223 protein-coding genes, 2 tRNA genes, 1 pseudogene and 1 riboswitch (1 of these 227 cut by a window edge) are annotated in these 229,708 nt (G+C 68.8%); of the genes and pseudogenes, 87 read left to right on the top strand and 139 right to left on the bottom strand.

The annotated features are described in order from the left end of the window. Positions 1–242, top strand: partial view of a PIN domain-containing protein gene (locus N802_RS09085; protein WP_035914959.1) — the final stretch only. Its footprint begins 376 nt before the window's first position; only the last 242 of its 618 coding nucleotides appear in the window; the start codon falls outside the window, past its left edge; it ends in the stop codon at positions 240–242. A 71-nt stretch (positions 243–313) separates the two neighbouring features. Next, positions 314–2,524: an NADP-dependent isocitrate dehydrogenase gene (locus N802_RS09080; RefSeq protein WP_035914956.1), complete on the top strand. Its 2,211-nt coding sequence runs from the start codon at positions 314–316 to the stop codon at positions 2,522–2,524. 94 nt (positions 2,525–2,618) lie between these two features. Here N802_RS09080 and N802_RS09075 read toward each other — a convergent pair whose 3' ends face one another. The 4 genes from N802_RS09075 to galE all read right to left on the bottom strand — a co-directional run bounded on the left by N802_RS09075 (position 2,619) and on the right by galE (position 5,889). Next, positions 2,619–3,839, bottom strand: a complete 1,221-nt coding sequence (locus N802_RS09075) for a type II toxin-antitoxin system HipA family toxin (protein ID WP_156971339.1) — start codon at positions 3,837–3,839, stop codon at positions 2,619–2,621. Continuing rightward, on the bottom strand, positions 3,836–4,042 hold the full coding sequence (locus N802_RS09070) for a type II toxin-antitoxin system Y4mF family antitoxin (protein ID WP_035914953.1): 207 nt from the start codon (positions 4,040–4,042) through the stop codon (positions 3,836–3,838). The genes N802_RS09075 and N802_RS09070 overlap by 4 nt, the downstream gene beginning before the upstream one ends. A 372-nt stretch (positions 4,043–4,414) precedes the next feature. After that, on the bottom strand, positions 4,415–4,867 hold the full coding sequence (locus N802_RS09065; protein WP_052109707.1) for a GNAT family N-acetyltransferase: 453 nt from the start codon (positions 4,865–4,867) through the stop codon (positions 4,415–4,417). Positions 4,868–4,875: 8 nt separating this feature from the next. Then, positions 4,876–5,889 (bottom strand): UDP-glucose 4-epimerase GalE, encoded by a 1,014-nt coding sequence (gene galE, locus N802_RS09060; RefSeq protein WP_035914949.1) that lies wholly within the window; start codon positions 5,887–5,889, stop codon positions 4,876–4,878. Between the two features lie 122 nt (positions 5,890–6,011). On the opposite strand from galE, the gene N802_RS09055 reads away from it, so the two are divergent. After that, complete coding sequence (locus N802_RS09055) at positions 6,012–7,001, top strand: malate dehydrogenase (RefSeq protein ID WP_035914947.1); 990 nt, start codon at positions 6,012–6,014, stop codon at positions 6,999–7,001. A gap of 236 nt (positions 7,002–7,237) precedes the next feature. On the opposite strand, the gene N802_RS09050 is transcribed toward N802_RS09055, so the two are convergent. The 9 genes from N802_RS09050 to N802_RS09010 form a co-directional block, all read right to left on the bottom strand. Then, complete coding sequence (locus N802_RS09050) at positions 7,238–7,930, bottom strand: hypothetical protein (protein ID WP_156971338.1); 693 nt, start codon at positions 7,928–7,930, stop codon at positions 7,238–7,240. Continuing rightward, positions 7,896–8,600 carry a GerMN domain-containing protein gene (locus N802_RS09045; protein ID WP_052109681.1) on the bottom strand — a complete coding sequence of 235 codons (705 nt, stop codon included), beginning with the start codon at positions 8,598–8,600 and terminating at the stop codon, positions 7,896–7,898. The genes N802_RS09050 and N802_RS09045 overlap by 35 nt, the downstream gene beginning before the upstream one ends. Next, positions 8,597–9,958: a HAMP domain-containing sensor histidine kinase gene (locus tag N802_RS09040; protein WP_035914945.1), complete on the bottom strand. Its 1,362-nt coding sequence runs from the start codon at positions 9,956–9,958 to the stop codon at positions 8,597–8,599. Before N802_RS09040 ends, N802_RS09045 begins: the two co-directional genes overlap by 4 nt. Further along, a complete protein-coding gene (locus N802_RS09035) occupies positions 9,955–10,635 on the bottom strand; it encodes a response regulator transcription factor (protein WP_035914942.1) in 681 nt (226 codons plus the stop codon). Before N802_RS09035 ends, N802_RS09040 begins: the two co-directional genes overlap by 4 nt. 44 nt (positions 10,636–10,679) lie before the next feature. Continuing rightward, positions 10,680–11,678: an ABC transporter ATP-binding protein gene (locus N802_RS09030; RefSeq protein WP_035914939.1), complete on the bottom strand. Its 999-nt coding sequence runs from the start codon at positions 11,676–11,678 to the stop codon at positions 10,680–10,682. Continuing rightward, positions 11,671–12,717, bottom strand: a complete 1,047-nt coding sequence (locus N802_RS09025) for an ABC transporter ATP-binding protein (RefSeq protein WP_084072060.1) — start codon at positions 12,715–12,717, stop codon at positions 11,671–11,673. Before N802_RS09025 ends, N802_RS09030 begins: the two co-directional genes overlap by 8 nt. Before the next feature lie 10 nt (positions 12,718–12,727). Further along, positions 12,728–13,705 (bottom strand): ABC transporter permease, encoded by a 978-nt coding sequence (locus tag N802_RS09020; protein ID WP_052109677.1) that lies wholly within the window; start codon positions 13,703–13,705, stop codon positions 12,728–12,730. Next, positions 13,698–14,621 carry an ABC transporter permease gene (locus N802_RS09015; RefSeq protein ID WP_035914936.1) on the bottom strand — a complete coding sequence of 308 codons (924 nt, stop codon included), beginning with the start codon at positions 14,619–14,621 and terminating at the stop codon, positions 13,698–13,700. Before N802_RS09015 ends, N802_RS09020 begins: the two co-directional genes overlap by 8 nt. Positions 14,622–14,726: 105 nt before the next feature. After that, positions 14,727–16,367, bottom strand: coding sequence for a peptide ABC transporter substrate-binding protein (locus N802_RS09010; protein WP_084072058.1), 1,641 nt, complete (start codon positions 16,365–16,367; stop codon positions 14,727–14,729). A gap of 243 nt (positions 16,368–16,610) precedes the next feature. Between N802_RS09010 and N802_RS09005 the strand changes: the two genes are divergently transcribed. Continuing rightward, positions 16,611–17,129 carry a copper chaperone PCu(A)C domain-containing protein gene (locus N802_RS09005; protein ID WP_169743409.1) on the top strand — a complete coding sequence of 173 codons (519 nt, stop codon included), beginning with the start codon at positions 16,611–16,613 and terminating at the stop codon, positions 17,127–17,129. A gap of 71 nt (positions 17,130–17,200) precedes the next feature. Here the strand turns inward: N802_RS09005 and N802_RS09000 are convergent, their stop codons facing one another. Continuing rightward, on the bottom strand, positions 17,201–18,733 hold the full coding sequence (locus N802_RS09000; protein ID WP_052109673.1) for an FAD-dependent oxidoreductase: 1,533 nt from the start codon (positions 18,731–18,733) through the stop codon (positions 17,201–17,203). 182 nt (positions 18,734–18,915) lie between these two features. On the opposite strand from N802_RS09000, the gene N802_RS08995 reads away from it, so the two are divergent. Then, positions 18,916–19,191 carry a hypothetical protein gene (locus N802_RS08995; RefSeq protein WP_035914933.1) on the top strand — a complete coding sequence of 92 codons (276 nt, stop codon included), beginning with the start codon at positions 18,916–18,918 and terminating at the stop codon, positions 19,189–19,191. A 222-nt stretch (positions 19,192–19,413) separates the two neighbouring features. Here N802_RS08995 and N802_RS08990 read toward each other — a convergent pair whose 3' ends face one another. From N802_RS08990 to N802_RS08945, 10 genes are all read right to left on the bottom strand, one after another. Continuing rightward, entirely contained in the window at positions 19,414–20,130 is a 717-nt protein-coding gene (locus N802_RS08990) for an ANTAR domain-containing protein (RefSeq protein WP_425402472.1), read from the bottom strand. A gap of 52 nt (positions 20,131–20,182) precedes the next feature. Then, complete coding sequence (locus tag N802_RS08985; RefSeq protein ID WP_035914928.1) at positions 20,183–20,923, bottom strand: GAF and ANTAR domain-containing protein; 741 nt, start codon at positions 20,921–20,923, stop codon at positions 20,183–20,185. Positions 20,924–20,961: 38 nt separating this feature from the next. Next, positions 20,962–21,699, bottom strand: a complete 738-nt coding sequence (locus tag N802_RS08980; RefSeq protein ID WP_035914924.1) for a hypothetical protein — start codon at positions 21,697–21,699, stop codon at positions 20,962–20,964. A gap of 125 nt (positions 21,700–21,824) precedes the next feature. After that, positions 21,825–22,025, bottom strand: a complete 201-nt coding sequence (locus N802_RS08975; RefSeq protein ID WP_035914920.1) for a hypothetical protein — start codon at positions 22,023–22,025, stop codon at positions 21,825–21,827. Between the two features lie 117 nt (positions 22,026–22,142). After that, positions 22,143–23,006: a DUF2382 domain-containing protein gene (locus N802_RS08970; RefSeq protein ID WP_052109671.1), complete on the bottom strand. Its 864-nt coding sequence runs from the start codon at positions 23,004–23,006 to the stop codon at positions 22,143–22,145. Positions 23,007–23,073: 67 nt separating this feature from the next. Continuing rightward, the gene (locus N802_RS08965) at positions 23,074–23,967 is read right to left on the bottom strand and encodes a mechanosensitive ion channel family protein (RefSeq protein WP_084072081.1); all 894 of its coding nucleotides are present in this window, start codon (positions 23,965–23,967) and stop codon (positions 23,074–23,076) included. A gap of 269 nt (positions 23,968–24,236) precedes the next feature. After that, on the bottom strand, positions 24,237–25,145 hold the full coding sequence (locus tag N802_RS08960) for an SDR family oxidoreductase (protein WP_035914917.1): 909 nt from the start codon (positions 25,143–25,145) through the stop codon (positions 24,237–24,239). Positions 25,146–25,217: 72 nt separating this feature from the next. Beyond that, positions 25,218–26,090, bottom strand: coding sequence for an alpha/beta fold hydrolase (locus N802_RS08955; RefSeq protein ID WP_035914914.1), 873 nt, complete (start codon positions 26,088–26,090; stop codon positions 25,218–25,220). Continuing rightward, complete coding sequence (locus N802_RS19410; protein WP_169743408.1) at positions 26,087–26,791, bottom strand: ANTAR domain-containing protein; 705 nt, start codon at positions 26,789–26,791, stop codon at positions 26,087–26,089. Before N802_RS19410 ends, N802_RS08955 begins: the two co-directional genes overlap by 4 nt. Positions 26,792–27,057: 266 nt before the next feature. After that, a complete protein-coding gene (locus N802_RS08945) occupies positions 27,058–27,303 on the bottom strand; it encodes a hypothetical protein (RefSeq protein ID WP_035914909.1) in 246 nt (81 codons plus the stop codon). 549 nt (positions 27,304–27,852) lie between these two features. Here N802_RS08945 and N802_RS08940 point away from each other — a divergent pair. Next, positions 27,853–28,641 carry a sigma-70 family RNA polymerase sigma factor gene (locus tag N802_RS08940; RefSeq protein WP_035914906.1) on the top strand — a complete coding sequence of 263 codons (789 nt, stop codon included), beginning with the start codon at positions 27,853–27,855 and terminating at the stop codon, positions 28,639–28,641. Here the strand turns inward: N802_RS08940 and N802_RS08935 are convergent. The 3 genes from N802_RS08935 to N802_RS08925 form a co-directional block, all read right to left on the bottom strand. Next, the gene (locus tag N802_RS08935) at positions 28,638–30,740 is read right to left on the bottom strand and encodes an amylo-alpha-1,6-glucosidase (RefSeq protein WP_052109667.1); all 2,103 of its coding nucleotides are present in this window, start codon (positions 30,738–30,740) and stop codon (positions 28,638–28,640) included. The genes N802_RS08940 and N802_RS08935 overlap by 4 nt on opposite strands. Continuing rightward, positions 30,737–31,885, bottom strand: a complete 1,149-nt coding sequence (locus tag N802_RS08930; protein ID WP_084072053.1) for a glycosyltransferase family 4 protein — start codon at positions 31,883–31,885, stop codon at positions 30,737–30,739. The genes N802_RS08935 and N802_RS08930 overlap by 4 nt, the downstream gene beginning before the upstream one ends. A gap of 136 nt (positions 31,886–32,021) precedes the next feature. Next, positions 32,022–33,524: a glucose/sorbosone family PQQ-dependent dehydrogenase gene (locus N802_RS08925; protein WP_084072051.1), complete on the bottom strand. Its 1,503-nt coding sequence runs from the start codon at positions 33,522–33,524 to the stop codon at positions 32,022–32,024. 116 nt (positions 33,525–33,640) lie between these two features. On the opposite strand from N802_RS08925, the gene N802_RS08920 reads away from it, so the two are divergent. Then, complete coding sequence (locus N802_RS08920) at positions 33,641–34,873, top strand: TerC/Alx family metal homeostasis membrane protein (RefSeq protein WP_035914903.1); 1,233 nt, start codon at positions 33,641–33,643, stop codon at positions 34,871–34,873. 25 nt (positions 34,874–34,898) lie between these two features. On the opposite strand, the gene N802_RS08915 is transcribed toward N802_RS08920, so the two are convergent. Genes N802_RS08915 through N802_RS20825 form a run of 3 tightly spaced genes read right to left on the bottom strand, consistent with a single transcriptional unit; the run spans position 34,899 to position 36,549 of the window. Beyond that, on the bottom strand, positions 34,899–35,201 hold the full coding sequence (locus N802_RS08915; RefSeq protein WP_035914899.1) for an AzlD domain-containing protein: 303 nt from the start codon (positions 35,199–35,201) through the stop codon (positions 34,899–34,901). After that, a complete protein-coding gene (locus N802_RS08910) occupies positions 35,198–35,902 on the bottom strand; it encodes an AzlC family ABC transporter permease (protein WP_052109665.1) in 705 nt (234 codons plus the stop codon). The genes N802_RS08915 and N802_RS08910 overlap by 4 nt, the downstream gene beginning before the upstream one ends. Before the next feature lie 2 nt (positions 35,903–35,904). Beyond that, complete coding sequence (locus N802_RS20825) at positions 35,905–36,549, bottom strand: CGNR zinc finger domain-containing protein (protein WP_245613888.1); 645 nt, start codon at positions 36,547–36,549, stop codon at positions 35,905–35,907. A gap of 300 nt (positions 36,550–36,849) precedes the next feature. Here N802_RS20825 and N802_RS08900 point away from each other — a divergent pair, with 300 nt between their 5' ends. From N802_RS08900 to N802_RS08880, 5 genes are all read left to right on the top strand, one after another. Then, the gene (locus N802_RS08900) at positions 36,850–38,844 is read left to right on the top strand and encodes a catalase (RefSeq protein WP_245613887.1); all 1,995 of its coding nucleotides are present in this window, start codon (positions 36,850–36,852) and stop codon (positions 38,842–38,844) included. A gap of 58 nt (positions 38,845–38,902) precedes the next feature. Further along, entirely contained in the window at positions 38,903–39,730 is an 828-nt protein-coding gene (locus N802_RS08895; RefSeq protein ID WP_052109661.1) for an N-formylglutamate amidohydrolase, read from the top strand. Continuing rightward, positions 39,727–40,899: a peptidase MATCAP family protein gene (locus N802_RS08890; protein ID WP_035914891.1), complete on the top strand. Its 1,173-nt coding sequence runs from the start codon at positions 39,727–39,729 to the stop codon at positions 40,897–40,899. The genes N802_RS08895 and N802_RS08890 overlap by 4 nt, the downstream gene beginning before the upstream one ends. Continuing rightward, the gene (locus tag N802_RS08885) at positions 40,896–41,939 is read left to right on the top strand and encodes a glutathione synthetase (RefSeq protein ID WP_035914887.1); all 1,044 of its coding nucleotides are present in this window, start codon (positions 40,896–40,898) and stop codon (positions 41,937–41,939) included. Before N802_RS08890 ends, N802_RS08885 begins: the two co-directional genes overlap by 4 nt. 203 nt (positions 41,940–42,142) lie before the next feature. Next, a complete protein-coding gene (locus tag N802_RS08880; RefSeq protein WP_245613886.1) occupies positions 42,143–43,609 on the top strand; it encodes a S8 family peptidase in 1,467 nt (488 codons plus the stop codon). Positions 43,610–43,750: 141 nt separating this feature from the next. Here the strand turns inward: N802_RS08880 and N802_RS08875 are convergent, their stop codons facing one another. From N802_RS08875 to N802_RS08860, 4 genes are all read right to left on the bottom strand, one after another. Continuing rightward, on the bottom strand, positions 43,751–44,614 hold the full coding sequence (locus tag N802_RS08875) for a bifunctional methylenetetrahydrofolate dehydrogenase/methenyltetrahydrofolate cyclohydrolase (protein ID WP_035914885.1): 864 nt from the start codon (positions 44,612–44,614) through the stop codon (positions 43,751–43,753). A gap of 269 nt (positions 44,615–44,883) precedes the next feature. After that, positions 44,884–46,287, bottom strand: a complete 1,404-nt coding sequence (locus N802_RS08870) for a YlbE family protein (protein WP_035914883.1) — start codon at positions 46,285–46,287, stop codon at positions 44,884–44,886. Further along, positions 46,284–47,780, bottom strand: coding sequence for an AllF/FdrA family protein (locus tag N802_RS08865; RefSeq protein ID WP_035914879.1), 1,497 nt, complete (start codon positions 47,778–47,780; stop codon positions 46,284–46,286). The genes N802_RS08870 and N802_RS08865 overlap by 4 nt, the downstream gene beginning before the upstream one ends. Further along, the gene (locus N802_RS08860) at positions 47,777–48,472 is read right to left on the bottom strand and encodes an oxamate carbamoyltransferase subunit AllH family protein (protein ID WP_035914876.1); all 696 of its coding nucleotides are present in this window, start codon (positions 48,470–48,472) and stop codon (positions 47,777–47,779) included. Before N802_RS08860 ends, N802_RS08865 begins: the two co-directional genes overlap by 4 nt. A 35-nt stretch (positions 48,473–48,507) precedes the next feature. On the opposite strand from N802_RS08860, the gene N802_RS08855 reads away from it, so the two are divergent. The 4 genes from N802_RS08855 to N802_RS08845 all read left to right on the top strand — a co-directional run bounded on the left by N802_RS08855 (position 48,508) and on the right by N802_RS08845 (position 52,130). Continuing rightward, positions 48,508–49,869, top strand: a complete 1,362-nt coding sequence (locus N802_RS08855; RefSeq protein ID WP_084072049.1) for a PucR family transcriptional regulator — start codon at positions 48,508–48,510, stop codon at positions 49,867–49,869. A gap of 355 nt (positions 49,870–50,224) precedes the next feature. Beyond that, on the top strand, positions 50,225–51,388 hold the full coding sequence (locus N802_RS08850; RefSeq protein ID WP_245613885.1) for an ArsB/NhaD family transporter: 1,164 nt from the start codon (positions 50,225–50,227) through the stop codon (positions 51,386–51,388). After that, a complete protein-coding gene (locus N802_RS20820) occupies positions 51,364–51,519 on the top strand; it encodes a hypothetical protein (RefSeq protein ID WP_245613884.1) in 156 nt (51 codons plus the stop codon). The genes N802_RS08850 and N802_RS20820 overlap by 25 nt, the downstream gene beginning before the upstream one ends. Positions 51,520–51,638: 119 nt before the next feature. Then, entirely contained in the window at positions 51,639–52,130 is a 492-nt protein-coding gene (locus N802_RS08845; RefSeq protein WP_035914874.1) for a Gmad2 immunoglobulin-like domain-containing protein, read from the top strand. A gap of 9 nt (positions 52,131–52,139) precedes the next feature. Here N802_RS08845 and N802_RS08840 read toward each other — a convergent pair whose 3' ends face one another. Both N802_RS08840 and N802_RS08835 read right to left on the bottom strand, forming a co-directional pair. Next, positions 52,140–52,799, bottom strand: a complete 660-nt coding sequence (locus N802_RS08840) for a response regulator (protein WP_035914871.1) — start codon at positions 52,797–52,799, stop codon at positions 52,140–52,142. After that, complete coding sequence (locus N802_RS08835; protein ID WP_211254367.1) at positions 52,796–53,764, bottom strand: sensor histidine kinase; 969 nt, start codon at positions 53,762–53,764, stop codon at positions 52,796–52,798. The genes N802_RS08840 and N802_RS08835 overlap by 4 nt, the downstream gene beginning before the upstream one ends. A gap of 258 nt (positions 53,765–54,022) precedes the next feature. On the opposite strand from N802_RS08835, the gene N802_RS08830 reads away from it, so the two are divergent. From N802_RS08830 to bar, 19 genes are all read left to right on the top strand, one after another. Continuing rightward, positions 54,023–54,598, top strand: coding sequence for an SPFH domain-containing protein (locus tag N802_RS08830; protein ID WP_035914866.1), 576 nt, complete (start codon positions 54,023–54,025; stop codon positions 54,596–54,598). Continuing rightward, positions 54,585–56,234, top strand: coding sequence for a potassium/proton antiporter (locus N802_RS08825; protein ID WP_084072046.1), 1,650 nt, complete (start codon positions 54,585–54,587; stop codon positions 56,232–56,234). The genes N802_RS08830 and N802_RS08825 overlap by 14 nt, the downstream gene beginning before the upstream one ends. 714 nt (positions 56,235–56,948) lie before the next feature. Further along, the gene (locus tag N802_RS08820; protein WP_035914862.1) at positions 56,949–58,415 is read left to right on the top strand and encodes a uracil-xanthine permease family protein; all 1,467 of its coding nucleotides are present in this window, start codon (positions 56,949–56,951) and stop codon (positions 58,413–58,415) included. Positions 58,416–58,447: 32 nt separating this feature from the next. Next, the gene (locus tag N802_RS08815; RefSeq protein ID WP_035914858.1) at positions 58,448–59,320 is read left to right on the top strand and encodes an FAD binding domain-containing protein; all 873 of its coding nucleotides are present in this window, start codon (positions 58,448–58,450) and stop codon (positions 59,318–59,320) included. Further along, entirely contained in the window at positions 59,317–59,847 is a 531-nt protein-coding gene (locus tag N802_RS08810) for a (2Fe-2S)-binding protein (RefSeq protein ID WP_035914854.1), read from the top strand. Before N802_RS08815 ends, N802_RS08810 begins: the two co-directional genes overlap by 4 nt. Further along, a complete protein-coding gene (gene cutA / locus N802_RS08805; RefSeq protein ID WP_035914852.1) occupies positions 59,844–62,267 on the top strand; it encodes an aerobic carbon-monoxide dehydrogenase large subunit in 2,424 nt (807 codons plus the stop codon). Before N802_RS08810 ends, cutA begins: the two co-directional genes overlap by 4 nt. Beyond that, entirely contained in the window at positions 62,264–62,983 is a 720-nt protein-coding gene (locus tag N802_RS08800; RefSeq protein WP_035914850.1) for an SRPBCC family protein, read from the top strand. The genes cutA and N802_RS08800 overlap by 4 nt, the downstream gene beginning before the upstream one ends. Continuing rightward, on the top strand, positions 62,983–63,915 hold the full coding sequence (locus tag N802_RS08795) for a carbon-nitrogen hydrolase family protein (RefSeq protein WP_035914849.1): 933 nt from the start codon (positions 62,983–62,985) through the stop codon (positions 63,913–63,915). The genes N802_RS08800 and N802_RS08795 overlap by 1 nt, the downstream gene beginning before the upstream one ends. A gap of 128 nt (positions 63,916–64,043) precedes the next feature. Continuing rightward, positions 64,044–64,253 carry a type II toxin-antitoxin system VapB family antitoxin gene (locus tag N802_RS08790; protein WP_156971337.1) on the top strand — a complete coding sequence of 70 codons (210 nt, stop codon included), beginning with the start codon at positions 64,044–64,046 and terminating at the stop codon, positions 64,251–64,253. Beyond that, positions 64,250–64,666, top strand: coding sequence for a type II toxin-antitoxin system VapC family toxin (gene vapC, locus N802_RS08785; RefSeq protein ID WP_035914847.1), 417 nt, complete (start codon positions 64,250–64,252; stop codon positions 64,664–64,666). The genes N802_RS08790 and vapC overlap by 4 nt, the downstream gene beginning before the upstream one ends. A 201-nt stretch (positions 64,667–64,867) precedes the next feature. Next, a complete protein-coding gene (locus N802_RS08780) occupies positions 64,868–67,000 on the top strand; it encodes a hydantoinase/oxoprolinase family protein (RefSeq protein WP_035914844.1) in 2,133 nt (710 codons plus the stop codon). Next, complete coding sequence (locus N802_RS08775) at positions 66,997–69,024, top strand: hydantoinase B/oxoprolinase family protein (RefSeq protein ID WP_245613883.1); 2,028 nt, start codon at positions 66,997–66,999, stop codon at positions 69,022–69,024. The genes N802_RS08780 and N802_RS08775 overlap by 4 nt, the downstream gene beginning before the upstream one ends. A gap of 6 nt (positions 69,025–69,030) precedes the next feature. Then, a complete protein-coding gene (locus N802_RS08770) occupies positions 69,031–69,891 on the top strand; it encodes an NmrA family NAD(P)-binding protein (protein ID WP_035914841.1) in 861 nt (286 codons plus the stop codon). Then, on the top strand, positions 69,888–70,364 hold the full coding sequence (locus tag N802_RS08765; protein WP_035914839.1) for a nucleoside deaminase: 477 nt from the start codon (positions 69,888–69,890) through the stop codon (positions 70,362–70,364). Before N802_RS08770 ends, N802_RS08765 begins: the two co-directional genes overlap by 4 nt. Before the next feature lie 192 nt (positions 70,365–70,556). Continuing rightward, positions 70,557–71,732, top strand: a complete 1,176-nt coding sequence (locus N802_RS08760; RefSeq protein ID WP_035914838.1) for a CaiB/BaiF CoA transferase family protein — start codon at positions 70,557–70,559, stop codon at positions 71,730–71,732. Further along, positions 71,729–73,258, top strand: a complete 1,530-nt coding sequence (locus N802_RS08755; RefSeq protein WP_035914837.1) for an acetyl-coenzyme A carboxylase carboxyl transferase subunits beta/alpha — start codon at positions 71,729–71,731, stop codon at positions 73,256–73,258. The genes N802_RS08760 and N802_RS08755 overlap by 4 nt, the downstream gene beginning before the upstream one ends. Positions 73,259–73,287: 29 nt before the next feature. Continuing rightward, positions 73,288–74,145 (top strand): class I SAM-dependent methyltransferase, encoded by an 858-nt coding sequence (locus N802_RS08750; protein ID WP_035914835.1) that lies wholly within the window; start codon positions 73,288–73,290, stop codon positions 74,143–74,145. A gap of 147 nt (positions 74,146–74,292) precedes the next feature. Beyond that, positions 74,293–75,234 (top strand): carbamate kinase, encoded by a 942-nt coding sequence (locus N802_RS08745; protein WP_245613881.1) that lies wholly within the window; start codon positions 74,293–74,295, stop codon positions 75,232–75,234. Between the two features lie 48 nt (positions 75,235–75,282). Continuing rightward, positions 75,283–76,428, top strand: coding sequence for a barbiturase (gene bar / locus N802_RS08740; protein WP_035914830.1), 1,146 nt, complete (start codon positions 75,283–75,285; stop codon positions 76,426–76,428). Positions 76,429–76,430: 2 nt separating this feature from the next. On the opposite strand, the gene N802_RS08735 is transcribed toward bar, so the two are convergent. The 8 genes from N802_RS08735 to N802_RS08705 all read right to left on the bottom strand — a co-directional run bounded on the left by N802_RS08735 (position 76,431) and on the right by N802_RS08705 (position 82,421). Next, positions 76,431–76,694, bottom strand: a complete 264-nt coding sequence (locus tag N802_RS08735) for a hypothetical protein (RefSeq protein ID WP_035914827.1) — start codon at positions 76,692–76,694, stop codon at positions 76,431–76,433. 89 nt (positions 76,695–76,783) lie between these two features. Then, the gene (locus N802_RS08730) at positions 76,784–77,005 is read right to left on the bottom strand and encodes a hypothetical protein (RefSeq protein WP_156971336.1); all 222 of its coding nucleotides are present in this window, start codon (positions 77,003–77,005) and stop codon (positions 76,784–76,786) included. An 86-nt stretch (positions 77,006–77,091) separates the two neighbouring features. Then, the gene (locus tag N802_RS20200) at positions 77,092–77,262 is read right to left on the bottom strand and encodes a hypothetical protein (protein ID WP_156971335.1); all 171 of its coding nucleotides are present in this window, start codon (positions 77,260–77,262) and stop codon (positions 77,092–77,094) included. 48 nt (positions 77,263–77,310) lie between these two features. Further along, positions 77,311–77,511 (bottom strand): hypothetical protein, encoded by a 201-nt coding sequence (locus N802_RS08725; RefSeq protein WP_035914821.1) that lies wholly within the window; start codon positions 77,509–77,511, stop codon positions 77,311–77,313. Between the two features lie 308 nt (positions 77,512–77,819). Continuing rightward, complete coding sequence (gene purH, locus N802_RS08720) at positions 77,820–79,472, bottom strand: bifunctional phosphoribosylaminoimidazolecarboxamide formyltransferase/IMP cyclohydrolase (RefSeq protein WP_035915109.1); 1,653 nt, start codon at positions 79,470–79,472, stop codon at positions 77,820–77,822. A 65-nt stretch (positions 79,473–79,537) separates the two neighbouring features. Beyond that, positions 79,538–79,616, bottom strand: a riboswitch (ZMP/ZTP riboswitch). 1 nt (position 79,617) lies between these two features. After that, entirely contained in the window at positions 79,618–80,217 is a 600-nt protein-coding gene (purN, locus tag N802_RS08715) for a phosphoribosylglycinamide formyltransferase (RefSeq protein WP_035914817.1), read from the bottom strand. 1 nt (position 80,218) lies between these two features. Beyond that, positions 80,219–81,130, bottom strand: a complete 912-nt coding sequence (locus N802_RS08710; RefSeq protein WP_211254366.1) for an aldo/keto reductase — start codon at positions 81,128–81,130, stop codon at positions 80,219–80,221. Between the two features lie 46 nt (positions 81,131–81,176). After that, complete coding sequence (locus tag N802_RS08705) at positions 81,177–82,421, bottom strand: cell division protein PerM (protein WP_156971334.1); 1,245 nt, start codon at positions 82,419–82,421, stop codon at positions 81,177–81,179. A 172-nt stretch (positions 82,422–82,593) separates the two neighbouring features. On the opposite strand from N802_RS08705, the gene N802_RS08700 reads away from it, so the two are divergent. Then, positions 82,594–83,151 (top strand): RNA polymerase sigma factor, encoded by a 558-nt coding sequence (locus N802_RS08700; RefSeq protein ID WP_035914812.1) that lies wholly within the window; start codon positions 82,594–82,596, stop codon positions 83,149–83,151. Continuing rightward, positions 83,144–84,169 (top strand): hypothetical protein, encoded by a 1,026-nt coding sequence (locus N802_RS08695; RefSeq protein WP_035914809.1) that lies wholly within the window; start codon positions 83,144–83,146, stop codon positions 84,167–84,169. Before N802_RS08700 ends, N802_RS08695 begins: the two co-directional genes overlap by 8 nt. 122 nt (positions 84,170–84,291) lie before the next feature. Here the strand turns inward: N802_RS08695 and sucD are convergent, their stop codons facing one another. Beyond that, a complete protein-coding gene (gene sucD, locus N802_RS08690) occupies positions 84,292–85,173 on the bottom strand; it encodes a succinate--CoA ligase subunit alpha (protein WP_035914807.1) in 882 nt (293 codons plus the stop codon). 50 nt (positions 85,174–85,223) lie between these two features. Further along, positions 85,224–86,399 (bottom strand): ADP-forming succinate--CoA ligase subunit beta, encoded by a 1,176-nt coding sequence (gene sucC, locus N802_RS08685; RefSeq protein WP_035914805.1) that lies wholly within the window; start codon positions 86,397–86,399, stop codon positions 85,224–85,226. A gap of 196 nt (positions 86,400–86,595) precedes the next feature. On the opposite strand from sucC, the gene N802_RS08680 reads away from it, so the two are divergent. Then, positions 86,596–87,597: an esterase/lipase family protein gene (locus N802_RS08680; protein WP_084072038.1), complete on the top strand. Its 1,002-nt coding sequence runs from the start codon at positions 86,596–86,598 to the stop codon at positions 87,595–87,597. 263 nt (positions 87,598–87,860) lie between these two features. Continuing rightward, on the top strand, positions 87,861–88,598 hold the full coding sequence (locus tag N802_RS08675) for a M23 family metallopeptidase (RefSeq protein ID WP_052109659.1): 738 nt from the start codon (positions 87,861–87,863) through the stop codon (positions 88,596–88,598). A gap of 108 nt (positions 88,599–88,706) precedes the next feature. Here N802_RS08675 and N802_RS08670 read toward each other — a convergent pair whose 3' ends face one another. Continuing rightward, positions 88,707–89,189: a MarR family winged helix-turn-helix transcriptional regulator gene (locus tag N802_RS08670; RefSeq protein WP_052109658.1), complete on the bottom strand. Its 483-nt coding sequence runs from the start codon at positions 89,187–89,189 to the stop codon at positions 88,707–88,709. 94 nt (positions 89,190–89,283) lie between these two features. Between N802_RS08670 and N802_RS08665 the strand changes: the two genes are divergently transcribed. Continuing rightward, positions 89,284–89,739, top strand: a complete 456-nt coding sequence (locus tag N802_RS08665) for a DUF6069 family protein (protein ID WP_035914798.1) — start codon at positions 89,284–89,286, stop codon at positions 89,737–89,739. A gap of 158 nt (positions 89,740–89,897) precedes the next feature. On the opposite strand, the gene pcrA is transcribed toward N802_RS08665, so the two are convergent. The 4 genes from pcrA to N802_RS08645 all read right to left on the bottom strand — a co-directional run bounded on the left by pcrA (position 89,898) and on the right by N802_RS08645 (position 94,252). Further along, positions 89,898–92,396 carry a DNA helicase PcrA gene (gene pcrA / locus N802_RS08660; RefSeq protein WP_035914794.1) on the bottom strand — a complete coding sequence of 833 codons (2,499 nt, stop codon included), beginning with the start codon at positions 92,394–92,396 and terminating at the stop codon, positions 89,898–89,900. Positions 92,397–92,489: 93 nt separating this feature from the next. Further along, the gene (locus N802_RS08655) at positions 92,490–93,200 is read right to left on the bottom strand and encodes a hypothetical protein (RefSeq protein WP_035914791.1); all 711 of its coding nucleotides are present in this window, start codon (positions 93,198–93,200) and stop codon (positions 92,490–92,492) included. After that, positions 93,197–93,901, bottom strand: coding sequence for a hypothetical protein (locus N802_RS08650; RefSeq protein WP_035914789.1), 705 nt, complete (start codon positions 93,899–93,901; stop codon positions 93,197–93,199). Before N802_RS08650 ends, N802_RS08655 begins: the two co-directional genes overlap by 4 nt. 3 nt (positions 93,902–93,904) lie before the next feature. After that, positions 93,905–94,252: a PadR family transcriptional regulator gene (locus N802_RS08645; RefSeq protein ID WP_035914786.1), complete on the bottom strand. Its 348-nt coding sequence runs from the start codon at positions 94,250–94,252 to the stop codon at positions 93,905–93,907. A gap of 199 nt (positions 94,253–94,451) precedes the next feature. Between N802_RS08645 and N802_RS08640 the strand changes: the two genes are divergently transcribed. The 8 genes from N802_RS08640 to N802_RS08605 are packed head-to-tail and all read left to right on the top strand — an operon-like array spanning position 94,452 to position 102,412. After that, positions 94,452–96,335 (top strand): HNH endonuclease signature motif containing protein, encoded by a 1,884-nt coding sequence (locus N802_RS08640; protein WP_035914780.1) that lies wholly within the window; start codon positions 94,452–94,454, stop codon positions 96,333–96,335. A gap of 47 nt (positions 96,336–96,382) precedes the next feature. Beyond that, on the top strand, positions 96,383–97,372 hold the full coding sequence (ligD, locus tag N802_RS08635) for a non-homologous end-joining DNA ligase (RefSeq protein WP_035914777.1): 990 nt from the start codon (positions 96,383–96,385) through the stop codon (positions 97,370–97,372). Beyond that, the gene (locus tag N802_RS08630; protein WP_052109656.1) at positions 97,369–98,226 is read left to right on the top strand and encodes a uracil-DNA glycosylase; all 858 of its coding nucleotides are present in this window, start codon (positions 97,369–97,371) and stop codon (positions 98,224–98,226) included. Before ligD ends, N802_RS08630 begins: the two co-directional genes overlap by 4 nt. A 38-nt stretch (positions 98,227–98,264) precedes the next feature. Then, entirely contained in the window at positions 98,265–98,657 is a 393-nt protein-coding gene (locus N802_RS08625) for a TOBE domain-containing protein (RefSeq protein WP_035914773.1), read from the top strand. Further along, positions 98,654–99,514, top strand: coding sequence for a molybdate ABC transporter substrate-binding protein (gene modA / locus N802_RS08620; protein WP_245613880.1), 861 nt, complete (start codon positions 98,654–98,656; stop codon positions 99,512–99,514). Before N802_RS08625 ends, modA begins: the two co-directional genes overlap by 4 nt. Beyond that, complete coding sequence (locus N802_RS08615) at positions 99,511–100,293, top strand: ABC transporter permease (protein WP_035914766.1); 783 nt, start codon at positions 99,511–99,513, stop codon at positions 100,291–100,293. Before modA ends, N802_RS08615 begins: the two co-directional genes overlap by 4 nt. Next, on the top strand, positions 100,290–101,354 hold the full coding sequence (locus tag N802_RS08610) for a sulfate/molybdate ABC transporter ATP-binding protein (RefSeq protein WP_035914764.1): 1,065 nt from the start codon (positions 100,290–100,292) through the stop codon (positions 101,352–101,354). The genes N802_RS08615 and N802_RS08610 overlap by 4 nt, the downstream gene beginning before the upstream one ends. A 56-nt stretch (positions 101,355–101,410) precedes the next feature. Then, positions 101,411–102,412: a quinone oxidoreductase family protein gene (locus N802_RS08605; RefSeq protein ID WP_052109654.1), complete on the top strand. Its 1,002-nt coding sequence runs from the start codon at positions 101,411–101,413 to the stop codon at positions 102,410–102,412. A gap of 42 nt (positions 102,413–102,454) precedes the next feature. Here the strand turns inward: N802_RS08605 and N802_RS08600 are convergent, their stop codons facing one another. Genes N802_RS08600 through N802_RS08590 form a run of 3 tightly spaced genes read right to left on the bottom strand, consistent with a single transcriptional unit; the run spans position 102,455 to position 104,788 of the window. Continuing rightward, on the bottom strand, positions 102,455–102,796 hold the full coding sequence (locus N802_RS08600) for a hypothetical protein (protein WP_035914763.1): 342 nt from the start codon (positions 102,794–102,796) through the stop codon (positions 102,455–102,457). Between the two features lie 25 nt (positions 102,797–102,821). After that, the gene (locus N802_RS08595) at positions 102,822–103,538 is read right to left on the bottom strand and encodes a LuxR C-terminal-related transcriptional regulator (RefSeq protein ID WP_035914762.1); all 717 of its coding nucleotides are present in this window, start codon (positions 103,536–103,538) and stop codon (positions 102,822–102,824) included. Further along, complete coding sequence (locus N802_RS08590) at positions 103,535–104,788, bottom strand: ATP-binding protein (RefSeq protein ID WP_245613879.1); 1,254 nt, start codon at positions 104,786–104,788, stop codon at positions 103,535–103,537. The genes N802_RS08595 and N802_RS08590 overlap by 4 nt, the downstream gene beginning before the upstream one ends. A gap of 126 nt (positions 104,789–104,914) precedes the next feature. On the opposite strand from N802_RS08590, the gene N802_RS08585 reads away from it, so the two are divergent. After that, on the top strand, positions 104,915–106,498 hold the full coding sequence (locus tag N802_RS08585) for a PspC domain-containing protein (protein ID WP_035914759.1): 1,584 nt from the start codon (positions 104,915–104,917) through the stop codon (positions 106,496–106,498). Between the two features lie 3 nt (positions 106,499–106,501). After that, positions 106,502–107,005: a hypothetical protein gene (locus N802_RS08580; protein ID WP_035914758.1), complete on the top strand. Its 504-nt coding sequence runs from the start codon at positions 106,502–106,504 to the stop codon at positions 107,003–107,005. Positions 107,006–107,060: 55 nt separating this feature from the next. Here the strand turns inward: N802_RS08580 and N802_RS20815 are convergent, their stop codons facing one another. Both N802_RS20815 and N802_RS08570 read right to left on the bottom strand, forming a co-directional pair. Then, a complete protein-coding gene (locus N802_RS20815; protein ID WP_052109652.1) occupies positions 107,061–107,747 on the bottom strand; it encodes an NUDIX hydrolase in 687 nt (228 codons plus the stop codon). Then, complete coding sequence (locus tag N802_RS08570; RefSeq protein ID WP_245613878.1) at positions 107,744–108,949, bottom strand: glycosyltransferase family 4 protein; 1,206 nt, start codon at positions 108,947–108,949, stop codon at positions 107,744–107,746. Before N802_RS08570 ends, N802_RS20815 begins: the two co-directional genes overlap by 4 nt. A 26-nt stretch (positions 108,950–108,975) precedes the next feature. Here N802_RS08570 and N802_RS08565 point away from each other — a divergent pair, with 26 nt between their 5' ends. Then, a complete protein-coding gene (locus N802_RS08565) occupies positions 108,976–109,839 on the top strand; it encodes a PIG-L deacetylase family protein (RefSeq protein ID WP_035914754.1) in 864 nt (287 codons plus the stop codon). Next, on the top strand, positions 109,836–110,879 hold the full coding sequence (locus N802_RS08560; protein ID WP_035914749.1) for a lysylphosphatidylglycerol synthase transmembrane domain-containing protein: 1,044 nt from the start codon (positions 109,836–109,838) through the stop codon (positions 110,877–110,879). Before N802_RS08565 ends, N802_RS08560 begins: the two co-directional genes overlap by 4 nt. A 130-nt stretch (positions 110,880–111,009) precedes the next feature. Here N802_RS08560 and asnB read toward each other — a convergent pair whose 3' ends face one another. The 4 genes from asnB to N802_RS08540 all read right to left on the bottom strand — a co-directional run bounded on the left by asnB (position 111,010) and on the right by N802_RS08540 (position 116,610). Then, positions 111,010–113,691: an asparagine synthase (glutamine-hydrolyzing) gene (gene asnB, locus N802_RS08555; protein ID WP_035914746.1), complete on the bottom strand. Its 2,682-nt coding sequence runs from the start codon at positions 113,689–113,691 to the stop codon at positions 111,010–111,012. 100 nt (positions 113,692–113,791) lie between these two features. Further along, positions 113,792–115,381: a glutamine-hydrolyzing GMP synthase gene (guaA, locus tag N802_RS08550; protein ID WP_211254365.1), complete on the bottom strand. Its 1,590-nt coding sequence runs from the start codon at positions 115,379–115,381 to the stop codon at positions 113,792–113,794. A 43-nt stretch (positions 115,382–115,424) separates the two neighbouring features. Further along, on the bottom strand, positions 115,425–115,799 hold the full coding sequence (locus N802_RS08545; protein WP_425402468.1) for a DUF3817 domain-containing protein: 375 nt from the start codon (positions 115,797–115,799) through the stop codon (positions 115,425–115,427). Beyond that, entirely contained in the window at positions 115,747–116,610 is an 864-nt protein-coding gene (locus tag N802_RS08540; RefSeq protein WP_084072033.1) for an SURF1 family protein, read from the bottom strand. The genes N802_RS08545 and N802_RS08540 overlap by 53 nt, the downstream gene beginning before the upstream one ends. 102 nt (positions 116,611–116,712) lie before the next feature. Here N802_RS08540 and N802_RS08535 point away from each other — a divergent pair, with 102 nt between their 5' ends. The 6 genes from N802_RS08535 to N802_RS08510 are packed head-to-tail and all read left to right on the top strand — an operon-like array spanning position 116,713 to position 124,056. Next, on the top strand, positions 116,713–117,666 hold the full coding sequence (locus N802_RS08535; protein ID WP_052109649.1) for an ABC transporter ATP-binding protein: 954 nt from the start codon (positions 116,713–116,715) through the stop codon (positions 117,664–117,666). Further along, on the top strand, positions 117,663–118,448 hold the full coding sequence (locus tag N802_RS08530; protein WP_035914740.1) for an ABC transporter permease: 786 nt from the start codon (positions 117,663–117,665) through the stop codon (positions 118,446–118,448). The genes N802_RS08535 and N802_RS08530 overlap by 4 nt, the downstream gene beginning before the upstream one ends. 13 nt (positions 118,449–118,461) lie before the next feature. Further along, a complete protein-coding gene (locus tag N802_RS08525) occupies positions 118,462–119,751 on the top strand; it encodes a sensor histidine kinase (protein ID WP_156971333.1) in 1,290 nt (429 codons plus the stop codon). Then, positions 119,748–120,398, top strand: coding sequence for a response regulator (locus N802_RS08520; protein ID WP_035914735.1), 651 nt, complete (start codon positions 119,748–119,750; stop codon positions 120,396–120,398). The genes N802_RS08525 and N802_RS08520 overlap by 4 nt, the downstream gene beginning before the upstream one ends. Before the next feature lie 51 nt (positions 120,399–120,449). Further along, on the top strand, positions 120,450–122,261 hold the full coding sequence (locus tag N802_RS08515; RefSeq protein ID WP_035914732.1) for an ABC transporter transmembrane domain-containing protein: 1,812 nt from the start codon (positions 120,450–120,452) through the stop codon (positions 122,259–122,261). 1 nt (position 122,262) lies between these two features. Beyond that, positions 122,263–124,056: an ABC transporter ATP-binding protein gene (locus N802_RS08510; protein WP_052109646.1), complete on the top strand. Its 1,794-nt coding sequence runs from the start codon at positions 122,263–122,265 to the stop codon at positions 124,054–124,056. A 62-nt stretch (positions 124,057–124,118) separates the two neighbouring features. Here the strand turns inward: N802_RS08510 and N802_RS08505 are convergent, their stop codons facing one another. The 3 genes from N802_RS08505 to N802_RS08495 form a co-directional block, all read right to left on the bottom strand. Beyond that, a complete protein-coding gene (locus N802_RS08505) occupies positions 124,119–125,933 on the bottom strand; it encodes a GMC oxidoreductase (protein WP_035914728.1) in 1,815 nt (604 codons plus the stop codon). Next, positions 125,930–127,519 carry a succinic semialdehyde dehydrogenase gene (locus tag N802_RS08500; protein ID WP_035914723.1) on the bottom strand — a complete coding sequence of 530 codons (1,590 nt, stop codon included), beginning with the start codon at positions 127,517–127,519 and terminating at the stop codon, positions 125,930–125,932. Before N802_RS08500 ends, N802_RS08505 begins: the two co-directional genes overlap by 4 nt. A gap of 63 nt (positions 127,520–127,582) precedes the next feature. Then, positions 127,583–128,704, bottom strand: coding sequence for a GuaB3 family IMP dehydrogenase-related protein (locus N802_RS08495; RefSeq protein WP_035914720.1), 1,122 nt, complete (start codon positions 128,702–128,704; stop codon positions 127,583–127,585). Between the two features lie 143 nt (positions 128,705–128,847). Between N802_RS08495 and N802_RS08490 the strand changes: the two genes are divergently transcribed. The 4 genes from N802_RS08490 to N802_RS08475 all read left to right on the top strand — a co-directional run bounded on the left by N802_RS08490 (position 128,848) and on the right by N802_RS08475 (position 132,295). Then, the gene (locus N802_RS08490) at positions 128,848–130,479 is read left to right on the top strand and encodes a DHA2 family efflux MFS transporter permease subunit (protein WP_035915076.1); all 1,632 of its coding nucleotides are present in this window, start codon (positions 128,848–128,850) and stop codon (positions 130,477–130,479) included. Positions 130,480–130,557: 78 nt separating this feature from the next. Continuing rightward, a complete protein-coding gene (locus N802_RS08485) occupies positions 130,558–131,610 on the top strand; it encodes a P1 family peptidase (protein ID WP_035914718.1) in 1,053 nt (350 codons plus the stop codon). A 23-nt stretch (positions 131,611–131,633) separates the two neighbouring features. Next, complete coding sequence (locus N802_RS19405) at positions 131,634–131,897, top strand: type II toxin-antitoxin system VapB family antitoxin (protein WP_052109645.1); 264 nt, start codon at positions 131,634–131,636, stop codon at positions 131,895–131,897. Next, positions 131,894–132,295, top strand: a complete 402-nt coding sequence (locus tag N802_RS08475; RefSeq protein WP_035914714.1) for a type II toxin-antitoxin system VapC family toxin — start codon at positions 131,894–131,896, stop codon at positions 132,293–132,295. Before N802_RS19405 ends, N802_RS08475 begins: the two co-directional genes overlap by 4 nt. Positions 132,296–132,310: 15 nt before the next feature. On the opposite strand, the gene N802_RS20195 is transcribed toward N802_RS08475, so the two are convergent. Both N802_RS20195 and guaB read right to left on the bottom strand, forming a co-directional pair. Next, positions 132,311–132,487 (bottom strand): hypothetical protein, encoded by a 177-nt coding sequence (locus tag N802_RS20195; RefSeq protein WP_156971332.1) that lies wholly within the window; start codon positions 132,485–132,487, stop codon positions 132,311–132,313. A gap of 63 nt (positions 132,488–132,550) precedes the next feature. After that, positions 132,551–134,182, bottom strand: coding sequence for an IMP dehydrogenase (gene guaB, locus N802_RS08470; RefSeq protein ID WP_084072031.1), 1,632 nt, complete (start codon positions 134,180–134,182; stop codon positions 132,551–132,553). 335 nt (positions 134,183–134,517) lie between these two features. Here guaB and N802_RS08465 point away from each other — a divergent pair, with 335 nt between their 5' ends. Continuing rightward, positions 134,518–134,805: a WhiB family transcriptional regulator gene (locus N802_RS08465; RefSeq protein WP_035914702.1), complete on the top strand. Its 288-nt coding sequence runs from the start codon at positions 134,518–134,520 to the stop codon at positions 134,803–134,805. A gap of 182 nt (positions 134,806–134,987) precedes the next feature. Then, complete coding sequence (locus N802_RS08460) at positions 134,988–135,209, top strand: RNA-binding S4 domain-containing protein (RefSeq protein WP_035914700.1); 222 nt, start codon at positions 134,988–134,990, stop codon at positions 135,207–135,209. A gap of 16 nt (positions 135,210–135,225) precedes the next feature. Here N802_RS08460 and N802_RS08455 read toward each other — a convergent pair whose 3' ends face one another. From N802_RS08455 to groES, 4 genes are all read right to left on the bottom strand, one after another. Next, positions 135,226–136,242: a class I mannose-6-phosphate isomerase gene (locus N802_RS08455; protein ID WP_035914698.1), complete on the bottom strand. Its 1,017-nt coding sequence runs from the start codon at positions 136,240–136,242 to the stop codon at positions 135,226–135,228. Positions 136,243–136,327: 85 nt separating this feature from the next. Further along, positions 136,328–137,881 carry a serine/threonine-protein kinase gene (locus N802_RS19400; protein ID WP_052109643.1) on the bottom strand — a complete coding sequence of 518 codons (1,554 nt, stop codon included), beginning with the start codon at positions 137,879–137,881 and terminating at the stop codon, positions 136,328–136,330. A 193-nt stretch (positions 137,882–138,074) separates the two neighbouring features. Beyond that, entirely contained in the window at positions 138,075–139,691 is a 1,617-nt protein-coding gene (groL, locus tag N802_RS08445) for a chaperonin GroEL (protein WP_035914697.1), read from the bottom strand. 194 nt (positions 139,692–139,885) lie between these two features. Next, positions 139,886–140,179, bottom strand: coding sequence for a co-chaperone GroES (gene groES / locus N802_RS08440; protein WP_035914696.1), 294 nt, complete (start codon positions 140,177–140,179; stop codon positions 139,886–139,888). 254 nt (positions 140,180–140,433) lie between these two features. On the opposite strand from groES, the gene N802_RS08435 reads away from it, so the two are divergent. After that, the gene (locus N802_RS08435) at positions 140,434–141,267 is read left to right on the top strand and encodes a GNAT family N-acetyltransferase (protein ID WP_035914692.1); all 834 of its coding nucleotides are present in this window, start codon (positions 140,434–140,436) and stop codon (positions 141,265–141,267) included. Between the two features lie 103 nt (positions 141,268–141,370). Beyond that, entirely contained in the window at positions 141,371–142,603 is a 1,233-nt protein-coding gene (locus tag N802_RS08430; protein ID WP_245613877.1) for a class I SAM-dependent methyltransferase, read from the top strand. A gap of 76 nt (positions 142,604–142,679) precedes the next feature. Here the strand turns inward: N802_RS08430 and N802_RS08425 are convergent, their stop codons facing one another. Next, positions 142,680–143,510, bottom strand: a complete 831-nt coding sequence (locus N802_RS08425; protein ID WP_035914688.1) for a PfkB family carbohydrate kinase — start codon at positions 143,508–143,510, stop codon at positions 142,680–142,682. Next, the gene (locus N802_RS08420; protein ID WP_035914686.1) at positions 143,510–144,484 is read right to left on the bottom strand and encodes a nucleoside hydrolase; all 975 of its coding nucleotides are present in this window, start codon (positions 144,482–144,484) and stop codon (positions 143,510–143,512) included. Before N802_RS08420 ends, N802_RS08425 begins: the two co-directional genes overlap by 1 nt. A gap of 38 nt (positions 144,485–144,522) precedes the next feature. Between N802_RS08420 and N802_RS08415 the strand changes: the two genes are divergently transcribed. Next, positions 144,523–145,806 (top strand): glycoside hydrolase family 3 N-terminal domain-containing protein, encoded by a 1,284-nt coding sequence (locus tag N802_RS08415; RefSeq protein ID WP_245613876.1) that lies wholly within the window; start codon positions 144,523–144,525, stop codon positions 145,804–145,806. Positions 145,807–145,976: 170 nt separating this feature from the next. On the opposite strand, the gene tsaD is transcribed toward N802_RS08415, so the two are convergent. From tsaD to glmS, 9 genes are all read right to left on the bottom strand, one after another. Next, a complete protein-coding gene (tsaD, locus tag N802_RS08410; protein WP_035914684.1) occupies positions 145,977–147,023 on the bottom strand; it encodes a tRNA (adenosine(37)-N6)-threonylcarbamoyltransferase complex transferase subunit TsaD in 1,047 nt (348 codons plus the stop codon). Then, positions 147,020–147,484 (bottom strand): ribosomal protein S18-alanine N-acetyltransferase, encoded by a 465-nt coding sequence (gene rimI, locus N802_RS08405; protein ID WP_035914681.1) that lies wholly within the window; start codon positions 147,482–147,484, stop codon positions 147,020–147,022. The genes tsaD and rimI overlap by 4 nt, the downstream gene beginning before the upstream one ends. Then, a complete protein-coding gene (tsaB, locus tag N802_RS08400) occupies positions 147,481–148,137 on the bottom strand; it encodes a tRNA (adenosine(37)-N6)-threonylcarbamoyltransferase complex dimerization subunit type 1 TsaB (RefSeq protein ID WP_035914678.1) in 657 nt (218 codons plus the stop codon). Before tsaB ends, rimI begins: the two co-directional genes overlap by 4 nt. After that, positions 148,131–148,589: a tRNA (adenosine(37)-N6)-threonylcarbamoyltransferase complex ATPase subunit type 1 TsaE gene (gene tsaE, locus N802_RS08395; RefSeq protein ID WP_035914677.1), complete on the bottom strand. Its 459-nt coding sequence runs from the start codon at positions 148,587–148,589 to the stop codon at positions 148,131–148,133. The genes tsaB and tsaE overlap by 7 nt, the downstream gene beginning before the upstream one ends. Next, positions 148,586–149,824, bottom strand: coding sequence for an alpha/beta fold hydrolase (locus N802_RS08390; RefSeq protein WP_052109641.1), 1,239 nt, complete (start codon positions 149,822–149,824; stop codon positions 148,586–148,588). Before N802_RS08390 ends, tsaE begins: the two co-directional genes overlap by 4 nt. Continuing rightward, on the bottom strand, positions 149,824–150,999 hold the full coding sequence (alr, locus tag N802_RS08385) for an alanine racemase (protein ID WP_035914676.1): 1,176 nt from the start codon (positions 150,997–150,999) through the stop codon (positions 149,824–149,826). The genes N802_RS08390 and alr overlap by 1 nt, the downstream gene beginning before the upstream one ends. Before the next feature lie 81 nt (positions 151,000–151,080). Further along, positions 151,081–152,571, bottom strand: a complete 1,491-nt coding sequence (locus N802_RS08380) for a bifunctional ADP-dependent NAD(P)H-hydrate dehydratase/NAD(P)H-hydrate epimerase (protein ID WP_035914674.1) — start codon at positions 152,569–152,571, stop codon at positions 151,081–151,083. 10 nt (positions 152,572–152,581) lie between these two features. Then, positions 152,582–152,932, bottom strand: a complete 351-nt coding sequence (locus tag N802_RS08375) for a holo-ACP synthase (RefSeq protein WP_035914672.1) — start codon at positions 152,930–152,932, stop codon at positions 152,582–152,584. 30 nt (positions 152,933–152,962) lie between these two features. After that, positions 152,963–154,822 carry a glutamine--fructose-6-phosphate transaminase (isomerizing) gene (gene glmS / locus N802_RS08370; protein WP_035914670.1) on the bottom strand — a complete coding sequence of 620 codons (1,860 nt, stop codon included), beginning with the start codon at positions 154,820–154,822 and terminating at the stop codon, positions 152,963–152,965. A 98-nt stretch (positions 154,823–154,920) separates the two neighbouring features. Here glmS and coaA point away from each other — a divergent pair, with 98 nt between their 5' ends. Further along, positions 154,921–155,922, top strand: a complete 1,002-nt coding sequence (gene coaA, locus N802_RS08365) for a type I pantothenate kinase (protein ID WP_084072028.1) — start codon at positions 154,921–154,923, stop codon at positions 155,920–155,922. A gap of 24 nt (positions 155,923–155,946) precedes the next feature. Here coaA and N802_RS08360 read toward each other — a convergent pair whose 3' ends face one another. The 3 genes from N802_RS08360 to N802_RS08350 all read right to left on the bottom strand — a co-directional run bounded on the left by N802_RS08360 (position 155,947) and on the right by N802_RS08350 (position 159,551). Next, on the bottom strand, positions 155,947–156,708 hold the full coding sequence (locus tag N802_RS08360; protein WP_245613874.1) for an aggregation-promoting factor C-terminal-like domain-containing protein: 762 nt from the start codon (positions 156,706–156,708) through the stop codon (positions 155,947–155,949). 338 nt (positions 156,709–157,046) lie between these two features. Beyond that, positions 157,047–158,381, bottom strand: a complete 1,335-nt coding sequence (gene phoH2, locus N802_RS08355) for an RNA 5'-3' helicase PhoH2 (RefSeq protein ID WP_052109699.1) — start codon at positions 158,379–158,381, stop codon at positions 157,047–157,049. A 408-nt stretch (positions 158,382–158,789) separates the two neighbouring features. Continuing rightward, positions 158,790–159,551, bottom strand: a complete 762-nt coding sequence (locus N802_RS08350) for an isoprenyl transferase (protein ID WP_035915052.1) — start codon at positions 159,549–159,551, stop codon at positions 158,790–158,792. A 104-nt stretch (positions 159,552–159,655) separates the two neighbouring features. Between N802_RS08350 and trhA the strand changes: the two genes are divergently transcribed. Further along, positions 159,656–160,372 carry a PAQR family membrane homeostasis protein TrhA gene (gene trhA / locus N802_RS08345; RefSeq protein WP_052109640.1) on the top strand — a complete coding sequence of 239 codons (717 nt, stop codon included), beginning with the start codon at positions 159,656–159,658 and terminating at the stop codon, positions 160,370–160,372. A gap of 67 nt (positions 160,373–160,439) precedes the next feature. Here the strand turns inward: trhA and N802_RS08340 are convergent, their stop codons facing one another. Continuing rightward, positions 160,440–160,799 carry a hypothetical protein gene (locus tag N802_RS08340; protein ID WP_035914668.1) on the bottom strand — a complete coding sequence of 120 codons (360 nt, stop codon included), beginning with the start codon at positions 160,797–160,799 and terminating at the stop codon, positions 160,440–160,442. Then, a complete protein-coding gene (gene mca / locus N802_RS08335; protein WP_035914666.1) occupies positions 160,796–161,737 on the bottom strand; it encodes a mycothiol conjugate amidase Mca in 942 nt (313 codons plus the stop codon). The genes N802_RS08340 and mca overlap by 4 nt, the downstream gene beginning before the upstream one ends. 146 nt (positions 161,738–161,883) lie before the next feature. Here mca and N802_RS08330 point away from each other — a divergent pair, with 146 nt between their 5' ends. Together N802_RS08330 and greA are read left to right on the top strand one after the other, a co-directional pair. Next, on the top strand, positions 161,884–162,246 hold the full coding sequence (locus N802_RS08330; protein ID WP_035914664.1) for a DUF4307 domain-containing protein: 363 nt from the start codon (positions 161,884–161,886) through the stop codon (positions 162,244–162,246). A gap of 224 nt (positions 162,247–162,470) precedes the next feature. Then, complete coding sequence (gene greA / locus N802_RS08325; RefSeq protein ID WP_035914662.1) at positions 162,471–162,959, top strand: transcription elongation factor GreA; 489 nt, start codon at positions 162,471–162,473, stop codon at positions 162,957–162,959. 273 nt (positions 162,960–163,232) lie between these two features. Here the strand turns inward: greA and ilvA are convergent, their stop codons facing one another. The 7 genes from ilvA to N802_RS08290 all read right to left on the bottom strand — a co-directional run bounded on the left by ilvA (position 163,233) and on the right by N802_RS08290 (position 170,737). Continuing rightward, positions 163,233–164,462 (bottom strand): threonine ammonia-lyase, encoded by a 1,230-nt coding sequence (gene ilvA, locus N802_RS08320; RefSeq protein WP_035914660.1) that lies wholly within the window; start codon positions 164,460–164,462, stop codon positions 163,233–163,235. Between the two features lie 248 nt (positions 164,463–164,710). Continuing rightward, positions 164,711–165,559 (bottom strand): ABC transporter permease, encoded by an 849-nt coding sequence (locus N802_RS08315; protein WP_035914658.1) that lies wholly within the window; start codon positions 165,557–165,559, stop codon positions 164,711–164,713. 79 nt (positions 165,560–165,638) lie between these two features. Then, the gene (locus tag N802_RS08310; protein WP_052109638.1) at positions 165,639–166,610 is read right to left on the bottom strand and encodes an ATP-binding cassette domain-containing protein; all 972 of its coding nucleotides are present in this window, start codon (positions 166,608–166,610) and stop codon (positions 165,639–165,641) included. Further along, positions 166,610–167,035: a VOC family protein gene (locus N802_RS08305; protein ID WP_035915045.1), complete on the bottom strand. Its 426-nt coding sequence runs from the start codon at positions 167,033–167,035 to the stop codon at positions 166,610–166,612. The genes N802_RS08310 and N802_RS08305 overlap by 1 nt, the downstream gene beginning before the upstream one ends. 54 nt (positions 167,036–167,089) lie before the next feature. Beyond that, positions 167,090–168,421 carry a glutamate mutase L gene (locus N802_RS08300; RefSeq protein WP_035914656.1) on the bottom strand — a complete coding sequence of 444 codons (1,332 nt, stop codon included), beginning with the start codon at positions 168,419–168,421 and terminating at the stop codon, positions 167,090–167,092. A 3-nt stretch (positions 168,422–168,424) separates the two neighbouring features. Continuing rightward, positions 168,425–169,624: a cystathionine gamma-synthase gene (locus N802_RS08295; protein WP_035914655.1), complete on the bottom strand. Its 1,200-nt coding sequence runs from the start codon at positions 169,622–169,624 to the stop codon at positions 168,425–168,427. Between the two features lie 75 nt (positions 169,625–169,699). After that, positions 169,700–170,737, bottom strand: coding sequence for a GNAT family N-acetyltransferase (locus tag N802_RS08290; protein WP_035914654.1), 1,038 nt, complete (start codon positions 170,735–170,737; stop codon positions 169,700–169,702). 162 nt (positions 170,738–170,899) lie between these two features. On the opposite strand from N802_RS08290, the gene msrA reads away from it, so the two are divergent. Beyond that, complete coding sequence (gene msrA, locus N802_RS08285) at positions 170,900–171,592, top strand: peptide-methionine (S)-S-oxide reductase MsrA (protein ID WP_035914653.1); 693 nt, start codon at positions 170,900–170,902, stop codon at positions 171,590–171,592. 167 nt (positions 171,593–171,759) lie between these two features. Here msrA and N802_RS08280 read toward each other — a convergent pair whose 3' ends face one another. From N802_RS08280 to N802_RS08270, 3 genes are read right to left on the bottom strand one after another with little or no spacing between them, the layout of a single operon-like run. Next, positions 171,760–172,155: a hypothetical protein gene (locus N802_RS08280; protein WP_035914652.1), complete on the bottom strand. Its 396-nt coding sequence runs from the start codon at positions 172,153–172,155 to the stop codon at positions 171,760–171,762. Further along, positions 172,152–172,817 (bottom strand): ABC transporter ATP-binding protein, encoded by a 666-nt coding sequence (locus N802_RS08275; RefSeq protein WP_035914651.1) that lies wholly within the window; start codon positions 172,815–172,817, stop codon positions 172,152–172,154. The genes N802_RS08280 and N802_RS08275 overlap by 4 nt, the downstream gene beginning before the upstream one ends. Before the next feature lie 37 nt (positions 172,818–172,854). After that, a complete protein-coding gene (locus N802_RS08270) occupies positions 172,855–174,813 on the bottom strand; it encodes a hypothetical protein (RefSeq protein WP_035914643.1) in 1,959 nt (652 codons plus the stop codon). Between the two features lie 185 nt (positions 174,814–174,998). Between N802_RS08270 and N802_RS08265 the strand changes: the two genes are divergently transcribed. From N802_RS08265 to N802_RS08250, 4 genes are all read left to right on the top strand, one after another. Further along, on the top strand, positions 174,999–175,649 hold the full coding sequence (locus N802_RS08265) for a hypothetical protein (RefSeq protein WP_156971330.1): 651 nt from the start codon (positions 174,999–175,001) through the stop codon (positions 175,647–175,649). A gap of 130 nt (positions 175,650–175,779) precedes the next feature. After that, positions 175,780–176,097 (top strand): lactococcin 972 family bacteriocin, encoded by a 318-nt coding sequence (locus N802_RS08260; protein WP_084072024.1) that lies wholly within the window; start codon positions 175,780–175,782, stop codon positions 176,095–176,097. 92 nt (positions 176,098–176,189) lie between these two features. After that, positions 176,190–177,335: a sensor histidine kinase gene (locus N802_RS19395; RefSeq protein ID WP_052109636.1), complete on the top strand. Its 1,146-nt coding sequence runs from the start codon at positions 176,190–176,192 to the stop codon at positions 177,333–177,335. Next, positions 177,332–178,000 carry a response regulator gene (locus N802_RS08250; protein WP_035914640.1) on the top strand — a complete coding sequence of 223 codons (669 nt, stop codon included), beginning with the start codon at positions 177,332–177,334 and terminating at the stop codon, positions 177,998–178,000. Before N802_RS19395 ends, N802_RS08250 begins: the two co-directional genes overlap by 4 nt. Before the next feature lie 15 nt (positions 178,001–178,015). Here N802_RS08250 and N802_RS08245 read toward each other — a convergent pair whose 3' ends face one another. From N802_RS08245 to N802_RS08230, 4 genes are all read right to left on the bottom strand, one after another. Continuing rightward, positions 178,016–178,297 carry a hypothetical protein gene (locus N802_RS08245; protein ID WP_035914638.1) on the bottom strand — a complete coding sequence of 94 codons (282 nt, stop codon included), beginning with the start codon at positions 178,295–178,297 and terminating at the stop codon, positions 178,016–178,018. 287 nt (positions 178,298–178,584) lie between these two features. Further along, on the bottom strand, positions 178,585–180,690 hold the full coding sequence (locus N802_RS08240) for an NADPH-dependent 2,4-dienoyl-CoA reductase (RefSeq protein WP_035914635.1): 2,106 nt from the start codon (positions 180,688–180,690) through the stop codon (positions 178,585–178,587). 110 nt (positions 180,691–180,800) lie between these two features. Next, entirely contained in the window at positions 180,801–181,217 is a 417-nt protein-coding gene (locus N802_RS08235) for a CBS domain-containing protein (RefSeq protein ID WP_035914632.1), read from the bottom strand. 196 nt (positions 181,218–181,413) lie between these two features. Further along, a complete protein-coding gene (locus tag N802_RS08230; RefSeq protein ID WP_035914631.1) occupies positions 181,414–182,790 on the bottom strand; it encodes a cystathionine beta-synthase in 1,377 nt (458 codons plus the stop codon). A gap of 170 nt (positions 182,791–182,960) precedes the next feature. On the opposite strand from N802_RS08230, the gene N802_RS08225 reads away from it, so the two are divergent. Then, positions 182,961–184,037, top strand: coding sequence for an SGNH/GDSL hydrolase family protein (locus tag N802_RS08225; RefSeq protein WP_035915037.1), 1,077 nt, complete (start codon positions 182,961–182,963; stop codon positions 184,035–184,037). A 73-nt stretch (positions 184,038–184,110) separates the two neighbouring features. Here the strand turns inward: N802_RS08225 and N802_RS08220 are convergent, their stop codons facing one another. The 5 genes from N802_RS08220 to N802_RS08200 form a co-directional block, all read right to left on the bottom strand. Beyond that, on the bottom strand, positions 184,111–184,380 hold the full coding sequence (locus N802_RS08220; RefSeq protein WP_035914630.1) for a hypothetical protein: 270 nt from the start codon (positions 184,378–184,380) through the stop codon (positions 184,111–184,113). A gap of 32 nt (positions 184,381–184,412) precedes the next feature. Continuing rightward, entirely contained in the window at positions 184,413–185,267 is an 855-nt protein-coding gene (locus N802_RS08215) for a Bax inhibitor-1/YccA family protein (RefSeq protein WP_035914629.1), read from the bottom strand. A 206-nt stretch (positions 185,268–185,473) separates the two neighbouring features. Next, positions 185,474–185,548: transfer RNA gene (locus N802_RS08210), tRNA-Leu, on the bottom strand. An 85-nt stretch (positions 185,549–185,633) separates the two neighbouring features. Next, positions 185,634–186,728, bottom strand: a complete 1,095-nt coding sequence (locus tag N802_RS08205) for an HAAS signaling domain-containing protein (RefSeq protein ID WP_035914627.1) — start codon at positions 186,726–186,728, stop codon at positions 185,634–185,636. Further along, a complete protein-coding gene (locus N802_RS08200; protein WP_035915034.1) occupies positions 186,725–187,057 on the bottom strand; it encodes a PadR family transcriptional regulator in 333 nt (110 codons plus the stop codon). The genes N802_RS08205 and N802_RS08200 overlap by 4 nt, the downstream gene beginning before the upstream one ends. Before the next feature lie 200 nt (positions 187,058–187,257). On the opposite strand from N802_RS08200, the gene N802_RS08195 reads away from it, so the two are divergent. Then, entirely contained in the window at positions 187,258–187,977 is a 720-nt protein-coding gene (locus N802_RS08195) for a TetR/AcrR family transcriptional regulator (protein WP_052109634.1), read from the top strand. A gap of 3 nt (positions 187,978–187,980) precedes the next feature. Here the strand turns inward: N802_RS08195 and N802_RS08190 are convergent, their stop codons facing one another. The 9 genes from N802_RS08190 to N802_RS08150 all read right to left on the bottom strand — a co-directional run bounded on the left by N802_RS08190 (position 187,981) and on the right by N802_RS08150 (position 194,681). Beyond that, positions 187,981–188,946, bottom strand: coding sequence for a Ppx/GppA phosphatase family protein (locus tag N802_RS08190; RefSeq protein WP_035914624.1), 966 nt, complete (start codon positions 188,944–188,946; stop codon positions 187,981–187,983). Then, complete coding sequence (locus tag N802_RS08185) at positions 188,943–189,488, bottom strand: DUF501 domain-containing protein (protein ID WP_035914622.1); 546 nt, start codon at positions 189,486–189,488, stop codon at positions 188,943–188,945. Before N802_RS08185 ends, N802_RS08190 begins: the two co-directional genes overlap by 4 nt. Next, on the bottom strand, positions 189,485–190,036 hold the full coding sequence (locus tag N802_RS19390; RefSeq protein WP_052109632.1) for an FtsB family cell division protein: 552 nt from the start codon (positions 190,034–190,036) through the stop codon (positions 189,485–189,487). The genes N802_RS08185 and N802_RS19390 overlap by 4 nt, the downstream gene beginning before the upstream one ends. Before the next feature lie 10 nt (positions 190,037–190,046). Further along, positions 190,047–191,342 (bottom strand): phosphopyruvate hydratase, encoded by a 1,296-nt coding sequence (gene eno / locus N802_RS08175; protein ID WP_035914621.1) that lies wholly within the window; start codon positions 191,340–191,342, stop codon positions 190,047–190,049. 114 nt (positions 191,343–191,456) lie between these two features. Further along, positions 191,457–191,657 carry a hypothetical protein gene (locus tag N802_RS08170; RefSeq protein WP_035914619.1) on the bottom strand — a complete coding sequence of 67 codons (201 nt, stop codon included), beginning with the start codon at positions 191,655–191,657 and terminating at the stop codon, positions 191,457–191,459. A 79-nt stretch (positions 191,658–191,736) separates the two neighbouring features. Continuing rightward, on the bottom strand, positions 191,737–192,681 hold the full coding sequence (locus N802_RS08165; protein ID WP_035914618.1) for a pseudouridine-5'-phosphate glycosidase: 945 nt from the start codon (positions 192,679–192,681) through the stop codon (positions 191,737–191,739). Next, a complete protein-coding gene (locus N802_RS08160; RefSeq protein WP_035914617.1) occupies positions 192,678–193,844 on the bottom strand; it encodes a PfkB family carbohydrate kinase in 1,167 nt (388 codons plus the stop codon). The genes N802_RS08165 and N802_RS08160 overlap by 4 nt, the downstream gene beginning before the upstream one ends. Positions 193,845–193,952: 108 nt before the next feature. Further along, positions 193,953–194,255 carry a hypothetical protein gene (locus tag N802_RS08155; RefSeq protein ID WP_035914615.1) on the bottom strand — a complete coding sequence of 101 codons (303 nt, stop codon included), beginning with the start codon at positions 194,253–194,255 and terminating at the stop codon, positions 193,953–193,955. 42 nt (positions 194,256–194,297) lie between these two features. Further along, positions 194,298–194,681, bottom strand: a complete 384-nt coding sequence (locus N802_RS08150; protein ID WP_156971329.1) for a hypothetical protein — start codon at positions 194,679–194,681, stop codon at positions 194,298–194,300. Between N802_RS08150 and N802_RS08145 the strand changes: the two genes are divergently transcribed. Continuing rightward, positions 194,593–197,841, top strand: coding sequence for a WD40 repeat domain-containing protein (locus tag N802_RS08145; protein ID WP_342666752.1), 3,249 nt, complete (start codon positions 194,593–194,595; stop codon positions 197,839–197,841). The two genes, N802_RS08150 and N802_RS08145, sit on opposite strands and share 89 nt — an antisense overlap. A gap of 39 nt (positions 197,842–197,880) precedes the next feature. On the opposite strand, the gene N802_RS08140 is transcribed toward N802_RS08145, so the two are convergent. The 7 genes from N802_RS08140 to N802_RS08110 form a co-directional block, all read right to left on the bottom strand. Continuing rightward, on the bottom strand, positions 197,881–198,372 hold the full coding sequence (locus N802_RS08140) for a hypothetical protein (RefSeq protein ID WP_035914610.1): 492 nt from the start codon (positions 198,370–198,372) through the stop codon (positions 197,881–197,883). Positions 198,373–198,422: 50 nt separating this feature from the next. Then, a complete protein-coding gene (locus N802_RS08135; protein ID WP_035914609.1) occupies positions 198,423–199,178 on the bottom strand; it encodes a MazG nucleotide pyrophosphohydrolase domain-containing protein in 756 nt (251 codons plus the stop codon). A gap of 4 nt (positions 199,179–199,182) precedes the next feature. Beyond that, positions 199,183–199,728 (bottom strand): hypothetical protein, encoded by a 546-nt coding sequence (locus N802_RS08130; protein ID WP_035914606.1) that lies wholly within the window; start codon positions 199,726–199,728, stop codon positions 199,183–199,185. Next, positions 199,725–203,366, bottom strand: a complete 3,642-nt coding sequence (gene mfd / locus N802_RS08125) for a transcription-repair coupling factor (RefSeq protein ID WP_035914603.1) — start codon at positions 203,364–203,366, stop codon at positions 199,725–199,727. The genes N802_RS08130 and mfd overlap by 4 nt, the downstream gene beginning before the upstream one ends. Positions 203,367–203,430: 64 nt before the next feature. Next, positions 203,431–204,036, bottom strand: coding sequence for an aminoacyl-tRNA hydrolase (gene pth / locus N802_RS08120; protein WP_035914600.1), 606 nt, complete (start codon positions 204,034–204,036; stop codon positions 203,431–203,433). A gap of 193 nt (positions 204,037–204,229) precedes the next feature. Continuing rightward, positions 204,230–204,919: a 50S ribosomal protein L25/general stress protein Ctc gene (locus N802_RS08115; protein WP_035914598.1), complete on the bottom strand. Its 690-nt coding sequence runs from the start codon at positions 204,917–204,919 to the stop codon at positions 204,230–204,232. Positions 204,920–205,210: 291 nt separating this feature from the next. Continuing rightward, positions 205,211–206,242, bottom strand: a complete 1,032-nt coding sequence (locus tag N802_RS08110) for an EamA family transporter (protein WP_052109695.1) — start codon at positions 206,240–206,242, stop codon at positions 205,211–205,213. 81 nt (positions 206,243–206,323) lie between these two features. On the opposite strand from N802_RS08110, the gene N802_RS08105 reads away from it, so the two are divergent. After that, positions 206,324–206,872: a CGNR zinc finger domain-containing protein gene (locus N802_RS08105; RefSeq protein WP_035914597.1), complete on the top strand. Its 549-nt coding sequence runs from the start codon at positions 206,324–206,326 to the stop codon at positions 206,870–206,872. Between the two features lie 83 nt (positions 206,873–206,955). On the opposite strand, the gene N802_RS08100 is transcribed toward N802_RS08105, so the two are convergent. Further along, complete coding sequence (locus tag N802_RS08100; RefSeq protein WP_035914595.1) at positions 206,956–207,957, bottom strand: ribose-phosphate diphosphokinase; 1,002 nt, start codon at positions 207,955–207,957, stop codon at positions 206,956–206,958. A 2-nt stretch (positions 207,958–207,959) separates the two neighbouring features. After that, on the bottom strand, positions 207,960–209,441 hold the full coding sequence (gene glmU / locus N802_RS08095; protein ID WP_035914593.1) for a bifunctional UDP-N-acetylglucosamine diphosphorylase/glucosamine-1-phosphate N-acetyltransferase GlmU: 1,482 nt from the start codon (positions 209,439–209,441) through the stop codon (positions 207,960–207,962). Positions 209,442–209,542: 101 nt separating this feature from the next. On the opposite strand from glmU, the gene N802_RS08090 reads away from it, so the two are divergent. Continuing rightward, a complete protein-coding gene (locus N802_RS08090) occupies positions 209,543–210,097 on the top strand; it encodes a hypothetical protein (RefSeq protein ID WP_156971327.1) in 555 nt (184 codons plus the stop codon). A gap of 129 nt (positions 210,098–210,226) precedes the next feature. Then, positions 210,227–210,625: an NUDIX hydrolase gene (locus N802_RS08085; RefSeq protein ID WP_035914589.1), complete on the top strand. Its 399-nt coding sequence runs from the start codon at positions 210,227–210,229 to the stop codon at positions 210,623–210,625. Positions 210,626–210,669: 44 nt separating this feature from the next. Here the strand turns inward: N802_RS08085 and N802_RS08080 are convergent, their stop codons facing one another. Beyond that, the gene (locus N802_RS08080; RefSeq protein ID WP_035914586.1) at positions 210,670–211,266 is read right to left on the bottom strand and encodes a VOC family protein; all 597 of its coding nucleotides are present in this window, start codon (positions 211,264–211,266) and stop codon (positions 210,670–210,672) included. 148 nt (positions 211,267–211,414) lie between these two features. Next, positions 211,415–212,071, bottom strand: coding sequence for a potassium channel family protein (locus N802_RS08075; protein ID WP_052109630.1), 657 nt, complete (start codon positions 212,069–212,071; stop codon positions 211,415–211,417). Positions 212,072–212,116: 45 nt separating this feature from the next. Between N802_RS08075 and N802_RS08070 the strand changes: the two genes are divergently transcribed. Then, positions 212,117–212,638: an AAA family ATPase gene (locus N802_RS08070; protein WP_035914584.1), complete on the top strand. Its 522-nt coding sequence runs from the start codon at positions 212,117–212,119 to the stop codon at positions 212,636–212,638. Between the two features lie 46 nt (positions 212,639–212,684). On the opposite strand, the gene N802_RS08065 is transcribed toward N802_RS08070, so the two are convergent. Next, a tRNA-Gln gene (locus N802_RS08065) sits at positions 212,685–212,763 on the bottom strand. 160 nt (positions 212,764–212,923) lie between these two features. Here N802_RS08065 and N802_RS08060 point away from each other — a divergent pair. Then, a complete protein-coding gene (locus tag N802_RS08060) occupies positions 212,924–213,520 on the top strand; it encodes a TetR/AcrR family transcriptional regulator (RefSeq protein WP_035914582.1) in 597 nt (198 codons plus the stop codon). A gap of 82 nt (positions 213,521–213,602) precedes the next feature. On the opposite strand, the gene N802_RS08055 is transcribed toward N802_RS08060, so the two are convergent. Together N802_RS08055 and N802_RS08050 are read right to left on the bottom strand one after the other, a co-directional pair. Then, the gene (locus tag N802_RS08055; protein ID WP_035914580.1) at positions 213,603–213,989 is read right to left on the bottom strand and encodes a VOC family protein; all 387 of its coding nucleotides are present in this window, start codon (positions 213,987–213,989) and stop codon (positions 213,603–213,605) included. Beyond that, positions 213,989–214,804 (bottom strand): methyltransferase domain-containing protein, encoded by an 816-nt coding sequence (locus N802_RS08050; RefSeq protein ID WP_035914578.1) that lies wholly within the window; start codon positions 214,802–214,804, stop codon positions 213,989–213,991. Before N802_RS08050 ends, N802_RS08055 begins: the two co-directional genes overlap by 1 nt. A 107-nt stretch (positions 214,805–214,911) precedes the next feature. Here N802_RS08050 and N802_RS08045 point away from each other — a divergent pair, with 107 nt between their 5' ends. Beyond that, entirely contained in the window at positions 214,912–215,406 is a 495-nt protein-coding gene (locus N802_RS08045) for a MarR family winged helix-turn-helix transcriptional regulator (RefSeq protein WP_035914576.1), read from the top strand. A 151-nt stretch (positions 215,407–215,557) separates the two neighbouring features. Here the strand turns inward: N802_RS08045 and N802_RS08040 are convergent, their stop codons facing one another. The 4 genes from N802_RS08040 to N802_RS08025 all read right to left on the bottom strand — a co-directional run bounded on the left by N802_RS08040 (position 215,558) and on the right by N802_RS08025 (position 219,550). Then, on the bottom strand, positions 215,558–215,851 hold the full coding sequence (locus N802_RS08040; RefSeq protein WP_245613873.1) for an AzlD domain-containing protein: 294 nt from the start codon (positions 215,849–215,851) through the stop codon (positions 215,558–215,560). After that, positions 215,824–216,561: an AzlC family ABC transporter permease gene (locus N802_RS08035; RefSeq protein WP_052109628.1), complete on the bottom strand. Its 738-nt coding sequence runs from the start codon at positions 216,559–216,561 to the stop codon at positions 215,824–215,826. The genes N802_RS08040 and N802_RS08035 overlap by 28 nt, the downstream gene beginning before the upstream one ends. 170 nt (positions 216,562–216,731) lie before the next feature. Beyond that, positions 216,732–218,618, bottom strand: a complete 1,887-nt coding sequence (locus N802_RS08030; RefSeq protein ID WP_035914574.1) for an ABC-F family ATP-binding cassette domain-containing protein — start codon at positions 218,616–218,618, stop codon at positions 216,732–216,734. After that, positions 218,618–219,550, bottom strand: a complete 933-nt coding sequence (locus N802_RS08025) for a 4-(cytidine 5'-diphospho)-2-C-methyl-D-erythritol kinase (protein ID WP_035914573.1) — start codon at positions 219,548–219,550, stop codon at positions 218,618–218,620. Before N802_RS08025 ends, N802_RS08030 begins: the two co-directional genes overlap by 1 nt. A gap of 94 nt (positions 219,551–219,644) precedes the next feature. Between N802_RS08025 and N802_RS08020 the strand changes: the two genes are divergently transcribed. After that, entirely contained in the window at positions 219,645–220,667 is a 1,023-nt protein-coding gene (locus N802_RS08020; protein WP_035914571.1) for an NAD-dependent epimerase/dehydratase family protein, read from the top strand. On the opposite strand, the gene N802_RS08015 is transcribed toward N802_RS08020, so the two are convergent. The 5 genes and pseudogenes from N802_RS08015 to N802_RS08000 all read right to left on the bottom strand — a co-directional run bounded on the left by N802_RS08015 (position 220,664) and on the right by N802_RS08000 (position 224,655). Further along, the gene (locus tag N802_RS08015; protein WP_156971326.1) at positions 220,664–221,179 is read right to left on the bottom strand and encodes a hypothetical protein; all 516 of its coding nucleotides are present in this window, start codon (positions 221,177–221,179) and stop codon (positions 220,664–220,666) included. The two genes, N802_RS08020 and N802_RS08015, sit on opposite strands and share 4 nt — an antisense overlap. A gap of 18 nt (positions 221,180–221,197) precedes the next feature. Continuing rightward, the gene (locus N802_RS21045) at positions 221,198–221,773 is read right to left on the bottom strand and encodes a matrixin family metalloprotease (protein WP_156971343.1); all 576 of its coding nucleotides are present in this window, start codon (positions 221,771–221,773) and stop codon (positions 221,198–221,200) included. 212 nt (positions 221,774–221,985) lie between these two features. Then, on the bottom strand, positions 221,986–222,843 hold the full coding sequence (gene rsmA, locus N802_RS08010; RefSeq protein WP_035914566.1) for a 16S rRNA (adenine(1518)-N(6)/adenine(1519)-N(6))-dimethyltransferase RsmA: 858 nt from the start codon (positions 222,841–222,843) through the stop codon (positions 221,986–221,988). Between the two features lie 68 nt (positions 222,844–222,911). Beyond that, a pseudogene (locus tag N802_RS08005) lies at positions 222,912–223,625 on the bottom strand (ABC transporter permease); the annotation flags it as partial. A gap of 55 nt (positions 223,626–223,680) precedes the next feature. After that, entirely contained in the window at positions 223,681–224,655 is a 975-nt protein-coding gene (locus tag N802_RS08000) for an ATP-binding cassette domain-containing protein (RefSeq protein ID WP_052109626.1), read from the bottom strand. Between the two features lie 67 nt (positions 224,656–224,722). Between N802_RS08000 and N802_RS07995 the strand changes: the two genes are divergently transcribed. Then, complete coding sequence (locus tag N802_RS07995; protein WP_052109623.1) at positions 224,723–225,469, top strand: TetR/AcrR family transcriptional regulator; 747 nt, start codon at positions 224,723–224,725, stop codon at positions 225,467–225,469. 82 nt (positions 225,470–225,551) lie between these two features. Here the strand turns inward: N802_RS07995 and N802_RS21010 are convergent, their stop codons facing one another. The 3 genes from N802_RS21010 to metG all read right to left on the bottom strand — a co-directional run bounded on the left by N802_RS21010 (position 225,552) and on the right by metG (position 229,627). Then, positions 225,552–226,718, bottom strand: coding sequence for a resuscitation-promoting factor (locus N802_RS21010; protein WP_035914563.1), 1,167 nt, complete (start codon positions 226,716–226,718; stop codon positions 225,552–225,554). A 237-nt stretch (positions 226,719–226,955) separates the two neighbouring features. After that, positions 226,956–227,780: a TatD family hydrolase gene (locus N802_RS07985; protein ID WP_035915009.1), complete on the bottom strand. Its 825-nt coding sequence runs from the start codon at positions 227,778–227,780 to the stop codon at positions 226,956–226,958. A gap of 29 nt (positions 227,781–227,809) precedes the next feature. Further along, a complete protein-coding gene (gene metG, locus N802_RS07980; protein ID WP_035914561.1) occupies positions 227,810–229,627 on the bottom strand; it encodes a methionine--tRNA ligase in 1,818 nt (605 codons plus the stop codon). Between the last annotated feature and the right edge of the window lie 81 nt (positions 229,628–229,708).

The raw sequence follows: 229,708 nt of genomic DNA, 5'->3' as shown, positions 1-229,708 counted from the left end.
AAGGTGGTGCTGAGCTTGCGGCTCGAGAGATTCGCAGGATCGAGCGCCGCAGGGCTGCGGGCCACCCCACCGGCACTATCCGGCTGGTCAACACCCCTCTCGTGCTCGACACCGCGATCCGGCGAGGACTGATCGCCTCGAAGCAAGACCTGCGCAAGATCTACACCGAACTACGCGCCTGCGACGACGGGCTCATCGACATCGGCCAGACAAGCCTCCTGTCGAGGCCACCCTGGCCTTGAGGCCGAGCCAACAAGTCGAGGTGAGCGGACGGCATACAGGAGGTTTTGGGTCGTTCGGTAGATTTCGGCCCATGGCCAAGATCATCTACACCCTCACCGACGAGGCTCCCCTCCTCGCGACCTACTCCTTCCTCCCGGTGATCGAGGCCTTCGCCTCCACCGCTGGCGTCGACGTCGAGACGCGCGACATCTCCGTCGCCGCGCGCATCCTGGCCGCCTTCGCGGACCAGCTCCCCGACGACCAGAAGACGGCGGACGCCCTCGCCGAGCTCGGTGACCTGGCCAAGACGCCCGAGGCCAACATCATCAAGCTCCCCAACATCAGCGCCTCCGTGCCACAGCTCAAGGCCGCGATCAAGGAGCTGCAGGCTGCCGGCTTCGACCTGCCGAACTACTCGGACGAGCCCACGACGGACGCCGAGAAGGACGCGAACGCCCGCTACGACAAGGTCAAGGGCTCCGCGGTCAACCCCGTCCTGCGCGAGGGCAACTCCGACCGCCGCGCCCCCGCCTCGGTCAAGAACTACGCCAAGGCCCACCCGCACTCCATGGGTGAGTGGAGCGCCGACAGCAAGACCAACGTCGCGACCATGGGCCAGAACGACTTCGCCTCCAACGAGAAGTCGGTCGTCCTCCCCGCCGACGACACCCTGACGATCCAGCTCGTCACGGACGCCGGCACGACGGTCCTCAAGGACGGCCTCAAGGTCCTCGAGGGCGAGGTCGTGGACGCCACCGCCATGCGTGCCGCCGCGCTCGACGCGTTCCTCACCGAGCAGATCGCTCGCGCGAAGTCCGAGGACGTCCTCTTCTCGGTGCACCTCAAGGCCACGATGATGAAGGTCTCGGACCCGATCATCTTCGGCCACGTGGTGCGCGCGTTCCTGCCCGAGGTGTTCGCCAAGCACGGTGCCGCCCTCGACGACGCCGGCCTCTCCCCCAACAACGGTCTCGGCGCCATCCTCGACGGACTGGCCGCCCTCCCCAACGGTGACGAGATCAAGGCCGACATCGAGGCCGGCCTCGCCGCCGGGCCGAAGCTCGCCATGGTCAACTCGGACAAGGGCATCACCAACCTCCACGTCCCGAGCGACGTCATCATCGACGCGTCGATGCCGGCGATGATCCGCACGTCCGGCCACATGTGGGGTCCGGACGGCGAGGAGGCCGACACCCTCGCGGTGATCCCCGACAGCTCGTATGCCGGGATCTACCAGGTCGTCCTCGACGACTGCCGCGCCAACGGTGCCTTCGACCCGACGACCATGGGCTCGGTCCCCAACGTCGGCCTCATGGCGCAGAAGGCCGAGGAGTACGGCTCGCACGACAAGACCTTCGAGATCGCCGAGGCCGGTCGCGTGCAGGTCGTCAACGGTGCCGGCGACGTGCTCATCGAGCACGAGGTCAACGCGGGTGACATCTGGCGCGCCTGCCAGACCAAGGACGCCCCGATCCGCGACTGGGTCAAGCTCGCCGTGACCCGCGCCCGCGCCTCGCAGACGCCCGCGATCTTCTGGCTCGACGAGAACCGCGCCCACGACGCCAACCTCATCGCCAAGGTGAAGACCTACCTGGCGGACGAGGACACCGACGGGCTCGACATCCAGATCCTCTCCCCGGTCGAGGCCACCAAGGTCTCCATCGAGCGCATCCGCAAGGGCGAGGACACGATCTCGGTCACCGGCAACGTCCTGCGTGACTACAACACCGACCTCTTCCCGATCCTCGAGCTCGGCACCTCCGCCAAGATGCTCTCGGTGGTGCCGCTCATGAACGGCGGTGGCCTCTTCGAGACCGGCGCCGGTGGCTCCGCCCCGAAGCACGTGCAGCAGCTCGTCCAGGAGAACTACCTGCGCTGGGACAGCCTCGGTGAGTTCATGGCGCTGGCCGAGTCGTTCCGCCACCTCGCGGACTCCACCGACAACGCCAAGGCCCGCGTCCTCGCCGACACCCTCGACAAGGCCACCGAGACCCTCCTCCAGGAGAACAAGGGCCCGGCGCGCAAGGTCGGCCAGATCGACAACCGCGGCAGCCACTTCTACCTCGCCCTCTACTGGGCGCAGGAGCTGGCCAAGCAGACGTCGGACGCAGACCTGGCGGGTGCCTTCGCGGCCGTCGCCGAGAAGCTCACCGCTGACGAGCAGAAGATCAACGACGAGCTCCTCGCCGTGCAGGGCTCGCCCGCCGACATCGGTGGCTACTACCGCCCCGACCCGGCGAAGACGAGCGACGTGATGCGCCCGTCCGCGACCTTCAACGAGGCACTCGCCTCCCTGCGCTGACCCGGCGGGCTTTCAAGCCAACCACGACGTATGCCGTGCGCTCACCGAGAGGTGAGCACACGGCATACGTGCTTCTGGCGCACGCCCGCCGCCGTCAGCTCGGCAGTGCGGCCTCGCGGCGGTGGCTCAACGCCCGAACCCAACTGCGGATCTGGTGCGGCGGGAAGCCGAGCGGGTCCGCAGTCAGCGACGCGGCGACGTCTGCGGTCGCGGTGAGGACCTCGTCGATGACCCGCTCCGCTGACGCTGACGGGAGCCCGATGCGGTCTGCGAACTCGAGCAGGGACCGACGAGAGAACCCCTCTCGCCTCCCCGCCATGGGGAGGGCCATCGTGTGATCGCGGTACGGCAGCGTGGAGGGGAGGTCGTAGGCCGGGGAGACGCGCCACTCCCCTGTGGGCGTGGCGAGTACCGAAAGGTTCTTGGCGTGGACGTCACCATTGCCGGTGAACCACGCGAAGGTGAGTTGCCTGAAGAGGTCCCGCACTGCCACTGGCCGAGCGGCGCACAACGTGCTGAGTGCAGTCACGGCAGCCTCGGCCCCCACGGCGTACTTGTCGGCGGGATAGAGGTTCATGGCCTGAGCCGCGTCTTCGACCGCGAGCGCGCGCGGTTCACCGTCGACCAGGACGCGGTCGAAGCGACGCACGAGCAGCCCGGGTCGGCCGGTGCTGTCGTGGACGACGCGGGCGTCCACGACCGGGAGGCGAGCGACCTTGGCGACGCGGACGAAGAAGGCCTCGTTGACCACAACGCGCGGAAACTCCGGGGGGTCGACCTTGAGGATGTAGCGCTCCCCCGCCCGCGCGACCGGCACGGAAATCATCCGCGCGGAGGCCTTGTCCTGGACTCCCGCCAGGGCGACGGGGTCGATCACTCCGGCCTGCTCGAGCACCTCGGAGAAGGTGATCTCGTCGAACGACTTCGCGACCTGGATGAGTGGCTCGGCGGGCGCGGGCACGTGACCTTGAGGAACGACCTGAACGTCGCCCACCGGATCCGCGCCCACCGCGAGCAGCAGGGTCAGCTCGTCGTCGGCCGACGCCTTGAGTGCTCGCCTCAGTCCCGTGAGGCGCCGACCCTCCGGGAGAAGGCCCGCGAAATAGGGAGGGACCGCGCCGGGCGGCGACATCAGGGGCTCGTCGGTCAGCGGCAGAGTCGTCGCCACGGGTGGGAGGCCGCGCTCCAGATGGTCCGGCAGGTAGGCGAAGCGGACGCCGTCGGCCCCCCGGGTCAGGGTGGCGGCGAGCCGTCCGGCCTTGTAGACGTCTGCGACATCGCGCCGGTCGAGCGCGCGCACCGACTGCTGCGTCACCGTGACACCTCGACGCGGAGGGCCAGGCCGAGCACGTCGAGCAGGTCCGTCAGTTTGTCCAGACGCACCGAATCCTTGCCGCGCTCGAAGTCGCGGATGAACTTCGCAGAGACCCCGGCGAGCTCTCCCGTCTCCTGCTGGGTGAGGCCGAGGGCGCGACGTCGCTCGCGGACGGCGGTGGCGAGTTCGGTGGGCATTGACATGAGACCTCCCAGAAACACACCGATTGGTGCGTTTTGCTCAAGTATCTCCACAGCTCGGCCGCATCGTCAAGGAAAACAGAACGATCGGTGCGTTTTTGGTTGCAACGTCACCTCAGGGCGCAACCGGGCGAGAGAAACGCACCGATCGGTGCGTTGCTGCTCGTGCCCTGATCTCGTGCTGGGCCTCTGAGAGGTCCCGGCGCGCGCTGTGCACTGCTGCGTACGCCTGCAGCAGTGCACAGTCGGGGCACGGCTGGGCTGTGCACTGCTGCGCAGGCCCGCAGCAGTGCACAGCGCCGTGCGACACCACCTTCACGCCGCCCCCAGCACCTCGACGCTGGCGGTGGTCCAGCGCGGCAGTCGACCCGGGGATCAGAGGGTGCGCTTCATCCCGACGTGGGACGGCACGAAGCCGAGCCGCTCATAGAACCGGTGCGCGTCCCCACGACTCGCGTCGGTCGTGAGCTGCACCAGGACCGCTCCCCGACGCCGCGCCTCGTCGATCGCCCACTGGAACAACTGCTCGCCGAGTCCTTGCCCGCGTCGGCTCGACGCCACGCGCACCGCCTCGATCTGGGCACGCAACGCACCCCCTCGCGACAGCCCCGGCAGGAGCGTGAGCTGGAGCGTGCCGACGACCTCTCCCCCGTCGTCGAGGACGACGAGCGCATGCGCCGGATCCGCGTCGATCGCCTCAAAGGCCGTCACGTATGCCGTGAGCTCACCATCCGCTCCACCCGCCGACTCGCGCGTCGCACCAAGCGGGTCGTCGACGAGCAGGGCGACGATCGCGGGCAGGTCCTCGCGAGTCGCCCGCCGCACCATCGGTCCGGTCACGGGTAGCCGTCGGGGTTCTGGCTCTGCCACCGCCACGTGTCGGCGCACATGTCGTCGACGGTGCGCGTCGCCTTCCACCCCAACTCCGCCTCTGCCCGACGCGGGTCGGCAAACGAAGCAGCAATGTCACCCGGACGCCGGTCGACGATCTCGTACGGCAGCTCGTGCCCGACCGCCCGCTCGAACGCGTGCAGCAGCTCGAGGACCGACGTGCCGTGGCCGGTGCCAAGGTTCCAGGTGCTCACCGGCTCCTCAGCCGTCGCGAGCTTGGTGAGCGCAGCGATGTGCCCGGCCGCAAGGTCCTCGACGTGGATGTAGTCGCGCACACCGGTTCCGTCGGGCGTCGGGTAGTCGTCGCCAAAGACGAGCAGCTTCTCGCGCCGCCCCACCGCAACCTGCGCGATGAACGGCATGAGGTTGTTGGGGATGTCGCTCGGGTCCTCACCGATGGTGCCGCTCGGGTGCGCACCGACCGGGTTGAAGTAGCGCAGCAACGCGATCCGCCACGTCGGGTCGGCCGCCGCCACGTCGCGCAGCACCTGCTCGTTCATGACCTTGGTCCAGCCGTAGGGGTTGGTCGCAGACGTCGGTGCGTGCTCGGTCATGGGCACGACCGGGTCCGCGCCATAGACCGTCGCCGAGCTCGAGAAGACGAGCTTGCGGACGTCGTGGCGTCGCATCGCTCGCACCAGCGAGAACGTCGAGTCGAGGTTGTTCTCGTAGTACTCCAGTGGCTTCTCCACGCTCTCCCCCACCGCCTTGAATCCGGCGAAGTGGATGACCGCGTCGATCTCCGTGTGAGCGAAAAGGTGCTCGGTCTTGTCGCGGTCGGTGAGGTCGAAGGAGTGCACGTCGATCGTGGTGCCGGTCAGCGCGTTGAGCCGCGCGATGACCGACGGCTTGGCGTTGGCGAACGAGTCGACGACGGTCACCTCGTGCCCCGCGGCGACGAGCTGGACGACCGTGTGCGACCCGATGTAGCCGGCGCCGCCGGAGACGAGAACATGCATCCCCACACCCTATGGCGCACTCCACGTGGGCAGTTGTCCGACCGCCACTCCGCCGCTGATAGCGTCGCGATCGACCATCGTTCGCCGTGAACCCGAACCCTGAGCATGAAGAGGTACCCATCGTGAGCCAGACCCCCGTCAAGGTGGCCGTGACCGGCGCTGCCGGCCAGATCGGCTACAGCCTGCTGTTCCGCATCGCGTCCGGTGCCCTGCTCGGCCCCGACACCCCCGTCGAGCTGCGCCTGCTCGAGATCACGCCGGCCCTCAAGGCTCTCGAGGGTGTCGTCATGGAGCTCGACGACTGCGCCTTCCCGACGCTCGCCAAGGTCGAGATCGGCGACGACGCCGAGAAGGTCTTCGACGGCGTCAACCACGCCCTCCTCGTCGGCGCCCGCCCCCGCGGCCCGGGCATGGAGCGCGGTGACCTCCTCGAGGCCAACGGTGGCATCTTCGCCCCGCAGGGCAAGGCCCTCAACAAGGTCGCGGCCGACGACGTGCGCATCACCGTCACCGGCAACCCGGCCAACACCAACGCACTCATCGCGATGAGCAACGCCCCCGACATCCCCACGTCGCAGTTCTCGGCGCTGACCCGCCTCGACCACAACCGCGCGATCAGCCAGCTCGCCGCCAAGCTCCAGGTGCCCGTCACCGAGATCAAGAAGATGACGATCTGGGGCAACCACTCCGCGACGCAGTACCCCGACCTCTTCCACGCCGAGGTCTCCGGCAAGAACGCCGCCGAGACCGTGGGCGACCAGGCCTGGCTCGCCGACACCTTCATCCCCACCGTCGCCAAGCGCGGCGCCGCGATCATCGAGGCGCGCGGTGCGTCCTCGGCCGCGTCAGCTGCCTCCGCCACGATCGACCACGCCCGCACCTGGGTCGACGGCACCGCCGAGGGCGACTGGGTCTCCATGGCCGTCCGCTCCGACGGCTCCTACGGTGTCGAGGAAGGCCTCATCTCCTCCTTCCCCGTCACCGTCAAGGACGGCCAGTGGAGCATCGTCCAGGGCCTCGACATCGACGAGTTCTCCCGCGGCAAGATCGACGCCTCCGTGGCCGAGCTCGCCGAGGAGCGCGACGCCGTCAAGGGCCTCGGTTTGATCTGAACCCAGCCACGCTGGGACGCGCGCTGACAGCGCAACGCGAGCACGCGGCATACGAGAGATTTTTTCTCCGTATGCCGCGTGCTCGCGTTTGCCCCGCATCTGCGGCGCCGAGGACGGGATAGGTGCGTTTCGGCTGCGATAACCAATAGGTGGCCAGATTGGACACCTATTGGTTATCGACGCGATCCACCACCTACTGAACCCGGGCCCTCAAACGCCGTGCTCGAGTTTGCGCGTCAGGCCGCCGGGGCGGCGCTCAGAACCGGTGGGTGCTCCCACTGTTCGTAGGTCTCGCTGAGGACTTCCCAGCCGACCGTGGCCATCCCGACCGTCATGGCCGCGAGGCCGACCGCGAACGCCACCATGGAGCCGCTGGGCAGAGCCACGATGAGCACCAGCGCACCGAAGCCCAACGCCCCGGCCGCCCAGGTTGGCGCGACCTGCGAGCGGAACAGCCCGTAGCTCATGGCCATCAGTCCAATCGGCATCAGGAGCACCGCCACCAGCAGCACGGTCCACCGCGTCCCGCCGAATGCGAAGATCTGCTCGTAGAGCGCACCAGCGCCAGCCTCAGCCGAGCGGCCGAGTTCGGGAATGACGATCGTCTCCGCCGCAGCGACGGCGAACAGCGCCATGGCGCCCATGATGGCGACAGCCCCGCCGAGGATCCCCTCAGCGGGACGCCGCTCGTGGAGTTGGTGGGCCAGGCCGAGAATGGCTCCGACCATCAACAGCATCGACGCGGTGATGAGCCAGTGGGACAGTTCCCACCGGTCCGCGTTGGCGGCAACGATGTCGTACTGGCGCGCCGCGTTGGTGGTCTCCTCCGGGTGCAGGAGGCCGCCCACCAGCAACAGGACGGGCGCCGCAATCAGGCATGAGCCGCAGATCGCTTTACGAAGTCGCTCGGATTTCGATTGAGCATTCATCACGATCTCCTTTCACCTCACAGGTCAATTTTCGTCCCGCCGGTGTCGGCACACAAGGACTCGCAACGCCCGATCCATACATGGCGAGCTCAGGTCGGCGTAGGCGTCCCGGACTCTGCGTGGGTGCTTTGTCGACGAAGTCGGCCCGCGTCAAGGGCCGAACCACGAGATGCCCGTCCCCGGCGGGTGCCGGTGTCGGGGTTCCGGATCGGGCCAGTTGCACGCTGCGCACGCCCTCGGCCGTCGTCAGGGTGAACACGATCTGTGCCACGGCGAGGACGTGGTCAGGACCTTCCCGCTGTGCGACCTGCGCCGGGACTTCGACGACGGCGACCGAGTCGACGAGGGACACGCGGCCTGCCGCAAGCCCCGGAAGGAGGGCGGTCCGCAGGCCGAGCTTGCGTTCGTCCGCCAGTGGACCCGCGAACAACGACCGCAGTAACTCGGTTCCGTCAGTCCTGCGCAACCGGCGTTGCACCGGCACGAGCCGATCGTCGCGGACGAGGTACACGGTGGCCTCGAGTTGGCCGGCTTCAGCGCTCGGCGCGGTCGTGCCGGGAGTGGCGCGGTCTCGGTCGATGCGCTCCGGCTCATCCTGGAGTGAGACACCGCAACCCGCGATGAGGAGAGCTGCAGCCATCAGCGCGAGGACAGCGCGGCTCCTCGTCATGCCCGCTCCTCGGGTAACTCGACGATGAATCGGGCTCCGCCACCGGGGCGGTCGCCGACCCACACCGATCCGCCGTGCTGGTGCACGTGACGGGCGACGATGGACAGTCCGAGGCCCACTCCCCCGGCGGTCTCCGTGGCGAATCGCTCGAAGATCCGTTCGCGGCGGTCGGGAGCAACGCCGGGCCCTGCGTCGTCGACGAAGATCCGTGCGCCATGGGCGTACGGCTCGACGGCCACCTGCACCACTCCGTTCCCATGCACCTCGGCGTTGTGAACAAGGTTGGTGACGACCCGTTCGATGCGCCGCTTGTCGACGCGCATGCGTAGTCGTTCGATGCTGGGTGAGATGTGGGTGACCTGCCGCCCTGCTGTGCGGTCGGCGGCGGCCGCGACAAGGTCGCCGATGATGACCTGCTCAAGAACCAGGCCAACATCGCCCTCGCCGGCGCGGGAGATCTCGAGGAGCTCCTCGACCATGACGGAGAACCGACGTAGCTCGGTGCCCAGCAACACGAACGCCTCCCGAGAGGCCGGAGGCAGGTCCGGTCCGGACTCGACCAGTTCGAACGCGTTGAGCATCGCCATGAGGGTCGTGCGCATCTCGTGACTGACGTCGCCGGCGAAGCGCTCGTCCGCGGCGACCCTCCGCTGGAGGCGCTCCGCGGTCCGGTTGAACGCAGTCGCCACCTCGTCCAGATCGGGGTCACCCGCGCCGTCGAGACGGGTCGCGAGGTTGCCGTCGGCGATCGCCTTGGTCGCCTCGATGACCGGTGAGAGCGGAGCAAGCGCCCGACGCCCCGCAGCCCGACCAAGGAAGACCCCCGCCGCCGCAGCAAGGGTGCTGACGCCCACCAATGCCGTGCTGAGCGTGCGGTGGGTCTCGTCGAGCTCGGTCAGCGGAAACACCTGAAGATAGGACGTCTCCGTCATGGGGAGACCGATGACAAGCACCGGAGTTCCGCCCATGCTGACACGTTGTGAAGCAGCCGTCCCGGTCATGACGAGCTGCGTGAGTGCCTTGGGCAATGCGTCAGGATTCGGAGCGACGGACGTGCCGTACCACCCGCCACGATGCCTCAGCAGGATCGCCGTGTCCGTGGTGCGCGGCAGACCATTCAGCACCTCCGGGATGGGGGTATCTGGCTGGCCGAGGGCCCTCTCGACGACCGCGACATTGCTCTCCGCCTGAGCCAGCGCGAGCCGCTCCCGTTGCGACACGAGGTAGCTCGTCACCACGAACCAGAGCGTCAGGGCGAGCAGTGCCGGCACCAGCACCGCGGTGGCGGCGAGCGCCAGCCCCACACGGGTCCGAAGACCGGTGACCCGGCGAGGCGTCAGGTCCCGAGAACCCGTCATGGCACGAGGCGATAGCCGTGTCCCCGGACGGTGACGACATGGCGCGGTTGGCCCGGGTCACTCTCGAGCTTGGCCCGCAGGCGACTCACGTGGACGTCGACGATGCGGCTGTCGCCGAAGTAGTCATAGCCCCAGACCCGTTGCAGGAGAACCTCACGGCTGCACACCCCGCCGCGTTCGCGGGCAAGTTCGGCCAGGAGTTTGAACTCGGTGTGGGTCAGGGAGAGCGGGGTGTCGTCCCGCAGCACCTCGGCCTCACGCAGCCGGATGGTGAGGTCGCCGACGGTGAACTCCTCCGCCTCGTCCTGGCGTGGCCCCGCCCGGCGCAACAGAGCCCGAATCCGAGCCGACAGTTCCTTGGCCATCAGCGGCTTGCTGACATAGTCGTCGGCGCCCGACTCCAGTCCCGCCACCACGTCGTGGCTGTCGGTGCGGGCGGTGACCATGATGACGGGGACGTGGCTGCGGGCGCGGATCTCACGGCATACGGAGAAGCCGTCCTCATCCGGAAGCATCACGTCGAGCAGAACCACGTCGGGCGAGGAGGCCGTCAGGGCGGCGAGGCCCTCGGCGGCCGTCTCGGCCACGTCGACGGTGTAGCCCTCGCCCCGGAGCGCGAGCCCGAGCACCTGACGGATGCGGGGGTCGTCATCGATGAGGAGTACCCGGCGGTTCATCCCTCCATCATGGCCCCCGAACACGTCGAATCACCGTGCCCAACTCATCGGACCACGTGCCGGATCTCGGAGAAGTGGCACGCGTCCGGATGGCCCGCGGCCCGCACCTCCAACGCCGGCTCCTCCGCCGCGCACCGCTCTGTCGCCTTCCAGCACCGGGTGCGGAAGTGACAGCCCGAGGGTGGGTCGGCGGGGCTGGGCACGTCACCCTCGAGCACGATGCGGTCATTTTCCCCGGCCTTGCGCGGGTCCGGGCTGGGCACGGCGGAGAGCAGAGCCTGGGTGTAGGGATGACCGGGCTCGCGGAAGACGTCGGAACGCTCGCCGACCTCGACGATCTTGCCGAGATACATCACGGCCACTCGGTCACTGATGTGACGCACCACGGAGAGGTCGTGGGCGATGAAGAGATAGGCGAGGCCTAGGTCGCTCTGGAGCTGGCGCAGGAGGTTGATGACCTGGGCCTGGACGGACACGTCGAGTGCGGAGACGGCCTCGTCGCACACGAGGACCTGGGGGTCGAGCGCCAGCGCCCGGGCGATCCCGATGCGCTGCCGTTGGCCACCGGAGAACTGGTGCGGGTAGCGGTTGACATGGTCCGGGTCCAGCCCAACGCGCTCCAGGAGGTCCTGGACGCGGCGACGCCACGACTCCCTCGGAGCCACGGAGCGGTGAACCGCGAAGGGTTCGGCCACGATGTCCCCGACGGTCATGCGCGGGTTGAGCGAGGAGTACGGATCCTGCAGCACGATCTGGATCTGGCGTCGGAGTTCGCGCAGGCGACCATGGGGCATGTCATGGATGTCCTCGCCCTCGAAGAACACCTGCCCCTCCGTGGCCTCCTCCAGTCGCAGCACGAGCTTGGCCACCGTGGACTTGCCGCAGCCCGACTCGCCGACCAGCCCCAGGGTCTCCCCGGAGGCCAGATCGAAGTCCACCCCGTCAACGGCACGCACCGTGCCGACCTGCTTCTTGAACACGATGCCCCTGGTGAGGGGGTAGTGCTTCACGAGGCCTCGCACCTGCACCAGTGGCTCAGTCATGGCTGCTCACAACCTCTTCCCAGAAGTGGCAGGCCGACTCGCGACCGGACCACACGGCATACAAAGGAGGTTCATCCGTGGCGCACTCGTCGCGGGCGATGGGACAACGGGGGTGGAACGAGCAGCCCGAGGGGACCTTCATGAGGTTGGGTGGCGCGCCGGCGATCGGGACGAGTTCCTCGCGGTCGTCGTCCATCCGCGGGATCGAGTCGATGAGCCCCTGGGTGTAGGGGTGCGCTGGCCTCTCGTAGAGCTCGATCACCGGACCGTGCTCGACGATGCGTCCCGCATACATCACCGCGATCCGGTCGGCGACATCGGCGACCACGCCGAGGTCGTGGGTGATGAGCACCAGGGCCATCGTCGACTCGCGCTGCAACTCGGCAAGGAGGTCCATGATCTGCGCCTGCACCGTCACGTCCAGGGCGGTCGTCGGCTCGTCGGCGATGAGCACGTCGGGCCCCAGGGACAGCGCCATCGCGATCATGATGCGCTGGCGCATACCCCCGGAGAACTGGTGCGGGTAGTCGTCGAAGCGGCTCGTGGCCGCGGGGATGTGGACCCGGTCCATCATGTCGATGGCCCGCCGTCGCGCATCCGCACGCGAGGCGCCCTCGTGGACGCGATACATCTCCGCGATCTGGTCGCCGACCGTGAAGACCGGGTTGAGAGAGCTCAACGCGTCCTGGAAGACCATGGCGATGTCCCTGCCGCGGACACGCTGCCGGGCACCCTCGTCGAGGCCGAGCAAGTCCTTCCCGCGATAGCGGATGCTGCCCCGGGTGATGTGTCCAGGCGGGGAGTCGATGAGGCCCATGACGGCCTGCGCTCCGACGCTCTTGCCGGAACCGGACTCGCCGAGAATTGCCAAGGTCTCCCCCGCGTCGACGTGGTAGCTGACGCCGTCGACGGCGTGCACCACGCCGTCCCGAGTCCGGAACTCGACAGCGAGGTCCTCGACCTCGAGCAGGGGGCCTTCGTGGTCGGGCCGGCGCTTGGTCGTGGGTGTGCTGCTGGGCAGCATCTCGGTCGCGGGCATGGCGCGCTCCTCACCGAAGCTTCGGGTCGAGGGCGTCGCGCAGAGCGTCACCCATGAGGATGAAGGACAGCACCGTGAGGCTGAGGAACATGCCCGGGAACAGCAGCAGGTGCGGCGCCTCGGCGATGCGGTACTGGGCGTCGGAGATCATGAGGCCCCACGAGATCGCGGGCAGCTGGAGCCCCACGCCGAGGAACGACAACGTGGCCTCGGCGGCGATGACGATCCCAACATAGATCGTGGCGTAGACGACGACGGGTGCAATGGCATTGGGCAGGATGTGCCGCGTGAGGATCCTGAAGTCGCTGGTGCCAAGAGCGCGGGCCGCCAGGACGTAGTCGCTGTCCCGCACGGAAATCACCGACGAGCGCATGAGACGGGTCATCGTCGTCCACCCGAGAACCGCCAGAACGAGGGTGACCTGGAAAAGGCCGCGGTTCTCGAAGACGGTGAGGATGACGATCGCACCGAGGATGAAGGGCAGGCCGAAGACCACGTCGGTGAAGCGGGCGATGATCGAGTCGGTGATCCCGCCGTAGTAGCCCGACAGACTGCCGAGCACGAGAGCGATCGCCACGGCGATCACGGTGACGAGGATGCCGATGACGATGGAGACGCGGGCACCATGGACGACCTGGGCGTAGTAGTCGCACCCGAGCAGGTCGTAGCCGAACCAGTTCTCGGAGCTGGGACGACCGAGCGACCGGGACAGGTCGCACGAGCGGGGGTTGGTGCGCGTGAAGACGACGGGGAAGGCGGCCATGACGACGAACACCGTGACGACGGCTGCGGCGACCAGGAAGATCTTGTCGTGCCGCAGCTCCCGCCATGCATCGGCCCACAGACTCGCGCTGCGTCCGGAGAGCTCACCGGCCGCCTCGCCACCGGAGGGGTCGGCGGCTGCACCGGTGGCACCGGTCTGGTCGCGGGCCGCTCCGCGGGGCTCGACGTCACGCGTGTCCGGTCGGCTGCGGGTCTTGTCACTCATAGCGGATCCTCGGGTCGAGGACGCCGTAGAGGAGATCCACGGCGAGGTTGGCGAAGATGAAGACGAGAACGAGAGCAGTCACGATCCCGACGACGACCGGGCCCTCCTGGGCACGGACCGAGAGGAAGACCTGCTGCCCGATCCCGGGGAGGTTGAAGATGCCCTCGGTGACGATCGCGCCGCCCATGAGCGCGCCAAGGTCGATGCCGAGGTAGGTGACGACGGGGATGAGCGAGTTGCGCAGGGCGTGGCGTCCGACCACCCGCTTGCGGCTCAGTCCCTTGGACGTCGCCGTCCGGACGTAGTCGGCCCGCAGGTTCTCGACGAGGCTGGTCCGGGTCAGGCGCGCGACGTAGGCGAGGGACAGTGCACCCAGCACGAATCCGGGCAGAAGGTAGCTGTACCACCCCTGCGAGATGCCGGCGATGGGGAACCACCCCAACTTCACCCCGAGCAACAACTGCAGGGTGAACCCGAGCACGAACGTCGGGATCGAGACGATCGCCGTGGTCGTCACCAGCACGAGCGTGTCGAGGTAAGACCGACGCCGCAGGGCTGCGACCACGCCGGCCACGAGACCGATGAGGATCTCGAAGATGAAGGCGACGAGGGCCAGCCGGATGGTCACCGGGAACCTGTGGGCCATGATGTCCACGACTTCTCGACCGTTGTAGTCCTTGCCGAAGTCACCCTGCACGAGTCCGGCCATGTACTTGCCGTACTGGACGACCAGCGGGTCGTCGAGGTTGTACTCCTCACGCAACGTCGCGACGGTCGAGGGTGAGATCGGCCGGTCGCCGGCCAATGCCCGGATCGGGTCCCCGGGGATCGCGAACACCAGGGCGAAGATCAGGAATGTCGTGCCGATGAACACCGGCAGCATCTGCAGGAGCCGCCGTGCGGTGTACCTGCCCATGACGCCCTCCTTCGGAGTGGGTGGTGGACGACTGGCGACGACAGGTGGTGACGCCGTCGCCAGCCGCCTCTTGGGGCCGTTCCCTGGATCGGCCCCCAGACCGGGCTACTGGTTGACCGTCACGTCCTCGAGTCGAACGCGGGTGAACGCGTCGATGACGACGTTGTCGACATGGTCGGAGTGACCGGCCTGGACCTTGCCGAACCACATGGGGATGATCGGCATGTCCTCGAGGATCAGGTCCTCGGCCTTGTTGTAGGCCTCGATACCCGCCTCGACACTGTCCGCCGCATTGCCCTCGGCGATGAGGTCGTCGACCGCCTTGTTGGAGTAGGTCGTGTTGTTCGACGAGCCGCCTGAACTGTGGATCGGCTCCAGGTAGTTCTGCGGGCTCGGGTAGTCCATGACCCAGCCAAGACGGAACGGTCCAGTGATCTTCTCGGAGTCGAGCAGGCCGAGGTACTCAGCGAACTCGAGTGACTTGAACTGGATGTCGGTGATGCCGAGGTTGCTGCGGAGCTGGTTGGAGACGGCCTCCATCCACTTCTCGTGGCCGGCACCGCTGTTGAACCACAGGGTCAGCGGCCCGCTCCAGCCGCCAGCCTCCTGGAGCAACTGCTTGGCCCGTTCCGGGTTGTAGGTGCAGGGCTCACCACACGGGTCCTCACGCGAACCGGTCACGACCGGTGAGACCACGGACTTCGCAGGCTGGTAGGCGCCGCTGAAGATCGCGTCGATGATTGCCTGCCGGTCGATGGCCATCGAGAAGGCCTGGCGCAACTTCGGGTCCTCGAACTTCGGGTCGTACAACGGGAACCCGACGTAGGTGAAGCTCGAGCTGGGTCGCTCGACGAAGCGCTCGCCGAACTGTGACTTGGCCTCACCCAGTCGCTCGGGCGGCAGTGAATCCATGATGTCGAGGTTGCCGCCGAGCAAGTCGTTGTATGCCGTGTTGACGTTCGAGTAGATCTTGAACGTCACCGCATCGGCCTTCGCCTTGTCACCCTTGTAGTTCTCGTACCGCTTGACCTTGATCTGCTGGTCGTGCTGCCAGGTGCCGTCCATCATGAACGGACCGTTGCCGATCGGACTCTCCTCGAAGGCCTTGGGGTCGTCCTCGTAGGCCTTGGGCAGTGGGAAGAACGCCGTGTAGCCGACAGTCAGCGGGAACTGGCTGAACGGAGCGGTGAGCGTGACCTCGAAGGTCCTGTCGTCGATGACCTTGAGCCCGCTCAGCTCCTTGGTGCTCGGCGCCGGGGGCTTCTGTGCACCGTCACCATCGGGGTCCTTGGGGTTGAGTGCGTCATAACCCTCGATGTTGGCGAAGAAGTAGTTGTTGCCGTAGGCATTGGGTCCGTAGGCGCCGGCGTTCCAGGCCCGGACGTAGGACTGCGCGTCAACGGGCTCGCCGTTGTGGAAGGTGAAACCCTCCTTGAGCCTGATCGTCCAGACCTTCTGGTCGTCGGACTCGATCGACTCGGCGATGGCGTCGTCGAACGTCATCTCGCTCTCGTCGGCCGTGAAGCTCACCAGTGGGGTGAACAGCGCACCCAGCACCTCGCCGCCGCACGTCTCGTTGGTGTTCTGCGGGATCAGGTGCTCTGGTTCGCAGACGTACATCGAGAAACTTCCGCCGCTCTCGCCGGTGTCTTCGCCGCCGCTCTCACTCGCGCCACCACAGGCCGTGGCCGTGAGTGCGGCCCCGGCCGTGATGGCCATCCAGATCTTCATGCGTTGCCGTGTCATGGCGTCCGCCTTCTCTCTCCTGTGACTCACTGCCGCGCCGGTGTTGGGCATTCGGCCATGAGTCCAGAAAGCCACTCGACCGGCGCCGACACCACCCCTCGGGGACCCATCTGGGCGCTTCGTCACGCAACCTCAAAGCGGCCGTCATCGAGCCGCAACACTGGCCACCCCACCGTGATGCACCCGCGAAACCGCAACGAGAGCGTGGGGTTCGGAGAGAACCCCTCGGGGCACAGTGAAGTCATGAAGACAACCAGCAGCCACATCGCGAGCATCCGCCGAGCGGCGACTGCCGTCACCGCTGTCCTCGTCCTGACGTCGTGTGCCACCTACCCCACCACGACGGGCGACTCACCCGGCACCAACCTCGAGATCGACGGCGTCAAGATCCGCTACGCCCACCTCGAGGCGCCCGAGGACCCTGACGGGTGGGAGACCGGAGACGACGTGCCCCTGTATGTGTGGCTGCACAACAGTTCGGGCGAGCCCCGGACCCTCACCGGGGCCAGCAGCCCGATCGCCTCGAAGGTCACCTTGAGTGAGGGTGCGTTCCCCGTCGACCTCCCGACCATGGAGTGGGCGCAGCTCGAGCGAGGCGCGCCGCACCTTGTCCTGCACGACATCGAGGAGCAGGTGCGTGGCGCCGAATTCGTCACCGTGACACTGGAATTCGCCAGTGGTCGCACGGCCGTGATGGATGTCGAGGCAGTCGACCCGAACCCCGATCCCCCACAACTACCCACCTCGGACACTGACGGCTGACAGCGCAACCGCAGCACGCGGCATACGAGAGAATTTTTCTCCGTATGCCGCGTGCTCGCGTTCCAGGGGAGTCAGGCCTTCTCGTCCTCCGCATTGCCATGAACGCTCAGTGCCGCGGTCGCGGGTCCGTGCAGGACCGAACCGTCGAGGGCGAACCGTGACCCGTGGCAGGGGCAGTCCCACGAACGCTCGGCGTTGTTGAACGCCAGGGCACAGCCGAGGTGGGTGCACCGCGCGTTGACGCTGTGAACCGTGCCCGCCTCGTCACGGTAGGACGCCACGAGCTGGCCGCCGATCCGCCCGACACGCGCCTCGCCCGGAGCCAGGGATTCCACCGAACCCTCCGTCGTCGCCGCCTTGAGCAGGTCGGTGACGAGGTGCTTGGCCACGACCGCGTTGTCCTTGGCGACGCCGGCGGCCACGTCGAGATCCGCGCGCGCCGGGTCGAAGAGCGTGGCCAGCTCCTCGTCGGCCCGGCCGAGGACCTGATCGGCGACGAGTCGGCCACCGGCCGTGCCACCGGTCATCCCCCACAGGTTGAACCCCGTGGCCACCCACAGGTGGTCGGCGCCGGGGTGGAAGGGCCCGACGTAGGGCACGTGGTCCGGGGTGACGAGGTCGTGGGCGGACCAGCGGTGGGTCACCTCGGTGACCCCGAAGTGCGTCGCCGCGAAGTCCGCGAGCGCGGCATACCCGCTTTCGACGTCGGTCTTGGTGCCGACTCGGTAGTTCTCACCGCCGACGATCAAGCGCACGCCCCCGTCGCTGTCGGGGACCGTGCGGAACGAGCGCGATTCGCTCGTGCAGAGGTAGGCCGCGTCCGGCGCCTTCGCGGGATCGACGAGTCCGCTGACGACGAGGTCGCGGATGGGTTCGAGACGCGCGAAGTAGCCGCCTCGGTCGAGGATCGGGAAGTGCGACGTGATGAGGACGTCCTGCGCCGCGACCCGGTGGTCGGCTGTGACGACGGTGCGCCCGTGGTCCTCGACGCCGGTGACGCGGCAGCCCTCGACGATGACGCCGCCGGCCTGTTCGATCTTCTCGGCGAGATGCAGGAGCCACTGCCTCGGGTGGAACTGCGCCTGGTCGTCCATGCGCAGCACGGCAGTCACGTCGAACGGCAGGGTGGAAGCCCCTGTCTCGACGCTCGACGGCAGGCCGGCCGCAGTGCACGCGGCGGCCTCCGCCTTGTAGGCGTGGACGTCCTTGTCGTCCGTGGAGTAGAGGTTGGTCGGGATCCGCTCCCACGCGCACTCCACGCCGTGCTCGGCCACCTGGGCGTCGATCCACTCCAGCGCCTCGCGTTGGGCTCGCGCGTAGGCGCCTGCGGCTTCCGGGCTCTTGCGACGGCTGAGCTGGTCGTAGCGCAACCCGTGCTGGGCGGAGACCTTGGCGGTCGTGTGACCACTGACCCCGCTCGCGACCGGGGCGGCCTCGAGGAGAAGGACACCCCGGCCGGCCTGGGCCAGGTGCCACGCCGCGGTGAGCCCGGCGATGCCGGCACCGACGACGACGACGTCTGCCGTCGCCGGGAGCGTGGCGCCGGACCGGTCGGGCGCGGGCGCCGAGTCGATCCACCATGAGTGAGGGGCTGGAAGTGCCATGGGTCTCCTCCGTCGATCGACAGTGCCTACCCCAACCCTTGCCCTGAGTACGCGCCCTGTAAACCCCTCCACAAGGGGCTTCCCGATGAACGACCGGACGCGTAATGTCGCAGGGGTCAGGAACGGTCACCCCGGACCCCGGTGACTCCCGAGCCCCCTCGCACGTGGCACAGGAGACAGACATGAACCTTGACCAGAAGCCCGGGATCTCTCAGTTGGACGACTTTGCGTGGCCACCTGAATCGTCGACGCCACCGCCGGGGTCTGTTCGGGCGCTGATCGCTGAACTGGCGCAGATCGAGGACGCCGTCCGGCGTGCACCCACCTTCGCCACCCCGGCAGACGGTCAGGCACAGGTGAATGGTCAGGCACAGGTGAATCCAGAGCTGATGGAACTCATGGCACGGGAGGACCAGGTCGTGCGCGCCCTGCGGAGCCTCCGTGTCGGTTCGACGTAGGGCGGAGAAGGGTCGACATGGAGAGCAACACTTCGAATCTGCAACCGGATGGGACGACGTTCCCACCGGTGCTACCCGATCCTCCACCCCCGCCGGGCTACGTCTCACCGCTGCCTGAGGATCTGGACTCGGGCGTTGTCCAAGCGGAGGCCGACGCCCCAGCAGGGGCACCAGCGGACGACGTGGCGCCTTCCGCCGACTGAAAGGAATGCCGGACGGGGCCTACCGGCGGGCGGTCAGGTCCTCGTGGCTCGAAGGATCGGTCACCACGCCATGGGCGACATCGCTGAGCCTGTGATTCTTGCTGCGCGCATAGTCCCGCATCAGCGCGAACGCCGCATCGACATCGATGCCGTGCATCCGCGCCAACGCACCCTTGGCCTGTTCGATGACGATTCGGCTGTTGAGGGCGGCTTGCAGCTGCTCGGTGAGCACCTCGGAGTTGCGGATGGCGCGCTCCTGAAGCAGACCAATCGTGGCGACGTCGGCCAGTGCCTGGACAATCCGGACATCCGTGCCTTCGAGCCGGCCGGCGTCACGGCTGAACAGGTTCAGCGCACCAATGACCTTGCTGCGGTGTCGCAGCGGGAAGGCGTGGACAGACTGAAACCCTGCTTCGCTGGCGCGCGGTGCGAACAGCGGCCAGCGGTCGTCTGCCTCGTTCAGGTCAGTGTTGATGACGGGTTCGCCCATGCGATAGCAGTCCAGGCACGGACCCTCCTGGTATTGGAGCTGGAAGAGTTCCAACAGCTTCACGGACTCCGTCGAGGAGGCCATGTATTGGAGCTGACCGTGCGGATCTGCCAGCAAAAGCCCGGCGGAAGCGGCGGCGCTCACCGTGGCGGTATGCGTCGCCAGGGTCTCGAGGAACTCGATGACGTCGAACTCGTCGACCAAGGTGTCAGCGAGTTCGACGAAGACCTCGGCCAACTGCTCCACGGCGATCATGGCGGTTCCGCCTCCCCATCCGTCCTCCGGGCGAATGCCTGCGTCAGAGTTCATGAGTGTCCTTGTCCAGTCTGATTTTACCGCTGATGATGTCGCGAGCAACGTCGCCGATCGATTGGTTCTCGGCGTAGGCGTAGCCGCGGATTCTGGCCATCGCCTCGTCGATGCTCACGCCCAGATCAACCATGACCATGCCCTGCGCCTGGTAGACCTCGACGCGGTAGGCCAGGACGTCATCGAGGTCCGCCCTCGCCTTGCTGCCCTCATCGCCGTTCTGGCTGTCGACCAGCACATCCATGGCGACGTCGGCGAAGGTGAAGGCATCGTTGAGTGACTCTGCGCTCAGGGGACCGGGCTCGTCACGATAGACATCGAGCGCGCCCGCCCGCGCGGCCCCGACCTGCAATGGGAACGCGAAGACAGCTCTCACGCCGTGGTCGTGGGCTGCGGGGGCGTAGCCCGGCCACCGCGCTGAGCCGTGGGCCTGGAGGTCGGCGACAAGGACGGGTCGGCGGGAGGTGTAGGCGTCGATGCAGGGCCCTTCGCCCAGTGCGAACTGGAGCTCCTCCAGCGCACGTGACGTGGCATTCGATGCCGCGATGGTGCCGCCGTGGTTGTCCTCAACCAGCAGGCTCAGCCCGACTCCGCTGGCAGGGAGCACTCGGGTCAACGCCGTGCACAAGCGCTCCAGGCGTCCGATTGATCCGGGAGACCCGCCCACGACGCGGGGCTCGGCGTCGATGAGCTGATTGACCCGAGCACGTCTGGCTCCATGGTCAACCATGACGACCGCCGCGCCTGGTGCTTCGCATGGGCTCGACCCTAGTCGCCGTGGGTCCCACGAGCGTCTTCCGGCGCGAACCCAACTCGGTCGACCTTGCGGTGGAAGCGCATCCCCGCGAGCCCGCCGAGCAGTGCCCCGATCAGGCTCGCCACGGCGGCGATGATCAGGGCAATAATGCCGCCCGTGGTCAGGGTTCCACCGTCGACCGGAAATCGCGGGAAGCTGTTCAGTTCGCTGAGGACGTCGTATTGGCTGCCGGCCATCGCTGCGACGCCGGCCACGACGAGCGCTGCCAGCACGGCCCACAGCCACACAGCCAAGCCCTGCTTGAGGCCGTTGAAGCGGGCCATCCGCCCCGCGACGTAGCCACCGCAGTAATAGGCCACGAAGAGGACGACGAGCAGGATGATCGCGCCCACGACTCCGACGGTTGCGGGGTCGGCCGCAGCGTCAGCCACTGCCGTGTCGGGATCAGTGCCGGTGCTCACGCCGACGGCCGTCCCGGCCGCAGCCACCAGCGCCGTGAGGATCACCGCTACGCCGACGGCGGTCAGCCACCCGAAGAAGGCCGAACCGAACTTCATGCCGCCGTAGGCGTCCTGCTCCCGTGCGTGGAGGTCCCTGCGGCCCGTTTCGGCGGATCCCGGCGCGTAGTCGGTCCGCTCCCGGTGCTGGTCGCCATCGGGGCGCCCGCCGTCGTCATATCCGTCACGGCCGAGGCCGTCATCGCGGTGGTGTCGCGTCGGTTCACTGTGCCGGTTCGCTGACGTGCTCATCTCGTCTCCTCAACAATCCTTCGTATGCCGTGTCGGCTGAGTGCCTGTCGGCGCACTCCCGTGCCGAGCGCCACGGGCCCACCCCGATCCGGGCAACGGATCTGGGTGGGCCCGAGCCCGGTCGCTCAACTGCCGAGAGGGTTGCCCATACCGCCGCCACCACCACTGCCCATGAGGTCCTGGGGGTTCAGGCCCAACTGGCTGAGCTTGTCCTTGTCCTTGTCGGTGTCGAGCTGCTCGGGGAGTGCGGACTCGGCCTGCGTTGCCTTGTCCTCGTCGCCGCGCTGCCTGAGCAGGTCAACGATCTGCTGGCGATCAATCTGCATGTCGTGCTCCTTCTCTTGTTGGTGCGTTCCCGAGGGTTCCCCGGGCGACCAGGTGAGGCGGTATCCACCGGTGTGAGGGTCCCGTGCGCCCCACCTGGACGTTCTGGTGGGTAGCGATCAGCCCTGGTCCGACTTCCGGTGCTGCCCGGTGCGCGGCTTGGTCTGCCCCTCGGCACCTGACTGGGATTGGGGAGTCTCGGCCTCGATCTTTTCCTTGCGGACCTCTTCGGAGACCGGCTCCTGGTCAGTGACCTTCTCGGTGTTCATCCGGACTCGTTCCACGGGTACTGCCTCCTTCTCAACTGTGGGGCGCTCCTCATGAAGCGTCACCTCGTGTTCCGCATCGGTGATGTCGTTCCCCGCCATCGCCTTGTCACGGTTGGCGTCGGTGATCGGCTCGCGCTCGACCCGGACCTCCTCCCGCGACACCGGGACCGTCTTCGTGACGTTCTCGGTGACGACGTACTTGCGCAGCCGTGCCTTGCCGCTCTCGCGGCGTTCGGTGCCCACGTTCAACCGCTCCTCGGAGCGGGTCATGGCGTCGTCGGTGGTGGTCCCCGACGTGTCGCGGCGGGCCGTGCCGTCGGTAGGGCTTGTGCCGGCACCCTCGCGCCCGGGAGCGCCGCCCGCGGGCAGCCCTGTGTCGGAACGGGACTCGCTGTAGTCCATGCCGTAGTGGCGGTAGAGCTCAGCCTCGTCCTCCTGCGTGAGGTGGCCGTCGTGGGTCTCGACCTGAGGTGCGTCCTTGATCGTGTCCTTGTCGAACGGCACCTTGAGGTCCTCGCCGGCCAGATCGGCCTCGGCCAACGGAACGAAGGCCTCAGTCGCCCCGAACCAACCGGTCTTGACCGTCGCCCACTCGGGCCTGTCTGTCTGGTCGTCGAGATAGATCTGGGTGACGCTTCCGATCTTGCTGCCGTCGTTCCCGACGACACTGCCTTCGCGGCTGAGCAGATCGTGGACTTGCTCCATGGTGATCATGCGGTGATTCCTTTCGAGTCCGTCGGCCGTCGTGAGCCGACGGGTTGGATCGTGACGTGCGAAGCGTTCAGACCTGTCGGGATCCGGTGTCGCCGTACTGGTTCGGGTCATACGCCGAGGTGACGCGATACGGTGCGCGCTCGTCGTACGGCTGATCCTGTTGGCCCGGCTGGTCGGACTGGTCCGGCTGACCGGCCTGTCCGTACTGGCCGGACCGGCCCTCGGACTGCTCGTACTTGGCCTGGGCCCGGGTGCGGACCTGCTCGGCCTGCTCCATGATCGACGGGGCGTTCCTGGCCTCCTCCTTGATCTTGGGGGCCTCTTCCTCCGCCTTGGTCAGGTAGCCCTCCCAGCGGGTCTGCATCGGCTTGATGAGCCCACCGCCGGCGCCGACGATGATGACTCCGGCAAGCGTGGCGAGGATCGCGATGAGGACGGGCATGGTCACCGTGGTGGCGACTCCGATCTGGTTCAGCGCGGCAATGACTCCGAGGAACAGGATGAATCCGCTCGCGATGCCGGCGAGGACCTTGCCGTAGGACAGGCCACCGAGAGTGCCCTCGATCAGGGTCTTGACCGCCGCGGCGATGGCCGAGGCAACCACGATGATGATGATGGCCACGATGAGCTTGGGCAGGAACGCGATGACGGCCGTGATCAGCTCACTGATCGGGTTCGGGCCGAAGACGCCGAAGGCCAACTGCAGCACGAACAGCATGAGGGTGTAGAAGACCAACTTGCCGACGATGTCGCTGGCATCCATGTCGGACTTGTCCAAGGCCTTCTTGACCCCGCCGCGCTCGACTGCGCGATCGAAGCCGACCTTCTCGAGTACCTTGCCGATCGCCTTGGCGATGAGCTTGGCGACGATGTAGCCGATCACGAGAATCAGCAGGAAACCGATGAGTTTGGGGACGAACTCCGCGATGGTGTTCAGGCCGTTCTCAAGTGCGTCTTGCATGACAGACCTCCGTGGGTTGACGGTGGCATTCATCTGCACCGAACCCGGAGAGGACTCGAACTCCTTGAAAGTCGGCTGACTTCCCAGACCCGGGCATCAGGTGCGATGCGCTGCCGGGGTCTGGGGCAACTGTGCCGATATGGACTTCGCGCGGCTGGCACGAACCAGTGACTTCTGGCTACTCCAACCACTTCTCAACATACTCGGTCAGGGCCATCGTGCAACCCCTGGAGACGGCCCATTCGTCATGGCTCACCCCTGACAGGCCGTCAGAAGACGGCTCCTCCGCCGGTGACACCCAGGACGGTTCCGGAGACATAGCTCGCGTCAGCCGTTGAAGCCAGGAAGACATAGGCCGGAGCCACCTCGCCGGGCTGACCGGCACGCCCGAGCGGCGTGTCCTTGCCGAATGTCTCGACCTTCTCGACCTCGCGGGTAGCCGGTTGAAGAGGCGTCCAGATGGGTCCGGGCGCAACGGCGTTGACGCGAATTCCCTTGGGGCCCAGCGCCGCTGCGAGGTTGACTGTGAGGTTGTTGATGGCCGCCTTGGTGGCGGCGTAGTCCATGAGGCCCGGCGACGGGTCATAGGCCTGGATCGACGTCGTGTTGATGATCGTTGCCCCCTCACCGAACTGGGCCGCAGCCGCCTTGCACATCCAGATCACCGCCACGAGATTCGTCTCGATGACGCGGTCTACGTCGTCCGGCTCGAGGCCTTCCAGACCGTCCTTGCCTCTGCCCCTGTCCCACTGGAACCCGGCATTGTTCACCAGGATGTCCAGCCCACCGAGTTCCTTCGACGCGTCGGCGACAACTTGGTCGCAGGTTGCACGGTCACGGAGGTCACCAGGGACTTGGACCGCCTGACGACCTGCTTTCGTCACCCAGTCGCAGGTCTCGTCGGCGTCCACTTGCTCCGCCTGCAGGTAGTTGATGGCGACGTCCGCTCCCTCACGGGCGAAGGCGATGGCGATGGCGCGGCCGATGCCCGAATCTCCACCGGTGATCAGCGCCTTGCGCCCCTCCAGACGTCCATGGCCCACATAGGTCTGCTCGCCATGATCAGGAACTGGCGTCATGTCCCCGGTCACCCCGGGCGGATCCTGTTGTTGCGCGGGGAAGCCGCCCTTCTTGTCGGTGCGGACCATGCGTGCAGCTCGAGCGCCGATGTCGGTCATCACATCTCCCCTTGTCGGTTGGGTCGTCCCTCTCCCCCTACCCCGCCGCGTGGGACGCGAATCATGGCCGTGTCACTGGAAGAAACGCGCCAACGCTGCGGCAACCTCTTCCGGGTTCTCCTCGGCCATGTGGTGTCCAGAGTCGATCGGCTGCCCCGTGACAGTTGGAGCCCAAGCCCGCCAGATGGCAAGTGGGTCACCGTAGAGGTCGACCATGTCGTCGCGCGTCGACCAGCAGAAGAGCGTTGGGCACCGAACAGTGCGCCCGGCCGCGTGGTCCTGTGCCTCGTGCTCGCGGTCGATCCCCAGTCCGGCACGGTAGTCCTCGATCATGGCCTCACGTGTCGCGGGGTCGTGGATCGCGGCACGGTACTCGGCGAACGCCTCAACCCCCATGTGTTCCGGCGTCCCGCCGTACCAACGGTCAGGATCGGCGCCCACCGCCAGCTCAGGCTTCTCGGCTGCGCCGAAGAAGAACCAGTGCCACCACTTCCGCGCGAACCGTGCGTCTGCGCGCACCAAGGCTTCACTGATCGGTATGCCGTCCAGCACGGCCAGTCGGGTCACTCTCGTCGGGTGGTCGAGGGCAAGGCGCAGCGCCACGTAGCAGCCCCGGTCGTGCCCGGCGACGCCGAAGCGATCGTGGCCGAGGTGCTGCATCAACGCCACGAGGTCGGCTGCCACCGCGCGCTTGGACTGCTGACTGTGGTCGGGTCGGACCGCGACCGGCGTGGACGCTCCATAGCCCCGCATGTCGGGACAGACCACGGCGAAACCTCGCTTCACCAGTCGGGCGGCCACTGCGTGCCACGTGGCTCCCGTGCGCGGATGGCCGTGGACCAAGAGGATCGGCGGCCCATGGCCGCCGTGTCGGACTCTCAGAATCGTCTCGCCGACATCGACCCGTTCGTCCGTGAAGCCGGCGAAGAACTCCCCGACCGTCACGCGTCGATTGTGCCCGGAGTGGCGCTGCGCAGGGGGGTGGCCGACTCGGGTTCCTCACACACACCGGGGATCGCCCGAGCGGAAGCGGCGCCGCGTCGGTCGATCGTCGACACGATCTCGTCGGCGAGATCGCGCAGTTTGCGATTGGTGTTCATGCTCAGGGTGCGAAGCAGGTCGAAGGCCTCCTCCTGGGTGATCTTGTGCCGCTCCATGAGGATTCCCTGGGCCCGGCCGATGACCGCGCGGGACTCCAGCCCGGCGCGCAGCTGTCCAGCGAGGTCGCGGGCAGTCTGCTCGGCCGCTTCGATCCGTGCCTTCGCCGTGAGGGACAGCGCAGCATGACCAGTGGCCGTCAGCACACTGTCGACCACCGAGTCCGTGAACGCTCCGGGGTGCGTCGAGTACAGGCTCAAAGCCCCAGGAGTGGAACGCTCACCCCACCCGGGAAGCAGGAGGAGCGCCGGGGCAAAGACGGCCAGACTGATCGAGAGCACCGAACACACTCGCAGCCGTTCGGCGACCGTCGTGAGAGCAGGGCAGCCCGATGGGTCCGCGAGGTTCGGGAGCGAACCCGCGGTCCAGCCCCCGTTCTTGATGACCTCAACGGCCGGACCACAGCGCTGGCGGAACTGGGCGGCGTCCAGCTCTGCCGCACCGTGGTCGCTCGCCCACAGCGATCGGAGGCGCCTATGCGGTTCCATCACTGAGAGTGCTGCAGTCCCATCGGGGGGACCCACCTGGAGCGCCACGCGAGCGATCGCAACGAGGGCTGCGCCCACGAGGTCCTCGGGAGCCCGCGCGCTCGGGACCGAGGGCCGCGTTGCGGACCCTCCGGGCAGGAGTCGCAAAGGGCTGCTGGGCAGGCCATCCCGTGGCGGCAATGACCGCGGGCGTCGACCCGTGTCCCCAACCCGCGAAGCGGGTGGTTTCGGGACAACGGTCACGCCATGGCGAGCCGTTCGTGAACTCATGCCAAGCGATCCAAGGTGTTGGACGTCACTGCCCGGCGGCGCAACTCGGACACGATGTGTCTCTCGGCATCCTTCAGGGCGGTGAAGTCGGGATTGATCGTCACGCGGTGGCCTTCGCGCAGCACGGTGGGAACCGCGCGCAGGACATCCTCGATCAGTGCGAGATCGGCAATCAACTCCCTCACCGACTTGCTCAAGGGGTTGTCGTCGGGGGCGCGTGCCGAGTTCGGCGCCAGCGCCACAGCGGATCGGTTCTCAGTAGGGCCATCCCATGTCGTTGACATTGATCTGCCTTCCCACGGTTTCGATGAATGCGTGGTCACCGGGGTCTGGGATGGCCAAGGAGTCAACACGTCCACACTAGACCGGCCAAGCGCGGATGCGTCAGACACGAGCGGGTCATTCTGCGATCGGGCCCGGCGCAGGCGTCGTGCCATGCGTGCGTCGATGCGGCCCCACCGGGGTCTGGGGTGAGGTCGTGATCGCCTCGCGTCAGAAGATGAAGATCAGCAGGGCAATGATCAGAAGAACACCGACGATGGTCCAGATGAGTCCGGAACCTTGCATGGCTCACACCTCCGTTGAGTGACGTGCATTGCCCTTCCGACATTACGCGAGTGGGCTGGCACATGGCCTGATGCAGCCGCCCTGATCTGCGCGCGGTCTCCGGTGTCGTGGTTGCCGGGGCATGGGTTGCGGACGCGGAGGCAGGGTGGTTGTGTGGTCGGCAGACGACCCGTGGTCCAGCAGCGGTGCCATCCGTCCTCAGTCCCGACTGAGAGAGGATCACCATGCTCGCCCCCCTACCCTCCCAAAGCCGGCACAACCACGCCGATCACGACCGTGCGGAGGCCCTGCTCATCAGGGCCGAGACATGTCGAGACGTCTCCCTGCGGCAGCAACTGCGGGACGAGGCAGTGGTGCTGACCCTCGACCTCGCAGACGACGTTGCACGCCGCTACCGTGGCCGGGGCGTGGAGAGCGACGACCTCACACAGGTCGGCCGGCTGGCGCTTGTCAAGGCCGCGAACGGGTACCGGCATCGCGCTGGAAGCGTCTTCCCGGCATACGCGATCCCCACGATCTCAGGGGAGATCAAGCGCTACTTCCGCGACCACGGCTGGATCGTCCGCCCGCCCAGAAGACTGCAGGAACTCCGTGCCGAACTCGCCCAGACCGAGGGCCGGATGCAACAGAGCGTGCTGCGCGAGCCGACCGAACGAGAACTTGCGGACGCTCTCGACGTCGACCCGGAGGACATCCGTGAGGCGAGGTTCTGCTCGGCCGGCTACCACGCCCTGTCCCTTGACGCACCGGGGGCGAGTCGCGCCGCCGCGGCCCTCGCGCCCGCGGATTCGGGCGCCGATGACGTGATCGCGGATCGCGACGCACTCGGTCGTGCCCTGGCGCAGCTGACCCAGCGGGAACAACTCATCGTTCGCCTGCGCTTCGTCGACGAACTGACCCAGCTCGAGATCGGCCGGTCGATCGGCCTCAGCCAGATGCAGGTCTCACGGCTGCTCACCGGCATCCTCGGTCGGCTCCGCGAGTCCATTCAGGGCTTGGCGGAGAGCGCCTAGAGAGGAGTTTCGTGCTGTTGGGGCCAAGGCCGCAGTTTCCTTGCGTGGCCGTCGACAGTCACCCGGCGACGGCCGAGGTGCAATCCGTCGATGCGGAGTGGTTCCCAGTCCGGTGGCGTGTGGGTGTCGACGTGGTCCGACTCCGGGTCGAGGCCAAGCAGGCTGGTGACCAACGCGATGGGCGTGACCGCCGCCCAAGCCTGCGGTGAGCAGGACGTGGGGTACGGCACGGGGAAGCCGAGATCGTCACGGGCAAAGCCCCCGAACAGCTCGGGCATTCGTCCATCGAACGCCGCCGAGGCCTCGATCATCCCGTGGGCGATGCGCGCTGCCGCCGTGTGGTGCCCGTACCGGACGAGCCCGGCAACGAGGACGGCGTTGTCGTGCGGCCAGACTGAGCCGTTGTGGTAACTCACCGGGTTGTAGGTCGCCATGCCGTCGGCGAGTGTTCGCACTCCCCAGCCGGTGAACATCGCCGGTGACAGAAGTGCGTCGACCACGTGGTCGACACGTCGCTCGTGAATGATGCCTGTCCACAGGCAATGACCCTGGTTGGATGCGAGTGCGTCCACCGGACGCTTGTCCCCATCGAGAGCCAGGGCGAAGTGGCGGTGCTCGGGAACCCAGAAGGCGTCGTCGAACGCGGCCCGTAGTTGATCGGCTCGAACATCCCACCCTTCGGCACCCGATGTGTCTCCGACTCTGCGGGCAAGGTCAGCTCTCGCACGATAGGCGCCATAGACGTAACCCTGAACCTCGCACAGGGCTATGGGGCCTCGCGCGGGGGCTCCCTCACGGAAGCTGATTGCGTCTTCGGAGTCCTTCCAACCCTGGTTGAGCAGGCCTCGCTCGGTCGTCCGTTGGTACTCCACGAATCCGTCGCCGTCGAGGTCGCCGAAGTCCGCGATCCAGGCCAGTGCCCGATCGGCGAACGGAAGGAGTTGAGCCACGTCCTCGTCGGCCATGCCCCACCGGGCGGCTTCGCCGAGGAGCATGACGAACAGCGGTGTCGCGTCGACACTTCCGTAGTAGACGGAGTTTCCGCCCAGCGCACGGGACTCGTCGATGCCGAGCCGAACCTCGTGCAGGATGCGCCCGGGCTGTTCCTCGCTGGATGGGTTGATCTGCCGCCCCTGAAGCCGGGCCAGAGTGAGAAGTGTCCCCCGCGCCAGCCCGGGGACCCACGGCAGTGCGAACCAGCTGGTGAGCAGCGAGTCGCGGCCGAAGAGCGCCATGAACCACGGCGCTCCGGCCGCGACCACATCGAGGTCAGGATGCTCCGGATCGACGAGCCGCAAGGCGCCCAGGTCCTCGGCACTACGATCCAAGGCGTCCTGGAGCAGCGGGTTGTCGCTCTTCACAACGGGTATGGCGGCCCGCCAGTCCGTCATTCGACGTGACGGAGAAGTGGGTTCGGCCGACGCGTCCGCGGAGGGCCCGACTGAACTGGCGGTGCCGTCCTCGGCAACAGTCACCTCGACGACCGTCTTCCACACCTGACGAGGCGGAATCGCGAGATGCCACGTCACGGACCGGCGGGTGGCGACAGCACCCGGCGAATGCACTCGAACCTGGCGGCGTCGACCCCGATGGCCCACCGACAGCTCCAAGGTGCCATCGGTGACCCTGCGCTGTTCCTTCCGCCTCACGGTCGTCCGGCGGAACTCCTTGACGTCGAAGAGATCTGCGAAGTCTGTGTCGACAGCCAGATCGAGCACGGAGCTCAGCGGCTCCGCGCTGAAGTTGCGCACGATGATTTCCTCCGACATCCCCTCAGCGAGGGTGCGGCGGCGCTCGACCACCACAGTGGGCTCGATCTCCCCGGGGCGGCTCGATGCGCGTGCCACAAAGACTGCGGAGTAGGGGTCCGGGTTGGCCACGCCCAGCGGCTCCAGGAGAGCGTCGTCCAACGCAAGTTCCCAGGTGGAGATGACCCGGGTATCCCGGACGAACAGCCCGTGGGCATGATCGGCATCCATGTCGCCGGAGCGGCTGCTACGGCAGAACGACGAGCCAGCCAGAACCGTGACGTCTTCTGCGCCCGGTCGCACCGAGACGTCGACGAGGTCTGCCACGCCTTGGGTCGACGGAGTGGTCACGGGACCGGCGCTCCTGCTGCGCGGTGCACCGCAGCTGCGCGCCCGTCTCGCTCAGCCCTCGGTGCGGCGGTTCGCCCCCGAGGCGTGGGCCCGCTCAGCAGCTGACGGTAGACGCGCTCGTAGCCCGACGCCATGACGTCGAGGTCGAACCGCTGCGCGCAGTGCCGACGGCATGCCACGGGGTCGATGTCGGAGACGGACCGAAGCGCGCCCGGCAGATCAGCGACCTCGTCAACCACGAGTCCGGTCTCCCCGTGCACCACGATCTCGGGGACGCTACCGCGGGCGGTGGCCACCACCGGAGTCCCGCACGCCAACGCCTCGATCATGACCATCCCAAAGGGCTCCTCCCACTGGATGGGGAAGACCAGCGCTCGGGCGTGGGCCAGCAAGTGCCGCTTGAGCCCGGCATCAGCCTCCCCCACGTACTCCACGTCCGGCCCGAGGGCTGGCTCGACCTGGCGGGCAAAGTACCTCCGTTCACCGGGTTCGCTGCACTTGCCTGCCAGCACGAGCCTCAGCCCCGCGGCCCGCGCCGCGCTGATCGCCAAGTGGGCGCCCTTGTCCCAGCAGAACCGGCCGAGCCACAGCACGTAGTCATCCTTGCGCGCCTCGAATGGGAAGGACGCGACGTTCGTCGCGTTGTGGACCGTCCCGGCCCAATTGAGGCCTGGGTTGAGTCGGCGCTGCGCAGCGGAGATCGCCACCAGGCTCACGGCACTGCCGAGTCGCCGGTAATAATCACCCATCTCCCCGGTCGCCGGGCCGTGGACCGTCACCAGAGTCGGCGCGGCGCGACCACACGCGAGCAGCGGCCCGGCAAGCGAATGGTCGTGGACCAGGTCCACATCGACGTCTCGCAAGGCGTCGGCGACGGCGGCGGCCTCCAGCACTTCGGGGATGGCCAACCCCAGTCGCTCGCTCGGCGGGACCTCGAACGCGGAAACAAAGCGAGACGCACGCGTTCGGTTGCGTCCGGCCCCGACCAAGGTGACCTCGTGCCCGCGCTGCACCAGCCCATTCACCAAATCGGCGACGACTGACTCAATACCGCCGTATCCCGCGGGCGGAATCTCGAACCACGGCGGCGCGACCACCGCGATCCGGAACGAGTTGGGCAAGACCTGCCGGTCCTGCGACGGCATTGCGGTCCTCCTTTCGCGCACGTTCCACCAAAGCACCAGCCCGACCCAGCCTCAAGCGGATCTGGCGTGGCGAGAGCCGGGCCGTGTGGCGCCCGGTTCGTGAGAGCCGGGCACCACACGCACGTGCCGGTCGGCCTCAGCCGGTGTGGCGGAAGCTCAGGATGGCTCCGGGGTTCGCCAACTCGCTGGTCGGCAGGCCGTCGAGTCCTTCGACGAGACCTCCACTGTCGGTGGCGACATGGATGGTTCCGCCGTCAGGCGAGATCGCTGTGTCGCGGTAGCGGTTCTGGCTGCGGAACAGCGGCAGCGGACCGTCCACGAGCGTCGGCGACGCGACCGGCATACGGAAGAGCGTGCCGCGCTTGAGCGTCGGCAACAGCAGCGACTCGTCCCAGCCCGGGATCGCACGCTCACCGTAGAAGTCGACACTCGCCGGCGCGATCGTCGGGTAGCAGATGAAGAACAGTCCGGAGGGAGCGCACCGCTCTCCCTGGAAGTCGAAGTCCGGCGGGACCGTGTAGAAGGTGCGCACCGGCGGCACGAGCCGCGGGTCGTGGAAGCTCGACTCGGCCTGCTGCGGGACGTCGTCGGGGATGACGAACGCGTCGTAGTCGGCGGGGTCACAGCCACTCGCCCGCGCCGACCCGTTGCCGTAGACGTAGGCGCTGTCGTCCTGGTAGCCCGCGATCCGGGGCCAGCCGTAGTTGCCACCAGCCGTCAGGAGGTTGAGCTCGTCGTCGCTCTTGGGGCCCATCTCCGCGGAGTAGAGCCGACCGTCGTCGTCGAAGACCAGACCCTGGTGGTTGCGGTGACCGAACGTCCAGACGTGGCTGCGCACGCCATCGAGCCGCGGGTTGCTGCCCGGGATCGATCCGTCGCGGTTGAGCCGCAACGTCTTTCCTTGGTATGCCGTCCAGTCCTGGTTTCGCACTTCGGCTGCGGTGGGCAGTCGCTGGCTTTCGATGAGCCGGCAGGCGTTGAGGTCCTGGTTGTTGCCGCGGTCACCGATCGAGTAGTAGATCGTGTTGTCGCGGCCGATCTTGAGTCGCCCGGAGTTGTGGTCGTCGCTGGCCAGCAGCCCCTCGATCAGGGTGCGGGGGCTGGTCAACTGCTGCGAGCTCGCGTCGTAGGTGTAGCGGGCGATCCGTTGACGCCGGTCGAGCGCTGCGCCCGGGTCGCCGTCGTAGGTGTAGGAGAGGTAGACGTCCCACGAGCCCTGCGCACGGCCCTTGCCCTTCCCACCGCTGTCGATCGCCATGCCGAGGAGTCCGTCCTGCTCACCCGGGGTGTGCACCACCTCGGGGATGGTCAGAACGGTGCGCTTGTCTCCCGTGTCCGGGTCGACGACGGTGACGCGCCCTGCGGTGCGCTCCGTCGCCCAGAGGTTGCCGTCCGGAGCGAAGAGGATCTCGAACGGGTCCGCGAGGCCGGTGGTCAGGACGGACTTCTCGAAGTCGTCCTCGCCGGCGGGGGCGACGTTTCCTCGCGCGAGCGTGTTCGCGGACACGTTGATCGCGGCTTTCCCTTGTTCTGCGCCGGTCGACGCGGCGCTGGGCGCCTGGGCGGCAACGGTTGCGGTGGCCGCGGCCACGGCGGGGAGGATGAGCGCCAGACGGCGGGTGCGTGCAGTCGATTTCATCGGTGTGCCTTTCCTCGTCTCGGTCACGCGACGCTGCCGGCCGGACAGCCGTCGCCCCGACTCCGGTGTCCTACCCTCGACATAGGCCCGCCACACCTCCCCGACAGGAGCAATTCGTGGATGTCTCACCGCTGATCTGGACGCTGACGATCGTCTTCATCGTCGCCCTGCTGCTCTTCGACTTCTTCTTCCACGTCCGCAAGGCCCACGTGCCCACCCTCCGCGAGGCCGCGATCTGGTCGGCGCTGTATGTCGGTATCGCCGTGCTCTTCGGGATCGGGGTCCTCATCTTCGGCGGGACCGGCCCGGGTGGCGAGTACTTCGCGGGCTACATCACCGAGAAGGCACTCTCGGTCGACAACCTGTTCGTCTTCCTCATCATCATGAGCAGCTTCCGGGTGCCCCGCGAGGACCAGCAGAAGGTGCTGCTCTTCGGCATCGTGTTCGCCCTCATCGCGCGCACCGGCTTCATCTTCCTGGGCGCCGCACTGATCAACTCGTTCGCGTGGGTCTTCTACATCTTCGGGCTGATCCTGCTGATCACGGCCGGCAACATGCTCAAGCCCGACGGCGAGGACGCCCACACCGGCGACAACATCATGATCCGGCTGGCCCGCAAGGTGCTGCACACGACCGATCACTACGACGGCGACAAGTTGTTCACCATGGTCAACGGCAAGCGGGCGATGACCCCGATGCTGCTCGTGATGGTGGCGATCGGCGGCACAGACATCCTCTTCGCGCTCGACTCGATCCCGGCGATCTTCGGACTGACGCAGGACACCTTCATCGTGTTCACGGCGACGGCGTTCTCCCTGTTGGGTTTGCGGCAGCTGTTCTTCCTCATCGAAGGGCTCCTCGACCGCCTCATCTACCTCTCCTACGGACTTGCCGCGATCCTCGCGTTCATCGGCATCAAGCTGATCCTGCACGCGCTCCACGAGAACAACGTCTGGTTCATCAACGACGGTCAGCCCGTGGAGGTCGTGGAGATCAGCACCGGGCTGTCGTTGAGCGTGATCCTGGGCGTGCTCGTCGTCACCGTCGTCGCGTCCCTGTTCAGCCCAGCGGGCAAGGCGCAGAACGCGATTGCCAACGCCCGCCGGCACGCGACGTCCTACCTCGACTCGGAGTACACCGCGGACCCGGCCGAACGTGAGCGCATCCTCCGCCTGCTGCTCGCCGAACGCGACCAGATCGTCGCCCTCGGTCCGAAGTACAAGCAGAAGGCCCGCGAGGAGGCCGACCTCATGGAGCTCCTGGAGCGGGCCCGCGACAGCCACCGGGCCGCGGTCGAACGAGGCGAGGCCGAACCTCTCGGGCCGTCCAAGATCCTGCCGCACGACTGACCTTCGGTGACGTGGTCGATCGTGGTCACATCTGGCGGAGCAGTGCTGCCGCGGCGACGCCGGCGAGCACGGCAAGGAGCATGGGCACCCGTGCCACGTAGGTGACTCCGGCAACCCCGGCGCCCACGACCTGCGGTGTGTCCAGTTCCGTCCAGCCCGGGCCGGCGAGCTCAACGATGATCAGTCCTGCGAGCAGCGTGGGTGCCAGCAGACCCACGACGCGTTGGGCGAGGTCCGGAAGTTCGCGGCTGCCGAGGGCAAGCGGGCCGACCGCCTTCATCACGGCAGTGGCGACAGCGATGGCGAGCATCGACAACCACAGTCTCATCGCCGGTCTTCCTCTCCGCGACGGCGTGCGGTGGGTCCGCCTTTCAAGGGAAGGAGCCCAATCAGTGCGCCACCAGTGGCCGCCACCAAGGCGTAGCCGGGCTGGACCCAGAACACCAGCAGCCCCGCTATGGCCACGCCGCAGGTCGCCCCGGCAGCCGCACGCCGGTTGGACCGGACCTCGTCAATGACGAGGATCAGGAAGAAGGCGGGGAACACCACGTCGGCGGCGAGCGCATGGAGTGTCGAGGGATCCGGACGCGCCAACAGACCTGCAGCGGTGCCGGCGACCCAGGCCAGCCACGAGGGCAGGGTCGTGCCCGCCAGCCGGGCAATGTCGAACTGGCCGCTCCCTCGATGGGCGAGGGCGAAGGACGCGTCGATCAGTGTCTGGGCCTGCACTGCTCGCCACAGCCGACTCCCCTGCAGGCTGTCGTTGAGGGCGATGCCCATCACGAGGTAGCGGGCGTTGATCAGCACCGCTGCCGTCACTGCTGCGACCGCGCCGCCGGCGGAGAAGGTGGTCAGCAACGTGAACTGGGCGGACCCGGAGAAGGCCAGCATCGAGAAGAGCAGTGACTGCACCGAACCCCACCCGGCCGCGGCGGCCCCGGAGCCGAAAGCCATCCCCACCGCGAATGTTGCCGCCGCGGGGCCGATCCCGACACGGATGCCGTCGATGAACGACGTGCGGGTAAACACGACTATCCCTGAGGGTCGTGAGTGCGGCGGGTGCGCTGGTAGTGCCGGCGGGCCTTGGCCCGGTTGCCGCAATCGGCAGAGCTGCACCAGCGGCGCGACGCGTTCTTTGAGCGGTCCAGGAAGAGCCACCCACACGTGTCGTCGGCGCACACACGCAGCCGGCCTGCACCATCAACGTCCAGAAGGGCGCGGACCTGCAGGGCCAGTAGTGCGGGCAGGCGGCGAACAGAGTCCGTCGGGACGGACCACCGCAGCGGCAGAACCCCGCTCCAGCGAGCCTCGGCCAGTGAGGCCTGAAGGATCGCCTGCAGCGCAGCCACGTCCTCCGGGACCGAGGTCTCGCCCACGGCGAGGGGAGCCAGAACGTCATGGAGGGCCTCGCGCAGATCGCGGATCTCCACCACGACCCACCCGGCCAGACGCGGTTCACGCTGGACTTCGGTGGCGAACGCCTTCGCCTGCTTGGCGTTGATGAGGCCCGCGAATCCGGCCCAGCGCACCAATTCCGCAGCGTCCGCGATCCGGTCGACCCATCGTGCGGGATCGCGCCGCCACGACACGGTGTTCACCAGGTCGAGTGCGGGGTGGTGACCGACCAATTCCATCCAGCCGCCATCCGCGAAGCGCAACACGGCATGTTCGGCCATGGCCCCCATTCTAACCCTCAATACTCCGTTTGCTGGTTAGTCATGCATGCGACAGGCGAGAGATGGGCACGTCAGGCGTAGCGGATCGAGGGTCGAGAGAAGACGTCCGCGTGCTCGCGGAGCGGTCGGCTCCCGGGCGCCATCCCGCGAAGGAGCACTGACATGCCTACGAGCAAGACGAAGAAGACACAACAGGCTTCGACATCACGAACTCGGAGCAGGGCCACCTCGGACAGCACACACGAGGAACGTGGAAACGGCGGCGAGCTTCACCAGCGCGCCGGTGGCGACAGCCCACCCATGACCACTGCGCAGGGCGCACGGGTCGAGGACGACCAGAACTCCTTGCGCGCCGGCGACCGCGGCCCGACGCTCGTCGCCGACCACGTGTTCCGCGAGAAGATCTTCCACTTCGACCATGAACGCATACCCGAGCGTGTCGTCCACGCCCGCGGCTACGGAGCCCACGGCGTCTTCGAGTGCCTCGAGTCGCTGGCCGACATCACCCGCGCCAGCGTGTTCGCCAAGGCCGGCAAGAAGACCGAGACCTTCGTCCGCTTCTCCACCGTCGCCGGCAATCTCGGCTCCTTCGACCTGGCCCGCGACGTGCGCGGCTTCGCGACGAAGTTCTACACCGACGAGGGCAACTGGGACCTCGTCGGCAACAACATCCCGGTCTTCTTCATCCAGGACGCCCTCAAGTTCCCCGACCTCGTCCATGCCGTCAAGGAGGAGCCGGATCGCGGCTTCCCCCAGGCGCAGTCGGCGCACGACACGTTCTGGGACTTCGTCGGCCTCATGCCCGAGGCGACCCACATGACCCTGTGGCAGATGTCCGACCGCGCCATCCCCCGCTCCTTCCGGATGATGGAGGGCTTCGGCGTCCACACCTTCCGGTTCGTCAATGCCGAGGGCAAGAGCAGCTTCGTGAAATTCCACTGGAAGCCGGTGCTCGGCATGCAGTCGGTCGTGTGGAACGAAGCCGTGAAGATCAACGGCGCCGATCCCGACTTCCACCGTCGCGACCTCTTCGACGCGATCTCGGCCGGGGACTTCCCGCAATGGGAACTCGGCGTCCAGGTCTTCGACGACGCCTTCGCCGACTCGTTCGACTTCGACATCCTCGACGCGACAAAGATCGTCCCCGAGGAAGTCGTGCCGGTCCGCGTCGTCGGGACGATGACCCTCAATCGCGTCGTCGACAGCGTCTTCGCCGAGATCGAGCAGGTCGCGTTCATGACCCAGAACGTTCCGCCGGGCATTGACTTCACCAACGACCCGCTGCTCCAGGGCCGCAACTTCTCCTACCTCGACACCCAGCTCAAGCGGCTCGGGAGCACGAACTTCAGCCAGCTCCCGGTCAACGCCCCCAAGTGCCCCGTCGCCCACTTCCAGCGCGATGGCCACATGCAGGTGTCCACGCAACCGGGGCGGACGGCATACGAACCGAATTCGTTCACGGGAGCGGACCGTGGGCCGCGAGAATCGGGTACCGACGGACACGTCCCGTTCCCGGCTGAGGTCGACGGGACGATGCGGCGGATTCGCGCCGAGTCCTTCTCCGACCACTACAGCCAGGCGCGTCAGTTCTGGATCAGCCAGACCGACGTCGAGAAGGAGCACATCGTCGCGGCCTACACGTTCGAACTCGGCAAGTGCGAAATCCCTGCCATCCGTGAACGCGTGGTTGCCAACCTTCGCAATGTCGATGAGGCGCTCGCCACCGATGTGGCAGACGGACTGGGTATGCCGCTTCCTGCCGCTTCCGAGCCCGCCGCACCGGTCGTCGAGACAGAGTCCTCACCCGCACTGAGCCTCCTCGGGAACGCCAAGGAGACCTTCGAGGGGCGCAAGCTCGGTCTCCTGCTCGGCGAAGGCGCCGATGCGGCAGCGGTGAAGCGCCTGACCAAGGCCGTCGACAAGGCCGGAGGAACCGTCGAGGTCGTCGCGATCGCGGTCGGCGGAGCCATCCTCTCCGACGGTTCAACCCTCCCCGCGAAGCAGGCCGTGGCGGGCGGACCCTCCGTGCTCTACGACGCGGTGGCGATCATCGCGGGATCCGAAGGCGGCACAGCGCTCGCAGACGAGCCCCCCGCACGCGACTTCCTCACCGACGCCTTCGCGCACTACAAGGTCATCGGCCTGGCCGGCGCCACCGACGCGCTCGTTGATGCCGCCGGCCTCACCGGCAAACTCGACGACGCCTGCCTCCCCGTCGGCACGGCGAAAGACTGCACGGCCTACGTCTCTCGTATCGCCGCACCGCGCAAGTGGGACAGGGACCTGTCCGCCTGAAGGCGATTGACCCACCGTGGACGCGAATGTTCGGTCCCCGGTCGGGTAGACAGGGGACATGGCGGACAACGACGCGTCCCCGGCCTTCACGTGGGTTGGCGACTGGAGTGCTCAACTCGTCGCGACCGCGATCCACACCGGCCATGACCTGCGCGACGAGGTCCGAGCGGCGATGGCGCTGGATGAGGAGACGCGGCTGCGCGAGGAGGACCCCTTCACCGACCTGATCGGGGCGCAGTGCCCTGCGCGGGTCGTCGTGCACCGCTCCCGTTTCGAGGTCGACCTCAACCGCGCCCGCGACGAGGCGGTCTATCGCCGACCCGAGGATGCCTGGGATCTCGAGGTCTGGCGCGACAGCCCCCTGCCCGACGACATCGCGCGGCGCAGCACCGAGATGCACGACGCGTTCTATGCCGAGCTGGGTGAGCGGCTGGACGAGGTCGCTGCCCGCGGACCCTTCGTCGTCTATGACGTGCACTCCTACAACCACCGCCGCGACGGTGAGGACGCGCCAGAGGGGCCGCAGCGCAAGAACCCCGAGGTCAACGTGGGCACGGGACCGCTCGACCGGGAGCGATGGGGTGCCGTCGTCGACGTGTTCATCGAGACGCTCGCGGGGCGCGGCACTGCGGGCGGCGAGATCGACGTCCGCGAGAACGTCCGGTTCGAGGGCGCCCACCTCTCGCGCTGGGTCGACGAGCGCTATGAGGGTCGAGGCATCGCCCTCGCGCTCGAGTTCAAGAAGACCTACATGGACGAGTGGACCGGGGAGCCGGACCACGAGCAGATCGACACGTTGGCGCGGGCCCTGGGCCAGACGGTCGAGCCCGTGCTCCATGCCCTGCGGGTCGCGTCCGGCGCTCGCGACGGAGGTGCCACCCGATGACCGACTCGACACTGTCCGTCAGCGACCTCGCGATCGACCACGCCCTGGCCCAGACGGCGGCGAGCATGCAGTTCCTCCTCGACGTCACCCCGGTCAACGCCGACGAGATCAAGGCCGACTTCGTCAACGGGCGCGTGCGCGACCCGGCGTTCGTCTATCGACCCGTCGAGGTCCAGCCCGACGTCCTGTCGAAGGCCCTCCACAACATCGACGTCTCGGCCATCGAGGACCCGACGCTGGGGCACCTGCTGCGGGCCAAGCACCGCGAGCTCGCCCTCCAGTTCGACATGCTCCGGGCGCGCGACACCGACGACTTCAAGGCCCTGAGCATCGAGCTCTACGGCGGAACGTCGCCCGAGCTGCGCACCCAGGCCGAGGGCATCCTCGAACGCGTCAAGGTGACCGAGGGGCCCGGCGAGGTCGTGCCCGCTCCCGAGTTCCTCGAGCTGGCGCAGGCCGAGATCGACCACTACCGGGAGATCGACCCCGAGATCGACCTCCACGCCGAGATGCGGGACGACGTCAACGGGATCATGGTCACCGGCAACACCCTGCTCATCGACAACGACTCGGTGGTTCAGCGCGCCCGCGTCAACGGGCTGCTCCAACACGAGGTCGGCACCCATCTCGTCACCCAGGTCAACGGCGCCGCCCAGCCGGTCCAGGTCCTCGGTACCGGCCTCGCCGGCTACGACGAGACCCAGGAGGGTCTGGCCGTGCTCGCCGAGGTGGCCTGCGGGGAGCTCACGCCGTTCCGCCTCAGGCAGTTGGCCGCTCGCGTGCTCACGGTGCACCGCATGCAGGGAGGGGCCGAGTTCGTCGAGGCCTGGCGGGCACTGCTCAAGGACGGTTTCACCGAGCGCAGCGCCTTCACGACGACGATGCGCGCCTACCGCTCGGGCGGCCTGAGCAAGGACGCCATCTATCTGCGCGGACTCGTGGACCTGCTCGCCCACTTGCGGGGAGGCGGCGACCTCGCGCTGCTGTGGCTCGGCAAGTTCTCGCTTGCCGACCTGCCACTCATCAGCGACCTCCACGAGCGAGGAGTCCTCGTCGCCCCTCGCCTCGTCCCCCGCTACGCCGAGGACCCAGCGTCCACCGCCCGCCTCAACGCCGCCGCCGACTCGGTCGACGACGTGGCCCAACTCATCACGGGAGCAGCAGCATGAAGATCGGATTCGTCGTCAACGACGTCATGAGCGAGGAGCCGGTCTACACCACCACCCGTCTCGCGCTCGCCGCCAAGCAGCAGGGTCACGAGGCCTACCTCATGGGCATCGGCGACTTCGCCTTCGAACCGGACGGGTCCCTGACCGCCCGCGTCCGCGGCGGCACGGCCAAGACCTACCGATCCCTGGAGCGCTATCTCAAGGATGTGCAGAAGCCCGATGTCGAGAAGCAGATGCCGGTCGGCGAGTTCGACGTCGTCATGCTCCGCAACGACCCTGCCGAGGACGCCGAGGCCCGTCCGTGGGCCAACAATGCGGCCGTCGCCTTCGGACAGCTCTTCGCCGCTGCGGGGGTGCTCGTCGTCAACGACCCGACCAACCTGGCCGATGCGCTGAGCAAGGCCTATTTCCAGCACTTTCCGGAGATCGTGCGGCCCCAGACCCTGATCTCGCGCGACGAGGAGCAGATCTCGAAGTTCATCGCCGACCTCGGAGGTCGCGCCGTGCTGAAACCACTTCAGGGCTCGGGCGGCAGCGGCGTCTTCCTCGTCAACAGTTCCGAGTCGCCCAACCTCAGCCAGATCATCGAGGCGATCGCACGCGACGGCTACGTCGTCGCCCAGGAGTACCTCCCCGCAGCCTCCGAGGGCGACGTGCGCATGTTCGTGATGAACGGACGCCCCCTCGAAGTGGACGGCCAGATCGCGGCCTTCCGTCGCAAGAGCAGCGGAGACGACCTGCGCAGCAACATGTCGGCTGGCGGCAAGGCGAGCAAGGTCGCCGTCACCGACGAGATGCACGCCCTCGTCGAGACCGTGCAGCCCAAGCTCGTCGCGGACGGAATGTTCCTCGTCGGCATCGACATCGTGGGCAACAAGCTCATGGAGGTCAACGTGTTCAGCCCCGGCGGCCTGGGTTCGTGCCAGCAGCTCTATGGCCACGACTACGCCAAGGCGATCATCGACGACCTCGAACGCAAGGTCGGGATCCGGAAGCACTACCGATCCGAGCTGACGAACCTGCGCCTCGCCACGCTCTGAGGCGAGCGCGCAGCGCGACGCGAGCACACGGCATACGTCGAAATTCTTTGCCCTGTATGCCGTGTGCTCGCCCGTGCGGGGCCACTTCGGCTCCCGAAGGTATGGATTGCACAAAATTTCGTGAGATCTCTGGACTCGCCCTGCGAGCACTGGCAAGGTGCTCCGGGGGTCACGACGACGTGGCCCGATACCAGGAGGAAATCGTGAATTCGACCTTCATGAAGAAGGCTGCGGTGATCGCCGCGACCGCGACGTGCGCCGTCGCCACCACCGCGATGGCCATGCCGGCCGGGGCCGCTCCACTCGACGCCCCGACGTCGTTCGTCGTCGCCCAGGGCGGCACGGGCAGCGACAAGGCCGTCGCCGCGATCGAGGCCGCGGGCGGCACCGTCGTCCAGGAGTGGCCGCAGATCGGCGTCGTCATCGCCACCGCGAGCGACGACACGTTCGACGACCAGGTCCGCGCGTCGAAGGGGATCGTGGCCGCCGGCCCGAGCCGCGCGATGCAGGCCTACGTGCCGTCCGAGGGCATCGTGCCCGACGGCACCGTCCAGGGCCTCGGCCCGGGCACGTCCGGAGGGGACGACAACCTTGAGCCGCGCTTCGCGGACCAGTGGCACATGCGTCAGATCGGCGCCGACAAGGCCCACCTCGTGACCGATGGCAACCGCGACATCACCGTGGGTGTCCTTGACTCCGGCATCGAGGCCGACCACCCCGACCTCGCCGCCAACGTCGACGCCTCGCAGTCCGTGGACTGCACCGACCGCGGTGTGCCCAACACCGACCCGAAGGCGTGGCAGCCCACCACCTCGTCGCACGGCACGCACGTCGCCGGCACGATCGCCGCCGCCCGCAACGGTGAAGGCGTCATCGGCGTCGCGCCGAACGTCAAGCTCGCGTCCGTCAAGGTCGTCGAGGACGCCGGCTACATCTACCCGGAGTACGCCATCTGTGGCTTCATCTGGGCTGCCGAGAAGGGCATGGAGGTCACGAACAACTCGTACTACATCGACCCCTACGGCCTCTGGTGCAAGTCCGAGCTCGACGAGAAGGCCGCGATCCTCGCCGTGGAGCGTGCGCTGAAGTACAGCGAGAAGAAGGACGTCGTCAACGTCGCCGCCGCCGGCAACTCGGCCTGGGACCTGTCCAAGCCGATCCACGACGAGGGCAGCCCCAACAACGTGCCCGAGCCGACGCCGCGTGACACCGACCAGCACTGCTACGACATGCCCACCGAGGTCGGCAACACCGTGACCGTGTCGTCGGTCGGCCCGACGGCCGCGAAGTCGTTCTACTCCAACTGGGGTCGTGGCGTCGTCGACGTTGCTGCCCCCGGTGGTGACTCGCGTGTCGTGGCGGACACCCCGTCGAAGAACGGTCGCGTCCTCTCGACGGTCCTCCACGGTGGCTACGGCTTCTCGCAGGGCACCTCGATGGCCTCGCCCCACGCGGCGGGTGTGGTGGCTTTGATTCGTGGCACCGACATGGGTCTGAACGCGAAGCAGGCTGTGAAGACGCTCCAGCGTGAGGCGAACGCCCAGCCGTGCCCGGAGTTCTACGACGCCAACCGTGACGGCGTGAACGACGCGACGTGTGAGGGCAAGGCCAGTGGCTCCGGCTACTACGGCGCTGGCCTGATCGACGCACTGGCGGCCGTCACCAAGTGACCCGCCCCCTCCGCAACGTCAGCGTCAGCGGTCGCTAGAACCGCCGTTGACGCTGACGTTGTGAAGGGAGCTCGCCGCAACACCCGAGGCCCGTGTCTCCTCCCTGGGGGACACGGGCCTCGTGCGTGCGGCCGCGCCGGGTCAGCGGAGGCCGGCCAGCTTCTCGGCGATCTCGACGACGTTGGTGAGCAACATGGCGCGGGTCATGGGGCCGACCCCACCGGGGTTGGGGCTCACCCAGCCGGCGACCTCGGCCACGTCGGCCGCGACGTCACCGGCGATGACGGAGCGGCCGTCCTCCACGACGCGGCTCACACCGACGTCGAGGACAGCTGCGCCGGGCTTGATCATGTTGCCCGTGATGAGTCCGGGGACGCCGGCGGCGGCGATGACGATGTCGGCGCGGCGGACCTCGGCCGCGAGGTCGACGGTGCCGGTGTGGCACTGGACGACCGTGGCGTTCTCTGAGCGACGGGTGAGGATGAGCGAGAGGGGGCGGCCCACCGTGATGCCGCGACCGACGACGACCACGCGGGCGCCTGCGATCGGGACGTTGAAGCGGCGAAGCAGTTCGATGCAGCCGACGGGAGTGCAGGGCAGCGGGGCTTCCTGACCGAGCACGAGCCAGCCGAGGTTGGTGGGGTGGAGCCCGTCGACGTCCTTGGTGGGGTCGACCTCCGCGAGGATGCGGTTCTCGTCGAGGCCGGTCGGCTGCTGGACGAGGAAGCCGGTGCACGCGGGGTCGGCGTTGAGTTCGCGCACAACCTCGAGGACGTTGTCGAGGGTCGAGGTCGCCGGCAGGTCACGGCGAATGCTGGAGAGGCCGATGTCGGCGCAGTCCTTGTGCTTGGCGTTGACGTACCACGTGCTCCCCGGGTCGTCCCCCACCAGCACCGTCCCGAGCCCGGGGGTGATCCCGCGCTCTGCGAGGACCGCGACACGACCGCGCAGCTCCTCCTTGATCGTCGCGAGAATCGCCTTGCCGTCGAGAACCTGAGCCGTCACGCGGGCAATCCTCCCAGACGCGGTGGGCGGGGACCCAAGGGTCCGCTGCCTGGTCGCGCGGAAATCGGGATTCCCGGGGCCGCAAGGTGTGCCTGTCAGGGACTGCCTTTGCTCCCTCTCGCGACGCAAAGACACCTTTGTTGCTCACGGCCGGTGAAGCAATCGTTGGTTGCTCCGGCGTGGTGCAGCACGTGTGGGTGTCTTTGCTCCCGTGTGTGGAGCAAAGACACTTCCTGAGCGGGCACCACCTCGAGGTCGCCCGCGTCCGCTCACACGCGCGACGCGAGGGCAGCCAAGGCCGCCGGGAAGCACTCCGCGGACGGCGTCACCAACCCAGCACCGACCTGCCCCGTCCCGGCGACGCGTCCGGCCATGCCGGTGTTGATCTGGGGCAGGATCCCGGTCCGGACGACCGATACGACGTCGATCCCTGTCGGCGTCCCGCGGAAGTCGAGAATCGGCACCTGGAACATCGGGTGCTCGCCCTGCGTGATCTCGTACATCCGCTGCGTCGCCTGCAGCGCGAACGCCACATCGCCGCCGACGAACTTCACGATCGCCGGGGCCGCCGCCATCGCGAAGCCACCGATGCCGCCGGTCTCCGTGATCGCCGAGTCACCGATGTCGGGGTTGGCGTCGTCCGGCCCATAGTCCCCCAGGAACAAGCCTTCCGGAGTGTTCGCCGGACCGGTGAACCACGCATCCCCGGTTCCGGACACCCGGATCCCGAAGTCGGTGCCATTGCGCGCCATCGTCGTCACGATCGACGACCCGGCCACCCCGTGTGCCGCCATGGTCGCGAGCTTGCAGGCCGGCATACCGAGATTGAGGAAGAAGTGCTCGTTGGCACCCGAGAAGCGCACCGCCTCCGCGATGTCCGTCGACGACGCGTCCGCCGTGATCATCCCGGGCAGCAGTTCGCGCAGCAGCATGAGCGACCCGGCACGGTTGCGGTTGTGGCCCTCGTCGCCCATCTGGAGCATCTGGGCGAGGATCGCCTTGATGTCGAAGGGTCCGGTCACGCGCACCGACTGTTGCAGGATCGGCCCAAGCACATCGGTCATCCAGTGGAGTCGGTCGACGACCTCGGGACCGTAGGCGCCATAGCGCAGGACCTTGCCGAGCCCCTCGTTGAGCGAGCACCACGACCATGCGTCATGGGCCTCGTCGCGCAGGCCGTACATCCACATCGACGGTGACACCACGCCCGCCATGGGTCCGACCGCGTCTCGGTGGTGGCACGGCTCGAACGCGAACTGCCCTGCGGCGAGGGCCTTCTCGGCCTCCTCGGCGTTGTCGGCCAGTCCCTCGAAGAGGACCGCACCGATCAGGGCGCCCTTGAGCGGACCCGACATCCGCTCCCATTCGATCGGCGGCCCGGCGTGCAAGAACGTCCCGCGCTCGAGGTCCAGGGCGTCCTTGGCCTGCTTCACGTCGCAGAGCTCGGCTCCCGCGGCTGACATTCGCGCGTATGCCGTCGCGTTGGCCTCCGCTCGACGCGCATCTCCCATGACCCGGGCGAGGTCGGCCTCGGTCCCCTCCATGGGCGGCTGCCAGTCCGCCTCCGTGACCTCGACGGCCTGCCCGCGAAGGGCGTCGGCGAAGAGCTGAACCCCAGAGGTCGCGACCGACGGCGACTCGGCCGACAAGAGTCCGCGCAACGGCTGGTTCATCGGTCGCCTCCGAGAAAGCTGAGCGCGTGCCGTGTGGCGTCGCGGTTGGACAGGAAGACCGAGGCACCGGCCGCGGCAAGCGTCAGGGCGGTGCGCGTCAGCCCCTGCGGGTCTCCCTCGGTGCCCGTGAGCGATACGACGACGGGGAGTTCTCGCCCATCTGCACGGGCGGTGTCCTTGGCGGCGCGGATCGCGTCGGCGAGTTCACCGGCGGGGTCCTGGTGGGCGCCGTAGCCGAGGACGAGGTCGAGCAACAGCACCCCACACGTCGGGTCGGCGGCCTCGGCGGAGATGCGCTCCATGCGGAGGGTCGGGTCGATCATCGGGTGCGCCCGCCCCTGCGTCAGCCCGTCGTCGCCGAAGTCGATGACGACATGCCCGTCCGATCGCAGGTCAGACCCCAGTGCGAGGTCGTCACGCAGTGGGATGTTCGAGCGGATGTCACCCAATTCCTCGGCAGCCAGCAACATGGCCTCGTCCGCGAGGGTTCCGCCGCAGAAGAGTCCACGCAGGCTCCCGCTCACCGAGCCGGGCTCAGGGTCGTTGTCCGACAACCACTTCGGCCAACCCGGCACGTCACGCCCTTCGGCCCGAAGCACCGCCTCAAGCGCCGACGTGAGGTCCGGTCGACCCGCACCGAGCGTCGCCCAGTGGACAGGGAGACCCAGCCCGCCGGCATACGACTCGAGGTCCGCGAGGACCTCCTCGTCCGGTGGCTTCGAGACGACGACGATCGACGTCGTGGCGTCGTCGGCGGCGAGCGCGGCGAGGGCCTGACGGGTGGAACGTCCGCCGACGGCGGACTTGAGGTCGCGCCCTCCGACGCCGAGACAGTGCGAGATGCCCACCCCGGCGGCGTCGAGGAGACACATGATCTGCTGCGCGCCCGTCCCCGACGCTGCGACCATGCCGATCGGTCCGGCGTCCACGACGTTGGCGAAACCGAGCGCCACTCCCCCGATGACGGCGGTGCCGCAGTCAGGCCCCATGACGAGGACGTCGGCGGCGGCTGCTGCGTCCTTGAGGAGCACCTCGTCCTCGACGGAGACGTTGTCGGAGAACAACATCACGCTCGCCCCGGCCCCGATCGCATCGAGCGCCTCGGTCGTCGCGAAGCGCCCTGGCACCGAAATCATGGCGATCTCGGCACCGCCGGCACGAACTGCCGAGGCCGTGGTTCGAGGAGGCGGCGCGTCCCCGAACCCACCGCCAGGCGCCCGGGACGTCGCTGTGAGCGCGGCGTCGGCGGCGGCAACACCGGCGGCGACCGCCTCGTCGTCGGCCGCGCGCACCGCGACCACGAGGTCGTTGGGTCCTGCCGTGTCGGGAATGTCGAAGCCCATGCCGGTCAGGACCTCGACGTTGAGCTCGGTCGCCATGGCCACTTGCGCAGCCTCGACACCTGCCGTTTCACCCATGGTTCGCGACACCTGGAGCAGGGTCACGGAGTCGTGATAGGCGCCCTTGCGCACGTCCACCTGAGTCACAGTCACGACGAGATCCGTTCCAGGAGAGGGGTGTTGGCTGCATCCAGCACGAGGTCGATGCCTTGGAGGAGAGCTTCACCGGAGGTGTGGCCGATGGCGAGGATCTGCTCGCGCGTGGCCTGCGAGTCTGCGAACCCGGCCACGACGGAGGTGACGTGATCGACGACGGCTGACACGGCATACCCGGCATGAGCGGCGACGAGAAGTGACGCCGACAAACTCGTCGTGCGCTCCGCGGGCACCCTTGCGGGTCGTGCGATGCCGAGGGCTCGCGCGGCGAGGAGTGCTCCGCAGAGGACGTCGTCGGCGCGGGGGGTGAGCCCTTCGCCGCGGCCGATCTCGGCGAGCAGAGGGGCCCAGTCGAACGCGACCGGTTGTGGTGCGCCGGTCCTGACGCGCCGGGGGCGCCAGGACCGGACGATTCGTATGCCGTGGCTCGGCAACGCGACCAGGTCGCCTCCGAGGGTCACGGCCTCGCCCGGCGCGACTCCCCAGTCGCGCGGGCCGGGTTCGGCGAGTCGCACGGACGTCGGGAGGACGAGCGCATCGCTGGTGACGACGGGGAGGACGCGGGCATGCTCGGGCAGGATGAGGTAGAGGGCCGTCGGGAACGCCGCGAGCACGACAGCAGGCCGGCGCGAACCCGCCACGAGATCCCGCGTGAGCGGGGAGGCCGCAGCCGGGATCGTCGTATCCACCCCTTGACGCTAGTCAGCGCGGCTACTGTGGCCGGATGGTAAATGTTGCCAACGATCTCGGCGCCGAGCGCCAGCAGTTGCCAGCCGATGCGGGCGGCGAAGCGACCGTCGAGTCGCTGCAACGCGTCGTCGACCATCAGGCCGAGCTGCTGCAGCGCGAGGACGAGGTCAACCGGATCCTCGTGCAGACCGTGCTGGCAGGCGGCTCGCTGGCTGATCTGTGCGAAGCGCTCGTGGGGTTGTTCGAGGGGGTCGCCCTGGTGACGACCAGCGACGGTCGTGTCGTCGCGACGGCCGGGGCCGAGGACGCCGTCGCCACCGTCATGGGACTGGACTGCTTCGACCGCACCGGGCGGCTCATCGTCGAGGACGAGCCGGTCGGCAAACGTGATCCGGGCGACGGCCCGCGCTCGGAGCGCACGATGGTCCGGATCGTCGCCGGGACGTCCGACCACGGGCTGCTGGCGGTGTTCACGCCCGGACGGGTTCTGACGACGACCGACGTGCACGGCCTGCAGCGCGCTGCCGCCGTGGCCGCCCTGGCCATCACCAAGGAGCAGGCCGTGGCGGCGGTGGAGGGCAAGTACCGCGCGGAGTTCCTGCGCGACGCCCTGGTGGGTCGAGCCGGTGGCCCGGCAGAGGCCGCGGCTCATGCCGCCTCGCTGGGGTGGGACCTCGACCGGCGCATGGTCGTAGTCGTGGCCGAGACGGACGAGGACGACGACCACACGACGCGCGAGACCGACGAACTGCGTTCTCTTCAGGAGCGATTCGTGCGGGCCTGGGTTCAGGCCGTGCGCACGCGGGAGCCCAAGGCACCGGTCGCCGGGTTCTCGCAGGAGGTCGTGGCGCTCGTGCCTGCCCCCTATGGCGGCGAAGGCGAGCAGGACGCCGTCATGCGATCGGTCGGCGAGATCGTCAAGGTCGTCCGAGGCGATGGCGGCGGCGGTCGCCGCACCTTCTCCACAGGGGTCTCGCGGCCGGTCGAATCCGTCGCGGACATCCCCCGGGCCTATGGCGAGGCCCTGCGAGCCGTGGCCGTGGGGCGGCAGATGCAGGGCGAGTCGGCGGTGATGCACTTCGACGGACTCGGCATCTATCGGTTGCTGTCGCTCGTGCCCGACACCGCGGACCTGCGGGCGTTCGTCGACGAGGCTCTGGGGCCGCTGGCGACGGACGACCAGACCTCCCATGCCGACCTGCGCCAGACCCTCCAGGTCCTGCTGGACACCAACCTCAACGTCGCCGAGACGGCGCGCATCCTGTTCTTCCACTACAACACGCTGCGATACCGCATCACCAAGCTCGAGCAGATGCTCGGGCCGTTCACGACCGACCCGCAGTTGCGTCTCACGCTCGCCCTGGCGCTGCGGATCCGGCAGATGCGCGGCGTCTGACCAGCTCCTGGGGTCTTGCGTCCCGAACCGAGGAATTCGGTGAGTTCGGGACGGAGGTGAGCGCACGGCATACGGGCTGGTCGTTCGCGCCTGTCCCCAACCGTCCAATTGGGTGACTTCGGGACGGAAGGTGAGCGCACGGCATACGGGCTGGTCGTTCGCGTGTGCCGAACCGTCCAATTGGGTGAGTTCGGGACGGGAGGTGAGCGCACGGCATACGGGCTGGTCGTTCGCGTGTGCCGAACCGTCCAATTGGGTGAGTTCGGGACGGGGAATGGGTGGTGGCACGGATGGTCGGTCCGCGCCGTCGGCACCAGAGTGACGCCATGTCGACTCGACCCCCGCCGGGCCGCCCGTGACGGCCACGCCCGCGGTGCTTGCGATCGCCGTCTTCGTCGCGACCTACTTCCTCATCGCCACGGAGCGGGTCCACCGCGTGGCGGCAGCCGTGGGCGGGGTCGCCCTGATGGCCATCCTGGGTCTGGTCGACACCGAGACCGCGTTCTATTCGGAGCGCAGCGGCATCGACTGGAATGTCATCTTCCTGCTCTTCGGGATGATGATCGTCGTCTCGATCCTCAAGCAGACGGGGCTGTTCGACTACCTCGCGGTGTGGGCGGGGCAGCGGTCGCGCGGGCGACCGTTCCGGCTGATGGCGCTGCTCATGACCGTCACGGCGGCGGCCTCCGCGCTGCTCGACAACGTCACCACCGTGCTGCTCATGGCACCGGTGGCTCTCATGGTCTGTCGGCGCCTCGACCTCGACCCGATTCCCTACCTCATCACGCTCGCTTTTGCCTCGAACGTCGGTGGCGCCGCCACCCTCATCGGCGACCCACCGAACATCATCATCGCGAGCCGAGCAGACCTGTCGTTCAACGACTTCCTCGTCCACATGACGCCGATCGCCATCCTCCTGCAGGTGCTGCTGCTCGGCCTCTCGTGGCTGCTGTTCCGCCGCCGACTGGACTACGGCGCCGACCACGCCGATGCCGTCGCGGACCTCTCCCCCAAGGACGAGATCCGAGACTGGCCCATGCTCCGCAAATGCCTCATCGTGTTGGCGCTCATCATGATCGGCTTCTCGCTGCACTCGGTGCTGCACGTGCAGCCGTCGCTCATCGCCCTGCTCGGCGCGTGGCTCATGGTCCTCGTCACGGGCGCCAACCCGGCGCAGTTCCTCGAGGAGGTGGAGTGGCCCACGCTGGCGTTCTTCATGGCCCTGTTCGTCCTCGTGGGCGGGTTGGTGGAGACCGGCGTGATCGGGGCGCTCGGTGAGGCTGCCGTGGAGGCGACGGGCGATCGGAGCTTCCTCGCCGCGACGGCCCTCCTGTTCGGGTCGGCGGTTCTCGGTGCGTTCGTCGACAACATCCGTACACGACCGCGATGGCACCAGTGGTCCAGGACCTCGTGGCGTCGCTGCCCGCCGGCGAGGGCGAACCGTTGTGGTGGGCGTTCGCCCTCGGTGCCGACCTCGGCGGCAACACGACGGCGGTGGCGGCCGGTGCCAACGTCGTGATCATCGGCATCGCGGCACGCAACGGGACGCCCGTGTCCTTCTGGGAGTTCACCCGCTACGGGGTTGTCGTCACGGCCATGACGCTCGTCGTCTCGTGGGTCTATGTCTGGCTGCGCTACTTCGCGTTCTGACCGTTCGTCTCACCCTTCCCCCGCCGCGGCGCCCGTGCCACGCTGGAGATCCGCGCACTCACGGATTGCGTCCGGACCGGCGCATCGCCATCGCGCGTCAGGATCGAGGAGGGGACCACATGAGCATCGACATCCAGCAACCCCGGGCATACGACATCGTCGGCGACACCGTCCAGATCGCCGGCGTCGCCGGGGAAGCATTCGAGGCGAACTTCAGCTATCGGATCACCGAGGGCCACGATGAGGTGACCGGAAGTTTCATGGCCGGGGACGGCGCAGGAGGCCATGGGCAGTTCCAGGTCGAGGTCGACGTGTCAGGCGCCGCCTTCGTCCGCGAGCGCGTCTTCGTCGAGGTCTTCCACGTCTCGGCCAACGACGGGAGCGAGCTCGACCGCGTCGTCGTCCCGGCGCTGCTGGGTGGGCAGATCGTGCCCGGCTACACGGCCTACCTCGAGCACGTCGTCCAGCCCGGCGAGACCCTGTGGGCCATCGCGACACAGCACTACGGCAGCGGGAGCCTCTATCACCGGTTGGTCGCCGCCAACCCGGTCACGATCTCCGACCCGGACGTCATCCACCCGGGTGACGTCGTGCGGGTGCCGCGCGCCTGACGCCAGCCCTCACGGCTCGACGAGGCCAGCGCGAATCGCATAGCGCGTCAGCTGGGTCCGGTCCCGCATCCCCAGCTTGGCGAGGATGTTCGACCGGTGTCGCTCGACGGTCTTGAGGCTGATCGTCAGCGCCTCGGCGATCTCGCTCGACGGGTGGCCTTCGGCGATGAGTTTGATGACCTCGTTCTCCCGCGGGGTGAGTCCGCCGGCCTGCGCCCGCTCACCCCGGCGCACCCGCTCGAGGTAGTTGCGGACCAGCGTGCTCGTCACCCCCGGATAGAGGAACGACTCGCCGCGCATCGCCGCGCGGCACGCCTCGACGAGGTCCTGGTCGGCGACCGACTTGAGCACATAGCCGGAGGCGCCGGCCTTGAGCGACTCGAAGAAGTACTGCTCGTTGTCATACATCGACAGCATGAGGATGGCCGGAGCGTCCCGTCGGCGACTGATCTCGCGGGCAGCCTGCAGTCCCGTCATCCGGGGCATGGCGACGTCGAGCACGGCGAGGTCCACCTCCTGCTCCCGGACGAGGCTCGCGGCCTCCGCACCGTCTGCCGCCTGGGCGACGACCTCGAGGTCGGGTTCGGCGTCGAGGATGAGTTTGACGCCTTGCCGCACCAGAGCGTGGTCCTCGGCGAGGAGGATGCGGATCCGTGGCGTCGCGGTCATGTGGCCGCCTTTGCGGGGACGACAAGGCGCACTTCGGTGCCGCCTTCCGGTCGGGGACGGACCGTGAGATCCGCACCGACCAGCCGCGCACGTTCCTTCATGCCTCGTATGCCGGTGCCTTCCGTTCGTCCCCTCACTCCCCTGCCGTTGTCCGCGACGAGGAGGGCAACGGCATCGCCCTGCCGGGTCAAGGAGAGGTAGGCGGTGTCGGCTTCCGAGTGGCGTGCGACGTTGGTCATGGCTTCCTGGGCGACGCGATAGATCACGAGCTCGGCCTCGGGACTGAGGTCGGGCAGGCCCTGGGCGAGGCCTCGTTGGACGTGGATCCCGCTGTGGGTGGACAGCTCCGTCGCCGTTGCGGACAGGGCGCTGAGCAGGCCCAGGTCCTCCAACACGCTGGGCCGCAGTCGCCTCGCGACCCCGCGGACCTCCTCGAGGCTGCCGCGGGCTGCGTCCTGCACGAGGATCAGGTCGCTGCGGATGTCGTCGGGAGCCCTGTCGACGGCACGCTTGAGGCCGAGCAGCATGGCGGTCAGGCCCTGACCCACCTCGTCGTGCAGTTCGCGGGCGATGCGTTGACGTTCGGCCTCCTGAGCGGCGAGCGCGCGGGCGGTGCTCGCGTCGCGCTCGGCCTCGAGCCGCTCGAGCATCGCGTTGAACGACTCGACCAGGTCGGCGGCGGCGCCGTTGCCGGTCTCCGGCAGTCGCTCGCCGGGCTTCTCGAGGTCCACTCGCTCCATGAGACGGGCGGCTCGATCGAGCGGGACGAGGGTGGACCGCAGCAGGAGGGCGTTGAGGACGACGATCGTGACGAGGCCGATGGCCAGGACGACCGCCTCCGAGGCGAGGACCCGGGCCGACACGGTCACGGGCGCGAGCGCCAGGGCGAGCGTGCCCAACACGAAGACCGCCGCGTTGATGACGATGACCCGCCAATAGAGCGGCATGCGCCACAGAAGCCTCATCAACCCACTCTGTCGCATCCACCACACCAGAGTCCACGAACGCCGACACCCACCCACCGCTCCCGACCCTCGACTTTGCGCCCCAATGGGACGCGGCGAGCGCAGCGAGGCACATCCCATTGGGGCACAAAGTCGCGGATGTGGGTGGTAGCCCCGATTCCGCCTCCTCCCCCGTCGCGGCAGGCTGATGGGGCGGCGGGAGCGAGCCCGCGAGGTCCTCCCGCCGCGCCAACTGTCGTCCGGCGGGAGGAGTGTCTCGTGGAGGCCCTCGTCCCGTGGCTGGCCGTCCCGGCAGCGGTCCTGCTCGTGGGAGCCCTTGCCGCAGTACGCGTCATCGATGAGCACCACCGCGCGGTGGTGACCCGGCTCGGCGTCACCCATCGCGTCGTCGGACCAGGCGTGGTGCTCCACATCCCTGTCGTCGAGCGGATCACCTCGGTGTCCCTGCGCCCCAACCACCTCATGCTGGCCGTCCCCGCCCTCACCCGGGACGGCGTCGCGGTGCACGTCACCGGGACAGCGAACTGGGCGATCCTCGAACCCGCGCTGGCCACGGACGCCGAACCCGATGCCGCCTCCGTCGTCGGGTGCGAACTCGAGGACGCCCTGACCCGAGCCATTTCCCGTCTCCACGTGGCTGACGTCCTCCCCGCCCGAGAGGGGCTCGAGTCGGCCGTGCCGGAGGAGGTGAACGAGACGACCGCAGCCTGGGGGATCCGGGTCGTGACGCTCGAGCTGAGCGACTTCGAGACCCGGCTGACACCCGCGCTCCTCGACAGCGTCCGGCCCGGCCACCGCGAGACGGACGCAGGGGCCACCCATGAACGCCGCTGACCTCAATGTCGTCGTCCTCGCGACCACACTCGTCCTCCTGCTCGGCGTGGCAGCCGTGCGGATCTCCAGCCGCGTGGGTCTGCCGAGCCTCCTGCTCTACCTCGCCATCGGCCTCGCCCTCGGGGAGTCCGGCCTTGGGCTGGGATTCGAGGACCTCAATCTGACGATGATCCTCGGCTCCCTCGCCCTCGCGGTCATCCTCGCGGAGGGAGGCTTCTCCACGGACTGGGCAGTGGTCCGACCGGTCGCCGCCCTGTCGTTCGTGCTGGCCACGGTCGCCGTGGCGATCAGCGTGGGGGTCACCGCCTCGTTGGTCTACCTCATCCTCGACGTCAACGTCCGGACCGCCCTGCTCCTCGGCGCGGTCGCGTCGTCCACGGACGCTGCCGCCGTCTTCTCCGTCCTTCGGGCGATGCCCCTGCAGCGCCGACTGCGCGCCGCGCTGGAAGCCGAATCCGGGTTCAACGACCCGCCGGTCATCATCCTCGTCACCGTCGTCGCCTCGGATGCATGGGACGAGTCCGGCGTCGTGAGCATCGGCTCGGCGATGCTCGTCCAGCTCGTCGTCGGTGCAGGTGTGGGCCTCGTCGTGGCCCGGGTCGGCCAGTGGGTCCTCGCCCGCAGCGCCCTCCCCTCCGCCGGGCTCTACCCACTCGCCACCATCGCCTTCGCGATGCTCGCCTTCGCCGTGGCCGGCGTTGCTGGGGGCAGCCCCTTCCTCGCGGTCTATGTCGCGGGTCTGTGGCTGGGCAACGCGACCCTGCCGCACCACAGGGCGACGACGGGCTTCGCCGAAGGACTGGCGTGGCTGGCGCAGATCGGACTCTTCATCATGCTCGGCCTGCTCGCATCCCCGAGCCGGCTCGTCGACGCGATCATCCCCGCCCTCGTCGTGGGGACGACCCTGACCTTCATCGCGCGTCCGATCTCGGTCGCCCTGTGCGCCACGCCCTTCCGCGTCCCCTGGCGAGAACAGGTGTTCATGTCGTGGGCCGGCCTGCGCGGCGCGGTCCCCATCGTGCTGGCCACGATCCCCATGACGCGGGGGCTGCCCGCGGCCGACCGGATCTTCGACGTCGTCTTCCTGCTCGTCGTCTTCTTCACGCTCGTGCAGGGACCGACGCTCCCGGGCCTCGCCCGACGACTCGGCGTGACCGAATCCGAAGCAACACGTGAGGTGGAGATCGACGCGGCCCCGCTCGAGGACATGGACGCGAGCCTCCTCCAGTTCGACCTGCCGCCGGAGTCCCGGCTCGGGGGCGTCGCGATCTTCGAGATCCGTCTCCCGAAGGAGAGCGTCGTCAGCATGATCGTGCGCGACGGGCGCATCTTCGTCCCGCACGACACCACGGTCCTGCGTCACGGTGACCGGTTGCTGCTGGCCACCTCGAACTCGAAGCGCGAACTGACCGAACGTCGCCTCCGGGCCGTGAGCAGGGGTGGCCGCCTCGCCCAGTGGCACGGCGAGCCCGGGGACCTCGTACCGACCCCGCCCCCGAAGCCGACAAGGGAGCAGCCCCAGCGCAACGGTTCGCCCAGGGCCATGCCTCCGAAAGCCCTGCCTGCTCAGCCCACTCAGCCCGCGTCCAACTCAGTCCGCACCACTCATCGCGTCCCCAACCGTCCAATTGGGTGACTTCGGCACGGGAGGTGAGCGGACGGCATACGCAGTCGTCGGTCGCCGAGGTTCGCCTGGTCGCTCGTTCGCGTCCCCAACCGTCCAATTGGGTGACTTCGGGACGGCAGGTGAGCGGACGGCATACGCAGTCGTCGGTCGCCGAGGTTCGCCTGGTCGCTCGTTCGCGTCCCCAACCGTCCAATTGGGTGACTTCGGGACGGCAGGTGAGCGGACGGCATACGCAGTCGTCGGTCGCCGAGGTTCGCCTGGTCGCTCGTTCGCGTCCCCAACCGTCCAATTGGGTGACTTCGGGACGGCAGGTGAGCGGACGGCATACGCAGTCGTCGGTCGCCGAGGTTCGCCTGGTCGCTCGTTCGCGTCCCCAACCGTCCAATTGGGTGACTTCGGGACGGAAGGTGAGCGGACGGCATACGGAGTCGTCGTCGTTCGCCGAGGTTCGCCTGGTCGCTCGAACGCGTCCCCAACCGTCCAATTGGGTGAGTTCGGGACGGAAGGAGGACGAGTTGGGGGCGTTTGGCACCATCACGCACCCCGCTGGTGCCACGATGACGCATGTGACGGATGTGTGACGTGGGACACGGCGACTTGCCAGTGGCCGTGCCGTTCCCCTGTCACAGATTGACGAATGTCCCCGTGGACGCGGCAACTAGCGTCCTCATATCCACGATGACGTGAGGTCCTGCGCGGCATCCCACTGAGGAAGGTAGGCACATGGCTCTGGGTCTTGGTTGGAAGGTCAAGGAGGGCGCGCTCGGCCTCGACGAGGTCGTCGCCCCGGACGAGCGGCTCGACTGGGGCCGTACCGTCGGCCTCGGTGCGCAGCACGTCGTCGCGATGTTCGGCGCCACGTTCGTCTTCCCGCTCATCATGGGCCTCAACCCGCAGCTGGCGATCATGATGAGCGGTATCGCGACGATCGCGTTCCTGCTCATCGTCCAGGGCCGGGTCCCGAGCTACCTCGGCACGTCCGCCGCGTTCGTCGGTGGTGTCGCCGCCATCCGCGCGCAGGGCGGCGACTCCGCCGAGGTCACCGGCGCGATCCTCGTCTCCGGTCTCGTCCTCGCCCTCGTCGGCCTGGCCATCCACTTCCTCGGCTCGAGCGTCCTGCACAAGGTGCTGCCGCCCGTCGTCACCGGCGCCGTCGTCATGCTCATCGGGTTCAACCTCGCACCGGTCGTCGCCAACATCTACTGGCCGCAGGACCAGTGGGTCGCGCTCGCCACGATGCTCTTCACGATCGTGTGCGCGGTGGCGTTCAAGGGCTTCATCAGCCGCATCGCGATCTTCCTCGCGCTGATCTTCGGCACCGCGCTGTCGTGGATCCTCGACAAGACCGCCGGTCCGATCACGTCCGTGCTGGGTGGCGCGACCGAGGCGACCGAGCACCTGCGTTGGAACACTGCCGGCATCGGTGAGGCCGCGTGGTTCGGCTTCCCGGCCGAGACGATCTTCAACGCCGACGGCACAGAGGTCCCCGGCTGGCACGCCCCGAGCTTCTCCACCGCCGCGATCCTCCTCGTGCTCCCCGCCGTCATCGCCCTCATCGCCGAGAACACCGGCCACGTCAAGGCCGTCGCCGAGATGACCGGCGCCGACCTCGACAAGGACATGGGCCGCGCGATCGGCGCCGACGGCGTCGGCACGATGATCGCCTCGTCCGTCGGCGGCTCGCCCACGACGACCTACGCCGAGAACATCGGCGTCATGGCCGCCACGCGCGTCTACTCGACCGCTGCCTACTACGTCGCCGCGATCGTCGCGATCCTCTTCGGCCTCTCCCCCAAGTTCGGGGCGCTCGTCGCCTCCGTCCCCGGTGGTGTGCTCGGCGGCATCACGGTCGTCCTCTACGGCATGATCGGCCTGCTCGGCGCCAAGATCTGGAAGGAGAACGGCGTCGACTTCGCGAACCCGATCAACCTCGTCCCGGTCTCCGCGGGCATCATCATCGGCGTCGGTGACGTCAAGATGCAGCTCAGCGACGACTTCATCCTGAGCGGCATCGCCCTCGGCACGATCGTCGCCATCGGCGCCTACCACCTCGCTCGCGCCATCGCCCCCGCCGACCTGCGCGACCGCGCCGATGGCGACGGCGGACCCGGTGGCACGGCCATCGCCACCGGCGACCGTGTGTATGGCGACGAGGACGGCATCGACGACCTCTACCAGGACAAGCGCTGACCCGCGCCCTCCCGAGGAGCTGACCCCCCGACGTGAAGCCTGCCCCGTTCGTCCACCACTCGCCCCGCACGCTCGACGAAGCCGTCGCGATGCTCGGGGACGTGGGTCACGACGGCAAGGTTCTCGCCGGGGGGCAGAGCCTCATCCCCGTCCTCAACATGCGGCTCGCGCAGCCAGCACACCTCGTCGACATCAATCGCGTCGCCGGCCTGGACACCGTGACCGTCTCCGACGACGTCGTCAGAGTCGGTGCCACCGTCCGGCACGCGTCCCTCGAGAAGAACACCGAGGCGTATGCCGTCCTCCCCCTTCTGCGTCAAGCGCTCCGCAACGTGGCCCATCCGGCCATCCGCAACCGCGGCACGACCGTGGGCTCCATCGCCCACGCCGACGCAGCCGGCGAGATGCCCTCGATCGCAGTGCTCACCGGCGCCGTGATCGAGGTCGTCGGACCGGCAGGTCGACGCGAGGTCGCCGCCGCTGACTTCTTCGAAGGGCCGCTGATGACCGTGCTCGAGGCGGATGAGCTGGTCGAGGCGGTGCGGTTCGGGCGCTTCGCCGAGGGGACCCGCACGGCGTTCCTCGAGTCGGCTCGCCGACACGGTGACTACGCCCTCGCCGGCGTGGGGGTCGCCGTCGACGTCGAGGGGCAGGGAGGTGACGCGGTCGTGAGAGGTGCGCGTGCGGCATACGTCTCGGTCACGGATGTGCCGGTCGTGGTGGATCTGACGGAAGCCGTTGCAGGACAGCCCTTCTCATCCGCGTGGGACGGTGTGGAGGATCTCGTGCAGGCAGGGATCGCCCCCGAGGCCGACATCCACGCGAGCAGCGAATACCGCCGCGCGCTGGCCGCGGAGCTCACCCGACGAGCCCTCACGACCGCACTGAGTGAGGTGGCGTCATGAGCACGAGTTCCGAGGTCACCGTCGACGTGACGCTCCGCGTCAACGGGGTCGAGCACACGCGCACCGTCGAACCACGCCGACTCCTGTCGGACTTCCTACGCCACGACCTGCGCCTCACTGGCACGCACGTCGGCTGCGAGCACGGGGTGTGCGGAGCCTGCACGGTCCTCGTCGACGGCGACCCGATGCGTTCGTGCCTGATGTTCGCCGTGTCGGCACAGGAGCACGAGATCACGACCACCGAAGGGCTCGGCACTCAAGACGCGATGGGTCCGGTCCAACAGGCCTTCGTCGAGTGCCACGGCCTCCAATGCGGCTTCTGCACGCCAGGATTCGTCACGACCATCACGGCCTTCATCGAGGAGAACCCCGACCCGACCATCGACGAGGCGCGCGAGGCGATCTCGGGGAACCTGTGCCGCTGCACCGGCTACCAGAACATCTGCAAGGCCGTCCTGCGCGCCGCCGAGATCAAGCGCGAAGGCACCGAGGGAGCAATGGCGGCGGAGCCGGGTGAGCCCGTATGACGACGCGCCAGTTCGGCTCGCCGGTGCTTCGCAAGGAGGACCCGCGCCTCGTCACGGGCAACGGGCGCTACCTCGACGACCTCGGCCACGACGCGTGGGAGGCGGCGTTCGTGCGCAGCCCACACGCCCACGCCCGCATCACCGACATCGACGTCGACGGGGCGGTGGAGGTCGAGGGCGTCATTGCCGTCTATACCCACGAGGACCTCGACGGACCTGCGGGCGACCGCCTGCCCCTGCTCATCCCGCACCCGAGCATCGAAGCCGGCCGCACCGGCTACGCCCTCGCCAAGGACGAGGTCAACCACGTCGGTGAGGCGATCGTCATGGTCGTCGCGCGCGACCGCTACATCGCCGAGGACGCGGCCCAGCGCATCGTCGTGAGCTATGACCACCTGCCGCCGGTCGTGGGCATCGAGAAGTCCCGCGACGGTGCCGAACTCGTCCACGACGACGCCCCCGGCAACGTCGCGGCCCACCTGCTCCAGGAGGTCGGCAACGTCGAAGCCGCCATGGCCAAGGCTCCGCGTACTCTCACGCTCGACCTCGAGATCGAACGCAGCGCGTGCATGCCGATGGAGGGCAAAGGCGTTCTCGCGCAATGGGACTCGGACGAGCAGCGCATGCGGATCCACTCATCCACCCAGACCTCCACCGGGGTGCGGGCCGCCGTCGCCGCCAAGCTCCAACTGCCCCTCGCGCAGGTCGAGTGCATCGCCCCCGACGTCGGCGGCGGATTCGGCGTCAAGATCATGCACCCGTGGCCCGAGGAGGTACTCGTCCCCTGGGCTGCCCGCCGGCTCAACCACGACGTCAAGTGGACCGAGGACCGCCGCGAGCACTTCACGTCGAGCGCCCACGAGCGCGGGCAGCTCCAGCAGGTCACCGTCGGGTTCGACGACGACGGCCGCCTCCTCGCCCTCGACGTGAAGTTCTGGCACGACAACGGCGCCTACCTCCCCTACGGCGTGATCGTCCCGATCATCACCGCGACCCAGTTGCTCGGGCCCTACAAGCCGCAGAACTACCGCGTTGAGTTCTGGTCGCTCTACACCAACACCGTTCTCGTGACGCCCTACCGAGGGGCCGGTCGCCCCCAGGGCTGCTTCGCCATGGAGCGCACCATGGACGCCATCGCGGCCGAGCTCGGCATCGACCGCACCGAGGTCCGGTCCCGCAACTTCATCCAGCCCGAGGAGATGCCCTACGACCAAGGGCTCCTCTTCCAGGACGGTCGGCCGCTCAAGTACGACTCCGGCGACTTCCCCGCAAGCCTCGCGAAGCTCAAGGCGCTGGTGGGCTGGGACGACTTCACGGTATACAAGGAAGAAGCCGAGGCGCAGGGACGCAAGGTCGGCCTCGGTATCGGCTGTTATGTCGAGGGCACCGGCGTCGGCCCCTACGAGGGCGGCCACGTCCACGTCGAGACGAGCGGTCGCGTCAACGTCGCCACCGGCCTCACGACCCAGGGACAGGGTCACCAGACGATCCTCGCCCAGATCGTCGCCGACGAGCTCGGCGTCTCCATCGACGACGTCCACGTCACCACGGGTGACACACGACGAATGCCGTATGCCGTGGGGACCTTTGCGTCCCGCGGCGCCGTCATGAGCGGCAATGCGGTGGCACTGGCCGCGAGAGCGGTGCGCGCCAAGGCGTTGCGCATCGCCGCCGACGCGCTCGAAGTCGCCGAGGAGGACCTGCAGATCGAGGACGGGACGATCAGCGTCAAGGGCGCACCCCACGCCTCGATCGCACTGTCGACCGTCGCCGTCATGTCGAACCCATTGCGCTACGCCTTCGACGAATCCGCCAAGGCCGCAACGCAATTCGCGGGCGCGTTCGATCCGGACAAGCCGCCAGTCGCCGACGACGACGAGCCCGGCCTCGAGGGCAAGGACTTCTACTCCCCCACCCAAGCGACGTTCGCCAACGGGATGCACGCCGCCATCGTCGAGACCGACCCGATCACCGCGGAGATCAAGATCCTGCGCTACTGCGTCATTCACGACTGCGGCACGGTCGTGAACCCGATGATCGTCGAGGGCCAGGTCCATGGAGGAGTCGCGCAGGGTGTCGGCGGGGCGCTGTATGAGCGGATGGAGTACGACGAGACCGGGCAGCTCCTCAATGCCTCGTTCATGGACTTCCTCATCCCCTATGCGTCCGAGGTGCCGCACATCGAGACCGACCACCTCGAGACTCCCTCGCCGCTGAATCCGTTGGGAGTCAAGGGTGCTGGCGAGGCCGGCACGATCCCGGTGTCGGCTGTCATCGCGTCGGCGATCGAAGACGCCGAGGGCTTCCCGATCCGGTCCATGCCCATCAGCCCCAACGAACTGTGGGACCTCCGCCGCCACCAAGCCGCGAACCCTCGCTCCACGAACCCTCGCTCCAGCACCACCCAGGAGTCCGCATGAAGATCACCGGCACCGCAACGATGAACGCCTCCCCGGAGCAGGTGTGGAAGGCAGTCCACGATCCCGCCGTCCTCGCCCGCAGCGTTCCGGGCTGCCAGTCGCTGCGCGAACTGTCGCCCGGTCGCTACGCCATGACCGTCATGGCGGGAGTCGCGGCGATCAAGGGCTCCTACGAGGGGGAGGTGGCGATCACCGATGTCACCGAGCCGACCGCCTTCACCATGAAGGCCGACGGCGCCGGCGCCCCCGGCACGATCTCGACCACCGTCGACGTGGCGCTGGCTCCGGGCGATGGTGGCGGGACCGCCATCAGCTACGAGGCCGACGCGGTCGTTGGGGGCCCGGTCGGCGGCGTGGGCCAGCGGATGCTCGCCGGGGTCGCGCGCAAGATGGCCGGCCAGATGTTCCAGGCCCTCGACGCCGACATCGCCGGCGACTCCCGGCCCGAACTCACCCCATCGTCTGCTCCGGCGCGTACCGAAGTCACCCAATTGGACGGTTCCGCACGGGACGACGCTGCGGCGGGCGGACGGCATACCGGCGTGTCCCGTACCGAACTCACCCAATTGGGCAGCTCTGAACGCGTGTATGCCGGGTCCGCCGGTTCCGCCGCTGGTGGCGGTTCCAGCGGACCGGGCTTCGTCCCCGGTGCCCTCTTCGGAGCCGCCATCGCCCTCGCCGGCGTCGTCGTCGGCTGGCTCGTCGGAGGCCGCTGATGCGCCCCCTGACCGCGGCCGCCATCCAGATCGGCCCCGCGCGCGGGTCGTTGACGCCCCAGGTCGTCGACGCCAACATCAACCGCTCTCTCGACATGATCCGGCGCTGTGTGGCCGCGACAGGGGCAGACCTCGTCGTGCTGCCCGAGTCGGTGACCACCGGGTTCACGCCGGACTGCTCGGTCGAGATGCTCTGGGACCTCGTGAGCGAGCTGCCCGGGACGATGACCGAGCCGTTCCAGGAGCTGGCGCGCGAGCTCCGGATCGTGCTGTGCTTCGGCACCTACGAGCGCGGCGCCGAGCGGGGGACCGTCCACAACGCGTCCGTGCTCATCAACACCAACGGCGAGGTGCTCGGGGTCTATCGCAAGACACACCCCTTCACCAGCGAGTCGGTCGCCGGGGGCGGGTGGGTCACGCCCGGGGACACGGTCACGGTGTGCGACACCGCTCTTGGGCGCATCGGGATGATCATCTGCTTTGACGGCGACTACCCCGAACTGTCACGCATCCAGGCTGTGCAGGGTGCCGAGATCATCTGCCGACCGTCGGCGCTCCTGCGGTCCGCGGACATCTGGGAGCTCACGTCACGAGCGCGCGCCTACGACAACCATGTCTTCGTCATCGGTGCCAACGCGACGGGGATCGACCCGGCGGGCGTCATCTATTTCGGCAACAGCCACATCGTCACGCCGAATGCGACGGTCCTCGCCAAGGCTGCCTCGCACGAAGGGTGGGTGTCCGCCCGGCTCGACCCCGAGACGGCCCTGTCGTCGCTCACTCCCGGCTCGAACATCCGCCAGGGCTTCGACCACCTGCGCGACCGCAACCTCGACCTCATCCGGCGCCACCGCGAGGACCTCGAGTCCCCGGCGAAGACGTCCTTCCCGCATGGTCGCCCCCGCCCCGACCACAAACCCGAAGGCGACTGACCCGCCTCAACTTTTGCTCCCTGTGAGGGGTGGTTGAGGGTTCGGAGGCTTCATTTCCCTCCGGACTCCACAGTTCCCCTCCGGCGGGCTGGAGGGTGCGACGCCCCTACGAGGTGTATCGTTGGTGTATGACGCGCACCAACATCGACATTGATGATGCGCTCGTGGCTGAGGTGATCCGCAAGTACGACCTGGGCTCCAAGCGCGAGGCGGTCGACCTCGCCCTCCGCAAGGCCGTCGGCCCCACGATCACGCCCGAGTTCGTGAAGGAACTCGAGGGCATCGGCTGGTCGGGCGACCTCGACGAGATGCGCACGTCGGACGACGAGACGCTGTGACGGAGCTGGTCGACAGCTCGGTGTGGATCGAGTTCCTTCGAGGGACCGACTCGGCGGCTCACCTGTATGTCCGTGACGCGCTCCTCACATCTCCGAATGCAGTCGGGATCACCGAGCCCATCGCCGTGGAACTCCTCGCCGGCCCCACCACGGCCCACGCACTGACGAAGATCAGCCAACTCGTCGAGAGCCTCACGCTGATCCGGCTCGACCCGAACCTGGATTTCGCTGCCGCAGCGTCGCTGCACCGTGCGGCCCGGCAGACGGGCCGGACGGTTCGCAAGATGAACGATTGCCTCATCGCGGCCGTGGCCATCCGACACGAACTGACGCTGGTCCATCGCGACGCCGACTTCGACACCATCGCCTCCATCTCGAGCCTGAAGACCCGCTCCTTCGCGCCCACAGCCTGACTGGCGATCAATGCCTGCCCCGGAGGGCTTGGCCAAGTCTGGCCAATCTCGGCGGACCTCACTCTCGACGCCCGCGCTTGACGGCCCTCGGGACGACAACCCGGCTCGCAGCCCAGTCGGCGGGTTGTGAGGCGACCACGGCGATCCGTTGGCACTCATTGCCAAGGCGAGCGGACGGCATACACCGCTTGAATCGACGGCATGGCGCAGCGACGGATCAGGATCGGCATCGACACCGGCGGCACGTTCACGGACGTCGTCGCGTTCGACGAGGACTCGGGCGAACTCGTCACGACGAAGACCCCGAGCACGCCGAGCAACCCCGCCGACGGGTTCATCAGCGGCATCGACAAGGTCCTGGACCTGATGGCTGCGACCGGCGACGACATCACCGCCGTCTGCCACGGCACCACCGTCGCGACCAACAAGCTCCTCGAGGGCAAGGTCGAGCAACTCGGCTTCATCACGACCGAGGGCTACGAGTTCATGCTCGAGATCGCCCGCCAGGCCGTGCCCGACGGCTACGGCAACTCGTACTTCTGGGTGAAGCCGGACCGGATCGTTCCGGCGGACGCGGTGCGCACGGTCGGCGGGCGCTTCGACTTCGAGGGCAACGAGATCCGGCCCTTCGATGAGGACGACGCCGTCGCCGCTGCGCGGTGGTTCCGTGAGCGGGGCATCACGACGATCGGCGTCTGCTTCCTGCATTCGTATGCCGCGGACGACCACGAGCTGCGAATGCGCGAGATCCTGCGGCGCGAGCATCCCGACGCGATCGTGTCGATCTCGAGCGAGGTGCTCCGCGAGTATCGCGAGTACGAGCGCTCCATGACGACCCTCGTCGACGCGGCCGTGAAGCCGAACGTCAGCCGCTACGTGAGCAACATCCACGAGCGGCTGCAGGGCTTCACTGGCGGGCGGCCCATCCCGTTCTATGTGATGAAGTCCAACGGGGGCGTGCTCTCCGCCGACGAGGTGGTGCACCAGCCGATCACCACGGTCCTGTCCGGACCGGCGGCCGGGGCGCTGGGTGCCGCGCTCATCGCTCAGAAGGCCGGCTTCGACAAGGTCCTCACCTGTGACGGCGGCGGCACCTCGACCGACGTGTCCGTGGTGCTCGACGGCGAGCCGACGCTCACGACCGAGGGCACGGTCGGCGCCTATCCGAGCAAGATCCCGATGATCGACGTCGTCACCGTGGGAGCGGGCGGCGGGTCGATTGCCTGGGTGTCTCCGGAGGGTGCGCTCAAGGTCGGGCCGCACTCGGCGGGTGCCGACCCGGGGCCGCTCTGCTACGCCAAGGGTGGGACGGAGCCGACCATCACGGACGCGCACGTGACGCTCGGACGGATCCCTCCGCACCTGCTCGGCGGCGAGATTCCGCTCGATGTCGACGCTGCGCGGGCAGGCATCTCGGCCCTGGCGGAGCGGCTCGGACTCGACTACGAGCGGTGTGCCACAGGCATTCTCGAGATCTCGGCGTGGAACCAGGCCAACGCCCTCCGCCAGGTCTCGGTCAAGCGCGGCCTCGATGTCCGCGACTTCATGCTCACGACGTTCGGCGGCTCCGGGTCGCTCCTCGCGTGCCGTCTCGTCGACATCCTCGACCTCGCCGGCGTCGTCGTCCCTCCGAACCCGGGCAACGTCAGCGCCTTCGGTCTGCTCACCGTCGACGTGAAGAACGACTATGTGCAGACGCAGGTCGCAAAGCATTCGGCCCTCGACCACGCAGGGATCGAGAAGACGTTCGCGTCGCTGACGGAGCGCGCCGCTGCCGCGTTGGAGAAGGAGGGCTTTGCGGCCTCCGAGCACCAGTTCACGCGGACGGTGGACCTGCGCTACTTCGGACAGGCCTACGAGGTGCGCGTCACCGCACCTTCCGATGTGGCTGTCGATGACTCGTATGCCGTGCACGTCGCCTCCGCCTTCCACGACGCTCACCGCCAGCTGTACGGCTACGACTTCCGGGACGATCCCACCCAGCAGGTCGAGTGGGTCAACCTGCGTGTCACCGGTGTCGGACCGATCACTCGGCCCGAGCTGCGCGAGCTGCAGTCCCGACAACAATCGTCCACTGGGACAGAAGGTGCGCCGGGGGGTCAGGCGTCGGCGCGCCGCTCCACCCGCCAGGTGTGCTTCGACGCCGACGCCGGCTATGTCGAGACCGGAGTGTGGTGGCGTCCCGACCTCCGCGCCGGCGACACCGTGAGCGGTCCCGCGATCATCGAGGAGTTCGGCTCGACGGTCCCGGTCCACCCCGGCTTCACGGTGCGTGTGGACCGGTTGGGCAACCTCGTCATCACCAAGCAGTCGACAACGCAGGAGGAGAAGTGAACACCGCCGCCTCGACCCAGCACGGCTCGACCCCGCACGGCTCGACCCCGCACGGCTCGACCACGTCGGAAGCCGCCGTGAACCCGGCGGGTCTCCCCACGGCATACGAACACGGCAAGCGCCTCACCGCACCGGGATCGAGCGTCGACCCGATCCTCGTCGAGATCGTCCAGGGCACCCTCGCGAGCGTCGAGATGGAGGTCGAGACGGCGATCGCCCGCACGAGCCGCTCCCCCATGATCCGCGACGCCCACGACTTCCGGGCCGGCATCCACGACCGGCAGTTGCGCAAGCTCACCGGCCGGTCCTACTCGGCGCTCGTCCACCCGATCGTGCGGGACTTCCCGCTCGAGGAGATGGCTGAAGGCGACGTCTTCTTCCACAACGACGTCTATGAGTCCGAGGGTGGCATCGGCCACCTCCCCGACCTCTGCGTGACGGTGCCCGTCTTCCATGACGACGGAAACGGACCCGAGGTCGTGGCGTTCGTCCAGGCCTTCGGGCACCACGACGACATCGGCGGCGCCGTACCCGGGTCCATGCCGAGCAACGCGACGAGCGTCCACGAGGAGGGGCTGTCCGTCCCGCCGATCAAGTTGTGGGACAAGGGAGTTCCCAACAAAGCAGCCCTGCGGATCATGACGCGCAACTCGCGGATGCCGGACAGCCTCGCCGCCGACCTCGATGCCGAGTGTTCCGCCTGCCTCATGGGCGCGAGGCGCCTGTCGGACCTCTTCGCACGCTACGGCCGCGACGACATCGAGGCGGCGTTCGACGCGATCCTCGACAGCACGACCGAGACCTACCGCCGCGAGATCCTCTCGAAGATCCCGGCGGGGACCTATGTCTGGGAGGACTACGCAGAGCACGACGGCGTCGACGAGCCGCAGCTGCACACCCAGCGCATCACCCTCACCAAGGTCGACGACGCACCCGCCGATTCCGAGACGAACTTCCCGGGTGGGCCGCGCCTCATCATCGACTTCACCGGCACCGCACCCCAGGCCAAGGGGCCGATCAACCACTGCGGCGACTACGTCGGTGGCAACTTCCTCAAGAAGTGGCTGGCCCCGATCCTGCGCAACCTCGCCGACACCCCCGAGCGGATGGCCGAGCTCGACGTCAACGAGGGCATCGTGCCGCTCATCGAGATGCGCTTCCCCGAGAAGGGCACCCTGCTCACCCCGATCTATCCGGCGCCGACGAACGCGCGGACGTTCGTCATCCTGCGACTGCTCGGCGTCCTCGCCGGCGTCGTCGCCAAGGCCGTCGACGGTCAGATGCCGGCCGACCAGGAGACGATCCGCTACACGGGCGTCTACGGCAAGGACCGCGACGGCAACGACTACCTCATGCGCGAGGTCCTCGGCGGTGGCTCTGGCGGTCGCTACTACGCCGACGGCGAGGACACCATCCACGTCGTCCCCGACTCCCGCAACCTGCCGACCGAGTTCACCGAGTCGCGCTTCCCGTTCATCGTCGAGCGCCTCGGCCTCGCTGTCGATTCCGGTGGCGCGGGACGCTATCGGGGCGGTCTCGGCTACGAGAAGCACATCCGGATGCTGCGCGACGGACACTTCATGTCGATCGCGGACCGGTCGATCCTTGCGTGCTGGGGCGTCAAGGGCGGCAAGGCCGGGCGTCCGTTCGAAGTGACCATCGATGTCGGTGGACCGGACGAGCGAGTCGTCGACGCATTGGCCGACGCCGAGCCGGTCAAGGCAGGGCAGGTCATCCGCATCCGCACCACCGGCGGCGGCGGCTGGGGCGACCCCTTGGAGCGCCCACTCGACGAGGTAGAACGTGACCTCCGCTGGGGCAAGGTGTCCGTGGACGGTGCGCGGACGGCATACGGTGTCGTCGCAACCGGCGACCGCGACACGGTGAGCGTGGACATGGACGCAAGTGAGGCGTTGCGCACGGAACTGCGCGAGAATCGTCCCGACGAGCCGTTCTTCGACCGCGGACCCGGCTACGCACAGCTCGCGGGCGGTGAGCGGGCAAGCGAGTACGACTGGATGTGATGCCCTCTGAGCGACGTCGTCGTCATCGGAGCGGCCGGCAAGACCGGCCGGGCGGTGACACGCGCGCTCGTGGATCGCGGGGTGTCCGTGCGCGCCGCGGTCCATCTGGGGCGCAGATCCACGGTCCACGAGTCCGACCTGGTGCGCGTGGTCCCGGTGGACCTCGTGTCCGGAATGGGCGTCGAGGCAGCGGTGGCGGGTGCGTCGGCGGTCTATCACATGGCTCCGAACGTTGACTCGAACGAAGTTCGGATGGCGTCACACATCGCGGATTCAGCTGTGCGGCAGGGAGTTTCGAGACTCGTGTATCACTCGGTCTTGCACCCCGAGGACGCGTCGATGCCGCACCACCTGCGCAAGGCCAAGGCCGAGACGACGGTGCGCACACGACTGGAGTCGACGACGATCCTGCGGCCATCCGCCTACCTGCAGAACCTTGAGCGGGAGGCGAGATCGGGGCGGATCGAGGTTCCCTACTCGGTGGACACGCCGTTCTCCAACGTCGATCTCGACGACATCGCCCAGATCGCGGCCGATGCGCTCCTGGGGGACGAACACGCTGGCGAGACCTATGACCTCGCCGGCCCGGAGGAGCTCACGGTGCGCGAGATGGCGGGGATTGCCGCTGACGTGCTGGGGCATCCCGTCGATGCCGTGAGGCTGCCGCTCGAGGAGTGGGTCGCGGACGAGGGCTCCCACCTCGTGGGTCAGGCGAGGGCGGATCTCGTCGCGATGTTCCGTTGCTACGACCGGGAGGGCCTCGTCGGGAACCCGACGACGCTGCGCACGCTGCTCGGCCGTGAACCGTGCACGTGGGCCGACGTCCTCTATCGCCCGACCGCGAGTCCTGCCAGCATGGACCGATGACAGACGAGCAGAAGTGGCTCGACCGTGCCATCGACCTGGCGATCGAGAACGTCGCTCGGGGTGGGGGACCCTTTGGGGCAGTCGTGGTGCGCGACGGCGTCGTATTGGGTGAGGGCGCCAACCGGGTGACGATCGACCTCGATCCCTCGGCCCACGCCGAGGTCATGGCGATCCGTGCGGCCTGCCGTGACGTCAACGACTTCGCGCTGACCGGCGCCACGGTGTTCGCGTCGTGCGAGCCGTGCCCGTTGTGCCTGTCGGCCTCACTGTGGGCCCGCGTGGACGCCATCGTCCATGCCGCGGACCGGCACGCGGCCGCAGCAGCGGGGTTCGACGACGCCGTGTTCCACGGACTGCTCGACCCGGGCGGGGACGGGAAGCCCTGGCCGCTGCGGCGTGAGCATGTTCCCACCGCACGCTCCGAGGAGCCCTTCGACGCCTGGCGCGCGTCGCCCAACCGCACGGAGTACTGACCCCCGCTAACGTCACTCCGACAGCACTCGCGCGGTGGACGCAGAGGTGAGCGGACGGCATACAGGCCCGTCTTCTTGCGATCTTGGCAGAAGGTGACACGGTGTGACCTTCGTCTTGCCACGACCTCACCGAACCCCTGACGCCCTCCCCTGCCTAGGCTCGACCCACGCCCCCGACCAAGGAGTTGAGCCGTGAGCGGACCCCTTCACGACATCGTCGTCGTCGACCTGTCTCGTGCCCTCGCCGGACCGCACGCGGCGATGATGCTCGGCGACATGGGGGCTCGCGTCATCAAGGTCGAGACCCCCGGGACCGGCGACGACACCCGTGGCTGGGGTCCGCCGTTCGTGGGACCGGAGGACGACCCGATCTCGACCTACTACCTCGCCGCCAACCGCAACAAGGAGTCGATCACCCTCGACCTCAAGTCCGATGACGGCCGCGACGTCCTCACCCGGCTCGTGCAGCGCGCCGACGTGCTCGTCGAGAACTTCCGCCCGGGCGTCATGGATCGCCTCGGCTTCGGCAACGACGCCCTCCACGAGCTCAACCCGCGACTCGTCGTCCTGAGCATCAGTGGCTTCGGGCACGACGGACCCCAAGGGGGCCGCGCGGGCTACGACCAGATCGCGCAGGGCGAGGCCGGGCTCATGTCCCTCACGGGCTCCACCCCCGAGGACCCGCAACGAGTCGGCGTCCCGATCGGCGACCTGCTCGCCGGGATGTACGGCGCCTACGGTGTCGTCTCCGCACTCCACGAACGCACGACGACAGGCAAGGGCCGGGTTGTCCGCACCAGCCTGCTCGGAGCCATCGTCGCGTCGCACGCACTCCACGGCACGGCATACACGGTCGCCGGTCACGTCGGTCACGCCCAGGGCAACCACCATCCCTCCATCGCGCCCTACGGCCTCTTCCACTGCATGGACGGCGACGTCCAGGTCGCCTGTGGCGCGGAGTCCTTGTGGGTCAAGCTCGCCGAGGGTTTCGGCATCGATCCGGCGACCCCCGGCATGGTCACGAACCGAGAGCGCATGGCCAACCGCGACCGCGTCACCGCAACCCTCAACAAGGCCTTCGCGACGTGGCGGCTCGATGACCTCCTCCCCCGCCTCGCCGAGCTCGGCATCCCGTCCGGTGAAGTGCGTACCCTCGACCGCGTCTATGACTGGGACCAGACCCGCTCGCAGGGGCTCGTCCTCGACGTCGACCACCCCGTGTTGGGTTCGATCGAGATCCCCGGGCCGCCGATCCGCTTGGACGACAACACTTTCGCCGGTGGCCGCGAGACCCACCAGGCGCCCCCGACACTCGGACAGCACAACGACAGCGTGCGAGCGTGGCTCGCCGAGGAGGACCCCGCGTGACCGACAAGCCTTCCCGGCCCACCTCCGCCGAACTCATCGCGGCCGTCGTCGACGACGGATCGTGGCAGTCCTGGGACGAGTCACCTCTCGCGGTGGCCGAGCCGGGAAGCACGTATGCCGTGGAGCTCGCCGCCGCTGCCGAGAAGGCCGCCACCGACGAGTCCATCGTTACCGGCGAAGGAACGATCAGCGGGCACCGCGTCGCCGTCATCGCGGGCGAGTTCAAGTTCCTCGCGGGTTCCATCGGCGTTGCTGCGGCGGAGCGCATCGTTCTCGCGTTCGAGCGCGCCACCCGCGAGCGCCTCCCACTCTTCGCAGCCCCGGCCAGTGGTGGCACGCGTATGCAGGAAGGCACTCCGGCCTTCGTGACGATGGTGAAGATCTCGGCAGCCGTGGCGGCCTACAAGAAGGAGCACCTGCCCTACATCACCTACCTGCGCCATCCCACGACCGGCGGTGTGTTCGCGTCGTGGGGTTCGCTTGGACACGTGACCGTGGGCGAACCAGGCGCGACCATCGGCTTCCTCGGTGCTCGGGTCTATGAGGCGCTCTATGGGCAGCCGTTCCCCGAGGGCGTACAGACGGCAGAGAATCTCTTCGCGCACGGGCTCCTCGACGCCGTGCTCCCGGTCGAACTGCTCACCGCGACGGCAGCGCGGTTCCTCGACCTCGTCCTCGCGCCACACGATTCGACCCCCGCTCCTGACGTGCCCCTCGAGCCGCTCCCCGACATCCCCGCGTGGGACTCAATCCTGCTGTCCCGCAAGCCTTCTCGACCCGGCGTGCGCGCACTCCTCAAGCTCGGCGCGACCGATGTCCTGCCACTGTTCGGCACGGGCGCCGGCGAGTGGGACAGCTCGCTCTTCCTTGCTCTGGCCCGCTTCGAGGGCACCCCTTGTGTCGTCCTCGGACAGGACCGTCGAGGTGAACAGAGCGAGGCGCCCCTCGGGCCGTCCGGGCTGCGCGTCGCCCGTCGCGGCATGAGGCTCGCGACCGAACTCAACCTGCCGTTGGTGAGCATCATCGACACCGCTGGTGCTGCCCTCTCCAAGGAGGCGGAGGAGGGCGGCATGGCCGGCGAGATCGCGCGCTGCCTCGCCGACCTGGTCGTCCTCGAGGTCCCCACCGTCTGCGTCCTCCTCGGTCAGGGCACGGGCGGTGGCGCCCTCGCGCTCATGCCAGCCGACCGGGTCATCAGCGCCCAGCACTCCTGGCTCTCGCCGCTCCCGCCCGAGGGTGCGTCCGCGATCCTCCACCGCACCCCCGACCGCGCGCCCGAACTCGCCGAGCGCCAGCGCGTCCGATCGCTCGACCTCCTCGAGGACGGGATCATCGACCGGATCGTCGCCGAGCACCCCGACGCGAGCCAGGAGCCAGAGGCGTTCTGCCGTCGCATGGGTCAGGCCATCCGGCATGAGCTCACCGACCTTTCCGACCTCGACCCCGAGCAGCGCCTCACCGACCGGCACTCCCGATACCGTTCCCTCGGAGTGGGCAGCAGTCCTACGATGAAGGGTGGTCTCTGACCCGCCAGCCACGTCCGAAAGGCAGGCCCATGAGCACTCCCACTTCACCCAGCACCCCAGGGACAGCGCCCGCCAGCGACGACGCCGAACTCAAGGCGAAGCACCGCGCCATGTGGGCACTGGGGAACTACCCCGTCGTCGCCAGCGACCTCATCGCGTCGCTCGGTCCCATCCTCGTCGACGCAGCGGGAATCGGTGCAGGACAACGCATCCACGACGTCGCTGCTGGCTCCGGAAACGTCAGCATCCCTGCAGCACGCACTGGCGCCGATGTGACGGCGAGCGACCTCACGCCCGAACTCCTTGACGTCGGCCGGGCCCACGCCGAGGAGCAGGGTCTCGACATCAACTGGGTCGTCGCCGACGCCGAGAACCTCCCCAGCGGTGACGGTGAGTTCGACGCTGCGGTGTCGTGCGTCGGCGTCATGTTCGCGCCCCACCACGAGGTCGTCGCCGACGAACTCGTCCGGATCGTCCGCCCCGGCGGCACGATCGGGCTGCTCAGCTGGACTCCCGAAGGCTTCATCGGGCAGATGTTCGCGACGATGAAGCCCTACGCTCCGCCACCGCCGCCCGGTGCCCAGCCGCCTCCGCTGTGGGGCCACCTCGACCATGTGCGTGAACTGTTCGGCGAACGAGTGCAGATCGCGCACGCCGTGACGCAGGACCTCGTCGTCGACACCCTCCCGGCCTCGGAGGATTTCGTCGACTTCTTCAAGGCGAACTACGGCCCGACCATCGCCGTCTACCGGTTCATTGCGGACGATCCCGAGCGAGTGGCGGCACTCGACGCCGACCTCGTCGCGCTCGCGGATCGCTTCGATCGCGGCGACGGCCACATGATCCTTCACTGGGAGTACCTCCTCGTCACCGCCACCCGCAGCTGACCACGACACCTGCCAAAGGTGGGGGCACTGCCTGTCAGGTGATGCCAACGCCCCTGTGGTGCGCCCGTCCCTAGGCTCGCGATCACACGAAGTCGGCACACGGCATACGGAATCGTTCGTATGCCGGCTGGTCCGGGAGGTGAGTCGGTGCGAGTTCTCGTGGCGCTGGGTGGCAACGCGATGACGGCCGCCGACGGGTCCGCGCGCCCCCGCGACCAGGTCGAAGCGATCACCGGGGCGATGGAGCACATCGCCGAACTCGTCGCTGCTGGGCACGACGTCGTCCTCACCCACGGCAACGGCCCCCAGGTCGGCAACCTCCTCGTCAAGAACGAGCTCGCGGCCGGGGTCGTCCCGCCAGTCCCACTCGACTGGTGTGGCGCCCAGACGCAGGGAACGATCGGCTTCACCATGCTCGACGCCCTCGAGCCGGCCCTGCGCCGACGCGGAGTCGAACGCCCGACCGCCGCGCTCGTGACACGCACCCTCGTGGCCGAGGACGACCCGCACTTCCGCGAACCGACGAAGCCGATCGGGCGCTACCTCTCGGAGGATGAAGCCCGCCCGATGATCGAGCACGGCCAGCAGTGGGAGGACCGCGGCGAGAAGGGGTGGCGTCGCGTCGTCGCCTCGCCCGAGCCCCGCGAGATCATCGACCTCCCCGCGATCCGCGCCCTCGTCGAAGCGGGACACATCGTCGTTGCCGCGGGTGGGGGCGGCATCCCGGTCGTGCGCGACGCGGATGGATCGCTGCGCGGCGTCGAGGCCGTCATCGACAAGGACCTCACCGCAGCGCTGCTCGCCGCAGCCCTCGGCTGCGACATCCTCATCATCGCGACCGACGTCGACCACGCGATGGTCGACTACGGCACCCCTGATGAGAGACCGCTCGGCTTCACCTCGCTCGCGCAAATGCAGTCGTATGCCGCGTCCGGCCAGTTCGCGTCCGGCTCCATGGGCCCCAAGGTCGACGCCGCCATGCGGTTCGCGCAGACCGGCGGTCGCAGCATCATCACCTCCCTCGCCCACATCACCGACGCCGTCGAGCACGAGTTCGGCACCGTCATCGACACCAGCCCCGAAGACTGAGACACCACTAGAGCCCGAGACCGAGCTCCGACAGAAAGGCCCACCGCCGTGCCCGATGCCATTGAGGTCCGCAAGGTTCCGATCCACAGCGTCGCCGACGCCTCCGAGCTCGCGAAGCTCATCGACGACGGGGTGATGGAGGCGAGCCGCGTCATCGCCATCATCGGCAAGACCGAGGGCAACGGTGGCGTCAACGACTACACGCGCATCATTGCCGACCGGGCCTTCCGGGAGGTGCTCGTCGAGAAGGGCGCTCCCGCCGACCAGGTCAAGCAGGTCCCGATCGTGTGGTCCGGTGGCACCGACGGCATCATCAGCCCGCACGCCACGATCTTCGCCACGGTGCCCGCCGACAAGGCCGAGCCGTCGGACGACTTGCGCCTCACGGTGGGCTTCGCGATGAGTGAGGCGATCCTGCCCGAGGAGATCGGCTATACGGGCATGATCACGAAGGTCGCCGACGCGGTGAGGGTCGCGATGGAGCGCGCGGGGATCACTGATCCGGCCGATGTGCACTACGTGCAGACCAAGACGCCGCTGCTGACGATCCACACGATCCGTGACGCGAAGTCCCGCGGGCAGAAGGTCTGGACCGAGCACACCCACGAGTCGATGGACCTCTCCAACGGCACGACCGGACTCGGCATCGCCGTCGCCCTCGGCGAGATCGAGATGCCCACCGATGCTGACGTGATGCACAACCGGTCGCTCTATTCGTCCGTGGCGTCATGCTCCTCGGGCGTCGAGCTAGACCAGGCACAGGTCGTCGTGGTCGGCAATGCACGTGGTGTCGGTGGCCGCTATCGCATCGGCCACTCCGTCATGCGGGACGCTCTCGACGCGGACGGCATCTGGGACGCCATCAAGGACGCCGGGCTCGAGCTGCCCGAACGCCCCCACACGAGCGACATCGGCGGGCGCCTGGTCAACGTCTTCCTCAAGTGCGAGGTGAGCCAGGACGGTCAGGTCCGTGGTCGGCGCAACGCGATGCTCGACGACTCCGACGTGCACTGGCACCGCCAGATCAAGTCGGCCGTCGGTGGAGTCACGGCGTCGGTGACCGGCGACCCGGCAGTGTTCGTGTCGGTCTCGGCGGCCCACCAAGGTCCCGATGGAGGTGGCCCGGTGGCCGCGATAGTCGACCTCGGCTCCGGGGACCCGACCGGCTATGCAGCACCTGGACCCACCACCTGACCTCAGCCTCCCCCGCCCCCTCCATCACCACCGCCACCACCACCAACGTCGCCACCGAAGAAGCCCCCGTAGTCGCCGCCGCGGCTGCCGTCCGCGCTAGACGACCTCAGGGACTCCGGTGTGGCGCCGGCCCGAGCGTGCTCGCGCCACGTCATCGGACGCTTCCTCGTGTGGCTTCGCACGATCTCGACGAAGAGTGCAGCGAATCCCACGATGAAGAAGACGAGCAACCCCACGCCGATGATGGTCCTGAATGCGCTCGACATGGCCTCACCTCCCGCGTTGAGAACCTCGACTCACTGGGCGTTGGACGGGTCGCCGCGTCCGGGCAGGCCAGCCCACAGTGGCTGTCGGCTCAGAAGCCGCCGCCGTAGCCGCCGTTGTCCACCTGACGCTGGAAGTTCTTCGCCTCCAGCGCGACGCGGTCGCCAGCGTCGCCAGCGTCCGTCAGGTCACCCGTGTGCCGACGGTCGAAGAGCCACGCGCCGACGAACACGACCGCGATAACCACTGCGATGCTGCCCCACAACCACCACATGACGCCGCTCCGATCCGCCCGGCTGCAGGCCCGGGCCACGACTTCAGTGTCAACCTGCGGCGGGTGCGCAGTCGATGGTCACAACGTGCCTGCCCGTCGCCAACCGTGCCGTGGGCGCAGGCCCCCTACGGAGGGCCGTAGCTGCCGGTGTTGAAGCGAGTGACGTCCGCGTCGCCCTGGGCCCGGTTGAACCTCTCGGCGTCGCGATGAGTCAGGTCGTGACCGAACCTGCGGTCGTAGATCCAGGCCCCGACGAGGACGGCCAGAACCACGATCCCTGCGATGGTCCAGAACATCAGCCCAACTCCTCCACCAACCCACGATGGTCAGTTCCATCCCCTGCTTCAGTGAGCAGGCGGTCGCCGATGGCGCCGAGCCCACGCTACCGCTCGGACGTGACCGTTGGACTCAACACGGTCGTGCGCCGCGATCGTCCGTCCGAAACTCCAATCGCGCAGGATCTCGACGACGAGCGTGATGAACGCCGCCACGATGAGCGTGAAGAGTAGTACGAGCACGGCGTTGCCGAGGATGTTCCAGAACATGACCCCATCCCTCTCCCCAGCGAGAGGCCCCGCCGGTCCCAACGCCAATATCCTGCGGTCTCGCGCTCGACGACATCCCTCCGAAGACCCCTCGCCCCATGGCGAGATCAGGGCAGAGCGGACCCGCCCACCTGAGCCACTGGATCACCACCAGTCCCGAACTCACCGAATTCCTCGGTTCGGGACATCAATGGTTCAACGTCCCGAACTCACCGAATTCCTCGGTTCGGGATCAATGGTTCAACGTCCCGAACGGAGGAATTCGGTGAGGTCGGGACGAGCGGGTGTGCCCAGGTTGGGGTTGGGACTCAGTGGGCGAAGTGGCGGGTGCCCGTGAAGTAGAGCGTCACGCCGGCAGCCTGCGCCGCCTCGATGACCTCGCCGTCCCGCATCGACCCGCCGGGCGCCACGACCGCGCGCACCCCGGCGTCGATGAGCACCTGGAGTCCGTCGGCGAACGGGAAGAACGCGTCCGACGACGCCACTGCCCCGCGCGCCCGTTCGACGCCACCTTCCTCAGCAGCACCCGAGTTCGCGCGCGACACCGCGAGGTGGCACGAGTCGACGCGGTTCACTTGGCCCATGCCGATCCCGACCGACGCCCCGCCCGAAGCGAGGAGGATCGCGTTGGACTTCACGGCACGCACGGAGCGCCACGCGAACTGCAGGTCCGCGAGCGTCGCCTCGTCCGCGGCGTCCCCGGACACCAATCGCCAGTTCGCCGCGTCGTCCCCGCCAACAACAGCACCAGCGTCATCCGACACCACGGCGTCGACCGCATCGCGGTGCTGCATCAGCAACCCACCGGAGATGGGCCGGATCTCGGCCCCACCCCGCGACGGCGCCGCCGCCTCGAGCAGGCGGATGTTCTTCTTCGCGGTCAGCACCTCGAGTGCCTCGGCGTCGAAGCCGGGAGCCACGACGACCTCGGTGAAGATGTCGGCGACCGTCCGTGCCATCTCGACGGTCACGGGCCGGTTCGTGGCGATGATCCCGCCGAACGCCGACACCGGGTCGCACGCGTGCGCCTTCGCGTGCGCGTCCGCGACATCAGCGCCCACAGCGATCCCGCACGGGTTCGCGTGCTTGATGATCGCGACCGTCGGCTTGTCGCCGTGGTCATATGCCGCCCGCACCGCAGCATCGGCGTCGACGTAGTTGTTGTAGGACATCTCCTTGCCGTGCAGCTGCTTCGCCTGCGCCAGCCCCGGCTCCGGCGCGAACCCCGAGGCATAGAGCGCCGCACTCTGGTGCGGGTTCTCGCCATAACGCAGCACTGTGGACTTGGTCCACGTCGCGCCGACCCAGGCCGGGAATCCCGAACCCTCCGACGAGTCGACGTAGGCGTTGCCCATCCACGACGCGACGTGGACGTCGTAGGTCGCCGTGTGCACGAACGCCTTCGCCGCGAGCGCCTTGCGCTCCTCGAACGTGAATCCCTCACCCCGCGCTGCGTCCAGAACATCGCCGTATGCCGTCGGGTCGACGACCACGGCCACGCTCGGGTGGTTCTTTGCCGCGGCTCGAACCATCGAGGGTCCACCGATGTCGATGTTCTCGACGATGTCGTCGGCAGCGGCACCGGAGGCGACCGTGTCCGCGAACGGATAGAGGTTCACGACGACGAGGTCGAACGGCTCGACCCCGAGCTCACCCAGCTGCTCCACGTGGTCCGGCTTGCGCGTGTCGGCGAGGATGCCGGCGTGCACCATCGGGTGCAGCGTCTTGACGCGACCCTCGAGGCACTCCGGGAAGCCAGTGAGGTCCGCGACCTCGGTCACCGGGATGCCCAGCCCCTCGATGAGCTTGGCCGAGCCACCCGTCGACACGATCGACACTCCCGCCTCGTGCAGGCCCCGAGCCAGGTCCTCCAGTCCGGTCTTGTCGAAGACCGAGATGAGGGCCCGACGGATCGGTCGGCGGTCCTGCGTGGGTCCGGGCTTGCTGACGGAAACGGCCATGGTCATGGCTCCAATCGCGGCGTGGGGTGCGGTCGTGCGGTGGGTACGGTCGTTCAGTGAACTGCCGGGTGCACCCAGGCGGGCGATGCAACTCCCATGTGACTCCCCGGTGGTGGTCCACCCGCGCCAGTCGTCGCGCCCGATTCTAGCGGCCCGGCGGGACCAGCTCGCCACGTCCCAGAGCGCCCACGAGGTCGACCAGGAGCTCCCGCTCCTCGACCTTGATCCGCTCGTGCAGCGTCTCCTCTGTGTCGTCCTCACTCACGGCGACCGCTCGCTGCGCGAGGATCGGCCCCGTGTCGACACCTGCGTCCACGATGTGCGCCGTCGTCCCGGTGACCTTGACGCCGTGCGCCAGCGCATCGCGCACCGCGTGGGCCCCGGGGAAGCTCGGGAGAAGCGCAGGATGCGTGTTGAGGATGAACGGCCCGCCGAGCGTCGCCGGACCGAGGATCTTCATGAACCCGGCGGAGACGACGAAGTCCGGCGCGCGAGAGGCGATCTCGGCAGCCAGCCCCTCGTCCCAGGCGACTCGGTCCGGGAAGTCGCGCACCCGGCATACAAAGGTGTCGATGCCGGCTCGCTCCGCGCGACGCAGGCCTTCGATGTCGTCCCGATCCGCGCCGACCGCCAGGATGCGAACGCCGTATGCCGGGTCGAGACTGGCGTCGATGAGCGCCTGGAGGAGCGTCCCCGAGCCTGAGACGAGGACGACGATGCCGGCGGGTGCGTTCACGCCGAGCACCCTATCCAGACGCAATCCCCGGTTCGTCCAGACGCCGGAGCTCTGACCTGCTGAGGACCACATGGGCCGCCGCGAGGTTCGCACGGAGGTGGCTGACCCGTGTGGTGCCGGGCAGGGGGACGACCGGAATCCCGTGGACCTGTTGACGGTGCTGCACCCACGCCAGCGCGACCTGTCCCGGGGTCACGTCGTGGGCCGCGGCGATCTCGGCGAGTGATGTCATCAGGCCGGGTCCGATCCCGGACCCGGACGCGTCGGTCCGGTGCAGGAGCCCGTGGCCGTGGGGCGAGTGGGCGACGATCATCGTGCCGAGGTCGATCGCAGTTGACACCAGTTCCAGCTCGATCTCACGGTCCAGAACCGACCAGCGCTCCTGGAGCGCCATGACCGGGTGGACCGCATGGGCGCGACGCAGGTCGTCGGCCGTGACGTTGGAGAGGCCGAGAGCCCTGACCTTCCCCTGCGCCACCAGGTCCGCCATCGCACCCATCGTCTCCTCGATGGGAACCTCGTCGCTGCGATGGTGCAGGTAGTACAGGTCGATGACGTCGACGCCGAGCCGCCGGAGACTCGCCTCGCACGCCTGCCGCACATAGGCCGCGTCAGCCCGCACACCAAAGTCTCCTGCCACGTCTTCGGTCCGCACGAGGCCGAACTTGCTGGCGAGCACCACCTCGTCACGGCGACTGCGGATCGCTCGCCCCACGAGCTCCTCGTTCCCGTAGGCATCAGCCGTGTCGACCATCGAGACGCCCGCGTCGGGCGCCGCGTGCACCACGGCCAGTGGGTCCCGGTCCGGGTCACCGACCGCCTCGCTGACCGCGTCGTCACGCAGCCGCATGGCACCGAACCCCTGTCGTCCGAATGCGGCGGGATCCAGCACGGAGGTCAGGGCAGGTTCGGTTCGGCGCATGTCCGGCACGCTAGGACCTCACCCACGCTTGAGGTCAAGGACGACGTCAGCGGCGCAGACGCCAGGCGTCCCACGCAACGACCGCGAGCGCGCCGACGAGCAGTTCGGCTCCGAGGACGACCGACGTCCAGAGAGCCGGGGTGCCGATGTCGCCGAGCCGGTAGGCACCGAGTGACCCGCCGCCGATCGCGTCGAGCACGCCCACCGCACCAGCGACGAGCACGCACGCGACAGCAGCGACGGACGCCTTGGTCCGCAGGGAGGACAGGCGAGCCACCGACGTGAGCGAGCGCCGGCCGATGAAGGCGCCGATGAGCACGGGGACCAGCACGAGCAGGCGTACCGGCCAGGGATAGGTCCCCGGTTGCGGCATGGCGCCGAAGACCGGAACGAGCGGCATGAGCCCGCTCGTCGTCCCGGCGACGGAGGTGTGTGCCCCGTCGACGACGGAGAAGCCCGGTCCGGCGAGGAGTCCGACGACCCAGAGCGCGAGGTTCGGGAGGGAGGCGGCCTGCACGGCCACGAGCAGGACGCCGCCGAGCACGCCACCGCCGATCTCGCTCTGGAGGTTCGTCACCGAGTCCCACTTCAGCGCGATCGCAGCCAGCACGATCGACAACGCCACCCCGAGCACGACGATCAGTCCGCGAAGCGCAGGACGCGCGGCCCGACGGACGACGTCCGGCAGGACCCTGGCCTCGAGGCGTGGCCCGATGATCTCGGCCTCTCGGGCCAGTCGCCGCAGGGCCACGATGAGCGCCAGCCCGGGCACGGCCACGAGGGGCGCCGCCAGACTGGGCCACCGCAGGGGCAACGACCCCGCGAGGGTGAGGGCGGAAGCCAGACCGACGGCGACGGCATACCCGATCCACCAGCGGACGGCGACGCCCGCAACCGAACGCGGCAACAGATCGGCCCACCACGCATCATCGACATCGGCGGTTGCCAGCGCCCGGCTCGCCCCGCGGGCGGCTCCCCAGACGGCGAGAGCACCCAGCACGAGCGGCAGGAAGGCGATGACCATCGCGCCGGACCCGAGGTGTGCCCCCTGGACGAGCAGCCACAGGGACGCGCCAGCGCCGAGCGGCTCGGCGAAGGACGCGGCCGGGCGCGGGTCGAGCATCCAGCCGAGGACGGTGGGCACGAGCACGACGAGGAGCGACAGGAGACCGGTCACCACGCCGATGAGGACGTCGCGTGCCGGGTCGGGAAGCCACGACGCCCGAGGCATCCTCTCGCCGTCGGCGTCGTCAGAGGGGCGAACGCCCCGCAGCAGATCCATGACTGTCATTGCCGCCCAGTCTCCCCCGGTGCCCGCCTCGGACCGTGGCGCACACGCCGAGCCGGCCAGACCCGGACTCTCACCCGGGCCTGCAATTCCCCCGTGCGTACCGTGCAACCTTTGGCCCCGCTCGCGCGTCTGCTGGGGTGAAGATGGAGACCGACCGACCAGGGGGCAAGCCGTGAGGGACAGGGATACGCAGTCGTTCGATGACTTCTATCGAGCAGCCGCACCGAGGGTCGTGCACCTCGTGTACGCCACCACCGGCGACCTCACCCTCGCGCAGGACGCCACCCAGGAGGCGTTCGCCAAGGCCTGGAGCGACTGGACCCGCGTCTCCACGCACGACGACCCCACGGCCTGGGTCCGCACCGTCGCCCGCCGCATCGCCATCTCCCAGTGGCGCCGCGGCAAGGCCCGCGACCGCGCCTACACCCGGCACGGAGCGACAGCGACCCAGGCCCAACCCGACGAGAACCGCGTCGCCGTCGTCGCCGCCCTCCGGCAGCTGAGCCCGGCGCTTCGCGAGACGGTCGCGCTGCACTACCTCGGCGACCGGAGCATCGAACAGATCGCGGCAGAACTGGGCGTCCCGGCGGGGACCGTCAAGGCCAGGCTCCACCGCGGCCGAGCCCAACTCGCGGACCTGCTCCGCTCCGGCCCAGCAGCCCCGAGCGGGGCAGCCACCACCACAGCCCGAATGCCCAGCCCCCAGAGGAAGGAGGCTCGCCATGGATGAGCTCCAGACCACCGACACGTGGACCCCCGACGACGACGCCTTCCTGCGCTCCGCACTCCTGTCCCTGCGTGCCGACGTGGAGGCCACCCCACTGCCGGAGCCGGCGTTCGTCCGGGCCCGCGGCGCCGCCGACCACCGTCGCCGCATGCTCGCCATCACGGCTGCCGTCGCGGCAGCAGTGGTGATCGTCGGAGCCCTGGGTTTCCGTGGCCTCGCCCGCGAGGACGCCGCTCCCCCACCGCTTCCCGCGACGCCGTCACCCTCGCTCGTGTCGGACACCCCGACCACGACCACCAGGCCGACACCCACTCTCGCGCCGAGTTCATCCGCCACACGCGCTGTGGCCCCGAGGCCCAGCAGTTCGCCGACAAGGCGGTCACCCACGGCCACCTCCGACCCGACGCCGGGGCAGCCGAAGGCGTCGGCGCCGGCCGGCGGTGGCTCGACTCCACCCCCGGCAGGACAGACGCCCCCGACGATCCACACCGTCGGGTCGCCGCGTCCCGCGAGCAGCCTCTTCCTCGGTGCGGCGGCGTGGACATCTGCCGGGGTCGCCGAATCGATCGTGTCCGAATGGCCCAACGAGGCCACCGTCGGAGCCATGATGGTGTGCGATCCCAACGCGGAGGTCGCACCCGCCGGCGTGACGTGGATGAAGGACACGACGACTGGGGACTTCATCGGGGGGCAGCGCGTCCAGACGTCGAACCTCTCCTCGGACGGCGACAGCAACGACAGTGAGCCGGCCGCCGTGGTGCGGGCGATGCTCGCCGACCCGCAATGCGCGTCCAATCCCGACCCCGACGTCACCATCAAGGCCGGACCGCGCGCGGGCACCGTCGCCGTGACCTCCGACTACCCCAACGGCAGCGGACCACGCACCGACTACGTCGGAGTCGTGGCGATGCGCGGCAACACCAACACCGCCACGATCGTCATCACCGGGCAGCGGGAGGCCAACTCAGCCAGCACCTGGGCGGCCCTGGGTCGGCTCATGGATGCCGCCGCCGCGAGGTGACCGGCGACTGAGGCGACCGCGCCAGACAAAGGCGAGCGGGCGGCATACCGAAAAATTCTCGGTATGCCGCCCGCTCGCGTTGCGCTGTGCGCGTCAGTCCAGGGTCAGCCAGGTGCTGGCTGTCAGAGACTCCGCATGATCTCGCGCATGAGCTCGGCCGTCTCGGATGGCGTCTTGCCGACCTTGACCCCAGCGGCCTCGAGGGCCTCCTTCTTGGCCTGGGCGGTGCCCGACGAGCCGGAGACGATGGCGCCGGCGTGGCCCATGGTCTTGCCCTCGGGAGCCGTGAAGCCGGCGACGTAGCCGACGACCGGCTTCGTGACGTGCTCCTTGATGTAGGCCGCGGCGCGCTCCTCGGCGTCGCCACCGATCTCGCCGATCATGACGATCGCCTTGGTCTCGGGGTCGGCCTCGAACGCTTCGAGGGCGTCGATGTGCGTGGTGCCGATGATCGGGTCGCCGCCGATGCCGATGGCCGTGGTGAAGCCGTAGTCACGCAGTTCGTACATCATCTGGTAGGTCAGCGTGCCCGACTTGGACACGAGACCGATCGGGCCCTTGCCCGCGATGGTGTGCGGCGTGATGCCGGCGAGCGACTCCTCCGGCGTGATGATGCCGGGGCAGTTCGGGCCGATGATCCGGGTCTTCTTGCCGATCGAGTAGTTGAAGAACTCGGCCGTGTCCTTGACCGGGATGCCCTCGGTGATGACGACGAGGAGCGGGATCTCGGCGTCGATGGCCTCGATGGCGGCGTCCTTGGCGAACTGCGGCGGGACGAAGGCGACCGAGACGTTGGCGCCCGTGGCCTCCATGGCCTCCTTGACGGAGCCGAAGACGGGGAGCTCCTGGCCGCCGATCTCAGCGGTCGTGCCGGCCTTGCGGGCGTTGACGCCGCCGACGATGTTGGAGCCGGCGTCGAGCATGAGGGCGGTGTGCTTGGAGCCCATGCCGCCGGTCATGCCCTGGACGATGATCTTGCTGTCAGCGTTGAGGTAAATGGACATAGTGGATGCGTTTCCTTTGGTCTGCCGTCAGCGGGTCGAGTTGTTGAATGTCACTGTGCGGCGGCGAGCTCGGCGGCCTTGGCCGCGGCGCCGTCCATGGTGTCGACCTGGGTGACGAGCGGGTGGTTCAGCTCGTTGAGAATGGCGCGGCCGGCGTCGACGTTGTTGCCGTCGAGGCGGACGACGAGCGGCTTGGTGGCGTGGTCACCGAGGATCTCGAGGGCACCCTTGATGCCGTTGGCGACCTCGTCACACGCGGTGATGCCACCGAAGACGTTGACGAAGACGGCGCGGACCTGCTCGTCGCCGAGGATGACGTCGAGGCCGTCGGCCATGACCTGCGCGTTGGCGCCGCCACCGATGTCGAGGAAGTTCGCCGGCTTCACACCGTGCGCCTCGCCCGCGTAGGCGACGACGTCGAGGGTGCTCATGACGAGTCCGGCGCCGTTGCCGATGATGCCGACCTCACCGTCGAGCTTGACGTAGTTGAGGCCCTTCTCCTTGGCCTTGGCCTCGAGCGGGTCAGCGGCAGCCTTGTCCTCGAGGGCGGCGTGGTCCTCGTGGCGGAACTCAGCGTTCTCGTCGAGCGTGACCTTGCCGTCGAGGGCCACGATGTTGCCCTCGTTGTCCTTGACGAGGGGGTTGACCTCGACGAGCGTCGCGTCCTCGTCGCGGTAGACCTTCCAGAGGGTCTCGAGGACGGGGACGATCGCGGCGCCGGTCTCGGCGTCGAAGCCAGCGGCGTCGACGATCTCCTGGGCCTTGGCCGTGTCGATGCCGACGTTGGGGTCGACCGCGATCTTGGCGAGGGCCTCGGGACGCTCGACGGCGAGCTGCTCGATGTCCATGCCGCCCTCCTTGCTGCACATCGCAAGGTAGGTGCGGTTCGTCCGGTCGAGCAGGATCGAGAAGTAGTACTCCTCGGCGATCTGCGCGCCCTGGGCGATCATCACCTGGTGGACCGTGTGGCCCTTGATGTCCATGCCGAGGATCTCCCCGGCCAGCTGCTGGGCCTCGTCGGCCGACTTGGCGACCTTGACGCCGCCCGCCTTGCCTCGCCCACCCGTCTTGACCTGCGCCTTGACGACGGTGACGCCGCCGCTCTTGGCTCCGATGGTCTCGGCGGCCGCACGGGCCTCCTCAGGGGTGGTGGCGACTGCGCCAGCCAGCACGGGTACACCGTGCTTCTCGAACACGTCGCGTGCCTGGTACTCGAAAAGGTCCACGGATTCGTTCCGTCCTCACGTCATCGATTGACTGACCCGGGCTGGAGCCACGGGTCCGTTCCGGAGGCGAGCCTAGCCCCGAGCGACACGGCACGCCGCCGTCGGTTGCATTTCCGGACAGTGTGAGGGCGTGATCCTGATGACACGGCGCCTCCATGGCGATCCACCGGGTCGCGCGGTATACCTTTCAATCACCATGGAGGCATCACTGCAGACGCATCCCTCAGGCGGCGGTTCGGGCGCGCTGAGCCGGATCCGGCGCACCATGACGGCCTCGAGGAATGTGGCCCGCAACGTCGGGACGTTGCTCACGCCGCGAGCGTTCATCGGCATGGTGATCGAGGGGGCCTGGCTCAGCACACACGTCGCCACCTATCCCCTGGGGATCTTCCAAGACCGCGCCGAAGGCATCCACGGCTACCGCATCGAGCACCTCGCCCCGGTGCAGCGCGGCCTGCTGATCTCGCACCTCGAGGCCGCGGGCACACCGATCCTGCTCGTGCACGGGCTCATCGACAACCGGTCGATCTTCACCCTCCTGCGGCGCGGACTGACCCGCCGCGGCTTCGGCTCGATCTACGCCATGAACTACTCGCCCTTCACTGCCGACATCCGCACCGCCGCGGCGCAGCTCGGCGAGGAGATCGAGGCGATCGTCCGCGAGACCGGCTACGAGAAGATCCACATCGTCGGCCACAGCCTGGGCGGCCTCATCGCCCGCTACTACGTGACGCGCCTCGGCGGGGACGCCCACGTCCACACGCTCGTCACGCTGGGCACACCGCACCACGGGACCTACGCGGCCTACGCCGCGCCCACGCGACTCATCGGCCAGATGCGACCTGGCAGCGGGCTCCTTCGCGAGCTCGACGAGCCTGCGCCGGGCTGCACGACCCGCTTCGTCTGCTACTGGTCCGACACCGACTTCGTCATCCTGCCGCAGGGCAGTGGGGCGCTCCGGCACCCCGACCTCTCGGTGCGCAACATCCGCCTCCACGGTGTCGGCCACATCTCCCTCGCCGTCGTGGGCGATGTCGTCCACGGCATCTCCACGACCCTGGCCGAGCTCGACACCGAGGGCGGAACCCTCACCGCCGGCGTCACGCCGATCGCCCCACGCCGCGGTTCCGCGTCGGCCACGGGCGGTCACGGACGACGCGAATCGGGCGGACGGCATACGGTCCGCGCCCGAAAGTGACCCAAGTCATACGGTGAGCAGCCGCTCGGCGGCCCGTGAGCACGGGGCATCGTCGGCCTCTGGGGCACTTCTTCGAAAATAGGTCGAAAAGATCGCCCACCAAAGTTTGGATAACGGGGAGGTCACGCTACGGTGGTTGCTCCCGTGTCCCCTGCACGTGAGGTATCCCTGCCTTGAGTACCCCTTCATACGAGGGGCGCCACCGTGGCCGGCATCGCAAACCTGCGACAAGCCGAGTCCCGCGCGCCCTACACCCTGGCTTCGTGTTGCCCAGCGCCGCTGCCGCTGCTCTGGTCGTCACCGCCACGGGTGCCGCTGTAGCCGAGTCCGCGCCGCTGGCGAGCACCCTCGAGCTGACTGCTGCCCAGGCGCAGACGGCTCGTGACCAAGCCGCTGTCGCTGTGACGGACCAGGCCGACCTGTCTTCGCGCCGCCAGCAGGTCTCCCTCCAGAACGCTGCCTTCCAGGGCCGCGCCGAGCAGACCGCCCGCGTCGCGCGCAACAAGGCCCGGGTCGCTGCTGCGGCCAAGGCCAAGGCCGCTGCCGCTGCCGCCGCCGCCAAGGCGAAGGCTGATGCTGCCGCCGCTGCCAAGGCCAAGATGGAGCGCGAAGGCAAGCAGTGGGTCAGCCCCATCGAGGGCGCCCAGTTCACGTCCGGCTACGGCATGCGCTGGGGCCGGATGCACTGGGGCAACGACTTCGGCACCGCCGTCGGCACGCCGCTGCGCGCCATGTCCCGTGGCACCGTGGTCTTCGCGGGCTGGGACGGCAACAAGGGCAAGCTGCTCACGATCAAGTACTGGGACGGCACCGAGTCGCAGTACGCCCACATGAGCAGCTTCTCGGCGAGCGTCGGCTCCACCGTCATGCCCGGCGACATCGTCGGTCGCACCGGCAACACCGGCCGCTCCACCGGTCCGCACCTCCACCTCGAGATCCACCCTGCTGGCAAGGGCGCCGTCAACCCGGCCCCGTGGCTGGCGGCCAAGGGCCTCCAGTGAGCTGAGTGCTCACGCGCTGAACGCATCGTCGAAGGGCGGCACCCATTGCGGGTGCCGCCCTTCGTCGTTTCTTCGCGTATGCCGTCCGCCCCCGTGCCGCGTTGCGGCTCAGGTCGCGGCGGCGTCGCGAGAACCCCGGTGGCCCGGGCAAGGGGTCGCGTCGATCAGTTTGGTGAGCAGCCGGGCGAGCTCGGAACGTTCGCTCGCGGTGAGGGCGTCTGCGGGGTAGGGCGTCGCCGTGACGTGCCGACCGAGTTCTTCCCGCAGTTCACGGCCAGAATCGGTGAGTGTCAGGAGCTTGACGCGACGGTCCTCGGCCGACGGCACACGCTCGAGCCATCCTGCGGTTTCGAGTCGGTCGGCGATGCCGGTGACGTTGCTCGCGTCGCAGCGCAGGTGCTCCGCAAGGTCTCGCATCGACGCCGGCTCGCCGAGCATGAACAGCGCACGCGCCGTCTGGGGAGTGAGGTCGTGGTCCGCGACGGCAGCGGCGAAGGCGGCCTTGGACATCTCGCCCGCCGCCACCAGGAGACGGCCGATGTCAGCCGACGTCGAGCTCCTCGGTTTCGGTGAACGGTCGCGGGTCGCCATGGAGAAAACTGTACCAACAAAACAGTTGACAACACCAAGCTTCTGGGTTGATGCTCGAATTACTTGAACACACCAACCATTGAGGGGAACCACCATGAGTGCCAGCACCAGCACCAGCACCAGCACCGAACTGTCGAACAGCCAGGCGGTCACTTCCACCCACGCCGTACCCCGTGCACGCAACGTCGCGCTCGCCACGGCCGGCATCGCCGCGATCGTGAACCTGATCGTCTACGCAGTCGCCCGAGTCGCGGGCGCAGAGTTCTCCGTCCTGACGCCCATGGGTTCAGAGCCACAGGCAGTGGGAGCCCTCTCCGTCGCGTTCATGAGCGTCGTGGCCGGGCTGCTCGGCGCTGCTCTGCTGAGGGGCACCAAGCGGTGGGCCCCGACGTCGTGGAAGGCCATCGCCGCCCTCGGCCTCATCGTCGGCATCGTCACGATGCCGCTCTTCGCCGAGGCGAGCGCCGGAACGAAGGTTGCGCTCAGCGCGATGCACCTGATCAGCGGAGCGACGTTCTTCGTGTCAACCCGCCGCGAGCTGCGCGGCTGATCAGGCCGTCGCGCCGACCGCGTCGTCGCGCCGCCACTTTCGCTCCCCATGAGGGAACCTTGGGGGTCCGGACGGCACTGTTCCATCCGGATGGACCAGGTGCCCTCATGGGGCGGGAAAGTTGGCGCTGCGATTTGGTCAGGGACGGTGCGGGACGGTCAGAGTTTCTCCAGGGGTGCGAAGCGCAGGAGGAAGCGCTTCACGCCGGTCTCGCCACCGAAGTCGACCTCGGCCTGGGTCTTGTCGGCCTCGCCCATGGTGCGCACCACCGTGCCCAGGCCGAACGTGTCGTGCGTGACCTTGTCGCCAGCCGACAGCGCGATGATCGGGCGGTTGCCGGGTGAGCGCACACCGGGGCGCGCCGCCAGGGACGCCACAGCAGGCCGCTGGCCACGGTGACCGATCGCCGCGGCGCCGCTGAGCTCGCGCTCCCACGACAACAGGTCCACGGGGATCTCGTCGAGGAACCGGCTCGGAGGGTTGTATTGCGGTGCACCCCAGGCCGACCGCACGGCCGCGCGGGACAGGTGCAGGCGCTCGCGCGCTCGGGTGATGCCGACGTAGGCCAGCCGGCGCTCCTCCTCGAGCTCCTTGGGGTCGCCGAGCGAGCGCAGGTGCGGGAACGTCCCGTCCTCCATGCCGGTGAGGAAGACGACGGGGAACTCGAGGCCCTTGGCGGTGTGCAGCGTCATGAGCGTGACGACGCCCTGCTCCTCGGCCTCGGCAGAGTCGGGGATCTCGTCGGCATCGGCGACGAGGGACACCCGCTCGAGGAAGTCCTCGAGGCTGTTGACCTCACCGGTCTCGGCCCGGGCCTCGTCGAACTCCCGCGCGACGGCCACGAGTTCGGCGAGGTTCTCGATCCGGGTCTCGTCCTGCGGGTCGTGGCTCGCCCGGAGCTCGGCCAGGTAGCCGGACTTCTCGACGATGGCCTCGAGGAGATCAGCGACGCCGGCCTCGTCGTTGTCACGGACCTTGCCGAGGTCCTCGAGCAGGGAGGTGAAGCCCTTGATGGCGCTGACGGAGCGGGTGGCGATGCCGGGGGCATCCTCGGGGCGCCCGAGCGCCTGGACGAAGGAGATGCGCGCCCGCTCCGCCAACGCCGCAACGACCGCTTCGGCGCGGTCGCCGATGCCGCGCTTGGGGACGTTGAGGATGCGACGCAGGTTGACGGTGTCCTCAGGGTTGGAGAGCACCCGCAGGTAGGCGAGCGCGTCCTTGACCTCACGGCGCTCGTAGAACCGCGTGCCGCCGACGACCTTGTAGGGCAACCCCACGCGCACGAAGACCTCTTCGAGGGCTCGCGACTGGGCGTTCGTCCGATAGAACACCGCGACGTCGCCGGGCTTGACGCCGTGCTCGTCGCCGAGCTTGTCGATGGACCGGGCGACGAAGGACGCCTCGTCGTGCTCGTTGTCGCCGACGTAGCCAACAATCGGCGCACCAGCGCCGGAGTCGGTCCAGAGGTTCTTCTTGCGTCGCGACTCGTTGCGCTGGATCACCGCATTGGCGGCGGTGAGGATCGTTTGGGTCGAGCGGTAGTTGCGCTCGAGCAGGATGGTCCGCGCGTCCGGGTAGTCCTCCTCGAACTCGACGATGTTGCGGATCGTCGCGCCACGGAACGCATAGATCGACTGATCCGCGTCACCGACGACGACGAGCTCGCTCGGCTCCACTGAGTGCTCGCCGCGTGCCTCGCCGTGCCCGACGAGCTCACGAATCAGTTGGTACTGCGCGTGGTTGGTGTCCTGGTACTCATCGACCATGACGTGCCGGAACCGCCGCCGGTAATGCTCGGCCACGTCCGGGAACGCCTGGAACATGTGGACCGTGAGCATGATGATGTCGTCGAAGTCGAGCGCGTTCGCCTGCCGCAAACGACGTTGGTATGCCGTGTAGGCCTGTGCCAGCAGCCGTTCCGTATGGGTGCCACCCGGGTTCTCGGCGCTGGGCTCCCCACCCACGCGGCCGGCATACGTCTCCTCGTCGATCAACTCGTTCTTGAGGTTGGAGACCTGGTGACTGAACGTGCGGGGGTTGTAGCGCTTGGGGTCGAGGTCCATGTCGCGGATGACCATCGACATGAGGCGCTGGGAGTCGGCCGCGTCATAGATCGAGAACGTCGACTTCATGCCGACCTTGTCGGCCTCGCGGCGCAGGATCCGCACGCAGGCGCTGTGGAAAGTCATGACCCACATCGCCTTGGCGCGCGGCCCGACGAGGTCGGCCACGCGCTCGCGCATCTCGGCGGCGGCCTTGTTGGTGAACGTGATCGCCAGGATCTGGCCCGGTTGCACATTGCGGGCGGCGAGCAGGTGGGCGATGCGGTGGGTCAGGACGCGGGTCTTGCCCGAGCCGGCGCCGGCGATGATGAGCAAGGGGCTGCCGGCGTGGAGGACGGCTTCGCGTTGCTCCTCGTTGAGGCCCTCGAGGAGTGCTTCGGGGTCCTGCGGTGGTGTGGTGCCCCAGGCCGGCTCCGGCGGTGCCTGGTCATCGGAGGTCGCCCACGACGGCACACCGGCCGCGTTGACGAGCGCCGCGTGGGCGCTCTCGTGCGTGTCGTGGTCGCTCGTGGGCGCGGTGTCGCTGCCTTGATCGGAACCGGGGTCGCCGAAGCCCGTGCCGTTGAAGTCCATGCCGTCGAAAAGGGTGCTCATCTTGGCGCCAACCCTACGTCGTGGCGCCCACATCGCCGGACTCATCCACAGCGGTCACACGCGTCACTGGGGGCCTCGCCCGAGGGTGGCCGACTATCCGTTGTCGAGGAATCGCCGCAGCCCCTCGTGGCGGTCCACGAAGCGACTCAGGCGCTCCCCTAGCCGGGCTGCAAGGGACGGCCGGGGACGACCCGGCAAAGCCTGATCGGGCGGAAAGGTGAAGTGCAGCCCGGGGGCCAGGACGAGCCCGACGACGAGGACGAGCCATCGGGGCTGTGTGTAGAACTCGCCCGGGGGCAGCACGTACTCAATCCCGTACCACAGGGATCCGCCCACGAGCAGAACGCTTGCAACCAGAACGACCCAGTCAATCTTGGTCAACGACTGCTTCTCGCGGGGTGGGGTCAGGGCCTCGCCCCGGCGTCGGCGGACCCAGATCCCCCAGCTCCAGTTGACGATGGCGAGAGTCACGAACGTTGAGACGGTTTGCAGCATGAATCCGTCGATGCGCATGTCCTGAATCCAGCCCACGTCTCCCGCGGTCAACGAGAAGATCACGGCCCAGATCCCGACGGCACCGAGGCAGGCCCCGAGGAGTCGAGAGAGCCAAAAGCCCCACCGCATCGGCTGCCAGGCGTGGGCGTACTCGTCAGGGTGCCCGAACGCCTCGACGGGATCCTGCCCCGTCGAGAAGTGGTGCTCCTGGACCTGGGCAACGATCTCTCGGACCTTGGTCTCGGGCACGCCGTTGATGCGGAGCTGCTCGGCGAGGACCTTGGAGTAGGTCCATACGTCGACAGTCATGCTTGCCCTCTGGGACCGGTGTCCTGGGTGGACCAGCCCAGGAACCGACGAAGCTTCGTAGAGAGCGGCTCGTGCGGGTAGCTCGGCATGGACCGGCTTGGCTGCCCCCAGAAGTACAGACCCGGAACGGTCACCAACCCGAAGAGCAGGACGAGCCAGCGAGGCTGGGAGAACAACGTGCCCGACGGGTGGAGGAGTGAGTCGTCGCCCCACCAGAAAACCGCGACAACGACCACTGCTCCGAGGACGAATAACAGGACACTCGCAGCGCGTACAAGGCGTTCTCGGCGCGGATGACCGAGGGATCGGGCGCGCTGGCGGCTCATCCAGAACCCCAGCGTCCAGACCAGGACCGAACCCGCCGCCCACCCGGCGCCGAGGGCCATCGACGCCGCCGTGATGTCGAGATCCTGAGTCCAGGCGGTAGGGGTGATCGGCAGTATCGCCGCGAAGACCGCCATCAGTCCCGCCCATCCCGCACAGAGCGCCACGAGCCGGATAAGCCATGAGGTCCAGCGCAACGGCCGCCAGGACCTCGCGTAGTCGACGGGCTGCCCGAAGGCCTCGACGGGGTCCTGCCCTGTGGACAGGTGGTGCTCCTGAACCTGCGCGACGATCTCTCGCACCTTGAACTCCCTGACCCCGTTGATCCGGAGCTGCTCGGCGAGAAGCTTGGAGTAGGTCCACACGTCCGTGGTCACGTGTCAGCCCTCCAGCGCTGTCGTCATCGACTGGCTGAACGTGCGCCAGCCATCACGTCCGGCGTCGAGCTCGGCGCGTCCTGCGGCGGTGAGCCAGAAGTACTTCCTGGGGGGACCTGCGTCACCTGTCACCCACTCACTTTTCACGAGTCCTTCGTCCTCGAGTCGGCCCAGGAGCGGGTAGATCGTGCCGCCCTTGATCCCCTCGAACCCGAACTCCCCGAGGGACGCCATCAGGGTGTAGCCGTAGGCGGACTCCTCGCGCGAGAGGGCTGCGAGCACGGCGAGGTCGAGGACGCCCTTGAGCCACTGGCTCTGCCTGTCCTCGCGCACCTTTGCCCGACGTGCCATGACTAGATGGTTGTGCAAGCTAGATAGGAAAGTCAACTAGCCGGTTGGCTGACTGTCAGAGGTGGCTCCTAGGATGAATTCGGAGCAGTCTGGGCCAGGCGGCTGCGGGAGCGAATTCAGTTGCGCCAGTTCAGAATTCAGCCCAGGGCGTAGGCTCAAACCGTTGACTGTCGAACTGACGTTCGACTAGATTGAGGCCATGGAACCCCACGCCGCGACCGCCGCCCTTGAGGGCCGGTATGCCGCGTTGCGGGCTTCCGCTGCCGAGCTGAGTTCCGAGGAGCTCCTCGACGTGATTGAGCTGGCCCAACGCGAGAAGGACGCCGCGTCGGCACGCCAAGCCGTGGCATTGGCGCACCTGTCCGCGCGGGAGTCACACCTGCAGGAGGACGGCACCAGCGTCGAAGTGCACCACGGGCTGGGCCACCAACGCCTGGATGGGCCGGAGTTGGTGGCACCGCGCCTGGGGGTGTCTGTGCACGTCGCGACGAACCGGATTCTGGACGCGATCCGACAGATGGTGCGGACCCCGGCGGTCGTGGATGCGATGGCGTCCGGCGACCTCGACGAGCAACGCGCCCGGGTCGTGACCGAGGAGACCGACTTCCTGTCCCCCGAGTCCGCAGCAGAGGTCGTCGCTCGGGTGGAGCCATTGTGGCGAGGACTGACCACGGGTCCGTTGCGCCAGCTCCTTGCCCGGACGGCGGCGCAGGTCGACCCGGACGCGGTCGCCGCCGAAGCCGAGGACGCCCGGGCCCGTCGAGGGCTGACCCGGCGCACGGGGGTCCATGGCACTGACCACTGGCGCGGTGACTTCCGCGTCGAGGACGCCCGGACGGCCTGGGCTGCCGTGACGGAGCGCGCCCGTCAACGTGTCCGTGAGGGCCTGGCCGACAGCCTCGAGCTGGCCCGCGCGGACGCGATGATGGAGTTGATCCTCGAGCACTCCGACGTCAAGGTCGTCGTCCACACCACCCGCGCCGCCGACGACACCACTGGCGATGTCAGCGAAGCCAGAGGGACCGGCGAACAGGGCTCCACGACCGGGACAGGCGAGCCCGACGCTGCGGACGGGGCCAGCGAACCGAACTCTGCGTCCGCGACCGACGAACAGCGCACCCCGGCATCCACCGACAAGGCCTCCACGGCGGGTACAGCGCAGGACCTTGTCGAGGTGGGCGGACTCGGTGTTCCTGGGACGACGTTCGTGCCCCGAGAGTGGCTCGACAACGCAGGGACCTCGGACCCGGAGCGGGACTTGACCTGCGACACCGAGACCGGTGCCCTCCTCCACGGTGACGTGCCCGCAGCGTTTGCCCGCGGGCAAGAGGCAGCCCGACGACGCCACCGCGCGAGGGAACGAGCAGAGGAACGAGCAGAGTCCTCGCCCGCGGACACCAGGAGCTCCGTTGGTGCGGGCTCCCTTGGGACGACCGGCACGGGCACCCCGCGCGATGCAAGCACAGCGGACGAGATCGTCGACTTCAGCGAGTCCTACCGCGTCCCGGATCCGATGGCCCGCCTGGTCCGCCTGCGTGACGGCGGCTGCCGGTTCCCGGGCTGCTCCGTGCCCGCCCGGCAGTGCGACCTCGACCACGTCCGCCCGTGGCCGGCGGGTTCCACGACACCGATCAACCTCATGGCCCTGTGTCGACGCCACCACCGGATCAAGCAACGCCACGGCTGGACCGCGAAACTGCACCCCGACGGGCGCGTCACCTGGTCCGACCCCACCGGGCTCGAGACCACGACGCGGCCGGTGGACCACCTTCACCTCGTGACCGCCGGCCACACCCGCCGCGATGCGACCCGGACCCGCGTGGCCTCGACCGCGGACCACACCGGCGGCATCGACATCCCCACGACGTTCGAAGAGGAACTCATCGAACTCCTCGGCGGCCCCGACAAGGCCCGACCCCGGGCCTACCCCACCGTCTACGACTTCGACGGCAACATCATCGGCGGCCCACCGCCGAGGGTCGACCTCGACCGAACGCTCGAATTCGGCGCTGGTCTCGTGGACCAGATCCTCGTCGACTTCCCACCCCGACCACCACAACCACCTCAGCCCATCCCCTTCTGAGGTGCAGCCGCCCGACAAACGTGAGGGGACGGCATACCGTGTCGTGCATGGCCTCTCGCAAGGGTGAGTTCGGCGAACCGGTCTATCTCGACGTCGCCGGCCACGAGATCAAGCTGTCGAGCCCCAACCGGATCTACTTCTCCGAGCGGGGTGAGACCAAGCTCGACCTCGCGAACTACTACATCTCCGTCGGCGACGGGATCCTCAACGCCCTGCGCGAGCGACCGACGATGCTGCACCGCTTCCCCGACGGCGTCGACGGCAAGAAGGTCCACCAGAAGCGGGTCCCCCGCGGCGCTCCCCCGTGGCTCGAGACAGTGCGGCTGCACTTCCCGCGATATGGGCTCCACGCCGACGAGCTGTGCCCCACAGACCTCGCCCACATCGTCTGGGCCGTGCAGATGAGTACCGTCGAGTTCCACCCGTGGAACAGCCGCCGCGCCGACACCGAGCAGCCCGACGAGTGGCGGATCGACCTCGACCCGATGCCCGAGGCGCCCTTCGACCGGGTCCGCCGCGTCGCCCACGTCGCCCACGAGGTCCTCGACGAGCTCGGCGCCACCGGCTTCCCCAAGACGAGCGGCGGCCACGGACTCCACGTCTACGTCCGGATCGCGCCCGACCACGGCTTCCAGGAGGTACGCCGCGCCGCCCTCGCCTTCGCTCGTGAGGTGGAGCGCCGCGCCCCCGACGACGTGACGACGACGTGGTGGCGCAAGGACCGCGACCCCGCGGCGGTCTTCGTCGACTACAACCAGAACGCGCGCGACCACACCATCGCGAGCGCGTACTCGGTGCGCGGCAACACGATCGGCACCGTCTCGACCCCGATCGCCTGGGACGAGATCGACGATGTCGAGCCCCAGGACTGCACCATCGCGACCGTCCCGAAGCGCTTCAAGAAACTAGGCGACCTCCACGCCGACATCGACGAGCACGTCTTCGACATCGCGCCCCTCCTTGACTGGGCCGACCGTGACGAACGCGAGGGAGCGGACACCCCGCCGGAGCCAGAGGACGACGGCGACAAGCCGTGACCGCACAAGACGGCGTCGTTCGAGTCGGCCCCGATCCGCATCCGATCACGGGCGACCCCTTCCTCTCTCCCGTCCCCCCGGGCTCCGGCTGGCCGGGCGATCCTGCCGCCCCCGACACACCCGTCGCTCACGACGAAGCGACCGTCCACGAACTCGCCCGCACCGCACCGACCCTCGGCGAGCTGGATGCCCGCGTCAGTGTCTGTCGCGCCTGCCCACGGCTGGTCGACTGGCGCGAAAGCGTTGCGACACAGGGCCGCCGGGCATCCTTCGCCCACGAGCCCTACTGGGGACGACCCGGCCCGAGCTTCGGCGACCCCGCCGCCGACACCCTCATCGTCGGCCTCGCCCCGGCCGCCAACGGAACCAACCGCACCGGCCGGATGTTCACCGGTGACGCCTCCGGCGATTTCCTGTATGCCGCCCTCCACCGCACCGGGTACGCGAACCAGCCGACTTCGGTCGGCGCTGGAGACGGCCTGGCGCTGAACGGCATACGGATCGTGGCGGCGGTTCGCTGCGCCCCACCCGAGAACAAGCCCACAGCGCAGGAAAAGGCGACGTGCGCGACCTGGCTCGGGCGCGACCTCGAACTCCTCGGTGACCACCTGAGGGTCATCATGACGCTTGGCGCCATCGGCTGGAACGGCGTCCTCGCAGCAACGACAACCCTCGGCTGGACCGTTCCCAAACCCAAGCCGAAGTTCGGCCACCTGACAGAGACGACACTCCACACCCCCACCGGCCACCCCGTCCGGCTCGTCGGCTGCTTCCACGTCAGCCCGCACAACACCTACACCGGCCGCCTTACCCCGGGCATGCTCGACGACGCCCTGCTCAGCCTGCGGCCCTGACGCTCGAACTCCGCACCTGCGGGGATAGGGTGTTCCTTATGCCGCAGATGCGCCTTTCTGAAGCCGCCATGTTCCTCGGCGTCAGTGACGACACCGTCCGACGCTGGGTCGACAGTGGGGCCCTCGACGCAGTCACGGACGACGCCGGCCGCAAGGTCGTCGACGGCCATGCCGTCGCCCTTCTCGCGCGCGAGCAGTCGCGCGCCGCAGCCGACCCGTCGAGCGTCGGCCGTTCGGCCCGCAACCGCTTCGTCGGGCTCGTCACCGACATCACCATGGACAAGGTCATGGCCCAGGTCGAGCTCCAGTGCGGCCCCTTCCGTGTCGTCTCGCTCATGTCGAGCGAAGCCGTCCGCGAGCTCGAACTCGAGCTCGGTTCCGTAGCCGTCGCCGTCGTGAAGTCGACGACCGTCATCGTGGAGACCCCGTGAACGTCATCACCCAGCTGCTCCCCTCGAAGTCCATCTCGTATGCCGTCCGCACCGCTGCCGCTGCCTGCGCACTTCTCGTCCTCGGCGCCTGTGGCGCGAGCGGCGCGGCCGACACGCGTTCGGACGCGAATTCCACTGCGACACAGTCCAGTTCATCCCCGGCGCAAGAACGCACACTGACCGTCTTCGCCGCCGCGTCGCTCCAGAAGCCGTTCGAGGAGATCGCCGAGTCCTTCGAGAAGGCTCACCCCGGCGTGACGGTGAGGTTCAGCTTCGGCGGCTCCTCCGGCCTCGTGGCCCAGCTCCAGGAGGGAGCACCGGCCGACGTGCTCGCCACGGCCAACGAACCCACCATGGCCAAGGCCGTCGCCGACTCGCTCGTCGTCGAGACACCCACGCCGTTCGTGTCCAACACCCTCCAGATCGTCGTGCCCGCCGACAACCCGGCAGGGATCGCGACCCTGACCGACCTCACCAGGGCCGACGCCAAGGTCGTCCTCTGCGCACCCGCGGTTCCGTGCGGGGCGGCCGCCAACTCGGTCGAGAAGTCCGCCGGCATCGACATCAAGCCCGTGAGCGAGGAGCAGTCCGTCACCGACGTCCTCGGCAAGGTGCGGTCGGGTGAGGCCGACGCGGGCCTCGTCTACGTGACGGATGTCGCCGGAGCCAACACCTCCAGCACGGGCGCCGAGGTCAAGGGCATCGACTTCCCCGAGGCGAAGTCGGCGATCAACATCTACCCGATCGCTGCCCTCAAGAGCGCCAAGGATGCGGGCCTTGCCGACGAGTTCGTGGCCGCGATCACCGGTGCCGACGGTCAGAAGGTGCTCCGGGACGCCGGCTTCGCCGCGCCATGATCCCTCGTTGGCTCCTGCTCCCGGCAGGTCTGGGTGCACTGCTCGTCGCCGTACCCATCGTGGCGATGGCGCTCACCGTCGACTGGGCGAACTTCGGTGCACTCGTCACGTCGGACGCGTCGACGGACGCTCTCCTCCTGAGCCTTCGGACGGCGGCCGTGAGCACCTTGCTCTGCCTGCTCCTCGGCATCCCGCTCGCAGCAGTCCTCGCCCGCAGCTCGGGGGCCGCCACCACCGCCCTGCGATCGCTCGTCCTGCTGCCGCTCGTCATCCCACCCGTCGTCGGCGGCATCGCCCTCCTCCAGGCGTTCGGTCGGAGAGGGGTCCTGGGAAGCACCCTCGAGGTCCTCGGGCTCGAGATCGCGTTCTCGACCACCGCGGTCGTCATCGCCCAGACGTTCGTCGCGATGCCGTTCCTCGTCCTCAGCGTCGAAGGCGCCCTGCGCACTGCCGGGACGCGCTTCGAGGAGGTCGCAGCGACCCTCGGCGCCCGCCCGGGCACGGTCTTCCGCCGGATCACGGTCCCCCTGGTTCTTCCCGGACTTGCCTCCGGAACGATCCTCGCGTTCGCCCGCTGCCTGGGCGAGTTCGGCGCGACGATCACGTTCGCCGGCTCACTCCAGGGCACGACACGCACGCTCCCCCTCGAGATCTACCTCCAGCGCGAGAGCGACCCCCGCGCTGCCGTCGCCCTCTCCCTCGTTCTCGTCGCCGTCGCGGTGCTCATCATCGGCCTCACCCGGGGCCGCCGAGACTCGCTCGCGGAGGGGACAGCATGAGTGCGCTGAGCGCCGACCTCCGCGTCGCGGACCGCGATGTCGAGGTGCACTTCACAGTGCATCCCGGCGAAACCCTCGCTCTCCTCGGCGCGAACGGTGCCGGCAAGTCCACCGTCCTCGCGGCCCTCGCCGGTCTCGTCAGACCGGAGGGAACCGTGCGCCTCGCCGATCGGGTCCTGTCCGACACCACGGACGGCACCCGCGGCACGTGGGTTCCCCCGCACGACCGCGGCATGGCGCTCCTCGCCCAGGAGGCCCGACTCTTCCCCCACCTCACGGTGCGCGACAACGTCGCCTTCGGCCCGCGCTCCCGCGGCGGCCACGTGCGGCGAAGCAAGAACCAGGCCCGGGACGACGCCGAGCGGTGGCTCGCAGAGGTGGGCATGACGGCATACGGAGATCGTCGTCCGCGCGCACTGTCCGGCGGCCAGCAGCAGCGGGTTGCCATCGCGAGAGCCCTCGCCACGGAGCCTCAGGTCCTCCTCGTCGACGAACCCCTCGCCGCGCTGGATGTCGAGTCCGCTCCCGAGATCCGTGACCTCCTGCGCCGCGTCCTCGCTTCGCGCACGACGATCCTCGTGACCCACGAGGTGCTGGACGCCGCGCTGCTCGCCGACCGGATCGCCGTCCTGGATGCCGGTCGCATCGTCGACTCCGGCGAGACGACCCGCGTGCTGAGCCGCCCCAGGAGCGACTTCGGTGCCCGCTTCGCCGGACTCAACCTCGTGCGCGGGGTCGCCCACGGCCAAGCCCTCCGTATGCCGGACGGTCGCCTCCTCCACGGCCTCACCGAGGTGCCCATCGCCGACGGAGGCCGCGCCGCGGCCGTGGTCGCCCCGTCGGCGGTGAGCGTGCACCTTGAGGCACCGCACGGCAGCCCCCGCAACACGCTCGACGCCACGATCGTCGAGCTGGAGCCGCACGGTCATGTCGTGCGGGTGCGCACCGACCTGCTCAGTGCCGACATCACCGCTGCCGCCGTGGCCGAGCTCGGTCTGACACGCGGCGATCGGGTCGTCCTCTCGGTCAAGGCCACCGAGGTCCACCTGCACCCCGCGTGAGCCATGCCCCATGAGCCACCTGTGCCCGCTGGGCGTGTGTCGCCTAGCCTGAGGTGATGCCTTCCGGTTCCGACCTGCCCGAATCCGCACCCGCCCTCGTCGTGCCCCACCACGGGGACGGCGACGTCCTCGAGGTCCGCGACCAACCGGTGACCGAGCCCGGTCCCGGTCAGGTTCTCGTCCGGGTGGCCGCTGCCGGTGTGAACTTCATCGACACCTACCAGCGCGCGGGTGTCTACCCGATGGACACGCCGTTCGTCCTTGGCAGCGAAGGTGCCGGTGAGGTCGTCGCGGTCGGTGAGAACGTCAACTGCTTCGTCGTCGGCGACCGCGTGGCCTGGGGTCAGGGACGGGCGTCGGCACAGACCTACGCGCTCGTCGACGACACCCAGCTCGTCCAGGTCCCACCCAATGTGGACCTCGAGATCGCGGCTGCCGCCATGCTCCAGGGACTCACGGCGCACTACCTCAGCACGAGCACGTATGCCGTGCAGCAGGGCACCGTGGCCCTCGTCCACGCCGCGGCGGGTGGTGTCGGACAGCTCCTCACCCAGATGATCAAGAAGCGCGGCGGGCGGGTCATCGCCACCGCCGGCTCTGCCGAGAAGCTCGAGACCGCTCGAGAGCGCGGCGCCGACGACCTCATCAACTACTCCGAGGTCGACGACCTCGCCGCCGCCGTCCGTGAACTGACCGATGGCGTTGGCGTCGACGTGGTCTACGACGGCGTCGGCAAGGACACCTTCGACGCGTCCCTCGAGTCCCTCCGCCCCCGAGGAATGATGGTGCTCTACGGCGGCGCGAGCGGTCAGGTGCCGCCGTTCGACCTCCAGCGACTCAACAAGCTCGGTTCACTCTTCATCACCCGACCGAGCCTGGGTTCCTACGTCGCCACGCCGGACGAACTCCGTGCCCGCACCACCGAGCTCTTCGCGTGGATCGAGTCCGGCGAGGTCCAGGTGACGGTGGGCGGGCGCTATCCGCTCAGTGACGCGCGCACGGCATACGCCGATCTCGAAGGCCGCCGCACGCAGGGCAAGCTGCTCCTCATCCCCTGAGGAAGATGCCCCTGAAAGTCAGGGAGCAGCTCACCACCCCGCTCAGTTCCAGAGGGACGCGATGAGCGCGTTGACCACGGCGAGCGCGCCGGCCGCGTGGACGAGGTTGGGGTTGCCCTCACCACGACGCTCGCGCGCGGCCGCGATCTCGGCGCACGCGGCCACCGCGAGCGCCACGAGGAGCTTGATGCCGATCTTCATGTGGTTGACGTCGCCGTCACCGGCCTCGGCGAGTCCCACGAGCACCAGCCCGGTGAGGATCTGCGCTCGGGCACCCCAGACCAGCGCCGGCGTGGGCACGCCGCGTCGGATGACGACGCTGCCGACGATCGCGAGCAGGCCGAGGAGATGCAGGACGAGGACGAGGGTCTTCAGGAGATCCATGCGCCGAGGCTAACCGGGCGTGTTCCTAGACGAGCCGCCGCCCCATCGCCCAGGCCGTGAGCTCGTGCCGTGACGACAGTTGGAGCTTGCGCAGCACCGAGGAGACGTGCGTCTCGACGGTCTTGACCGAGATGAAGAGCTCCTTGGCGACTTCCTTGTATTGGTAGCCGCGCGCGATGAGCCGCATGACCTCCCGCTCGCGTGCCGAGAGCCGGTCGAGCTCCTCGTCGACCTCGGCGATCTCACCCGCGGCCGCGCCGAACGCGTCGAGGACGAACCCCGCCAGGCGCGGCGAGAACACCGCGTCGCCGTCCGCCACGCGACGCACCGCCGTCGCCAGGTCGCGCGCGGTGATGGTCTTGGTGACATAGCCGCGCGCACCGGCACGGATGACCGCGATGACGTCCTCGGCGGCGTCCGACACCGACAGCGCGAGGAAGCGCACCGGCGCGCCCGCCTCGGTCTCGACGCCGACGCACCCGTTGATGACGTCGGCGCCCCCCTTGCCCGTGCCGCCGGGCAGGTGCACGTCGAGGAGCACCACGTCCGGCTTCGTCTCACGGATGACCTTGACGGCGGCCTCGACGTCCGGCGCCTCACCGACGATCTCGATGGCGGCCGCCGCCTCCTCGGCCAGTTCGCTCCGCACGCCGGTGCGGAACATCCGGTGGTCGTCGACAAGGACGATGCGGACGGGTCCTGTCCGTGGCGTGCTGGGCTGGGACTGCGTCGGCTGACTCATGACTCGTCTCCTTCGAGAGGCGGCAGCGTGAGCTCCACCTCGGTTCCGTCCTCACGGCGGCGCACCCGGGCGGTCCCGCCGTGTCGTTCCATCCTGCCGAGGATCGAGGCGCGCACACCCAAGCGGTCCTCGGGAACCTCGGCAATGTCGAAGCCTTCGCCTCGATCACGCACGAACGCCTCGACTCCCGAGGGACCGATCTCCGCGTATGCCGTCACGGGCGGCTTCCCGTGCCGGGTCGCGTTGAGCATGGCCTCGCGCATCGCTCGGACGAGCGCGGTGCCGTGCTCCTCGAGCGGCCGATCCCCGGTGACGACGAGGTCGATGACGACGCCACTGTGGTCCTCGACGTCGTGGGCGGCGGCCGTGACCGCAGTGGCGAGGGTTTCGTCGGAACCGGTGGGGCCGGCATACAGCCACGAGCGAAGCTCGCGCTCCTGGGCGCGGGCCAGCTGGGTGACCGACGCAGGATCGTGCGAGCGTCGTTGGATCAGGGCGAGCGTCTGGAGGACGGAGTCGTGGAGGTGGGCGGCGATGTCGGCGCGCTCGTTGGCGCGGGCCGCGACCTCCTGCTCCTCGCGGTAGTCGCGCCACAGCCGCACCACCCACGGCGCCGCGATGAGGACGGTGCCGACGAGGACGGCGAGGGTCGCGAGCAGGGCGTCCCCGATCGCCGCGAACGAGTTGCCCCGGATCGTGAGGACGAGGATGCCGATGACGGCGATCGTCGTGCCCAGAGCAAGACGCAGGACGAGCAGGCCACGGTCCTGATGGTGGGTGCCGAGCCACTTGGTGCGTTCGGCGTCGTCGAGATGCGACCACGCGACCGCCACGCCCCCAGCGATGAGGAGCAGCGGCAGGAGGATGCCGGCCCGCACATCGACCCCCGCGAACTGCAACCCCACGACTGTGCCCACGAGGACGAGGAGGCCACCGGCGGCCACGAACATGCCCCAGCGCGACTCGCCGAGGCCCGACATTGCCCGCAGGGCGCCGGGCTCACGCGCCTCGCCACCGAGGTCGCTCGACGGGGTACAGGCCCAGAGGAACGCGTAGATCGGGATGCCCGGACCCGAGACGGCAAGGACCACGAACGCAATGTGGACCCAGCGGCGGCTCACGCCCAGGTGCTCGGCGATCCCTGCGCACACGCCAGCGATGAAGCGGCCCTGAAGGGGTCGGGTCAGCGGCGGACGACCCGGCTGGGGGTCCGCGCTCTGTTCCCTGAGGCGTTCGTACGGCGTGGCCACACCCCCATCCTGACGCACGTTCGTCGCTCGGGTGACCGCTGCAAGGGTGCCTTGGGGGTCCCCTCAGGGAGTCGTCAGGGTAAAACCTCATGGCAGCGAGTCGGTGCGTGAGCCAGTGTTGGTGGCATGACGCAGACACCTCACTCCGACGAGTCGATCCAGACTCCGTCCCAGGCCAACCGGTTCTGGGACGACATCTCCTCGACCGGGCTCCGCAGGGACCGGTCGCGCCAGTGGTTCGCCGGAGTCGCAGCAGGTATCGCCCGTCGCGTCGACGTCGACCCCGTCCTCATCCGGGCAGCCTTCATCGCCCTGACGCTCTTCGGCGGCTTCGGCATCGTGATCTACCTCTTCGCCTGGCTGTTCATGCCTGACGAGGGGGGTCGGATCATGGCGCGCGACGCCGTGAGTGGCGGCGGCGGGGGCGAGGCCACCGGTGCCATCATCCTGTCGGTCATCGCCGTCATCGTCTTCGCGGCGATCGTCTTCGGCCAGGACGGCTTCTTCATCGGCTGGGGCGTCATCGTGCTCGCGCTGATCGGCTTCCTGTTCTGGCGCCACGAGCAGAACAAGGGGCGGGTCGCCGGATCGTCGTGGACCACCTTCGAAGGCACCGCGGGTGCCTCCGGGACGAGCACGTATGCCGCGAACGTGCCGACCGCAGCTCCCGCGCCGTATGCGTCCGTTGCCTCCAGCACGCCCGGAGCTCCTGCCCCCACGGACGCGCCGACAGGCGCAGCGGCGCCGATGGCCGCCCAGGCACCGACGTCCGCCCAGGCACCGACGTCCGCCCAGGCACCGACGTCCGCCGAGGCACCGTCTGGTGCGCCGCCCGCGTGGCAGCCGCCGCCTGCCCCACCCGTTCCCCCGCGTGCGCACGTTCCCCTGGCCCCGCCGCCGCCACCGCGACCGCGTCGCCGTACGGCCGGGTTCGCCGGATTTGCTCTCACCCTCGGACTCGCGATCCTCGGCTACACCGCTGGCCTCCTCCTCGATGACGCCGTGGACTTCCCGGGCTCGCCCGAACTGTTCGGGCTCATCCTCGCCCTGGGAGCCTCGGCTCTCACGACGATGATCATCGGCCTGAGCGGCCGTCGGAGTCTCCTGTCGGCGGCGGTCGTCACCGTCCTCGGTGTCGGCGCAGCCAGCGTCGGTGTCGGCGAGCAGGTCCTCGAAGGTGACCGCGGCGTGCGCTTCTTCACTCCGGCCCTGTCGTCCACGGTGACCGGCTACGACCACGGCGCCGGTGAGCTGACCATCGACCTTCGACCGCTCTTCTCGTCCCTCGAGAACCCGCCGGCCACCGTGCCCAGCCCCACCCCGACGCCCGTTCCGACTCCGAGTGTGGCGCCGAGCGCCCCGGCACCCGGCGCCTCCGTGCCCGCCGTCCCGGCTCCCACCCCCAGCCCCGTTCCCCCGGCCCCGAGCGTGGGCGCCGCCCCGCTCGTGCCCCAGGAGGTCGAGATCCGGCAGGGCGCCGGTGAGATGACGATCATCGTGCCGCAGGGCGTCAACGCGCAGATCCGCGCGAAGACCGAGTTCGGCGAGGTGCAGGTGCGCGGCAACCTGCCGGGCGGGGTGTCCGATCGCGACAACGGCGCCCAGGACGGGCCCAGCGAGACCGTCACGCTCAACCTCGGGTCAGGGACCCCCGACGTCATCGTCCGCGCCGACCTCCGCTTCGGCGAGATCACCATCCAGGAAGGCTGACCCATGAGCCAGCACGACGCACCCATGCCCGGCGATCCCCGGAACGCCCCCAAGGACGACGATCCGACGACCGACCAACCGACGAACGACACGCCTCAGCACGACGACACCACCCTCGAGACCTTCCTCGACGAGTCGGACGACGCCCCCTCTCGCCCGTCCGACCACCCGGAGCCGGCGTCCGCGCCGGCGTCGGAGCCGGTGTCCGACCAGGACTCCAGGCCCGTGGACCCCTCTCCCACGCAGCCGTACGCGCCACCGCCCGCATCTCCGTATGCAGCGGCCTCGACGCAGCCGGCGGTGCCGGAGTACAAGTCCGGCCCGGCTCCGACGACCTCCGTGATCGGTCTCATCGGTGTGCTCGTCGCGATCGCGGTGCTCGTCACGCAGGTCGCCGATCTCGACATCCGCTGGGACATCGCCGGACCCGTCACCGCGGTCGGAGCGGGCGTCCTGCTCGTCGTTCTCGGGCTCGCGGGCCTGCGTGGTCAGCGGTTCAGGAGCTGAGCTGAGCCGTCCCTGACGTGCGTCGTGAAGGCGGCACCGCGGAAGGGGGAGATATTCAGAGCGGACGCAACGCCACGCCGGCAGCGGCAAGGGCATCGGGGACCGAGTGCGCCAGCGGCAGGTTCGCGAGTTCGGTTTCGGGGACCCACAGGGCTGCGGACGTCGAACCGCCGACATCGTGCACCACGGGGTCGGTCGGTTCGGGGCAGTGGGCCGTGTGGAAGAGGCGCACCGCGTGGAAGTCCTCGACGCGGCCGCTCGGCGCGCGCCCCACCCAGTGACGCGTCATCACCGTGAGGAGTTGGACATCGACAACATGCTGACCGGTCTCCTCGTGGACCTCGCGCACGACGGCGGCGCCGGGGTCCTCGCCGGGATCGAGACCGCCACCCGGAAGGTTCCACAAGCCGGCCGCATTGGTTCTGGCCGAAAGCTCGGTCGCAAGAATTCCTCGGGAACTGCGCACGACGGCATACGCGGCAATGCGTTGGTACGGAACGACATTGGCCAGATCGTCGAGCGTGACGTCGTCGTCGTGCGGCACGTCCCGCAGAGGCGCCTGGGCAACGGAACCGGGTCGGACGGCATACGTGATCGTGAGGTCGTCCGATGAGGTCCGAGTGGCCGACACGGCTCGACCCGACCAGCCACGCGTTGCCAGCTCCGTCGCTGGGTCGGCGCCGTGCTCCAGCGCGAAGCGCACGACCTCTCGATCCGCCTGCAGCGCCACAATGTCGATCACGACGCACCTCGCTGGGCTCGGGCGTATTCGGCCAGGGTCGTCTCGACAACGCGGTCCCAGGACTGTGCCGGCGGCGAGCCGACGTTGTGGGCGCGCAGGCGCGCGAGTTCGTCGGGCCGCGAGGCAAGCTGCGCGAGTCCCGTCGCGAGGTCGTCGTCGGAGGACCGGAGTATGCCGTTGCGCCCGTCCGTGACGAAGTCCTCCACTCCCGTGCCCGCCCGGGCCGCGACGACCAAGCCGGCCGTGCGCGCCTCGAGCGCGGCGATGCCGAAGGCCTCGAGCCGTGCCGTCGTGACATAGATGTCGCTGCGCCAGTGGAGTTCGCGCAGGTGCTCGCGCGTGACCCGGCCGGGAAGGTGGATCCAGTCGATGCCGTGCCGCTCGAGCTGAGCTGCGATCAGGCGACGCTGGGGACCGTCGCCGACCAGGTGGGCCTCGAGCATGGTGCCCGGAGCGCTGGCGTCCAGCTGTTCGCGTGCCGCCCGGAGCACGTCGACAAGCGCACCCGGCCGCTTGCGCTGCACGAACCTCATGGCGCTGACGATCCGCACCACACCGTCGTCCGCGGGTGCCACGGTGTCGGCCCTGGGGCTGGGGCTGGGGCTGATGGACGGTCGCCACTGGGCGACGTCGATGCCGTTGTTGAGGACCTTCACGGTGGCTCGCGCGGAGTCGTCACCGGTGATGAGGGCGACGCGTTCGGCAGCCATGGTCGAGACGGCCGACAGGGCCGCCCCGGCTTCACCCCAGCGTCGCGCGTGCCCGAGGGCGCGGAAGACCGGTGCACTGCGGTCGATGACGCAGTGCCAGGTCGCCGCGGTGGGGAGACCCGCCTCGAGCGCGACGCCGATCATGTCGGTCGCGAAGGGGCTGACGACCCCCATGTGGCCGTGCGCGACATCGAAGGGGGTGCGGGTGAGGAGTTCGCGGACCTCGTCCTTGACGAACGGGTTGATGGGCGGAGCCCCCGGGATGGGCAGCGGCAGCCGGTGGACGGTGACGGTGCCGTTCTGAGACCCATCGGACCCGGGCGCGACGACCTGCTCCGTCTCGGTGGTGTGCTCGCGGGTCTCACCGGCCGTGGCCGTGATGACCTCGACGTCGTGCCCTGCCATGACGAGGTGGTGGGCCAGGTCGTGGACCTGGACCTCGATCCCACCAAGGCGCGGCAGATAGCAGTCCGACAACAGGGCGACCCTCACGAGCGTCAACCTTGCCATGCGTCAGGATGGACACGATGACGCGCACGCTGGTGGCCTTCCACGCCCACCCCGACGACGAGGCCCTCCTGACCTCCGGCACCATGGCCAAGGCCGCCGCCGAGGGGCACCGGGTCGTCCTCGTCATTGCCACCGACGGCGCCCTCGGACTCGCGTCGGACGACTACGAAGGGCTCGCCGAGGTCCGTCTGGCCGAGGCACGCGAGTCCGCGGATGCGCTGGGGGTGGCACGCGTCGAGTGGCTGGGCTACGCCGACTCCGGGCTCGACGGGCCCATTCCCCCGGACCCGCCCGGCCAGGTGCGCTTCTGCCGCGCGTCGGTCGAGGAGGCCGCCGAACGCCTCGCCGGGATCCTGCGCACCGAGCGCGCCGACGTGCTGCTGACCTATGACGCGGCAGGGGGCTATGGCCACCGCGACCACATGCGGGTCCACGAGGTCGGGGCACGGGCCGCCGAGATCGCCCGCGCCGCGACGGACTCGCAGGAACTTCGGGTCCTCGAGGCGACCGTCCCACGCGACGCGATCGCTCGGGCCGTGCGGCTGGTCGGCAAGGTCTACCGGTTCCCGCCCGAGTTCGACCCGACGACGTTCGAGCGCGCGTTCACCGCCCGCGCCGACATCACGCACCGCATCAGCGTCCGCAAGCACATCGCCGCCAAGCGCGCCTCGATGCGGGCGCACGCCTCGCAGGCGTCGACCGACGGGTCGAAGGGTGGCGACCGGACACTCGCCGCCTTCCTGCGCATCCCCCGCCCGCTCTATGACGTCGTCTTCGGTCGCGAATGGTTCCGCGACCCGGACGCAACGGTGACACGGGGCTCGAAGGCTGGGGACGGCATACGGAACGATGTTTTTGAGGGGTTGCCATGAGTCGGCGAGCGAAGCAGGTCATCCGAGTCGTCATCGGGCTCGCACTCACCGTCGTGCTCCTCGTCTGGGGCTTTCCCAAAGTCGCGAAGACCACGTGGGGCGACGTCTTCGCGCACGTCGAGACGGTCTCCTGGTGGCAAGGGCTCGGATTCTTGGGGCTGGTGCTCCTGGGACTGGGCTGCTACACGTTCACCTTCACCGGGTCACTCCCTGGGCTGAGCCACTGGCGAGCATTCATCGTCAACATCTGCGGATCGTCGGTGAGCAACCTGCTCCCGGGCGGTGGGGCCGTCGGCCTCGCGGCGACCTACACGATCCTGCGGTCGTGGGGCTTCAAGAACCGCGACGTCTCGACCTCGGCGATCGTCACGGGCGTGTGGAACACCTTGGCCCGCATTGCCCTGCCGATCGTCGCCATCGTCATGCTGTGGTGGGGCAACGACGGTCTTCCTAGGGAACTGACCAGCCTCGCGTGGGGAGGGGCACTGACCGGGCTGTCGATCTTGGGGGTGTTCGTCGCGATCCTGGCGAGCGAACGTTCCGCCCAAGCGATCGGGAAGGGTCTCGACCGTCTTCTCGCCCCCCTCTTCCGTCGTCGCAACCGGACCATGAGCATCGACCAACTCGTCACCGACATGCGCAACCGCATCAACGAGGTCGTCCGTCGCGGCTGGCTGCAGATGACCCTCGGGATGGTCGGGTTCTTCGGCTTCTACTACGTCTTGTTCGTCCTGATCATGCGGGCAGTGGGCGTCGACATGTTGCCGCTGGGCATTCTCTTCGCGGCATTCGCGATCGGGCGTCTGCTCACTGCCGTCGGCATCACACCCGGTGGCGTCGGTGTCATGGAGATCGCCTCGGTGGCTGCTCTCGTTGCCTGGGGTGCCCCCTCAACGGAAGCGATGTCCGGCATCTTCCTCTTCTCGATCTTCACCCACCTCATGGAGGTGCCGCTGGGGGCTTTGGGCTGGCTGGCCTGGTCGATGAGCCCGAAGGCCGCACCCGAAGAGGTCGAGGCCGCCGAAGCCGCACACCACTGATTGCTCGTTCGGACAGTGAGGAGGGCAACGACGAACTGGCCGAACGAGCAATCAGTGGTGAGAAAGGGCGGACAGTGAGGAGGGCAACGACGAACTGGCCGAACGAGCAATCAGTGGTGAGAAAGGGCGGTCAGTCGGTGTCCTGGATGAAAACCAAGGCCATGGGAGTCTGCTCGCTGCCCTGACCCAGCGGGTTGTCGGCGAACATCTCCTCGAACCGCGCCTTGTCGTCAGGCACATCGCTGCCGAGGACGTTGCGGCCGATGTCGTTGGCGTCCATGACGATCGTCCCGGCGAACGAGTCCTTGTATGCCGCCGGCACCCGACTACGGATCCCTGCAGACAGGCGGGCGGCCACCTGGTCGGGGTCCTTGGGCGCGAGCTTGGCCGAGACGTTCGACGGGTAGGCGGAGTACTCGGTCGGGCCGTCGATGGCCGCGATCTGGTTGCCGACGAGCTCGTAGAAGAGCCCCTTGCGTCCGATCGCCTTGCCCACGGCACCACCGGCGGCGGCATAAAGCACGCGCGGCAGACCGGCCTCCTCGATGGCGAGCTGCATCGTGAAAGGCGACCCCAGCCCGATGCCCGCAGGCGTGCGCGTGACGTACTTCGAGAGCACCCGGGCCGGCTTGCCGACCTTGATGTCCCAGACGAAGAACGAGCGACCCTGCGTGATGGCGATGATCTTCTCGGAGATGAAGAGGTACCAACGGCCCTTGGTCGCGGCGTCGTGCTCGGCGCCCGCCGTCGGCAGCGTCTCGAAGAACTCGTCGATCCGGGCGAGCACCTTGGCGTCGAGATCGTCGTCCTTGGCGAACAGTTCCGTGCGAATCGGGTAGCGCCGCACCGTCTCGCCGCGCTCGGTGGTGATGTCGAGGGACTTGCCGGCGTTGGGCTCGACGTCGGACTTCGGCGCCGCCTGGGCGGTGGCCTTGTCGACCTGCGGCTCCTCGTCGAAGTACTCCTGCAGCCACAGCTCGAGGTTGATGAAGCGCCAGAACATCATGGTGTCGGAGTTGTTGCTGCCCTTGATCCAGCCCTCGAAGGCGTGGAGCACCTCGGTCTGGTTGAAGTAGGGGCGGTTGGCGAACGACTCACTGAGGAAGATCGAGTAGAAGTGGTTCTTGAGCCGCATGAACCACTCGGACTGCGGCGTCGTGAACCCGATCTTGTTGCGGCGACGGTTGATCGACTCGGGCAGCAGACCGCGGGTCGCGTCGCGCAGGATGCGCTTGTTCCAGCCGTCCTTGATGATCGCCTCGTCGGTGAGGCTGAAGATGAACTTCACAACCTCCTTGTCGAGGAACGGCACGCGCCCCTCGAGCGAGAAGCGCATCGTGTTCTTGTCCTCGTAGCGCAGCAGGCTCGGCAGGCTGTTGTGGAACAGGTCCTGGATGAGGCGCTTCTTGAGGTGGGACTGCTCGACGGGGAACCGCTCGTCGGTCCACTTCGACGTGAACGCCGGGTTGAGCAGCGACGTGACCGGCACGTCCTTGCGGCCCTTGAGCTTGGCCTTGACGCGGAAGCGCCCGAGCCGGAAGAGCACGTCGAGTGACTTGCTCAGCTCGGCGGCCGCGGCCTTGGCGCCCTGCGCCCGCAGCTGCCTGAGGTAGACCGCGTAGTAGGGGATGTAGCCGGCCATCATCTCGTCGGCGCCCTGGCCGTCGAGGAGGACGGTGACGTGCTTGGTCGCCTCGCGCATCACCTGGAACTGGGCATAGGGACCACTCGAGATGAGCGGCTCCTCCTGGGTGCGCACGAAGTCGCGCAGGTCGGCCTTGAACTCCTCGGGCGTCGGGAGAATCTTGTGCCCGTCGACGTGGCCCTTGCAGATCTCGAGGACCGCGTCGACGTAGCGCTCCTCGTCGTTGATCGAGTTCGGGAAGACCGCGCTGAAGGTGTTCTGCTGCGTGCCGACCGACTCGGTGCGCTTGTCGCCCTCATTGATGAGCTGGTTGATGATGACAGCGACGGCGGAACTGTCGAGTCCACCCGAGAGCGACGTTCCGACGGGCACCTCGGACTGCAGGCGCAGCCGCACGGCCTCGATGAAGCGGGCCTTGTATTCGGCCGCCGCGGCATCGTCGTAGGGGCGCTGCTCCTCGGCGAGTTCCAGGAGTTCCTCACGCAGCCGCGTGAACATGCTTCGGCGTATGCCGTCCGCATCCGCTTCGAGCATCTCGCCCGGCTCGAGCCGCTCGATGCCGTCGAAGAACGTCTCGGTGCCGTCCTCGTGGGCGCGGAACTTCAGGTAGCGGTAGATCGAGCGCTCGTTGGGCTTCTTCTCGTAGAGGCCACTGGCGAGGATCGGGCGAATCTCGCTCGAGAACAGGAGTGCCTCGGCGCTGGACGAACCCTCGGACGCGGGCACACGGCATACGTAGACGGGTTTGATCCCGAAGTGGTCGCGCGCGAGGGTGAGCCGCTGCTCGTCGCGGTCCCAGATCGCGAGGCCGAACATGCCGTTGAACCGGTCGAAGGCGTCGCGCCCCCACTGCGCGAACGCCTGGAGCACGACCTCGGTGTCACTGTCGGTCTCGAACGTCCGGCCCAGGCCCTCGAGTTCGGCACGCAGGTCGAGGTAGTTGTAGACCTCGCCGTTGTAGGCGATCGAGTAGCGACCGTCGGCCGTCGCCATCGGCTGCTGGCCGTGGGCGACGTCGATGATCGAGAGGCGGCGGTGCGCCAGCCCACACGGACCATCGACGAAGATGCCCTCACCGTCGGGTCCGCGGTGCTCCTGGACGTCGTTCATCGTGTTCAGGAGCGCCTCGTTGGCGCTCAGGCCGTAGTAGCCGGCGATGCCGCACATGCGTAGGGGACCTCAGTTCTCGCGTTCGGGGACCGGAACAGCGTATGCCGGGTGCGCGCCTTCGCGTGAACGCGGACTCGGCGGGTGGGTCACGCTTGGATCACTCCCACTCGATCGTGCCCGGGGGCTTGCTCGTGACGTCGAGGACGACCCGGTTGACGTCGGGAACCTCGTTGGTGATGCGGGTCGAAATCTTGGCCAGGACGTCGTAGGGCACGCGGGTCCAGTCGGCCGTCATCGCGTCCTCGGACGACACCGGGCGGAGCACGACTGGGTGGCCGTAGGTGCGTCCGTCGCCCTGGACCCCCACCGAGCGGACGTCGGCGAGGAGCACGACCGGGCACTGCCAGATCTCGCGGTCGAGCCCGGCGGCGGACAGCTCACGCCGCGCGATCTGGTCGGCCGCGCGCAGGATCTCGAGGTTCTCGGCCGTGACCTCACCAACGATGCGGATGCCGAGGCCCGGGCCGGGGAACGGCTGGCGCCACACGATCTCCTCGGGAACGCCGAGCTCGAGACCGACCTGGCGCACCTCGTCCTTGAAGAGGAGTCGCAGCGGCTCCACCAGCTTGAACTGGAGGTCGTCAGGCAGGCCACCGACGTTGTGGTGCGACTTGATGTTGGCCGTGCCGGTGCCGCCACCGGACTCGACGACATCGGGATAGAGGGTTCCCTGGACCAGGAACTCGACCGGGTGCCCCTCGCGCGCGCCGGAGCCGACGACGTCACGAGCGGCCTGCTCGAAGACGCGGATGAACTCGCGACCGATGATCTTGCGCTTCTCCTCGGGGTCGGTGACACCCGCGAGCGCGCCGAGGAACTGCTCCTTCGCGTCGACCACGACAAGATCGACCCCGGTCGCCTCGACGAAGTCCTGCTCGACCTGCTCGGCCTCCCCGGCGCGCAGCAGGCCGTGGTCGACGAAGACGCACGTGAGCTGGTCGCCGACGGCGCGCTGGACGAGGGCTGCGGCCACCGACGAGTCGACGCCGCCCGACAGGGCGCAGAGGACCCGCTTGTCGCCCACCGTCTCCTTGACCTGCTCGACCAGGGACTCGACGACGTTGTGCGGCGTCCACTCGCCCGAGAGTCCCGCGCCACGGAGGAGGAAGTTCTCGAGAACCCGCTGACCAAAGGTCGAATGCATGACCTCGGGGTGCCACTGCACGCCGTAGAGGCGACGCTCGTCGTCCTCGATCGCGGCGACAGGCGCACCGGACGTCTCCGCCGTGACGCGCATGCCGTCGGGGGCCTTCGTGGCCGAGTCGCCGTGGCTCATCCAGACGGACTGGTCCGAGGGCTGGCCGTTGAAGAGGGTCGACTCGGTGTCGGAGACCAGCGCGGGCGTCGAGCCGTACTCGCTCAGCCCGGTCTTCTCGACCGTGCCGCCAAGGGCCTGAACCATCGCCTGGAAGCCGTAGCACATGCCGAAGACGGGCACTCCGGCCTCGAGCAGCGCCGGGTCGAGGGAGGGAGCGCCCTCCTCGTAGACCGAGCTCGGACCACCCGACAGGATGATCGCGGCCGGCTCCTTGGCGAGCATCTCGGCGGCCGGCATGGTCGACGGGACGACCTCGCTGAACACCTTCGCCTCACGCACGCGCCGGGCGATGAGCTGGGCGTACTGCGCGCCGAAGTCGACGACGAGGACGGGACGGTCGGACAAGTGGGGGGTGTCGCTCACAGGCACAGGCTACCGGCGCCAACCGGGCGCTCAGGACGCCCCATCGGGGTCAGGCGTCGAGGCGGGCCTCGACCTCACCGGCGACCTTGCGCTCCACCCAGAACGACAGGAACGGCACGCAGCCCGCGAGCATGACGCCGACCATCTTGGGCAGGCTCCAGCCCACCTTGAAGCCGAGGTTGGCCGTCGCCACGAGATAGACCATGTAGATGAAGCCGTGCGGCTGCGGCCACCAGTGCAGGGGGTTCTGCTCGCCCTTCATGGACGTGCCGTACTCGAGGACCATCTCGACGACGAGCACGAGGAGCCCGACGCCGACGATGAACGCCATCCACTTGAAGAAGGTCAGCGCCTTGCGCGCTGCCGGCTCGTCACGGATGACGGTGTTCGTGGTGCTCGTCTGCTGCTGCTTCGCCTGGGTCACGCGTTCCATTGTCACCCGGGATGCTGTCAGCCCCGCGCGCGGCCTCCTCGGCCTGCGCCTGGGCCTCTGCCTCGGCCTCCTCGTCATCCCGCTGCTCGTCCCGCACGATCCGCCACCACAGATAGAGCGCGAACAGCGCGAAGATCCACCACTGGAAGGCGTATGCCGCGTTGCGCCACTTGAATCCCGTGTCACCTGACGGGGTGGGCACCCTTTCGAGCTCCCCGAGCTCCCCGAGGTCGCCGGCAGCAGGTTCCGGCGCCTCCGTCTGTTGGAACACGAACGCGTTGTAGAGATCGCCCGACCAGCGCCCCACGAGGATCGACGTGTCGATCGAGCCGAGCTGACCCTCGGGAGGTGACTCACCGGCATACGGGGATTCGGGTGGAGCGAGCCCACCCGTGACGGTGACCGTTCCGGACGGCACCGGGGGGAGGTCGGTCGGGGAGGCGATCCAGCCGCGCAGGACGGGCAGGGTCGCGCCCGTGGCGCTGACGCGCAGGGGCGCGACGAGCCAGAAGCCGGTGCGCCCGTCGAGGCGGCGGTTCGCGACGACAACCTGGTCGGTGCCGAACTCGCCCGTGGCCGAGACCGGCCTGGTGCTCTCGTGGTTGGGGAAGTCCGTGTGCGGCTGCAGGATCGATTCGATCGCGACGGGTTGCTGGGCCCGAGCCTTCTCGAGGTTCTCACGCAGAGCCTCGTCCTCGGCGACTCCGAGCTGCCAGCGGCCGAGCTGCACGAACGCGATGACGATGAGGATGGCGACCGCGAGGAGCCCGAGACTGCGAGGCTTGAGGGCGGTACGAAGCACGGGGCGAGCGTAGCCGCGGCGTCTGGGCATCCTCCGATCGGATGACCCGAGCGCCTCCGAAATCGTGATGCGGGCTCGGACGAGGTCACCCACGCTGGACGCATGACAGAGACAGTGGTGAGTGTGGAGGGGCTGCGCAAGACATACGGCAGCACGGTGGCGGTGGACGACGTCAGCCTCGACGTCTTCAGCGGGGAGATCTTCGGAATTCTGGGACCCAACGGGGCGGGCAAGACCACGACGGTCGAGTCGATCGCCGGTCTGAGGACGCCCGATGCGGGCACGATCCGGGTGCACGGACTCGACCCGGTTCGCGACCGCGAGGCCCTCACGGGGATCGTCGGGGTGCAGCTCCAGGAGAGCAAACTGCAGCCCAAGATCACCGTGGGCGAGGCGCTCGAGTTGTGGTCGGCGTTCTATCCCGACCCGGTGCCGGCCGATGAGCTCGCGGGGCGCCTGGGCCTGAGCGGTCTGCTCGACAAGCAGTTCCGGACCCTGAGCGGCGGCCAGCAACAACGGTTGTCGATCGCGCTGGCGCTCGTGGGGCGGCCCAAGGTCGTCATCCTCGACGAGCTCACCACGGGCCTCGACCCACGCGCCCGCCGCGAGGTGTGGGGCCTCGTCCGCGACGTCAGGGACAGCGGCGTCACGGTGCTGCTCGTCACCCACGCGATGGAGGAAGCCCAATCCCTCTGCGACCGCGTCGCGATCATCAGCGGCGGTCGCGTGCTCGCGCTGGACACCCCGGACGGACTCATCCGGGGCGCCGCCGCCACCACGGTGACGTCGTTCCTTCCGAGCGCGGCGGTCGACCTGCAGGCGCTGCGCGACCTCGACGGGGTCGCCACCGTCCGGACCGACGCCGGCCGCGTCGTGGTCGAGGGCGCCGAGGAGTCGGCCCTGGCCGTCCTCGCTGCCCTGGCCGCACAAGGGGTGACCCCAGCGCGACTGCGCGTCGTCGAGGGAAGTCTCGACACGGCATACCTCGATCTGACCGCAGACGAACTCGCCGCCGACGCACTGGCTGCCGACGCACTGACCCTGGAGACAGCATGAGCACGACGACCGCCACGACGGCCGCCACGAGGTCCACCACGCCCACCGCCACCGCCGCCGTCGTGCGCGCCGAGGCACGCCTGTTCACCCGCGAACTCGGGTCGCTCTTCTGGATCGTCCTCTTCCCGGTGACGCTGCTGGTCATCCTCAGCTTCATCCCGGACTTCGGGCAGGCCGACCCCGAGCTCGGCGGGCTCCGGGGAATCGACATCTACAGCCCCATCGCCATCGTGATGTCGATGATCCTGGCGGGGACGATGGCCATGCCCGCCGTCGTGTGGGCCTATCGCGAGGCGGGAGTCCTGCGGCGGCTGCGGACCACGCCGGTCCGTCCGTGGAGCCTGCTGATCGCCCAGATGCTGCTGCACGCGGGCGCCGTGGTCGTGGCGTCCGCGCTCGTCCTCGTGGTGGGCCGCCTCGTCATCGGCACTCCCCTCCCGCAGTCGTGGATCGGGTATGCCGTGGCGTACGTCCTCGTCCTGCTCGCCTCGTTCTCACTCGGGGCCGTGGTCACGGCCATCGCCCCGAACGCGCGCGCCGGAACGGCCCTCGGCAGCGTCGTGTTCTTCGCGTCGATGTTCACGGCCGGGGTCTACTTCCCGGTGGCGGCCATGGGCGGCGCCCTGCGCGACATCGTCGAACTGACGCCCCTCGGGGCGGCGACCCAGGCGATGAACCAGGCCATGGTCGGGGACTTCCCGGATCCGAAGCACCTGATCGTCGTCGCCGCCTGGGCAGCGGTGCTGTCCCTCGTGTCCGCGCGCTTCTTCCGGTGGGAGTGAGAGGCTGAATCACGTGACTGACGCGAACGTGTCGCGGGCCTCCACGGGGGTTGTGACGAGCCCGTCCGCCCGAGTCCCGAACCGGGGACTCGGCCGGGCGGTGCCCTACATCCCGTTCCTCATGCTCGCCGTGGCAACGGCCGCCGCTGCCGTGACCGCCGGCGTGTTCGGGAAGGACACCCAGGGGTGGACAGCCATCCAGGTGGTCCTCGTGGTCTCGGCCGCCGCGTGGTCTTGGTGGTGGACGCTGCGCCGACCCGAATGGCGTCACGACCGTCGCCGGATGGCGGTGCATGTCGTCGGGCGCACGGTTCTTGCTCTGGCGCTCACGTGGATCAACCCGTTCTTCGCCCTCTTCGCGTGGGTCGGCTTCCTCGACGTCTCGGAGGCCTTCTCCGGGTGGCGCCGGCGGGCTGCGGTCCTCGCCGCCGCCGCGACCATCGCCGGGTCGCAGTCGGGCGGATTCCCGATCTCGTCGTGGATGCAGGCGGTGATCTTCGGAGCGCTCGTCGGGGTTCACTCGGGCCTGTTCATGCTGTTCGACCGACTCGAAGGCGAGACCAAGCGGCTGACGGTCGAGCAGGCCTCGACGATCGGCGAACTCGAACGCGTCAATGCCGACCTGCAGCGGGCACTTGCCGAGAACGCCGAACTCCACGAGACCGTGGTGGCTCAAGCCCGGCTGGCCGGAGTGCACGAGGAACGCCAACGCCTGGCCCGCGAGATCCACGACACGATCGCGCAGACCTTGGCCGGTGCCCTGACCCAGCTGCAGGCCGCCGGTGCAGATCCGAGTCAGGGGCATCGCGTGGCCCGCGCGACCGACCTCATCCGGGAAGCCCTCGGTGAGGCGCGCCGATCCGTCATGGACCTCGCACCGGCGCCTTTGGACCAGGCCGGGCTCGTCGACGCCGTGACCCGGCTCGTCCGTGAGTGGGACGCGGAGCACGCGCCGCTGGCCGCGCTCGTCGTGACAGGCGAGGCGCGCCACCTCCATCCAGAAGTCGAGGCCACGGTGATCCGGATCGCGCAGGAATCTCTCGCCAACGTCGCGAAGCACGCGAGCGCCGATCGGGTCGGTGTGACGTTGAGCTATGAGGACCGGGAACTGATCCTCGATGTGCGGGACGACGGCGTCGGCTTCGACACCGGTGCCGCGTCTGGACCCACGTCGTTCGGGCTGCGGGGGATGCGTCAGCGGGCCGAGCGACTCGCGGGTGAGCTCGAAGTCGAGTCGCGACCGGGCGGCGGCACAGCCGTCTCGCTGCGGCTGCCCGCGCTCGGGCGGGAGGCTGCCGCGTGAGCCGGGAACGCGAACGCGAAGAGCGGATCCGCATCGTCGTCGTGGACGACCACCCCGTCGTTCGCGACGGTGTGGCCGCCATGCTGTCGTCGACCCCGGACCTCGAGGTGGTCGGTCAGGCGGCGAGTGGGCCAGAGGCGGTCGACCTCGCTGCTGCCCTGGACCCCGATGTCGTCGTCATGGACCTCCGGATGCCCGGTGGGAGTGGCGTCGACGCCGTGCGAGCGATGGGGCGCCGGGGGCTGCGCGCCGCAGCGCTCGTGCTCACGACCTACGACACCGACTCGGACACAGTCGCCGCGATCGAGGCCGGCGCCGCGGGCTACCTGCTCAAGGACTCCCCACCCGAGACCCTGGTGGCTGCCGTCCGCGCGACCGCAGCAGGCGAGACCGTGCTGTCGCCGTCGGTGGCGAGCCGCCTCGCATCACACGTGCGAAGCCCCGCCCGGACGGCCTCCCTGAGCGCCCGCGAGCGCGAAGTTCTCGTCCTCGTGGCTCGTGGCATGGCCAACCGGACCATCGCCAAGGAACTTTTCGTCAGCGAGGCGACGGTGAAGACGCACCTGTCGCACGTCTTCGACAAGCTCGGCGCCTCCGACCGTGCCGCCGCCGTCGCTGCCGGATACGAACTCGGCATCCTCGGCTGAACGGAAACTCGGTGGCTCGAGGCCACCCCTCCCTCCTAACGTTGAGGGGCTATGCCGAACACTTCCTGGCCCTACGCCATCGCGGCCGATGCCACTCCCCCGACAGACGCCGACCGATTCCTCCTGTGGCTCGCTCGGCGGCAGTGGCGCACCATCGTGGCGGGGGCAGCGTTCGGCATCCCGTGGATGCTGTCGATCGCCCTCGTTCCCTTCTCGATCGGGAAGGCGATCGACGACGGGCTCGTGGCGCGGGACGGGCGCGCGCTGCTCACCTGGGCAGGCGTCATCCTCGGCATGGGGCTGGTCAGCGCGGCGACGACGAACCTGCGGCACTGGTTCGCGGTGAGCAACTGGCTCTACGCGGCCTTCCGGTCGGCGATCGTCACGGATCGGGCCGTCCGACGGGCCGGGCCGGCGCTCACGCGGGACAAGCCGGCCGGCGACGTCCTCACGGCCTATGCCAACGACTTCTGGCGGATCGGCATGGTCTTCGACGTGTCGGCGCGGTTCGCCGGTGCGATCGCCAGCTTCGTCGTCGTGTCGATCATCCTGCTGCGCGGTTCCCTGATGCTCGGCCTCGTCATGCTCATCGGCGGGCCGCTGCTCCTCGCGTCGCTCTCGTTCGTCATGCGGCCCCTGCAGAAGCGACAGGCGGCCCAGCGCGAGGAGACCGGTCAGCTCACGGCGCTCGGCGCCGACACGGTGACCGGCCTGCGGGTCCTGCGCGGTGTCGGCGGCGAGGAGAACTTCTTGAGCCGGTATGCCGGTCAGTCCGGTCGCGTCCGCGCCGCCGGGGTGCGCCTGGCCGGCGTGCAGGCGTTGCTCGACGCTTCTCAGGTGTTGTTGCCCGGGATCTTCGTCGTCGTGGTGACAGGGCTGGGGGCACGGCTCGCAGTCGCCGGTGACATCACGCCGGGTCAGCTCGTCGCGTTCTACGGCTACACGGCATTCCTCACGATGCCGCTGCGGACGGCGACCGAGTTCGTCAACAAGCTCATCACCTCACGCGTCATGGCGGGCAAGCTCGTCTCGATCCTCAAGGCCCAGCCCGACCACCCGTCCCGAACTCACCCAATTGGACGGTTGGGCACAAACCAGCAGCCAGCAGCCGCGGGCGCCCTCCCCGACCCCGCGTACCGAACTCACCCAATTGGACGGTCGGGCACAAACCAGCAGCCAGCAGCCACGGGTGCGCTGGTGGATCCGGCATCGGGGGTGCGGATCGAGCCGGGGCAGCTCACTGCCCTTGTGTCCGCCCGTCCCGAGGAGACGGCCGAGATTGCCGCCCGACTCGGCCGTACGGTCCCCGGGAAGCACGGAGTCACGTGGGGCGACACCTCGATCGACGACCTGCCGATCGAGGCCGTCCGAACCCACATCGTCGTGTCGGAAGCCGATCCCCATCTCTTCAGCGGCCCGGTGCGTCGCGAACTCGGCGCACCCGACGGCGACGACGAAGCGCTCCTCGCCGCTCTCCACACGGCCGACGCCGCAGACGTCATCGACTCCATCGACGGAGGACTCGACGGTGAGATCGAGGAGCGAGGTCGCTCCCTCTCCGGCGGTCAGCGCCAGCGGCTCGCCCTGGCCCGCGCCCTCCTGCGTGCACCCGACGTCCTGGTCCTCGTCGAACCCACGAGCGCCGTCGACGCCCACACTGAAGCCCGCATCGCCGAACGAATTCCCAAGCACCGCAACGGATTCACGACGGTGATCGTCACGGCCAGCCCCTTGGTGCTCGACCGCGCCGACCACGTGCTCGTCGTCGAGGAGGGCGTGGCGACCATCAGCGGAACGCACCGTGACCTGGTGCGCAACAACCCGGCATACCGACGCATTGTCCTGCGCGGAGAGGAGGACTGAGATGACCCCACTGCTCAAGCAGATCGGCGATGTCGACCACGCCAAGCGGTCCCTGCCGATCGCGACCCGACAGACCGTCGTGGCCCACACCCGGATCCTGCTGCGCGACCACCGTCGCCCGCTCCTCTGGGTTCTCGGGCTCCACGGGCTCGCGGCTCTCGTCGGCCTCGTTGGCCCGTGGGTCGTCGGGCAGATCGTCCAAGAGGTCACGGACCACGCGGCCGGAGGCGCGAGCCTGCGACGCATCGACATCCTCATCGCTGTCCTGGTCGGTGCGATCCTCGCCCAGACCGTCCTGACGTGGTTGGCACGGCGGGCGGCGTTCATCCTGTCCGAGCACGTCTTCGCGCGCCTGCGTGAGGACTTCGTGCGGGATGCCGTGCGCCTTCCGCTGTCCACCCTTGAGCGGGCAGGCACCGGCGACCTCGTCGCCCGCACGACCAACGACATCGAGTCGATGACGCACGTCATCCGCTTCGGCATCCCGGCCATCGTCGTGTCGGTCATGACGGTCACCGCGACGGTCGTGGCAGCCGTGATCACCTCACCGCTGGCCGCTCTCGCCCTGCTCACTCCCCTCATCGTCCACATCCCCTCGAGCGCTTGGTACCTCAAGCGCGCGGGCAAGGTCTACCTCTGGGAGCACGCGAGCTATGCGCGGCTCAATTCCGTTGGGGCAGAGACGATCGAGGGCCTGCGCACCATGGACAACCTCGACCTTGCGGCGAGACGGGGCGAGCGCTTCGACGAGGCGCTCGACGAAGCCGGACGCGCCGAGCGGTTGGGCGTCAGGCTCCGACTGCGCTGGTTCCCCTGGCTCGAGATCGGGTTCTTCCTGCCCGTCGCCGTCTCGGTCCTGTGGGGTGGCTGGCTGGCGTGGAACGGCCACATCTCCATCGGTGCCGCCACCGCGGTCACGCTCTACATCCAGCAGATGCTCGACCCGCTCGGCGACCTCATCAGCTGGCTCGACGAGATCCAGTTCGCGGCGACGTCGTTGTCGCGCGTCCTCGGTGTCGGCGAGGTACCCCCCGACCGTGTCGCCACGGGCGAGCAGCCACGCGGCGACACCATCGAGGTCGAGGACGTCCGCTACTCCTACCGCGAGGGTCGTGACGTCCTCCACGGAGTCACGCTGTCGCTCCGTCCCGGCGAGCGCCTCGCCATCGTCGGCCCCTCGGGCGCCGGCAAGTCCACGCTCGGCCGACTTCTGGCCGGTATCGATGGACCCCGCACGGGTCGAGTCACGGTCGGTGGCGTCCCACTGGTCGACCTCGACCTGCCCACCCTGCGCGGTGAGGTCGCGCTCGTCACGCAGGAACATCACGTCTTCGTCGGCACCGTGGGCGAGAACCTGCGCCTTCCACGGCCGACCGCCTCCGACGACGAGGTGTATGCCGCTCTCTCGGCTGTCGATGCCGCCGCCTGGGTCCGCGCGTTGCCCGACGGCCTCGACACGACGGTGGGCTCGGGCGGTCACGCGCTGACCGAGGCGCAGGCGCAGCAACTCGCGCTGGCTCGGCTCGTCCTCGCCGACCCGCACACCCTCGTCCTCGACGAGGCGACGTCGCTGCTCGATCCGCGCGCGGCCCGGCACCTCGAGCGGTCGCTCGCAGCGGTGACCCAAGGACGCACGGTGGTGGCGATCGCGCACCGGTTGCACACGGCATACGACGCGGATCGGGTCTGTGTCGTCGAGGACGGTCGGATCAGTGAGCTCGGCACCCACGACGAACTCATCGCCCGCGACGGCGCCTATGCCGCGTTGTGGCGGGCCTGGCGCGACGAAGACTGAGAGGGGGACCTACGGGCCGTAAGTGTCGCGATCACAGCACAAACGGCCCGGTGGGTCAGGGTTCAGACGGTGCGGAGGGCCGGCATCCCGAGGTCAACGCCGGAGTTGCTCAACGTCCGGACCTCGGGAGCAGCCGGGTTGCGTGCCGCGACCGGCTCCAGCCGCTCGTAGGCCGCACCCTGGCGCGGCCGCGGGTCGGCCTCACCCCTGTTGGGCCACAGCGACATCGCGCGTTCCGACTGGGCGGTGATCGTCAGCGACGGGTTCACCCCGAGGTTCGCCGAGACTGCGGACCCGTCCACGACGGAGATTCCGGGATAGCCCCACACGCGGTGGTAGGGATCGATGACACCGGTCTCCGGCGAATCCGAGATCGCGACACCACCGAGGAAGTGCGCCGTGAGCGGAATGTCGAAGACCTCGCTCCACGTCCCGCCGGCGACCGTGTACTCGCCGGACAGGTCGCCGAGTCGCTTCGCGACGGCCTTCAGGGCCTCGTGCCCCGCCTCGATATAGGTCGGGTTCGGTTCACCGTGCCCCTGCGTCGACGTGAGCCCTCGGCGCCCGAGCCACCCGCGACGACCGGACACCCGCAACGAGTTGTCACGCGTCTGCATGACGAGGCCGATGATCGCCCGCTCACTCCACCTGTGGGCGAGCTTCGGGAGGATCCGGACGACGGCCTCGGGACTGCGCACGAGTTCGGCCAAGAACTGCACCGGCCGTGGCCGACCGGTGCCACCCGGAACCATGAGCGTCTGCAGGAGGCCCATGGCGTTGGACCCACGCCCATAGCGGACGTTCTCCACGTGAGTGTCCTCGTCGGGGTGGAACGACGAGGTGATGGCGAGGCCCTCGGAGAGCGCGGCCGACTCGCTGACGTTCTGGGTGACGGCACCGAGGATCGCCTCGCTGTTGGTGCGCGTGAGGTGACCCAGCCGGTCGGACATCTCCGGCAGCTCCCCCTCCTCCCGCATCGCGTGCAGCAGCGTCTGGGTGCCCCACGTGCCGGCCGCCACGACGACATGACGCGCGGTGATGACGCGCGGATCCTTGCCCGCGACCGGACCGGTCCGTTCATGCAGAACCCGATAGACCCGGTTGTCGGAGCCGGCAGAACCCTTCGCGTATGCCGTCCGCTCGCCGTCCGCGCCCGGCACGACTCCCAGCCTGGTCACCGTGCGCATCGGCTGGATGACGACGCCCAGCCCCTCGGCGAGGTGGAGGTAGTTCTTGCGCAGGGTGTTCTTGGCTCCGTAGCGGCAGCCGACCATGCAGTTGCCGCACTCGACGCAGCCCGTCCGCTTCGGCCCGGCCCCGCCGAAGTAGGGGTCCTCGATCTCGACGCCCGGTTCACCGAAGAACACGCCGACCGGCGTCTTGTGGAAGGTCTCGGGCACGCCCATGTCGGCGGCGGTGTCACGCCAGATCTGCTCGACGGGCCCCTCGCAGGGGTTCTCGACGACGCCGAGCATCGCCGACGCCGTCTCGTAGTGGGGCGCGAGCTCACTCGACCAGTCGGTGATGTGACCCCACTGCGGGTCGCGGAAGAACGGCTCCGGCGGCACATAGAGCGTGTTCGCGTAGTTGAGCGACCCGCCGCCCACGCCCGCACCGGCCATGATCATGACGTCGGGAAGCATGTGGAGCCGCTGGATGCCGAACATCCCCAGAGCCGGAGCCCAGAGGAAGTTCTTCAGGTCCCACGAGGTCTTGGCGAAGTCCTCGTCCTCGAAGCGGCGGCCCGCCTCGAGCATGTGGACGGTGTAGCCCTTCTCGGCGAGGCGCAAGGCCGCGACCGAGCCGCCGAAGCCGGTCCCGATGACGACCACGTCGACATCGACGTCGCCCTCGACGTCCGGCGGGGTGGGGGTCACTTCAGTCCCAGCGCCTTCATGGCTCGCAAGGCCACGGTCGCGCCCTTGGCGAACGTCTCCTGCGACACCCCGGGCACACTTCCGAAGGAGACGACGTGTTGGACGCTCACGGTCTGGGTCTCGGTGAAGCGGACGATGCCCTCGGCGCCGTGCCGGCGGCCGACACCGGAGGCCTTCATGCCACCCATGGGGGCGCCGGGGCTCCCCCATGTCGCGGGGTACGGATCGTTCACGGAGACCGTGCCTGTGCGGATCTCGGCAGCGATTCGTCTCCCACGACTGGTGTCCTTGGTCCAGACCGACGCGTTGAGGCCGTACTCGGTGTCGTTCGCGAGGGCGATCGCTTCCTCGTCGGACCCCACCTCGTAGATCGAGACGACGGGGCCGAAGGTCTCATCGTTGCGGCACTCCATCTCGGGGGTGACACCGGTGAGGACCGTGGGCTCGTAGACGTAGGGGCCGATGTCGGGGCGTGCACGACCACCCGTGAGCACAGTGGCGCCCTTCGAGCGGGCGTCCTCGACGTGACGGCTGACGGTGTCGAGCTGGGACTGGCCGGCAAGCGAGCCCATATCGGGTCCATAGGCCAGCTCGGTGCTGAGCTTCATCCTCTCGACGGCCTCGACGAAGCGCGTGACGAACTCACCGTGGACGGCACGGTGGACGATGAGCCGCTCATAACTGATGCAGAGCTGGCCGGCGGAGGAGAAACAGCCACGCACAGCCCCTTCGACCGTCCGGTCGAGGTCGGCGTCCTCCGCGACATACAGCGAGTTCTTGCCGCCGAGCTCCATGCTCGCCCCGACGAGCCGTCGACCGGCCACCTCGGCGACCGAGCGGCCGGTCTTGGTGGAGCCGGTGTAGGAGACGTAGTCGCCCTGCTCGACGACCGCCTGGCCCGTGGTCGCTCCGGGGCCGAGCACCACCTGGAGGACGCCCTCCGGCAGGCCGGCCTCGGACAGCAGCTCGGCAGCCATGAGGGTCGTGAGCGACGCCTGCAGGTCGGGTCGCGTCACGACGGCGTTTCCGGCGAGCAGCGCAGGGACCGCGTCGTTGATGCCCAGCACGAGGGGGAAGTTCCACGGCGACACGATGCCGACGACGCCCTTGGGCCGGTGGCTGATCACCGGCCGGGTCAGGCCGGGGATCGCGCCGGCCGCGGTGCGGTCGCGCAGGTAGCCCGCGCCTGCCCGCGCGTAGTGGCGGGCCGTGTTGGCCGTGTCCGCGACCTCCTCGAAGGCCTGCGTCCGAGTCTTGCCCGACTCCAGCTGGATGAGGTCGATGAGCTCGACCTGGCGCTCCAGGACGAGGTCGTGGAAGCGCAGCAGGATGTCGGCGCGACGACGGAAGCTCAACCTCGCCCACGCACGTTGGGCGGACCGCGCGGTGGCGAAGGCGACGGTCACGTCTTCGGGGGTGGACACCGGGAGCGACGCGAGCGGCGCCCCGGTCATCGGGGTCCGGCTGACGTGCTGCTCAGCCCCCGGACTGGCCACGACGCGCGAGGTGAGGGCTCGAGCGCGGCTCGGCTCCACGGCATACGTGGCGGTGGGATCCAGCTCCGGGTCGGCGATGACGTCGGTCATTACCCAAGAGTAATCACGAACGCAGCCCTGGGACAGGCTCGTCTCATGGGACGTGCGTCTCGGTCAGTCGATGTCGTACGGCGCGACAACGACCTCGACCCGCTGGAAGTCCTTGAGCTCGGTGTAGCCGGTCGTCGCCATCGCGCGCCGCAGAGCGCCGACGAGGTTGGTCGTGCCATCGGCAACCTTGCTCGGACCGAAGAGCACCTCCTCGAGCGAGGCGACCGCGCCGACCTCGACGCGCTCACCACGCGGCAGTTCGGAGTGATGCGCCTCCGGACCCCAGTGGAAACCACGACCGGGCGCCTCGGTCGCCCGCGCGAGCGCAGCCCCGAGCATGACGGCATCGGCACCGCAGGCCACGGCCTTGACGATGTCACCGCTCGTGCCGACACCACCGTCGGCGATGACGTGGACGTAGCGACCGCCGCTCTCGTCCAGGTAGTCGCGACGGGCCGCGGCGACATCGGCGATCGCCGACGCCATGGGCGCGTGGATGCCGAGCGTGCGACGGGTCGTGTGCGCCGCTCCCCCACCAAAGCCCACGAGCACGCCAGCAGCGCCGGTGCGCATGAGGTGGAGCGCCGCGGAGTAGGACGCCGCGCCACCCACGATGACGGGCACGTCGAGCTCATAGATGAAGCGCTTGAGGTTGAGCGGCTCGGCGCGGCTCGAGACGTGCTCGGCCGACACCGTCGTGCCACGGATGACGAAGAGGTCGACTCCGGCGTCGACGACGGTCTTCCAGAGCTGCTGCGTGCGCTGCGGCGTGAGGGCACCCGCCACGGTCACGCCCGCCTCGCGGATCGTGCGCAACCGCTCGACGATGAGCTCGGGGACGATGTCGGCCTGGTAGATCTCCTGCATCCGCGCCGTCGCGAGTGCCGGCTCGAGCGTGGCGATCTCGGCGAGCAGCGGTGCCGGGTCCTCGTAGCGCGTCCACAAGCCCTCGAGGTCGAGCACGGGCAGGCCGCCGTGTCCACCGAACGCGATCGCCGTCTCGGGCGACATCACCGAGTCCATCGGCGCCGCGATGACGGGCAGGTCGAAGTGGTAGGCGTCGATCTGCCAGCCCACCGACACCTCTTCCGGGTCGCGGGTGCGCCGCGAGGGCACCACCGCAACGTCGTCGAAGGAGTACGCGCGCCGGGCCCGCTTGCCACGTCCGATCTCGATCTCGTTCACGCGGTCACCCTATCTGCGGGGCACACGAACAATGGATTGGCGCGGACGGTTCGGCGAGGAGCACAATGACGGGTGCGGCTGACTCCCGCCTGCCGGCAGCGTCGCCGACCTCCCACACCCTTCCGCTCCAGAGGAGCCTCGTTTTGTCCAGCCCTGCTCAAGTCGAGTACCCCGAGAAGATCGACGGGGCGGTCCTCAAGATCGCCGGCGTCGTCGTCCTCGGCGCCATCATGTCGATCCTCGACATCACGGTCGTCAACGTCGCGCTGCCCGAACTGCAGACGACGTTCACCGGCGCCGACAACCCGCTCGACTACTCCACCGTCGCGTGGACGGTCACGGCGTACACCCTCGCGCTCGCCATGGTCATCCCGCTCACCGGGTGGGCGGCCGACCGCTTCGGCACCAAGCGCCTCTACATGCTGGCCCTGGTGCTCTTCACCGCCGGTTCGGTCCTGTGCGCGGCGGCGACGAGCATCAACATGCTGATCGTCTTCCGCTTCATCCAGGGCCTCGGTGGCGGCCTCCTCATGCCGCTCGGCATGGTCATCATGACCAAGGCCGCCGGGCCGGCCCGCATGGGCCGCCTCATGGCGATCCTCGGCGTGCCGATGCTGCTCGGTCCCATCGGTGGCCCCATCCTCGGTGGCTGGCTGATCGACAAGGTGTCGTGGCACTGGATCTTCCTGATCAACCTGCCGCTCGGCCTTGCTGCGCTCGCCTACGCCTGGTGGGCCCTGCCCAAGGACAGCCCGGAGCCGACCGAGTCCTTCGACTTCCTCGGTCTGGCGCTCATGAGTCCTGGCCTCATGGCCTTCCTGTACGGCGTCTCGTCGATCCCCGAGGAGGGCACGTTCCTCGCGCCCAAGGTGCTCGTCTTCACCGGGATCGGGCTGGCCCTGATCATCGCGTTCGTGTTCCACAGCTTCAGGCCTGAGCACCCTCTGCTCGACCTGCGCCTGTTCAAGAACAAGAACCTCACGTGGTCGACGATCACGATGTTCATCTTCGCCGGGGCGTTCTTCGGTGGCCTGCTCCTCGTCCCGACCTACCTCCAGCAGGTCAAGGGCGAGACCGCCTTCGATGCGGGCCTGCTCATCGCGCCTCAGGGCATCGGCGCGATGCTGACGATGCCGATCGCTGGCGCCCTCGCGGACAAGATCCCGGTCGGGCGGATCGTCCCGTTCGGCCTCCTGCTCATCACCGGTGGCATGTTCGCCCTCACGCAGGTCGACGCGGAGACGTCCTACTGGGGCTTCCTCATCCCGGTGCTCTTCGTCATGGGGCTCGGCATGGGCGCCACGATGATGCCGCTCATGACGTCGGCGCTCAAGACGCTCACGGCCCACCAAGTCGCTCGCGGATCGACCCTGCTCAACATCACCCAGCAGGTCGCGAGTTCCATCGGTGTCGCGATCATCTCGGTCGTCCTCACCAACGGGCTCAAGAACGACCCCCTCGTGTCGCAGGCGGGAGCGTTCGCCGAGGAGTCGGCCAAGGTCGATCCGTCGCAGATCCCGTCGCTGCTGCAGCAGTTCCCGCTCGTCGGCGAGATCCTCGCGAAGTTCCAGGACCCGGCTGCTGGCCAAGCCGCCCTCCTCGACGCCGTGCGCCACAACATGGGCGAGGTCTTCGGCAACACCTTCCTCGTGGCCGCGATCCTCGTGGCCTTCACGCTGGTCTCGGCCTGGTTCCTGCCGCGCAAGCACGAGGAGAGCCACTTGCTCGACGACGAGGGCGCGGACGAGGTCGCTCCCCCGGCCATCCTGCACTGACGCACCCGCGACGCCGCTCGGCATCGCGAAGGCCGGTCCGCCCCACTCGGGCGGGCCGGCCTTCGGCATGCTGGGGGCATGGACGCCCCCACACCCGGACCTCTCAACGCCATCACCGACGTGGCCGGTCTCCGCGTCGGCCAGATCACCCGTGACGAGCCGGGGTGGCTCACGGGCGTCACCGTCGTCGTCCCCCCGCCGGGCACGGTCGGGGGCGTTGACGTCCGCGGCGGCGCCCCCGGGACCCGGGAGACCGACCTCCTCGACCCGGCCCGACTGGTGGACCGAGTCGACGCCGTCGTGCTCGCGGGCGGCAGCGCGTTCGGCCTCGCCGCCGCGGACGGCGTCATGCAGGCCGCGTATGCCGCCGGGCTGGGCTGGCCGACCAGCCCCGAGGCTCCCGCCGAAGTCGTCCCGATCGTCCCCGCCGCTGTCATCCTCGACCTCGGTCGCGGCGGCGACTTCTCGCACGCCCCGACAGCCGAGGACGGTCGAACCGCCTACGACTCGGCCGCGCCGGGTCAGGTCGCCCAAGGCGCCGTGGGTGCCGGCACCGGAGCCCGCTCCGGCGGTCTCAGGGGCGGTGTCGGCACCGCGAGCGCGGTCGTGGGCGGCATCACCGTGGGCGCGATCGTGGTCGTCAACGCGATGGGCTCACCGTGCGCTCCTGACGGATCCCTGTATGCCGTCCGCTCCGGTCTCGCAGACGAGTTCGCCTCCGTGCCCGAGCCGGATCCCTCTGCAGCGCAGGCCTATTGGGAGGCGCTGGCTGCAGCTGAGGCCGAGCTGCGCGCCGGCATGGCGACGACGATCGGGGTCGTCGCGACCGACGCCACCCTCACCAAGGCGCAGTGCCGGAAGTTGGCGGAGGTGAGCCAGGACGGACTGGCTCGGGCCCTGAAACCGGTGCACACGGCATACGACGGAGACACGATCTTCACCCTCGCGACAGGTGAGCGGGAAGCGCCGAACGACCTCGACCTCGTCCATCTGCAAACGGCCGCGGCGGACTGCGTCACGCGGGCGATCGGGCACGCGATGGTCGCCGCGGCGTCGATCGACCGCACCGCGGACGGAGGCGCCGCCCTGACGTCCTGGGCGGCTGCCCTCACGCGAAAGGTACCCGGGTAGACGTCAGGGGTAGACTTCTACCCATGGCGCTCAACATCAAGAACGAACGCGTGGTGAGTCTGGCCCGCGACGTCGCCGCCCGCACCGGCCAGACGCAGACCGGCGCGATCGAGAGCGCTCTCGAGCGCTACCTCGCCGACTTGGTTCGAGAAGGCGAGAGCGACACACGCAGGCGGCGCCTGGACGCTCTGCTTGCCCGGATCGACGCCGAGCGACTCCCCGGCGGGCCGACCGTGGAGGAGATCATGGACGATCTGTACGACCCGGCGACGGGTCTTCCCAGGTGATCGTCGACTCGTCCGCGCTCGTGGCGATTCATGAGGGTGAGTCAGAGCGCGAACAATTCGTGCAGCTGGTCAGGGACGCTCGCAGCCCGCGAGTGTCTGCGGCCACCTACGTCGAATGTGCGCTCGTCCTCGACCGCAGACCGTCCTCTCACGGACAGAGCCGCCTCGACGAGCTCCTCACGTCCTTGGGCGTCGAGATCGCGGCCTTCACCGCCGAGCAGGCACGGATTGCTCGGCAGGCACATCGCCGATTCGGGCGCGGATCCGGACATCCCGCAGGTCTCAACCTCGGGGACTGCTTCTCCTATGCGCTGGCGATGACCGAGGACGAGCCGCTGCTCTTCAAGGGTGCCGACTTCACCCACACCGACGTCCGATCGGCCCTGGTCGACGACTGAGCGGTGAACGGCGACTCAGGCGTGCCGGATGACGAATTCCGTGTCCACGTCCCGACCACCGGTGGGGTCCGGCGGCGGCGTGACGTCCTGACTCGTCGTCATCTGGTCGACCGTGATGCGGGGCAGGTCGACGTGCACCCGCTGCTCGAGATCCTGCCGTTCGGTGTCACTGCGGCTCTCGGGGTCGGACATCCTGGCCTCCTGCCTCCGGTGGTCACTTCAGTGTGACCGACCGGCGTCGGGGATGCGAGGACTTCAGCGCGACGAGTAGTTCGGTGCCTCGACGATGCCCATGACGTCGTGCGGATGGCTCTCCTTGAGACCCGCCGTCGTGATGCGGACGAACTTGCCCCGCGCCTTGAGCTCGGGGATCGTGCGGGCGCCGACATAGAACATCGACTGGTGCAGGCCACCGACGAGTTGGTGGGCGACATTGCCGAGCGGTCCGCGGTAGGCCACTTGGCCCTCGATGCCCTCGGCGATGATCTTGTCGTCGCTCGTGACGTCGGCCTGGAAGTAGCGGTCCTTGGAGAAGGACTTCTTGCCGCGCGAGGCCATCGCGCCGAGCGAACCCATGCCGCGGTAGGACTTGAACTGCTTGCCGGCGACGTAGACGAGCTCACCGGGAGACTCCTCGCAGCCCGCGAGCAGCGAGCCCAGCATCACGGTGTCGGCGCCGGCCACGAGGGCCTTGGCGATGTCGCCGGAGTACTGGAGGCCACCGTCACCGATGAGCGGGACACCGGCGGGGGTGCAGGCCTGAGCTGCGTTGTGGATGGCCGTGACCTGCGGGACGCCGACGCCGGCGACGACGCGGGTCGTGCAGATGGAGCCGGGACCGACACCGACCTTGACACCGTCGACCCCTGCGTCGATCAGGGCCTGGGCCCCGGCGCGGGTGGCGATGTTGCCACCGATGACCTGGACGTGACGGGTCGCTGGGTCCTTCTTGAGTCGCTCGATCATCTCGAGGAGGAGTCGGGCGTGACCGTTGGCGGTGTCGGCGACGAGGACGTCGACACCGGCGTCGACGAGGCACGTGGCGCGCTCCCAGGCGTCGCCGAAGAAGCCGATGGCGGCACCGACGAGCAGTCGGCCGTGGGCATCCTTGCTGGCGTCGGGGAACTGCTCCGACTTCACGAAGTCCTTGACCGTGATGAGGCCGGCGAGGCGACCCGCGTCGTCGACGATCGGGAGCCGCTCGCGCTTGTGCTGACGGAGCAGCGTGGTGGCGTCCTCGCGGGAGATGCCGACCCGGCCGGTGACGAGCGGCATGGGCGTCATGACGTCGCGCACCAGCGTGGTGGCCCACTCGGCAACGGGGGTGAACCGCAGGTCGCGGTTGGTGATCATGCCGATGAGCTTGTTGTCGGCATCGACGACGGGGAAGCCGGAGATCCGGTATTCGCCCGCGAGGTTGTCGAGGTCCTCGAGCGTGGCGTCCGGGACGATCGTGACCGGGTTGCTGATCATGCCGGTCTGGGTCCGCTTGACGAGGTCGACCTGGTAGGCCTGATCCTCGATGGAGAGGTTGCGGTGCAGGATGCCGATGCCGCCCTGGCGCGCCATGGCGATGGCCATGCGCGACTCGGTGACGGTGTCCATGGCGGCGGAGACGAGCGGTGCCCGGAGGCTGATCTCCTTGGTGAGTCGCGACGTGGTGTCGACCTCGCTCGGGATGACGTCGGTCTCGCCCGGCAGGAGCAGGACGTCGTCATAGGTGAGACCCAGCTCCGCGAACGGTGCCGGGAGCGCGGGCTGCGCGGCTTCGGCCGCGACGGGGGCGGGCGTCGCAGTCGTGGCAGGGGTCGGAGACGGCGCGGAAGCCTGCGCTGAAGCGGCGGGCTCGGCCTCGAGGTGGGTAGGGCGGTCAACACCAAGGCTCATTGCCCAAGTCTAGGGCAGTGCGACGCAGGCTCCGAACCGGCGAATCGCGCCCGAGGGCTCGGGAACGTCCCACATCGCACGGACGCTCCGGGCGCGGGCGTGAAGCTCCCGGCGTGCTCGCTCCGCGGACAAGCCCCGGTTCACATGCTGGCGGCGTGCGTCGCGGCGGCGCAGGCCGCTGACCTGCACACTTCCGGCGGACCACCGGACTTTGCCAACTTCTTACCTGTGCCAGACCCGCCCCTTGCCAACCCATTCCTAGCCTGAGGGTGCCCCTCAGGGGCGCACGACAACGACACCGCCGCCGACGCCGGTGGACACGGACAGGAGGGGTCATGGCGGACATCGCACGACTGCCGAAGCCGATTCTCGAGGTTTGGGAGTGGCAGTTCGACGGGCACTGTCGACAGGTCAGCCCGGACGTCTTCTTCCACCCCGAAGGCGAGCGTGGCAACCGCCGGCGCAGCCGCGACGACCGCGCCAAGGCGGTCTGCGACTCCTGCCCCGTCCTCCAGCGCTGCCGTGAGCACGCCCTCGCCTCGCGCGAACCCTATGGAGTGTGGGGCGGGATGACCGAGGAGGAGCGCATCCGCGCCCTCAACCACCGCGAACTCGCCAGCTGATCACCACGCCAGCGAGTCGATGACCGTCGGGCTGGGGGCGCGACCAGGGACGCGCTCGCACCCCGACCAGTGCCGGGCGACCGGCACCCCGTGCTCGGGTGACCGGAGCGGATCAGGGAGTCGGACTCCCGGTCACCCGAGCATGCAGGCCGGGCGCGGGCCTCAGGACGTAGCCTGAGCGCGTGACCCCCACCGAGATCCCGATCAACGGCGAGAGCATCCGGCTCGGCCAACTCCTCAAGTTCGCGTCCGTGGTCGAGGACGGCGCCGACGCCCGGGCCGTCATCGAGGCGGGCGAGGTCGAGGTCAACGGCGAGGTCGACACCCGCCGGGGACGTCAGGTCCGCCCGGGCGACACGGTCACCTACGCGGGCGAGACGTTCGCGGTCGTCGCCGAAGCCTGACCGGACGGGACAGCGCTCAGGGTGCGGGCGGCATACATCGAATGAGGGTGACGTCCCCGCTCACGGTGACCCCACCGGCCGCATGGGGCACGAGCAGGACGTCACCGGCGCCGACGGGGCGCACGCCGTCTCGGGTCGCAAGGCTTCCGTGGCCGTCCACGACGACAACCGCCGCGTATGCCGCGTCGACCGTCACGTCGCCCGTCACCGGGCGCACGACCTCGGCTCGGAAGAACTCCCCGGCTTCGTCCGGGAGGGCGGGACCGGCACCTTCGACGTCGACCCAACGACGCGTGAGCGTCGCGAGTCGCTCGGGCGTCAGCGGGCCGCGGTCGACGCTCTCCAGGGCGACGGGAACCTCGAGGCCGAGGAACGCGTGGTCGCGTTCGAGGCCAAAACGCTCATGCTCCAACATCACCGAGAAGTCGGTCGGTTCCTGGAGCTCGAGGATGAGCACCCCCTCGCCGATGGCGTGCGGCTGGCCTGCCGGCACGAGGACCGCGTCGCCGGCGGAGACCTGGATGGGGTTCAGGGCGGCCAGGAGTCGCTCGTCCTGCGCCTCGACCAGCGCCTCGAGTTCCTCGGGTGCGAGCCCCTCACGGAACCCGACCCAGACCGTCGCCCCGGGGTCGGCGACGAGGACGAGCCACGCCTCCGTCTTGCCATGCGCGCAGTCGAGGTGGGAGGCGGCGAACGCCCGGCTCGGGTGCGAGTGCACCGGGAGACGCTCGCCGCTGTCGAGGAGCTTGGTGAGAAGGGTCGGCTCGGCTCCGAACGCGGCGACGTGAGTCTCCCCGAACCAGCCGACGGCATCCGCGGCCAGGGCCTCGGGAAGCTCGACCCCACCATCGAGGGTCGTGACTCCCCCACCGCCCTCCGCGAAGAGGCGCGCGGTGGAGCCGATCCAGTCCTCGGGGCGGGAGCCGTCGAAGTCCGCGGGTACGTCCATGCCCCGGAACGCCAGGATGCGCTCCCCTCCGCGATAGAACCGGCGGGGAGTGTTCGGGCTGAGCACAGCGATGGGAGGAGTCACGCACCGATCTCACCAAAGCACCTGCGCCACGGCAACGGTGACGTGGACGACGTGGCGTCCGTGAGCGCACCTCGCGCCTTCTGCGTCAGCTCGATCCGACGCGCGCCAAGGCCGTGCTGTAGCCACCGCGCTGCTGGGTGAACGTGTCGCCCTCGCAGGAGTAGGTCACGGCGCTCGTCCCCGGCGTGAGCGGGGTGACCATCCCACCTACCGTGAGGGTGCCGTCATTGCGGACCAGTTCGAAGGACATCGAGTCGCCCTCAGTGGCGACGAAGTATTCGACGGTGCCGTCGAAGACGACGCTGTCGACACCGCCGGCGACGGCGTTGTCGTAGGTGACGACCAGCTTCCGGTCCGCACCGATCGTGATCGTGCGCTGCAACGACGTGATCTCACCGAGCGCGAGCACCGGTTCCCGATAGGTCAAGGTTCGCCAGGTGCCGATCAGGCACGGGTCGAGTGCCGCTGCGGGGCTGGCAGCCGGCGTTCCCGACGCCGTCGGGGAGGGTGTGGAGGATGCCTCGGCGCTCGGGGTCGTCGGAGCCGTGATCGTCGTGCCTGGAGCCTCCGCGGTGAGACTGTCGGACCGGTCACGGTCGACGATGAGAACTCCTGCCGCCACTGCCCCTGCGCCGGCAAGCAGACCCACGACCCCCAGGAGCAGGCGACGCCGGACCGGCGACCGAGACGCACTCGCACCCGCACTCGCAGACGCACTCGGAGCGACGGCAGCGGCGCGCACGACCGTGGCATCGCTGGTGTGGTCGTCGTGGCGATGAGCCACCTCGTCGAGCAGCACCACCTCGGTGCGCGGGAGGCGCAGTTCCTGCTCGATGCCCTGCAGGCTCCGAGCCAGGGACAGCGCGCTCTCCGGGCGAGCTTCAGGCTCCTTGGCCATGCCCTGCTGAAGCACCAGTTCGAAGGACTCCGGCACGTCTGCCCGCCCGGTGCGGGTCGGGACCTCGAGCATGGTGCGTGACACCAGGGCGTCGTGGGAGTTGTCACCCCCGACGACCTCGAACGGCGTCCGTCCCGTGAGGAGGAACGAGACGGTCGCCGCCAACGAATAGACGTCGGCCGCCACGGAACCGTTGCTCACCCCTCGCAGCACCTCAGGTGCGGTCCAGGCGACGGAGACCCCCACGTCATCGCCGTCGTCGATCGTGGCCGAGCGCCCAGCGATGCCGAAGTCCGACAGCGCTGGCGCACCGTAGGACGACACGAGGATGTTCGCCGGTTTGATGTCCCGGTGCAGGATTCCCGCACGGTGGGCGGTCTCCACGGCGGAGGCCACCCGGATGCCGGTGCGCAACGCCTCCGGCACCGACAACGGCTTCGCCCGTGCCGCTTCGGCGAGGTTCGGGCGCGGGTAGTAGCTCATGACGAGGTACGGCCGCTCGTCGTCGGTCACCCCAGCCCGCAGGATCGACGCGATGTGGGGATGCTCCGCCAGTTCGGCCATCGCGTTGGCCTCGGCGACGAGTTGCTCGCCGAGGTCATGTGCGGCCGGGCGCAGCACCTTCACCGCGACGGGCATGAGGGGCATCGCCTGCTCATACAGGTGCACGTCGGCAAAGCCCCCATGACCGAGCCGCCGGAGGTGCCGCAGACCCGGGATCTGCGGGGGCGCTGAAGTCATCACCATGGATCGTAGACCCCGAAGACCGCGCCCCAGCACCACTGATTGCCCGTTCGGCCAGTGAGGAGCGCAGCGACGAACTGGCCGAACGGGCAATCAGTGGTGAGAAGGTCCAGGCGCACGTATGCCGTGCGCTCCCCCTGTACGGGAGCACACGGCATACGTGGTGGTTCAGATCAGAGCAGGCTCAGCCTCAGTGCGAGTGACCGTGGCCGTGGCCGCCAGCGGCAGCCGGCTCCTCTTCCTTCTTGTCGACGACGAGCGTGTCGGTCGTGAGGACCATCGACGCGATCGACGCGGCGTTGCGCAGCGCGGAGCGGGTCACCTTGACCGGGTCGATGACGCCGGCCTTGACGAGGTCCTCGTACTCACCGGTCGCGGCGTTGAGGCCCTGACCCGGCTCGAGCTCCGACACCTTGGCGACGGCGACGTAGCCCTGGAGGCCAGCGTTCTCGGCGATCCAGCGCAGCGGCTCGGCTGCGGCCTTCTGCACGATGGCGGCGCCGACCTTCTCGTCACCCTCGAGGCCGAGACCGTCGATGACCTTGACGGCCTGGATGAGAGCTGAGCCGCCACCGGCGACGATGCCCTCCTCGATGGCCGCGCGGGTCGCCGAGATGGCGTCCTCGATGCGGTGCTTCTTCTCCTTGAGCTCAACCTCGGTGTGGGCACCGACCTTGATGACGCAGACGCCACCGGCGAGCTTGGCGAGGCGCTCCTGGAGCTTCTCGCGGTCCCAGTCGGAGTCGGTGCGCTCGATCTCGGCCTTGATCTGGTTGACGCGACCCTCGACCTCGGACGCGTCACCGGCGCCGTCGATGATCGTCGTGTTGTCCTTGGTCACGACGACGCGACGGGCCTGGCCGAGCACCGTGAGGTCGGCCTGGTCGAGCTTGAGCCCGACCTCCTCGGCGATGACCTGACCGCCGGTGAGGACGGCCATGTCCTGGAGCATCGCCTTGCGGCGGTCTCCGAAGCCGGGAGCCTTAACGGCGACGACGTTGAACGTGCCGCGGATCTTGTTGACGACGAGCGTCGAGAGGGCCTCGCCGTCGACGTCCTCGGCGATGATGACGAGCGGCTTGCCCGACTGGACGACCTTCTCGAGAACCGGGAGGACGTCGGCGATGGCCGAGATCTTGCCCTGGTTGATGAGGATGTAGGCGTCCTCGAGGACAGCCTCCATGCGCTCCGCGTCCGAGATGAAGTAGGGCGAGATGTAGCCCTTGTCGAACTGCATGCCCTCGGTGAACTCGAGCTCGGTGGCGGCGGTCGAGGACTCCTCGACCGTGATGACGCCGTCCTTGCCGACCTTGTCGAACGCGTCGGCGATCGTCGCGCCGATCTCCTTGTCCTGGGCGGACAGGGAGGCGACCGAGGCGATCTCGTCCTTGCCGTCAACCTCGCGAGCGGTCTCGAGGAGACGCTCGGACACGGCCTCGACGGCCTTGTCCATGCCGCGCTTGAGACCCGCGGGAGCGGCGCCGGCGGTGACGTTGCGCAGGCCCTCACGAACCATGGCCTGGGCGAGGACGGTCGCGGTCGTCGTGCCGTCACCGGCGACGTCGTTGGTCTTGGTCGCGACCTCCTTGGCGAGCTGGGCGCCGAGGTTCTCGTAGGCGTCCTCGAGCTCGACCTCACGCGCGATGGTGACACCGTCGTTCGTGATCGTGGGGGCGCCCCACTTCTTGTCGATGACGACGTTGCGGCCCTTGGGGCCGAGCGTCACCTTGACGGCGTTGGCGAGGGCGTCGACGCCCCGCTCGAGCGCCTTGCGGGCGGAGTCGTTGAACTCCAGTTCCTTGGCCATGAGTGTCCTTCAGTAGTCAGTGGTACATCAGAGGAGCAGCTGCGCCGTCCTCATGACATGAGGTGATGCGCGTATGCCGTGAGCTCACCGTGGGAGGTGAGCCCACGGCATACGTGGTGGTCTGTTCCATTTCCGTCGGCTACGGAGACCCGAGCCGGCGGCGGTGCAGGCACCTGGCTTGGCCGAACCCTTTTTCAGCCAACGATCGCGAGGACGTCGCGGGCGCTGAGGATGAGGTACTCCTCGCCGCCGTGCTTGACCTCGGTGCCGCCGTACTTGCTGTAGATGACCTTGTCGCCGACGGTGACGTCGAGCGGGACGCGGTTGCCGTTGTCGTCAATGCGACCGGGACCGACCGCGAGGACCTCGCCCTCCTGGGGCTTCTCCTTCGCGGTGTCCGGGATGACGAGACCGGACGCCGTGGTCTGCTCGGCCTCGAGCGACTTGATGACGATGCGGTCCTCGAGCGGCTTGATGGAAACCGACACTGTGTGACCTCCCCTTTGGGATGAGTCGAAGGTGGACAAAGGTGTGCGGGGCTGTCCGATTCGCCGTCGCGGGGGTCGAGTCGGTCCGCCTGCGCTGGCACTCACACGAGGCGAGTGCCAATGCACCAAATCTAGGTCGCGCGTTAGCACTCGGTCAACTCGAGTGCCAAACGTTGTGGTCGTGTTCGCCGTGGGCACAACTCCCCCCAATAACGGGTTGCAGCGGGACCTCCCGAGGACGAGGCTCCACACCTGTGACCGACAGTGACCCCGCCGCCCTCCTGGCCGCCTATGACGCCCAGCTCCGCCGCGACGCCGAGGTGCCTTCTGCGCTCTCCACCGTGGAGATGGGTCCTCTGCTCCTGGCGACCTATCTCGGCGGGCGCGGCTTCATCACCTATCGGACACTCGAGACCGAGGACGGCCCGGCCACGGAGGAGTCGGTCCGCACCTTGGTCGCGGCTGCGCTCGCCCACTACGCCGACCAGCCCGAGATCCGCCGGGTCGAGTGGAAGACCCGTGGCCACGACCACGCCCCCGGACTCCACGACGCGCTCGTGTCGGCCGGTTTCGAGCCGGACGAGCCCGAGTCGATCATGATCGGCGACGCCTCGCTCCTCGCGCTCGACCTCGAGCTGCCCGATGGCGTCACGGTGCGACAGGTGACCGACGAGTCGGACGTCCGCGCGATGGTCGCCATGACTGGTGAGGTCTTCGGCGACGACGAGGAGACGACCGCCGGCATGGCCGAAGCGCTGATCCAGCGCCTGCGGACCCGCGACGACATGGAGATGTGGGTGGCCGAGATCGACGGAGAGATCGTCAGCGCCGGTCGCCTCGAACCGGTGGAGGGCACGGACTTCGCCGGCATCTGGGGCGGGGCGACGCGACCCGAGCACCGCGGTCGCGGGATCTACCGCGCCCTGACGGCGGCGCGCGCCCGTTCGGCGATCGCACGCGGAAAGCGCTGGATCAACAGCGACTCCACGGAGTTCTCCCGACCGATCCTCGAGCGTTCCGGGCTGGTCAAGGTCTCGACGACGACCCCGTATGAGTGGACGCGGTCGACGACGCCCGCAGAGGACTGAGGCGCGGACCTCGCTGTGCGCGGGATTCGCGAGGATTGCACGAGGTTCGGTCAGGGTCACCGCACGAGCACCGACCCCGGAATGAGAAGGTTGGCCAGTGGACGTGAGCAGCGTGAGGGCATTGGCAGCCCCCGATGGCCAGGAGCTCTTGCGTTCCCTCCCGCCCTACAGCGACGGCTCCGTGCTCGCCCTCCACGACCGTTTGCGCAGTGCTGGCCACAGTCCTGACCTCGCGTCGGCAGCCCTGACCCAGCAGCGACTGCGCGCCCGCGCGCGGGCCAAGTTCGGCGAGTTCGCCGACGACATGCTCTTCACGGCCGACGGCCTGGAGCAGGCGACGCGACTCGAGGTTGCCGTGGCGCACGCACACCGGTTCAGCCGGGCCAGCCTCGCCACGGTCCACGACCTGGGCTGCGGCATCGGGGCCGACTCGGTCACGCTCTCCTCCTTGGGCGTCACGGTGCGCGCGGTCGACTCCGACCCGGTGACGGCAGCGGTCGCCGACGCGAACCTGCGCCCATGGCCCGACTCCCGCGCCCGCGTCGGTCGGGCCGAGGACGTGCGCTTCGGCTACGAACCCGGTCGCAACCGCGTCGGCGCCTGGCTCGACCCGGCACGCCGGACGCGCGGCGTCGCAGACATCACTGGGCGCACGCGACGCACCTTCCGACTCGACGACATCGCGCCGTCGTGGGACTTCGTCCAGCAGGTGGCTGCGGCCGTCCCGGCCACGGGCGTGAAGCTGAGCCCTGGCTTCGACCATGGCGCGATCCCCGACGGCACAGAGGCGCAGTGGACCTCGTGGGAGGGCGACGTCGTCGAATGCGCCATCTGGTGGGGTCCGCTGGTCATGAATGCTGGCCGCACCGCGCGCGTCATGTCGGCAGATTCCCTGCCCGTCGTCGTGGACGAGTCGATGGCAGATCGCTCGAGGCCCGTCGCCTCCTCCCTCACTGACGTGGGCCCGTGGCTGCACGATGTCGACAAGGCGGTGATCCGGGCAGGGCTCGTGGGTGCCGTGACCCGGGCCACCGGTGGCGTCGAGTCCGACGAGGGCACCGGCTACGTCCTGGCCTCCCGTGACGTGACGCTCGAATACACCCGCCGGTATGCCGTCCACGAGGCGATGCCGTTCACCGTCAAGACCCTGCGTGGCTGGCTCCGCGAGAACAACGTCACCGGGCTGACGATCAAGAAGCGCGGGGTGCGCCTCGACGACGAGCAGCTGCGGCGCGACCTCAAGATCGGCACGAAGGCCGGTAGCGGCGAACAGGCGACTGCCGTCCTGACGCGCGTGGGCGGCGCCCCGACCGCGCTCATCGTCTCCCCCGCCTGACAACCCCGACTTATTGCCCGTTTGGCCAGTGAGGAGCGCAGCGACGAACTGGCCAAACGGGCAATAAGTCGGGGGGTCAGAGGTGGGGGTCGGGCTGGGCTCCGTCGTGCTGGACGGCTGCAGCGCCAGCGGCCAGGGCTCGGTCGAGTGCGGTCGCGCGGTCCGCTCCGTCGGCCAACGCCGCGGCCAGTGCCCCACAGAACGCGTCGCCCGCTCCGGTCGTGTCCCGCACGCGGGTCGGGTGCACCCGGTGGGCCGGCACTGACTCCCCGTCCCACGAGGCACCGTTGGCGCCGAAGGTCACGAGCAGCGAGCCCGGCACCGCGCCGGACTCCGCGAGCGCCGCCATCTCGTGCTCGTTGGCGACCACCGGGTCAGCGAGCGCGACGACGTCAGGCGGGAGGGCGGCATACGGGGCAGTGTTGATGACGACCCGAGCGCCACGGTGAGCCGCTCGCCGGGCGGCACCACAGACGATGGGGAGCGGCACCTCGAGCTGCATGAGGAGCACGTCGCCGGGGGCGAGGTCGTCGACAGCAGCAACCTCGGCGTCGCCAAGGAGTCCGTTGGCGCCGGGGATGACGATGATCGAGTTCTCGCCACGCTCGTCGACGGCGATCAGGGCGTGGCCGCTCGCCTGCCCCTCGACCGTGCGGATGCCTGACACGTCGATTCCCTTGCGGGACAGGCGTTCCACGTATGCCGTCCCGCCCGCGTCGTTGCCGACGCACCCGACCATGTGGACCTGTGCGCCCGCTGCCGCGGCTGCCACGGCCTGGTTGGCTCCCTTGCCTCCGGCGAGCTGCTCGAGCCCCTCGCCGAGGAGGGTCTCGCCAGGCTGCGGGTGGCGCTCGACGCGGGTGACGAGGTCGACGTTGAGCGACCCGAGCACCATGACGCGCCCCATCAACGACCGACCTGGCGGATGGTGTCGAGCCAGAGCTTCGCCACGCGCGGCCCGTCGATCTCGAGGGCGACGTCGACGTGGGCGTGCGCGAGTCCGTGCGGGTCGTGCTCCATGTCGCCGGACCAGTCACGCGTGTCGACGATCGTGCGGCCGCGCGTCCACGTGCCGGAGAGCTCGACGCGCACCGGGAGTCGCTCGCTCCGGACCGCCTCGGGGTCGACGAGCATCGCGACCGCCCCCGCATCGCCGATCGTCGCGCGGTCGCTGTCGAAGCGGTGGCTCATGAACCGCATGAGTCCCGCGCCGAGGGCACCGGGCCCACGCTCGTCGAGGGCGGCGAGCTCGTCGGCGTCGGCCAGCGTGACCTGCGGACCATAGAAGACGTCGAGGCCATACATCGTCACCGGGACGTCGTGGTCGACGCTCGCATCGAGCACCACCGCGGTCGCCTCCGGGTCGTGGAAGACGTTGAACTCGGCGGCCGCCGTCGCGTTGCTCACCATGGCGCCGCCACCCATGAAGACGATGCGGCCGATGCGCGCGAAGGACTCGGGATACATGCGCGCAAGCAGGGCGATGTTCGTCATCGGTGCGAGGGGAACGAGGGTGATCGGCGTGCCCTCGGCGTGCGCGGCGTCGATGGTCTCCCGGAGGAGGTCGATCGCGTGGCGCGGATCGACGGCGTGCTTCGGCCCGGGCCACCCGAGGTCGGCCATCCCGTCGTCGCCGTGGACGTGGCGGGCGTCGACCGGGCGTTCGAGCAGGGGGTGGGAGGCTCCGGCGCCCACCGGGACGTGCGCGTGGTCGCACGCCTCGAGGACGGTGAGCGTGTTGCGGACGACGTCGGGAAGAGGCGCGTTGCCGCCCGCGCACGTGACAGCACGGAGGTCCAGGTCAGGGTGCAGCGCAGCGAGCATGAGGGCGCACGCGTCGTCCACTCCGGTGTCGACGTCGAGGATCACGGGGGTAGGCATGGTCCGAGGGTATGCGGTGCGTCGACTACCGTCTGGGGGTGACTTCCCGCTCCACAGCCCTTGCCCGTCCCCGCTTCGCCTCCGCCGTGGCGCTCGCCCTCGTCGGCGCCCTCGCCGCCGGTTGTGGAGGGTCCTCGCCCGAGGACGGCGCGTCCAGCGCTCCGACCGGAAGTGGGCCCGGCTCCGGCACGTCCTCGTCGCCGACAGGGGGCGCGAGCGGCTCGACCGCCCCCAGCTCGTCGGGCTCGGCCACGGGACCCGTCACCGCAGGGTCCTGTGCTCGACAGAAGGCCGCCGCTCTGACCGAGGAGCAGGCGCTCGGCCAGCTCCTCATGGTTGCCTTCGACACCGCCGCCTCCCGCACGGCCCTCGACTCGCTCATCGAGGAGCAGCACGTCGGCAACGTCATCTACCTCGGCGGATGGGATGGCGCCGAGCGCGTCAAGGCGACCAGCGCGCACCTTCAGGAGCAGGCCACGGAAGACGCCACGGCCGGCATCCCCCTGTTGCTGGCGGCGGACCAAGAGGGTGGCGAGGTGCGTCAGTTGCGCGGAGAGGGCTTCTCGAAGCCTCCGACGGCCAAGGTCCAGGCACAGATGTCGTCCAGCGAGCTCACGGCGGCCGCCAAGGGCTGGGCGGGGGAGCTCAAGGCCGTCGGGATCAACGTCAACCTCGCACCCGTGACCGACACGGTTCCTGCGGAGATCGGCAAGGCCAACGAGCCGATCGGCAAGTGGGGTCGTCAGTACGGCTCCGACCCCGCCACGGTGACCAAGGCGTCGACGGCGTTCCTCAAGGGCATGATCGATGGCGGCGTCATGGGAACGGTCAAGCACTTCCCGGGCCTGGGTCGCATCAAGAGCAACACCGACTTCAACGCCACCGGCATCACCGACACCGTGGCCACCCCGAAGGACCCCTACCTCGCCCCGTTCACGGCCGGCGTCAAGGCCGGCGCAGGACTCGTCATGGTCGGCTCGGCGAAGTACCCGGGCCTCGACAAGACCAACACGCACGCGATGTTCAGCAAGCCGATCATCAACGGCCTGCTGCGTGGGCAGCTGGGCTACGACGGCGTCGTCATCACCGATGACATGAACGCCAAGGCCGTCCGGTCGATCCCCGCGGACGAGCGGGCCGTGAGCTACATCGAGGCCGGGGGCGACATCCTGCTCACCGGTGACCCGGAGTCGGTGCCGACGATGATCGAGGCGATCGCCGAGAAGGCACGCGCAGACGAGGACTTCGCCAACCTCGTCGAGACCTCGGTCCTGCGCGTCGTCGCCCTCAAGGAGCGGATGGGCCTCATCAGCTGCGGCTGAGCTGCAGCCACAGCGTGCAGGTCCGCCGCCGGACTATCAGCTCGTGCGGAAACCAGCCTCCTGCCGGCGGACGATCAGCCGTCGCGGACCTGTGCCCCCACCGGCGTGCCGCGGGTAGGCGATGCCGGGCTGATCGTCCGCCGGCAGGGCGATCCCGTCCGGGCCGACCCTCAGGCCTGGATCTGGGTGACCGGCATGGAGGAGTCTGCGGGCAGGTCGAGGCGCGAGGCGTCGCGGCCCTTGAGCACCATCTGCGCACCGAGCGCAGCCACCATCGCCCCGTTGTCGGTGCACAGCCCCGGCCGAGGAACCCGAAGCTCGATCCCCGCGTCATCGCACCGTGACTGAGCCATCGCCCGCAGCCGCGAGTTCGCGGCAACCCCACCACCGATCTGGAGGTGCTGGGCACCCTGCTCCTTGCAGGCGAGCACAGCCTTGCGGGTGAGCACATCGACGACGGCTTCCTGGAAGGACGCGGCGACGTCGGCCACGGGCACAGGCTCCCCCGCTGCCTCGCGCGCCTGAACCCAGCGCGACACTGCCGTCTTGAGCCCCGAGAACGAGAAGTCGAAGCGGTGGCGCTCCATGTCGCGACCCGTCGTGAGCCCGCGCGGGAAGTCGATGGTGACCTCCCCCTCTCGTGCGGCCCGGTCGATGTAGGGCCCACCGGGGAACGGCAGGCCAAGGACCCGCGCCACCTTGTCGAACGCCTCCCCCGCGGCATCGTCGATCGTCGAACCCAGGCTGCGGATGTCCGACGTCACGTCGGGGACGAGGAGCAGCGATGAGTGACCACCGGAGACGAGCAGTGCCATGGTCGGCTCGGGCAGTGGGCCGTGCTCGACGATATCCACGGCCACGTGCGACGCGAGGTGGTTGACGCCATAGAGCGGGACCCCGAGCGACAGGGCCAAAGCCTTGGCCGACGCGACGCCGACCATGAGAGAGCCGGCCAGACCCGGCCCGGACGTCACCGAGATCGCGTCGAGGTCACGCAGCTCGACACCGGCCTGCTGGCAGGCCCGCTCGATCGTCGGAACCATCTCCTCGAGGTGGGCGCGGCTCGCCACCTCCGGCACGACGCCACCGAAGCGCGCGTGATCATCGACGCTGCTCGCAACGGCATCGACCAGCAGGGTCTCGCCGCGCACGATGCCGACACCGGTCTCGTCGCAGGACGTCTCGATGCCGAGAACGAGTGGCTGCTCCGCGCTCATGCCTGAGTTCCCCTCTCTCCCAACAGCTTTCGCATCACCAAGGCATCGACGTTGCCCGGCTGGTAGTAGCCCCGGCGAACCCTCAGCACCTCGTAGCCGCGTCGGTCATAGAGCGCCTTGGCCGGTGCGTTGTCCGCACGGACCTCGAGCATCATGGCCTCGGCGCCGTCGGACTCGGCACGCGACTCCAGCTCATCGAGCAGCCCATCGCCGAGCCCACTCCCCCGGTGCCCGGGCACGACCGTGATGGTCATGAGGTCAGCGACCTGGCCGCCGCGGTCGATTCCTCCGTATGCCGCCAACTCGCCTTCGCGTTCCACCACCAGGTAGTCGCGGCGCGGCCGACCGGCCAACTCGCTCCACCAGGACGCCTCGGACCACGCGTCGTCGGGGAATGCCTCTCCCTCGAGCCGCGCCAACTCCGGGATGTCGGTCCAGGCCAGTTCTCGGGTGGCGGTCATTTCGCTGCCCGTTCGGCGGTCGTCAGAGCGTCGGGGCGGCGCAGGTAGAGCGGCTCCACCGGCATCGGCTCCCCCGCCTTCGACCGCGTCACCGCCAGCCGAGCCAGTACCGCCGCGTCGACGTCGAGCACGGGAACACTCGTCGGGAACAGGTCCGGATAGAGCACCGGTCCGCGCCCGACAGTGGGCAGTGACCGCACCTCCTCGGGCAGGTCTCCGGGACGGTCCACGGCAGGTTCGGTGAGCCGTTCCACGGAACCGGACCGGACGGCATACCGGCTCCAGTAGACCTCCTTGCGTCGAGCGTCGGTCGCGACGACGAACTCACCATCCACGATGGGCGCGGCCTGCTCGGCAAGGACGTCGAGACTGCAGATCCCGTATGCCGGGATGCCGAGCGTGTGGGCCATCGTCAGTCCCGTGACGATCCCGACCCGCAAACCCGTGAACGGACCAGGTCCGTTGCCGACCGCCACCGCGGTGAGATCGGCAGGGACTCGGCTGGATTCATCCAGGCAGGCAGCGATGAGGGGCGCGACCCATTCGGTGTGTGCGCGCGCGTCGAGGTGCGACTTCGCTGCGATCACGTCCGAGTCGTCATGCAGGGCGACCGTGATCGCAGTGGTCGAGGTGTCGATCGCGAGGATCACCACGGAACACCAGCCTTCCACCGGTCGCCATGCCCGGTGACGAGGACGCGGCGCGATTCGGTCTGTGGGTCAGCCTCGAGGATGATCTCGAGGCGATCATCGGAGAGGTCCTCGGCGAGGCCGTGCCCCCATTCGACCACGGTGACGCTCGCCTCCAGGTCTGCGTCGAGGTCGAGGTCGTCGAGTTCGGCGAACCCGCCCAGTCGATAGGCGTCGACGTGCACGAGCGGCGGACCGTCCACGAGAGTGGGGTGCACGCGGGCGATGACGAACGTGGGCGAGGTGATCGGCCCGCGCACGCCCAGGCCTTCGGCCAGGCCCTGGGTGAACGTCGTCTTGCCAGCTCCGAGTCCGCCGGTGAGGATCACGAGGTCGCCCGCGCGCAGATTGCCCGCCAGTCGCTCACCGAAGGCACGGGTGTCCTCTGCCGTCGGCAGCACGACGGGCTGGGTCACGATGCTCCGCGGTCTCTGGCCGCGCCCGGCTTGGCCACCTTGGCACGAGCCGCCTTCGACGCCTGCCTCCGGGCCTGGGTCACCGACTCGGCACGACGAGCCCTGCGCACGCGACGCCTCCGGCCGATGTCGGTGATGAACCGGCGGACCCGAGGTTTGGCGGCTACCGGGATTCCGAGCTCCAGGTCGACCGTGGCGCGATCGATGAGTTCGAGAATCTGGGAACTCACGAGTTCGGGGTGCTCGAGCATGATGAGGTGCCCGGCGTCGCGGACGACGACGTGCTCCGAACCGGGTAGTCGGTCAACGATCGCAGCACTGTGCTTCGGAGGCGTGAGGAGGTCGCCCTCACCGTTGACGACGAGCACCTCCTTGTCGACGAGCGCGGTCAGGGACTCGTATTCGTCCAGCCCCTGGATCGCCGGGATGAACGCCGCCATGACCTCGAACGGAGTCGCGAGGATGAGGTCGGACGTGAACCGGACGAGCTTCTCGCTCACCGGTGAGTCGAACGAGAACTTGTCGACGATCGAATCCTCGATCGTCTTGCCGGCGCGGCGGACGGGGGCGAGCCAGCGCTGGTGCGGCGCCAACCGCGAGAGCAGCCGCGGCCCCGCCTGCCCGATCGCACGCCCGACGAGCGGCCCGAAGCCGAGATCGGTGAGGCCCTCACCATTGGCGGAGGTCGCGACAAAGGCCACCGCGAGGACGCGCTCGCGCACGAGCTCAGCGTGGTGGCGCACGAGGGACATCGTCGTCATGCCACCCATGGAGTGACCGACGAGGACGAGAGGGCCCTCGGGGCACGCCGTGTCGATGACGACCCGCAGGTCGTGGCCGAGCTGCTCGATGGTGCAGTTCTCGATCTCCGACCGGTCCGAGCGACCATGGCTGCGCTGGTCCCAGACCACGACCCGGTAGCCGGCCTCGAGCAGGGCCCGGCGCTGGAAGATCCAGCTCGGGATGGCGAGGCAGAAGCCGTGCGAGAGCACCACGGTGAGCTGACCCGGCGCCCAGCCGTCGGGGGTGTCGATCTCGGCGTGGAGCTTCACTCCGTCGGTGGCCACGGCGACGAGTTCGACGTCAGGGGTATGCGTGAAGTCGACGTCGGGGTCGACCGCGTCGAGGATGCGACGATCTGCCGCGGCGCGGTCTGCGGCCACGCCGGCGGCAGCCGCACCGGCTGCCGCAGCCGCTGCAGCCCCGATCCCGATGGCCTTCCCGACGCGCGCCATCAGGCTCCTCCTCCGACGAGGATCCGCGGCAACCTGCCGCTGATCCGCGTCACGATCTCATAGTTGATGGTCCCGATGGCGGCCGCCCAGTCCTGTGCTGTCGGCTCGCCGTCGGCCCCACGGCCGAGGATCACGACCTCGTCACCGGCAGCACCGGCATAGGTGGGACCGAGGTCGAGGACGAACTGGTCCATGCAGACCCGCCCAGCGATCGTGAACCGCTGTCCGTCGACCTGGACCGGGCCCAGCGACCCGGCGTGGCGTGGGATCCCGTCTGCGTAGCCCACCGGCACGAGCCCGAGGGTCGTGTCCTGCGTCGTCGTGTAGGTGTGGCCGTAGCTCACGCCCTGCCCCGCGAGTGCATGCTTCACCAGGGCAAGCCGCGCGGTGACTCGCATGGCCTCTCGCAGCCCGAAGTCCTCGGGCGCCCCGAGATCGGGCACGGGCGACAGTCCGTAGACGGCGAGGCCCGGCCGCACGATGTCGAAGTGTGCATCGGGGTTGGTGAGCGTCGCCGCCGAGTTCGCGAGGTGCCTGAACTGCGGTCGTATGCCGGCTCGCTCGAGTTCCGCGGCGGCCTCCACGAAGAGTTCGCGTTGGGCCAGGACGGTCGGGTGTTGGGGCGCGTCGGCGAGGGCGAAGTGCGACCAGACACCGATGACCTCGACGGCACCCTCGGCGGCAACCGGGCCGACCGCGGCGATGAGGTCGGTCCAGCCCTGCCCCAAGGCGCCGTTGCGGGCGAGACCGGTGTCGACCTTGAGGTGGATGCGCGCGGCGCGGCCACGCTCGCGGGCTGCAGCGGCGACGGCGTCGAGCGCCCATGGCGCAGCGACCGAGATGTCGAGGTCGGCGTCGATCGCGGCACCGAAGTCGGCGCCCGGCGCGTAGAGCCAGGTCAGTGCCCGAGTCGTGACACCAGCGGCTCGTAGTTCGAGGGCCTCGGTGAGCTGGGCGACGGCAAGCCACGAGGCACCGCCCGCGACAGCAGCGCGGGCGCTGTGGACGAGCCCGTGGCCGTAGGCGTCTGCCTTGACGACTGCCATGACCTCGGCGCCGGGCGAGCGCCGGGCAAGCTCGCGCACGTTGTCGGAGATCGCGTCGAGGTCGATCGTCACCCACGCTGAGACGCCCTCGGGCGGCACAGCGTGGGCAGGGGCGGCTGGCGTGGTCATGAGACCGACAAGTCTAGGTCGGCTTTCCTTGCGTCAGCGTCAAGGGTCGCTCTAGGAGCCGTTGCCGCTGACGTTGCGGAATCAGCGGCGGGTGAGGAGGTGCGCCACTGCTTCCGGTATGCCGTGTGCAACCTTGAGTGCCCGCACCGGGCCTCCCGCGCTGGCTCGGTCCGCAGACACCCCGTGCACCAGGGCCCCGAGAGCCCCTGCCTCGGCCGGGTCGAGCCCCGCCGCGAGGAGCGTGCCGATGAGCCCGGCGAGGACGTCGCCCGCGCCAGCGGTGGCGAGCCACGGCGGCGCGTCGGCCTGGGAGAACACCGGCTCAGCCGGGTCGGCAGGCACGACGAGGGTGGTCGAGCCCTTGAGGAGCACGGTGGCCCCAGTGCGTTCGGCGAGCGCGCGGGCGTGGCGGAGTGGCTCTGCCTCGACCGCGCTGCGCTCGACAGTCACGGTCTTGCGGGAGCGACGGCTGGGGCCGAGTCGGGTGAGCAGCCTCGCGAGCTCGCCAGCGTGGGGTGTGAGCAGGGTGGCCCGACCCGCCCGCGTCTCGATGACGTCGTCGTCGATCAGGTCCAGCCCGGTGGCGTCGACGAGCACCGGCTCTGAGCCTGCGAGCGCGGCCCGGGCCACCTCGAGCTGGGTTGCCGCCTCACGACGGGTGCTCGTGATGTCGAGCCCCGGACCGACGACCCATGCCTGAACCCGGCCGTCGCCATGGACTGCTTCGGGGACGGCGGCACGGACGAGCCCGTCGGGCGTCGGCGTGCCGACGTAGCGGACCATGCCCGCGCCGGCCTCGACGGCAGCAGTCACGGCGAGCACCGCTGCGCCCGAATAGTTCTCACTGCCGGCGACGATCCCCACGACGCCGCGGGAGTACTTGTCGTCGTCGGGTCCGGGCACCGGCCAGAGGTTGGCGACGTCGTCGAAGGTCAGTCGCACGACAGCCGGGTCGGTGTCGAACATCAGGCCGATGTCGACCACGGTGAGCGTGCCGCACGCCTGCTCGGTCGGTGGGAGCAGGTGCACAGGCTTGGCCACTGAGAACGTCACCGTCTCGTCGGCAAGGACGCCGTCGGGGTCGAACCCGCTCCCGTCCGCAGCTTGGCCCGACGGCAGGTCCACGGCGATGACATGCGCGTCGTCGGGAATCGCCGCGACCCATCCAGCCGCCGCCTCGGGCAGTCCCGGACGCCCTCCCAACCCGACGATCCCGTCGACCACGATGTCGGCCTCGGCGATGTGCTCGAGCGCCTCGGCACCGGACACGAGCACGACACCCGCGCCCCTGGCTGCCTCGAGAGCCCCCTCGTGGACCCGCTCGAGATCCAGCGCAGCCGCACAGCTGACACCGGTCTCGGCAAGGTGCGCCACGGCATACAGGGCGTCTGCGCCGTTGTTGCCCGGCCCGACGAGCGCGACGACCGTCTCGGCACCGAGCTGCGAGACCCGAGCGGCGACGACCTCGGCAAGCCCTTCGACGGCTCGCGCCATGAGTTCACCGGAGGCGAGCTCGTCCTCGAGCGCCGACTCCGCGGCATACACGTCCTCTGGCGACCAGGCCTCGATCACGGGGAACCTCTCACGACTCGGCGATGACGACGGCGGAGGCGATCCCGGCGTCGTGGGACAGCGACACGTGCATGTGCTTCACGCCGAGCTCGTCGGCGCGGGCCTGCACCGTGCCCTGCATGACGATGTGCGGGCGCCCGTCCTCGCCGCGCACGACGGTGACGTCGGTCCACGCCAGACCGGCAGGTGCGCCCAGCGCCTTGGCGAGAGCCTCCTTCGCTGCGAACCGCGCCGCGAGAGAACGCATCGGCAACTGACGCTCGGCCTCGGTGAAGAGGCGCGTGCGCAGTCCCGGGGTGCGCTCCAGCGTCTCGGCGAAGCGCGGGATGTCGACGACGTCGATGCCGGTGCCGACGATCATCGCTGCGCCCCGCCCCTCACCGGCACGAGGTCACTCGACCGTGACGCTCTTGGCGAGGTTCCGCGGCTGGTCGACGTCGAGGCCCTTGGCCGTCGAGAGGTGCAGGGCGAAGACCTGGAGCGGCACGACCGTGAGGAGCGGCTGGAGCAGCGGCGAGGTCTGGGGCACACGGATGACCTCGTCGGCGAAGGGCACGACGTCCTCGTCACCCTCCTGCGCGATGACGATCGTGCGGGCGCCACGAGCGCGGATCTCTTGGATGTTGGAGACGACCTTCTTGTGCAGCTCGTGCGGCGTGTCCGGGCCGGGGACGACGATGAAGACCGGCTGGCCTGCGTCGATGAGCGCGATCGGGCCGTGCTTGAGCTCACCGGCGGCGAAGCCCTCTGCGTGGATGTAGGCGAGCTCCTTGAGCTTGAGCGCACCCTCCATGGCGATGGGGAAGCCGACGTTGCGGCCGAGGAAGAGGACCGAGCGGGTGTCCGCCATGAAGCGGGCGATCTCCTTGACCCGGTCCATCGTGCCGAGGAGCTCCTCGATCTTGGCGGGGACCTCGTGCAGCTCCTTCATGACCGCCTGGGCGTCGTCGGCGTAGGCGCCACCGCGCAGCTGGGCGAGGTAGAGGCCGAGGACGTAGCAGGCGGTGATCTGCGCGAGGAACGCCTTGGTCGAGGCGACGGCGATCTCAGGGCCGGCGTGCGTGTAGAGCACCGCGTCGGACTCGCGCGGGATCGTCGAGCCGTGCGTGTTGCACACGGAGATCGTCAGGGCGCCGAGCTCGCGGGCGTGCTTGACGGCCATGAGGGTGTCCATGGTCTCGCCGGACTGGCTGATGCTCACGACGAGGCTGCGCTCGTTGACGATCGGGTCCGAGTAGCGGAACTCGTGCGCGAGGGCGACCTCGACGGGGATCCGCGTCCAGTGCTCGATGGCGTACTTCGCGACCATGCCGGCGTAGGCCGCGGTGCCGCACGCGACAACGGTGATGCGGTCGACGTTCTTGAGCTGCTCCTCGCTGATGCGGAGCTCGTCGAGGACGAGGCGGCCGGTCTCGTCGGTGCGACCCAGGAGGGTGTCCTGAACCGCGTGGGGCTGGTCGAAGATCTCCTTCTCCATGAAGGTCGGGTAGCCGCCCTTCTCGGCGGCCGCGGCGTCCCAGGTGACCTCGTAGGCCTTGCCCTCCGCGGGTGAGCCGTCGAAGTTGATGACCTCGTGCCCCTCGGGCGTGATCGTGACGATCTGGTCCTGGCCGAGCTCGAGGGCGTTGCGGGTGTAGCCGATGAAGGCGGCGACGTCGGAGCCGAGGAAGTTCTCGCCCTCACCGAGGCCGACGACGAGCGGGCTGTTGCGGCGGGCACCGACGACGACGCCGGGCTGGTCGGCGTGCACGGCAAGGAGGGTGAACGCACCCTCGAGACGGTTGACGACCTGCTGCATCGCCGTGGTGATGTCGCCGGTCTCGTCGAACGCGCGCCCGACGAGCTTGGCCGCAACCTCGGTGTCGGTCTCGCTGCGGAAGGTCACGCCCTCGGCGAGGAGCTCCTTCTTGAGCGAGTGGAAGTTCTCGATGATGCCGTTGTGGATCAGGGCGAGCTTGTCGTCGTCGCCACCGTGGTGCGGGTGGGCGTTGCCGTCGGTGGGTCCACCGTGCGTGGCCCAGCGGGTGTGGCCGATCGCCGTGCGCGAGCCGCTCAGCGGGTGCGCCTCGAGGGCACCGCGGAGGTTCTCGAGCTTGCCGGCGCGCTTCTCGGACTCGACGCCGCCGTCGGTGACGAGCGCGATGCCGGCCGAGTCGTAGCCGCGGTACTCCAGACGGGCGAGGCCCTCCATGACGACGTCCTCAGCACGCTCGTCCATGGCCTTGCCGACATATCCCACGATTCCACACATGGCGGCAAGCGTAATGCCCCGCCTGCCCATCCCCGAACCGTGGGAACCGCGCCCTCGCACGAGGCGCTTTGCCACGGCCGTGGCGCAAGTGCGCCACAATGGCGCGTGTGTCTGCCACACCCGCTGTGCCCCCTCTCGGGCCCGAGCCGACAGTGCCGCCGGCGGTGCCGCTGTCGCCCTATCTCGACTTCTCCCGCGCCGACTGGGCCGCACGGCGGGAGGATCAGCCCCTGAGCCTCACCCCGGGCGACATCGCCCGGGTGCGCGGCCTGGGTGACCGGGTGGACCTGCGCGAGGTCGAGGAGGTCTATCTCCCCCTGTCGCGACTGCTCGCCTTCTATGTCAACGCCACGGCCGGGCTGCACCGCGTCACCACCGACTTCCTCGGGGAGCGGCCGGCCAAGGTGCCGTTCGTCATCGGGATCGCCGGATCGGTGGCCGTCGGCAAGTCGACGACGGCACGCGTCCTGCGCGAACTGCTCCGTCGCTGGCCGCAGACGCCCCGTGTCGACCTCATCACGACCGACGGGTTCCTCCGGCCGAACGCTGACCTTGAGGCGCGGGGACTGTTGCAGCGCAAGGGTTTTCCCGAGTCCTACGACCGTCGGGCCCTGTTGCGCTTCGTCGCGGACGTGAAATCCGGTATGCCGTCCGTGTCGGCTCCCGTGTATTCGCACCTCACCTACGACATCGTCCCGGGCGCCGAGATCGTCATCGACCAACCCGACGTCCTCATCGTCGAGGGCCTCAACGTGCTCCAGCCGGCGGTGGTCCGCTCGGACCAGCGGACGCGTCAGGTGCTGTCGGACTACTTCGACTTCTCGGTCTACGTCGACGCCCCGGTGGATCAGCTGCGCACGTGGTACATCGAGCGGTTCCTCGACCTCCGGGAGACGGCGTTCGCTGACCCCGAGTCGTACTTCCACCGTTATGCGGCGCTCACCGACGCCGAGGCCGAGGAGACCGCGGCGGGCATCTGGGAGCGGATCAACGAGCCGAACCTCATCAAGAACGTCATGCCCACCAAGGACCGCGCGACCCTGGTCCTGACCAAGGGCGAGGACCACGCGGTGACGAACATCCGACTCCGCCGCCTCTGAGGCGCTCCCGCGCTCAGCTGGGACTCAGTACCAGTGGGGGTAGCGGTTGTTCCAGAACTCCCAGGCGTTGCAGGGGTTGCCGTAGGACACGTCGATGTACCAGAGGCCCCACTTGATCTGGGTGATCGGGTTCGTGCGGTAGTCCGCGCCGAACTTCGCCATCTTGCTGGCCGGGAGGCTCTGGGGGAGGCCGTAGGCGCCCGATGACGGATTCTCGGCCGTGTAGCGCCACGAGCTCTCGCCCTCCCAGAGGAGGTTGAGGCAGCGCCACTGCGAGTCGCCCCAGCCGTACTCGTCGAGGGCCATGGCACGGGCTGCCGCCCGCGGGTCCTTCTTCGCGTTGGCGATCGCCGAGTCGCGGGCCTTGTCGCGCGCGGCCTTCTGGGCTGCGGCTGCGCGTGCCTTGGCGGCTGCGTCGGCCTTGGCCTTGGCCACCTTCGCATCTGCTTCAGCCTTGGCCTTGGCCTCCGCCTCGGCCTTCGCGCCGAGCGCTGCGCGCTGGGCATTGGCCCCCGAACGGTCGCGAGAGATCCGCGAGTTGTCGTCGGCACTCTCGCGGGCCGTCAGCGCCGCGACCGCAGAAGCGGCGGAGTTCAGGGCGAAGGGCTCCGAGTCGGCCACGGCGTCGTTGGCGCTGACGCCCACCGCTCCGGTCCCGACGAGCGCCAGGGCCAGTCCGGCCGTGACCGTGGGACGGCGCACGACACCCAGAGCCTGCGTCAGGGGTGCTTCGGATGGACGCGCGTGGCGCCCGCGGTGACGACCGCGGTACCTGCTGCTGCTCATACGAAGGGTTCCTCTCCAGGACGCACAACAGCCCGGCTGTGGGCAGCCGGGCTGCGTTACCAAATCGAGACCCAACGTACGCGAAGACTCCCGAATGGCCAAAAGGGGCGCTCCATTGTGCTCACACGACCCTCGACCACCACCCCCCAGGCCACGTGACCCGGGTCACACCCGTCACCTTTCCCTCCGGACTGAACTCCGACCTACCGGGCCGGAAGTGCTGCGATCACAGCCCTTCCTGCCCGGTAGGGCGGGTTGAAGGTCGGTGGGGAATGCCGGTATGCCGTCCGCCCGAGTTGGGCGGACGGCATACCGGATCGTGGTGGGTCACCGAAGGGTCAGGCGAGCCCGTCCTCGGACTCGAGCAGGTCGGTCACGAGGGCCGCGATGGGGCTGCGCTCCGAACGGGTCAGCGTGACGTGCGCGAAGAGCGGGTGGCCCTTGAGCTTCTCGATGACCGCTGCAACACCGTCATGGCGACCGACTCGCAGATTGTCGCGCTGCGCGACGTCGTGAGTCATGACGACCTTGGAGTTCTGGCCGATGCGCGAGAGCACCGTGAGCAGGACGTTGCGCTCGAGCGACTGGGCCTCGTCGACGATGACGAACGCATCGTGCAGTGAGCGCCCGCGGATGTGCGTCAGGGGCAGGACCTCGAGCATCCCGCGGTCGAGGACCTCCTCGACCACCTCACGCGACACGAGCGCCGAGAGGGTGTCGAAGACCGCTTGGCCCCACGGGTTCATCTTCTCCTGCTCGGACCCGGGCAGGTAGCCGAGCTCCTGACCACCGACGGCATACAGGGGGCGGAAGACGACGACCTTGCGCTGCTGGCGCCGCTCCATCACGGCCTCGAGCCCGGCGCAGAGGGCGAGCGCCGACTTGCCGGTGCCGGCACGGCCGCCGAGGCTCACGATGCCGATGTCGGGGTCGAGGAGGATGTCGAGCGCGATCCGCTGCTCGGCGCTGCGTCCGTGGAGCCCGAAGGCGTCGCGGTCGCCCTTGACCAGGCGGACCTGCTTGTCCGCGCCGACCCGGCCGAGGCCACTGCCGCGAGGTGAGAGGAGCTTCAGGCCCGTGTGGCACGGCAGTTCTGCGGCACCAAGGTGCTCGAGGCGGCCGTACTCGTAGAGGTGATCCATCTCCTCGACGGTGACCTCAACCTCGTCCATGCCGGTCCAGCCGGAGTCGACGGCGAGTTCGGCGCGGTATTCCTGGGCCTCCATGCCGCACGCCGAGGCCTTGACCCGCATCGGCAGGTCCTTGCTCACGATCGTGACGGCGCGCCCCTCGTTGGAGAGGTTCTTGGCGACCGACAGGATCCGAGTGTCGTTGTCCCCGAGCCGGAAGCCGGCAGGGAGCGACGAGGGGTCCGTGTGGTTGAGCTCGACCCGCAACGTGCCCCCCGCGTCCCCCACCGGGACGGGCGCATCGAGCCGGCCGGCCTTGATCCGCAGGTCATCGAGCAGCCGGAGCGCGGTGCGCGCGAAGTAGCCGAGTTCGGGGTGGTGCCGTTTGCCTTCGAGTTCGGTGACGACGACGACGGGGAGGACGACCTCGTGCTCCTTGAAGCGCAGGATCGCCCGCGGGTCGGAGAGGAGAACCGAGGTGTCGAGGACGTAGGTCCGAGAGCTCCCGCTGGTCGCAGGCGCGGCCGTGGACGTGTCGGGCACGGCCTCGGTCGCCCCCTTCACCCCCTGGCCCCCGGTCGCGCGCTTGCGCTGCCCGGTCTTCCCGGTGGAGGTCTTCGGTGAGGTGGAGGTCGAACTCGAGGTCGTGGCCACGGCGGGGCTCCTAGGCGCGCACCATCAGAGGTGCGCTGACTCGAAGGTGTGGATCCCGGGCGGCCCCCCACGAGCAGGGAGCCGGGTCCGGTCCCTCCTCCGGAGCGTGGTGTGCTCCATGCGATGGGCCTCCCGAACGCACCGGGGTGGTGCGTCACCGCTGACGCTACGACTGGCTCGTGCTTGCGTGTCACGCAAGCACGGGGGTGTGTCGAGGTGTTCACACGACCGTCACCCGAATGTGCGGGACTGGCGTGGCGGGTGAGGCTGATGTGATGGGTGTGACTTGCGCCGAGCTCAGGAGCCGAAGCGGCGGTGCCGCTCCCCGAAGGCGCGCAGGGCCCGCAGGAAGTCGACCTTGCGGAAGTCGGGCCAGTAGGCCTCGCAGAAGTAGAACTCCGAATGCGCGCTCTGCCACAGGAGGAACCCGCCCAATCGCTGCTCCCCCGACGTCCGGATCACGAGGTCGGGGTCCGGCTGGCCCTTCGTGTAGAGGTGCTCCGCGATGTGCTCGACGTCGAGGAGCTCGGCGAGCTCCTCGATCGACGTCCCGAGGTCGGCATGCTCGAGCAGCAGTGATTTCACCGCGTCCGCGATCTCACGGCGCCCGCCGTAGCCGACCGCCACGTTGACGAGCATCCCGTCGACGTCGGCGGTGCGCGCCGCGGCAGCTTCGAGACGCCCGCGAGTCGCCGCGGGGAGGAGGGTCAGCGCCCCGACGATGTGGATGCGCCAGCGCCCAGTGTCGGCCAGCGCGTCCACCGCCCGCTCGATGATTCCGAGCAGGGGACGCAGCTCCGACTCCGCACGGGTCAGGTTGTCGGTCGAGAGCAGCCACAGGGTGACGACCTCGACGCCGACCTCCTCGCACCAGCTCAGCAGGTTGGCGATGTTGTCGGCGCCCGCCTGGTGCCCCTCACTCGTCCCCGCCCCCCTCGCCTTGGCCCACCGGCGGTTGCCGTCGAGCATGACCCCGACGTGGCGCGGGATGCTTTCCGGCCCAAGGTGTTTCGCGAGACGACGCTCGTATGCCGTGTAGAGGACATCGCTGAGCGCCATGCGGTCACCGTACCGCTGGCTCCACGACCACTCGACAGGAGACGGATCCCACGCCACGTTCGTGGTGTGGAACCTACGTGGACGTAGGTATCGTTGTGGGGACCATGAGTGACACACGCGACCGCCGCGAGCCTCGCGAGCCCCGCACGATCGACACCCTCGAAGAGCGTGTCGATGCCGTGCTGGACGCGGTCAAGCCCAAGTTGCGTGGCTGGCTGCACCTGGCCATGGCCCCCATCGCCTTCATCGGTGGGCTGGTCCTCGTCGTTCTGGGCGATACCGTCCAGGCGCGCGCGGCCGCAGCGGTGTTCACGCTGACAGCGGTGCTCCTCTTCGCGATGTCGGCGGTCTACCACCGAGGCGACTGGTCACCACGATGGGGCGCTGCCCTGCGTCGCATCGACCACTCCAACATCTTCCTCATCATCGCCGGCAGCTACACGCCGTTCGCGTTGCTGCTGCCTCGCGACCAGAGCCGGACCCTGCTCGCCATCATCTGGACCGGCGCCATCCTCGGCGTGCTCTTCCGGCTGGTGTGGATCCACGCGCCCCGCTGGCTCTATGTCCCGGTCTACGTCGCGCTCGGCTCGGTCGCCATCTTCTTCCTCGGCCCCCTGCTCACGCACGCAGGGCCGACGATCGTCGGGCTGGTCATCGCAGGCGGGGTGCTCTACGTCGCCGGAGCTGTCGTCTACGGGATCAAGCGGCCCAACCCGTCACCGCGGTGGTTCGGGTTCCACGAGATCTTCCACACCCTGACGATCCTGGCGTTCGTGACGCACTACGTGGCGGCGTCGATCGCGCTCTACGACAAGGTCTGACGCCAGGTTCGGGAGGCCATTTTCGGCGTCCCGCTCGGACGCCGGACGAGTGCGGTGAGCGGGTGAGTCAGTCGCCTCCGCCGCCACCATCCGAGCCGCCACCCTCCGAGCCACCACTGTCCGAATCCCCGCCGTCGGCACCGCGGTCCCGGCTGCCACGGGCGGACGTCGCGTCGGTGGCGTCGCCGCCGGCCCCCGCCGTGCCATCGGACTTGGCGGCGTTGGCGCGGTAGGACATCCGGCGCAGACGCGCGTTCATGTTGCGCATGAGCAGCCACAGGGCGATGGCGAGGAACAGGAACGCGGCAAAGGCCCACACACCCGGAGCAGCCTGCTGGCTGGGGGTGAGATCGCGCGTGGGACTCGGTGTCGGGGTTGGCGACTGCGACAGGAGCGGCAGAGCCATCTGGGTCAGGGCGGTGATCATGCGGTCCGTTCCTTGCGTCCGTCGTGGGCGATCGTGAGGGTGGTCGAGGTGGCGAGCGCATCCGCATCGGCAACATCCGTGGGCAGGCCGGCGAACAGGTCGTCCTCACCGTCGACGATGGGGACGTAGGACAGGGCCGCCTCGTAGTCCTCCCACGGCCAGACCTTGGCCTGCTCCTCGCGGGAGACCTTGAAGAAGTTCCCGTCCGGGTCGATCTGCGTGGCGTGCGCCAGCAGCGCCGCGTCGCGGCGCTCGAACCAGGCGTCGCACTTCACGCGCGTGGTGACCACACGCTCACGTTCCGGAGGCCAGTTCTCGAGCCACGCGGCATACGGGCTCTCCTCACCGAGCGCGGTGAGGGCCTCGTGGAAGGCGACGACGCGTCCACGGCTGAATGTCTGGTTGTAGTAGATCTTCAGCGGCTGCCACGGCTCACCTGCCTGCGGGTATGCCGTCGGGTCGCCTGCCGCTTCGAAGGCCGCCATCGACACGTTGTGGCACATGATGTGGTCCGGGTGGGGGTAGCCACCGTTCTCGTCATAGGTCGTCATGACGTGCGGGCGGAAGCGCCGGATCTCGCGGACGAGCGCCTCGGTCGGCACGTCGAGTGGTTCGAGCGCGAAGCAGCCGTCCGGCAGGGGCGGCAGGGGGTCGCCCTCGGGCAGGCCCGAGTCGACGAAGCCGAGCCAGGTGTGGTCGACGCCGAGAATCTCCTGCGCCCGCTTCATCTCGTCGCGGCGGACCTGCGCGAGGTCGCGCAGAATGTGCGGGTCGTCCGCGAGCCGGGGGTTGAGCACGTCGCCCCGCTCCCCGCCCGTGCACGAGACGACGAGGACGTCGTGGCCCTCGTCGACGTACTTCGCCATGACCGCTGCGCCCTTGCTCGACTCGTCGTCGGGGTGCGCATGGACGCACATGAGACGGAGGCGTTCTGCCACGAGAGGTCCTTCGGGGATCGGTGGTGGTCGGGTGGTCTCAGTCGCCGATTGGGCACAGGCGACAATGGACGCGAACCATCTTGTCACCCCTCGGCTGCGCTGTGACCCGCACCTCGCGCGACCGTCCCCAATGCTCCAGGAGCGTCATGCCACTGCCCCGCCCTGCCCCCGGAACGACCCGCTGGTGGGTCATCGGTGGGATCGGCATCAGTGCCATGGTGGTGTTCATCGTCTGGTTCGCCCTCGCGTCGGCGAATGCTGTGACAGCGGACGTCGTCACCTATGACGTGAAGTCCGACTCCGAGATGGAGCTCACCTATGACGTCCACCGGCCCGACGGGGCCGCGGTCCAGTGCACGATCGAGGCGCAGGACGTGCGGCACGGTCGGGTGGGCGCGGTGACCGACGACGTCCCGGCCGGCGCGAAATCCGTGCACCGCGCAGTGACGGTGCGCACCAGCGCCCGCGCCGTGACAGGCGTGGTCGCTTCCTGCGTCCGACGCTCCTGAACACCCCTCCCACCTGCTCGGATGGTGGGACACGGACCCGGGGTCCCTCCGTGCCAACGTGCTTTTGAGCAGTCCCGTTGTTATCCTTGTTCTTTGCAGCACCGGGTCTGGGGCCCGCCGAACCAATCGTGGTTCAGGCCCCGGGCCCTTTCACGTAGGACCATCACACCCTGGCCCGGCGACGGACGTCGTCTGGGCCACGGGCACCCAAGGAGTGACATTCAGTGAGCGAGACCGTCGTCAAGACGAGCTACCTGACCCAGGAGGCGTTCAACCGCCTCAAGGGTGAGCTCGAGGAGTTGTCGGGCCCGGGTCGTGCCGACATCGTCGCCAAGATCGAGGCGGCCCGCGAAGAGGGCGACCTCAAGGAGAACGGCGGCTACCACGCGGCTCGCGAGGAGCAGGGCAAGATGGAGGCCCGCATCCGCCAGCTGACGCAGCTGCTCGAAAACGCCATCATCGGCGAGACCCCCGCGGACGACGGCATCGTCGAGCCCGGCATGGTCGTGACCGCCGAGATCTTCGGCGACGAGGAGACCTTCCTCCTCGGGTCGCGTGAGATCGCCGACGGCACCCTGCAGGTCTACAGCGAGCAGTCCCCGATCGGCGCCGCGGTCAACGGCAAGAAGGCCGGCGACACGGTGAGCTACGAAGCCCCCAACGGCAAGCAGGTCGAGGTCAAGATCCTCTCCGCGAAGCCCTACTCCGGCTGATCCGCCGACCTGTCCGAAGAGGGCGCCAACCCATTGGGGCTGGCGCCCTCTTCGTCGTGTTGGGATGGATGTCCTGACGGCTGGGCAGTCGAGCGCGCGCTCGCTCTCTGGGGCGGAGCCTGGGCCTCCCGTCTGGCACCTGACCTCAACCCCGTCGGACGACTTTGTGCCCGATTGGGACACGTCGCCGGAGGCCTTCGGCCGACTGAACGTGTCCCAATCGGGCACAAAGTCGATGGGTGCGGCAGCGCGCGCGCACCCCTGGAGTCGCGATCAGTCGGGGTCGATGACCTTGTAGCCCTTGTTGCGCATCGCGTTGAGGACGCGTTCGATGTGCTCGGGCCCACGAGTCTCCAGGCGCAGCGCGATCTCCACCTCGTCCACGGTGATCTGGTGGCCGGTGCGGATGTGTTCGATCTCGAGGATGTTCGCGTCTGCCGCAGCACAGTCGGCCAGGATCGCAGCGAGCGAACCCGGTGTGTCCGGCACCCGCACCGAGAACTGCAGGTAGCGCCCAGCGGCAACCATGCCGTGGCGGATGATCCGCATCATGAGGAGCGGGTCGATGTTGCCACCCGAGAGGACGCAGACGACCGGCCCCTCGATCTCTGACGTTTCGGCATTCTCGAGCAGCCAGCCCGCGGCTGACGCCCCCGCCGGCTCGACGACGAGCTTGGCGCGCTCGAGGAGGAAGAGGAGGGCACGCGAGATGCCCTCCTCGCTCACCGTCTCGACCGAGTCGACGAGGTCGCGCACGAGCGGGAAGGTCACGTCACCCGGCAGCCCGACCGCGATGCCATCGGCCATCGTGGACATCTTCGTGGCGGCCACGGGGTGGCCGGCCGCGAGCGACCCGGGATAGGCGGCGGCCTGTTCGGCCTGCACGCCGATGATGCGGACGTCGGGCTTGAGCTCCCGCATCGCCACCGCGATACCGGCGAGGATGCCGCCACCGCCCAGGCCCACCACGATCGTCTTGACGTCGGGACACTGCTCGAGGATCTCGAGCCCACAGGTGCCCTGTCCGGCGACGATGTCGTTGTGGTCGAACGGGTGGATCAGGACCGCACCGGTCTCCTCCGCCCAGGCCCGCGCGTGGACGAGGCTCTCGTCGAGGGTCTCCCCGACTTGTTCGATCGTCGCACCGTAGGCCTTGGTCGCCTGAACCTTGGGCATGGGGGCTCGCACCGGCATGTAGACCTTGACTGCGATGCCGAGCATCTGGCCGGCGAGGGCGACCCCCTGGGCGTGGTTTCCGGCACTCGCGGCCACCACACCCTTGGCCTTCTCAGCGTCACTGAGGTGGAACATGCGGTTGTAGGCGCCACGGATCTTGAACGACCCGGCCCGCTGGAGGTTCTCGCACTTGAGGAAGACGTCGGCGCCGATGCGCTGCGACAGACCTCGGTTGAACTCCATGGGTGTGGGAGCGATGACGGTGGAGAGCAGGTCAGCGGCGGCACGGATCTCGGCCACCGTCACCGACGACGATGTGGGTGTCATGAGCGTGAGGGTATCCACTCGCGTCAGCCGCTACACGCCGGACCTCGCTCCCCTCACTCACCCGCCAGCTGATTGCCCGGCGCTGCACGTCGGCCCCTGCAGCCGTGGGCAATAAGTGGAATTCGGGCCGAGTCGCAATAGTCGAGAGTAGGCAGAGTCCCGCATCTGGACTTCCGATGCGGGACTTTGCCTACTCTCGACTGCTTTGGTGCGCCTGAGGTATGACCTTTCCTTGGCCCGGAGAGGTGTCAGTCGGTGGTGCGCTTGTTGAACGCGCGCAGGGCCAGCGGAGCAATGATGGCGGTGATCGCCACTGCCCAGATGATCGTCGCCAGTTCCGGGTTGTGCAGTGGCCAGGGTGCGTCGGGACGCACCTGCGATCCGGGCACCCCCCAGTTGTCACGCAGCGCCTGGGTGAGGGAGCTGATCGGGTTCCACTCCGCGATGGTCCTCAGCCAGCCGGGCATGCCTTCGGGGCGGGCGAACACGTTGGACACGAAGGTGATGGGGAACATCGTGGAGAACATCAGCCCGTTGACGGCTTCGACAGACCGCATGGCCGAGCCGACGAGGATGCCCACCCAGATCATCGCGAAGCCGAAGAGGAGCAGGAGCCCGTAGCCGATCAGGCCCCCGACGACCCCATCGAGGATCCGCCACCCGATGAAGAGGCCCGTGACGGACATGACGGCGACGCCGATGCTCGAGTGCATGAGGGCAGCGATGCTGCGCGACCAGAGGATCGAGGAACGTTGGATCGGCAGGGAGCGCAGCCGGTCGATCATGCCCTTGCCGATGTCGGTGTTGAGGCCGACCGCGACGATGAACGAACTGAAGGCGATGGTCTGCGCCATGACCCCCGGCAGCAGCCACGCCTTGTAGTCGCCACCGGGAATGGTGATCGAGCCGCCGAAGACATAGGAGAAGAGCAGGACGAACATGATCGGCTGGATCGTGACGTCCGTGAGCATCTCGGGCTGGCGCTTGATGTGGGTGAGGTTGCGCCGCACCAAGGTCATGATCTGGCGCAGCCGACTCGCACCCACTGGCTTCGGGTCGGTTCGGTCGATGGCGATGGCATCCGTGGCGGCACTCATGCGGGGTTCCTGCGAAGTATCTGGAGGAGCGGAGCGGGGCGGGTCCCACGCTCTGCGTGGGCAGAACTTCGTGGGGTGCTCATGCCGACACCTCTTCCTGGTTGCTGGACTCTTCGGCCTTGTGGCCGGTCAGGGTGAGGAAGACGTCGTCGAGGCTCGGGCGCTGCATGCCGAGATCATCGATCTCGATGCCCGCGTCGTCGAGCTGCGCGGCCACCAGGCTCAGCGCCGCCACGTCGCCGCCCGGGGCTGTCAGCTTGCGCGCGTCGACGTCGACATGAACCTCACCCTCGACGGCACCACGCAGAAGCTCGGCCGCCTGCTGCACCCGGTCGTGCCTCGAGACGGTGACGACGAGGCTCGCTGCGCCCGACTGGTTCTTGAGTTCGAGTGGCGTGCCCTGGGCGATGATCCGACCGTGGTCGATGACGACGATGTCATCGGCAAGTTGATCGGCCTCATCGAGGTACTGCGTGGTGAGCAGCAGGGTGGTGCCGTCGCGCACGAGATCGCGCAGGACGTCCCACAGCTCGACGCGACTGCGCGGGTCGAGGCCCGTCGTCGGCTCGTCGAGGAACAGCACGGGTGGGTGCGCGATGAGGCTCACGGCGAGGTCGATGCGACGCCGCATGCCACCCGAGTACTCCTTGACGACCTTGTTGCCGGCCTCGGTGAGCGAGAACTGCTCGAGCAGCTCCTCACTCCTCGAGCGCACGAACTTCCGGTCCAGTCCGTAGAGGTCACCGATGAGGCGGAGGTTCTCCCGCCCCGTGAGCAACTCGTCGACTGTGGCGCTCTGCGCGGTCAAACCCATCGCTGCGCGCACGGCCGCCGGTTCGGCGACGACGTCGTGCCCAGCCACCCGCGCGGAGCCACTCGTCGGCGTGGCCAGCGTGGTCATCATCCGCACGATCGTGGTCTTGCCTGCGCCGTTGGGGCCGAGCAGGCCGAACACCGACCCCTTGGGCACCTCGAAGCTGACGTCGTCGACGGCCGTGAAGTCGCCGAACTTCTTGACGAGGCTCTCGGCCTCGATCACGATGTCGCGCATCACGGTGCTCCCACCAGGCAGAACGGGTGGCCGGCCGGGTCGAGATAGACCTTGAACGTCCCGCTGTCGCTCGGCTGTTCGGCGGCCACCGAGGCTCCCGCAGCGAGCACAGCGGGCTCGGCCTCGGAGATCACCGGCACGGCCAGGTCCAGGTGGAACTGCTGCGGGTGTGCGCCGCCGGGCCACGTGGGCGCCACCCAGTCATCGATGCGCTGGAACGCGAGGGTCGTGCGTCCGTCGAGACGGTCGGGCGCGATCCCGCCACCCGGCGGCTCGAGCGTGGCCCAATCCTTGTCGGACTCAGCCTCCAACTCCCACCCGAGCACCTCGCCATAGAACCGGGCGAGTTCCAGCGCGTCGGGGCAGTCGAGGACCACGAGGTCGAGAAGGGGTCGGACATGAGGTCGAGGGGCGTCTGCACTCATGGTCACGAGCCTAGGTCCGTCCCCTGACAGCCGCCCAACCGTTTTTTCGGACCACTACCCCCGAGCGACGGTCTCGGCAAGCGCCCGTGCTGCCGCCGGATGCGTGTCGGCGAGGAGCCCACAGGCAAAGAGCACGTATGCCGTGTCGACGCCTCGCGTCGCATCCGCCGGAACCGTCCACCCGCCGGCGTGGTCGGTCCCGACCGCGCCCAACGCCGACTCCGCGAGTCCGTCCGGTCCGTGACGGAATACCCCTCCCGAGCCGAGCACCAGGCCCACGTCCGCCAACGGCCGCGGCCGGTCCCCCACCACGCGGGGTCGTCCGTGGCGACGGGCCGCCACGACCGCAGCGACCCGAGCCAACTCCCCCTCTGCGTCCCACTCCCCCGGCGATGAGGCCCGGTGAGCGGTCTCGGAGGCGACGTGACCGGCATACGCGGCAGTGTCTGGTGACAGCGGAAGGTGCTCGCGCTCGGCTGCTTCAAGGATGCCGAGGGCGTTCCACCGCATGCCGAGGTCGGCCTCGACAGTGCGTTCGTGCCACAGGGTTCCGGCGACGTCGCGTTCGATCTCGGCGTCCTCACCCTGGGGCCGGATCACCGAATAGACGTCAGTCGTCGCGCCGCCGACATCGATGACCATGACGTCCTCGCCGCGCACGTCCGCCAGTAGCTCGACACCTCGCAACACCGCGTCCGGAGTTGCCGCGCGCACCAACTCGGCAAAGCCGCGCCCACGCGACAGCCCCTTGCCGCCGATGACGTGCTCGAGGAACACCTCGCGGATCGCGGCCCGCGCAGCCTCGGGTGCGATGACGCCGATGCGTGGAAGAACGTTGCTCGTGACGACATGCCGACGGTCGGTGCGCGACAGCTCCGCCGACACCTCGTCGGCTGCATCTGCATTGCCAGCCACGACGATGGGCGCCTTGAGCCGCGCATTGGCGAGGCGAGTGGCGTTGTGCCGCAACACATCCGCGTTGCCACCGTCAGTGCCACCCACCAAGAGCACGAGGTCGGGCGAGGCGGCGCGAAGCTCCCGCACACCCTCCCCCGACAACGGCCCCGCCGACACGTGCACCACTCGCCCGCCCGCCGACAGCGCCACTCGGTGGCCGGCCTCGGCCGTGACCTCACGCTCGTATCCCACGACGGCGATCCGCAACCCGCCGCCCGCAGAACTGCACACGAGCGTCTCGGTGACGGGTCCGTGGGAGGCGAGCTCACGGCATACGGAATCGACTCCGTCCATGACATCGGTGGCGACGGTCGTCGGCGACGATGCGGCACCCACGAGCGCGCCAGTTGTCACGTCGACGAGGACGGCCTTGGTGAAGGTCGAGCCGACGTCGACGCAGAGGACGAGCCCTGCATCATGAGAAGGCACAGGTCAGGTGAGGCGGTCGAGGGCCTGCTTGAGGTCGGCGATGAGGTCCTCGACGTCCTCGATGCCGACGGAGAGGCGGATGAGGTCGGAGGGGACCTCGAGTTCGGTGCCGGCGACGGACGCGTGGGTCATGCGGCCCGGGTGCTCGATGAGCGACTCGACGCCACCGAGGGACTCGCCGAGGGTCCAGATCTGGGTCTCGGCGCAGACCTTGACCGCGACGTCCTCGCCACCCTTGACGCGGAAGGCGACCATCCCGCCGAAGCGCTTCATCTGGCGCTTGGCGACCTCGTGACCGGGGTGGTCGGGCAGGCCCGGGTAGTGCACGGCCGTGACGCCGGGGTGGCCCTGGAGGAACTCGACGATCTTCTCGGCGTTGTCGCTGTGACGCTCCATGCGGATGGCGAGGGTCTTGAGGCCGCGCTGCACGACCCACGAGTCGAACGGGCCGGCGACCGCGCCCATCGAGTTCTGGTGGAACGCCACCCGCTCGCTCGCGGACTCGTTGTCGAACCACGGGACGGTGACGCCGTGGCCGACCACGACCGCGCCACCGACGACGTCGGAGTGTCCGCCGCAGTACTTGGTGGTCGAGTGGAGCACGAGGTCCGCGCCGTCGGCCAGGGGCTGCTGCAGGTAGGGCGACGCGAACGTGTTGTCGACGACGAGCAGCGCGCCGGCCTCGTGGGCGATGTCAGCGAGCGCCTTGATGTCGGCGATGCCGAGCATCGGGTTCGTCGGCGTCTCGACCCAGACGATGCGGGTCTTGCCGGGCTGGATCGCGGCGCGGACGGCGTCGTTGTCGGCGATCGCGGCGATGGTGTGCTCGACGCCCCAGTGCGTGAGGACCTTGTTGAAGAGGCGGTAGGTGCCGCCGTAGGCGTCGGACGGCACGACGACGTGGTCACCGGGGCTGAGCAGCGCCCGCAGGATCGTGTCCTCGGCGGCGAGGCCCGAGGCGAAGGCGAACCCACGCTCACCACCCTCGAGCGCCGCGATGCCGGTCTCGAGCGCGGTGCGGGTGGGGTTGGCTGAGCGGCTGTATTCGTAGCCGTTGCGGAACCCGCCGATGCCGTCCTGCTTGTAGGTCGACGTCTGGTAGATCGGCGTGACGACGGCGCCCGTCGTGGGGTCCGGGTCCTGCCCGGCGTGGAGGGCGCGGGTGGAGAAGCCGAGGTCCGGGTTGCTGCCTGCGTCAGTCATGACGACAGGGTATGCCGGGTGCTCGCCTCCGTCGTCGGCCGCCGGGCGTCTGGTGGTCCGGCTGGCTTCGCTCGCTCAGGTGAGCCGCTTCTGCCACTCGCGCTGGAGGGCGGTGGTGCGGTAGCCGAGAGCCTCGTTGACCCTGATCATCGGACCGTTCTCCTCGGCATTCCAGGTGCGGACCGTGCGGGTCTGCGGGAACTCGGCGCGGAGGGCGCGCATGTTGGCCGCCTTGACCGCAGCCCCGAGACCGTGACCGCGGTGTTCGCGCAGGACGAGTGTGTCCTGCTGGTAGGCGAGGCTCGGGTCGTTCGCCGGGATCTGGAGGCCGGAGAACGCGACGAGACGACCCGAGTCGACGTGGCGCGCGACGGACTCGATGGCGCGACGGTTGCTGCGCCTGGTCGTGTCGCGCAGTCGCCGGAGTCGGTCTGCGTCCCATGTCTCCTCGCTGATGTCGAGGTTCCCGATGGGAGCGTCGGTGCTCATCCGTTGTTGGAGAACGGCGCGGTCCTCAAGCCACTCGTCCAGCGTGTCGTCGGTGGAGGTTTCGATGATGTATCCCGGTGTCTCCGTGGGGTTTTCGCCGCCGGCGTAGGCAGCGACGTCGAGGTCGTTGCGCTGGAGGGTCTGACCCAGGTCAAACCCGTTCTTGCGCAGGAACACCTCACCGGCATCGGTCCCGTTCGGCCGAGTCGTGGTCTCGGCGAGGAGTGACGTCCGCCCTGTCTCGGCTGCCTCGCGGATGAGGTGCGCCAGCAGCAGTGAACCCACTCCACGGCGCCGATGCTCGGGCCGCGTCACGACGTCGACCATGGCCAAATGCGGGTTGTCCCGCATCGGCAGCATCAACTCTGCGGACGCGATGACCGTCGTGCCGTCGAGTGCGGCGAAGTAGCGGTTCTCCCAGTCCGCGTCCTGTTCACGGGCCTTGCGGGAGTCCATGGACCAGGCGTCGTGGTCGTCCCCCATGTCCGCGATGGCCGAGTCGATGAAGACGGCCTGCCACGCCTCCGCCAGCTCCGTCTGGGCGGGATCCAGCGTGCTCACGGGCACGACGCGGAAGGCCGCGCTCGTCAGGGGCGCGTCGTGGGCTGGGGCCGAACTGGTCATGCCCACCATCGTGCTCGCGTGGCGCGCTGCAAGGCCACCGATTAACGCTCGTACCGCCGCCTCGTTCTGGTCATACCCAGCTGGATGCAGCTCGTCCGGGAATCATTGAGTCGCCCGGAGCATTGCACCGGACAGATCCCTGCCCGCCCACGGAGGAGCGACATGTTCGGTTCGCGCGCCAAGACCACGATGCCCACCGCCGCCGAGGCGCTGCCCGGACGCTCGACGCGGCCATTCGTCGTGCCTGCGACGCACGAGGTCCTCGGGACGCCGCTCGAAGGGCCGTGGCCGGACGGCACTCAGGTCCTCTACGTCGCGATGGGGTGTTTCTGGGGTGCCGAGCGCATCTTCTGGCAGTTGCCGGGTGTCGTGACGACAGCCGCGGGCTACATGGGCGGTTTCACGCCCAACCCGACCTACGAGGAGACCTGCACCGGGCGCACCGGTCATGCCGAGTCAGTCCTCGTCGCCTACGACCCGGCCGCGACGACCCCCGAACTGCTCCTCAAGGCCTTTTGGGAGAACCACGACCCCACGACGGCGAACCGGCAGGGCAACGACATCGGCACGGCATACCGGTCCGCGATCTTCTGGACCACACCGGAACAGGAGGCGGCCGCCCGGGCGACCCACGACGCGTTCCAGGGCGAGCTGACGCGGGTCGGTGCCGGAGAGATCACGACGCAGCTGACGCCGGCGACCCAGGCGGGCACGTTCTACTACGCGGAGGACTACCACCAGCAGTACCTCCACAAGAACCCCAACGGCTACTGCAACCACGGACCGAACGGGCTGACCTGCCCCGTCGGCGTCGCGAACCTGCCCGCGCAGACAGACATCGCGCCGCCTGCCTGAGTCGGTCGCTCGCCGCCGACCGGCTGGTGCTCGCGGTCGTGGATCGCTTCACCGGATCACGCTGGAGGTCTACGACTTCAACCCGCGGGCGCGCCACGTCTACGAAACGGTCTGTTTCGTCCACGAAGGGATGCACGGCACGCCGCAGAGGCCCGGGCGCGTGGCCTTCAGCGCGTCGTGACCTCAACCGGCACCCCGTAGCCGTCGTTCGTCCCGAGCCAGTGAGAGACATCCTCCGCCGCGTCGCCGTCCGGAACGGAGATGGAGGCCATTCCGCGACCGGCCTCCGCCCCGTCACAGGGTTTCACGACGGTGACCCGCGCCCCGGGCACGGCGCGTTGGAGTGACCGAGTGACGTCCGCGTGCTCGGACAGTGCCGCCTCGACCTCGGTGGCCGAGGGTAGGGAGGTGCAGGGCGGGCGCGCCGGGCCGGTCGTCACCCCCGGGATCGGGACGAACCCACCGAACACGCCGGCGACCATCAGGGCGAGTCCGAAGAAAAGCGCCCCTCCACCGATCAGGAGGGGCCAGGCGCGGCCCGTCCGCGAGCCGGCGGTGCTCATGACGCCATCACCGGCGCGACGTCGTGTGCCGCAACGAGGTGCTGCACGTCGCAGGCCTCGATGAGCACAGGGTCGTGACTCGCAACGACAAGAGTGCATCCCTGGCGCGCTCGTTCCTGCAGGAGCTCGATGACGCGGTCCCTGTTTGCGATGTCCAGCGAGGCCGTCGGCTCGTCGACGAGCAGGACGGTCGCATCCCTGTAGATGGACCGCGCAATGCCCAGCCTCTGTCGTTCCCCGCCACTGAGATGCGCGGCAAGCTCATCCTCACGCGCCTGCAGACCCGTCATCGCCAGGGCACGACGCATGCGCTGGACGTCACCACCCACCCGCCGACCCCACAGACTGCTCACCATCGTGACGTTGAACGCGACCGACTCCTCGAGCATGATCCCGTAGTCCTGGAGAACGAACGAGGCATGGTCACGCCAGAAGCGGCGGCGACGCGCGTCGCCCCACGAGGTCGTGTCCACGCCTTCCAAGAGCACCTGGCCGGACGTGGGCTTCTGCATGAGGCCCAAGCAGTTCAGCAAAGTCGTCTTGCCGGATCCGCTCGGCCCGACCAGGGCTGTCATCACGGACGGGCGGCACACGACCGACTGGCTGCGCAACGCCGTCCGTCCATCGATGTCGAGCTGGATGTCGACTGCTTCGAGAATCATGTTGTCTTTCCTTGCCTCGGGGTTCTGGAAGGTGCTTTCAGAGTTGGCGGTTCACGAGCCGCCGGAACACCAGGGACGCCGCCGCGATGTGGCCCAGTGCCGTCCCCAACAGGCCGAGGCCCAGGGCACCGACTGTGGGAACCCAGGTGTCGAGTCCCTGGCTGGCGAGGACGACACCGACGATCACGGTTCCCAGGACCCATTCCCTCGAGACACGGGGAGCAACGATGGCGGTCCACGTCCTGCCGGCGAGGCGCAACGGGTAGTCGCGTCTTGCCGACACGAGTGCGGAGATCGCGGCACTGACACCGAGCGAGAGGACGAACGCGACGATCAGGGCCAGCAGGGCAACCCCGCGCAACCACGCTTCGTGCGCGGCGAACTGGGCGCGAAGGACCCCGTCCTCGGCCGCGAGCTTGACCTGCACTGTGCCCGCGAGGCCGTGCTCACGCAGGACGTTGGTGGTTTCGGCCAAGCCGCTGAAGATGAGATTGCTGCTCGAGGCGAGCGAGGCGAGGAAGTCGTCATTGAACGTCGTGGCCGGTTCAGGCACCACCACGATCAGCGACCGCTGCGGGAAGACGAGGTCGCCGCTCCCCGCGGCCGCAAGGGGCAGCGCGTTGGGATCCGTCGCCTGCCACACCTCGACGGTTGTCCAGAAGCCCTGGGCGGCGCCTGGCTCGCGCAGCCACAGGGTGAGGTTGGGCTCGAGCGCGGCGCGCAGGCTGCCGGGCACCGTCGCCGGCGACACGCGCGCCAGGCCGGACGAGGTCGCCGATGCTGGTCCGCGCATGAGCTCGAGCCACGTGGGGTTCACGAGAGCAACCCGTTCGACGTCGCTGCGTTCGACCCCGAGCTCATGCGGATCCAGTGCGTAGCTCAGTGCCACCCGCCCGTCACTGTCGGCATCGGAGACCGCCTTGCCCACCTGTCCGGCGAGGGCGACGAACCCCTCCTCACTGAGACCCGCGGGAAAGCGGAGCGCCATCTGGTCCGCCAGGGACTTCCAGCGAGCCTCCTGCTCGGCCGCGACGTGTGCCTCTTGGTAGGCCCACGAAGCCGGCCCGGCCGTGAGCACCACAAGCAGGAAGGTGGCGGCCTTGACTGCGGCCGAGGACTGGCGCAGCCCACGAACGGCCGGGACGCGGTCGGCGATCATCGCGACTTTGGGCCACGCTGCGAAGGACATGAGCACGGCGCTCACGACGGTGACGACGACGACGAAGAGTTCGAGCGCCACCAAGGTTGAGACGAAGGGAACAAGCCATGTTGTGCCGGTCGACGCGGCCACGACGGCGGCGGCGACCCCGGTCACCGGAACGGCGGGAAGCAGCAGGGCAACGGCCAGCCGGCCGATGTCCTCGAGCTGGATCCGACCGGGTCGCACACCTGCAAGGACCCGAAGCGCACGGCCCCGCGCCCGGACCGACAGCCACAGCAACGCCAGAGCGAGCATGAGCGCGGCGCTTGCCAGCATCGTCGTCCGAAAGCTCTCCTGCCGAACGAGGAAGCTCGCCGTCTGTCCCGTCGTGGCATCCACGCGCCGCACGAGCACACCGCTCGTCTCCAGGGACATCACCGTCCCGTCGAGCTCCGCCGTCGAACCGGTCACGAGATACTGCCCTGTCGCGAAGGAATGGGCCAAAGTCTCCGGCCCCTTGACGACGCCGTCCGGCTGGTCGCCGAACCAGGAGAAGCGGGTGGGCAAGCGTGGGTCCGTCTTCCCGACGGGCACGAAGACCAGCCCGTCCGAATCGCCTGCCAGGTCGGGCAGGATGCGCACGAGTCCGAGCCCCGCCTCATCGCTGACTCGACCCAGAAGCCCCAGTGCCTCCGAGTCGGAAAGTCCGCTCGGCTCGAAGTCGAGGGACAGCGCGCTCGTCGCCCCCAGCGCGCGCGGGAAGCTCCGGTCCTGCAGGTCGGTCATCACACTCGCAACGACAGCGAGCAGGGCGAACAGCACGGTCGTGACCGTGGCGATGATGCGCAGGTACACAGCGGCCTTCTCTCTGTCGGATGGCTGAAACGCTAGAGCGCGCCCCTCCCCTCCTCCTCCTCCTCAGGTACCGGCCTTCGGCACCTGCGAGCGATGGGAGCAATCCACGCGTCTGCTTCGCTCGATGACGTTCGGTAATCGTCCAGGGAAGCGGGGACATGGGGGGCAGGGGAAAGGCCACGGTGATGGCGAGCACGCCACCACGACGAGTGGATGTCACGAGGGACGGTTCACTCGTGCTGGGCTCGTGCCACTGTGTCCGGTGTTCGGTCGACATCACCCTGCGAGCCGCGCCGGGCGCGTGGTTCCGAGCAGAGCTGCACTTGGGTGACGACCTGTGGATCTCCAACCTCAGTCTCGACGCGGAACTCTGGCTGGTCGACCTCGAGAATCCCGAGTTGCGGGTCCGCGCACCAGCTGGCCATCGTCGCCTCGTCGTCCCCTTCGAGTTCTCCGAGGCTTCGTTCCACGTCGGGGGGTGCGCTGTCAGCGAACGACTGACGCTCTTCGGCCCGGAGCAGACCGAGCAGGTCCGGTCGATGCCTTGCGACGAGAGCGTTTCGTCCATCAAGCGACTTCGGCTGGGCAAGGGAACGATCGGAGCCGCCGTGCTTGACGAGCTGTGCGCACGGACGGCCGAGACGGGACGCCCAGCCTCGTCCATCGACATCGCCGAGGGTCTGGGTCACCGTGGAGTGGCCCTGACGGCCAAGGGTGTCGACCGTCATCTCGACCACCTCTTCCGGCGGTGCTTTCCCGAGGACACCAGCCGGGCACGGGGCTGGAAGCGCATGGCGCTGGTGTCACTTGTGCGACGCAGCCGAGTGGCCCCTTAGCGCGCCGGACCCGACCCGGTCAAGGAGGGTTGGACACCCGGACCCCCGCTGTTGCGACCGACCCCAGCGGGCGAGGCTGGCCGCACCAACAGTCACGAGCCATGCGGCTCGAGAGAGGGGAATCAGAGACATGCGCAAGATCAAGTACGGAGTCGCCACGGGGGCCATGCTGCTCATGACACTCGGGGCCGCCAGCCCCGCCATGGCGTGGCTTCACCCGGGTTCCAGCACCCAGCACCCCTCGAGCGGGGGCACCTGGACCTACGGCTTCTGGAACGCCAAGGTGCGTTCGTACTACACGGTGAACACGTCCCATGGCTCGTCGGTGAAGTACAACGGGGACCTGGTGCGCAGCGCCTGCACTGCCTCGGGCCAGCGGTCGACAGCCGAGAAGTTCGCCCTCAACACGTCGGGCGCCACGGACACGTACTACTACCGCACCTGCTGAACGGTTGCACGAGGTCGTGCTGCGGACGTCGGGCCAGGACACGGTCCCGGGGTGCGCAGCACGGCATCGCGCGGTCGGGGATACTCGTCGCCATGGGGATGAGGGGACGGACACCGCTTGTCCTGGCCGGCGTCACGGCCGGCGCAGTCGGTGTCGCCGAAGTCGCGTTGTCTCGCGGGAGCGACCAAGGGGGTCCGGGCCAGGGTTTCGTCGTGCACGTCGTGGTGGCGTGCGTCCTGGTGCTCATTGTCCTGAGTGCCAGGCTTCGGCCTCTGGCGGGCCTCGGATTGCTCCTCGTGCTCGAGCTCTTCGGAGTGGTCACCGGTACGGAGATCCACACGGACGAGGTGGTGGCGGCCGTCGTGATGTATCAGTGCGCGCGACGCGGGAGCTCCGTGACGCTGTGGCTCAGCGGCCTCCTCATGCCGATCGCCTACCTCTTCAGCGGCATGTTCCTGACGAACCCCGGGACCGAGGCGGTGCGACGCGTCGACCGTGCCAGTCTGGCTGAGGAGCCGGTCGCCGCAGTGCTTCTCGTGATCATGATGGCGGCGCCGCTCGCCCTTCCGTGGCTCGCCGGACTCACCTTCAGATGGCGTGCCACCGCCGAGCGGGGCCGACGGGAGCTGGTCCGGGCGCAGGCTCGTGCCGAGGCACAGGAGCACCAGGCCCGGCTTGCGAACGACGTCCACGACGTCGTGGGGCACTCGCTCTCGGTCATCCTCACGCAGGCGGAGTCGGCCCGATACCTTGACGTTCGCACGCCCCCCGAGGTGCAAGCGGTTCTCGACACGATCTCCGAGTCCGCTCGTGGGTCCTTGACCGAGGTCCGTCAAGTCCTCGCAGCTGAGCCCATCCACCGGGACGCCTCAGACCTGGACGGCCTCGTGCACAGCCTGTCGTCGTCCGGGGTGACCGTCCGCGACCGGGTCATGGGCGTACCTCGCCCATTGCCCCCAGAGGTGGCCACCGTCGCCCATCGGGTGCTTCAGGAAATGCTGACGAACGCCATCAAGCACGGCGAGGGTCCGATCCGGGTCGTCCGGGACTGGCGCGAAGACCTGCGGCTGGTCGTGAGCAACCGCCCACGGGAGGACAGCCACTCCGACGGGCTCGGGCTGACCGGCATGCGGCGACGGGTCCACTCTGCGCAGGGCAAGCTCGAGGTGCGGCGCAGTTCCACCCTCTTCACCGTGGATGCCCACCTGCCTCTCCACGGCGCGAAGGAGCACCCGTGAGCACGGACTCCACCATCCGGGTGCTCCTCGTCGACGACCAAGACCTGTTCCGAGCCGGGGCGCGGGTCATCCTCGACTCCCAGCCCGACATCAACGTTGTCGGCGAGGCGGGTGATGGGTTCGGGGCGCTCGTGGCCGTCGACCAGCTTCGACCAGATGTCGTGCTCATGGACGTCCGGATGCCCGAGATGGACGGCGCGGACGCAACGCGGCACATCCTCGACGAGTCCCGTGCAGCGCGTCGAGGACACCGGGCCAAAGTCGTCGTCCTCACGACCTTCGATCTCGACGATCGCGCGGCCCAGGCGATCCGCTGGGGCGCCAGCGGATTCCTGCTGAAGACCGCCACGCCCATCCAGATCCAGGACGCCGTCCGGACTGTTCACCGCGGCAACTCCGTGCTCGGCCCGAACGATCTCCTCAGCCTGCTCGAGGCCCAGTTCACGACTCCGCGAACGGTTCCCGCCGCCGTGCGACGTCTCACCGAGCGCGAGCGGTCGGTCTTCGACGCCGTTTCTCGCGGCCTGTCCAATGCAGAGATCGGCGACGAACTCCACATGAGCGAGTCCACGGTCAAGACCCACGTCGGCGGAGTGCTGCGCAAACTCGACCTGCGGGATCGCGTGCAGGTCGTCGTCTTCGCCTTCGAACACGGACTCAGGTAGCCCGGCGCCGCCCCGTCAGAAGGCCTTGGCGATGGTGAGTGCGAGGCCGATGATCGCGGCGGTCGCGAGGGCCGCGAAGCCGGCGATGCGAAGCGGCGCACCGACCTTCCAGTGGGCGCGAGGGTCCGGGGCGTTGAACCCGGCGGTGCCACCGACGTCAGAACTGCCGGCAGGGCCTCCGAACCCACCCTTGATCTCGGCTGTCGGCCGGGCACTGCGCATCTGCAGGAACCCGACGACGAGCAGCAGCACGCCGAGCACGGCCAGGACGATCACGACCCACCACCATCCGCTCATGCCTGACAGAGTGCCACGGCGCGTGCCTGTCTCGGGGCATCACGCGCGCTGGAATCCGGGATCCAGGGCCCCGCGTGAGGTGCACCCCCCGACGTGCCTTTGCTCCCCCTCGCGATGCAAAGACACCCCCACATGCTTCACGAGGTAAGGGCAAATGGGGTGTCTTTGCGTCAGCCGACCGGAGCAACGAACGTGTCTTTGCTTCCGCGTCTGACGCAAAGACACGTCTGGAGCCGAACCCTGTCAGAGGTCCGTGTCCCGCACAGCACGGCCAGCAGACGCACCACTCAGATGCTGGCGGCGAGCTCCGTGCCCTGACGGATCGCGCGCTTGGCGTCGAGTTCGGCAGCGACGTCCGCGCCGCCGATCACGTGAACCGGCAGACCGCTGTCGCCCAACTCGTCGGCGAGCGTGCGGACCGACTCCTGCCCGGCGCACAACACGATCGTGTCGACCGCGATGACACGAAAGGCGCGCGCACCGTCCGCCGTGCCACCCTTGCCGCCCTTGCCACCGTTGGCTGCCTTGCGCCCCTTGCCTTTGCCGGCCCCGGCGTCGGCAGCCACGAACGACACGTGGAGCCCGTCGTCGTCGATGCGGTCGTAGGACACGCCCGTGACCTGCTCGACACCCTTGGCCTTGAGCGCCGCCCGGTGCACCCAGCCGGTCGTCTTGCCCAGACCCTTGCCGATCGCGGAAGCCTTGCGCTGCAACAGGATCACGTCGTGCTTCGGCGTCTCGACGAGCGACTTGGTGAGTCCGCCACGGGACTCGGCCGGGTCGCCTACACCCCACTCCGCGCGCCACAGGTCGAGGTCCAGCGTCGCCGACGGCTGGGCCGTGAGGAATTCGGATACGTCCACGCCGATGCCACCAGCACCGATGACGGCGACCCGCTGACCGGGCTCCCGCTCACCACGAACGAGCTCGGCATAGGTCATGACCGACGGGTGGTCGACACCGGGGATCGACGGCACCCGTGGCTCCACGCCCGTGGCGACGACGACCTCGTCGAACCCACCGTCACGCAGTTCGGCAGCCGTCACCCGGCGCCCCAGGTGCAGCGTCACGCCCGTCACTTCGATACGGCGACGGAAGTAGCGGATCGACTCGGAGAACTCCTCCTTGCCGGGGATGCGCTGGGCAATGGCGAACTGCCCGCCGATGTCGTCCAGAGCCTCGAACAGCTCAACGGAGTGCCCACGCTCGGCCAACGTCGTCGCACAGGCGAGACCCGCCGGCCCGGCGCCGACGACCGCGACCTTCTTCGACCGACGCGTCGGCCCGAGCACCAGCTCGGTCTCGTAGACCGCGCGCGGGTTGAGCAGGCACGTCGCCCGCTGGTTCTTGAACGTGTGGTCGAGGCAGGCCTGGTTGCAGGCGATGCACGTGTTGATCTCGTCGACCCGGGACTCCGCAGCCTTGCGCACCCACTCGGGGTCGGCGAGGAACGGTCGCGCCAACGACACGAAGTCGGCATCCCCCGACCCGAGGATCTCCTCGGCCACCTCGGGCATGTTGATGCGGTTCGTCGCGATCACCGGGAGGGACGTCTCGGACTTGAGCCGGCCGGCATACGAGGCGAAGGCGGCGCGGGGCACGGAGGTGACGATCGTGGGGACGCGGGCTTCGTGCCACCCGATACCGAGGTTGAGGACGGTCGCTCCAGCGGCCTCGACCTCACGCGCGAGAGCAGCCACCTCGTCCCACGTCTGGCCATCGGGCACGAGGTCGACCGCGGAGATGCGATAGATGACAAGGAAGTCGGGTCCGACCTCCTCACGAATGCGGCGCACAACCTCGACGGCGAAGCGGCGACGCTTCTCGGGCGTCCCACCCCACTCGTCGGTGCGCTTGTTGGTCCGCGGCGCGAGGAACTGGTTGATGAGGTAGCCCTCGGACCCCATGACCTCGACGCCGTCATAGCCGGCCTCGCGCGCCAGTCGCGCCGACCGCACGAACGCGTCGATCGTCTTCTCGACCCCACGCGACGTCAGCGCGCGCGGCTTGAACTTCGAGATCGGGCTCTTGATCGCCGACGGCGCGACACACCATGGCGTGAACGCGTAGCGACCCGCGTGCAGCAGTTGCAGCGCGATCCGCCCACCCTCGGCGTGCACCGCATCGGTGATCACCTTGTGCTGCTTCGCCTCACGACGCGTCGTGAGCTTCGAGGCCAGCGGCAACAGCGTTCCAGCGATGTTCGGCGCGAACCCGCCCGTGATGATGAGCGACGCACCCCCACGTGCGCGCTCGGCGAAGAACGCCGCCAACTTCGGGAAGTTCTTGGCCCGATCCTCGAGCCCGGTGTGCATCGATCCCATGACGACGCGGTTGGGCAGGGTCACGTGGCCGAGCTCGATCGGGGCGAGCAGGTTCGGGTAGGCAGTCACCGCATGAGCCTAAGGACACACCCGCACGAGGACTACCTCGTGCGGGTGTGTTCCTGCTCTCGATCCGGTATGCCGTCCGCCCACCTCAGTGGTCGGGCGTGGCTCCCCGGTCAGTTGCGTGAGATGGCCTGGACCACGTCTCCGGTGCGCTCGTTGGGGAGCTCGCGGGCGATGTCGGCCTGGCTGATGATGCCGACGAGCTCGTCGCCGTCGAGGACCGGCAGGCGTCGAACCTGGTTCTGGGACAGGGCCTGCGCCACCGCGGCGACGTCGTCGTCCGGTCCGACGCTGACGACGGTGGCGGAGCACACCTCGTCGACGCGCGTCGAGTTCGGGTCCTTGCCCTCGGCCATTGCCTTGATGACGAGGTCGCGGTCGGTGACGATGCCGCAGAGGCGGCCGTCCTCCCCCACCACCGGCATCGAGCCGACGTTGCTCGTCTTGAGCGCCTGCGCCGCGACATCGAGCGTGTCCGTGGCGTTGAGGTATTCGGCGGGGCTGGTCATGAGGTCACGTGCAGTGGTCATGCGGTGCTCACTCCTTCGGCCGGTGGGGCGGCCGGGCGACCGCCTGCGTCCACCTCTTCCCCGACGCTAACGCGTCCACCCCTCCAACGGGCCGCAAGGCCCCCAAGGTCTCTCGGGAATCACGGAGGAACGACAAGGCCGCGTATGCCGGGAAGGTGGCTTCCCGGCATACGCGGCCTTGGTCTGTGGCGGGGTCTCAGTCGACGAGGTGACCCAGGAAGTCGACCCGAGTGAGGACGCCGACGGGCTTGCCGTCCTCGATGACGAGGACGGCGTCCGCGTGCTCGAGCTCGTGTCGGGCCGTGGCGACGGGCTCACCGGCGCCGACGAGCGGAAGCCCCTTGCCCATGTGCTTCTCGACGGAGTCGTGCAGGGTCGCCTTGCCGAGGAAGAGCAGCTCGAGCAGGTCGCGCTCGCTCACGGAGCCGGCCACCTCGCCGGTCATGACGGGCGGCTCGGCCTTGACGACGGGCATCTGCGAGACGCCGTACTCGCGCAGGATCTCGATGGCGTCGCGGATCGTCTCGTTGGGGTGCGTGTGCACGAGGGCAGGCATGTCCCCGGACTTGGCGTGCAACACGTGGCCGACCGTCGTCTCGCCGTCGGTGTGCATGAAGCCGTAGGAGCTCATCCAGTCGTCGCTGAAGATCTTGCTCATGTAGCCGCGGCCGGAGTCCGGGAGCAGGACGACGACGGTGGCCTCGGCGGGCAGGTCCTTGGCGACCTCGAGCGCGGCGACGACGGCCATGCCGCACGAGCCACCGACGAGCAGGCCCTCCTCGCGGGCGAGGCGGCGGGTCATGTCGAACGAGTCGGCGTCGGACACGGCGACGATCCGGTCGACGACCTCGGGGTCGTAGGCACTCGGCCAGAAGTCCTCCCCCACACCCTCGACGAGGTAGGGACGCCCGGTGCCGCCGGAGTAGACGGAGCCCTCGGGGTCGGCGCCGATGATCTGGACGCGCCCGCCCTCTCGCTCGGCCGAGGCCTCGCGCAGGTAGCGGCCCGTGCCCGTGATCGTGCCGCCGGTGCCGACGCCTGCGACGAAGTGCGTGAGCTCGCCGTCGGTGTCGTTCCAGATCTCGGGGCCGGTGGTCTCGTAGTGCGAGGCGGGACCGTTGGGGTTGGAGTACTGGTCGGGCTTCCACGCTCCCTCGGTCTCACGGACCAAGCGGTCGGACGTCTCGTAGTAGGAGTCCGGGTGGTCGGGCGCGACGGCGGTCGGGCAGACGACGACCTCGGCGCCGTAGGCCTTGAGGACGTTGCGCTTGTCCTCACTCACCTTGTCGGGGCAGACGAAGATGCACTTGTAGCCCTTGCGCTGAGCCACCAGGGCGAGACCGACGCCGGTGTTGCCGCTCGTCGGCTCGACGATGGTGCCGCCCGGTTTGAGGGCGCCGGAGGCCTCTGCGGCCTCGACCATCTTGAGGGCGATGCGGTCCTTCACGGACCCACCGGGGTTCATGTACTCGACCTTGGCGAGGACGGTCGCGGCGATTCCGTCGGTCACGGAGTTCAGCTTCACGAGCGGGGTGTTGCCCACGAGGTCGACGATGTGCTCGGCATACTTCATGGCCCCATCCTCCCACCTCGCCAGCCTCGTCTTTGTGCCCTGTTGGGACGGCGAGCGCCAGCGAGTTGTCCCAACAGGGCACAAAGACGAGGTTGGTATGCCGGATGGGAACGTGAGCGTCGGCGGTGAGCGTTAGCGTGGACGAGACTTCAAGGAGGGTGGACGACCACATGGGACGGGCACGACGGGCACGCAAGATCGCGGCGACCGCGGCATACGGGGGTGGCGGCCTGGCCGCGGCGACTGCTGCGCTGGGCGCCGTGGGCTACGGCGTCATCAAGGGCGAGGCCATGCTCGCTCGGCGCATCGTGGGGACACCCTTCGACTCGTCACCCGATGACGACGGCACCTATGGCGCCGGCCCCGGGGACCCAATCGAGATCCTCGTCCTCGGCGACTCGAGTGCCGCGGGCATGGGCGCCAAGCACCCACACGAGACCGTCGGTGGGATCGTGGCCAATGGTGTCGCTGCTCTGCTGGGTCGCCGTGTGCACCTGACGAACCGCGCCGTCGTGGGTGCCGAGTCGAGCGACCTCGAGCGCCAACTCGCGCAGGGACTCGAGTCGATCGACGTCCCGGACGTCGTGGTCATCATGGTGGGCGCGAACGACGTCACCCACCGGATCGACCGGGCGACGGCCGTGCGGCACCTCGAGATCACGGTCCGCCGGGCTCGCGCGCTCGGAAGTGAGGTCGTCGTCGGCACCTGCCCCGACCTCGGGACGATCGAGCCGCTGGCCCAGCCCCTACGTTTGCTCGCGCGTCGGTGGAGTCGGGACCTGGCAGCGGCCCAGACCGTCGCGGTGGTGGAGGCCGGCGGGCGCACCGTGTCGTTGGGTGACCTGCTCGGCAAGGAGTTCGCAGCGTCGCCGCGGACGATGTTCTCGGAGGATCGCTTCCACCCGTCCGCGGCCGGTTATGCCCGGGCTGCGGCAGCCCTGCTTCCATCGGTGTGCGCTGCCCTGGGGGTGTGGGGTCACGACACTGCGGACCGCGCCCCGGAGGCACGGCGTGGCGAAGGTGTCGGCCCGGTCGCCGTCGCGGCCGGCCAGGCGGTCAAGGACGCGGGCACCGAGGTTGCGCCGACCGAGGTGGGCGGCCAGGCCAGAGGTCCTCGCGGCCGCTGGGCCGTGTTGCTGCGTCGCCGTCCCGACGCCGTTCCCGCGGCGCGCGACCCCGAGACCGACGAGGTCGAACAGGTCGACGCGTCCACCCGGAACGCCTCACCGGCCGAACCCGCCGACTGATTGCCCGTCTCCGCACGGCGAGCGCAGCGAGCGCGTGCAGAGACGGGCAATCAGTCGGTCTGGGGTGGCGGGGTCAGGGGAGGGTGCGGCGGAGTTCGGCGAGGCGGTCGGCGAGGTCGGGGACCCCCGCTGATGCGGCATCCCACACCAGGACGCGCAACTGGTCGATGAGCACGGCCACACCCAGGTCTGGCACGGGTTGGCCGGCGGTGGCGTCGGCGAGGTCCCGGACGACCTCCTGCACGGCTCCGGACGCGGCGAGCGCGCGGTCCGCCGGCAGCTCACGCCACCTGCGAACCACGCGCTCGAGCTCCCGAGAGACGTCGTCGGGAAGTGCATGCATGGTTCAGCGCATCGGTTCCGAGGTCGTTCAGATCACTCGCGCATGCGGGCGAAGAGGCGCAGGAACTCGATGTAGAGCCAGACCACCGTGACGATGAGGCCGTGCGCGAGGAGCCAGCTGTACTTCTGGGGAGCGCCGGTCGCGATGGCGCGCTCGATCATGTCGAAGTCGAGCGCCAGCGAGACCGACGCAAGGCCGACGGCGAACAGCGAGATGCCGATGCCGAGCCAGCCAGTCCCACCGAATCCGAATGGCGTATTCGTGACCATCGCGAAGATGAAGTTGATGACCGCGAAGATCGCGTAGCCGAAGATCATCATCGTCACGATGCGGCGGAACTTCGCGGTGACCTTGATCAGGCCGACCTTGTAGGCGAGGAACATGCCGATGAAGGTTCCGGCCGTGGCCATCGCAGCGAGCGGCACCACACCGTCCCACTGCTGCTCGAAGAACTGCGACACCGCACCGACGAACAGGCCCTCGACGACGGCATACCCGACGATGAGCGGAACGCTCAGGGTCTTCTTGAACGCGATGACGAGACCGAGGATGAGCGTGGCGATCATGCCGCCCATCCACAGCATGAAGCCGATCTGCGGGTTGGCGGCCGAGACGACCCAGCCGACGGCGCCGAAGCCGAGGACCAGAGCGAACAGGCCCATCGTCTTCATGATGACGTCGTCCATCGTCACGCGGCCGGTGTCGACCGGACCCGCGGACGGCTGGTTGTACATGTCCTGGAGCTGCTGCTGCGAGTACGCGTCGACCCCAGCCTGCTGGGCGTACGACACGTTGCCCGGGTTGGCGCCGCGGCCGGGCTCCTGGAAGGCGGCGTAGCCGGACTGCGCGTCCTGCTCCATTCGGTTGAAGGCCGGGTTGCTGGCCATCGTTGTCCTCCGTTGGTCTGGCGCCGTGGCGATCCACGACGTCGTTCACCTATTCAATCGTGTCTGGACCCCCGTGTGTTCCCGGGACACCATCACCTGTGGACAACGATCCCGCACGGGCGCTTTCGCTCACCCGGTCGAGGTAGCACGAAACGCCGCAGGCGGGTGAGCGCGTGCGGCGTTTCGTACTACCTCGACGGGTGGAGTGCCCCCGACGGGACTCGAACCCGCACCGGGAGCGATTTTAAGTCGCCTGCCTCTGCCAGTTGGGCCACGGGGGCGCACTCACCATATTCGGTCCGCAGCCCACCTGCCTGCGTCCGCAACCGTGGTCGCCCCTGCGACCAAGATTGCGGACGCAAGGTTTCACCTCGACGTTGCCGTCGGGGTGGGAGTCGCCGCGGCCCCTGATCCGGGCGACGTCTGGGTGGCACCCGGGGCGCCAGAGGGTGATGCGCTCGCCGTGGGTGCGGCCGTGCCACTAGGCGCCGGACTCGCCGTGGCAGTAGCGGTGGGGGTCGGGCTCGGGCTGGCCTCGGCGCTCGGGACCGGCCCGGGCAGCGGAGTGATCGCCACCGGCGGATCCCAGCCGTGCTCCAACGGAATCCCTTCCCAGCCCGTGTGCGACCCCCATCGCAGCGGGAAGACGGCGTCGTCGAGTTGGGGCTCTCCGGTCTGGGGGTCGAAGGCCAACGAGCGGTCCTCCGGAGACAGGTACTGCTGCACGTGCCAGGGGTCGACACGGATCTCACGGCCGTGCTGGTCGTACAGACGGACTGTGTCGATCCGTCGCCCGGTCTCGTCATAGCCGTAGAGGGTGGTGACGGGCTCCCCGTTGTTCCAGATTCCCGGTCCGAACGCCGGTTGCGAATCGGGGTAGGCCGACTCGCTGTACGAGCCTCGTTCGACGAACAGGATGAAGGCGAACGGCAGGAGGAGCACCGCCAGCACGTTGCCGATGACACGGATCGGTCCGACCCACTCGCCAGTGAGCTTGCCGTTCCGAGCGAGCAGCCCAGCGGCCACCGAGACCGCGGCACCGAGCAATCCGAGCCACGTGATCGGCGCCCCGATCATCATCGCGGGCAGCGCCGCCAGCGAGAACCCCCGCACCGCCCACCACACTGGGCGGAGGTCACGCAACCAGGGCAGCGCGTCTAGCACGCTCCCGCTCACTCCGGCCCACCAGTCCGAAACTCGTTCTCCCACATGCTTCTTCCCGACAACCCCAGCCACACGCGGCGGGAGGCCTGCAGCGGAACGCAACTCTGCGGCATACACCTCCGGGTCTCCCAAGCGGTCACGCAAGGTGCCGTCACCCGGCTCGGCAAGCCGCTCCGCGAGGTCGGCCTCCATCCCCGTCGTGAACTCCTCGACGTCCTCGACCGGCAGGTCACTCAGGGCAGCCCGCACCCCGGCGACATAGTCACGGACTTCCACCGACATCGTGTCGCTGCTCATGCCTTCACTCCTGCCTCGTCGAGGAGGCCGGCCATCGTCTGCGCGAAGGCGGCCCACGTCTTGCCCTGGCTGGCGAGGGCGTCGCGGCCCTGCGCATTGATCCCGTAGTACTTGCGGTGCGGCCCCTCGTCGCTCGGCACGACGTAGGACGTCAGCGCGCCTGCGCTGTAGAGGCGGCGCAGGGTGCCGTAGACCGACGCATCCCCCACGTCCTCGAGCCCGGCGGCGCGCAGCCGACGCACGACGTCGTAGCCGTAGCCGTCCTCACGGGCGACCACGGCGAGGACCGCGAGGTCGAGCACTCCCTTGACGAGTTGTGTGGCGTCCACGCCAGGCACCTCCAGCTTCTTGACAGCCACCTCCGTGGTGGCGCAGACCGCACACTACTACGCATTCCGCATTACTACGCCATCAACAGGACCACCGCGTGTCGGCTGTCCCCGGGCGGCCAACCGTGCTGTGACGTGCGGCTACGGCCGGTAGTCTGATGTGTCCCACACCGCACCCGAATGGAGTGACGACTCTCAGCATGACCGCGATGGACGACGCCGCAGCCACCCACGCCGCACCCGCGAACGCCCCACGCCGGCGCGGACCCGCCAAGGGGACCCCCCGCGCGCCGCGGATGAAGCGCGAGGAGCGCGAGCGGCAGCTGCTCGACGTAGCCGAGGCCGTGTTCGCGGACCACGGCTACCAGGACACGACGATGGAGCTCGTCGCAGCCGAGGCGGGCATCACGAAGCCGGTCATCTACGACCACTTCGGCTCCAAGGAGAAGCTCCTCGTCGCCGTCGTGGCCCGAGCTCGAGAGGACCTTCTCTCGTCGACGAAGGCTGCCATCGACGCCATCCCGCCGCGCTCCCCCGTCGAGGACTACTTCCGGGCGGGCGTGCGCTCCTTCATGGACTTCTTCGACCGGCGCCGCGGCAGCTTCAAGGTCTACATGCAGGAGTCAGCAGTCGCGGTTGTCGCCGGTCAGGACATCGAGAACATCCGTCAGGCCCAGGCCCGCGACATCGCCGAACGCTTCGGCGACATCCCCCAGATCGCGGCCTACCCGATGCCCTACCGCGAGGCGATGGCCGAGATCATGATCGCGACCAACGAGCGCGTCGCGGCCTGGCGCCTGCGGCACCCCGAGATCGATCTCGACATGGCGACCGAGATCGTCATGGCGGTTCTGTGGAACGGCTTCGCGTCCTACACGGCCGAGTCCGTGCCGGACGTCGACCTCAACGCGCCGAGCTGAGTCTCACGCGACGCAACTGAGCGCGATCCCGTCGAGGATGTCGTGCTCCGAGGTCACGACCTGAGCCTCTGGTGAGGCCTCGAGGACGCGACCGAGGATCTCGTGCCAGATGAGCGCGCCGGCTCCGATGACGTCGACGCGACCCGGGTGCATGAAGCCGAGCGCCGCGCGCTCCGCCGTGGTCAGGTGCAGCAGCTTTCGCGCGGCGAGGCGGTGCGCTTGCGGGCTCAACTGTGCGAGATGGATCCGGGACGGTTCGTATGCCGTGAGCTCCAGTGCGTGGGCCGTCACCGTGGTGATGCTGCCGGCCAGACCCACGACGGTCGCGACACCGGACAGGTCGACGACCTCTGCAGCCCGGTCGATGGCCGCACCGATGTCGCCGCGCGCGCCCTGGATCTGCTCGTGGTGGGGCGGGTCACCGGTGAGGTGCCGCTCATGGATGCGCACGCTCCCGACATCAACCGACAGCCCCGCCTCCACGGACGTCGATCCGCGCACGAACTCGGTCGAGCCACCGCCGAGGTCGATGACGAGGAAGGGTCCGGGAATGCCGGCGGCGATGAGGTCTCCAGTTGATCCGCTGAACGACAGATTGGCCTCGACATCACCATTCACGACCTCGGGCGAAACGTCGAATCCCGTTGCTGCGAAGGCCTGCTCGACACCGGCAACGAACTCCGCGGCGTTGCGGGCGTCACGCGAGGCGGACGTGGCGACGAAACGCACACGTTCGACGGAGTGCTCACGGCACTGGACGGCATACTCCCGTGTTTGTCGCAGGGTGCGCTCCATGGCGACGGGGTCGATGACCCCGGTGCGGTCCACGCCGTAGCCGAGTCGCACGACCTCGCTGCGACGGACGACGTCCACAAGAGAGACAGGGCCCGACGCGACTGTGTCCTTGACGTCCGCGATGAGGAGGCGGATCGAGTTGGTGCCACAGTCGACGGCGCCGACCCGCGTCACTGCGCCCCGTCCTCCGGGAGCTCTGAGCACGGCGACGTGGCCCACCAGTCGGGCAGCATCTCCAGCGCCTCGTCGCCGAGCGGGTTGACCCCCGGGCCGACGGAGAGAGAGTGGGCGACGAGCACGTGGAGGCACTTGACGCGGTCTGGCATCCCGCCGGCACTGATGCCGTCGATCTCGTCGACCTGCCCCAGCTCACCACGACGGGCCAGGTAGTCGTCATGGGCGGCGGCATAGTGCTGGGCCAGTTCGGCGTCCTCGGCGAGGCGCTCGGTCATGTCGCGCATGACGCCCTGCGACTCGAGGGTGCTGATGGCGCCGGTGAGACGCGGGCAGGTGGCATAGAACGACGTCGGGAAGGGCGTCCCGTCAGGGAGCCGCGGGAGCGTTCGCAGGACATCCGGCTCACCGCAGGGGCACCGGTGCGACACCTCGACCACGCCGCGCGGAACCCGGCCCAACTGACGCTCGACGGCGTCGACGTCAGCCTGAGTCACGGCCGCCGACTCGGTCGACCCCGAACTCTCGGGCGCGGCATTCATCGGCGGTGGTTGGCGGGCACGTCGGCCGCCTGCATCGAGGACCACACGGTGTCGTACCACGGCTCGACGGTGTCGGTCCGGTGGGCGATGGAGCCGCTGGTGTCACGCTGCTTCGGGTCGAGGACGGTGTAGGACTTCTCGCCGACCTTGACGAACTTGAGCTGCGTGCGGGCCTGCTGCTCGACGTAGGCCGGGTCCTCCCAGCGGGCCTGCTCCGCCTGGAGCTCATCAACGGTCACGCGCTGCTGAGCCACCTTGTCGCGCAGCGCGCTGATGTCGGATCGCTGCTGCAAGTAGGCCTTGAGGGTCGGCCCGACGAGGACGACGAGGAAGAGCAGCAGCACACCGAGAGTGACCCGACGGACGTTCTGCCGGTTGGCCGTGACCGCATCCAACCGACCACGCCAGGTCGAGGCCGCGGCCTCGGCGGCCTGCGCCGCCGCCTTGCCGAGTGCGGGCTGACGGCCCGCACGGGCCCGCGTGGAGGGTCGCGAGGATCCCGGACGCCGTGACGACGATCCGGGTCCGCGACCGCTCCCGCGAGCCATCAGCCGTGCCTCAGCCCTTGGCCTTGGCGCCGGAGAAGCGCGGGAACGCGCCGGCACCGGCGTACTCGGCGGCGTCGTCGAGCTCCTCCTCGATGCGGAGGAGCTGGTTGTATTTCGCGACACGCTCGGACCGGGCCGGGGCGCCGGTCTTGATCTGGCCGCAGTTCGTGGCGACAGCGAGGTCGGCGATCGTCGTGTCCTCGGTCTCGCCGGAGCGGTGGCTCATCATGCAGCGGAAGCCGGCGCGCTGAGCCATTTCGACCGCGTCGAGGGTCTCGGTGAGCGAGCCGATCTGGTTGACCTTGACGAGCATCGAGTTGGCCGTGGCGGTCTCGATACCGCGGGCGAGGCGCTCGGGGTTGGTGACGAAGAGGTCGTCGCCGACGAGCTGGACCTTGTCGCCCAGACGCTCGGTCATGGCCTTCCAGCCGTCCCAGTCGTCCTCGTTGAGCGGGTCCTCGATGGACACGAGGGGGTAGGCGTCGACGAGCTCGGCGTAGTAGTCGACCATCTCGGCAGCCGACTTCTTGCCACCCTCGAACGCGTAGGAACCGTCCTCGAAGAACTCGCTGGCCGCGACGTCCAGGGCCAGTGCAATCTGCTCGCCCGGGGTGTAGCCCGCCTTGTCGATGGCCTCGAGGATGAGGTCGAGCGCGGCGCGGTTGCTGTCCAGGTTGGGGGCGAAGCCACCCTCGTCACCCAGACCGGTCGAGAGGCCCTTCTCCTTGAGGACAGCCTTGAGCGCGTGGTAGACCTCAGTGCCCCAGCGCAGCGCCTCACGGAAGGTCTCGGCGCCGATCGGCGCGATCATGAACTCTTGGATGTCGACGTTGGAGTCGGCGTGCGACCCACCGTTGAGGATGTTCATCATCGGCACGGGGAGGACGCGGGCGTTGGGACCACCGACGTAGCGGAAGAGCGGCAGGCCCGCCGACTCGGCTGCAGCCCGGGCCACGGCGAGGCTCACGCCGAGGATGGCGTTGGCGCCGACCTTCTCCTTGTTCTTGGTGCCGTCGATGGCGAGCATCTCGGAGTCGATGAGGCGCTGGTCGTGGGCCTCGAACCCGAGGAGCTTGGGGCCGAGCTCGTCGATGACGGCGTCGACAGCCTTCTCGACACCCTTGCCGAGGTAGCGGTTCTTGTCGCCGTCACGACGCTCCGCAGCCTCGAACGCTCCGGTCGAGGCGCCGCTGGGGACGGCCGCGCGGGCGATGGTGCCGTCATCGAGGGCGACCTCGACCTCGACGGTGGGGTTGCCTCGCGAGTCGAGGATCTCGCGCGCGCCGACGGCGTCGATGCTGGCCACTGGGTGCTCCTGGGTGGGTCTGGGGGCAGGGAAGGTGTCGCCTGCGAGCCTAGCCAATGCGGAAGGTGACCCGTCCGACCGACCCGCATCACGGCATACGGGCTGTGTTCGCGGTCACCAGCCAAGCTTCCCGGCTCGGCCCTGAGCCACGGCAGCGTCGTAGGCGTCCGGGTCGAAGTCCACGGAGTGAACGTGCTGCATGTGGCCTCGGATCGCGCCGATGCTTGCCTCGATCCCCGCGACCTCGTCGGGGGCGGCGTCCCGGAGTTCGCGACCCAGCACCCGAGCCACGGTGAGAGCATCCTTCATCCGCATGACGCCACTATGTCCTGTCAGGTGCGGGATAGAGCGCGCGTCCAACTGCACACAAGCGGACGTATGCCGGGTGCTCGCCTCAGTTCGTCGGCGCGACTGCCGCGTAGGCCTTGGCGAGGGCCGCGCCGAGGCGGGCGTTGCTGCGGACCAGGGCGATGTTGGTCTCGAGGCTCTTGCCGTCGGACAGTTCAACGATGCGGCCGAGGAGGAAGGGCGTGATGTCCTTGCCGACGATGCCCTGCTGCTCAGCCTCAGCGACGGCGTGGTCGATGAGGGCCGAGATCTCGATGGGGGTCATCTCGTCCTCTTCCGGGACGGGGTTGGTGACCGAGATGCCACCAGCAAGTCCGAGGTCCCACTTGATCCGCATCATGTCGGCGAGCTCCTCGACCTTGTCGCTGCGCATCGGGGAGGTGAAGCCGGACTCGCGCGAGTAGAAGGAGGGGTACTCGTCGGAGCCGTAGGTCACGACCGGCACGCCGAGCGTCTCGAGGACCTCGAGGGTGCGACCGATGTCGAGGATCGACTTCACCCCGGCCGAGACGACCGCAACGTCGGTCTGACTCAGCTCAGTGAGGTCGGCCGAGATGTCCATGGAGTCCTCGGCACCGCGGTGGACGCCACCGAGCCCGCCGGTGACGAAGACCTTGATGCCCGCGAGCGCCGCGAGGCGCATGGTGCTCGCGACGGTGGTCGCGCCGTGGCGCTTGGTCGCCATGACGTGGGGGAGGTCCCGGATGCTCACCTTGGCGACGTCCTCGTGGGTGGCGAGAAGTTCAAGCTCGTCGGCCGAGAGGCCGATCCGCGCGACCCCGTCGAGGATCGCGATGGTCGCGGGGGTGGCGCCACCGTCACGCACGATCTGCTCGACCTCGCGGGCCATCTCGACGTTGCGCGGGTAGGGCATGCCGTGGCTGATGATCGTCGACTCCAGCGCCACGACGGGGCGGCCGGCGGCGAGGGCTTCGGCGACCTCGGGGGCGAGGGCGAGGGCGGGATGCGGGGTCTTCGTGTGGTGGGTCATTTCTTTCCTTGGTGGGTCAGGCGCTCGGTGACGAGCGCGTCGGTGAGGTCTGGTCGGACGGTGTGCGCCGACTCGGTCGTGAGGGCGGCCGTGGCCTGCCCGTATGCCGCAGCACCCACCGCATCGGGGTCGCGCAGCCAGGCGTGGACGAACCCTGCGGTCATCGAGTCACCGGCTCCGGTGACGTCGACGACATCGGTGGCAATGAGGTCGTTCGTCGTGACAGTGGGCGTGGCCAGCTCCGTTGCGGCGGGGTCGGTCGCGGCTGTGGTGTCTGTTGCGCGGGAGCTGAGGAGGCTGCCTCGGGCTCCACGCCTCACCCAGACGTGCTCGACCCCACGGTCGTGCAGTTCGGCAGCCGCTCGGCTGATCTCGGTGACGTTGTTCGGCACGTCTCGCCCGACGAGGGCTGCGAGCTCGTCGATGTTGGGAGTCATCGCGAGGACCGGGCGATCGGGCGACAGCACGGCACCCATCCGGGCGGCCTTGACGACCGACACCGGCTCGAGGACGACCTGGACTCCGCTGGAGCGCGCAGTCTCCAGGAGCCATGCGGTGACCTCCACCGGGACGTTGCCGTCGACCACGAGCAGGGCGCTGTGCTGGACGAGCGAGCGGACCTTCTCGAGATCTGCGACCGTGAGTGCGTCGGTGGCCGTCATGTCGGAGACGGCGACGTTGAGGTCGCCCTCGTGGTCGAGCACCGCGAGGTAGGTGCCGGTGGGCCGGGTCCCGACGACGACGTGGTCGAGGTGCACTCCCGCTGCCCGCGTGTGCTCGAGCAGGTCTTCGCCGAACGCGTCAGCACCCAGTGCCGCGACGAGGTGGGTGGGCGTCCCGAGGCGGGCGAGGTTCTCCGCGATGTTGCGGCCGACTCCGCCGGCGTTGGTCGTGACGTGGCCGGGATTGCTCGTCGCTGTCGCGAGGGCAGAGGCGCTGCGGGCCTTGATGTCCATGACAGCGCCACCCACGACGACGACTGCGGACTCGGGGCGGACGAGGTAGCCGCGGCCGAGGATCGCGCCCTTGCGCGTGAGATTGGAGAGGGCGACGGACACCGAGGCCTTGGTCGTGCCCAGTCGCTCGGCGAGGCCGGCGGTGTCGAGCAAGGGGTCCGAGCGCAGCAGGCCGAGGATCGTCTGTTCCTGGGGCGTCAGCTTCACATTGACTATTCAAGCATAACTTGTATTTCTAAGCAAGCGCAGGAAAGTGGGGTCTGGTCCTCACGGACCAGACCCCACGATGTGCGCTGGGCGCCGTGCAGCCACTCCTCATGCGGGGTGCGCTGCGTGGTGGTGGCGGCGGGAGACCAGGACGGCCCCTGCCCCGACCACGGCGATCCCGGCGAGAACTCCAGCGCCGAGCTGGAGGAATTCGACGCCGCCCTCGACGGTGTTGGGGCCGATGGGTCCCGTGGGAGCGGTGCCACCCTCGTAGCAGGAGGTGGTGCACCGCGGCTTTTCTCCGGTGCCCGGGTCGGGGCGGGCGCTGGCCGGTGCGGCCATCGTGAGGGCGATGATTCCGGCAGCGCCACAGGTGGCGGCTGCTCGGCGAATGCTGGTCGTGTGTGACATGACCTGGTCCTTTCTTGACCGGTTGGGTTGGGGGTGTGACCTTCAGGCAGGGTGTGCGGCGCGGTGGTGGTGGCGCGAGACCATGGCCACACCGGCGCCTGCCAGCGCGACACCGGCGAGGACGCCCGCGCCGAGCTGGAGGTACTCGACGGCGTTGTCGTCGATCGTGACCGTGGCAGGGCCACTGTCCGTGATCGACGATCCGGAATCGGGCGGGTTGTTCTGCAGGATGGAGCCGTCCGGTCGGGTCTGACCGGTGCCGTTGTGCAACGGTTCTCCCGGGTCGGGGCGGGCACCGGCCGGCGCGTCCGGGAAGTCATCCTTGGCCCGAGCCGGCGTGGGGGCGGCACTCGAACGCGACGGCCGACGAGTGGGCGTCATCACGCCGGGCACGAACCCGGTCGATGCGCTCGACGCGATTCGCATGCCACGCCTCGACGTCCTTGTCGTGGACCAGTGCGAGGAGGTCCTTGCGCTGGACCCCGACTCATCCGCACGAGCGGAGTTCTTCGATCGCCTCGTGGAGTTCGGTGGCAGGAACAAGAAGCTGCTCGTGATCTCGATGCGCGCCGACCGGCTGGGCGAGTTGTCGACTCACCCTGAGTTCGCTCGTGTCGTCGAGAGCGGTCTCTACCTGCTCGGCCCGATGACCGAGCTGGAACTTCGCCACGCCATCGAGGGACCGGCGGCCCAGGCCGGATTGCGGCTCGAGCCCGGACTGGTCGACCTCCTCGTGCGAGAGGTGGCCGGCGAGCCCGCGGCCCTCCCGCTCCTGTCGCACGTGCTGCGCCAGACGTGGCGTCACCGTGAAGGGGCGACCCTCACGGTTCAGGGATATGCGGCGACTGGCGGGGTGCGTGCCGCCGTCTCGCAGACTGCCGAAGGGCTCTTCCGGAAGCTCACCCCCGACCGCCAGACCATCGTCCGTGAGTTGATGCTTCGCTTGGTGTCCCCGGACGAGGGCGGCGACCCGGTCCGGACTCGTGTCCCTCGACGAGTTGTGACGGGCGACCAGACGCACGCCGAACTCGTGGAGCAACTCGTGGCTGCTCGGCTCCTCGCGAGCGACGGTGACACAGTCGAGATCGCGCACGAGTCGTTGGCATTGGCATGGCCCCGACTGCGGTCATGGCTGGACGAGGACATCGAGGGCCTCCGGACCATGCGCCACCTCTCCGTCGCGGCGACAAGTTGGGACGAGCTCGGACGCCCCGACAGCGAGCTCTATCGAGGTGTACGTGAGGCACGCGCCAGGGAATGGCGAGCACGGGCCAACCCGACGCTGACCGTTGAGGAACAGGGCTTCCTCGAGGCGTCAGCAGGTCTTGCCGACCGCGAGGAGAAGGCAACCGAGGAGCAGGTCCGCCGCGAACGCCGCCTCAACCAGCGCCTGCGCCTCGGTCTGGCGGCCACGGCGGGGCTGCTCGCCGTAGCGGTCATCCTCGGCACGCTTGCCAAGACCTCCGCCGATCGCGCCGACACCGAGGCGGCGGCCGCGGCGGCTCAGGCCCGGACGGCTGACGCCCGGCGGCTCGGCGCGGAGGCCATGCGGACCGAGGACCACGACCGTTCGCTGCTCCTGGCGGCTGCCGGTGTCACGTTGGACGATTCGGTGGAGACCCGCAACTACCTGCTGGACACGCTGGGACGCGCTCCTTCGCTTTTGGCGAGTTCTCGTGCCCCGGGGATCACCTTCGGCCTGGCCGTCAATCCCAGGACTGGTCTGGTCGCCACGAACACCAGCGGCCAGGATGTTCGCTTCCTCGAGGGCGGGAGCCTCGAACCCGCAACCCAGCCCGAGGAGGGAACCCGGGCAATCGGCCTCGTCGCGAGTCCTGATGGAACGCGCTTTGCCGCAGTCGGTGAGCTGACCCTGGTGCGGGACGGCATGCTCCCCGCCATCGTCCTCCTCAACGCGGACGGCACCCGGTCACCCACGCAGCTCGGGGGCACCCCCGAGGGTTTCCACACCTTCCAGGAGCTGCACTTCAGCCCGAACGGTCGTTGGCTCTCCACCACCCTGCGCCCCTACGCCCAAGGCGAGGAAGCCGAGCGGACTCTGGTGTGGGATCTGAGGTCACCCACCCGTCCGGTGGCGACCCTGACGCTCGAAAATCCGGGGAGCCCGATCGTCAGCCTGGATGGCCGCTTGCTCTACACCAAGGGTGGCGACCGGCTCCAGGTCACCGACCTCCCGTCAGGATCAGTGCGCCGAACGATTACGACTGACGATCTCGCGGTCCGCGAACTGGGTGACTCCATGGCCGCCAGCCCGGACGGCACGATGCTCGCGCTGACTGCCGGAGACGAGGTGGTCGTCCTCGATGCAGCGTCACTCACGCCGAAGGCCTACCTCCCGGGGCTGGGCTGGGCGAGCGGCGTGGGCTTCTCGCCGGACAGCACGCGGCTGGCCGCCAGTGGCGATCGGCTCATCGTGTGGGATGTCAGTGGCCCCGAACCCACGGAACTTCTCGTCCAGGACAGCTTCTCTGAGCACCCACGCTTCAGCCCTGACGGCAACACGGTCTACACGGCAAACAGGGGGCTCCTCCAGGCCTGGGACCTCACGGGGCAGCGACGCTTCCTCACCGATCGCACGGGTTTCGACCCTGGACTGGGTCAGCCCGTCGTGCGGTGGACCCGCGACCTCACCAAGGTGGGCTACGCCAGCATCGGGCCGACCTTCCGGGTGCGCGACATGTCCGCGGGCAGCATGTCCGAAGAGGTCAAGATCGACATGGAACAACGCAACATGGTCGACCTCACGTGGCACCCGGACGGATCGATCCTCAACGTCACGTCAGGTGATCCGACCGTTCGGATCTGGGATGCCGCCACGGGCAAGGAACTGGCCCGGCACCCTCTGGGCGGAGGCATCGAAGGGGCTGCCTTCGGATGGTTCACCGACGACGGAAAGCGCCTCTTGATCGGCACCACCACGGGGCGCCTCCACGTCCTCGACGCGCGGACCCTGAAACCACTTCGTGAACCCATCCAGGTGTACGAACCCGAGGGCGGAGAGCCCCGCACCCTCGGCGGTTTCATGCCGAACGCCAACGGGCACTCGGTCTTCACCAGCGACCGGATCGTCGACACGGTCGCCGGTGCGGTGCGCGAGTATCCCGACCTCGGCGCCGAGTTCAAGGACGTCTTCCCCTCGCCGGACGGCACCCGCCTCTTTGTCGACGCACTGGAAGCGGGAACCGGGCTTCTCAACCTGGAGTCGATGACATGGATCTCGCGCCCCAATCCGGCACAGGCGCGGATGGTCGGCTGGCAAGGTGCGTTCACCGACGACGGCTCACTGTTTACGAGTGTCGGGGACGACGGGCACGCCCACGTGTGGGACGGCCGAACCGGCGCCCTTCTGGCGTCCATGCCGATGGATTCCACCGGCGATCCGGCATTCACGAAGGACAAGAGGAGCCTTGTTGTCGCCGCCGATTCCGGGTCGGTGTTGACCTGGAACCTCGACCCGACAACGTGGCGCGCCGCCGCCTGCCGCCTCGCCGGCCGCGACCTCACCCAAGAGGAGTGGCGCACCTATCTCCCGAACCGACCGTTCACGTCGGTCTGCGGAACCTGACGTTCGGTATACCCGTCCACCCCGCCATGCTCCCAGCGCCTACTCGAACAGGTCGGCCGCGCCGAAGCGGCCATCCGTGCCGCGGAACACCACGACGACCCGCATGTTCGCGAACCCGTCGTTGGCGTCGCAAATCGTCGTGACGTCGGTTCCGACCTTGGGGGTGTTCGGGCAGGTGACGTCCTCGTAGTAGCCCTCCTCCAGGGCCTCAGCCAGCGCCAACCCGCTGACCGACCCGTCCGGTGCCACGTCGACGCGGCTGGCCGGCGGGCCCATGAAACCCTCATCACCCATCGGCCCGCCCATGAGCAACCCGAAGAACAGGATGGGCAGCAAAGTCATCCCAATGAACGTGAGCATGGCCCCGGCAAGCGCACCGAGCAGACCCGCCACCCACGGGTTGAGCCCGCTCGACTGCGGCTGGGGAACCGGATATCCGACGTATGCCGGGTGGCCGGCATACGCCGGAGGCCCACCCTGGGCGGGCGGCGTGTAGGGCGACCCCTGGTGGGGTGGGTGGAACTGCGACACGGAAGGCTCCTCGGGTCGAACGGCGGCTCAGGATGACACGCCGCCACGCCTCAATGCGACCGATTCGCGGCCTTGGCCGCTTTCTCCTCGGCCTTGATGCGCGCCCACTCCGTCTCGACCTCTTCGGGGGTCGACGCGTCCCCATCAGCGAAGACATGCGGGTGACGCCGCACGAGCTTCTCGACCAAGAGTCCCGCCACGTCGTCGATGTCGAACGCGTCCTCGGGCGACTCTGCGTCCTCACCCACGCGCGCATGGAAGAGCACCTGCAAGAGCACGTCCCCGAGTTCCTCGGCCAGGTGCTGCCGGTCCCCCGACGCAATGGCCTCGACGGCCTCGCCGGCCTCCTCGGTGAGGTACTTCGCCAGCGACTCGTGCGTCTGCTTCGCATCCCACGGGCAGCCGCCCGGTGAGCGCAGCCGGTCCATGACGGCCACCGCGTCGAGGAGCCGCGACCCGGGCACGTCCCACGAGCCCACGACGACCTCGACCTCCGGGGGCACCTCGAGACGGGACACCTCCGACGCGATGGCGTCCGTCAGCCCGGGGTCCGCGTCAGAGGACCCGAGCCACACCACGTCACCCTCGGCGGCCCGTCCCACCAACAGGCGGGCCAACTCAGGCGCAGACACCTCGGGTCCCACCGCCTCGACGCTCAACCCCGACTCCACCACGGCGTCGACAACCGGCTCGGACGCATCCCGGCAGAAACGCACGGAAGCCGACTCCACGGCATACCAGGCACTGCGGGACAGCAGCCCCGGCGAGACGCGCGGGCTGGTGACGAGGAGGCTCAGGCGCCCCACGACGTCACTGTGCCGGCGCGTCGGCTGCGGGGGCGGTGGGAATGAGCCAGTTGGGCTGGTCCTGGACAAGCCCGAGCTCGCGCGTGTCAAAGCGTCCGTAGCGCGGGTTGACCGTCACGTCGAGCCCGGCGATCTGCTTCGTGAGCGACTGGCCGCTGGCCTCGTCGAGCTGCTGCAGGCTCGCGTCAGCGCGGAACACCTCGATCGTCGATGCGGCCGGCGCCTCCCCCAGTGCCTGGAACGCCGGAGTCGCGCGCGCCGCGGACTCGCTCACGGGCTGACCCGCACTGGCGGCGGCATCGATCGCATAGGGGGCGAGGATGAGGTAGTTGAGGGTCCGCGCGGGAGTGAGGGCCGGGTCCGGCTTCAGGGCCTTGTTGAGCTGGTCGGTGGCTTCGGACACCTGCTGCTCGGTGATGACCCGCCCCTCGACCACGGCAGCAGTCTGGGCAGACGTCGTGCCTGAACAGGCCGACAGGGCGAGGACGCCCGCGAGGGCGATGGCAGTGGTGCGAGCCTTGACGGCCTTCACAAGGTGTCCCTTCGTCATCGGGTGGCTCGGCTGTGAGTCGCGGTTCCGGACGTGGCCACCTTCGCTGCTTCCCCGACATTGTCCATGACGACCGACCGGATGACAGCACCCGCCCACTCGAGAACTTCCCGGTTGCGCAGCGGCTTGCCTCCGACGCGGGCGGTCATCGGCTTCGGGACAAGGATCGTGCCGAGCGCCTCCTTGACGATCGAGCCGGGATAGAGGCGCTTGAGGCGCAGTTCCTGACTCTCGCGCAGCTCGATCGGTCCGAAGCGGATCGCGTTGCCCTGCACCGAGATGTCACGTATGCCGGCCGCCCGAGCGACCGTGCGCAGTCGCGCCACCTCGATGAGGTTGCCGACTGCCTCCGGCGGTTTGCCGTAGCGGTCGATGAGCTCGGCCTCGATCTCGGCAAGCGCCGCCTCGTCGGTGACGGTGGCGAGCTTCTTGTAGGCCTCGAGTCGGAGCCGCTCCCCCGGCACGTAGTCGTGCGGGAGGTGCGCGTCCACGGGCAGCTCGATCTTGATCTCAGCGATCTCCTCGTCGACGTCACCGCGGAAAGTCGCGACGGCTTCGCCGACGAGTCGGATGTAGAGGTCGAAGCCAACGCCGGCGATGTGGCCGGACTGCTCGCCGCCGAGGAGGTTTCCGGCGCCGCGGATCTCGAGGTCCTTCATGGCCACCTGCATGCCGGCGCCGAGGTCGGTGTGGCTCGCGATCGTCTGGAGCCGGTCGTGGGCGGTCTCGGTGAGCGGCGCCTCGGGCGGATAGAGGAAGTAGGAGTAGGCCCGCTCTCGGCCGCGCCCGACGCGACCACGCAACTGGTGCAGCTGGCTCAGGCCCAGGCGGTCGGCGCGCTCGACGATGAGGGTGTTGGCGTTGGAGATGTCGAGGCCGGTCTCGACGATCGTCGTGCAGACGAGGACGTCGAAGCGCTTCTCCCAGAAGTCGACGACGACCTGCTCGAGCTTGTGCTCGCCCATCTTGCCGTGGGCTGTGGCGACCCGGGCCTCGGGCACGAGCTCACGGATCCGGGCCGCAGCCTTCTCGATCGTCGACACCTTGTTGTGGATGTAGAAGACCTGGCCTTCGCGCAGCAGCTCGCGGCGGATGGCAGCGGTGATCTGCTTCTCCTCGTAGGCACCGACGTAGGTGAGGACGGGGTGTCGCTCTTCCGGAGGCGTTGCGAGAGTGGACATTTCACGTATGCCGGTCACAGCCATTTCGAGTGTGCGCGGGATCGGGGTCGCGGACATCGCAAGAACGTCCACCGCCGTGCGGAGCGACTTGAGCTGCTCCTTGTGCTCGACGCCGAAGCGCTGCTCCTCGTCGACGACGACGAGGCCGAGGTCCTTGAACCTGATCGAGTCGGAGAGGAGGCGGTGGGTGCCGATGACGAGGTCGACGGAGCCGTCGGACAGGCCCTCGATGACGGCCTCGGACTCCTTCTTGCTCTGGAAGCGGCTCAGCGCCTTGACCGTCACGGGGTAGGGGGCGTAGCGCTCCGTGAAGGTCTGGAGGTGCTGCTGCACGAGCAGCGTCGTCGGCACGAGGACGGCGACCTGCTTGCCGTCCTGGATGGCCTTGAACGCGGCACGCACCGCGATCTCGGTCTTGCCGTAGCCGACGTCGCCGGCGAGCAGCCGGTCCATGGGGACCTCACGCTCCATGTCGGCCTTGACCTCGTCGATCGAGCTCAGCTGGTCGGGCGTCTCGATGTAGGCGAAGGCATCCTCGAGCTCGCGCTGCCACGGGGTGTCCCGGGAGAAGGCGTGCCCCTTGGTCGCCATGCGCGCCGAGTAGAGCTGGATGAGCTCGGCCGCGATCTGCTTGACGTAGCGGCGGGCCTTGGACTTGGTCTGCTTCCAGTCCGAGCCACCCATCCGGTTGAGCGTCGGCTGCTCACCACCGACGTAGCGCGTCACCTGGTCGAGCTGGTCGGTGGGGACGAAGAGGCGGTCGCCCGGTTGCCCCCGCTTGCTGGCGGCGTACTCGAGCACGAGGTATTCACGCGTCGCACCCTGGACCGTGCGCTGCATCATCTCGACGAACTTGCCGACACCGTGCTGCTCGTGGACGACGAAGTCACCCGGCTTCAGCTGAAGGGGGTCGACCTGGTTGCGGCGACGGGACGGCATACGCCGCATGTCCTTGGTCGACGGACCGGTGGACGGAGTGCCGGTGAGGTCCATCTCGGTGAGGACGGCGAGCTTGCTCGCCGGGTGGAGGAACCCTCGACCCAGCTGGGCGGTCGTCACGTGCACGAGGCCGGGGTCGAAGGCCTCGAGCGACGCGTCGAGTCGGGCCGGGACCTCGGCCTCCCCCAGGACCTCGACGATGCGCTTGGCCGAGCCCTGTCCGTCGGTGGCGACGAGGACGCGCCAGCCGGCGTCGGTCCACGTACGCAGGTCGGCAGCGGCCGCCTCGATGTCACCGCGATAGGCGTTCGCGTCCTCGGTGCCGGTCTCGACGACCTCTCCGTCGGTCGTGTCCGCGGTCTCGGTGTCGAGCGCGAAGGGCGTGAGGTCCCACCACGGGTGCTCGGCCTCGCGGGCGTGGTCGCGCAGGTCCGCGACCGACCAGAACGACGCCTGGCCGAGGATGCGCTCGAGGTCGATGGGGACGGAGTTGCCGGCCGCGGCATTGGCCCACCCGGCCTCGAGGAACTCCTGGCTCGTGGCCACGAGGTCGTGGGCGCGGGTGCGGACCCGCTCCGGGTCGCAGACGACGACGGGTGACCCGGTCGGGAAGCTGTCGAGCACGGACTCCATGCCGTCGACGAGGGCGGGTGCCAAGGACTCCATGCCCTCGACGGCGATACCCGCGGCGAGCTTGTGGAGGAGATCCGCCGCTCCCGGGAGCTGGTCGGCGAGCGAGGCTGCACGATCACGCACGGCGTCCGTGAGGAGCACCTCGCGGCACGGTGGCGCCCAGAGTCCGTGCGACGCAACCTCGAGCGAGCGCTGGTCGGCGACCTTGAACCAGCGGATCTCCTCGACGGTGTCGCCCCAGAACTCGACGCGAAGCGGGTGCTCCTCCGTCGGCGGGAAGACGTCGAGGATGCCTCCCCTGACCGCGAATTCGCCGCGTCGCTCGACGAGGTCGGTGCGGGTGTAGGCAGCCGCTGCGAGCCCCTCCACGACGGAGTCGAGGTCGTGCTCCTCGCCGGCACGGAGTGCCACGGGGACGAGATCGCCCAGGCCCCGAGCAATCGGCTGGAGGACGGCGCGCACCGGGGCGACGACGACGGAGAGCGGGCCATGGGCGGCGTCGTCATCGGCGACCGTCGTGGGGTGCGCGAGGCGCCGCAGGACCGCGAGGCGGCGTCCCACCGTGTCGGAGCGCGGACTCAGGCGCTCGTGCGGGAGCGTCTCCCACGAGGGGAAGTCGGCGACGACGTCGGGGTCCAGGACGCAGCCCAGTGCGGCGGTGAGGTCCTCCGCCTCACGGCTCGTCGCCGTGACGACCAGCAGCGGCAACCGCGCCGGGTCGCTGGCGCGCATTCGCGCGACGGCCGAGGCGATGAGTGCCGGGCGTGCGCCGGCGCTCACGGAGACGTCGAGCAGCGCCGTGCCACGGGCGGTGGCGGTGTCGAGGAAGGTGTGGATCTGGGGTGCGGCGCCGAAATGGTCGACGACGGGTTGCAGCGTGGACATCGCTCCCCAGCCTAGTGCTCTCCCGCACCCCGACTTTCCCGCCGGAAGTTCACGGCTCCGACGGTCAGCGCCCGGCTGCGGGTGCGTGGAAGCGCTGCTGCGTGTCGAGCAGCCCTTGGGTCACGAGCATCTCGACAGCGTCGGCGGCGTCGTCGAGGAGGAAGGGCAGTTCCTTGCGCTCGGTCGGCGAGAAGTCCTTGAGGACGTAGTCGGCCGCGTCCTGACGGCCCGGAGGCCGCCCGATACCGACCCGCACCCGGAGATAGTCGCGTGTCCCGAGCGACTTCGAGATCGACCGCAGGCCGTTGTGGCCGCCTTCGCCGCCTCCGAGCTTGAGCCGGACGTCGCCCGCGGGGATGTCGAGCTCGTCGTGGATGACGACGAGCCGGTCGGGGGTCACCGAGAAGAAGCCCATGAGCGCCTTGACTGGCCCACCCGACTCGTTCATGTAGCTGTGCGGAATCGCGATGACGGCGCTCGGGCCTGGCACTCCCCCGGGGCCCATGCCGATGCGGACCTGGGCCGCCGACGCCCGCGCCTTGTGCGCGCGCAGCGCGCTCTTCGTCCGGGAAGCCAACTCGTCGACGACCATCGCTCCGACGTTGTGCCGGTTGCCGGCATACGTCGGCCCTGGGTTCCCCAGTCCGATGACCACCCACGTCTCACTCACAACGACCAAGTATGCCGTCCGCCCCAGCGCATACAGAACTCACCCAAGTGGACGGCTGGCGACGGTCCCTCGTGTTCCCAACCGTCCAATTGGGTGAGTTCGGTACACGAACGGCAGGCCCGGTCCGTCGTGGTGACGGACCGGGCCTGCCGGTGGATCAGTCGAGCGCAGTCGCTCTGTGGAGCGCGGTGGCTCAGGCGTCCTCGGACTTCTCCGCGTCGCCCTCTGCAGCCTCGCCCTCGGCAGCCTCGGCGGCCTCGCCCTCGGCGGCCTCCGGCTCCTCGTGCTCGACGCCAGCCTCGGCCTCGGCCTCGGCGAGCTCGGCGTCCAGCGCCTCCTGCGAGATCTGCTGGGTGACGTTGACGACGAGCGCCTCGGGGTCGGTGACCAGCGTGGAACCCTCGGGCAGCTCGAGCGCGCCGGCGAGGATCTGCGTGCCGGCCTCGAGGCCCTCGACGGAGACGGTGATCGACTCGGGGATGTTGGTGGCCTCGGCCTCGACCTGGACGCTCGAGTGGTCCAGGCTGACGACGGTCTCGGGGGCAGCCTCGCCCTCGACGTGCACGGAGACGTCGACGGTGACCTTCTCGCCCTTGCGGACGATGACGAGGTCGACGTGCTCGATGACCGGCTTGATCGGGTCGCGCTGGACGTCCTTGGCGAGAGCAAGCTGCTCGTCACCGTCGAGGACGATCGTGAGGAGCGCGTTGGCGTGCTTGAGCGCCATCATGGCGTCGTGGCCCGGAAGGGTGATGTGCACGGGCTCGGCGCCGTGGCCGTACATGACCGCGGGGATCTTGTGGTCGCGGCGGATCTGGCGGGCAGCGCCCTTGCCGAACTTGGTGCGGGCCTCGGCCTGCAGCTTGAAGGTGTCGTTGGTCACGGGAGACTCCTGGGAAGAGGGCGAATCGGTCAGAGACGACGCCGGTGGGGACTCGACGTCTGCGGTGGCCTCGACGCGGGACGCGGCACGGACAGGCGCGGGTCCACGGAAAGCCATGGGCTGACAAGCCGAACTTTCGATGACCACCGCGTCGATCACGGACGCGCATGGCCCGAACATCACTGGCCGGTACTGCGTCCCTCGCCGAGGCAACCCCACGAGTCTAGGCGACGGGCCGTGAGCAGGGAAATCGACGTATGCCGTCCGCCCACCTCCCGCGGCCCCCTCGCCTCAGGCGACCGGCACCTCTGGCGTTGCGTCCGCGACTGTGGCCGTCAGGGCAGCCGCATCTGCGGACGCAGGGACAGGCTCGACGTCGAGGTCCTCACCCTCGGGCTTCTCCCCGAGGCGGACGGCGACCACTCCGCCGAGGATGAACACGCCGCCGACGACCTGGATCCAACCGGGCAGCTCACCCAGCAGCATCCAGGCGATGAGGACGGCGAACAGCACCTCGGACAGGCCCACGAAGCTCGCGACGGTGGCGCCGACGAGCCGCGTGCCGATGACGCCGATGCCATAGGCGAAGGCGGCCGCCACCACGGCGAGTTCGGCGACCGGCACCCACCAGGAGACAGTGGCGCCAGCGATCTGGACGCTGTCGCGCGCCGTGCCGTAGTCGATGAGGCCCGTCGCGCTGGCCACGACGAGGAGGACCGCACCAACGCCCAGCCCGAAGCCGGCCAGAGCGAGCGGCGGCAGCGACTCCTCGTGCTCATGTCCCGACGTGACGTAGTACGTCGCGAGACCCACGGCGGCGAGGAGACCCCACACGACACCGGTCCACGAGACCTGCACTCCGGAGAAGACGTCGAGGACGAGGACGAGTCCAGCGATCGAGAGGCCAACCCCGAGCAGGGTCAACCGCGAGGGGCGTCGGCCGTGGCGTGCCCACATCCAGCCCACGACGAAGACGATCCCGAGGTATTCGAGGAGCAGGGCCACGGCCACGGACAGGGTCTCGACCGCGTTGAAGTAGGCGAACTGACAGCCCGCCACGGCGACGGCACCGAAGGCCAGCACCTGACCAGCGTTGCGCCGCAGCAGGAACCAACGGCCGCCCAGAGCCCAGACCGCCACCGGGACAAGGACCACGGCAGCCAGCGCGACACGCCAGGTCACGACGCCCCCGGGCGTCCAGCCGGCGTTGAGCAGGGACTTGGCGAACGCACCCGACGAACCGAACGCTGCGGAGGAGAGGACGACGAAGGCAAGGCCAACCGCCATGGCACGCGCGGATCGGGTCTGGATTCCAGCGTTCATGATGCTCACCTCGTCAGTAGTAAAATGTAGTGTTGGTCCTTACGTCGATCACGCTAGACCTCCCGAATGTCAGGAGTCAACATGGTTTTTGCATCTGACACAGAGCTGACCCTTCAGCACGCCACCGCGCTCATCAACACGGAGCGCGGGTTCGGCGACTCGATGGAGGAGGATCTGCCGACGATCGAGGCCCTGGTCTGGTTCTTCGACCAGTGGCGGTGGAGCGGCCGCAAGCCTCGGACCCGGGCGGAGCTCGAGGCCGTGCACGCGCTGCGCCCGCGCCTGCGCGAGCTCTGGGGCCGCGACGTCGAGGGCCTCGTCGACGGAGTCAACGAACTGCTCGCCGAGCACCACGCCCTCCCCCGGCTCGTCCGTCACGACGACCTGGACTGGCACATCCACGCCACTGACGACGAAGCCCCGCTCGCCAACCGCATGGCGGTCGAGGCAGCCATGGCCATCGTGGACCTCATCCGCATGGGCGAGACGGAACGCCTACGGGTGTGCGCCGCCGACGACTGCGACGACGTCGTCATCGACCTCACGAAGAATCGAAGCCGGCGCTACTGCGACGGGACGTGCGCCAACAAGGCCCACGTCGCGGCATACAGGGCTCGTCAGAACAGCTGAAAATCTGTTTCCCGACTTATTGCCCGTTCGGCCAGTTCGTCGCTGCACTCCTCACTGGCCGAACGGGCAATAAGTCGGGGGTTTCAGGCGCGTCCGCCGAAGAGGCTCGTCACCGAGCCGTCCTCGAAGACCTCCTTGATCGCAGCGCTGATGAGCGGTGCGATCGACAGGATCGTCAACCCCTCGAACTCGTTCTCGGGGTCGATGGGCAGCGTGTTCGTGACGATGACCTCGCGCGCCGAGCACTCGCGCAGCCGCTCGACGGCCGGCGGCGACAGGATCGCGTGGGTCGCAGCGATGACGACGTCCTTGGCCCCGTCTGCCATGAGGGCGTCTGCGGCCTTGGTGATCGTGCCGGCGGTGTCGATCATGTCGTCGACGAGGATGCAGACGCGGCCCTTGACCTCACCGACGACGCGGTTGGCGACGGCCTGGTTGGGCTGGTTGATGTCGCGCGTCTTGTGGATGAAGGCCAGCGGCACCCCACCGAGGCGCTTGGACCACTGCTCCGCGACCTTGATGCGGCCGGCGTCGGGCGAGACGACTGCGAGGTCCTCGTGCCCGTACTTCGCCGAGACGTAGTCGGACAGGACCGGCTGCGCCATGAGGTGGTCCACCGGGCCGTCGAAGAAGCCCTGGATCTGGTCGGTGTGCAGGTCGACGATGATGAGTCGGTCGGCGCCGGCGGTCTTGAAGAGGTCTGCCATGAGTCGCGCGGAGATGGGCTCGCGACCACGGTGCTTCTTGTCCTGGCGCGCGTAGCCGTAGAACGGCATGACGACCGTGATGCGCTTGGCGCTCGCCCGCTTGAGCGCGTCGATCATGATGAGGTGCTCCATGATCGCCTCGTTGAGCGGGGCGGCGTGGCTCTGGATGACGAACGCGTCGGAGCCGCGCACGGACTCTTCGAAGCGGACGTAGATCTCTCCGTTGGCGAAGTTGTAGGCGCTCGTCGGGACGAGTTCGGTGCCGATGAGCGCGGCAATCTCCTGCGCCAGCCCGGGGTGCGCCCGCCCCGAGAAGACCATGAGCTGCTTCTTCGGCTTCTTGCGGATGTTGGCCGACTTGGGCCGGTCTTGCTTCATGCTCAGGCCTTTCCGTCCGTGTCGGTCGTGTCAGACGAGTCCGTATGCCGTGTGCCCGCTTCCGTGGCCGCGTTCGCTGCCGCTTCGGTCTTCGTTCCGGCGCGGGCCCGGGCGACCCAGCCGTCGACGTTCTTCTGGCGACCGCGGGCCACCGCGATCTGGCCGGGCTCGACGTCGCCGGTGAGGGCTGAGCCCGCGGCGACATAGGCACCGTCGGCCACGTCGACCGGCGCGATGAGCACCGTGTCGGAGCCGACGAACGAGTGCTTGCCGATCGTCGTGTGGTGCTTGTTGACACCGTCGTAGTTGGCGAAGATCGTGCCCGCTCCGATGTTGGCGCCGTCGCCGATGGTGGCGTCGCCGGCGTACGTCAGGTGCGGGACCTTGGCACCGTCGCCGATGGTCGTGTTCTTGGTCTCGACGAACCCACCGATCTTGCCCTTGACGCCGAGGACGGTGCCGGGCCGCAGGTAGGAGAACGGGCCGACCGTCGCCTGAGCACCGATCTGCGCAAGGTTGGCCTCGGTGCGCTTGACCTCGGCGCCCTCACCCACCTCGGTGTCCGTGAGCGTCGAGTCGGGGCCGATGCGAGCATCCGCGCCGATGGTCGTCGCGCCGAGCAACTGGGTGTTCGGGAGGATCGTCGCGTCGCGGCCGATGGTGACGTCGGTGTCGATCCACGTCGTGGCCGGGTCGACGATGGTGACGCCCTCGCGCATCCACTTCTCGTTGTTGCGCTTGTTGAGCTCACGCCCCAAGGTGGCGAGCTGGACGCGGTCGTTGACGCCCTCGGTCTGCCAGAGGTCGTCGATGACGTGGGCGCTGACGCGGCGGCCGGCGTCGCGGGCGATGGCGAGGACGTCGGTGAGGTACTTCTCGCCCTGCGCGTTGTCGGTGCCGACCTGGCCCAGTGCGTCGCGGAGGACAGCGACGTCGAACGCGTAGATGCCCGAGTTGATCTCGGTGATCGCGCGCTGCTCCTCGGTGGCGTCCTTCTGCTCGACGATCCCAGCGACTCCGCCGTCGGCGTCGCGGACGATGCGCCCGTAGCCGTGGGGGTTCGCGAGGTGGGCGGTGATGACAGTCGCGGCGCTGCCGGACTCGTCGTGGCGCGCGACGAGGTCGACGAGGGTGTCGCCCGTGAGCAGCGGCACGTCGCCGTAGGTCACGAGCACCGTGCCCGTGAGGTCCGCGGGCAGGATGTCGAGGGCGCACTCGGTCGCGCGCCCCGTGCCCTTGACCTCGTCCTGGTCCGCGATGGACGCGGTCGCGTCGACGTCGGCGATGTGGGCAGCGACGAGGTCGCGCTCGTGACGCACGACGACGGCGAGGTGCTCGGGGTTGGTGGCGCGGGCTGCGGCCATGGCGTGTCCGACGAGACTGCGACCCCCGATCCGGTGCAGCACCTTGGGGGTGGCTGACTTCATCCGGGTTCCCTCGCCTGCGGCGAGGATGATGACAGCGGCGGGCCGAGCAGTGGTCACGAGGGGGGCTCCCGGGGTTCGTGGCGGCGTACCGCGCCACTCTACCGACGGCCGGATCGAAAACCGACTCGGTGCGGATGGTGCCGGGATACGCTCCCGCCGTGAGGCGGAGCAACGCTGGAAGAACTGCCACGGCGGTGGCTGTGGCCTGCGTCGTGACGACGCTCCTGAGCGGCTGCACACCGGCCAATGGCGGCCTCATCGGCGTCACCGTCGACGAGTCCGGGAAGCCGGTGTTCCTCCTGAACCCGTGCGAAGGCGAGATCGACACCTTCACCGTCGCGATGGTCGGCCCCAACCACGAGCCAGGGAGTGATTTCTCGTGGCACCGGCGTAGTGGCGTGCTGACAGAACCCACCGACTTCGCCCCGTACGGCAACGACCCCGACTGGGAGTCCGACACGGCACTCCCCGAACACCTCGGTTCGGAGGACGTCTTCTCGGTTGCAGCCGAGGAGAACGGCTTTGCCAGCGCGCACAGGACGCGTGGGCTGAGTGTGAACGCTGCGGAGCTGGCGGAACTGAAGCCCGGTGAGGTGCTGCACAACCGGTACGACAGCTCGGACCAGCCGTCCGTTGACGCTTCGGGGACGGTCCACCCGGTGGGCAACAAGCGCACCGACCGCGCCGGCTTCGCCGAGCTCGCCTGTCGATAGGTCAGGTGGCCGAGTTCGTGAGGTCCGTCAAGGGGGGCATGGACTCCACAGGTTGAACCACTATCCTTGGCAGCGCATGGGGATGCAGTGCTCGACGCCGAGGGCTGCCGTTTGGTCAGGAGCCTTTGGATGGATGCAGCGCGCCCCCGAATCAGGGTGCACGTCATCGCGGTCGATGACGACCAGCGCATGCTGCTCGCCCGGAAGCCCGGCACCGTGATGTGGACCTTGCCGTGGGACTACCTCAAGACCAACGAAGATCCTTCTCGTGTGGTGCGCAACCTGATCCGCGAGACGGGCGCATCCCCGGGCGTACCCCGCGGGCAGGGAATCGAGAGCGCCGTCGAGCACGGCGAGCACTTCCTCGACCTGACGTTCCGGTGCGGAGCCGAGCGGGTGTGGAAGGCGACCCCGTGGCAGGGCGGCCCACTCTGGTGGAGCCTCGACGAGATGACCTCACTCGACCTGACAGCCCGCGCCAAGAGCACCCTCGTCCACGCCTGGCCACAGCTCTGGCCCAACCTCTGAGCCGCTCGGCGCGGTTCGCGGATCCACTCAGCGGCTAAGACCCCTCACCTCCGCGGCAACGGATTCGGGCCGGTGGCAGTGACGAGCCGCTGCGGCACCCAGCCTTCGACATGGGTGAAGCCGTCGAAGGTTCCTCCCTCGTCCGCGACGACGTCGAAGAACGAGCGCCGATAGAACTTCACGTGGGTGAAGTCCTCGAACAGCACGTAGACCGGGTCGACATCGGCACTCTGGAACTGTTGCCCAGTCAGTGCCGCGCGGTGGTCTCGCGAGAAGTCGTCGAACTCGTCACCGACAACGACGCCGAGGTGCTCCAGGCCCATCCGGTAGACCCGCTGGTGAACGGGTGGGATGAGTTCGATGCGCGAGAGCGGCTTGCCGTCGAGGACGTCGAGCGGCTCGGCGAGCAGGATCAATGAGATCGGGCGCCCGTTCCAGAGGTTCTCGAGGTTCGCTCTGGCGTGGCGCTCCAGCAGGGTGCGCTGCTGGACGTAGAGGTCCCAATCGGCGACGCGGACGGCGATGTGGCTGAGCCCGTACGGCGAGATGTCGATGCCGCGAGTCAGAAGGCGGTCACGCTGAGTCGCGGCAAAGGCGCGATAGTCCCCGATGATGTCGACAATCGGGTCAGACTGCTCCATCTGGCACCTCCTTCGCCATCGTAGGGAGACATGGCGCCGGACAGAATCACGCGTTGTGACTGTCCGCGACTGCCCCGACGGGGCATTCGCGAAGTGATCTGGCATCACGGCTGGCCCAGGCAGGCTCGGCTCGAAGGCACGGTCCCTCCTATCGCCGGTGCTCTCCTTCGGCAGCCTCGGCGGCCTGCTCGGCTGCGACTCTCTGGAGGATCAGCGTCGCCACGGTCGCGATCACCGAGCCCACGAGCCCGATGCCGAGGAGCATCAGCGCCACCGCGACGACGCGACCCTCTGTCGTGACGGGGAATCGGTCCCCGTAGCCGACTGTCGTCACGGTGGTGCAGGCCCACCACAGCGCATCTCCGAAAGTCGTGATGTTCGCGCCCTCTGCGTCCCTCTCCGCGTCGAGGACCGCGAGCGCACTCAGACCGACCGCGAGTGACGCCGCGCCGGCCACGTAGACCAGCACCCGCCCCGCGAGGCTGTTCGCGGCGGATCGATCGAGGATTCGCACCAAGGCGAGCAGTCGAAGCGCCCGAAGAGGACGGAGCAAGGGCAGGAGGACGAGAGCGACGTCGTACCAGTGCCGCACGGCATACTCGCGTCGGTCCTCGGCCAGCACGAGCCGAATGACCAGGTCGACGGCGAAGGCGCCCCAGACCGTCCACGACACCGCACCGAGGATGGTTCGTGTGTCCGGATCCATGCGGGGGTCGAGCACGGGCCACGCGTAGGCCACGAGAAACGCGAGGGCCAGCAAGATCAGCGGCACCTCAGAGCGCCGCTCCCACCTCTCCACCGTCATGGGCGGGAGTGTGCCAGTCGGCGCGGCGCGCTAGCGTCGGGCCTCGTGATCGTATGGCTCAACGGCACCCACGGCGCCGGCAAGACGACGACCAGCGCGCTCGTGCAGTCGCTGCTTCCGCACTCACGGGTGTTCGATGCCGAGAAGGTCGGCGAGACGCTGATGGACATCACCCCTGGCCTGCCCGAGACGGACAACTTCCAGCACTGGCCTCCTTGGCGGCCGCTCGTGGTCGAGACCGCGCGCCACATCCTCGACTACACCGGCGGCACCCTCGTGATCCCCATGACCGTCCTGATCGAGGACTACTGGCGCGAGATCAGCGCGGGGCTCGCGCACCATGCCATCCCGGTTCGGCACTTCGTCATTCACGCCGACCAGGAGACCCTTCGCGCGCGAATCGACGCGGACGCTGTTCTTGGTCCGTCCCCATTCCGCCTCAAGTACCTCGAGTCCTATGCCGAGGCTGCCCGCACCTGGCTGAGGGAAGAGGGCGAGTTCATCGACACCACCCATCGCACACCTGAGCAGGCCGCTCGGCAGATCGCAGACGCTGTCAACAGTTGAAGCCCCCCTCCGATCCCACATGCGCAGGTCAGAGACCTGATGTGTGCTCCCCGGGTAGGAGTCGAACCTACGTCGCTAGTCCTGATTCAAAGTCAGGCGGGCCCTGCCGGCAGACCAACCGGGGATCGATGCGCGAGGCGAGCTCACGGCATACGACGGACAAGGGTAGTTGACCCGAGCGTGAGGTTCGCCCGGTCCCCGCGGTGAGTGGTCCGCGGGCAGGGCAGAATGGGGCGAGTGAGTCGAGACCAGGCAGTGACCAAGGTGCGCACTCCGCGGGGGCGAATGACCGGAGCCCAGCGGCGTGAGCAGCTCATCGGCATCGGCCGGCAGCTGTTCGCGAACCGCGGCTACGAGGCGACGACGGTCGAGGAGATCGCGAGTGCTGCCGGGGTGTCCAAGCCGGTTGTCTATGAGCACTTCGGCGGCAAAGAAGGCCTGTATGCCGTGATCGTCGATCGCGAGATCCAGTCACTTCTCGGGGCGATCGCCGGTGCGCTCGCCTCCGAGGGCGGGTCACGGGTGCTGCTGGAACGTGCCGCGATGGCGCTGCTCGACTACATCGAGACATCGACGGACGGCTTCCGCATCCTCGTGCGCGACTCGCCGCCCGGGCAGCAGACCGGCAGCTTCGCCTCGCTCATGTCGGACGTAGCCTCCCAGGTCGAGCACTTGCTCGCGGCGCAGTTCACCACCCGTGGACTCGACCCCAAGCAGGCGCCGATGTATGCGCAGATGCTCGTCGGCATGGTGGCCCTCACCGGTCAGTGGTGGCTGGAGAACCCGAAGGCCAAGAAGCGTGACGTCGCCGCGGCGCTGGTGAACCTCGCGTGGAACGGCCTCGCCGGCCTCGAGTCGAAGCCGACCATCACCCACGTCTGACGGTTCCGCTCTTCGACTTTGTGCCCCATTGGGACAAGAGGAGCGCGGCGACGAATGTCCCAATGGGGCACGAAGTCGGCTGTCAGACGATGAAGTCGATCTTGTTGCGGCCGACGAGCTGGAACTCCACTCGGTTGCCCACCGGGTCGTCGGTGTGGAACCGCCGGACACCGGGGATGTCGGTGTTCCAGCGGACGTCTCCCCCGGCCCCCGCGATCGCGGCGGCGAGGCTGTCGATGTCGTCGACGGCGAGGCAGGGGTGGGCCTTGAGCGCGGGCGCGAACGCGGTCTCGACGCCGCAGTGGAGTTCGTCCTCACCGATCGCGAACCACACCCCGCCACGAGCGGCCAGAGCCGCGGGCTTGGGGATCTCAGGCATGCCGCAGACGACGCCGTAGAAGTGGCGCAGCAGGTCCTCGGACCCGGCCGGGCAGGAGAGTTGGACGTGGTGGATTCCGACGATCGCCATCAGTTGGCCTCGTTCTTTCGAGCGACAGCGAAGACGCGGCGGAAGGGGAAGAGCACGCCGACCTCGCTGCGGGGATAGGCCTCTTCGAGGGCCGCGGCATACGGCTCGAGGAAGGCGTCGCGTTCCTCGCCCTCGGGAAGGATGTCGAGGACTGGCCGCAGTCCGGTCGCGCTGACCCAGTCGAGCACCGGGTTCTCCGACGCACCCTCCGGGTCGAGGACATGTGAATAGACCGTCTCCCACGCGTCGACCGTGCACCCCAGGCGGCTGAGGAAGGTGAGGTAGGTCTTGGGCTCGCCGACGGCCGGGAGGTCGAGGGCGGCGAGCAGTTCGTTGGCGCGGGCGTGCGTGCCGGCCGACTCGCGCATGAGCGCGTGGCTGGGCGCGTCGAAGTTGTTGGGAACCTGCAGGGCCAGCCAGCCGCCGGGCGCCAGCACGTCGACCCAGGTGGGGAGGAGGTTGAGATGCCCGGGCACCCACTGGAGCGTCGAGTTCGTGATGATGACGTCAGGCGCCTGGCTGAGGGTGGCCGGGTCCCAGTCCATGAGGTCGGCCTGAACCCATTCGACCCGGTCGTCCTTGTCGAGGGCACGGGCTGCCTCGAGCATCGACTCCGCGGCGTCGACACCGACGATCCGGGCGTCGGGCCACAGCTGTCCGAGCGTGAGGGTGGCCGGCCCGTTGCCGCACCCGAGGTCCACGACGAGGGCCGGGGCATCGGCGCGCACCTGGGCGATGAGGTCGGCGAAGGGACGTCCGCGCTGCTCCCCGAACTGTGCGTATGCCGTGGGATCCCAGCTCGGCTGTGTGCGCATCGTTGCCCTTCCCTGCCGTGTGCGAGCGACTGGCCAGCCGCTCGTCCCCAACTCTTCCCCGTCGATATCTTGATGTCAAGATACTTGACGGGAGTACAGTCGCCCTCATGCCCGAGGATGACGTTGACCGTATCGTCTCAGCCTGGCGCCGGGAGCGTCCGGAGCTCGACGTCACTCCACTCGAGATTCTCAGTCGCGTCTCGCGCCTTGCCCGCCGCCTCGACCTCGCACGCGGGGAGGCCTTCAGCGAGCACGAGCTCGAGGGGTGGGAGTTCGACGTCCTGTCGGCACTGCGACGCGCGGGCTCACCCTATGAGCTCTCCCCCGGCCAGCTCGTCGCCGAAACGCTGGTGACGAGCGGAACGATGACGAATCGCGTCGACCGACTGCTCACCCGCGGGTTCGTCGAGCGCCACCCAGACCCTCGCGACCGTCGTGGCGTCATCGTCCGGCTCACGCCGGAAGGCATGAGGGTCGTCGACTCCGCCCTCGACGACCTGCTGGCCCACGAGCGCGAACTCCTGGCCGAGCTGCCCAAGGCCGAGCGGACGACCCTCGCCAAGCAGCTCCGGTCGCTGCTGGTCCCCCTCGAAACCCCCTGATTCGCCCGCGGCCTCGCCCTCGCACCCGTCAGTCGGGGGCTCTGCGTCGGGTCGGGGGCTCTGCGTCGGGTCGGGGGCTTTGGGCGCCCCGACCGACTGCACAGGCCCCGACCCACCGCCCAGGCCGTCGGCCTGAGCTGACCTTCGCGATTCAGAAGGACGCCCGGAGCAGCGCGGTGACACCGACCGCCACCGCCACGCACAGCACGAGCGGCAGCCGCCGCCAGAGCATCACGCCCGCCACGGCGACGCCGACCGTGTGCGCACCCACGGCCCACGTCTTCCCCAGAGCCAGCACCGACGTGACCACGAGCGCGCTCAGCAGGGCCGGCGCGATGAGGATGATCACGCGGCTGAACCACGCTGGCAGCTCACGCCCCCCAAGCAGCACCGGTCCGAACCCCTTGATGACGGCGGTCAACACCGCGCAGGCCACGATGAGCACCCAGATCTGGGTGGACGACAGCGTGATGAGGGCCTCCGAGCAAGCCCGACCAGCGCCACGACACTCGCCGCGAGAATCGGCACGCCGGGCGGCGCGATCGGCACCAGCGCGAGGGCCAGCAGGCCGCCGGCAATCGCGACACCTCGTGAGGCCCGGTCGCGCAGCTCCGCGATGAGGAGTGCAAGGAAGAACGTCGGATAGATCGCGTCGAGGCCGAGGCGGTCGGTGTCGCCGAGGGATCCACCGAACACGGCACCGATGACCGAGCCCAGGGTCCACGTGACGTACTGCGGCAGGGTCGTCCCGAACAGCAGCCACCGATCGAACGTCCCGTCACCGCGGTTGGCGAGGGCCCATGAAGCGTCGACGACCGCCTGACCTTGGGCAGCACGTTTGACCGGGCCGCCGGGCAGCGACGGCGCGAGGGCGATGCCCATCGCGAGGAATCGCGAGTTCATCAGGCCGGACGCGGTGAGCGCAGCCGCGATCCCACCGCCACCGACGAGCACGGACAGCATCGCGAACTGGGCGGACCCGGCGAACACGATCACGGACGTGACGATCGCCTGCGCGACGCTGAAGCCTGCCTGCAGCGCGAGCACGGCGAACGAGAGACTCAGCAGCCCGCCGACCAGGGCGAACGGGACCCCCAGCCTCAGGCCCTTCGCGAACGACGACCGCGCGTCGTCGCTCCACCGTCTCGCTGTCATCGGGTGAGTCTAGGAACTCGAGCGCCCCACCCGTGCGGGCGTCCGGGGATGTGGTCGCCCCAGCGACCGATCTTGCGGACGCTGACGTGTGCCGGACGTCGGGCGTCCGGGGATGTGGTCGCCCCCGCGACCAAACTTGCGGACACAAGCAGGGCGCGTATGCCGGGTGCTCAGCTCTCGAGGACCTCCGCTGCCTCGAGCCACTCGAGTTCGAGACCCTCGCGCTCGTCGACGATGCCGCGCAACTCGGTGTTGAGTTCGAGCACCTTCGCGTGGTCGCTCACGTGCTCGGTCATCGCGGCGTGGATCTTCTCCTCGCGCTGCGCCAGCTTGGACAGCTGCTTCTCGACGCGGGCCATGACCTTGCGGGCCTCGCGCTGCTCCGCCGGCGTCGCCGTCGGCGCACTCGCCGGACTCCCTTGCGTCAGCGCGGACGGCTCCTCTTGCGACCCTTCTCGCTGACGTTGCGAGGAAGGCTGCGAGGCGGAAGGTGCAGCGGCGGACGAAGGTGCGCTCACGGCATACGAGGGGGTGATCGTGGCGCGGAGGCGGAGGTACTCTTCGACACCGCCGGGCAGCTGCCGCACCCGACCGTCACCGAGAAGTGCGACCTGCTCGTCGGCGATGCGCTCCAACAGATAGCGGTCGTGCGAGACAACGAGCAGCGTGCCTGCCCAGCCGTCGAGGACGTCCTCGAGCGAGGTCAGCGTCTCGATGTCGAGGTCGTTCGTTGGCTCGTCGAGGAGGAGCACGTTGGGCTCGTCCATGAGGATGCGCAGCACCTGGAGCCGGCGGCGCTCACCACCGGAGAGGTCGCGGACGCGGGTCTGCTGGCGAGGACCGGGGAAACCGAGCCGCTTCGCGAGCGTCGACGCCGTGACCTCCTTGCCGGCGAGGACGGTGACCTTGCGGACCTCCTCGACGGCCTCGATGACCCGCTTGTCGGCGAGACGATCGAGTTCGCGGACCTCCTGGGTGAGGTGACCGATGCGGACGGTGACGCCCTGCTTGCGCTTGCCCGACGCCAACGGCACCTCCCCTGCCAGCGCCCGCAACAACGTGGACTTGCCCGAGCCGTTCACGCCGACGATGCCGATCCGAGCGCCCGGCGCGAGGTGCCACGTGATGCGGTCGAGCAGCACTCGGTCGCCGACCGCCACCGAGGCATCCAAGAGATCTATGACGTCCTTGCCCAGCCGCGTCGTCGCGAACGCCATGAGTTCGACGTCGTTGCGCAGCGGCGGCACGTCCTCGATGAGGGCGTTGGCGGCGTCGATCCGGAACTTCGGCTTCGACGTCCGCGCAGGTGCCCCGCGACGCAGCCAGGCGAGTTCCTTGCGGAGCAGATTGTTGCGACGCTCTGCCGTGACCCGAGCCATCCGCTCGCGCTCCGCCTTCGCCAACACATAGGCCGCGTAGCCACCGTCGAACCCGTTGACCTGCCCGTCGACGACCTCCCACGTTCGGGTGGCGACGGCGTCGAGGAACCAGCGGTCGTGGGTGATGGCGACGAGCGCGTTGTCGGGCCGCGAGCGGTGCCGCACGAGGTGTTCGGCGAGCCACGCGACACCTTCGACGTCGAGGTGGTTCGTCGGCTCGTCGAGGAGCAGGACGTCGGGGTCGTCGACGAGCAACTGGGCCAGGCCGAGTCGACGGCGCTCACCACCGGACTTGCCGTCCACCGTCGAGTCGAGCCCACCGACAGCGGGGGCGTCGATACCGCCGAGGAGGCCCGTCAGGACGTCGCGGATTCGGGCGTCACCCGCCCAGACATGCTCGGCCCGGTCGCCGAGGACGACCTCGCGAACCGTGGCCGACGGATCGAGGGTGTCGTCCTGGGTCAGGACGCCGACCGTCGCACCCCCGAGTCGGGCGACTCGTCCGCTGTCCACGGTGCGGTCCCCGGCGAGGACCCGCAGGAGTGTGGTCTTGCCACCACCGTTGCGACCGACGATGCCGATGCGGTCGCCCCCGGCGACGCCGAGGGACACGCCGTCGAGCACCTGAGCGGTGCCGAGCGCGAGGGCAGCGCGCTCGACCGAGATGAGGACGGCCACTAGTCGACCCGGGCGGGGATGACGTGCGCGCCGTGCACGGGGCCGACGGCCTTGCGGACCTCGCGTGCCGCACCGGTGGCGGTGAGGGCCACGGTGAGGTCGATCGCCGCCTCCACGTCCTCGACGAGGAAGGCCACCGTGGGACCGGAACCGGACACGACGCCACCCAGCGCGCCGAACTCCATGCCGCTCTCGAGGAGACTGCCGAGCTCGGGGCGCAGGCTGATCGCGGCGTCCTGGAGGTCGTTGGAGAGCTGTGGGGCGAGAACGTGCGGGTCGCCCGTGCGCAGGGCGCTCATGAGCTCGGAGTTGGGCCTGGGCTCGGGCACGACAGCCTTGCCCCGCAGCCGGTCGCACTCGGCATAGACGTCGGGCGTGGACAGGCCGATGTCGCTGATCGCGAAGACCCAGTGATAGCTCCCACGCGCCAGGACCGGCGCGAGCCGTTCGCCCCGACCACTCCCCATCGCCGTGCCACCGCGAATGAGGAACGGGACATCGGAACCCAGCTCGGCGGCATACTCCTCGAGCTCTTCGGTCGTCAGACCGAGCGACCACAACCGGTCGCAGGCCACAAGAGCCGCGGCGGCGTCGGCCGAACCACCGGCCATGCCGCCCGCGACGGGGATCGACTTGTTGATGGTCACGTGGACCGGCGTGTCGATGGCTGTCTCGTCGGCGAGGAGCCGGGCGGCGCGCACCGCCAGATTGTTCGAGTCGGTCGGCACGACGTCGGCATAGGGCCCCACGACACTGCACGCCCACTCGTCGTTGACCGCGACCGTGACGTCGTCGTGCAGGTTCACCGCCTGATAGACGGTCGACAACGTGTGGAAGCCGTCGTCCCGCAGGGGCCCCACGAGAAGTTCGAGGTTGACCTTGGCGGGCACGCGCACCGTGACGGGCGCCGGGTCCGAGTGAGCCGAGGTCATGGCGCCACCCTAGTCATGGCTTGCTCTGGCTCCACATTCACGCTCTGCGCGAAACCTGGTGGCGCTTGCCGCTCGGCCGGGGTGGACTGTCGGCATGCGACTTCTCGTGCTCGGTGGGACGGCCATGCTCGGACGCGCGATTGTCGAGGAGGCGGTGTCGCAGGGCCACGACGTGACGTGTCTGGCGCGCGGCGTCACCGGTGACGTCCCCGACGGCGTCACCTGGGTCCGCGGCGACCGCGACCTCGACGGTGGACTTGACGGCGTCACCGGCGCAGGCGAACGGTGGGACGCCGTCATCGACGTCTCACGCCAACCGGGTCAGGTGCGCCGAGCCGTCGCCGCTCTCGAACCGCTGACGGCGCACTTCGTCTTCGTGTCGACAGGCAACGTGTATGCCGTCCACTCCGGTCTCGCGACCGACGAGTCGGTTCCGCTCTTGTCACCGTTGGACGGTGACGTCATGGAGGACATGACGACCTATGGCGAGGCCAAGGTCGCGTGCGAGGCTGCGGTGCTCTCGGGGTTCGGGAAGGAGCGGTCCCTCATCGCTCGCGCGGGGCTCATCGGGGGCCCCGGCGACGCGACCGGGCGCTCGGGGTGGTGGCCATGGCGGTTCGCGCATCCCGTGGGCGCCGATGGTGCGGTGCTGACCCCGGACGACCCCGCCTTGCCCATGTCGATCATCGACGTCCGTGACCTCGCCGCGTGGCTCGTGCGTTGCGCCGGGGCCGGGACCTCTGGGGTCTTCGATGCCGTCGGCGAGCCAAGCACCCTGGGGACGCTGTTGAACGCGGCGCGCGACGTCGCCGGGCATGAGGGCCCTGTCGTCCCGGCCGCGACGGACTGGCTCAGCGAGCACGGCGTCCAGGAATGGATGGGCGAGGACAGCCTGCCGCTGTGGATCTCGGACCCGCAGTGGCGCGGCTTCGGCGGACACACTGGAGCTGCGGCGCGGGCGGCCGGACTCACCCACCGACCGGTGGCGGACACGCTCCGGGACGCGACGGCATACGAAGAAGTTCGAGAGGCGACCAACCCGAGACGGTGCGGTCTCTCGGACGACACCGAGCGGAGACTGCTCGGTCTCCTCGGCCACCGAGGCGACTGCGGTTAGCCGCCCACGGCGGCCCTGAGCGAGGGGATCGACTGCCGCTCCTTGATCGGGGATGCCGGATCGTGCCTGATCCGAAGCGCGCTGTCGCCGTCCACGACGAAGATTCCATCGACCCCGGCTCCACTGATCCACCACTGACCGGTCGAGACTCCGCGTTCGAACTCGAACGGGTTGAGGTAGAGCACGTACTCCCTCTGGGGAGAAACATCCTTGTTGTCAGCCGGACTCCCCTCCATTCGTACCGCCAGCGTTGCAGGCGGGTCACCCTTCCAACGTTCAGTGACGGCGAACTCCTGAACCATGAATGGGGAATTGAAAACCGTCTCGACTCGGGGCTCCCCCTGTGGTCGCGCGATCACCACCACAGCGCTCCCTGCACTCAGGGCCTCGATGTCCTTGGGAGCAGATACGCGACTTCCAGTCGCGGTGTCGTCAGCCGGCGGACGCACGAACCACGTGAGCATAAAAGCCGTCACCGCCACAACCCCGGCAATCAGGATGAGTCTCTTCACTTGATCCTCCGATCGCGGCTAGTACAGGAAATTGATCCCGTTGACGTCATCCGTCTGCGGAGTGCTCTTGCTGCAACGGCCGTATCGATCCGAGGTTTCGGGGGCCATGATGGGAATAACACTGCAGGCTGCCCCCTCGCCGGAATGGGCCAAGCCCAAAGAATGTCCGACCTCATGCACCCACACGGACTTCTTCTTGGTCGACGAATATCCGTCCGTGTAGTAGGTGTTCAACCAGGCGATCGTTCCCTGATCCCAGTGACCAGAAGCGCCGCAGTACCAAGGCCCTCCATCGTTCATCCGCATATAGCCGTCGTGCTCCGTGGACCCCCAGTTCCCACTGGCCAAGGTGACGTTTGCACCCGATGACGCCTGGGTTAATGAGATTGGCGTTGAGGTCGAAGTCCACGCCCACGCAGTCGCTTGAGCCTCATCTAGGTAAGTTTGGCTCTTGAGAGCCGGCTTCCATTTGAGTGTCGGTGTGACGTAATGGCAGCCGTCAAAGAGTTCATACGCGAACGCCACTTGGGACCCGCCCACCCCGACGATTGTTCCAGCGACGACGGCGACCGGCACCTTGCATCGACCAGACATGCCTGAGTCAAGCACATCCTCCACTCGCGTGAGGACCTGATGGCGCGACGAATCAGGCGAGCACCGTCGAGTCGGTGCCGGTGGTTCGCGAACCACTCTGCCGTTCGCAAACGTGGTTGACGGAAGTTGTCAACCTGTCTTGGACAGATTGATTCCGGTTGATCAGCTTCGTGAGTTGCAGGACGGTTAGCGACCCTGTTTGTGCCTGCCGATCACTGACTTCGGCGGTGAGCGCTGGCGATCGCGGCGAACTGGTGCACGTCCAGCTGCTCGCCGCGGGTGCGTGGATCGAGGCCCGCCGCGACGAGCGCGGCCTCGGCAGCCTGGGGCGAACCGGCCCACGACGCGAGAGCCGCCCGGAGCGTCTTGCGGCGCTGCGCGAAGGCGGCGTCGATGCAGGCGAAGACGTCTTCACGTGAGGTGGTCGCCTGTGGCGGCTCTCGGCGTACGAACTTGACGAGCCCCGAGTCGACGTTGGGCACCGGCCAAAAGACCGAGCGGCTGACGTTGCCCGCGAGGGAGACATCGGCGTACCAGGCGGCCTTGACGCTCGGGACGCCATAGACCTTCGACCCCGGCTTCGCGGCGAGGCGCTCGGCGACCTCGAGCTGCACCATGACGAGGATTCGCTCGATGGTCGGGAAGCGCTCGAGAAAGTTCAGGACGACGGGAACGGAGACGTTGTAGGGCAGGTTGGCGACGAGTGCCGTTGGCGGGTCACCGGGGAGGTCCTCGACGCGCAGCGCGTCGGCGTGGACGACGGTGAGGCGGTCCGCGACGTCGGGCGCGACGGTCTCGACGGTCTCCGGGAGGGCTCCTGCCAGGACGGGGTCGACCTCGACGACGGTGACGTGCTTGGCCACGGGGAGCAGCGCGAGGGTGAGCGAGCCGAGGCCCGGCCCGACCTCGACGACCACGTCACCCTCACCCACTCCAGCGACGCGGACGATGCGCTCGACCGTGTTGCCGTCGATGACGAAGTTCTGACCCCACGTCTTCGTCGGTCGGATGCCGAAACGGGCGGCGAGTTCGCGGATCTGCGCGGCACCGAGGAGCCCAGACGTCGACATGGCCGCTACCCTACGACCCGCGGACGGGCGCCCGAGGCTCGCAGGGTGGCTGTCGCGGTGTCGTGTCGTCAGCGAGCCACTCTTCGGGGGAAGACGTAGGCCGTGAGTGCCGCGGCCACCGCGATGATGCCGACGCACCAGAGGACGGCGACGACGGCGTCGCTGCCCGGCGACTGCCCCATGAGCAGTGCGCGCGAGGACTCGATCACCGGCGTGATCGGTTGGTGCTCGGCGAACCCGCGCAGCCACCCGGGCATCGTCTCGACCGGCACGAACGCACTCGACGCATAGGGCAGGAACAGCAGGCCGAACCCATAGCCGGTGGCCGCCTCGGGTGAGCGCGCGACGAGTCCCAGCATCGCGAAGACTGACGTGATGGCGAGGATGTAGAGGCCGAGGAGGGCGAAGACCCCCAACCAGCCGAGGACGCCGGCCGACGGGCGGTATCCGATGACGACGGCGGCGAGGAGCACCACCACTGTCGCGAGGAGGTTGCGGCCCAGGCTGGCGACCGTGTGCCCCACGAGCACGGTGGCGCTCGGGACGGGCATCGTGCGCAGTCGGTTGATCGTGCCGGTCGTCATGTCCCGGCTGACGCCGACGGCGGTCGAGCCCGCGCCGAAGCCGGCGGCAGTCAGGACGATGCCGGGGACGACGTAGTCGAGGTACGCCCCCGACGGCGAGATCGCCCCACCGAAGACGTAGACGAAGATCAGCATGAGCATGAGCGGCAGGATCACCGCCATGAGGAGTGACTCGACGTCGCGAATGCTGTGCCGGGTCGCGCGGCCGACGAAGACGCGCGACGCGTGAGGACGCCGGTTCCTGGTGCAGCAGTCATCGGGAGGCCCCCGTTCCGTTGAACTCGCGGCTCAACTCGCGGGCGGGCGTGGCATCGCGGTCATCGCCGGCGCCCTGCTCGTCGTCGCGCTCGGGCGTCGCCGCATGACCGGTGAGCTTGAGGAAGGCGTCGTCGAGGGTGGGGCGGTGCAGCTCGACACGGAGGCGAGGATCGGTGGCTGCGACCTCGGCGCTAGCCCGGGCCAGCGCCCCGGCCGAACCGTCCGTGGGCAGTTCGCGGACGACGTCGCCCGACTCGTTGCTCACCCTCAACACCTCCGCGCCGACGAGGCTCTTGAGATGGGCCGCGCTGCCCTGGGCGACGATCCGGCCATGGTCGAGGACTGCGATCTGCTCGGCGAGCTCGTCGGCCTCCTCGAGGTACTGCGTCGTGAGGAACACCGTCGTGCCCTCGCGCGCGAGTTCGCGGATCTGGTCCCAGAGGACTCGGCGACTGCGGGTGTCGAGACCGGTCGTGGGCTCGTCGAGGAAGAGGACTTCGGGAGGCCAGATGAGGCTGACGGCCAGGTCGAGCCGACGTTTCATGCCACCGGAATACGTGCTCACCGGGCGGCCGCCAGCCTCCTCGAGGTCGAACCGGGCGAGGAGTTCCTGCGCCCTCGCCCGAGCGGCTCGCGCAGACAGCCCCAGGAGTCGGCCCATCATCACGAGGTTCTCGTGGCTCGTGAGGACCTCGTCGACGGCAGCGAACTGGCCGGTCACGCTGATCCGCGGACGGATCGCGTGCGCCTCCGTCGCCGGGTCGAGTCCGAGGACGCGCACGGTGCCACTGTCGTGGCGGATGAGGGTCGTGAGGATGTTGACGATGGTGGTCTTGCCGGCCCCGTTGGGGCCAAGGAGCGCGTGGACGCCCGCCGGAAGGCGAAGGTCGAGCTCGCGCAGGACGTGCGCGTCGCCGTAGCGCTTGCCCACTGCTTCGAGCTCGATCACAGGTGACTTTGTGTACGTCATATACTGAGTGTGGCATACACAGAGTGCGTTGTACACAGTTGGTGAGCGGACGGCATACAGTGCTCGCATGGGTGAGGTGACCGAGAGCGGACTGCCACGCGCAGTCGCGATCGCGTGGGGCACCCACGCGCAGCCGCAGAGCGGACCACGGCGGGGCATGAGCCACGAGAAGATCGTCGCCAAGGCGATCGAGATCGCCGACGAGCAGGGGCTGAGCGGGGTCACGATGCAGCGACTCGCCGAGTCGCTCGGCTTCACGACGATGTCGCTCTATCGCTACGTCGCCAACAAGGACGAGCTCTTCATGCTCATGGTCGGATCGGAGACGATCCTCCCCGAGGCGCCGGCCGGGCACGACGACTGGAAGGCGGGCCTGCGCGAATGGGCGGGTTCGTTGCGCGAAATGTATGCCGCCCACCCCTGGCTTCTCGACATCCGGCGGGGCCCCACCTCGGTCCTCATGCCGGCGTCCGTGGCCCTGGTCGACCAAGGGCTGCAGGTTCTCGCACCCCTCGAGCTCGACGACCGGGATCGCATCTCGATCATCCTCATCGTCAGCTCCTACGTGTCATCCTTCGCAGCTCTCGAACGAGACCTCGCCGGGCAGGAGGACCTCGAGTTCGGACCCCAGGCGATGGCGGAGCTGGGATCGGTCATCACCCCCGAGCGGCTACCGTTCGCAGCCCCGCTCATCCTCTCGGGCGGCTACGTCGGTGGCCCCCCGGGGGAGGACCACGAGGCGGGCGTGGGCTACGAGTACGAGCTCGGCCTCGACCTCCTCATCGAGGGCCTGTCCGCGCGCAAGCGGACGTGACAGCACGAGGCCGTGCTCCCCACCGGAGTGGGAGGCACGGCCTCGAGGGTGTGCGCCGTCAGGGCGACGCGATGGGTCAGGCTCAGGCGGCGTGACGGCAGCCCCAGGGCTGCAGACCGCGCTTGGCGTAGACGCGGTTCGCGACGGTGATCTGCTCCGCACGCGTGGCCAGGTCAGCCCGCGGCGCGAAGTCGTCGCCGTTTTCGCTCAGCCAGGTCTGGATGTCGAACTGCAGACCGCCGTAGTAGCCGTTGCCGGTGTTGATGTTCCAGCGACCGGTGGACTCGCACTGGGCGATGCGGTCCCACATCGCGGCGTTGGCGAGGTTGATGCCGGCGCCGGAGGTGTTGCCCGCCGACGGGCGGCTGCTCGACGACGAAGACGACGACGTGGACGGCTTCGGCGCGGCCGGCTTGGGCTTCGTGCCGACGGCCACGACCTGCGCGACCGGCTGGGCCGTCACCTTGCTGGTGACCGGGCGGACGGTGATGAGCTTGCCGTCGATGGTCGTGCGACGCACGGTGACGGTGCGCGAGCCCTTCTTGCCCTCGGTGATGACCTTGCGCGTGCCCTCGAGGAGGTTCGCGTCCTTCTTGGTCACCGTGGAGAACGGGATCGACTGGGTCGACGTCGAGAGGCCGCTGCCGACGCGCTGGACGGCGACCGCAAGGCCGGCCTTGAGCGGCGTGGTGGGGGCAGGGGTGATCTTGTCGTCAGCGTCGTGCTTGACGCCGAGCTCACGAAGCGCGTCCGCAACGGTGGCCGCGGTCGTGTCGTGGGAGAGCTTCTTCTTGTCCACCGAGACAGTGATCGTCTTGGGGGTGGTCAGCGCGAGGGACAGACCCTGGCGGCCGATCGACTGCGAGCGCGAGGCGGACAGCTTGGCATTGCTGCCTGCGCGGATGTTGAGGTCGCGGAGCGCGGCGTCGACGGTCGTGGCCGTCGTCCAGTGCTCCTTCTTGACACCGTCGACCGTCACCGTGAGCTTGCGCCCGTAGCGGACCGTGATGGTGTCGCCGTCGTTGATCTCGCTGCCAACGGAGGGGGTGACCTCGTCGTGCTGGCCGAGCTTGATGCCCTTCTTGGCGAGGGCGTCACCGACGGTCGAGCCGAAGACGTGCAGCGAGGTGGACTTGCCGTCCTCCGTCACGGCGACTGCCTTGTCGAGGTGGGCCACACCGAAGGATCCGGCGGCCACGGTGACTGCGGCAGCACCTTGGGCTGCAAGGCGCAGGGGACGTGAAATCAAGAGTGCTCCGATGATCGAACTCTCCGGACACCGGGGCGGGCGACAGTCCTTCAGGGGTGGACCGCGGGGCTCCACAGGGGAGGAGTCCCGGCAACAGGAGAGCGAGGTGCGCACGGTGTGAATACCGGCGTCCTCGCCCCTGTCTTCGCCCGGAGCCCAGCTCCGGCCAACCCATCCACCATGACGTCAATCCCTGCAAAGGTCAAATTTTGATAACGGTGACCTGGCCCACGGGTGTCACCAGGGGCCGTAGACGCGCTCCGAGTTCTCCGACAGCGCCTCGCACAGCGTGGGCACCGCGACCCCGAGGGTGGCGGCCATGGCCCGGACCGTCAGTGGCACGAGGTGAGGCGCGTTGACGGCGCCCCGGTGGGGGTGCGGCGTGAGGTAGGGCGCGTCGGTCTCGACGAGCAGCCGGTCGAGCGGCGTGACCGAGAGTGCGTCCCGGAGACCATGGGCGTTCTTGAACGTCACCGTCCCCGCGAACGACAGGTAGTAGCCCCGCTCCGCACACTCCTGTGCCATGGTGAGATCGCCCGAAAAGCAGTGCAGCACAGTCGAATTCGGCGCACCCTCCTCTTCGAGGATGCGCATGACGTCGGCGTGGGCGTCACGATCATGGATCTGCAACGCCTTGTCGAGCCGCTTGGCCAGGTCGATGTGCCAGCGGAAGCTTTCGTGCTGGACGTCGCGCCCCTCGGGACCCGTGCGGAAGTAGTCGAGACCCGTCTCCCCCACGACCCTCACCCTGGGGTGCTGCGCGAGTTCCTCGATTTCTTCGTATGCCGCGTCGAGACTCCCGCTCGCCGCCAACCCGGGCACCTCGTTCGGGTGGAGAGCAACGCCACCCAGCATCGCGGCATACGTGTCGATCATCTCAACGGTCTGGCGCGCTGCCGGGAGGTCACAACCGATCTGGACCACCCGGTCGACGCCCACCGCCTTGGCGCGGGCCAGCAGGTCCGCGACGTCGACGGCCACGCCTTCACGCTCGATGTCGAGGTGAGTGTGGTTGTCGACGACAGCTATCGGCAGCGCGTCCGGCAGGTCGGGGACGACCATGCGGCTCGTGGTGCTGGAGTTGGAGTGCGTCACGACTGCTCGAGCCGCTCGAGCTCCTCCTCCACGACCGCCTCGTCGAGCTTGACGAAGACTCCCGTGGGCTTGGCGATGGGTGCACCGACCGTGACGGGGCGGGACTCCCAGCGGGGCGTCGCACTGTATTCACCGGTGATGATCGGGTAGGTCCGGTCCCTGTCGCCCGCGTCGAGCCCGTTGACCTCCTCGATGTGCGGCATCGGGATGAACTCGCCCTCGCCGCCGATGAACGCGTGCACCCGGTTGGCCGCGTGCGGGAGGAACGGCGCGAGGATCGTGTTGAGGTCGCTGACGCACTGGATGAGGGTGTGCAGCACGGTCGCGAGGCGCTCGCGCTGGTCGTCGCCCTTGAGCTTGAACGGCTCGGTGTCGGTGACGTACTTGTTGACGTCGCCGACCGCCCGCATCGCCTCGTTGATGGCCGCCTTGATGCGCTGGTTGGCGAGGAGGTCACCGACGGTGTCGAAGGCCTTGAGCGTCGCAGCGCGGACGGCCTCGTCGACCGGCTCGAGGGTGCCCGGCTTCGGGATCTCGCCGAAGTTCTTGGCGATCATGGCGCCGGTGCGGTTGACGAGGTTGCCCCAGCCCGCGACGAGCTCGGAGTTGTTGCGCTGCACGAACTCGGCCCAGGTGAAGTTGCTGTCCTGGTTCTCGGGACCGGCGGCGCAGATGAAGTAGCGGATCGGGTCGGGGCCGTAGCGCTCGAGGACGTCGCGGATGTAGATCACGTGACCGCGGCTCGAGCTGAACTGCTTGCCCTCCATCGTGAGGTACTCACTGCTCACGACCTCGGTCGGCAGGTTGAGGACCCCGAACGGACCGGGCTCTCCCCCGCGAGTCCCACGGCCGGCATACGCAAGAAGTTCTGCCGGCCAGATCTGCGAGTGGAAGGTGATGTTGTCCTTGCCCATGAAGTAGTACGAGTCCTGAGCGTCGGGGACCGCGCCCTGGACCCACCACTCGCGCCAGCGCTCGGGCTCGCCGATGCGGCGGGCCCACTCGATCGACGCCGAGAGATAGCCGATGACCGCGTCGAACCAGACGTAGAGGCGCTTGGCCGGCTGGTCCTCCCAGCCCTCGAGCGGCACCGGGATGCCCCAGTCGATGTCGCGGGTCATGGCCCTCGGGCGGATGTCGTCGAGGATGTTGAGGCTGAACTTGATGACGTTGGGCCGCCACGTGCCGCTCGCCTCGCGGCCCTCGAGCCATTCACGCAGCGAGTCGGCGAGCGCCGGCAGGTCCAGGAAGAAGTGCTGGGTCTCGATGAACTCGGGCGTCTCGCCGTTGATCTTGGACTTCGGGTCGATGAGGTCGGTCGGCTCGAGCTGGTTGCCGCAGTTGTCGCACTGGTCGCCGCGCGCCTCGGCGTAACCGCAGATGGGGCACGTGCCCTCGATGTAGCGGTCGGGCAGGGTGCGGCCGGTGCTCGGGCTGATGGCGCCCCGGGTCGTCTGCTCGATCATGTAGCCGTTGGCGTGGACCTGGCGGAACAGCTCCTGCGCGACGGAGTAGTGGTTGGCGGTCGTCGTGCGGGTGTAGAGGTCGTAGGAGCAGCCGAGGCCGGCGAGCTCGTGCGCGATCGTCGAGTGGTGCTTGTCGACGAGTTCCTGCGGGGTGACGCCGTCCTTGTCGGCGAGGACGAGGATGGGCGTGCCGTGCTCGTCGCTGCCGCTCACCATGAGGACGTCGTGCCCGGCCATCCGCATGTAGCGGCTGAAGACGTCGGAGGGCACACCGAACCCGGCCACGTGGCCGAGGTGGCGCGGACCGTTGGCGTAGGGCCAGGCGACAGCGCTGAGGATTTTCGTCACTGGTGAATCCTAGGTGCCGCGCGCAACCGCGTTTGCCGTCCGCTCAGCTGTGTCCCGAACTCACCGAATTCCGGCTCTCCT

It is taken from the genome of Knoellia sinensis KCTC 19936, assembly GCF_000768705.1.
GTDB classification, from domain to species: Bacteria; Actinomycetota; Actinomycetes; order Actinomycetales; family Dermatophilaceae; genus Knoellia; species Knoellia sinensis.
The sequence above is the reverse complement of the archived record's forward strand: the minus strand, read 5'-3'. Positions and strand labels throughout refer to the sequence as shown.

Coding starts and splice junctions, on each gene's coding strand:
- N802_RS09080 (WP_035914956.1), top strand. CDS start 314: ATGGCCAAGATCATCTACACCCTCACCGACGAGGCTCCCCTCCTCGCG.
- N802_RS09070 (WP_035914953.1), bottom strand. CDS start 4,042: ATGTCAATGCCCACCGAACTCGCCACCGCCGTCCGCGAGCGACGTCGC.
- N802_RS09065 (WP_052109707.1), bottom strand. CDS start 4,867: ATGGTGCGGCGGGCGACTCGCGAGGACCTGCCCGCGATCGTCGCCCTG.
- galE (WP_035914949.1), bottom strand. CDS start 5,889: ATGCATGTTCTCGTCTCCGGCGGCGCCGGCTACATCGGGTCGCACACG.
- N802_RS09050 (WP_156971338.1), bottom strand. CDS start 7,930: ATGAATGCTCAATCGAAATCCGAGCGACTTCGTAAAGCGATCTGCGGC.
- N802_RS09045 (WP_052109681.1), bottom strand. CDS start 8,600: ATGACGAGGAGCCGCGCTGTCCTCGCGCTGATGGCTGCAGCTCTCCTC.
- N802_RS09040 (WP_035914945.1), bottom strand. CDS start 9,958: ATGACGGGTTCTCGGGACCTGACGCCTCGCCGGGTCACCGGTCTTCGG.
- N802_RS09035 (WP_035914942.1), bottom strand. CDS start 10,635: ATGAACCGCCGGGTACTCCTCATCGATGACGACCCCCGCATCCGTCAG.
- N802_RS09030 (WP_035914939.1), bottom strand. CDS start 11,678: ATGACTGAGCCACTGGTGCAGGTGCGAGGCCTCGTGAAGCACTACCCC.
- N802_RS09025 (WP_084072060.1), bottom strand. CDS start 12,717: ATGCCCGCGACCGAGATGCTGCCCAGCAGCACACCCACGACCAAGCGC.
- N802_RS09020 (WP_052109677.1), bottom strand. CDS start 13,705: ATGAGTGACAAGACCCGCAGCCGACCGGACACGCGTGACGTCGAGCCC.
- N802_RS09015 (WP_035914936.1), bottom strand. CDS start 14,621: ATGGGCAGGTACACCGCACGGCGGCTCCTGCAGATGCTGCCGGTGTTC.
- N802_RS09010 (WP_084072058.1), bottom strand. CDS start 16,367: ATGACACGGCAACGCATGAAGATCTGGATGGCCATCACGGCCGGGGCC.
- N802_RS09005 (WP_169743409.1), top strand. CDS start 16,611: ATGAAGACAACCAGCAGCCACATCGCGAGCATCCGCCGAGCGGCGACT.
- N802_RS09000 (WP_052109673.1), bottom strand. CDS start 18,733: ATGGCACTTCCAGCCCCTCACTCATGGTGGATCGACTCGGCGCCCGCG.
- N802_RS08995 (WP_035914933.1), top strand. CDS start 18,916: ATGAACCTTGACCAGAAGCCCGGGATCTCTCAGTTGGACGACTTTGCG.
- N802_RS08985 (WP_035914928.1), bottom strand. CDS start 20,923: ATGGTTGACCATGGAGCCAGACGTGCTCGGGTCAATCAGCTCATCGAC.
- N802_RS08980 (WP_035914924.1), bottom strand. CDS start 21,699: ATGAGCACGTCAGCGAACCGGCACAGTGAACCGACGCGACACCACCGC.
- N802_RS08975 (WP_035914920.1), bottom strand. CDS start 22,025: ATGCAGATTGATCGCCAGCAGATCGTTGACCTGCTCAGGCAGCGCGGC.
- N802_RS08970 (WP_052109671.1), bottom strand. CDS start 23,006: ATGATCACCATGGAGCAAGTCCACGATCTGCTCAGCCGCGAAGGCAGT.
- N802_RS08965 (WP_084072081.1), bottom strand. CDS start 23,967: ATGCAAGACGCACTTGAGAACGGCCTGAACACCATCGCGGAGTTCGTC.
- N802_RS08960 (WP_035914917.1), bottom strand. CDS start 25,145: ATGACCGACATCGGCGCTCGAGCTGCACGCATGGTCCGCACCGACAAG.
- N802_RS19410 (WP_169743408.1), bottom strand. CDS start 26,791: ATGGAACCGCATAGGCGCCTCCGATCGCTGTGGGCGAGCGACCACGGT.
- N802_RS08940 (WP_035914906.1), top strand. CDS start 27,853: ATGCTCGCCCCCCTACCCTCCCAAAGCCGGCACAACCACGCCGATCAC.
- N802_RS08930 (WP_084072053.1), bottom strand. CDS start 31,885: ATGCCGTCGCAGGACCGGCAGGTCTTGCCCAACTCGTTCCGGATCGCG.
- N802_RS08925 (WP_084072051.1), bottom strand. CDS start 33,524: ATGAAATCGACTGCACGCACCCGCCGTCTGGCGCTCATCCTCCCCGCC.
- N802_RS08915 (WP_035914899.1), bottom strand. CDS start 35,201: ATGAGACTGTGGTTGTCGATGCTCGCCATCGCTGTCGCCACTGCCGTG.
- N802_RS20825 (WP_245613888.1), bottom strand. CDS start 36,549: ATGGCCGAACATGCCGTGTTGCGCTTCGCGGATGGCGGCTGGATGGAA.
- N802_RS08900 (WP_245613887.1), top strand. CDS start 36,850: ATGACCACTGCGCAGGGCGCACGGGTCGAGGACGACCAGAACTCCTTG.
- N802_RS08895 (WP_052109661.1), top strand. CDS start 38,903: ATGGCGGACAACGACGCGTCCCCGGCCTTCACGTGGGTTGGCGACTGG.
- N802_RS08890 (WP_035914891.1), top strand. CDS start 39,727: ATGACCGACTCGACACTGTCCGTCAGCGACCTCGCGATCGACCACGCC.
- N802_RS08885 (WP_035914887.1), top strand. CDS start 40,896: ATGAAGATCGGATTCGTCGTCAACGACGTCATGAGCGAGGAGCCGGTC.
- N802_RS08870 (WP_035914883.1), bottom strand. CDS start 46,287: ATGAACCAGCCGTTGCGCGGACTCTTGTCGGCCGAGTCGCCGTCGGTC.
- N802_RS08855 (WP_084072049.1), top strand. CDS start 48,508: ATGGTAAATGTTGCCAACGATCTCGGCGCCGAGCGCCAGCAGTTGCCA.
- N802_RS08845 (WP_035914874.1), top strand. CDS start 51,639: ATGAGCATCGACATCCAGCAACCCCGGGCATACGACATCGTCGGCGAC.
- N802_RS08840 (WP_035914871.1), bottom strand. CDS start 52,799: ATGACCGCGACGCCACGGATCCGCATCCTCCTCGCCGAGGACCACGCT.
- N802_RS08835 (WP_211254367.1), bottom strand. CDS start 53,764: ATGAGGCTTCTGTGGCGCATGCCGCTCTATTGGCGGGTCATCGTCATC.
- N802_RS08825 (WP_084072046.1), top strand. CDS start 54,585: ATGAACGCCGCTGACCTCAATGTCGTCGTCCTCGCGACCACACTCGTC.
- N802_RS08820 (WP_035914862.1), top strand. CDS start 56,949: ATGGCTCTGGGTCTTGGTTGGAAGGTCAAGGAGGGCGCGCTCGGCCTC.
- N802_RS08810 (WP_035914854.1), top strand. CDS start 59,317: ATGAGCACGAGTTCCGAGGTCACCGTCGACGTGACGCTCCGCGTCAAC.
- cutA (WP_035914852.1), top strand. CDS start 59,844: ATGACGACGCGCCAGTTCGGCTCGCCGGTGCTTCGCAAGGAGGACCCG.
- N802_RS08800 (WP_035914850.1), top strand. CDS start 62,264: ATGAAGATCACCGGCACCGCAACGATGAACGCCTCCCCGGAGCAGGTG.
- N802_RS08795 (WP_035914849.1), top strand. CDS start 62,983: ATGCGCCCCCTGACCGCGGCCGCCATCCAGATCGGCCCCGCGCGCGGG.
- N802_RS08790 (WP_156971337.1), top strand. CDS start 64,044: ATGACGCGCACCAACATCGACATTGATGATGCGCTCGTGGCTGAGGTG.
- N802_RS08780 (WP_035914844.1), top strand. CDS start 64,868: ATGGCGCAGCGACGGATCAGGATCGGCATCGACACCGGCGGCACGTTC.
- N802_RS08765 (WP_035914839.1), top strand. CDS start 69,888: ATGACAGACGAGCAGAAGTGGCTCGACCGTGCCATCGACCTGGCGATC.
- N802_RS08750 (WP_035914835.1), top strand. CDS start 73,288: ATGAGCACTCCCACTTCACCCAGCACCCCAGGGACAGCGCCCGCCAGC.
- N802_RS08735 (WP_035914827.1), bottom strand. CDS start 76,694: ATGTCGAGCGCATTCAGGACCATCATCGGCGTGGGGTTGCTCGTCTTC.
- N802_RS20200 (WP_156971335.1), bottom strand. CDS start 77,262: ATGTTCTGGACCATCGCAGGGATCGTGGTTCTGGCCGTCCTCGTCGGG.
- N802_RS08725 (WP_035914821.1), bottom strand. CDS start 77,511: ATGTTCTGGAACATCCTCGGCAACGCCGTGCTCGTACTACTCTTCACG.
- purH (WP_035915109.1), bottom strand. CDS start 79,472: ATGGCCGTTTCCGTCAGCAAGCCCGGACCCACGCAGGACCGCCGACCG.
- N802_RS08710 (WP_211254366.1), bottom strand. CDS start 81,130: ATGCGCCGAACCGAACCTGCCCTGACCTCCGTGCTGGATCCCGCCGCA.
- N802_RS08705 (WP_156971334.1), bottom strand. CDS start 82,421: ATGACAGTCATGGATCTGCTGCGGGGCGTTCGCCCCTCTGACGACGCC.
- N802_RS08695 (WP_035914809.1), top strand. CDS start 83,144: ATGGATGAGCTCCAGACCACCGACACGTGGACCCCCGACGACGACGCC.
- sucD (WP_035914807.1), bottom strand. CDS start 85,173: ATGTCCATTTACCTCAACGCTGACAGCAAGATCATCGTCCAGGGCATG.
- N802_RS08680 (WP_084072038.1), top strand. CDS start 86,596: ATGGAGGCATCACTGCAGACGCATCCCTCAGGCGGCGGTTCGGGCGCG.
- N802_RS08670 (WP_052109658.1), bottom strand. CDS start 89,189: ATGGCGACCCGCGACCGTTCACCGAAACCGAGGAGCTCGACGTCGGCT.
- N802_RS08665 (WP_035914798.1), top strand. CDS start 89,284: ATGAGTGCCAGCACCAGCACCAGCACCAGCACCGAACTGTCGAACAGC.
- pcrA (WP_035914794.1), bottom strand. CDS start 92,396: ATGAGCACCCTTTTCGACGGCATGGACTTCAACGGCACGGGCTTCGGC.
- N802_RS08655 (WP_035914791.1), bottom strand. CDS start 93,200: ATGACTGTCGACGTATGGACCTACTCCAAGGTCCTCGCCGAGCAGCTC.
- N802_RS08645 (WP_035914786.1), bottom strand. CDS start 94,252: ATGGCACGTCGGGCAAAGGTGCGCGAGGACAGGCAGAGCCAGTGGCTC.
- N802_RS08640 (WP_035914780.1), top strand. CDS start 94,452: ATGGAACCCCACGCCGCGACCGCCGCCCTTGAGGGCCGGTATGCCGCG.
- ligD (WP_035914777.1), top strand. CDS start 96,383: ATGGCCTCTCGCAAGGGTGAGTTCGGCGAACCGGTCTATCTCGACGTC.
- N802_RS08625 (WP_035914773.1), top strand. CDS start 98,265: ATGCCGCAGATGCGCCTTTCTGAAGCCGCCATGTTCCTCGGCGTCAGT.
- N802_RS08615 (WP_035914766.1), top strand. CDS start 99,511: ATGATCCCTCGTTGGCTCCTGCTCCCGGCAGGTCTGGGTGCACTGCTC.
- N802_RS08610 (WP_035914764.1), top strand. CDS start 100,290: ATGAGTGCGCTGAGCGCCGACCTCCGCGTCGCGGACCGCGATGTCGAG.
- N802_RS08605 (WP_052109654.1), top strand. CDS start 101,411: ATGCCTTCCGGTTCCGACCTGCCCGAATCCGCACCCGCCCTCGTCGTG.
- N802_RS08600 (WP_035914763.1), bottom strand. CDS start 102,796: ATGGATCTCCTGAAGACCCTCGTCCTCGTCCTGCATCTCCTCGGCCTG.
- N802_RS08595 (WP_035914762.1), bottom strand. CDS start 103,538: ATGAGTCAGCCGACGCAGTCCCAGCCCAGCACGCCACGGACAGGACCC.
- N802_RS08585 (WP_035914759.1), top strand. CDS start 104,915: ATGACGCAGACACCTCACTCCGACGAGTCGATCCAGACTCCGTCCCAG.
- N802_RS08580 (WP_035914758.1), top strand. CDS start 106,502: ATGAGCCAGCACGACGCACCCATGCCCGGCGATCCCCGGAACGCCCCC.
- N802_RS08565 (WP_035914754.1), top strand. CDS start 108,976: ATGGACACGATGACGCGCACGCTGGTGGCCTTCCACGCCCACCCCGAC.
- N802_RS08560 (WP_035914749.1), top strand. CDS start 109,836: ATGAGTCGGCGAGCGAAGCAGGTCATCCGAGTCGTCATCGGGCTCGCA.
- asnB (WP_035914746.1), bottom strand. CDS start 113,691: ATGTGCGGCATCGCCGGCTACTACGGCCTGAGCGCCAACGAGGCGCTC.
- N802_RS08535 (WP_052109649.1), top strand. CDS start 116,713: ATGACAGAGACAGTGGTGAGTGTGGAGGGGCTGCGCAAGACATACGGC.
- N802_RS08530 (WP_035914740.1), top strand. CDS start 117,663: ATGAGCACGACGACCGCCACGACGGCCGCCACGAGGTCCACCACGCCC.
- N802_RS08515 (WP_035914732.1), top strand. CDS start 120,450: ATGCCGAACACTTCCTGGCCCTACGCCATCGCGGCCGATGCCACTCCC.
- N802_RS08510 (WP_052109646.1), top strand. CDS start 122,263: ATGACCCCACTGCTCAAGCAGATCGGCGATGTCGACCACGCCAAGCGG.
- N802_RS08500 (WP_035914723.1), bottom strand. CDS start 127,519: ATGACCGACGTCATCGCCGACCCGGAGCTGGATCCCACCGCCACGTAT.
- N802_RS08485 (WP_035914718.1), top strand. CDS start 130,558: ATGGACGCCCCCACACCCGGACCTCTCAACGCCATCACCGACGTGGCC.
- N802_RS19405 (WP_052109645.1), top strand. CDS start 131,634: ATGGCGCTCAACATCAAGAACGAACGCGTGGTGAGTCTGGCCCGCGAC.
- N802_RS20195 (WP_156971332.1), bottom strand. CDS start 132,487: ATGTCCGACCCCGAGAGCCGCAGTGACACCGAACGGCAGGATCTCGAG.
- guaB (WP_084072031.1), bottom strand. CDS start 134,182: ATGAGCCTTGGTGTTGACCGCCCTACCCACCTCGAGGCCGAGCCCGCC.
- N802_RS08465 (WP_035914702.1), top strand. CDS start 134,518: ATGGCGGACATCGCACGACTGCCGAAGCCGATTCTCGAGGTTTGGGAG.
- N802_RS19400 (WP_052109643.1), bottom strand. CDS start 137,881: ATGACTTCAGCGCCCCCGCAGATCCCGGGTCTGCGGCACCTCCGGCGG.
- groL (WP_035914697.1), bottom strand. CDS start 139,691: ATGGCCAAGGAACTGGAGTTCAACGACTCCGCCCGCAAGGCGCTCGAG.
- N802_RS08425 (WP_035914688.1), bottom strand. CDS start 143,510: ATGGGGCGCGTCATGGTGCTCGGGTCGCTCAACGTCGACCTCGTCACC.
- N802_RS08420 (WP_035914686.1), bottom strand. CDS start 144,484: ATGCCTACCCCCGTGATCCTCGACGTCGACACCGGAGTGGACGACGCG.
- tsaD (WP_035914684.1), bottom strand. CDS start 147,023: ATGAGCGCGGAGCAGCCACTCGTTCTCGGCATCGAGACGTCCTGCGAC.
- rimI (WP_035914681.1), bottom strand. CDS start 147,484: ATGACCGCCACCCGAGAACTGGCCTGGACCGACATCCCGGAGTTGGCG.
- N802_RS08390 (WP_052109641.1), bottom strand. CDS start 149,824: ATGGCGCGCGTCGGGAAGGCCATCGGGATCGGGGCTGCAGCGGCTGCG.
- alr (WP_035914676.1), bottom strand. CDS start 150,999: ATGACCACGCCAGCCGCCCCTGCCCACGCTGTGCCGCCCGAGGGCGTC.
- N802_RS08375 (WP_035914672.1), bottom strand. CDS start 152,932: ATGATCGTCGGCACCGGCATCGACGTCGTCGACATCCCGCGCTTCGCC.
- glmS (WP_035914670.1), bottom strand. CDS start 154,822: ATGTGTGGAATCGTGGGATATGTCGGCAAGGCCATGGACGAGCGTGCT.
- coaA (WP_084072028.1), top strand. CDS start 154,921: ATGGCGCGTGTGTCTGCCACACCCGCTGTGCCCCCTCTCGGGCCCGAG.
- N802_RS08360 (WP_245613874.1), bottom strand. CDS start 156,708: ATGAGCAGCAGCAGGTACCGCGGTCGTCACCGCGGGCGCCACGCGCGT.
- N802_RS08350 (WP_035915052.1), bottom strand. CDS start 159,551: ATGGCGCTCAGCGATGTCCTCTACACGGCATACGAGCGTCGTCTCGCG.
- trhA (WP_052109640.1), top strand. CDS start 159,656: ATGAGTGACACACGCGACCGCCGCGAGCCTCGCGAGCCCCGCACGATC.
- N802_RS08340 (WP_035914668.1), bottom strand. CDS start 160,799: ATGATCACCGCCCTGACCCAGATGGCTCTGCCGCTCCTGTCGCAGTCG.
- N802_RS08330 (WP_035914664.1), top strand. CDS start 161,884: ATGCCACTGCCCCGCCCTGCCCCCGGAACGACCCGCTGGTGGGTCATC.
- ilvA (WP_035914660.1), bottom strand. CDS start 164,462: ATGACACCCACATCGTCGTCGGTGACGGTGGCCGAGATCCGTGCCGCC.
- N802_RS08315 (WP_035914658.1), bottom strand. CDS start 165,559: ATGAGTGCCGCCACGGATGCCATCGCCATCGACCGAACCGACCCGAAG.
- N802_RS08310 (WP_052109638.1), bottom strand. CDS start 166,610: ATGCGCGACATCGTGATCGAGGCCGAGAGCCTCGTCAAGAAGTTCGGC.
- N802_RS08305 (WP_035915045.1), bottom strand. CDS start 167,035: ATGAGTGCAGACGCCCCTCGACCTCATGTCCGACCCCTTCTCGACCTC.
- N802_RS08295 (WP_035914655.1), bottom strand. CDS start 169,624: ATGACTGACGCAGGCAGCAACCCGGACCTCGGCTTCTCCACCCGCGCC.
- N802_RS08290 (WP_035914654.1), bottom strand. CDS start 170,737: ATGACCAGTTCGGCCCCAGCCCACGACGCGCCCCTGACGAGCGCGGCC.
- msrA (WP_035914653.1), top strand. CDS start 170,900: ATGTTCGGTTCGCGCGCCAAGACCACGATGCCCACCGCCGCCGAGGCG.
- N802_RS08280 (WP_035914652.1), bottom strand. CDS start 172,155: ATGAGCACCGCCGGCTCGCGGACGGGCCGCGCCTGGCCCCTCCTGATC.
- N802_RS08275 (WP_035914651.1), bottom strand. CDS start 172,817: ATGATTCTCGAAGCAGTCGACATCCAGCTCGACATCGATGGACGGACG.
- N802_RS08265 (WP_156971330.1), top strand. CDS start 174,999: ATGGCGAGCACGCCACCACGACGAGTGGATGTCACGAGGGACGGTTCA.
- N802_RS08260 (WP_084072024.1), top strand. CDS start 175,780: ATGCGCAAGATCAAGTACGGAGTCGCCACGGGGGCCATGCTGCTCATG.
- N802_RS19395 (WP_052109636.1), top strand. CDS start 176,190: ATGGGGATGAGGGGACGGACACCGCTTGTCCTGGCCGGCGTCACGGCC.
- N802_RS08245 (WP_035914638.1), bottom strand. CDS start 178,297: ATGAGCGGATGGTGGTGGGTCGTGATCGTCCTGGCCGTGCTCGGCGTG.
- N802_RS08235 (WP_035914632.1), bottom strand. CDS start 181,217: ATGACCACTGCACGTGACCTCATGACCAGCCCCGCCGAATACCTCAAC.
- N802_RS08230 (WP_035914631.1), bottom strand. CDS start 182,790: ATGAAGTATGCCGAGCACATCGTCGACCTCGTGGGCAACACCCCGCTC.
- N802_RS08225 (WP_035915037.1), top strand. CDS start 182,961: ATGGGACGGGCACGACGGGCACGCAAGATCGCGGCGACCGCGGCATAC.
- N802_RS08220 (WP_035914630.1), bottom strand. CDS start 184,380: ATGCATGCACTTCCCGACGACGTCTCTCGGGAGCTCGAGCGCGTGGTT.
- N802_RS08215 (WP_035914629.1), bottom strand. CDS start 185,267: ATGGCCAGCAACCCGGCCTTCAACCGAATGGAGCAGGACGCGCAGTCC.
- N802_RS08205 (WP_035914627.1), bottom strand. CDS start 186,728: ATGAGCAGCGACACGATGTCGGTGGAAGTCCGTGACTATGTCGCCGGG.
- N802_RS08195 (WP_052109634.1), top strand. CDS start 187,258: ATGACCGCGATGGACGACGCCGCAGCCACCCACGCCGCACCCGCGAAC.
- N802_RS08185 (WP_035914622.1), bottom strand. CDS start 189,488: ATGAATGCCGCGCCCGAGAGTTCGGGGTCGACCGAGTCGGCGGCCGTG.
- N802_RS19390 (WP_052109632.1), bottom strand. CDS start 190,036: ATGGCTCGCGGGAGCGGTCGCGGACCCGGATCGTCGTCACGGCGTCCG.
- N802_RS08170 (WP_035914619.1), bottom strand. CDS start 191,657: ATGCGGATGAAGGATGCTCTCACCGTGGCTCGGGTGCTGGGTCGCGAA.
- N802_RS08165 (WP_035914618.1), bottom strand. CDS start 192,681: ATGACCCACCACACGAAGACCCCGCATCCCGCCCTCGCCCTCGCCCCC.
- N802_RS08155 (WP_035914615.1), bottom strand. CDS start 194,255: ATGTCACACACGACCAGCATTCGCCGAGCAGCCGCCACCTGTGGCGCT.
- N802_RS08150 (WP_156971329.1), bottom strand. CDS start 194,681: ATGCGAATCGCGTCGAGCGCATCGACCGGGTTCGTGCCCGGCGTGATG.
- N802_RS08130 (WP_035914606.1), bottom strand. CDS start 199,728: ATGACGAAGGGACACCTTGTGAAGGCCGTCAAGGCTCGCACCACTGCC.
- mfd (WP_035914603.1), bottom strand. CDS start 203,366: ATGTCCACGCTGCAACCCGTCGTCGACCATTTCGGCGCCGCACCCCAG.
- N802_RS08110 (WP_052109695.1), bottom strand. CDS start 206,242: ATGAACGCTGGAATCCAGACCCGATCCGCGCGTGCCATGGCGGTTGGC.
- N802_RS08105 (WP_035914597.1), top strand. CDS start 206,324: ATGGTTTTTGCATCTGACACAGAGCTGACCCTTCAGCACGCCACCGCG.
- N802_RS08100 (WP_035914595.1), bottom strand. CDS start 207,957: ATGAAGCAAGACCGGCCCAAGTCGGCCAACATCCGCAAGAAGCCGAAG.
- N802_RS08085 (WP_035914589.1), top strand. CDS start 210,227: ATGGATGCAGCGCGCCCCCGAATCAGGGTGCACGTCATCGCGGTCGAT.
- N802_RS08080 (WP_035914586.1), bottom strand. CDS start 211,266: ATGGAGCAGTCTGACCCGATTGTCGACATCATCGGGGACTATCGCGCC.
- N802_RS08075 (WP_052109630.1), bottom strand. CDS start 212,071: ATGACGGTGGAGAGGTGGGAGCGGCGCTCTGAGGTGCCGCTGATCTTG.
- N802_RS08060 (WP_035914582.1), top strand. CDS start 212,924: ATGACCGGAGCCCAGCGGCGTGAGCAGCTCATCGGCATCGGCCGGCAG.
- N802_RS08055 (WP_035914580.1), bottom strand. CDS start 213,989: ATGGCGATCGTCGGAATCCACCACGTCCAACTCTCCTGCCCGGCCGGG.
- N802_RS08050 (WP_035914578.1), bottom strand. CDS start 214,804: ATGCGCACACAGCCGAGCTGGGATCCCACGGCATACGCACAGTTCGGG.
- N802_RS08045 (WP_035914576.1), top strand. CDS start 214,912: ATGCCCGAGGATGACGTTGACCGTATCGTCTCAGCCTGGCGCCGGGAG.
- N802_RS08035 (WP_052109628.1), bottom strand. CDS start 216,561: ATGACAGCGAGACGGTGGAGCGACGACGCGCGGTCGTCGTTCGCGAAG.
- N802_RS08025 (WP_035914573.1), bottom strand. CDS start 219,550: ATGACCTCGGCTCACTCGGACCCGGCGCCCGTCACGGTGCGCGTGCCC.
- N802_RS08020 (WP_035914571.1), top strand. CDS start 219,645: ATGCGACTTCTCGTGCTCGGTGGGACGGCCATGCTCGGACGCGCGATT.
- N802_RS21045 (WP_156971343.1), bottom strand. CDS start 221,773: ATGTCTGGTCGATGCAAGGTGCCGGTCGCCGTCGTCGCTGGAACAATC.
- rsmA (WP_035914566.1), bottom strand. CDS start 222,843: ATGTCGACGTCTGGGCTCCTCGGTGCCGCGCAGATCCGCGAACTCGCC.
- N802_RS08000 (WP_052109626.1), bottom strand. CDS start 224,655: ATGACGTACACAAAGTCACCTGTGATCGAGCTCGAAGCAGTGGGCAAG.
- N802_RS07995 (WP_052109623.1), top strand. CDS start 224,723: ATGGGTGAGGTGACCGAGAGCGGACTGCCACGCGCAGTCGCGATCGCG.
- N802_RS07985 (WP_035915009.1), bottom strand. CDS start 227,780: ATGGTCGTCCCCGACCTGCCGGACGCGCTGCCGATAGCTGTCGTCGAC.